General features: G+C 64.7%; 194 protein-coding genes. 133 read left to right on the top strand and 61 right to left on the bottom strand.

Going from position 1 to position 195801, the window contains the following annotated elements; all coding sequences use genetic code 11:
• Positions 1 to 743 (bottom strand): cupin domain-containing protein (locus ACQR1B_RS26105; protein ID WP_434834759.1); only part of this gene is annotated, 743 nt, incomplete at its 3' end.
• 52 nt (positions 744 to 795) lie between these two features.
• Here ACQR1B_RS26105 and ACQR1B_RS26100 point away from each other — a divergent pair.
• The 3 genes from ACQR1B_RS26100 to ACQR1B_RS26090 all read left to right on the top strand — a co-directional run bounded on the left by ACQR1B_RS26100 (position 796) and on the right by ACQR1B_RS26090 (position 2912).
• Positions 796 to 1530 (top strand): SDR family oxidoreductase, encoded by a 735-nt coding sequence (locus ACQR1B_RS26100; RefSeq protein ID WP_434834760.1) that lies wholly within the window; start codon positions 796 to 798, stop codon positions 1528 to 1530.
• A 111-nt stretch (positions 1531 to 1641) separates the two neighbouring features.
• On the top strand, positions 1642 to 2100 hold the full coding sequence (locus tag ACQR1B_RS26095; protein ID WP_434834761.1) for a MarR family winged helix-turn-helix transcriptional regulator: 459 nt from the start codon (positions 1642 to 1644) through the stop codon (positions 2098 to 2100).
• Positions 2088 to 2912 carry an NAD-dependent epimerase/dehydratase family protein gene (locus ACQR1B_RS26090; protein ID WP_434834762.1) on the top strand — a complete coding sequence of 275 codons (825 nt, stop codon included), beginning with the start codon at positions 2088 to 2090 and terminating at the stop codon, positions 2910 to 2912. The genes ACQR1B_RS26095 and ACQR1B_RS26090 overlap by 13 nt, the downstream gene beginning before the upstream one ends.
• Before the next feature lie 1014 nt (positions 2913 to 3926).
• Here ACQR1B_RS26090 and ACQR1B_RS26085 read toward each other — a convergent pair.
• Complete coding sequence (locus tag ACQR1B_RS26085; protein ID WP_434834763.1) at positions 3927 to 4697, bottom strand: IclR family transcriptional regulator; 771 nt, start codon at positions 4695 to 4697, stop codon at positions 3927 to 3929.
• A 255-nt stretch (positions 4698 to 4952) separates the two neighbouring features.
• On the opposite strand from ACQR1B_RS26085, the gene ACQR1B_RS26080 reads away from it, so the two are divergent.
• The 8 genes from ACQR1B_RS26080 to ACQR1B_RS26045 all read left to right on the top strand — a co-directional run bounded on the left by ACQR1B_RS26080 (position 4953) and on the right by ACQR1B_RS26045 (position 12520).
• Positions 4953 to 5711, top strand: coding sequence for a transporter substrate-binding domain-containing protein (locus ACQR1B_RS26080; RefSeq protein WP_434834764.1), 759 nt, complete (start codon positions 4953 to 4955; stop codon positions 5709 to 5711).
• A gap of 17 nt (positions 5712 to 5728) precedes the next feature.
• Entirely contained in the window at positions 5729 to 6445 is a 717-nt protein-coding gene (locus tag ACQR1B_RS26075; protein ID WP_434834765.1) for an amino acid ABC transporter permease, read from the top strand.
• Positions 6446 to 6537: 92 nt separating this feature from the next.
• On the top strand, positions 6538 to 7260 hold the full coding sequence (locus ACQR1B_RS26070; RefSeq protein WP_434834766.1) for an amino acid ABC transporter permease: 723 nt from the start codon (positions 6538 to 6540) through the stop codon (positions 7258 to 7260).
• Positions 7257 to 8003 carry an amino acid ABC transporter ATP-binding protein gene (locus tag ACQR1B_RS26065; protein ID WP_434834767.1) on the top strand — a complete coding sequence of 249 codons (747 nt, stop codon included), beginning with the start codon at positions 7257 to 7259 and terminating at the stop codon, positions 8001 to 8003. Before ACQR1B_RS26070 ends, ACQR1B_RS26065 begins: the two co-directional genes overlap by 4 nt.
• A 125-nt stretch (positions 8004 to 8128) precedes the next feature.
• Complete coding sequence (locus ACQR1B_RS26060; RefSeq protein WP_434834768.1) at positions 8129 to 9445, top strand: NAD(P)/FAD-dependent oxidoreductase; 1317 nt, start codon at positions 8129 to 8131, stop codon at positions 9443 to 9445.
• Position 9446: 1 nt separating this feature from the next.
• On the top strand, positions 9447 to 10895 hold the full coding sequence (locus tag ACQR1B_RS26055; RefSeq protein ID WP_434834769.1) for an aspartate ammonia-lyase: 1449 nt from the start codon (positions 9447 to 9449) through the stop codon (positions 10893 to 10895).
• A gap of 33 nt (positions 10896 to 10928) precedes the next feature.
• Positions 10929 to 12245 carry an NAD(P)/FAD-dependent oxidoreductase gene (locus ACQR1B_RS26050; protein WP_434834770.1) on the top strand — a complete coding sequence of 439 codons (1317 nt, stop codon included), beginning with the start codon at positions 10929 to 10931 and terminating at the stop codon, positions 12243 to 12245.
• A 71-nt stretch (positions 12246 to 12316) separates the two neighbouring features.
• Complete coding sequence (locus ACQR1B_RS26045) at positions 12317 to 12520, top strand: hypothetical protein (RefSeq protein WP_434834771.1); 204 nt, start codon at positions 12317 to 12319, stop codon at positions 12518 to 12520.
• A gap of 370 nt (positions 12521 to 12890) precedes the next feature.
• Here ACQR1B_RS26045 and ACQR1B_RS26040 read toward each other — a convergent pair whose 3' ends face one another.
• Entirely contained in the window at positions 12891 to 13568 is a 678-nt protein-coding gene (locus ACQR1B_RS26040) for a helix-turn-helix domain-containing protein (protein ID WP_434834772.1), read from the bottom strand.
• 251 nt (positions 13569 to 13819) lie between these two features.
• Here ACQR1B_RS26040 and ACQR1B_RS26035 point away from each other — a divergent pair, with 251 nt between their 5' ends.
• From ACQR1B_RS26035 to glnT, 4 genes are all read left to right on the top strand, one after another.
• The gene (locus ACQR1B_RS26035) at positions 13820 to 14713 is read left to right on the top strand and encodes a class II glutamine amidotransferase (RefSeq protein WP_434834773.1); all 894 of its coding nucleotides are present in this window, start codon (positions 13820 to 13822) and stop codon (positions 14711 to 14713) included.
• Positions 14713 to 15396: a protein glxC gene (locus ACQR1B_RS26030; RefSeq protein WP_434834774.1), complete on the top strand. Its 684-nt coding sequence runs from the start codon at positions 14713 to 14715 to the stop codon at positions 15394 to 15396. Before ACQR1B_RS26035 ends, ACQR1B_RS26030 begins: the two co-directional genes overlap by 1 nt.
• Before the next feature lie 10 nt (positions 15397 to 15406).
• On the top strand, positions 15407 to 16732 hold the full coding sequence (locus ACQR1B_RS26025; protein ID WP_434834775.1) for an FMN-binding glutamate synthase family protein: 1326 nt from the start codon (positions 15407 to 15409) through the stop codon (positions 16730 to 16732).
• A 76-nt stretch (positions 16733 to 16808) separates the two neighbouring features.
• Entirely contained in the window at positions 16809 to 18107 is a 1299-nt protein-coding gene (glnT, locus tag ACQR1B_RS26020) for a type III glutamate--ammonia ligase (protein WP_434834776.1), read from the top strand.
• Between the two features lie 254 nt (positions 18108 to 18361).
• On the opposite strand, the gene ACQR1B_RS26015 is transcribed toward glnT, so the two are convergent.
• From ACQR1B_RS26015 to ACQR1B_RS26000, 4 genes are read right to left on the bottom strand one after another with little or no spacing between them, the layout of a single operon-like run.
• A complete protein-coding gene (locus ACQR1B_RS26015; protein ID WP_434834777.1) occupies positions 18362 to 18967 on the bottom strand; it encodes a sarcosine oxidase subunit gamma in 606 nt (201 codons plus the stop codon).
• A complete protein-coding gene (locus ACQR1B_RS26010) occupies positions 18960 to 21938 on the bottom strand; it encodes a sarcosine oxidase subunit alpha family protein (RefSeq protein WP_434834778.1) in 2979 nt (992 codons plus the stop codon). The genes ACQR1B_RS26015 and ACQR1B_RS26010 overlap by 8 nt, the downstream gene beginning before the upstream one ends.
• The gene (locus tag ACQR1B_RS26005; protein ID WP_434834779.1) at positions 21935 to 22198 is read right to left on the bottom strand and encodes a sarcosine oxidase subunit delta; all 264 of its coding nucleotides are present in this window, start codon (positions 22196 to 22198) and stop codon (positions 21935 to 21937) included. Before ACQR1B_RS26005 ends, ACQR1B_RS26010 begins: the two co-directional genes overlap by 4 nt.
• Positions 22199 to 22206: 8 nt before the next feature.
• Positions 22207 to 23457 (bottom strand): sarcosine oxidase subunit beta family protein, encoded by a 1251-nt coding sequence (locus ACQR1B_RS26000; protein WP_434834780.1) that lies wholly within the window; start codon positions 23455 to 23457, stop codon positions 22207 to 22209.
• Positions 23458 to 23513: 56 nt separating this feature from the next.
• Here ACQR1B_RS26000 and ACQR1B_RS25995 point away from each other — a divergent pair, with 56 nt between their 5' ends.
• The 16 genes from ACQR1B_RS25995 to ACQR1B_RS25920 all read left to right on the top strand — a co-directional run bounded on the left by ACQR1B_RS25995 (position 23514) and on the right by ACQR1B_RS25920 (position 38989).
• Entirely contained in the window at positions 23514 to 24497 is a 984-nt protein-coding gene (locus ACQR1B_RS25995; protein WP_434834781.1) for a GlxA family transcriptional regulator, read from the top strand.
• Between the two features lie 172 nt (positions 24498 to 24669).
• A complete protein-coding gene (locus ACQR1B_RS25990; RefSeq protein ID WP_434834782.1) occupies positions 24670 to 25836 on the top strand; it encodes a transporter substrate-binding domain-containing protein in 1167 nt (388 codons plus the stop codon).
• A gap of 37 nt (positions 25837 to 25873) precedes the next feature.
• A complete protein-coding gene (locus ACQR1B_RS25985; protein WP_434834928.1) occupies positions 25874 to 26482 on the top strand; it encodes an ANTAR domain-containing response regulator in 609 nt (202 codons plus the stop codon).
• A gap of 251 nt (positions 26483 to 26733) precedes the next feature.
• Positions 26734 to 27990 (top strand): transporter substrate-binding protein, encoded by a 1257-nt coding sequence (locus ACQR1B_RS25980; RefSeq protein ID WP_434834783.1) that lies wholly within the window; start codon positions 26734 to 26736, stop codon positions 27988 to 27990.
• 64 nt (positions 27991 to 28054) lie between these two features.
• Positions 28055 to 28948 (top strand): urea ABC transporter permease subunit UrtB, encoded by an 894-nt coding sequence (gene urtB / locus ACQR1B_RS25975; protein WP_434834784.1) that lies wholly within the window; start codon positions 28055 to 28057, stop codon positions 28946 to 28948.
• 58 nt (positions 28949 to 29006) lie between these two features.
• Complete coding sequence (gene urtC, locus ACQR1B_RS25970; RefSeq protein ID WP_434834929.1) at positions 29007 to 30098, top strand: urea ABC transporter permease subunit UrtC; 1092 nt, start codon at positions 29007 to 29009, stop codon at positions 30096 to 30098.
• A 3-nt stretch (positions 30099 to 30101) separates the two neighbouring features.
• Positions 30102 to 30845, top strand: a complete 744-nt coding sequence (gene urtD, locus ACQR1B_RS25965; RefSeq protein ID WP_434834785.1) for an urea ABC transporter ATP-binding protein UrtD — start codon at positions 30102 to 30104, stop codon at positions 30843 to 30845.
• On the top strand, positions 30845 to 31540 hold the full coding sequence (urtE, locus tag ACQR1B_RS25960) for an urea ABC transporter ATP-binding subunit UrtE (RefSeq protein WP_434834786.1): 696 nt from the start codon (positions 30845 to 30847) through the stop codon (positions 31538 to 31540). The genes urtD and urtE overlap by 1 nt, the downstream gene beginning before the upstream one ends.
• 93 nt (positions 31541 to 31633) lie before the next feature.
• Complete coding sequence (locus ACQR1B_RS25955; protein ID WP_434834787.1) at positions 31634 to 32671, top strand: aliphatic amidase; 1038 nt, start codon at positions 31634 to 31636, stop codon at positions 32669 to 32671.
• 135 nt (positions 32672 to 32806) lie between these two features.
• Positions 32807 to 33820 carry an alpha/beta fold hydrolase gene (locus tag ACQR1B_RS25950; protein WP_434834788.1) on the top strand — a complete coding sequence of 338 codons (1014 nt, stop codon included), beginning with the start codon at positions 32807 to 32809 and terminating at the stop codon, positions 33818 to 33820.
• A 60-nt stretch (positions 33821 to 33880) separates the two neighbouring features.
• Positions 33881 to 34411: an urease accessory protein UreE gene (ureE, locus tag ACQR1B_RS25945; protein ID WP_434834789.1), complete on the top strand. Its 531-nt coding sequence runs from the start codon at positions 33881 to 33883 to the stop codon at positions 34409 to 34411.
• A 2-nt stretch (positions 34412 to 34413) separates the two neighbouring features.
• On the top strand, positions 34414 to 35085 hold the full coding sequence (locus ACQR1B_RS25940) for an urease accessory protein UreF (RefSeq protein WP_434834790.1): 672 nt from the start codon (positions 34414 to 34416) through the stop codon (positions 35083 to 35085).
• Positions 35086 to 35097: 12 nt separating this feature from the next.
• Positions 35098 to 35793, top strand: coding sequence for an urease subunit gamma (locus tag ACQR1B_RS25935; protein WP_434834791.1), 696 nt, complete (start codon positions 35098 to 35100; stop codon positions 35791 to 35793).
• 26 nt (positions 35794 to 35819) lie between these two features.
• Positions 35820 to 37529, top strand: coding sequence for an urease subunit alpha (gene ureC, locus ACQR1B_RS25930; protein WP_434834792.1), 1710 nt, complete (start codon positions 35820 to 35822; stop codon positions 37527 to 37529).
• Between the two features lie 4 nt (positions 37530 to 37533).
• Positions 37534 to 38181 carry an urease accessory protein UreG gene (gene ureG, locus ACQR1B_RS25925; protein ID WP_434834793.1) on the top strand — a complete coding sequence of 216 codons (648 nt, stop codon included), beginning with the start codon at positions 37534 to 37536 and terminating at the stop codon, positions 38179 to 38181.
• Complete coding sequence (locus ACQR1B_RS25920; protein ID WP_434834794.1) at positions 38147 to 38989, top strand: urease accessory protein UreD; 843 nt, start codon at positions 38147 to 38149, stop codon at positions 38987 to 38989. Before ureG ends, ACQR1B_RS25920 begins: the two co-directional genes overlap by 35 nt.
• 2 nt (positions 38990 to 38991) lie before the next feature.
• Here ACQR1B_RS25920 and ACQR1B_RS25915 read toward each other — a convergent pair whose 3' ends face one another.
• From ACQR1B_RS25915 to ACQR1B_RS25905, 3 genes are all read right to left on the bottom strand, one after another.
• Positions 38992 to 41298, bottom strand: coding sequence for a nitric oxide reductase activation protein NorD (locus ACQR1B_RS25915; protein ID WP_434834930.1), 2307 nt, complete (start codon positions 41296 to 41298; stop codon positions 38992 to 38994).
• Positions 41295 to 42095 (bottom strand): CbbQ/NirQ/NorQ/GpvN family protein, encoded by an 801-nt coding sequence (locus ACQR1B_RS25910; protein ID WP_434834795.1) that lies wholly within the window; start codon positions 42093 to 42095, stop codon positions 41295 to 41297. Before ACQR1B_RS25910 ends, ACQR1B_RS25915 begins: the two co-directional genes overlap by 4 nt.
• A gap of 611 nt (positions 42096 to 42706) precedes the next feature.
• Positions 42707 to 43105 (bottom strand): hypothetical protein, encoded by a 399-nt coding sequence (locus ACQR1B_RS25905; RefSeq protein ID WP_434834796.1) that lies wholly within the window; start codon positions 43103 to 43105, stop codon positions 42707 to 42709.
• Between the two features lie 118 nt (positions 43106 to 43223).
• On the opposite strand from ACQR1B_RS25905, the gene ACQR1B_RS25900 reads away from it, so the two are divergent.
• Positions 43224 to 43445, top strand: a complete 222-nt coding sequence (locus ACQR1B_RS25900; protein WP_316235148.1) for a helix-turn-helix domain-containing protein — start codon at positions 43224 to 43226, stop codon at positions 43443 to 43445.
• 192 nt (positions 43446 to 43637) lie between these two features.
• Here the strand turns inward: ACQR1B_RS25900 and ACQR1B_RS25895 are convergent, their stop codons facing one another.
• The 4 genes from ACQR1B_RS25895 to ACQR1B_RS25880 all read right to left on the bottom strand — a co-directional run bounded on the left by ACQR1B_RS25895 (position 43638) and on the right by ACQR1B_RS25880 (position 53019).
• Positions 43638 to 45002, bottom strand: a complete 1365-nt coding sequence (locus tag ACQR1B_RS25895; protein ID WP_316235147.1) for a tyrosine-type recombinase/integrase — start codon at positions 45000 to 45002, stop codon at positions 43638 to 43640.
• Positions 45003 to 45752: 750 nt separating this feature from the next.
• The gene (locus ACQR1B_RS25890; RefSeq protein WP_434834797.1) at positions 45753 to 46400 is read right to left on the bottom strand and encodes a DUF4399 domain-containing protein; all 648 of its coding nucleotides are present in this window, start codon (positions 46398 to 46400) and stop codon (positions 45753 to 45755) included.
• A gap of 243 nt (positions 46401 to 46643) precedes the next feature.
• A complete protein-coding gene (locus ACQR1B_RS25885) occupies positions 46644 to 48113 on the bottom strand; it encodes a formylglycine-generating enzyme family protein (protein ID WP_434834798.1) in 1470 nt (489 codons plus the stop codon).
• Positions 48114 to 48147: 34 nt separating this feature from the next.
• Entirely contained in the window at positions 48148 to 53019 is a 4872-nt protein-coding gene (locus ACQR1B_RS25880) for a helicase (RefSeq protein WP_434834799.1), read from the bottom strand.
• An 864-nt stretch (positions 53020 to 53883) separates the two neighbouring features.
• Between ACQR1B_RS25880 and ACQR1B_RS25875 the strand changes: the two genes are divergently transcribed.
• The 13 genes from ACQR1B_RS25875 to ACQR1B_RS25815 all read left to right on the top strand — a co-directional run bounded on the left by ACQR1B_RS25875 (position 53884) and on the right by ACQR1B_RS25815 (position 66908).
• On the top strand, positions 53884 to 55707 hold the full coding sequence (locus ACQR1B_RS25875; RefSeq protein WP_434834800.1) for a hypothetical protein: 1824 nt from the start codon (positions 53884 to 53886) through the stop codon (positions 55705 to 55707).
• A 76-nt stretch (positions 55708 to 55783) separates the two neighbouring features.
• Positions 55784 to 58132, top strand: a complete 2349-nt coding sequence (gene gspD / locus ACQR1B_RS25870; RefSeq protein ID WP_434834801.1) for a type II secretion system secretin GspD — start codon at positions 55784 to 55786, stop codon at positions 58130 to 58132.
• 164 nt (positions 58133 to 58296) lie between these two features.
• Positions 58297 to 58656 (top strand): tetratricopeptide repeat protein, encoded by a 360-nt coding sequence (locus ACQR1B_RS25865; protein ID WP_434834802.1) that lies wholly within the window; start codon positions 58297 to 58299, stop codon positions 58654 to 58656.
• Between the two features lie 121 nt (positions 58657 to 58777).
• Positions 58778 to 60406 carry a GspE/PulE family protein gene (locus tag ACQR1B_RS25860; RefSeq protein ID WP_434834803.1) on the top strand — a complete coding sequence of 543 codons (1629 nt, stop codon included), beginning with the start codon at positions 58778 to 58780 and terminating at the stop codon, positions 60404 to 60406.
• A 4-nt stretch (positions 60407 to 60410) separates the two neighbouring features.
• The gene (locus tag ACQR1B_RS25855; protein ID WP_434834804.1) at positions 60411 to 61625 is read left to right on the top strand and encodes a type II secretion system F family protein; all 1215 of its coding nucleotides are present in this window, start codon (positions 60411 to 60413) and stop codon (positions 61623 to 61625) included.
• An 11-nt stretch (positions 61626 to 61636) separates the two neighbouring features.
• A complete protein-coding gene (gene gspG / locus ACQR1B_RS25850; RefSeq protein ID WP_434834805.1) occupies positions 61637 to 62113 on the top strand; it encodes a type II secretion system major pseudopilin GspG in 477 nt (158 codons plus the stop codon).
• A gap of 2 nt (positions 62114 to 62115) precedes the next feature.
• Positions 62116 to 62589, top strand: a complete 474-nt coding sequence (locus ACQR1B_RS25845; RefSeq protein ID WP_434834806.1) for a type II secretion system protein — start codon at positions 62116 to 62118, stop codon at positions 62587 to 62589.
• Positions 62567 to 62956, top strand: coding sequence for a PulJ/GspJ family protein (locus tag ACQR1B_RS25840; protein ID WP_434834807.1), 390 nt, complete (start codon positions 62567 to 62569; stop codon positions 62954 to 62956). The genes ACQR1B_RS25845 and ACQR1B_RS25840 overlap by 23 nt, the downstream gene beginning before the upstream one ends.
• Positions 62956 to 63654, top strand: a complete 699-nt coding sequence (locus ACQR1B_RS25835) for a PulJ/GspJ family protein (RefSeq protein ID WP_434834808.1) — start codon at positions 62956 to 62958, stop codon at positions 63652 to 63654. The genes ACQR1B_RS25840 and ACQR1B_RS25835 overlap by 1 nt, the downstream gene beginning before the upstream one ends.
• Before the next feature lie 2 nt (positions 63655 to 63656).
• Positions 63657 to 64592, top strand: coding sequence for a general secretion pathway protein GspK (locus ACQR1B_RS25830; RefSeq protein ID WP_434834809.1), 936 nt, complete (start codon positions 63657 to 63659; stop codon positions 64590 to 64592).
• Complete coding sequence (locus ACQR1B_RS25825) at positions 64592 to 65680, top strand: PilN domain-containing protein (protein WP_434834810.1); 1089 nt, start codon at positions 64592 to 64594, stop codon at positions 65678 to 65680. The genes ACQR1B_RS25830 and ACQR1B_RS25825 overlap by 1 nt, the downstream gene beginning before the upstream one ends.
• Positions 65677 to 66228 (top strand): type II secretion system protein GspM, encoded by a 552-nt coding sequence (gene gspM / locus ACQR1B_RS25820; RefSeq protein WP_434834811.1) that lies wholly within the window; start codon positions 65677 to 65679, stop codon positions 66226 to 66228. Before ACQR1B_RS25825 ends, gspM begins: the two co-directional genes overlap by 4 nt.
• Positions 66225 to 66908, top strand: a complete 684-nt coding sequence (locus ACQR1B_RS25815) for a hypothetical protein (protein ID WP_434834812.1) — start codon at positions 66225 to 66227, stop codon at positions 66906 to 66908. Before gspM ends, ACQR1B_RS25815 begins: the two co-directional genes overlap by 4 nt.
• A gap of 90 nt (positions 66909 to 66998) precedes the next feature.
• Here the strand turns inward: ACQR1B_RS25815 and ACQR1B_RS25810 are convergent, their stop codons facing one another.
• Positions 66999 to 67301 carry a hypothetical protein gene (locus tag ACQR1B_RS25810; protein WP_434834813.1) on the bottom strand — a complete coding sequence of 101 codons (303 nt, stop codon included), beginning with the start codon at positions 67299 to 67301 and terminating at the stop codon, positions 66999 to 67001.
• A gap of 584 nt (positions 67302 to 67885) precedes the next feature.
• Here ACQR1B_RS25810 and ACQR1B_RS25805 point away from each other — a divergent pair.
• The 5 genes from ACQR1B_RS25805 to ACQR1B_RS25785 all read left to right on the top strand — a co-directional run bounded on the left by ACQR1B_RS25805 (position 67886) and on the right by ACQR1B_RS25785 (position 72389).
• Entirely contained in the window at positions 67886 to 69880 is a 1995-nt protein-coding gene (locus ACQR1B_RS25805; RefSeq protein WP_434834931.1) for a multicopper oxidase domain-containing protein, read from the top strand.
• A 415-nt stretch (positions 69881 to 70295) separates the two neighbouring features.
• Positions 70296 to 70754, top strand: coding sequence for an FMN-binding protein (locus tag ACQR1B_RS25800; RefSeq protein ID WP_434834814.1), 459 nt, complete (start codon positions 70296 to 70298; stop codon positions 70752 to 70754).
• Positions 70735 to 71610: an FAD:protein FMN transferase gene (locus tag ACQR1B_RS25795; protein WP_434834815.1), complete on the top strand. Its 876-nt coding sequence runs from the start codon at positions 70735 to 70737 to the stop codon at positions 71608 to 71610. Before ACQR1B_RS25800 ends, ACQR1B_RS25795 begins: the two co-directional genes overlap by 20 nt.
• The gene (locus ACQR1B_RS25790) at positions 71600 to 72130 is read left to right on the top strand and encodes a hypothetical protein (RefSeq protein WP_434834816.1); all 531 of its coding nucleotides are present in this window, start codon (positions 71600 to 71602) and stop codon (positions 72128 to 72130) included. Before ACQR1B_RS25795 ends, ACQR1B_RS25790 begins: the two co-directional genes overlap by 11 nt.
• A gap of 61 nt (positions 72131 to 72191) precedes the next feature.
• Entirely contained in the window at positions 72192 to 72389 is a 198-nt protein-coding gene (locus tag ACQR1B_RS25785; protein WP_434834817.1) for a hypothetical protein, read from the top strand.
• A 186-nt stretch (positions 72390 to 72575) separates the two neighbouring features.
• Here ACQR1B_RS25785 and ACQR1B_RS25780 read toward each other — a convergent pair whose 3' ends face one another.
• On the bottom strand, positions 72576 to 73517 hold the full coding sequence (locus ACQR1B_RS25780; protein ID WP_434834818.1) for a LysR substrate-binding domain-containing protein: 942 nt from the start codon (positions 73515 to 73517) through the stop codon (positions 72576 to 72578).
• 188 nt (positions 73518 to 73705) lie between these two features.
• Between ACQR1B_RS25780 and ACQR1B_RS25775 the strand changes: the two genes are divergently transcribed.
• Together ACQR1B_RS25775 and ACQR1B_RS25770 are read left to right on the top strand one after the other, a co-directional pair.
• Positions 73706 to 74032: a nuclear transport factor 2 family protein gene (locus tag ACQR1B_RS25775; protein WP_434834819.1), complete on the top strand. Its 327-nt coding sequence runs from the start codon at positions 73706 to 73708 to the stop codon at positions 74030 to 74032.
• Entirely contained in the window at positions 74029 to 74811 is a 783-nt protein-coding gene (locus ACQR1B_RS25770; protein WP_434834820.1) for an SDR family oxidoreductase, read from the top strand. The genes ACQR1B_RS25775 and ACQR1B_RS25770 overlap by 4 nt, the downstream gene beginning before the upstream one ends.
• A 286-nt stretch (positions 74812 to 75097) precedes the next feature.
• Here ACQR1B_RS25770 and ACQR1B_RS25765 read toward each other — a convergent pair whose 3' ends face one another.
• From ACQR1B_RS25765 to ACQR1B_RS25755, 3 genes are read right to left on the bottom strand one after another with little or no spacing between them, the layout of a single operon-like run.
• A complete protein-coding gene (locus tag ACQR1B_RS25765) occupies positions 75098 to 76246 on the bottom strand; it encodes an ATP-binding protein (RefSeq protein WP_434834821.1) in 1149 nt (382 codons plus the stop codon).
• A complete protein-coding gene (locus ACQR1B_RS25760; RefSeq protein WP_434834822.1) occupies positions 76243 to 76686 on the bottom strand; it encodes a response regulator in 444 nt (147 codons plus the stop codon). Before ACQR1B_RS25760 ends, ACQR1B_RS25765 begins: the two co-directional genes overlap by 4 nt.
• Positions 76683 to 79406 carry a PAS domain S-box protein gene (locus ACQR1B_RS25755; protein ID WP_434834823.1) on the bottom strand — a complete coding sequence of 908 codons (2724 nt, stop codon included), beginning with the start codon at positions 79404 to 79406 and terminating at the stop codon, positions 76683 to 76685. The genes ACQR1B_RS25760 and ACQR1B_RS25755 overlap by 4 nt, the downstream gene beginning before the upstream one ends.
• A 453-nt stretch (positions 79407 to 79859) precedes the next feature.
• Between ACQR1B_RS25755 and ACQR1B_RS25750 the strand changes: the two genes are divergently transcribed.
• Positions 79860 to 80855 (top strand): glycoside hydrolase family 113, encoded by a 996-nt coding sequence (locus ACQR1B_RS25750; RefSeq protein WP_434834824.1) that lies wholly within the window; start codon positions 79860 to 79862, stop codon positions 80853 to 80855.
• A 1-nt stretch (position 80856) separates the two neighbouring features.
• Here the strand turns inward: ACQR1B_RS25750 and ACQR1B_RS25745 are convergent, their stop codons facing one another.
• Genes ACQR1B_RS25745 through ACQR1B_RS25720 form a run of 6 tightly spaced genes read right to left on the bottom strand, consistent with a single transcriptional unit; the run spans position 80857 to position 88548 of the window.
• On the bottom strand, positions 80857 to 81726 hold the full coding sequence (locus ACQR1B_RS25745; protein ID WP_434834825.1) for a hypothetical protein: 870 nt from the start codon (positions 81724 to 81726) through the stop codon (positions 80857 to 80859).
• Complete coding sequence (locus tag ACQR1B_RS25740; RefSeq protein ID WP_434875138.1) at positions 81702 to 82658, bottom strand: response regulator; 957 nt, start codon at positions 82656 to 82658, stop codon at positions 81702 to 81704. Before ACQR1B_RS25740 ends, ACQR1B_RS25745 begins: the two co-directional genes overlap by 25 nt.
• 23 nt (positions 82659 to 82681) lie before the next feature.
• Positions 82682 to 84181, bottom strand: a complete 1500-nt coding sequence (locus ACQR1B_RS25735; RefSeq protein ID WP_434834827.1) for a hypothetical protein — start codon at positions 84179 to 84181, stop codon at positions 82682 to 82684.
• Positions 84178 to 86052 (bottom strand): glycosyltransferase family 2 protein, encoded by a 1875-nt coding sequence (locus tag ACQR1B_RS25730; RefSeq protein WP_434834828.1) that lies wholly within the window; start codon positions 86050 to 86052, stop codon positions 84178 to 84180. The genes ACQR1B_RS25735 and ACQR1B_RS25730 overlap by 4 nt, the downstream gene beginning before the upstream one ends.
• A gap of 8 nt (positions 86053 to 86060) precedes the next feature.
• A complete protein-coding gene (locus ACQR1B_RS25725) occupies positions 86061 to 88160 on the bottom strand; it encodes a hypothetical protein (RefSeq protein ID WP_434834829.1) in 2100 nt (699 codons plus the stop codon).
• 28 nt (positions 88161 to 88188) lie between these two features.
• On the bottom strand, positions 88189 to 88548 hold the full coding sequence (locus ACQR1B_RS25720) for a hypothetical protein (RefSeq protein WP_434834830.1): 360 nt from the start codon (positions 88546 to 88548) through the stop codon (positions 88189 to 88191).
• 624 nt (positions 88549 to 89172) lie between these two features.
• Here ACQR1B_RS25720 and ACQR1B_RS25715 point away from each other — a divergent pair.
• A complete protein-coding gene (locus ACQR1B_RS25715; protein WP_434875137.1) occupies positions 89173 to 90033 on the top strand; it encodes a response regulator in 861 nt (286 codons plus the stop codon).
• A gap of 252 nt (positions 90034 to 90285) precedes the next feature.
• On the opposite strand, the gene ACQR1B_RS25710 is transcribed toward ACQR1B_RS25715, so the two are convergent.
• Positions 90286 to 90648 carry a hypothetical protein gene (locus ACQR1B_RS25710; protein WP_434834832.1) on the bottom strand — a complete coding sequence of 121 codons (363 nt, stop codon included), beginning with the start codon at positions 90646 to 90648 and terminating at the stop codon, positions 90286 to 90288.
• 375 nt (positions 90649 to 91023) lie between these two features.
• Between ACQR1B_RS25710 and ACQR1B_RS25705 the strand changes: the two genes are divergently transcribed.
• The 5 genes from ACQR1B_RS25705 (at position 91024) to ACQR1B_RS25685 (ending at position 96530) form a co-directional block, all read left to right on the top strand.
• Positions 91024 to 91437, top strand: a complete 414-nt coding sequence (locus ACQR1B_RS25705; protein ID WP_434834833.1) for a response regulator — start codon at positions 91024 to 91026, stop codon at positions 91435 to 91437.
• A complete protein-coding gene (locus ACQR1B_RS25700) occupies positions 91434 to 92108 on the top strand; it encodes a LuxR C-terminal-related transcriptional regulator (RefSeq protein ID WP_434834834.1) in 675 nt (224 codons plus the stop codon). Before ACQR1B_RS25705 ends, ACQR1B_RS25700 begins: the two co-directional genes overlap by 4 nt.
• Complete coding sequence (locus ACQR1B_RS25695) at positions 92096 to 95206, top strand: ATP-binding protein (RefSeq protein WP_434834835.1); 3111 nt, start codon at positions 92096 to 92098, stop codon at positions 95204 to 95206. Before ACQR1B_RS25700 ends, ACQR1B_RS25695 begins: the two co-directional genes overlap by 13 nt.
• Before the next feature lie 122 nt (positions 95207 to 95328).
• Entirely contained in the window at positions 95329 to 95919 is a 591-nt protein-coding gene (locus ACQR1B_RS25690; RefSeq protein ID WP_434875139.1) for a response regulator, read from the top strand.
• A 137-nt stretch (positions 95920 to 96056) separates the two neighbouring features.
• On the top strand, positions 96057 to 96530 hold the full coding sequence (locus ACQR1B_RS25685) for a response regulator (RefSeq protein ID WP_434834837.1): 474 nt from the start codon (positions 96057 to 96059) through the stop codon (positions 96528 to 96530).
• Positions 96531 to 96561: 31 nt separating this feature from the next.
• On the opposite strand, the gene ACQR1B_RS25680 is transcribed toward ACQR1B_RS25685, so the two are convergent.
• A complete protein-coding gene (locus ACQR1B_RS25680) occupies positions 96562 to 97467 on the bottom strand; it encodes a LysR substrate-binding domain-containing protein (RefSeq protein ID WP_434834838.1) in 906 nt (301 codons plus the stop codon).
• Positions 97468 to 97688: 221 nt separating this feature from the next.
• Here ACQR1B_RS25680 and ACQR1B_RS25675 point away from each other — a divergent pair, with 221 nt between their 5' ends.
• From ACQR1B_RS25675 to ACQR1B_RS25625, 11 genes are all read left to right on the top strand, one after another.
• Complete coding sequence (locus ACQR1B_RS25675; protein WP_434834839.1) at positions 97689 to 98720, top strand: ABC transporter substrate-binding protein; 1032 nt, start codon at positions 97689 to 97691, stop codon at positions 98718 to 98720.
• A 313-nt stretch (positions 98721 to 99033) separates the two neighbouring features.
• Positions 99034 to 100077 carry an ABC transporter ATP-binding protein gene (locus ACQR1B_RS25670; RefSeq protein ID WP_434834840.1) on the top strand — a complete coding sequence of 348 codons (1044 nt, stop codon included), beginning with the start codon at positions 99034 to 99036 and terminating at the stop codon, positions 100075 to 100077.
• Entirely contained in the window at positions 100074 to 100964 is an 891-nt protein-coding gene (locus tag ACQR1B_RS25665) for an ABC transporter permease (RefSeq protein ID WP_434834841.1), read from the top strand. The genes ACQR1B_RS25670 and ACQR1B_RS25665 overlap by 4 nt, the downstream gene beginning before the upstream one ends.
• Positions 100961 to 101770 (top strand): ABC transporter permease, encoded by an 810-nt coding sequence (locus ACQR1B_RS25660; protein WP_434834842.1) that lies wholly within the window; start codon positions 100961 to 100963, stop codon positions 101768 to 101770. Before ACQR1B_RS25665 ends, ACQR1B_RS25660 begins: the two co-directional genes overlap by 4 nt.
• A gap of 8 nt (positions 101771 to 101778) precedes the next feature.
• Positions 101779 to 102918, top strand: coding sequence for an NAD(P)/FAD-dependent oxidoreductase (locus tag ACQR1B_RS25655; protein ID WP_434834843.1), 1140 nt, complete (start codon positions 101779 to 101781; stop codon positions 102916 to 102918).
• Between the two features lie 31 nt (positions 102919 to 102949).
• Entirely contained in the window at positions 102950 to 103246 is a 297-nt protein-coding gene (locus tag ACQR1B_RS25650) for a (2Fe-2S)-binding protein (RefSeq protein WP_434834844.1), read from the top strand.
• The gene (locus tag ACQR1B_RS25645; protein WP_434834845.1) at positions 103243 to 104646 is read left to right on the top strand and encodes an FAD-dependent oxidoreductase; all 1404 of its coding nucleotides are present in this window, start codon (positions 103243 to 103245) and stop codon (positions 104644 to 104646) included. The genes ACQR1B_RS25650 and ACQR1B_RS25645 overlap by 4 nt, the downstream gene beginning before the upstream one ends.
• Positions 104643 to 105776 (top strand): NAD(P)/FAD-dependent oxidoreductase, encoded by a 1134-nt coding sequence (locus tag ACQR1B_RS25640; protein ID WP_434834846.1) that lies wholly within the window; start codon positions 104643 to 104645, stop codon positions 105774 to 105776. The genes ACQR1B_RS25645 and ACQR1B_RS25640 overlap by 4 nt, the downstream gene beginning before the upstream one ends.
• A gap of 7 nt (positions 105777 to 105783) precedes the next feature.
• On the top strand, positions 105784 to 106131 hold the full coding sequence (locus tag ACQR1B_RS25635; RefSeq protein WP_434834847.1) for a RidA family protein: 348 nt from the start codon (positions 105784 to 105786) through the stop codon (positions 106129 to 106131).
• Between the two features lie 123 nt (positions 106132 to 106254).
• Positions 106255 to 107646, top strand: a complete 1392-nt coding sequence (locus ACQR1B_RS25630) for a M20/M25/M40 family metallo-hydrolase (protein ID WP_434834848.1) — start codon at positions 106255 to 106257, stop codon at positions 107644 to 107646.
• 205 nt (positions 107647 to 107851) lie between these two features.
• A complete protein-coding gene (locus tag ACQR1B_RS25625) occupies positions 107852 to 108058 on the top strand; it encodes a hypothetical protein (protein ID WP_434834849.1) in 207 nt (68 codons plus the stop codon).
• A 364-nt stretch (positions 108059 to 108422) separates the two neighbouring features.
• On the opposite strand, the gene leuD is transcribed toward ACQR1B_RS25625, so the two are convergent.
• From leuD to ACQR1B_RS25610, 3 genes are read right to left on the bottom strand one after another with little or no spacing between them, the layout of a single operon-like run.
• On the bottom strand, positions 108423 to 109046 hold the full coding sequence (gene leuD, locus ACQR1B_RS25620) for a 3-isopropylmalate dehydratase small subunit (protein WP_434834850.1): 624 nt from the start codon (positions 109044 to 109046) through the stop codon (positions 108423 to 108425).
• The gene (gene leuC / locus ACQR1B_RS25615; protein ID WP_434834851.1) at positions 109043 to 110464 is read right to left on the bottom strand and encodes a 3-isopropylmalate dehydratase large subunit; all 1422 of its coding nucleotides are present in this window, start codon (positions 110462 to 110464) and stop codon (positions 109043 to 109045) included. Before leuC ends, leuD begins: the two co-directional genes overlap by 4 nt.
• 42 nt (positions 110465 to 110506) lie before the next feature.
• Positions 110507 to 112510, bottom strand: coding sequence for an FAD-dependent oxidoreductase (locus ACQR1B_RS25610; protein ID WP_434834852.1), 2004 nt, complete (start codon positions 112508 to 112510; stop codon positions 110507 to 110509).
• A gap of 157 nt (positions 112511 to 112667) precedes the next feature.
• Here ACQR1B_RS25610 and ACQR1B_RS25605 point away from each other — a divergent pair, with 157 nt between their 5' ends.
• The 12 genes from ACQR1B_RS25605 (at position 112668) to ACQR1B_RS25550 (ending at position 125985) form a co-directional block, all read left to right on the top strand.
• Positions 112668 to 113492, top strand: a complete 825-nt coding sequence (locus ACQR1B_RS25605; RefSeq protein ID WP_434834853.1) for a GntR family transcriptional regulator — start codon at positions 112668 to 112670, stop codon at positions 113490 to 113492.
• A complete protein-coding gene (locus tag ACQR1B_RS25600; RefSeq protein WP_434834854.1) occupies positions 113489 to 114712 on the top strand; it encodes an ABC transporter substrate-binding protein in 1224 nt (407 codons plus the stop codon). The genes ACQR1B_RS25605 and ACQR1B_RS25600 overlap by 4 nt, the downstream gene beginning before the upstream one ends.
• 251 nt (positions 114713 to 114963) lie before the next feature.
• Positions 114964 to 115836 (top strand): branched-chain amino acid ABC transporter permease, encoded by an 873-nt coding sequence (locus ACQR1B_RS25595; protein WP_434834855.1) that lies wholly within the window; start codon positions 114964 to 114966, stop codon positions 115834 to 115836.
• Complete coding sequence (locus tag ACQR1B_RS25590) at positions 115833 to 116804, top strand: branched-chain amino acid ABC transporter permease (RefSeq protein ID WP_434834856.1); 972 nt, start codon at positions 115833 to 115835, stop codon at positions 116802 to 116804. Before ACQR1B_RS25595 ends, ACQR1B_RS25590 begins: the two co-directional genes overlap by 4 nt.
• Entirely contained in the window at positions 116804 to 117547 is a 744-nt protein-coding gene (locus ACQR1B_RS25585) for an ABC transporter ATP-binding protein (RefSeq protein WP_434834857.1), read from the top strand. The genes ACQR1B_RS25590 and ACQR1B_RS25585 overlap by 1 nt, the downstream gene beginning before the upstream one ends.
• Complete coding sequence (locus ACQR1B_RS25580) at positions 117540 to 118241, top strand: ABC transporter ATP-binding protein (protein WP_434834858.1); 702 nt, start codon at positions 117540 to 117542, stop codon at positions 118239 to 118241. The genes ACQR1B_RS25585 and ACQR1B_RS25580 overlap by 8 nt, the downstream gene beginning before the upstream one ends.
• A gap of 43 nt (positions 118242 to 118284) precedes the next feature.
• The gene (locus ACQR1B_RS25575) at positions 118285 to 119157 is read left to right on the top strand and encodes an isocitrate lyase/PEP mutase family protein (protein ID WP_434834859.1); all 873 of its coding nucleotides are present in this window, start codon (positions 118285 to 118287) and stop codon (positions 119155 to 119157) included.
• On the top strand, positions 119154 to 120887 hold the full coding sequence (locus tag ACQR1B_RS25570) for a hydantoinase B/oxoprolinase family protein (RefSeq protein ID WP_434834860.1): 1734 nt from the start codon (positions 119154 to 119156) through the stop codon (positions 120885 to 120887). The genes ACQR1B_RS25575 and ACQR1B_RS25570 overlap by 4 nt, the downstream gene beginning before the upstream one ends.
• On the top strand, positions 120884 to 122941 hold the full coding sequence (locus ACQR1B_RS25565; protein ID WP_434834861.1) for a hydantoinase/oxoprolinase family protein: 2058 nt from the start codon (positions 120884 to 120886) through the stop codon (positions 122939 to 122941). Before ACQR1B_RS25570 ends, ACQR1B_RS25565 begins: the two co-directional genes overlap by 4 nt.
• Positions 122938 to 123552: a cysteine hydrolase gene (locus tag ACQR1B_RS25560; protein ID WP_434834862.1), complete on the top strand. Its 615-nt coding sequence runs from the start codon at positions 122938 to 122940 to the stop codon at positions 123550 to 123552. Before ACQR1B_RS25565 ends, ACQR1B_RS25560 begins: the two co-directional genes overlap by 4 nt.
• Positions 123553 to 123780: 228 nt before the next feature.
• Complete coding sequence (locus ACQR1B_RS25555) at positions 123781 to 125160, top strand: FAD-dependent oxidoreductase (protein ID WP_434834863.1); 1380 nt, start codon at positions 123781 to 123783, stop codon at positions 125158 to 125160.
• Between the two features lie 48 nt (positions 125161 to 125208).
• A complete protein-coding gene (locus ACQR1B_RS25550) occupies positions 125209 to 125985 on the top strand; it encodes a cyclase family protein (RefSeq protein ID WP_434834864.1) in 777 nt (258 codons plus the stop codon).
• A gap of 324 nt (positions 125986 to 126309) precedes the next feature.
• On the opposite strand, the gene ACQR1B_RS25545 is transcribed toward ACQR1B_RS25550, so the two are convergent.
• Complete coding sequence (locus tag ACQR1B_RS25545; RefSeq protein ID WP_434834865.1) at positions 126310 to 126534, bottom strand: hypothetical protein; 225 nt, start codon at positions 126532 to 126534, stop codon at positions 126310 to 126312.
• Positions 126535 to 127076: 542 nt separating this feature from the next.
• Here ACQR1B_RS25545 and ACQR1B_RS25540 point away from each other — a divergent pair.
• A complete protein-coding gene (locus ACQR1B_RS25540) occupies positions 127077 to 127874 on the top strand; it encodes a fumarylacetoacetate hydrolase family protein (RefSeq protein ID WP_434834866.1) in 798 nt (265 codons plus the stop codon).
• 256 nt (positions 127875 to 128130) lie between these two features.
• On the opposite strand, the gene ACQR1B_RS25535 is transcribed toward ACQR1B_RS25540, so the two are convergent.
• Entirely contained in the window at positions 128131 to 129069 is a 939-nt protein-coding gene (locus tag ACQR1B_RS25535) for an acetamidase/formamidase family protein (RefSeq protein ID WP_434834867.1), read from the bottom strand.
• 307 nt (positions 129070 to 129376) lie between these two features.
• Here ACQR1B_RS25535 and ACQR1B_RS25530 point away from each other — a divergent pair, with 307 nt between their 5' ends.
• Positions 129377 to 129751, top strand: coding sequence for a transposase (locus ACQR1B_RS25530; RefSeq protein WP_434834868.1), 375 nt, complete (start codon positions 129377 to 129379; stop codon positions 129749 to 129751).
• 71 nt (positions 129752 to 129822) lie between these two features.
• Here the strand turns inward: ACQR1B_RS25530 and ACQR1B_RS25525 are convergent, their stop codons facing one another.
• The 6 genes from ACQR1B_RS25525 to xoxF5 all read right to left on the bottom strand — a co-directional run bounded on the left by ACQR1B_RS25525 (position 129823) and on the right by xoxF5 (position 137135).
• Positions 129823 to 132156: a molybdopterin cofactor-binding domain-containing protein gene (locus ACQR1B_RS25525; RefSeq protein ID WP_434834869.1), complete on the bottom strand. Its 2334-nt coding sequence runs from the start codon at positions 132154 to 132156 to the stop codon at positions 129823 to 129825.
• A 2-nt stretch (positions 132157 to 132158) separates the two neighbouring features.
• The gene (locus tag ACQR1B_RS25520) at positions 132159 to 132611 is read right to left on the bottom strand and encodes a (2Fe-2S)-binding protein (RefSeq protein WP_434834870.1); all 453 of its coding nucleotides are present in this window, start codon (positions 132609 to 132611) and stop codon (positions 132159 to 132161) included.
• A 333-nt stretch (positions 132612 to 132944) separates the two neighbouring features.
• On the bottom strand, positions 132945 to 133508 hold the full coding sequence (gene gfa / locus ACQR1B_RS25515; RefSeq protein WP_434834871.1) for an S-(hydroxymethyl)glutathione synthase: 564 nt from the start codon (positions 133506 to 133508) through the stop codon (positions 132945 to 132947).
• Between the two features lie 33 nt (positions 133509 to 133541).
• On the bottom strand, positions 133542 to 134651 hold the full coding sequence (locus ACQR1B_RS25510) for an S-(hydroxymethyl)glutathione dehydrogenase/class III alcohol dehydrogenase (protein ID WP_434834872.1): 1110 nt from the start codon (positions 134649 to 134651) through the stop codon (positions 133542 to 133544).
• A 66-nt stretch (positions 134652 to 134717) separates the two neighbouring features.
• The gene (locus ACQR1B_RS25505; RefSeq protein WP_434834932.1) at positions 134718 to 135197 is read right to left on the bottom strand and encodes a c-type cytochrome, methanol metabolism-related; all 480 of its coding nucleotides are present in this window, start codon (positions 135195 to 135197) and stop codon (positions 134718 to 134720) included.
• Between the two features lie 132 nt (positions 135198 to 135329).
• Positions 135330 to 137135 carry a lanthanide-dependent methanol dehydrogenase XoxF5 gene (gene xoxF5, locus ACQR1B_RS25500; protein ID WP_434834873.1) on the bottom strand — a complete coding sequence of 602 codons (1806 nt, stop codon included), beginning with the start codon at positions 137133 to 137135 and terminating at the stop codon, positions 135330 to 135332.
• Positions 137136 to 137541: 406 nt separating this feature from the next.
• On the opposite strand from xoxF5, the gene ACQR1B_RS25495 reads away from it, so the two are divergent.
• Both ACQR1B_RS25495 and pqqA read left to right on the top strand, forming a co-directional pair.
• The gene (locus ACQR1B_RS25495) at positions 137542 to 138489 is read left to right on the top strand and encodes a helix-turn-helix domain-containing protein (RefSeq protein ID WP_434834874.1); all 948 of its coding nucleotides are present in this window, start codon (positions 137542 to 137544) and stop codon (positions 138487 to 138489) included.
• Between the two features lie 324 nt (positions 138490 to 138813).
• Positions 138814 to 138894, top strand: a complete 81-nt coding sequence (gene pqqA, locus ACQR1B_RS25490) for a pyrroloquinoline quinone precursor peptide PqqA (protein ID WP_009031067.1) — start codon at positions 138814 to 138816, stop codon at positions 138892 to 138894.
• 83 nt (positions 138895 to 138977) lie between these two features.
• On the opposite strand, the gene ACQR1B_RS25485 is transcribed toward pqqA, so the two are convergent.
• Entirely contained in the window at positions 138978 to 139286 is a 309-nt protein-coding gene (locus ACQR1B_RS25485; RefSeq protein ID WP_434834875.1) for an EthD family reductase, read from the bottom strand.
• Positions 139287 to 139503: 217 nt separating this feature from the next.
• Between ACQR1B_RS25485 and ACQR1B_RS25480 the strand changes: the two genes are divergently transcribed.
• A complete protein-coding gene (locus ACQR1B_RS25480) occupies positions 139504 to 139716 on the top strand; it encodes a hypothetical protein (protein WP_006609620.1) in 213 nt (70 codons plus the stop codon).
• Between the two features lie 25 nt (positions 139717 to 139741).
• On the opposite strand, the gene ACQR1B_RS25475 is transcribed toward ACQR1B_RS25480, so the two are convergent.
• The 4 genes from ACQR1B_RS25475 to ACQR1B_RS25460 are packed head-to-tail and all read right to left on the bottom strand — an operon-like array spanning position 139742 to position 142531.
• Complete coding sequence (locus tag ACQR1B_RS25475; protein ID WP_434834876.1) at positions 139742 to 140089, bottom strand: hypothetical protein; 348 nt, start codon at positions 140087 to 140089, stop codon at positions 139742 to 139744.
• A 24-nt stretch (positions 140090 to 140113) separates the two neighbouring features.
• Positions 140114 to 140824 (bottom strand): ABC transporter ATP-binding protein, encoded by a 711-nt coding sequence (locus ACQR1B_RS25470; RefSeq protein WP_434834877.1) that lies wholly within the window; start codon positions 140822 to 140824, stop codon positions 140114 to 140116.
• Positions 140814 to 141551, bottom strand: coding sequence for an ABC transporter permease (locus ACQR1B_RS25465; protein WP_434834878.1), 738 nt, complete (start codon positions 141549 to 141551; stop codon positions 140814 to 140816). Before ACQR1B_RS25465 ends, ACQR1B_RS25470 begins: the two co-directional genes overlap by 11 nt.
• Entirely contained in the window at positions 141551 to 142531 is a 981-nt protein-coding gene (locus ACQR1B_RS25460) for an ABC transporter substrate-binding protein (RefSeq protein WP_434834879.1), read from the bottom strand. The genes ACQR1B_RS25465 and ACQR1B_RS25460 overlap by 1 nt, the downstream gene beginning before the upstream one ends.
• A gap of 86 nt (positions 142532 to 142617) precedes the next feature.
• Between ACQR1B_RS25460 and ACQR1B_RS25455 the strand changes: the two genes are divergently transcribed.
• Positions 142618 to 142977 carry a hypothetical protein gene (locus tag ACQR1B_RS25455; RefSeq protein ID WP_434834880.1) on the top strand — a complete coding sequence of 120 codons (360 nt, stop codon included), beginning with the start codon at positions 142618 to 142620 and terminating at the stop codon, positions 142975 to 142977.
• A gap of 23 nt (positions 142978 to 143000) precedes the next feature.
• On the opposite strand, the gene ACQR1B_RS25450 is transcribed toward ACQR1B_RS25455, so the two are convergent.
• Positions 143001 to 143837: a quinoprotein dehydrogenase-associated SoxYZ-like carrier gene (locus ACQR1B_RS25450; protein WP_434834881.1), complete on the bottom strand. Its 837-nt coding sequence runs from the start codon at positions 143835 to 143837 to the stop codon at positions 143001 to 143003.
• 56 nt (positions 143838 to 143893) lie between these two features.
• Positions 143894 to 144820 carry a quinoprotein relay system zinc metallohydrolase 2 gene (locus ACQR1B_RS25445; protein WP_434834882.1) on the bottom strand — a complete coding sequence of 309 codons (927 nt, stop codon included), beginning with the start codon at positions 144818 to 144820 and terminating at the stop codon, positions 143894 to 143896.
• 161 nt (positions 144821 to 144981) lie between these two features.
• Between ACQR1B_RS25445 and ACQR1B_RS25440 the strand changes: the two genes are divergently transcribed.
• Both ACQR1B_RS25440 and ACQR1B_RS25435 read left to right on the top strand, forming a co-directional pair.
• Positions 144982 to 145863, top strand: coding sequence for a substrate-binding domain-containing protein (locus tag ACQR1B_RS25440; protein ID WP_434834883.1), 882 nt, complete (start codon positions 144982 to 144984; stop codon positions 145861 to 145863).
• Positions 145860 to 146420 carry a PQQ-dependent catabolism-associated CXXCW motif protein gene (locus ACQR1B_RS25435; RefSeq protein WP_434834884.1) on the top strand — a complete coding sequence of 187 codons (561 nt, stop codon included), beginning with the start codon at positions 145860 to 145862 and terminating at the stop codon, positions 146418 to 146420. The genes ACQR1B_RS25440 and ACQR1B_RS25435 overlap by 4 nt, the downstream gene beginning before the upstream one ends.
• Positions 146421 to 146610: 190 nt before the next feature.
• On the opposite strand, the gene ACQR1B_RS25430 is transcribed toward ACQR1B_RS25435, so the two are convergent.
• The 5 genes from ACQR1B_RS25430 to ACQR1B_RS25410 form a co-directional block, all read right to left on the bottom strand.
• Positions 146611 to 147225 carry a hypothetical protein gene (locus ACQR1B_RS25430; RefSeq protein WP_434834885.1) on the bottom strand — a complete coding sequence of 205 codons (615 nt, stop codon included), beginning with the start codon at positions 147223 to 147225 and terminating at the stop codon, positions 146611 to 146613.
• Entirely contained in the window at positions 147222 to 148076 is an 855-nt protein-coding gene (locus ACQR1B_RS25425; protein WP_434834886.1) for an ABC transporter permease, read from the bottom strand. Before ACQR1B_RS25425 ends, ACQR1B_RS25430 begins: the two co-directional genes overlap by 4 nt.
• The gene (locus ACQR1B_RS25420) at positions 148073 to 148882 is read right to left on the bottom strand and encodes an ABC transporter ATP-binding protein (protein WP_434834933.1); all 810 of its coding nucleotides are present in this window, start codon (positions 148880 to 148882) and stop codon (positions 148073 to 148075) included. The genes ACQR1B_RS25425 and ACQR1B_RS25420 overlap by 4 nt, the downstream gene beginning before the upstream one ends.
• A gap of 2 nt (positions 148883 to 148884) precedes the next feature.
• Complete coding sequence (locus tag ACQR1B_RS25415) at positions 148885 to 149889, bottom strand: YVTN family beta-propeller repeat protein (RefSeq protein ID WP_434834887.1); 1005 nt, start codon at positions 149887 to 149889, stop codon at positions 148885 to 148887.
• A gap of 518 nt (positions 149890 to 150407) precedes the next feature.
• Complete coding sequence (locus ACQR1B_RS25410) at positions 150408 to 151616, bottom strand: ABC transporter substrate-binding protein (protein WP_434834934.1); 1209 nt, start codon at positions 151614 to 151616, stop codon at positions 150408 to 150410.
• A gap of 142 nt (positions 151617 to 151758) precedes the next feature.
• Between ACQR1B_RS25410 and ACQR1B_RS25405 the strand changes: the two genes are divergently transcribed.
• Entirely contained in the window at positions 151759 to 152238 is a 480-nt protein-coding gene (locus ACQR1B_RS25405) for a DUF3280 domain-containing protein (protein ID WP_434834935.1), read from the top strand.
• Between the two features lie 979 nt (positions 152239 to 153217).
• Here ACQR1B_RS25405 and fghA read toward each other — a convergent pair.
• Together fghA and ACQR1B_RS25395 are read right to left on the bottom strand one after the other, a co-directional pair.
• Entirely contained in the window at positions 153218 to 154063 is an 846-nt protein-coding gene (gene fghA / locus ACQR1B_RS25400) for an S-formylglutathione hydrolase (protein WP_434834888.1), read from the bottom strand.
• Between the two features lie 62 nt (positions 154064 to 154125).
• Positions 154126 to 154746: a response regulator transcription factor gene (locus ACQR1B_RS25395; protein ID WP_434834889.1), complete on the bottom strand. Its 621-nt coding sequence runs from the start codon at positions 154744 to 154746 to the stop codon at positions 154126 to 154128.
• Positions 154747 to 154899: 153 nt separating this feature from the next.
• On the opposite strand from ACQR1B_RS25395, the gene ACQR1B_RS25390 reads away from it, so the two are divergent.
• The 4 genes from ACQR1B_RS25390 to ACQR1B_RS25375 all read left to right on the top strand — a co-directional run bounded on the left by ACQR1B_RS25390 (position 154900) and on the right by ACQR1B_RS25375 (position 158101).
• Positions 154900 to 156246 (top strand): ATP-binding protein, encoded by a 1347-nt coding sequence (locus ACQR1B_RS25390; RefSeq protein WP_434834890.1) that lies wholly within the window; start codon positions 154900 to 154902, stop codon positions 156244 to 156246.
• Between the two features lie 199 nt (positions 156247 to 156445).
• The gene (locus ACQR1B_RS25385) at positions 156446 to 156634 is read left to right on the top strand and encodes a DUF2934 domain-containing protein (protein WP_434834891.1); all 189 of its coding nucleotides are present in this window, start codon (positions 156446 to 156448) and stop codon (positions 156632 to 156634) included.
• 59 nt (positions 156635 to 156693) lie between these two features.
• Positions 156694 to 156849 carry a hypothetical protein gene (locus ACQR1B_RS25380; protein ID WP_434834892.1) on the top strand — a complete coding sequence of 52 codons (156 nt, stop codon included), beginning with the start codon at positions 156694 to 156696 and terminating at the stop codon, positions 156847 to 156849.
• A 391-nt stretch (positions 156850 to 157240) separates the two neighbouring features.
• Positions 157241 to 158101 carry an SDR family oxidoreductase gene (locus ACQR1B_RS25375; RefSeq protein ID WP_434834893.1) on the top strand — a complete coding sequence of 287 codons (861 nt, stop codon included), beginning with the start codon at positions 157241 to 157243 and terminating at the stop codon, positions 158099 to 158101.
• A 332-nt stretch (positions 158102 to 158433) separates the two neighbouring features.
• Here ACQR1B_RS25375 and ACQR1B_RS25370 read toward each other — a convergent pair whose 3' ends face one another.
• Together ACQR1B_RS25370 and ACQR1B_RS25365 are read right to left on the bottom strand one after the other, a co-directional pair.
• Entirely contained in the window at positions 158434 to 158676 is a 243-nt protein-coding gene (locus tag ACQR1B_RS25370) for a (2Fe-2S)-binding protein (protein ID WP_434834894.1), read from the bottom strand.
• Between the two features lie 93 nt (positions 158677 to 158769).
• Positions 158770 to 159603, bottom strand: coding sequence for a xanthine dehydrogenase (locus ACQR1B_RS25365; RefSeq protein ID WP_434834895.1), 834 nt, complete (start codon positions 159601 to 159603; stop codon positions 158770 to 158772).
• A gap of 350 nt (positions 159604 to 159953) precedes the next feature.
• Between ACQR1B_RS25365 and ACQR1B_RS25360 the strand changes: the two genes are divergently transcribed.
• The 7 genes from ACQR1B_RS25360 (at position 159954) to ACQR1B_RS25330 (ending at position 168562) form a co-directional block, all read left to right on the top strand.
• On the top strand, positions 159954 to 160796 hold the full coding sequence (locus ACQR1B_RS25360; protein WP_434834896.1) for an SDR family NAD(P)-dependent oxidoreductase: 843 nt from the start codon (positions 159954 to 159956) through the stop codon (positions 160794 to 160796).
• A 423-nt stretch (positions 160797 to 161219) separates the two neighbouring features.
• Positions 161220 to 162959: a nif-specific transcriptional activator NifA gene (gene nifA / locus ACQR1B_RS25355; protein ID WP_434834897.1), complete on the top strand. Its 1740-nt coding sequence runs from the start codon at positions 161220 to 161222 to the stop codon at positions 162957 to 162959.
• A 460-nt stretch (positions 162960 to 163419) separates the two neighbouring features.
• The gene (locus tag ACQR1B_RS25350; protein ID WP_006609648.1) at positions 163420 to 163614 is read left to right on the top strand and encodes a 4Fe-4S dicluster domain-containing protein; all 195 of its coding nucleotides are present in this window, start codon (positions 163420 to 163422) and stop codon (positions 163612 to 163614) included.
• 39 nt (positions 163615 to 163653) lie between these two features.
• Positions 163654 to 165174, top strand: a complete 1521-nt coding sequence (gene sufB / locus ACQR1B_RS25345) for a Fe-S cluster assembly protein SufB (protein ID WP_434834898.1) — start codon at positions 163654 to 163656, stop codon at positions 165172 to 165174.
• Positions 165175 to 165211: 37 nt separating this feature from the next.
• The gene (gene sufC / locus ACQR1B_RS25340) at positions 165212 to 165973 is read left to right on the top strand and encodes a Fe-S cluster assembly ATPase SufC (RefSeq protein ID WP_434834899.1); all 762 of its coding nucleotides are present in this window, start codon (positions 165212 to 165214) and stop codon (positions 165971 to 165973) included.
• Between the two features lie 18 nt (positions 165974 to 165991).
• Positions 165992 to 167317, top strand: coding sequence for a Fe-S cluster assembly protein SufD (sufD, locus tag ACQR1B_RS25335; protein WP_434834900.1), 1326 nt, complete (start codon positions 165992 to 165994; stop codon positions 167315 to 167317).
• 3 nt (positions 167318 to 167320) lie between these two features.
• Entirely contained in the window at positions 167321 to 168562 is a 1242-nt protein-coding gene (locus ACQR1B_RS25330) for a cysteine desulfurase (protein ID WP_434834936.1), read from the top strand.
• A gap of 266 nt (positions 168563 to 168828) precedes the next feature.
• Here the strand turns inward: ACQR1B_RS25330 and ACQR1B_RS25325 are convergent, their stop codons facing one another.
• Positions 168829 to 169290 (bottom strand): SufE family protein, encoded by a 462-nt coding sequence (locus ACQR1B_RS25325; RefSeq protein WP_434834901.1) that lies wholly within the window; start codon positions 169288 to 169290, stop codon positions 168829 to 168831.
• Between the two features lie 13 nt (positions 169291 to 169303).
• Entirely contained in the window at positions 169304 to 169729 is a 426-nt protein-coding gene (locus ACQR1B_RS25320) for a response regulator (protein WP_434834902.1), read from the bottom strand.
• Between the two features lie 447 nt (positions 169730 to 170176).
• Here ACQR1B_RS25320 and nifH point away from each other — a divergent pair, with 447 nt between their 5' ends.
• From nifH to hspQ, 10 genes are all read left to right on the top strand, one after another.
• A complete protein-coding gene (gene nifH / locus ACQR1B_RS25315; RefSeq protein ID WP_012045780.1) occupies positions 170177 to 171064 on the top strand; it encodes a nitrogenase iron protein in 888 nt (295 codons plus the stop codon).
• A 72-nt stretch (positions 171065 to 171136) separates the two neighbouring features.
• Positions 171137 to 172639: a nitrogenase molybdenum-iron protein alpha chain gene (nifD, locus tag ACQR1B_RS25310; protein ID WP_434834903.1), complete on the top strand. Its 1503-nt coding sequence runs from the start codon at positions 171137 to 171139 to the stop codon at positions 172637 to 172639.
• Between the two features lie 83 nt (positions 172640 to 172722).
• The gene (gene nifK, locus ACQR1B_RS25305) at positions 172723 to 174282 is read left to right on the top strand and encodes a nitrogenase molybdenum-iron protein subunit beta (protein WP_434834904.1); all 1560 of its coding nucleotides are present in this window, start codon (positions 172723 to 172725) and stop codon (positions 174280 to 174282) included.
• A 127-nt stretch (positions 174283 to 174409) separates the two neighbouring features.
• Positions 174410 to 176083: a nitrogenase iron-molybdenum cofactor biosynthesis protein NifE gene (gene nifE / locus ACQR1B_RS25300; protein WP_434834905.1), complete on the top strand. Its 1674-nt coding sequence runs from the start codon at positions 174410 to 174412 to the stop codon at positions 176081 to 176083.
• Positions 176084 to 176093: 10 nt separating this feature from the next.
• On the top strand, positions 176094 to 177491 hold the full coding sequence (gene nifN, locus ACQR1B_RS25295) for a nitrogenase iron-molybdenum cofactor biosynthesis protein NifN (protein WP_434834906.1): 1398 nt from the start codon (positions 176094 to 176096) through the stop codon (positions 177489 to 177491).
• Positions 177492 to 177516: 25 nt separating this feature from the next.
• A complete protein-coding gene (gene nifX / locus ACQR1B_RS25290; RefSeq protein ID WP_434834907.1) occupies positions 177517 to 177912 on the top strand; it encodes a nitrogen fixation protein NifX in 396 nt (131 codons plus the stop codon).
• Positions 177913 to 177922: 10 nt separating this feature from the next.
• Positions 177923 to 178393: a NifX-associated nitrogen fixation protein gene (locus ACQR1B_RS25285; protein ID WP_434834908.1), complete on the top strand. Its 471-nt coding sequence runs from the start codon at positions 177923 to 177925 to the stop codon at positions 178391 to 178393.
• A 16-nt stretch (positions 178394 to 178409) separates the two neighbouring features.
• Positions 178410 to 178610: a CCE_0567 family metalloprotein gene (locus ACQR1B_RS25280; protein ID WP_012045814.1), complete on the top strand. Its 201-nt coding sequence runs from the start codon at positions 178410 to 178412 to the stop codon at positions 178608 to 178610.
• Positions 178611 to 178633: 23 nt separating this feature from the next.
• Positions 178634 to 178921, top strand: a complete 288-nt coding sequence (gene fdxB, locus ACQR1B_RS25275; protein ID WP_434834909.1) for a ferredoxin III, nif-specific — start codon at positions 178634 to 178636, stop codon at positions 178919 to 178921.
• A 10-nt stretch (positions 178922 to 178931) separates the two neighbouring features.
• A complete protein-coding gene (hspQ, locus tag ACQR1B_RS25270) occupies positions 178932 to 179258 on the top strand; it encodes a heat shock protein HspQ (protein WP_434834910.1) in 327 nt (108 codons plus the stop codon).
• Between the two features lie 671 nt (positions 179259 to 179929).
• Here the strand turns inward: hspQ and ACQR1B_RS25265 are convergent.
• The 4 genes from ACQR1B_RS25265 to ACQR1B_RS25250 all read right to left on the bottom strand — a co-directional run bounded on the left by ACQR1B_RS25265 (position 179930) and on the right by ACQR1B_RS25250 (position 183093).
• Positions 179930 to 181081, bottom strand: coding sequence for an IS110 family transposase (locus tag ACQR1B_RS25265; protein ID WP_434833420.1), 1152 nt, complete (start codon positions 181079 to 181081; stop codon positions 179930 to 179932).
• 299 nt (positions 181082 to 181380) lie between these two features.
• Positions 181381 to 181698, bottom strand: a complete 318-nt coding sequence (locus tag ACQR1B_RS25260) for a hypothetical protein (protein ID WP_284423601.1) — start codon at positions 181696 to 181698, stop codon at positions 181381 to 181383.
• Positions 181699 to 181729: 31 nt separating this feature from the next.
• Positions 181730 to 182581 carry a sulfurtransferase gene (locus ACQR1B_RS25255; RefSeq protein ID WP_434834911.1) on the bottom strand — a complete coding sequence of 284 codons (852 nt, stop codon included), beginning with the start codon at positions 182579 to 182581 and terminating at the stop codon, positions 181730 to 181732.
• A 53-nt stretch (positions 182582 to 182634) separates the two neighbouring features.
• Positions 182635 to 183093: a hypothetical protein gene (locus tag ACQR1B_RS25250; RefSeq protein ID WP_434834912.1), complete on the bottom strand. Its 459-nt coding sequence runs from the start codon at positions 183091 to 183093 to the stop codon at positions 182635 to 182637.
• A 198-nt stretch (positions 183094 to 183291) separates the two neighbouring features.
• On the opposite strand from ACQR1B_RS25250, the gene ACQR1B_RS25245 reads away from it, so the two are divergent.
• Entirely contained in the window at positions 183292 to 183711 is a 420-nt protein-coding gene (locus ACQR1B_RS25245; protein WP_434834913.1) for a Rieske (2Fe-2S) protein, read from the top strand.
• A gap of 85 nt (positions 183712 to 183796) precedes the next feature.
• Here the strand turns inward: ACQR1B_RS25245 and ACQR1B_RS25240 are convergent, their stop codons facing one another.
• Positions 183797 to 184405: a hypothetical protein gene (locus ACQR1B_RS25240; protein ID WP_434834914.1), complete on the bottom strand. Its 609-nt coding sequence runs from the start codon at positions 184403 to 184405 to the stop codon at positions 183797 to 183799.
• 324 nt (positions 184406 to 184729) lie between these two features.
• On the opposite strand from ACQR1B_RS25240, the gene ACQR1B_RS25235 reads away from it, so the two are divergent.
• From ACQR1B_RS25235 to ACQR1B_RS25140, 20 genes are all read left to right on the top strand, one after another.
• Entirely contained in the window at positions 184730 to 185050 is a 321-nt protein-coding gene (locus tag ACQR1B_RS25235; RefSeq protein WP_015665411.1) for a HesB/IscA family protein, read from the top strand.
• A gap of 30 nt (positions 185051 to 185080) precedes the next feature.
• The gene (locus tag ACQR1B_RS25230) at positions 185081 to 185371 is read left to right on the top strand and encodes a NifU family protein (protein ID WP_434834915.1); all 291 of its coding nucleotides are present in this window, start codon (positions 185081 to 185083) and stop codon (positions 185369 to 185371) included.
• Between the two features lie 9 nt (positions 185372 to 185380).
• Positions 185381 to 186595 carry a cysteine desulfurase NifS gene (nifS, locus tag ACQR1B_RS25225; RefSeq protein WP_434834916.1) on the top strand — a complete coding sequence of 405 codons (1215 nt, stop codon included), beginning with the start codon at positions 185381 to 185383 and terminating at the stop codon, positions 186593 to 186595.
• Positions 186592 to 186813, top strand: a complete 222-nt coding sequence (gene nifT / locus ACQR1B_RS25220; RefSeq protein ID WP_012029022.1) for a putative nitrogen fixation protein NifT — start codon at positions 186592 to 186594, stop codon at positions 186811 to 186813. The genes nifS and nifT overlap by 4 nt, the downstream gene beginning before the upstream one ends.
• Positions 186813 to 187679: an SIR2 family NAD-dependent protein deacylase gene (locus ACQR1B_RS25215; RefSeq protein ID WP_434834917.1), complete on the top strand. Its 867-nt coding sequence runs from the start codon at positions 186813 to 186815 to the stop codon at positions 187677 to 187679. The genes nifT and ACQR1B_RS25215 overlap by 1 nt, the downstream gene beginning before the upstream one ends.
• 273 nt (positions 187680 to 187952) lie before the next feature.
• On the top strand, positions 187953 to 189515 hold the full coding sequence (gene nifB, locus ACQR1B_RS25210) for a nitrogenase cofactor biosynthesis protein NifB (RefSeq protein WP_008960281.1): 1563 nt from the start codon (positions 187953 to 187955) through the stop codon (positions 189513 to 189515).
• A gap of 55 nt (positions 189516 to 189570) precedes the next feature.
• The gene (locus ACQR1B_RS25205; protein WP_015665417.1) at positions 189571 to 189795 is read left to right on the top strand and encodes a YfhL family 4Fe-4S dicluster ferredoxin; all 225 of its coding nucleotides are present in this window, start codon (positions 189571 to 189573) and stop codon (positions 189793 to 189795) included.
• A 10-nt stretch (positions 189796 to 189805) separates the two neighbouring features.
• A complete protein-coding gene (locus ACQR1B_RS25200; RefSeq protein ID WP_434834918.1) occupies positions 189806 to 190135 on the top strand; it encodes a HesB/IscA family protein in 330 nt (109 codons plus the stop codon).
• 9 nt (positions 190136 to 190144) lie between these two features.
• The gene (locus ACQR1B_RS25195; protein ID WP_284423611.1) at positions 190145 to 190678 is read left to right on the top strand and encodes a hypothetical protein; all 534 of its coding nucleotides are present in this window, start codon (positions 190145 to 190147) and stop codon (positions 190676 to 190678) included.
• Positions 190671 to 191444 carry a 4Fe4S-binding leucine-rich repeat protein gene (locus ACQR1B_RS25190; RefSeq protein WP_434834919.1) on the top strand — a complete coding sequence of 258 codons (774 nt, stop codon included), beginning with the start codon at positions 190671 to 190673 and terminating at the stop codon, positions 191442 to 191444. Before ACQR1B_RS25195 ends, ACQR1B_RS25190 begins: the two co-directional genes overlap by 8 nt.
• Positions 191441 to 191764: a nitrogen fixation protein NifZ gene (locus tag ACQR1B_RS25185; RefSeq protein ID WP_009032133.1), complete on the top strand. Its 324-nt coding sequence runs from the start codon at positions 191441 to 191443 to the stop codon at positions 191762 to 191764. The genes ACQR1B_RS25190 and ACQR1B_RS25185 overlap by 4 nt, the downstream gene beginning before the upstream one ends.
• Positions 191761 to 192000, top strand: a complete 240-nt coding sequence (locus ACQR1B_RS25180) for a nitrogen fixation protein NifZ (protein ID WP_434834920.1) — start codon at positions 191761 to 191763, stop codon at positions 191998 to 192000. Before ACQR1B_RS25185 ends, ACQR1B_RS25180 begins: the two co-directional genes overlap by 4 nt.
• Positions 192001 to 192016: 16 nt before the next feature.
• Positions 192017 to 192373, top strand: a complete 357-nt coding sequence (locus tag ACQR1B_RS25175; RefSeq protein WP_434834921.1) for a DUF3024 domain-containing protein — start codon at positions 192017 to 192019, stop codon at positions 192371 to 192373.
• A gap of 17 nt (positions 192374 to 192390) precedes the next feature.
• The gene (locus ACQR1B_RS25170; RefSeq protein ID WP_434834922.1) at positions 192391 to 192651 is read left to right on the top strand and encodes a hypothetical protein; all 261 of its coding nucleotides are present in this window, start codon (positions 192391 to 192393) and stop codon (positions 192649 to 192651) included.
• A gap of 2 nt (positions 192652 to 192653) precedes the next feature.
• A complete protein-coding gene (locus tag ACQR1B_RS25165; RefSeq protein ID WP_434834923.1) occupies positions 192654 to 193868 on the top strand; it encodes a DegT/DnrJ/EryC1/StrS family aminotransferase in 1215 nt (404 codons plus the stop codon).
• Between the two features lie 36 nt (positions 193869 to 193904).
• Positions 193905 to 194213 carry a 2Fe-2S iron-sulfur cluster-binding protein gene (locus tag ACQR1B_RS25160; protein WP_434834924.1) on the top strand — a complete coding sequence of 103 codons (309 nt, stop codon included), beginning with the start codon at positions 193905 to 193907 and terminating at the stop codon, positions 194211 to 194213.
• Positions 194214 to 194225: 12 nt separating this feature from the next.
• Complete coding sequence (locus ACQR1B_RS25155) at positions 194226 to 194438, top strand: hypothetical protein (protein WP_434834925.1); 213 nt, start codon at positions 194226 to 194228, stop codon at positions 194436 to 194438.
• A gap of 38 nt (positions 194439 to 194476) precedes the next feature.
• Entirely contained in the window at positions 194477 to 194791 is a 315-nt protein-coding gene (locus tag ACQR1B_RS25150; protein WP_434834926.1) for a DUF6156 family protein, read from the top strand.
• Positions 194792 to 194802: 11 nt separating this feature from the next.
• Positions 194803 to 194970 (top strand): hypothetical protein, encoded by a 168-nt coding sequence (locus ACQR1B_RS25145; RefSeq protein WP_012045790.1) that lies wholly within the window; start codon positions 194803 to 194805, stop codon positions 194968 to 194970.
• Between the two features lie 16 nt (positions 194971 to 194986).
• The gene (locus ACQR1B_RS25140) at positions 194987 to 195445 is read left to right on the top strand and encodes a group II truncated hemoglobin (RefSeq protein WP_434834927.1); all 459 of its coding nucleotides are present in this window, start codon (positions 194987 to 194989) and stop codon (positions 195443 to 195445) included.
• The last annotated feature ends 356 nt before the right edge of the window (positions 195446 to 195801 follow it).

Here is a 195801-nt window from a genome sequence, read left to right as displayed (position 1 = left end):
GCGGAAAAGGCTGCGCGCGACATACCCGCGACGTTGGCAAGTCCTTCCACGGTCCAACGCCGTGAGACATCTTGATGTATCGCCCGCAGAACTCGACCGAGCCGGGGATCTGAAAGCGCGCCAAACCATCCAACCCCGACCTGCTCGGACTGGCTCGCATAAGCGCGGATCGCTTCTACCAACAACAGGTCGGCCAGCCGTGCACTGACGACCTCTCCGCCAACTCTGTCTCTCTGGAGCTCGTCGTTCATCAGGCTGAGGATCGTTGCTATTGCACTCGACGCAGGTGTGGTGCGGGAGACGAGCAGAAAGTCTGGCAGCATGTCGAGCAAGAAGTCTGCATTTTCAGCGGCAAACGTGACCGTTCCTCCGATTCCTATTGTTTGATCGCCGCCGAAGCGCGTCACATCGCAGCCTGGAGGTCCATAAAAAGCCTCTCCATCAATCGGCGTTTGTGTCGGATCGCTGGCCACGACGTAAGGGGTGCGTCCGAGCAGACAGACGTCACCAGCTTGCAGGCACTGCGGCTGGCGCGACGGCAGCAGCATCCAGCTTGTGCCGCGCAGCACCGCGACGAACTTGAGCCGATCCATCGCGGGAAACGCGAGAGCCCAGTCTCCCGCGGCCTCCATACGGGTGCGCCGCGTCACCCTCGCCCCAAGGGCATCGAGAACATTCGATAGTGGGTCGGGCATCAATTTGGACGATTGCGACAACTTCATAGCCTGCGAAGCATAGAGCATCTCGTTCCGCTTAGCTATCTTTCTGGGAAAGGACTCGCAATGGAGATGGGCAATGAGCGTCGAAGGCAAAGTCGTTGCGATCACGGGAGCGAGCAGCGGCATTGGATCCGCCACCGCCAGACTGCTGGCCGCACATGGCGCTTTCGTCGTGTTGGGCGCCCGTAACGAGCGGGCGCTCGCAGCGATCGCGGACGAGATCACCGCTGCAGGCGGCAAGGCCGAGTTCCTGAGGACGGACGTGCGCCTTCGTCAAGATCTTGAAGCGCTTGTCGCATTGGCGGTCAAATGCGGCGGCAAGCTTGATGCCATCATCAACAACGCTGGCATCGGGCCGATCTCACGCTTCGACGCACTGCGTGTCGAGGATTGGGACGCCATGATCGACGTCAATCTTCGCGGTACACTTTATGGGATCGCGGCCGCGCTGCCCGTATTTGCGCGGCAGGGCAGCGGTCACATGATCAACGTCGTCTCGACGGCGGGACTCAAGATACTACCGACAATGGGCGTCTACGCCGCGACCAAGAATGCAGTCCGTACGGTGACGGAGGCATTGAGGCAGGAGGCAGGACCGAACCTTCGCGTCACAGAGGTATCACCGGGAATGGTCGCCACCAACTTCGGAGATTCGATTACAGATCAGGCAGTCAAGGAAGCCATCGGGAAGCGCTTAGGAGATATCGCAATCCCTCCCGATGCCGTCGCACGAGGCATTCTCTTTGCACTCGAGCAGCCGCCCGAAGTCGATGTTGGCAGCATAGTCATACGGCCGACCGCGCAAGACTGACGTAAAGCGCTTGCGTTTGAGATGGGACACCCTGGCTGGACATTTTGTATGGCGCTGATCCGTCAGATAACTATGCTTGACAATACGTTTGCTAGCTGACATTTATGTTAGATGGCTAACAAAATCGAGGATCAGGATCTTTTTTCCGTAGGGGCGTGGGCAAAGCGCTGCTATTTCGCTGGGCGTGCGATGATGGAAGACGCGCTGCGGCCGCATGGGATCGGCGCTACTCAATGGTATGTCCTGCATCAGTTGACCCAAGTAGGGCCGACGATGCAGCGCGAACTGGTGCGCTTGCTTGAAATCGAACGGGCGACGCTGAGTATCATTGTCGCGACGCTCGTCCGCAAGGGGTTGGTTGAGCAGGTCACTGACGATGTCGATCAACGCCAGAAACTGCTTCGCCTGACCCCGGCGGGAAGAAGGCTGTGGGGAAAGTTGCCCGATCTGGGCTTTATCCACGAGGCGGCATTTGGCAGCTTTTCCGAGGCTGACCTTGCAACGACCGCGCGCGTGCTGAAAGTCGCGACCGAGCGTCTCAATCAACGAATGAAGGCATGGAAATCATGACCGTTCTCGTAACCGGAGCAACCGGCTTGGTAGGCGAACGTCTGCTGCCGCGTCTTATTGGAATGGGCGAGGATTGCCGGGTCTTGGTCCGTCGTGGCAAGCACGGCCCAGCTGGCGCGACATCCGTTGAAGGGGACCTCCTTGAGCCTGAATCGCTGGCGGAGGCCACCAACGGCGTCTCGGCAGTCATCCACCTTGCGGCAGTGTTTCGCACGCAAGACACCGAGCTGATTTGGCGAAGCAATCTGGACGGTACACGCAGCCTCATCACTACGGTCCGGGCCCATGCCCCACATGCGCGCTTCATCATGGCGAGCACCTCCAACGTCTATAACAAGAACAGTCCGCAGCCAGGCCGAGAGAGCGACAGCGTTGAGCCGGAGCTTGCCTACCCGGCGAGTAAGGTCGCGGCCGAGGCGCTGCTCCGCGACAGCGGGCTGAACTGGGCGATTGTACGGTTCCCGTTTGTGTATGGTGACGGTGATGGCCACCTGGAGATGCTTCCCAAGCATATGGCGGCGTTCGGATTCCATCCCGCCAACCGCATGAGCACCATCCACCACCGCGACATCGCGACTGCCATGAAACTGGCGCTCGCAGGCGTATTCGATGGCCGCATCGTCAACATTGCCGACGAAGCGCCCACCACAATCTACGAGTTGGTCGGTCTCGTCGGCGCAAGGATGGAGGCTTCAGCCGAGCCGATGAAGAACCCCTGGCATCTGCACGTCGATGCTTCGCTGGCACGTGGCCTTGGTTTCCAACCCACCGTGCGCACGGTCTACCAAGCGGTACAAGAAGGCCTCCTTTGATTTCTCTAATTGATAAGGGTTAGAGGGGCATAGCTCTGGCGGATGAGCTGAAGGGAGAGCAGTAGATGCACGAGGCAGTGCTACCCTTCAGAAGTCGACTATATTTTACACGAGTCCGTAGTCCCTTTTGATCAAGAGCTTGCCAGTTAGATCAGCTCCATGTCGGACTTGTTCTTTGTGAGTCTCCGCCGCTGGTTCCGTCATCTATCTCCGACAAGGCGGGCGACCGAGATCACCAGAGGCCACTTCTTACGAAACAGCTCGATCTCATCTTCCGTTTAGGACCGTATGCGCTGAATCTTTGGTCGCTTTATTCCCAACGACGGGTCGTGCTTGATCCACCCGATATTGATCGCTCGAAGGATCGGGACCCGCAGTTTCTTCAATGTGTCGAGTGCCGCGCCGGGTCGATCAGCAAAGGGCTGAAGAATGCCCGTGATGATGCGCTCGCGAGAAAGTCCGTCGGCCGTCCAATGACCGTGTTTTGTTCTGATGGGGGTGCGGACCGGGGCGGCTGACACGAAGGTTTCGTAAGCTAAGTTTGCGGCTGTAATGACGACGTTGCCATGTTCAATCGCTGTCACCGCGACGGCGCGGCCCTGAGGATCTGGTCCGGCTAAACGACCTCGCGGACACGGAACGTCCTTCTTGTGCCGATCAAGCGACACATACCTTAGTGGATGCATGCTATAGTTGATAAAAGATGAGCGCAATGGGCTGACTTCAGCTCATGGACATGCGTCGGTTGGTCGGCCGCAAAGTTCTGTGGATCCGAAAAAAACAAAGATATGAGTTGTCGGTTGCGCTCGATGTGAACTATCTCGACCTGTTGAAGCCCGACGTTCAGTCAAAAAGAGAAAAGGAATAGTAGTCCCCGCCATCAGGTTGGGGCGCTGATGATGCGAAGCCAGGCATAAGCGTGCTCGGTCGGCACCAGGCTTGCGATGTCGCTAGACTTTCAAACGTAGGGAGTTGCGAGCGGTCCGTTACGAGCGGCGGACTATCGATCAGCGTCTACTGATCAAGGATTGCGTTTATTTCATCCCTCAAGAGTGCCGCGTAGTGCTCGATCACGCCGGGCGCCAGCTTCGCGCATAGCAACGTGAAACTGAGGGCGGCGCCCGGCTTTTCGCCCGGTGTCATGATCGGCATTCCCACCCCGGCAATGCCGGGAATGAGTTCGCCTACATCCACCGCGTATCCGCGTCGCCGGGTGTCGGCGATCAATAGTCGGACCTTGTCTTCGGTGAGGTCGCGGTAGGGCGCGTAGCGATGCAGGTTGGCGCGGATGGTGTAGTCCTGCTCGTCCTCGTCGAGGAATGCGAGCATTGCGATCGAGCCCGGGCCAACGCCGAGGGGCACGAAGCCGCCGATCGATCCCGTCAGCGTCGGCACGATGCATTCGCCGTCGCGCCGGTCGAGGCAGACCGAATCGTGGTTGAAGCGGGCCATCAGGTGGGTCGTGTCTCCGGTGCGACGCCTCAGCCGGGTCAGCGCGACCTCGCAACGGCTGATGATGCCGGGGCCGCGGGCTGCGCGTACCCCGTAAATGGCCATGCGCGCACCGAGCCTGTAGCGTCGTTTCTTGTCATCGCGAGCCAAGAGCTTGTGGCCGACCAGCGTGTTGAGGATGCGATGACAGGTGGCGGTATTGAGCCCGGAGCGGGTCGTCAGCTCCTTGAGCGATAGGCCTTCGACCCCGCCATCAGCGACCAGGTCCAGCAAAATGATGGCGCGGTCGAGCAATTGCGCCCCACCGGATGACGGCTGGATGGTTTCCGGCACGTTAATTCTCATATTATGAAAAACCGAGCTTCTAGAGCTTGTATAATGAGAAAGATGTGCCTTCAATGATGAAAAATAAGTCGATCAAGCGAAGTGCATAAATTCTTCGCATCCGCAAAAGGCCGATGGCTGAAGCGGCGCTGCCGAAACAGCGCCGGATGGTCATCATCCATCCTGGGGACCAAAATGACTAATCTCAAAAAGATGGGCGTTTCCGCTCTCTCTCTTGTTGCCCTTCTTGTTGGTGGCGCCGCTATGGCGGGCACGCTCGAGAACGTCAAGGCACGCGGCAAGCTCATCGTCGGCGTGAAAAATGACTACGCGCCCTACGGCTATCTGAACGACAAAGGTGAAGTGGTCGGCTTCGAGGTCTCGCTGGCCAAATACGTAGCCAAGGAACTACTCGGCTCCGAGGACAAGATCGAACTCGTGCCCGTCGTTGCCGCCAACCGCATCGAGTTCCTGACCGCTGGACGCATCGATGCGATTTTCGCCACGCTCGGCGTCACGGCCGAGCGCGGCAAGGTGATCGACTTCACGACGGAATACGTTTCCGCCGCGGGCCCCTCGGTGCTGATGGCCAAGGAGACGACGATCTCCAAATGGGAGGAGCTGAAGGGCAAGCAGGTCTGCGGCATCCAGGGCTCCTACTACAACAAGAAGATGACCGAGGAGTTCGGCGTCAATCTCGTCGCGTTCAAGACCCAGCCGGAAGCCTATCGCGCGCTGAAGGACAATCGCTGCATCGGCTTCGTTTTCGATGACATGACGCTCCAGCAGAAGCTCAAGGAGGCCGACTGGGCGAACTACAAGATCGCCGTAGTGCCTTATGAATTCCAGCCGATGGCGGGTGGTCTCCGCAAAGGCGATCCGGAATTTCGCGAGGCCATCGACAAGGCCATTGGAAAGGCCGAGGCTGAAGGCAAGTTGATCGCGTGGGAAGCCGAATTCGACATGCCGCACTCCGCCTACATTGCCGAACGGGCCAAGGCCGCAGCCGCGAAGAAGAACTGACGGACGCGGAGCGGCCCTTGTTCGGTCTTGACTATTCCTGGCTCGCGGACCCGGCGTACCAGCAATGGCTGCTGACCGGTGTCGTCAACACCCTGAAGCTGGCGGCGCTTTCATCGAGCGTCGCCATCGTCATGGGTATCCTGGGGGCCTTTGGGCTCACGCTGCGGATCTTCTGGCTCGATGCCCTGATCGAGCTGTTCGTGGAGGTGTTCCGTAACACGCCGCCGCTGCTGCAGATGCTGTTTGCCTATTTCACGCTTTCTACCCTGGGCCTCAGGGCGACCGACCCGTCGACGGGGCTGTCGGTTCCGCTTCTCAGCGCTTTCGCCTGTGCCGCGTCGTCGCTCAGCCTCTTCGGTGGGGCGCTGGCCATAGAGGCGTTCCGCTCCGGCATCGAAACCATGCCACGGTCCATCATCGAGGCGGCGCGGTCGCTGGGGTACGGCCGATGGGCTCGGTTCTGGCGTATCGAGGCGCCGATCGCTATCCGCATCTGCCTGCCGGGGCTGACGAACATTCTGACGAATCTCTTCAAGACGACGTCGCAGGCATCCGTCATCACCGTGCCGGAGCTGATGTACTACGCCGGACAGATCTACAACGACACGTTCCGCACGCTGGAGGTCATGATCCTCGTGCTCGTCATCTACGTGACGCTCGTATCCATTCTGACATTCGCGATGGCAAGGCTCGAAGCCTTCATGGCCTTTCCGGGTTATGGAAAGGGGCATTGATCGTGGGTACGACGCTCTCCTACGAGAACAAGAAGCGCGCCGTTCTGCTGCTCATCGCCCTTGGTGTGGTGGTCTGGGTCGGGATCGATGCCGTGGCGGGCGGCTCGGCGTATTGGGCGCGGGTCCTGGCGCGGCTTCCTCTGCTTCTCACCGGCTCCGGTTCGGGCTGGCCGATCACGGGCGGTTTCGTGCTCAATATTCTTCTCTCCATCGCCTCCATGGCACTGGCGACGGCACTCGGCACGATCATCGGAGCCGCGACGCTCGCCAGGTTCGCACCGATCCGCGTCCCGTCCTTTCTGCTGATGAATTTTCTGCGCAATTCGCCGTGGCTGGTTCTGCTCTTTGCGATGCTCTACATCCTGCCGTTCGAGATGCATGTTTTCGGCCGGGTCGTTCCCTTCCCGCCTTTCGTGAAGGCCGTGATTGGTCTTGCGCTGCCGACGGCGGCGAATTTCTCCGAGGTGATCCGGGGGGCTGTCCAATCCATTCACAGTGGTCAGTGGGAGGCGGCGCGTTCGCTCGGCTACACCTCCGGCCAGATCTATCGCCATGTGATCATGCCGCAGGCGTTGCGGCGCATGATCCCGGGCTGGATGAACCTCTACGCGCTGGTGATGATCGCAACAGCGCTTGCCACCGTCACCGGCATCCAGGACGTCCTGACCATCCTCAACACCTCGCTCGCAATCGAGAGCGAGCGCGTGATCGTGTACTTCTATCTGACCATCCTCTTCCTGTTCTTCGCCTACTGCTATCCCATCGCGATCGTCGCGCGCCGGTTGGAGCAGGCCGTGAAAGGAGACAATCTGTGAATCGTCTCGACGCGCTGATCGAGTTGGACAACATCCACAAGTCCTTCGGCAACTTCGAGGTCCTCAAGGGCATCTCGATGTTCGTGCATAAGGGTGAAGCGGTCTGCATCATCGGTCCCTCCGGGTCGGGAAAGTCCACCATCCTGCGCTGCATCAACGGCCTGATTCCGATAGACGAAGGCTCTATCCGCGTCGGCACGTATCGCGTGCACGAGATGAAGTCGGAAAAGGAGATGAGGCCGCTGCGCCATGAGGTGGCAATGGTGTTCCAGCAATACAATCTCTTCCCGCACCGCACGGCTCTGGAAAACATCATGATGGCACCGATCCAGGTGCTCGGACATGATCGTGCCGAGGTCGAGGAACGGGCCCGCAGGCTCCTGAAAAAAGTGCGGCTCTCCGAAAAGGCCAACAGCTATCCGGGGCAGCTTTCCGGCGGTCAGCAGCAGCGCGTTGCGATCGCCCGCGCGCTTGCCATGCAGCCGGAAGTGATCCTGTTCGATGAGGTGACGGCAGCGCTCGATCCCGAAACGGTGAAGGAAGTGCTCTCGACCATCCGCGAACTCGTGGAGGATGGCCTGACCTGCATCCTCGTGACCCACGAAATGAAGTTCGCCCGGGAAGTCTCGCACCGCGTCTGTTTCACCGATCATGGACTGATCGTGGAGAGCGCTCCTCCCGCAGAGCTCTTCGACAATCCGCAGGACCCTCGCACGCGTGATTTCCTCAGTCAGATTCTCTGATCGCACCGCCGGGCCGGGAGCGTGTCGTCCGGTCCCGTGCAACCGATGTTTCGGGACCGGTCGTGCGCAGCGCGGTGCCGCCGTCCCACGTTCAATGAAAGGCGAGCCGGAAGGCTCGATGCCCCATGCCCCGTTTTGACGATATCTATGCCAAGGACTTCAAGGAGGCGCCCTACTGGTGGGAAGCCGCTGAGCCGGAGACCGATCTCGATCCACTGCCGGAGCGAGCCGACGTCGTGGTCATTGGTTCGGGCTATGCCGGCCTGAATGCGGCGACACATCTGGCACGTGCCGGCCGCTCGGTCGTCGTCATCGATGGCGACCGGATCGGCGAGGGAGGTTCTACACGGTCGGGCGGCATGGTGTCGAGCGGCCAGAAACTGGTGGTCAGCGGCGCCATCAAGGGGATCGATCCCGCGCTCTTCTCGCGCCTGATCGGCGAGAGCAACGAAAGCTTCGACTATCTGAAAATGCTGGTCGAGACGGAAAGGCTGGACGCGGGCCTCGCGCTCACTGGCCGCTTTTTCGGTGCCCACGCCGCCGGCGACTACGCAATCCTGAAGCGGCATGGTGCGCTGCTGGCGGAGAAGACGGGCGTCACCGTACATGTCCTCGACCGCGCGCATCAGCGGGTGGCCATCGGCTCGGACTATTATCACGGCGGCATGGTGATCGACGAATATGGCGGTCTCCATCCCGGCAAATATCACAAGGCGCTGCGCGATCGGGCACGTGCGGCCGGCGTCAAGCTGCGGTCGCATGCGCGTGCGGGCGTCGTGCAGGATGGACGGAAAGGGGAAAAGATCGTGCCGACGGCACGGGGCAGCATCCGGGCCGCCCATGTCGTGGCTGCCACGAACGGCTACACTGCCGCCGACGCGACGCCCGGTCTCGCCAGCCGCATCGTGCCGGTCAAGAGCTATCAGATTGCCACCGAGCCGCTGCCTGCCGATCTGCTGGCCGAACTCATCCCGCAGGCGCGCATGGTGTCGGACACGCGCCGCGATCTCATCTATACGAGACCGTCGCCCGATGGAACGCGGCTCCTCTTCGGCTCGCGCCCGGGTATCTTCGACATGCCGGACAAGCTCGCCGCCAAGCGGCTCTATGCGCGCATGCTGGCGATCTGGCCGCAGCTCGCGGGCGTGAAGATCACCCATGCCTGGAGTGGTCGGGTGGCCATGACCGTTGACAAGATTGCCCATCTCGGTGCGCGTGACGGGACGGATTTTGCTGTCGGCTGCAATGGTAACGGCGTCGCACTAATGACCTATCTCGGCTATCAGACGGCGCGGAAAATTCTCGGCGAGCATAACATGCCGTCCGCCTTCGACCGGGAGAAGTTCACGGCCGTGCCGTTCTACTCGGGCAAGCCGTGGTTCGTGCCGCTTTTCGCCGGCTGGTATCGCTTACGCGATTTTCTCGACCGTCCGGGACGCTGACATGGACGTGCCAGCTATTCCCGCTCGCCTGGAAGAAGACGCGCTTGGCACGCGTTTCATTCCCGGTGGTCTCGCCTACGGAATCCAGACAATGCGGGCGGTCGAAAATTTCTCGATCTCGGGGCGAGCCATCGCCGACATCGAGGGTTTCGTTGCCGCGATCATCGTGATCAAGCGGGCGGCGGCGCGGGCCAACCGGCGCATGGGCAGTCTGGACGAGCGAATTGCCGAGGCGATCGACCAGGCTGGGTCGGAATATGCGGGTGCCGTCGGGCGCGACGACTTTCCCGTTGATATCTATCATGGCGGCGGTGGAACCGCCGCCAACATGAATGTCAACGAAGTCCTGGCGAACCGCGCGAGCGAGATACTGACGGGGCGCAAGGGACCCAATCCGGTTCATCCCAACACTCACGTGAACATGGCGCAATCCACCAACGACGTCATTCCATCGGCCATGAAGATGGCGTTGGGCGGCGAGCTGGCGGTGCTGCGTACCACGCTGGCCGGTCTCGTCGAGACGATTGCTGCCAAAGAGGGGGCTTTCGCCGACGTGGTCAAGCTGGCGCGAACTTGCCTGCAGGATGCTCTGCCGGTGACTCTCGGCCAACAATTTTCGGGGTACCGCGTGGCGTTCGAGCGCCAGATCGAGGACCTCGCTCTGCTCGAGGCGTCCTGCCTTCGACTGCCGCTCGGTGCGACGGCGGTCGGAACCTGTTTCGGCGCTTCGACGGACTATCGCGCGGCGGTTTTCGAGGAGCTCGCGGTCCTGACTGGCAAGTCCTACCAGGTGGAGGAGCATCTGTTCGATGCGCTTCAGAACGTGGATCATTGGGTGCGCGTGTCCGCCACGCTGAAAGCGATCGCGCTCGTTCTGTCAAAGATGTCGGCGGACTTACGGCTGATGTCGTCCGGTCCGCGGGCCGGTCTCGGGGAGATCGTGCTGCCCGCCGTGCAGCCCGGCTCCTCCATCATGCCCGGCAAGGTGAACCCGGTGATGCCGGAAATGATGATGCAGGTCGCGTTCCGGGTGATCGGCAACGATACGACGGTGACCCGCGCAGCCGAAGGCGAACTGGACCTGAACGTCTGGGAATCGATCATTCTCGAAGCGCTCGCTGAGTCCATTCGCCTGATGCGGCGCTCCATCCCCCTGTTCATTTCCAGCTGTGTGGCGGGCATCGCGGTGAACGTCGAGCGCTGTCTTGCCGATGCGTCCGGCTCCCTGGCGCTTTCGACGGCGCTTGCGGCGATCTACGACTATCCAACGGCCTCTGCCATCGCCAAGCATGCTGCAACGCACGGTTTGTCAATTCGGGATGCGTCCGTCGCCCATGGTCTTCTGAGCGAGGCGGAGGCGGATCTCCTCTTCGGAGACATCTCGGCCTTCACAAATCCCGGACGGACCGAGCGCCTGATTGCCCGCTTCCGGGCTGGACGGCGCACCTGATGCACATAGCCTGTTCGTTTCCAGGAGAACGATGTGTCTAGAATTATTCCCGAGCTTGTTGTCACGCCACAGGAATTGCCTGCGCATGTGGATGTCGTCGTCATCGGCGGCGGCATCATCGGTGTATCGACGGCGCTTTCGCTGGCCGAGCGCGGCGTGAGCGTCGCCTTGTGCGAGAAGGGACTGATCGGGGCGGAGCAGTCGGCGCGAAACTGGGGCTGGGTACGCCAGATGGGACGCGATCCGGCCGAGCTGCCGCTCGCCATCGAAAGTCTTCGGATCTGGCGCGGCATGAACGCGCGCATCGGCGGCGAGACGGGATTCCGGCAGGCGGGCATCGCCTATCTCTGCGACACGGATCGCGACGTCGCAATGTATGAGGAGTGGCTGAAGCAGGCCACATCGCTCGGTCTTGATTCCCGCTTCGTTAGGGGCGAGGCGCTCGAGGCACTCATTCCCGGCATGGCGAAGCCGTTCCGCGCCGCGCTGCATACGCCGAGCGATGGCAGGGCCGAACCGCTTATCGCCGCTCCCGCCATTGCGCGTGGCGCTGCCGCCCAGGGAGCACACATCCTCACCAACTGCGCGGTTCGTTCCATCGAGCGATCGGCGGGCCGGGTGAGCGGCTGTGTCACCGAGCGCGGCGAGATCCGCTGCTCGTCGGTCGTTCTGGCAGGAGGGGCCTGGTCGCGGCTTTTCGCCGGCAATATCGGGATCGATCTTCCGGTCCTGAAGATCCTCGGCAGCGTCGCCCGCGTTTCCTCGGTTGATGGCGTTCCCGATTTCGCCGTCGGTGCAGGCAACTTCGCCTTCCGCCGTCGTCTGGACGGCGGCTTCACCGTCGCCCAGCGCAACGCGAACATCGCCCCGATCACGCCGGACAGCTTCCGTCTGTTCCTTGACTATACGCCGACGCTGATCAAGAGCTGGAGGGAATTGACGCTTCGCATCGGCGGTCAGTTCTTTCGCGAGCTGTCGATGGCCCGAAGCTGGAAGAGCGACGAGGTGACGCCGTTCGAGCAGATCCGCATTCTCGATCCCGATCCTTCGTGGCGACGCGTCGATGGCGGCGTCAGCCATCTGAGCGAAGCCTTCCCGGCGTTTCGTGATGCCAAGATCACTCAGATGTGGGCGGGACTCATGGACGTCACACCGGACGCGGTTCCGGTCATTGCGCCTGTCGGCTCCATTCCGGGCTTCCATATCGCGACCGGTTTCTCCGGCCACGGCTTCGGCATCGGTCCTGGCGCCGGTGCGTTGATGGCTGACTTGGTGACGGGATCAGCGCCTCGCGTTGACCCCACGCCTTTCCGTATTGAGCGCTTCAGGCGGCTGCAAAAGGCCGCCTGAACGGCGATGACGGGAAAGCGCTTATTTCGGCGCTGTGGAATTTCGCGGCATTCCAGTCCGGTAAGCCGCTCGTGCGGATGTTTTCCGGGCCGCTCCTGACGAGCCTCGTCGGCCCGCAAGGCGAACGCTGGGGCGAAGCGGCGATCAATGAATACGGCGATTTAGCCGCCTTCCGCTCGATCGTGGACACCGAGACTTGCCGGCGCGAAGCCGCCCCGCATCGGCACGCGGCGCTCGAAGATTTCCGGTTGTTCGCGCGCGCCAAGGCGATGTGAACGCATTGAGGCGGCGGTCTGTGCATTCGCCTTCAAGTCGTGTCACCGGGCGTGGTGTATCTCGGTAGAGAAAAGCCGTGTTGTCGGCAATCAATGAACGCCGCGCAGTACGCGCGCATTCGACCTTCGGCCGGGGCAGATAGGCCTCAGTCGTGAGCGGCTGTTCGCCCCGGCGCGCCTTGATCACTGCTTCAAAAAGACCCCAAAGTCTCCACTACTGATGGTGGCAAGCGATGCTGCCATGGGAGTGCATGAACGCGTGACGACATGGAAGGCTGCACAAACGGCACCCGGAGCGTTTCTGAGCAGGGCAGAGGTCGTTGGGAACGACCTGCATTCTTGGGACTGGCCAAGTCCCGTTGTCGTGCCGCTAACGGCTGCGTCGGGGATAGATGATGACGGAAAGATAGGTCATCGGCGCGTTGATCAGCTCCTCGGGGCCATGGCGAGCGGCGGCGTCGAAGAACAGCGCGTCGCCCGGCTCCAGCAGATAGAGTCGGTCGGCGTGGCGGTAGCGCACCTTGCCGGAGAGCATATAGATGAACTCGACGCCAGCGTGGCGGAAGTCGGTGTAGGGGACGGCGTCGCCCTTGAGCGTGATCAGATAGGGCTCGACCACGACGTCGCCGCCGAGCGAATGGCCGAGCAGATCGTAGAGATGGCCGGCCTTGGTGCCGCGTCGTTCGATGCGGACACCCTGGCCGGCCTTGACGAAGGAGCAGTCGCGCTCCTCGCCGTTCTCGCGGAACAGGCGCGCGATGGGCACGTTCAGCGCCTTGGCGAGCGCCGAGAGCGTCGCCAGCGATGGCGAGATCGAGCCGTTCTCGATCTTGGACAGCATGCCGGTCGAGATGCTCGCGGCGGCACCAAGCTCCGACACTGTGAGATCGAGGTCCTTGCGCAGGCGGCGAACCTCGGCGCCGATCTCGGATTCCAAGGTCGGGGACGCCTGCTTCGGTGCCAGCGAACCCGTCAGGAGTTCGGGCTCCGCGCGTGGAGTCTCCGCCCGGGTCATCTTCTTCGGCTTTTTCGCGGCGCCTTTCGCCACAGGAAACCTCGTTATCGTTCACGGCGGCTTACCGCGGAGCCGGCTGCCTGACCTCTATACGCCGCCGCAACCATCGCGGCCAGTACGGACGCGCAAGGTTACGTGCCGAGGACTGCCGCGCGATCACATGGATAGGGCAGGACGAGACTTTCGTATAGTGAATAAAAGTTTCTTGAAAAGAATTTGGTCCGCGCTATGGTGAGGCTCCCGGCGGGAGGCTCGGCCCGCCGCACGGTGATGTGGAGCGGCGCATGTGTGGGATCGTTGGGCTGTTTCTGAAGGCTCCGCGGTTGGAGCCGGAACTCGGCGTGCTGCTCAGTGAGATGCTCGTCGTCATGAGCGAGCGTGGCCCTGACAGCGCGGGCTTTGCGGTCTACGGTCATCGGACAGAGGGGCGCGTCAAGCTCACCATCAGCGGTGCCGACGAGGAGATCCTCCGCAGCGCCGTTGCCGAGCTCGGCAAGGCGATCGGCGAAACGCCAGGGCTCGCCCTACACGATACGCACGCCGTGCTGTCGGTCTGTTTCCACAAGGAGGAGGCGGCGCGCGCTTTCATCGACAGCCGCGACGACATCAGCTTCGTCGGCGCCGGTGCGCGCATGGAGCTGTACAAGGAGGTCGGCCGTCCCGAGCAGGTGACGCAGCGCTTCGGCCTGTCGCGCATGACCGGCAGCCACGGCATCGGCCACACCCGCATGGCGACGGAGTCGGCCGTGACGACGCGCGGCGCGCATCCATTCTCGACCGGGCTCGACCAGTGTCTCGTTCACAATGGCTCGCTGTCCAACCACAACGGCGTACGCCGCATGCTGCAGCGGGAGGGCATGCGCTTCGCCACCGAGAACGACACGGAAGTCGCGGCCGGCTATCTGAGCTGGCGAATCCGTGAAGGCGCCTCGCTGAAGGAGGCGCTGACGAACAGCCTCTCCGATCTCGACGGCTTCTACACGTTCGTGGTCGGCACCGAAACCGGCTTCGCCGTGCTGCGCGATCCGATCTCCTGCAAACCGGCGGTCATGGCCGAAACCGACGACTACGTCGCATTCGGATCGGAGTATCGCGCGCTCGCCGTGTTGCCGGGCGTCAACAAGGCGCGCATCTTCGAGCCGGAGCCCGCCACCGTCTATGTCTGGGAGCGGGGCTGATGCCGAGCTTCGATCTCGCCAAGGCGCCGCTGCGCGAGCTCAACGCCGCGCTCCACGCGCTGTCGTCGACGACCAACGAGACCCACTGGATCGTCAGCAATCCTTCCGGCAAGCACGCTGTCGCCTGCGGGATCGACGCACCGGTCACCATCGATATCGAGGGGCACGTCGGCTACTATTGCGCCGGCATGAACAAGCAGGCCACGGTCGTGATCTCCGGGAATGCCGGTGTCGGCGTGGCAGAGAACATGATGTCGGGCGAGGTTCGCGTCAGAGGCGACGCCAGCCAGTCGGCAGGCGCGACCGGCTGCGGCGGGCTGCTGGTCATCGAGGGCAACGCCTCGGCACGCTGCGGCATCTCGATGAAGGGCATCGATATCGTCGTGAAGGGATCGATCGGGCCGATGAGCGCGTTCATGGCGCAGGCGGGCAATCTCGTCGTGCTCGGCGATGCCGGCGATGCGCTTGGCGACTCCATCTACGAAGCGCGCTTGTTCGTGCGCGGCCGCGTCGCGAGCCTGGGAGCCGACTGCATCGAAAAGCCCATGGCTGAGGAGGATCGTGCGATCCTCGCAGCCGTGTTGAAGCACGCTGGCGTCGATGCAAGCGCCGATGACTTCAAGCTCTACGGCTCGGCGCGGCGCCTTTATCATTTCCACATCGACAATGCCGACGCCTATTGAGGCCATCAAGATGTCCGTGCCTCCGCATCGCACCCCGCCGCGCTTCTCCGCGACCTTCAACCCGAACGTGATCGCCGAGATCGAGCGGGCGGCGGCCACCGGCATTTACGACATCCGCGGCGGCGGCGCCAAGCGCGCGCTGCCGCACTTCGACGATCTGCTGTTCCTCGGCGCCTCGATCTCGCGCTATCCGCTCGAAGGCTATCGCGAGAAGTGCGGCACCGACGTCACGCTCGGCGCGCGCTTCGCGAAGAAGCCGATCAAACTCAAGATTCCGGTCACCATCGCCGGCATGAGTTTTGGCTCGCTGTCGGGGCCCGCCAAGGAAGCGCTTGGCCGGGGCGCCTCGGCGGCCGGCACGTCCACCACGACGGGCGACGGCGGCATGACGCCGGAGGAGCGCGGGCATTCCTCGATCCTGGTCTATCAGTACCTGCCGTCGCGCTACGGCATGAATCCTGACGATCTGCGCAAGGCCGATGCGATCGAGATCGTGATCGGGCAGGGCGCCAAGCCCGGCGGCGGGGGCATGCTGCTGGGACAGAAGATCTCGCCGCGCGTCGCCAAGATGCGCACGCTGCCGGAAGGCATCGACCAGCGCTCGGCCTGCCGCCATCCGGACTGGACCGGCCCCGACGATCTCGAAATCAAGATCGAGGAACTGCGCGAAATCACCGACTGGGAGAAGCCGATCTACGTCAAGGTCGGCGCCAGCCGTCCCTATTATGACACGGCGCTTGCGGCCAAGTCCGGCGCCGATGTCATCGTCCTCGACGGCATGCAGGGCGGCACCGCGGCGACGCAGGACGTCTTCATCGAGCATGTCGGCCTGCCGACGCTCGCCGCGACCCGGCCCGCGGTGCAGGCGCTGCAGGACCTCGGCCTGCATCGCAAGCTGCAGCTGATCGTGTCCGGCGGCATCCGCACCGGCGCCGATGTCGCTAAGGCGCTCGCGCTCGGCGCCGACGCGGTCTCGATCGGCACCGCGGCGCTGATCGCGCTCGGCGACAATGATCCGCAATGGGAGGCCGAGTATCAGAAGCTCGGCACGACCGCCGGCGCTTATGACGACTGGCAGGAAGGCCTTGATCCCGCAGGGATCACCACCCAGGACCCGGCGCTCGCGGCACGGCTCGATCCGGTCAAGGCCGGGCGCCGGCTCGCCAACTATCTGTCGGTGCTGACCCTGGAGGCGCAGACCATCGCGCGGGCTTGCGGCAAGAGTCATCTGCACAATCTTGAGCCCGAGGATCTGGTCGCGCTGACGATCGAGGCCGCGGCGATGGCGGGCGTTCCGCTCGCCGGCACCAACTGGATTCCGGGACTGGAAAAATAGGCAGGCCGCGAGACGCGCCGCTGATGAGGTCGACGGATACGACAATGCCGGGTCTTGCGGACTCAGAGGGGACATCATGTCGAGTAGCCTCCATGCCACCGCCTGCGAGCGGGGCATCAAGTATTTCCTGATCTCCTACACCGACCTGTTCGGCGTGCAGCGCGCCAAGCTGGTGCCGGCGGCAGCGATCGACGGCATGGTCAAGACTGGTGCGGGCTTTGCCGGCTTCGCCACCTGGCTCGACATGACACCGGCCGATCCCGACGTGTTCGCGATGCCGGACCCGGCGAGCCTGATCCAGCTGCCATGGAAGCCGGAGGTCGGCTGGCTCGCCGCCGATCCCTGGATGAACGGCAAGCCGGTGGCGCATGCCCCGCGTAACCTGCTCAAGCGCATGATCGCAGACGCTGCGGCGCAGGGCTATGAGCTGAAGTCCGGCGTCGAGTGCGAGTTCTTCCTGATCACCGCCGACGGCAGCGCGCCGTCCGATGCCGCGGACAAGCAGTCGAAGCCTTGCTACGACCAGCAGGCGCTGATGCGGCGCTACGAGGTGATCGCCGAGATCTGCGATGCCATGCTGTCGCTGGGCTGGAAGCCCTATCAGAACGACCATGAGGATGCGAACGGCCAGTTCGAGATGAACTGGGAGTTCGATACCGCGCTCAAGACGGCCGACCGCCACGCCTTCTTCAAATACATGGTGCGCTCGATCGCCGAGAAGCACGGGCTGCGCGCCACTTTCATGCCAAAGCCGTTCGTCGATCTCACCGGCAATGGCTGCCACGCCCATGTCTCGGTGTGGAAGGATAGCCGCAATCTGTTCGAGGACGAGGCCGGCGAACTCGGCGTCTCCAAGCTCGGCTATCAATTCCTCGGCGGCATCATGCATTCGGCCGACGCGTTGGCCGCGCTGTTCAACCCCACCGTCAACTCCTACAAGCGCATCAACGCGGCGCGCACGACATCGGGTGCGACCTGGGCGCCGAACTCCGTCACCTATTCCGGCAACAACCGGACGCATCTCATCCGCATCCCCGAAGCCGGCCGTTTCGAGGTCCGCCTCGCCGACGGCGCCGCCAATCCCTATCTGTTGCAGGCCGGATTGCTCACGGCCGGCCTCGATGGCATCACCAACCAGCGTGACCCTGGCCAGCGCCTCGACATCAACATGTATACCGATGGCCACGCGGTGAAGACCGGCAAGAAGCTCCCGCTCAATCTGCTCGACGCGATCCGCGCGCTGGAGGCCTCGCCGGTCCTGATCGAGAAGCTCGGCGATTTCGTCCCGTGCTACGTCAAGCTCAAGACCGAGGAATGGAATTCGTACTCGCGTCATCTGACGGAGTGGGAGCGCGAAACGACGCTCGATTGCTGAGCTGCCGCGGTCGCCCGCAGGCGGTGTGCGTGCGAGCCCAAATCGTCCCACGCGCCATTGCTTGGAGCGAAGCGAGGCAGCAATCCAAACCGTCTCCGCGGATCGATTCTGGATTGCTTCGCTGCGCCGCCTCGCTCGCAATGACATGCGTGGGGTGGGCGCGCCCACCGGCTATCGGCGTCGGCAGGACGGCGGGCACGGCGCGTCAAAAAGCGTGGATCACAACTGACAGCGCGGACGCGCCTTTGCCCACCTTACGGTACCTGCTGCTGCTTCACCTTGCAGCCGAACGCCGCTGCGGCATCGGAGAACCAGCGCCAGAAGCTGTGCGACAGGCTGCGGAATACGGCGATGTCGAAGCAGGGCTGCGCGTTCTGATCGTCGTTGCGCCAGATGATGGCACCGATATGTGAGACGACCGTCGTGGCGGCAGTGCCGGGCGGGAAGGCGCGCGGATGCAGGTCGATCGGGACGCCCTTGGCGAGCACGTCGCGGATGGCCGAGCCGCCGACGCTGAAGACGACATAGCCGCCGCTCTGGTCGACGATGGAGGCAAGCGAACCGAACGCCGACGTCAAGGACGGCGCAAGGCGGTGACTCTGGCCGTCGGCGACAGCGAGCCAATGGTGTGGGCCGAGGCCGACGAAGGCGATTGCATCTGCGCGTGCGACGGCCGGCGTTTGCGGTAGCGATACGCCGTGCTGCTGCTGGACGATCTCACGCAACGCCGCGTCCTGGTCCTTGCGCGCGCGTAGCGTGGCGAGGCCAAGCTCGGCTCGCTCCGCGATGGTCACCCGGCTGCCCAGCGTCGATGTTGCCTGATCGGCAAGCGTTGCGCGTGACGACAAGCCTTCAGCCATGGGGCCGTGCTCCCTGCTGATCGAGAAAAACCGGTGAGACGAGCTCGACCTCGGTGTCGCCGGCGCGGACCGGATCGTAGGCCCGCATACGCTCGCCGAGTCTCGCGGGTCCGCGCTTGACGAGGGCGAGGCCGATCCAGTGCCCCAGCGTCGGTGAGAAGGCGACCGACGTGACATGGCCCTCGTCGTTTTCGGTCGTCGGCGCCGCGCGAAGCGCGAGCATGTGGGCGCCGGCGCGCAGCCGCGCGATCGGATCGACTGGGCGCAGGCCGACCAGGCTCGGCCGGTCCGGGTCGACGAGGCCCGGCCGCTGCGAGAGCACGCGGCCAATATAGTCCTTCTTCTGCGACATCATGCGTCCCAAGCCGAGATCGGCCGCCGTGGTGGTGCCGTTGATCTCGTTGCCGGCGACATGGCCCTTCTCGATGCGCATCACGCCGAGCGCCTCGGTGCCGTAGGGCGTGATCCCGAATTCGGCGCCGGCCTCCATGATCGCGCGGATCGCCGCGTCGCCATATTGCGCCGGTACGGCGATCTCATAAGCGAGCTCGCCGGAAAATGAGACGCGGAACAGCCGCGCCGGCACGTCGCGCCAGGTGAATGCGACGCAGCCGAGATAGGGCAACGCGGCATCGGACACGTCGACCGTATCGCCGAGGAGGCGCTCCAGTAGTCGCCGCGCGTCGGGGCCGGCGATGGAGTATTGCGACCACTGCTCGGTGACCGAGACGAGCTGCACGTCCAGCTCCGGCCACAGCACCTGCCGCGCATGTTCGAGATGCTGCATGACCTTGGCGGCATTGGCGGTCGTGGTCGAGACCACGTAGTGATCGGGCGCGAAGCGGGCGGCGGTGCCATCGTCCATGACGATGCCGTCCTCGCGCAGCATGATCCCGTAACGCACTTTGCCGACCGGCAAGGTGGAGAACATGTTGATGTAGACGCGATCGAGGAAGATACCGGCGTCGCTGCCCTGAACGTCGATCTTGCCGAGCGTCGAGATGTCGCAGACGCCGACCTTGCTGCGGACATCGCGTACCTCGCGCGAGACGATCGACAGCCAATCGGACTCGCCGGCTTGCGCGAACCATTGCGCGCGCAGCCAGGCACCGGCCTCGACGAAGCTCGCACCGTTCTGTTCGGCCCAGCCATGGCCCGCTGTCCGGCGCGTCGGCCGGAAGTCGCGGCCGCGGTGATGGCCGGCGAAGGCGCCGACCGCAACCGGGACGACGGGTGCGCGGAACACGGTGGTGCCGACCTCGGCCATGGTGCGGCCGGTCAGCTCGGCCATCATCGCATGGCCGTTGATGTTGGAGAGCTTGCCCTGCTCGGTCGCCATGCCCAGGGTCGTGTAGCGCTTCAAGAGCTCGACCGAGCGGAAGCCTTCGCGCGCGGCGAGCGCGACATCTGCGCTGGTCACGTCGTGCTGGAAATCGACGAAGGCTTTCGACCGGGACGACGCGACGTGCCAGAACGGCGAGAGCTCGACCTTCTCGTCATCGGCGCGCGGTGCCGCTGGGGGGGCGATCGAAAAGCCTGTGGCTTCCGCTGCAGCAGCGCCGAGCGCGGTGCCCTGCCGCAGCGCCTCGGCAAGGCCGAACGCGCCCGACACCGCGCCCGCGACGCTCATCCCCGGCGGCAGTGCATCGGGGAGGAACGTGGCGGCCGTCTCCGACCAGCGCGGCTTGTGCCCGAGATGTGTCGTCAATCCGAGACTGGGCGACCAGCCGGCGGACATCGCCAGGAGATCGACGCGCAGCCTTCGCGAGCGGCCATTGGCGGTCCGAATCGTGATCGCCTGCAAGCCGTGCGGCCCGCGCGTGTCGGTCACATCGGCACCGAGATGGACGGGGATGTCGAGCCGCGTCGCCTCGGCGCGTAGCTGCGGCGCGATCGTCTCGCGGTGGTCGATGACGGCGGCCACCGTGATGCCGTTGCGCGCGAGATCGAAGGCGGTGCTCCAGGCGTCGTCGCAGCCGGTGTAGATCGCAGCCCGACGGCCGGGCGCAGCCGCGAACCTGTTGATGTAGGTTCGCACACTGGCGGCCATCATCACGCCGGGACGGTCGTTGCCGCCGAACACGATGGGGCGCTCGATCGCGCCGCTGGCGAGAACCGCGCGCCTGGCGACGATCTTCCAGAGCCGCTGGCGCGGCTGATGCGGCTGCGGCTCGGGAAGATGATCGGACACGCGCTCCAGTGCACCATAGGTGCCGCCGTCATAGGCGCCGAACACGCTGGTGCGCCCGACGATGCGCAGGTTCGGCATGGTTTCGAGCTCGGCGGCAGTGCGCTGCGCCCATTCGGCGCCAGGCCGATCATCGATCTCGCGGAGATCGCCATTCAGCCGCCCGCCGAGCGCCGAATCCTCGTCGCACAGGATGACCCGCGCGCCGCTGCGGCCGGCTGCCATCGCCGCCGCGAGGCCCGCCGCACCGCCGCCGATGATCAGCACGTCGCAGAACGCGTTGACCTTTTCGTAAGCGTCGGGATCCGCTCGACCGCTGGCACGACCCAGCCCTGCGGCTTGGCGGATCGCCGGCTCGTAGACCTTCTCCCAGAACGAGGCCGGCCACATGAAGGTCTTGTAGTAGAAACCGGCGACGAACAGCGGCGACAGCAGTGAGTTGATTGCGCCGACATCGCAGCGCAGCGACGGCCAGCGGTTCTGGCTCCAGGCCTGCAGTCCGTCATAAAGCTCGATTGTCGTCGCGCGCGTGTTCGGCTCGCGCCGTGCACCCGGACGCAGCTGCACCAGGGCGTTCGGCTCCTCGGGGCCGGCGGTCAGGATGCCGCGGGGACGGTGATACTTGAAGGAGCGGCCGACGAGGCGGACGTCATTGGCGAGCAGCGCCGAAGCCAGCGTGTCGCCGGCATGGCCTTCATAGGGGGCGTCGTCGAAGCGGAAGCGGATCGGCCTGCTGCGGTCGATGAGGCCTCCGGAGGCGAGACGGTTGGGCGCGGCTGTCATGCCGCGCCTCGCTTCGCTAGCGTTGCGCCGAGCACCTCGTGGGTCTTCGTGTCGCGCGTCACAACCAGCCAGCTGCGGCAGCCCTGGGCGTGATACCAGAGTTCCTGATGCCGGCCCGCCGGATTGTCGCGCAGATAGACCGCATCGAAGAAGCGCTGCGGCGCATCGGCAGTTGCAGGATCTGGCCTCGACTCGGTGTCGCCATGATAGGCGAACTCCACGAGGTCACGCTCGCCGCAGAAAGGGCAGGGGATTCGCATGGTCGGCCTCAGTGAAGGTTCGGCTGCGCGCCCTGACCTTTTTCATCGATCAGGTGGCCGGTCTCGAAGCGATCGAGGCGATAGGCTCTCGCCACCGGATGCGGCTCGTCGCGCGCCAGCAGGTGGGCGAAGCACCAGCCGGAGCCCGGCGTGGCCTTGAAGCCGCCATAGCACCAGCCGGCATTCAGATAGAGCCCCTGCAGCGGCGTGCGATCGATGATCGGCGAGCCGTCCATCGACATGTCGACGAGCCCGGCCCAGGAGCGCAGCATGCGCACGCGGCCGATCGCCGGCATCAGCGCCATGCCGCCCTCGCACACGTCCTCGACGGTCGGCAGGTTGCCGCGCTGCGCATAGGAATTGTAGCCGTCGATGTCGCCACCGAACACCAGCCCGCCCTTGTCCGACTGGCTGATGTAGAAATGGCCGGCGCCGAAGGTGATGACGCCAGGGATCAGAGGCTTGATGGCCTCGGAGACGAAGGCCTGCAGCACGTGACTTTCGATCGGGAGCCGCAACCCTGCCATTTGCGCCGCCCGTGAGCTGCTGCCGGCGACCGCGAGCCCGACCTTGCCGGCGCTGATCGTGCCGCGTGTCGTCGTGACCCCGGTGATGTGGCCGCCGTCGCGCACGAGGCCAGTGACCTCGCAATTCTGGATGATGTCCACGCCGCGGTCGCTGGCGCCGCGCGCGTAGCCCCAGACCACGGCGTCATGACGCGCGGTGCCGCCTCGCCGCTGCAGCAGTCCGCCCTTGATCGGAAACCGCGCATTGTCGAAATCGAGCAGCGGCAGCATGCGCCTGACGGCGTCGGCATCGAGCAGCTCAGCGTCGGCGCCGGCCAGCCGCATCGCGTTGCCACGCCGGGCGAAGGCGTCGCGCTGGCCGTCGGAGTGATAGAGGTTGAGGACGCCGCGCTGGCTGACCATCGCGTTGTAGTTCAGATCCTGCTCGAGCCCTTCCCACAGCTTCATCGACCATTCGTAGAAGGGCTCGTTGCCGGGCAGCAGATAGTTGGAGCGGATGATCGTGGTGTTGCGGCCGGCATTGCCGGAGCCGATCCAGCCTTTTTCGACCACGGCAACGTTGCGGATGCCGTGTTGCTTGGCGAGATAATAGGCGGTCGCGAGCCCATGCCCGCCGCCGCCGACGATGATCACGTCGTAGCTGCTTTTCGGGGCGGCATCGCGCCAGACCGGCTGCCAGTCACGGTGACCGCGCAGGGCCTGGCGGGCGAGGGAAAACAGCGAATAGCGCATGCGCATCCGACCACGGGATTGTCCTGGGAAGTATGCGTTGCTATGTCATTGCCGATATGTCTAAATACGACGGAAAAGGGTCCAAGAACGACGAGGCCAGGGTCCACCGGGTCGGATTCCTGCTGATCCCCGGCTTTGCCCTGATGTCCTATGCGTCGGCCGCCGAGCCGCTGCGGGCGGCGAACGCGCTCAGTGGCCGAACGTTCTATCGCTGGCGTCACATCGCCATCCGCGGCACCGACATCCAAGCCTCCAACGGCGTCCGGATTCCGGCCGATGACACGATCGGCAGTGCCGCACGCGTCGACTCGATCGTGGTCTGCGCAGGTGGTAATCCGGCCACTTTCTCGCATCTGCCAACACTCTCTTATTTGAGGAGCGCCGCGCGGCATGGCGTCCGGCTGATCGGCGTCTCGGCCGGTCCGTTCATTCTCGCGCAGGCGGGCCTGCTCGATGGCTATCGCTGCACCATCCATTGGGAGCATATGCCGGCATTCACCGAGACCTTTCCGACGCTGCCGCTCAGCCGCTCGCTGTTCGAGATCGACCGCGACCGTTTCACCTGCGCCGGTGGCATTGCCGCGCTCGACATGATGCATGCGATGATCAGGATCGATTACGGGACGCGGCTGGCCTCGGCCGTGAGCGACTGGTTTCTGCAGACGGAGGTTCGGCGCGGTGAGGCTGCACAGCGGCTGTCGCCGGCGGAGCGCTTCGGCGTTCATCATCCGAAGCTGGTCGACACAATGCTGCGCATGGAGAAGCGGATCGAGCGCCCGCTCGCGCCATCGGACCTCGCCCGGCTTGCCGATCTGTCGCTGCGTCAGCTCGAGCGTCTGTTTGCTCAATATCTTGGGACGACAATCCATCGCCGTTACCTGCAGATCCGTCTCGAGCACGCCCGCGGCCTGCTGCGCCAGAGCACGCTTGCGATCGGTGAGGTCGCGCTCGCCACGGGGTTTGCCACGCCGATGCATTTCGCGCGCTGCTATCGGCGTCGGTTCGGCCTCGCGCCGCGCGAGGAGCGCACCGCGCGCTGATGCTGCTGCCGCTGGCGTGCCGGACGCCCCCTTCCGCGCAACGGCAGCTACGTGGTCGTCCGGTTGACGCCAAGCGAACAATCATCCTACACAGAATGCAGGAGGCGTTCTGTCTACGATGCCGATCAGCGGTGTCGGGAGACGGACAACCGGGACGTGGTGCAGTCGTCACATGGGTTCATCAGAAAGGCAGCTTGAAAGCTGGCGCGTCGGTGTGCTGTTCTCGCAGACCGGCGTGACCTCGGGCATCGAGCGGACGCAACTCAACGCTACGCTGCTCGCGATCTCGGAGATCAACGCATCCGGCGGTATCCTCGGCCGCCCAGTCGAGCCCGTCATCTACGACCCCGCTTCGGACCCGAAGAAGTTCCGCGCCTTCGCCGAGCGTCTGTTTCAGGTCGACCGCATCCGTCTGTTGTTCGGCTGCTACATGTCGAGCACGCGCAAGGCGGTGCTGCCCTCGGTCGAGGGACACAGGGGGCTGCTGTTCTACCCGACTCTATATGAAGGTTTCGAATATTCCCGCAACTGCATCTATACCGGCGCCGCGCCGAACCAGAATTCGCTGCAGCTCGCACGTTTCCTGCTGTCGACCTATGGCAACCGCTTTCTGTTCGTCGGCTCCAACTACGTCTTTCCCTACGAGTCCAACCGGCTGATGGCCGATTTCGTGGTCCAGGGTAGGGGCAAGGTGCTGGATGAAATCTACGTGCCGTTACAGGTGCAGGCCAGAGATTTCGACAAAGTCATCGCTCGCATCAAGAAGACGTCGCCGGACGTGATCTTCTCGACCGTTGTCGGTGCCGGCACGGCAGAGTTCTATCGCGCGTATCGTGCGGCCGGCTTCGATCCGACGCGGATGCCGATCGCGAGCCTGAGCACGAGCGAAGCAGAGGTTGCCGAGATGGGTGCGGAAGCCGCGGAGGGCCACATCACGGCGGCGCCGTTCTTCGAAACGCTGGCGTCGCAGGCGGCACGGCGCTTCGTCTCTAGCTTCAAAGCGCAGTATGGCGACGATGCGCCGGTGACCGCTTGCGCGGAAGCTGCCTATTTCCAGGTCCATCTGGCGATGCGCGCGGTCGCCAAATGCGGCTCCGACGATCCTGAGCAGGTGCTCGGCAACATGCGCGACTTCGAATTCGATGCGCCGCAGGGCAGAGTACGTGTCGATCCGGAGAACAACCACACTTATCTATGGCCGCGCATCGCGCGCGTCGATCGGCAGGGCCGCTTCCAGATCGTCTGGAACCCGGGCGTGCGCGTGAAGCCAGATCCTTATTGTGTCGTACAAAGCCTCGACGACTGGTCGGTCGACGAGCAGCAGCTCATCCGGTCCTGATGGTCTTGGGGTAGCGTGGCGGGACGGAGAACCGGACGTGGCCATCCAAATTCTTCGCGATCTCCGGGGCTTACGGGTGCACGTCGTGCACCCGCCGGACAGCGAGCGCACCAAGCTCGTCGAGCACCTTCGCCGCATCGGCTGCATGGTCGAAATGCAGTGGCCGGTGCCGGATTGCTGGGCCGACGGTGCCGATGTCGTCCTGCTCGCGATCGAGCACGACATGCGTCTGGAGATCCAGCGGCTGCTGAAGTCGGATGCGAACCATCGGCCGACCCTGATCGCGGTGGTGTCCTACGAGGATCCCTCGACCCTGCAACTGGTGCTTGAGGCTGGAGCGGTCGCGGTGATCGAGCGGCCAATTCGTCCATTCGGATTGCTCACGAATTTGACGATCGCACGCAGCCTGTGGTTGGAGAGGCGCGAGTCCGAGAAGCGCGTCCGCAAGCTGGAGCGCAAGCTCGCTGGCCTGCAGCGGATTCAGAAAGCCAAGGCCATCCTGATGGATGGCCAGGGTTTGAGCGAGGCTGATGCTTATGAGAGCATCCGCAAGCAGGCCATGTCCAAGCGTCTCTCGATGGACGAAATGGCCTCGGCAATCATTCACGCAAACGAGCTCTTGCAATACCGGGCGAAGAGTGATTAGCTTTCATTAGTTGAAGGGATCAAGATCCTTCTCAACGCCGCCGGACCATCAATGATGCTGGTTCGGCAATGGCTAGGTAGCCCGAAGAACCCGTGAAGGGTTCGTCGGGCTTTTTTGTTTTTCGGACCGAGTTTGGCCGGCGGCGCACAGCGCGTCGTCGGAGCTCGATCCGCTCTAGGCGAATTCTGGCGGTAAGCAACGTGCTTCGGCGCGAACGGGGACGTGTGCCTGGACAAAGGAGAGTGTGCGGTATGGCAGTCGATCGACGTAGATTCTTGAAGAGCGGCGCTCTGGCGGGCGGCGCATTGATTACCTCGCCATGGGTGTTCTCGACCGGTGCAAAGGCCGCCGGCGAGATCAAGGTGGGCGTGCTGTTCTCGCTGACGGGCGGACTCTCGATCGTGGAGAAATCGCTGCACGATGCCACCATGATGGCGATCAGCGAGATCAACGCGGCCGGCGGCGTCAAGGGCATGAAGATCACGGCGGTCGCGGAAGACGGCGCCTCCGATCCGAAGACCTACAACGAGAAGGCCTCGAAGCTCGTCATTCAGGATCGCGTGCCGACCGTGTTCGGCTCCTACACGTCGGCGAGCCGCAAGGCCGTGCTGCCGGTGTTCGAGAAGCGCAACAATCTCTATTTCTATCCGACCTACTACGAAGGGTTCGAGTGCTCGAAGAACGTCGTCTACACCGGCGCCGTTCCGAATCAGCAGTTGTCGAATTTCATTCCCTGGATCATCAAGACGCTCGGCAAGAAGAAGTTCTTCATCGTCGGATCGAACTACATTTATCCGCGCGAGATGGCCAAGGTCTCCAAGATCCTGATCGAGAAGAACGGCGGCGAGTGGATCGCCGACGAATATCTCGAGCTCGGCCATTCCGAATGGGGCTCGATGGTCAACAAGATCAAGAGCTCGGGCTGCGACGTCGTGCTCTCGAACGTGGTCGGCGACTCCGTGATCGCATTCTACCGCGAGTACAAGAACCAGGGTCTCACGCACGACAAGCTGCCGATCTGCGCGACCGTCACCTCGGAGATCGAGATCGCGGCGATGGGCGCCGAATATGCGGTGGGCTCCTTCACCTCCTTCCCGTATTTCCAGGCCATCGACACCGACCGCAACAAGGCGTTCATCGAGCGCTACCGCAAGTTCGTGAAGGATCCGAAGGCCGTGACCCATCACGCGCTCGAATCGTCCTACTTCCAGGTGTTCCTGTGGAAGCAGGCGGTGGAGAAGGTGGCCGAAATCTCGCCGACCGCGATCCGCGAAGCGGTCAAGGGCCAGGAGTTCGATGCGCCTAACGGTCACGTCAAGATCGAGGCCGAGAACCTGCATACCTATCTCACGCCGCGCATCGCGCAGTGGCTCCCGGACGGCCAAGGCAAGATCATCGACGCCTACAAGGAGCCGGTGATGCCGCTTCCTTACGTCGCCTACGGCGAAACGCCGACGAATCTCTTCTGCACAGGGAAGGGACTCGACGCGGCCAAGCTGAAAACCTGACGTCCGAGGAAACCTCATCCACCGCGCGCCTCCCTCGCTCGGTGGATGGCGGGAGGCATCTGTCATGCTCGAGGTTCTGTTCATCGGTCTCAGCCTGGGATCGATCCTGCTACTGGTCGCGCTCGGCCTGGCCATCACCTATGGTGCGATGGGCGTCATCAATATGGCCCACGGCGAGATGGTGATGGTCGGCGCCTATGTGACGGTGCTGTCCGGCCTTTGGTTTGGTGCCAACATCTTCGTCGCAATCCCGCTCGCTTTCATCGTGACGGCACTGCTCGGCCTGCTGATCGAACGCGTCGTAGTCCGAAAGCTCTATGGCCGGCTGCTCGACACGCTGCTCGCGACCTGGGGCATCGCCATCCTGATCCAGCAGGCCGTACGGCTCGAATTCGGGCTGTCGTTCCTCGGCATCCACATCCAGGGCCTTGGACCTGGCCTGCAGAACGTCAGCGTGCCGGACATCCTCCAGGGCACGTTCCGTTTCGCCGGCTCCGACATCAACCGCTATCGGGCCTTCATCATCCTGGTAACCGCGCTCCTCGCCATTGCCACTTGGTTCGTGATCTATCGCACCGTGGCCGGCACCCAGGTCCGCGCGATCATCCGCAATCCCAAGATGGCTGCCGCCTGCGGCGTCGACGTCACCCGCGTTAACGCGCTGACGTTCGCGTTTGGGTCGGGACTGGCCGGGATCGCCGGCGTGATGATGTCCGGCTTCAAGACCGTGTTTCCCGATATGGGGACCTCAATGGTGGTCGACGGCTTTCTGGTCGTCGTGATGGGCGGCGTCGGCAGTCTGCTCGGCTCGGTTCTGTCGGCCGGCATTCTCGGCGAGATCAACGGGCTCGTCGCGGCCGCAACCAACGACATCCTCGCCCGCGCCGTCGTATTCGGCGTCGTGATCGCAATCATCGTGCTCAAGCCGAAGGGCCTGTTCGCCCTCAAGGGACGCTGACATGGTGTCGAAGCGCCGTATCGACTGGGCGATCTATGCCGTCTTCGTCGTCCTGATCATGCTCGTGCCGCTGATCATGGACCCGTTCTGGCTCAATCGTCTGGCCAAGTATCTCGTGTTCGGCATGCTCGGCATCGCGGTCGCGCTGTCGTGGGGCTATGCCGGGATACTCAACCTGGGCCAAGGCCTGTTTTTCGGCGCCGGAGCCTACGTGCTGGCGATGTCGCTCAAGCTCGCGAGCCCGACAAGCCTGCAGCAGGGCTCGGACAAGCCGGTGCCGGACTTCATGCTGTGGAACGCCGAACCGGGCGCGAAGACCGAGTTATGCTGCATCACCAAGGCGTCCTTTCTCTGGCTGCCGTTTCAGAGCCAATGGTTCGGCTTTGCGATGGGACTCGTTCTGCCGGTCGTCATCGCTTTCCTGCTCGGCTCCCTGGTGTTTCGCAAGCGGATCGCCGGCGTATTCGTCTCCATCATCACCCTGGCGCTGGTGCTGCTGGTCCGGCTCGTGATGATCGACGCCCAGCCGGTCACCAACGGGTTCAATGGTCTCACCGATCTCGGCTGGTTCAAGCTCGGCGGCTTCGAGTTCGATCCCTATGTCGTTCCGACCTATTATCTGATCGCGATCTCGCTCAGCATCGTTCTGGTGCTGGCGCGGCTGCTGGTCGAGACCAGGGCCGGTGTCATCCTGCAGGCCATCCGTGACGACCAGAACCGTGCGCGCTATCTCGGTTTCGACGTGCCGGCCTACCAGACCTTCTTCTTCGCGGTATCGGCCCTGATCGCGGGCTTCGCCGGCATGCTCTACGTCATCGTGTCCGAGTTCGCCTCTCCCACCTTCATGGATCTTAGCTTCTCAATCACCATGGTGGTGTGGGCTGCGGTCGGCGGCCGTGCCTCGATCCTGGGTGCCTGTATCGGCGCGATCCTGATCAACATGATCACGGCGACGGTCAGCGAGACTGAAGGATTTGCGGAGGCGTGGAAGGCGGTGATCGGCCTCGTTTTCGTGCTGGTCGTTCTCTATTTGCCACGCGGCATTGCAGGGTTCGCCCACGATCTGATCGACCGCCTCATCGTGCGGAAGCCTGCGGCGCCGGCCCCGGCGTTGCGCGTCAACGATCCGTCCTCGCAGCCCGCGGAGTAGCCCATGGCCCAGGCAGCGCTCACCATCGACGGGCTCGGTGTCGATTTCGAAGGCTTCAAGGCGGTCAACGGTGTTTCCATGATCGTCGAGGACGGCGAACTGCGCGTGCTGCTCGGCGCCAACGGCGCCGGCAAGACGACCCTGATGGACCTGATCTCCGGCAAGACCAGGTCGACCAGCGGCCGTGTGTTCGTGCACGACACCGACATCACCAATTGGGAGGAGCACAAGATCGCGCGAGCCGGCATCGGCCGCAAATTCCAGATCCCGAGCGTGTTCAAGGAACTCTCCGTCCGCCGCAACCTCGAGGTGGCGAGCTGCAGGAACCCGGGCGTGTTCGCCAATCTCGGCTTCGGCTTTTCGGCCAAGGGCAAGATCGATGAGGTCTTGGAGCTTATCGGACTCGCCGAAGAGGCAAACCAGGTCGCCGCCTATCTCAGCCATGGCCAGACCCAATGGCTGGAGCTCGGCCTGCTGATCACGCAAGACCCCAAGATCATCCTGCTCGACGAGCCGACCGCCGGCATGACGCAGGCCGAGACGCACAAGACATCGCTGATCGTCAACAACCTGAAAGGACGACATACCATCATCGTGGTCGAGCACGACATGGCCTTCGTGCGCGAGATCGCCGAGCGGATCACGGTGCTGCACCTCGGGCAGGTGCTGGCCGAGGGCAGCGTAGCCGAGATCGAGAACGACCCCAAGGTGCGCGCGGCCTATCTCGGCTCGAAGGGGATCGCCTGATGCTGACGCTCGCGCATGTCGACAGCTTCTATGACCGAAGCCACATTCTTCACGACGTCTCGCTCGACGTGCCAGACGGCCGCGTCACCGCGGTGCTCGGCCGCAACGGCACTGGCAAGACGACCTTGCTCAAGACCCTGATGGGGCTGACGGACAAGATGCAAGGTCAGATCCGGCTGGGCGACCAGGAGATCGGCGCAGAGCCGACGTTCAGGCGGGCGCGCGCCGGCATCGCCTACGTGCCGCAGGGCCGCGAGATCATTCCCGATTTCACCATCCGCGAGAACATCCTGATGGGCTCGTTCGCGCGCGCCGATGGCAAGCGCGAGATCCCGCCGCTGGTGGCCGAACTCTTCCCGTACCTGATGAACAATCTCGACCGCAATGGCGGCGTGTTGTCCGGCGGCCAACAGCAGCAGCTCGCGATCGCGCGCGCGCTCGCTGCAAATCCCAGGATCATTCTGCTCGACGAGCCCAATGAGGGCATCCAGCCGTCGATCGTCGAGGAGATCGAGCAGGTCATCATCCGGCTCAACCGCGAGATCGGGCTGACGGTGATTCTCGTCGAGCAGAACGTCTCGTTCGCCCGCAATGCGGCGCATCGCTTCGCCATGATGGAGAAGGGGCGCATCGTCGCTGCCGGCGACATTTCGGAACTCACCGACGCAATGGTTCACCGGCACATGGCGGTGTGACCGGAGCGCGTCGTGGAGAAAGGAGGGTGCGCAAGCCGGCGCACCCTATCTCGAACTGCAGGCTTTTGACGGGTTGGTAGCAAGGAGAGCGAAATGCTGCACGGTGATATCACTTCGAGCAACGATACGATCGGCGTCGCCGTCGTGAACTACAAAATGCCGCGTCTTCACACCAAGGCGGAGGTGCTCGACAATGCCCGCAAGATTGCCGACATGATCGTCGGCATGAAGACGGGTCTGCCGGGCATGGATCTCGTGATCTTCCCGGAATACTCGACCCACGGCATCATGTACGACTCCAAGGAGATGTACGAGACCGCCTCGATGGTTCCGGGCGACGAGACCGAGATCTTCGCGGAGGCCTGCCGCAAGGCCAAGGTGTGGGGTGTGTTCTCGCTGACGGGCGAGCGTCATGAGGAGCATCCGAAGAAGGCGCCCTACAACACGCTGATCCTGATGAATGACAAGGGCGAGATCGTGCAGAAGTATCGCAAGATCATGCCTTGGGTGCCGATCGAGGGCTGGTATCCCGGCAACTGCACCTACGTCTCTGATGGACCCAAGGGGCTCAAGATCTCGCTGATCATCTGCGACGATGGCAACTATCCCGAGATCTGGCGCGACTGCGCCATGAAGGGCGCCGAGCTGATCGTGCGCTGCCAGGGCTACATGTATCCGGCCAAGGACCAGCAGGTGGTTATGGCCAAGGCGATGGCCTGGGCCAACAACGTCTATGTCGCGGTTGCCAACGCGTCGGGCTTCGACGGCGTCTACTCCTACTTCGGTCACTCCGCGATCATCGGATTCGACGGCCGTACGCTCGGTGAGTGCGGCGAGGAGGATTACGGCGTTCAATATGCGCAGTTGTCGAAATCGCTGATCCGCGACGCGCGCAAGAACGGTCAGTCGCAGAATCATCTCTTCAAGCTGCTGCACCGTGGCTACACCGGCATGATCAACTCCGGCGATGGTGACCGCGGCGTCGCGGCCTGTCCATACGACTTCTATGCCAAGTGGATCGCCGATCCCGAGGGGACACGGGAGATGGTGGAGTCGTTCACCCGCTCAACGGTCGGCACTGAGGAGTGTCCGATCGAGGGGATTCCCAGCAAGAAGGTCGCGCATCGCTGATGCCCTAGCCTGCCCATGCCGCCCGCGAGGTTGCGGGCGGTCCTGCAGCCACAAGATCAGACGAGCATCGCGCCGCTTCGCCTCAGGGGGAGTGTGGATCATCTTCACGGGGGAACGACAGAGGAAGACCGTAGGATGGATTACGAGATATTTGACCTCGGCGACGTCAGGCTCCAGCGTGGAGCAACGTTGCGCGGCTGCAAGCTGGCCTACAAGACGTTCGGCACGCTTAATGCGGCGAAGGACAATGTGGTCGTCTACCCGACCTGGTACTCCGGCCAGCACTACGACAATGAATGGCTGATCGGCGAGGGACGCGCGCTCGACCCTGCCAAATACTTCGTCATCATCCCGAACATGCTGGGGAATGGGCTGTCATCGTCGCCCAGCAATATGCCGGAGCCGTACAACGGACCGCGATTTCCCCAGGTCACGGCGTATGACAACGTCCGCGTCCAGCATCGGCTGGTGACGGAAAAGTTCGGCATTGCGCACATCCGTCTCGTGACGGGCTGGTCGATGGGCGCCTTGCAGACCTTCCATTGGGGTGCGCTCTATCCCGACATGATGGATCTGATCGCGCCGTTTTGCGGCTCGGCCAAATGCTCGCGGCACAATTTCGTGTTTCTGGAAGGCGTGAAGGCGGCCCTCACGGCGGATGCCGCCTGGAAGGAAGGCTGGTACACCGACAAGCCGGCACGGGGCCTGAGGGCCGCGGCGCGCGTCTATGCCGGCTGGGGTTTCTCGCAGGCGTTCTATCGCGAGAAGCTCGATCTCGAAGCGCTTGGTTACTCCTCGCTCGAGGACTTCCTGGTGGCGTTCTGGGAAGGCTTCTTCTTGCCGAAGGACCCCAACAATCTGCTGACGATGCTATGGACCTGGCAGAACGGCGACATCAGCGACAACGAGATCTACAAAGGCGACTTCGAGGCGGCCCTGGGGGCGATCAAAGCCAAGGCATACGTGATGCCCGGCCAGACCGACCTGTATTTTCCCCCGGAGGACAGCCAGTTCGAGGTCGCGCACATGGCGAACGCCGACTTCATTCCGGTGCCGTCGATCTGGGGGCATTTCGCCGGCGGCCCGGGCACGAATCCAGAGGACGTCGAATTCATCGATGCCAAGCTGAAGGCGCTGCTTGCCTCGTGATCCGCGTGCCGGCGGCGGCCCTCGCTTGGGACCGCCATCAATAGAGAGAGGACCGATTGGATGTTGCGAATAGAGCACGTCCTGGGCAGTCGCCTGGATGTCGATTTGGCCGAGCGCTTGCACCGGCTCGAGCATCGGGGCGCGGTCGACGTCGTCGCCGTCCCAGCCGCTGATCTCGCACGGCGGCGCCTGTTGATTGCGACCCACAGCGGCGAAGAACTCGCCATCGCGCTTCCGCGCAACGAGAGGCTGTTCGACGGCGCGGTACTGCTGCTGCAGGACGACCGCGCAATCGTCGTGCGCGCCGCGACCGAGCGCTGGTTGCGGCTGGAGCCACGCTCGATCTCGGATGCGGTCGAACTCGGCTACCAGGTCGGCAACCTGCATTGGCGGGTCCGGTTCGGCGGCGAGGTATTGCTGGTGGCGCTGGAGGGGCGGCCCGAGGATTACACGGCGCGGATCGAGAACCTGATTGCGGCCCGTCGGGTCGCGGTCACCGTGCTCGACGAGGACGCTGCGGATGCCCTGGCGCAAACCGGGCCGGCGCCGTCCACCGGCCACAACCATCCCCATGTTCACGGCGATCACTGACCATGCTCCCGCTGCTCCGCGCGATCTGGCAGGCGGATGCCGCGTTTCCGAGCGGCGCCTTCGCCTTTTCATATGGCATCGAGGGAGCGCTTGCGCTGCGCCCCGACATGGGTTTGCGGGACTTCGAGCAACTTTGCGCGGCGGTGCTTCGGCAGCGCTGGGCCAGCTACGATCGTGTGGCCTTGCGACGCTCGTTCCGTGCCGAGCCCGATGTGATCGCCCTGACGGCGATCGATCGGGAGGTCGAGGCGTCGACCTTGATCGAAACACTGCGCGCGGGCTCGCGTCGCAACGGTGCATCGTTCCTGGCTGCACATGCGCGGCTCGGTCAGCCTCTGGCCATCAAGTTGCGCGAGCGGCTGAAAGCGGGCGAATGCTCGGGACATATTGCCGTGATGCAGGGCGCCGTGTGGGCAGCGCTGCAGCTGGAAGCACGTCATGCCGAATTGTGCTCGGCCTACACGGTCGCCTCCGGGCTTGTCACCGCGGCCGTGCGGCTTGGCGCCGTCGGCGCGCTGCAAGGGCAGGGCGTCCTTCAGGCGTTGCTGCCGCTCATCGAGGAGCTGGTCGCTCATCCCGTCGACGATGATGCCGGGCTCGAGAGCTTCATTCCCTTTCTCGACGTCGCAGCCGCGCGGCATGTCCATGCCGAACTGCGGCTGTTCGCCAATTGAGAGTGCCATCGCATGCTGCTGACGCCCACCGAACTCGAGCGCCTCACCATCTTCAACGCCGCGGAGCTGTCGCGCCGCCGCCGTGCCCGCGGGCTCAGACTGAACTATCCGGAGGCGGTGGCCATCATCACCGATGAAATTCTCGAGGGTGCGCGCGACGGCCGCAGCGTCGCCGACCTCATCAGCCATGGCTCGACCATCCTGACCACCGACGACGTGCTGCCGGGGATCGCCGCCATGATGGATATCATCCAGGTCGAATGCGTCTTCCCCGACGGCACCAAGCTGGTGACCGTGCACGAGCCGATCCGGGTCGCACCGGGTGCGGCCGCTGATCCGGAGCGGCCTGGCGAGGTCAAGGCGCAGGCGGGCCAGCTTGCGCTCAACGCCGGCCGCCGCAGCGTGACGCTGACCGCTGTGAACACCGGCGACCGGCCGATCCAGATCGGCTCGCATTTTCATTTCTTCGAGGTCAACAAGGCGCTCGAATTCGACCGCGCCGCGGCCTTCAGCATGCGGCTCGACATTCCCGCGGGCACGGCCGTGCGCTTCGAGCCGGGTGCCTCCAAGCAGGTCACGCTGGTGGAGTTCGGTGGCCGTCAGCATCTCTCGGGCCTCAACAATCTCACCGATGGCGCGGCTGCTGATCCTGCCGTGCGCAACGCAGCGCTCGCGCGCGCCAAGGCTCGCGGCTTCCGCGGCGCCTGAGCCGGGCTTCCAAAGAGGGATATCACGTGGCAACGATCGACCGGCGTGACTACGCAGCACTCTACGGCCCGACCACGGGCGATGCTGTCCGGCTCGGCGACACATCGCTGTACGCGGTGGTCGAGAAGGACCATGCGGTCTATGGCGACGAATGCCTGCATGGCGGCGGCAAGACATTGCGTGACGGCATCGGCATGGCCGGCATCACCAGCGCCGAGGGGGCGCTGGACTTCCTGCTCTGCAACGTCACCGTGATCGATCCCGTCGTTGGCATCGTCAAGGGTGATCTCGGCATCCGCCAGGGGCGCATCGTCGGCATCGGCAAGGCCGGCAATCCCGCGACCATGGACGGCGTCGATCCGCGCCTGATCGTCTCGACCGGCACGACGGTGCGCGACTGCGAGGGACTGATCGCAACGCCCGGCGCGATCGACGTCCACGTGCATTTCGACAGCGCAGGCCTGGTCGAACATGCACTCGCGAGCGGTATCACCACGATGATCGGCGGCTCGCTCGGGCCCATCACGGTGGGGATCGATTCCGGCGGTCCGTTCAACACCGGCAAGATGCTGCAGGCGGCGGAAGCCTGGCCGATGAATTTTGGCTTCCTTGGCCGCGGCAATTCGCACCGCGAGGCACCGCTGATTGAGCAGTTGCAGACGGGCGTTATGGGGCTCAAGCTGCACGAGGATTGGGGCACGATGCCGGCCGCGATCGACACCTGCCTCAGGGTCGCCGACGCCCGGGATTTCCAGGTCCAGATCCACACCGATACGCTGAACGAGTCCGGCTTCGTCGAGAATACGCTGGAGGCGATCGGCGGCCGCACCATTCACATGTATCACACCGAAGGCGCGGGCGGCGGCCATGCGCCGGACATCATCCGCGTCGCCGGCGAGATGCACTGCCTGCCTTCGTCGACCAATCCGACCAATCCCTATACGGTCAACACCTTCGACGAACATCTCGACATGACGATGGTGTGCCATCATCTCAACCCGGCGATTCCGGAGGACGTGGCCTTCGCCGAGAGCCGCATCCGCGCGCAGACGATCGCAGCGGAGGACGTGCTGCACGACATCGGTGCGATCTCGATGCTGGGCTCCGACAGTCAGGGCATGGGCCGCATTCACGAGGTGATCTGTCGGACCTGGCAGCTCGCCTCGAAGATGAAGGATCAGCGCGGCGCGCTGCCGGAAGAAAAGCCCGGCTTCGGCGACAATGCCCGCATCCGCCGCTACATCGCCAAATACACGATCAATGCCGCCAAGACGTTCGGTATCGCCGATCACATCGGTTCGCTCGAGAACGGCAAGATCGCCGACATCGTCGTTTGGCGCCCGGCATTCTTCGGCATCAAGCCGGAGCTCGTGATCAAGAGCGGCTTCATCGCCTGGGGCGCGATGGGCGACAGCGCGGCCTCGCTGATGACTTGCGAGCCGATGCTGCTGCGGCCGCAATGGGGCGCCTTCGGCCGCGCGCCCGCGGCGCTGTCGGCCTGCTTCGTCCATCCGCTCGCGATCGAGCGCGGGCTTGCCGGTGAACTCGGCCTGTCGAAGCAGCTGCTGCCCGTCAGAGGTACGCGCGGATTGAGCAAGCGCGACATGCTGTGGAACGACGCCTGTCCGAAGATTGCGGTCGACCCGGAGACCTTCGACGTGTTCGTCGATGGTGTGCTCGCGACCTGCGAGCCTGCGCGCGAGCTGCCGCTGGCCCGCCGCTACATGCTGAGGTGAGAAGATGCTGCACACACTCAGGCGAAGCGATGAGAAAGCAACGGCGGGCGCGGCGCGCGTTGGCATCGGCGGTCCGGTCGGCTCGGGAAAGACCGCGTTGATCGAAGCGCTGATCCCGGTGTTGCAGCGGCGCGGCATCGATTTCGCGGTTGTCACCAACGATCTCGTTACCAGGGAGGACGCCGAGCGGCTGCGGCGCTCCGGCCTGATTGATCCAAGCAGGGTGTCGGCGGTCGAGGCTGGCGCCTGTCCACACACGGTCATTCGCGAGGATCCGACGCTGAACATCGCCGCCGGCGATGAGCTCGAGGCGCGCTTTCCGGGTGTTGAGCTGATCTTGTTCGAATCCGGCGGCGACAATCTCGCCTCGACCTTCTCGCTCGATCTCGTCGACTGGTGGATCTTCGTCATCGACGTGGCCGGCGGCGACGACATTCCGCGCAAGCGCGGTCCGGGTCTGTTGCGCTGTGATCTCCTTGTCGTCAACAAGATGGACCTCGCTCCGCATGTCGGCGTCGATCTCGATCGCATGCTCGCCGACGCCCGACAGGTGCGCGGCGGCCGGCCGGTGATCGCGACCAACCTGAAATCCGGGACTGGCGTGGAGGCGGTCGCCGATGCGATCTCCGCTGCTGTCCTGTTCCGGGTCTGAGGGGCGCGCGGTCGACGCCGCGCTGTCCGTCGAGTACGCCGGCGGCCGCAGCATGTTGCGGCGCCAGCATGTCGGCTATCCCCTGCATGTCACGCGCGGGTTCTATCTCGATGCGGCAAGGCCCGACCTGCTGACGCTCTATCTGCAATCGGCGTCCGGCGGGCTCTACGCCGGCGACCGGATCGGGCTCGATCTGACGATTGGGCGCGGCGCGGCTTTTCATCTGACGACGCAGGCGGCGACCGTGGTTCACGACGGTCGTGCCAGCGGCGCCGTGCAGCGCCTGACGATGAGCGTCGAGGCCGGTGCGTTCTGTGCGGTGACGAACGATCCCTATGTGCTGTTTCCCGGAGCCGAACTGACGCTCCAGACGACTGCGACCGTCGCCGACGACGCCGTGCTTTGCGTGGCCGACGGCTTTGCCGTGCATGATCCGCGCGCAGGCGGCCGCACATTCACCGAGTTCTCCAGCCGCCTGCGGATCGGGCGGCCGGATGGCCAGCTGCTGCTGCAGGATGCCGGGCGCGTCAGCGGTGACCATTTGCATGGCGCGCTGGGGACGTTCGCCGCATCGGCCAATCTCGTCGTGATAGCGCCGCCGGATCGGTTGCCGCCCGCGAAGAGCCTGCAGCAGGCCGCGGATGCCTGCGGAGCGCTGGCGGGCGCTTCGGCGGCACCGAACGGAGCCGGGCTCGTGCTGCGCATCCTGGCGCCGGACGGCGGCACCTTGTCGCGCGCGATGGATGCCGCGTTCCATGTGGCGGCGGAAACCGCGCTCGGCGTCGGGCTGGCGCGCCGGCGCAAATAGTCTTAGCGTTGCGCCAGCCTGAAATAGAGCTCTGATAGCCGCGCCGGCAGATCCTCGACACGATGCACCAGCATGGCCTTGCTGCGTCCGAAGATGCGCGCCGCGGCATCGACGCCGGCGCGACCGAGCACGACGCCATAGGCGTCGATGCCTTGCGCATGCAGCCCGATCGCGGCGCGACGGGCGTCCTCGACGAGATCGATCGGATCGGCGACGTCGACATCGGACGGCTCGCCGTCGGTCAGCACGATCAGCAGCTTGCGGCTGGTCGAGGCCCTGTCGAGCACCGCGCCGGCATGGCGCAGCGCGGTGCCCAGGCGGGTGGACAGCCCCGAGTGCAGTCCGGCGAGCCGACCGCGGCAATCACGGTCGTAGGCCTCGTCGAATCCTTTGATGTTCGTCATCCGGACATCGTCGCGCCCGTCCGAGGCGAAGGCGAGAAGACCAAAGGCATCGCCAAGCTGGTCCATCGCCTCGGCGAGCAGCGCGACGGCGAGGCGTTCGACATCGAGTACGGTTGCGCGCGAGGCGAGCCGGTCGCGCGTGGACTCCGACGTGTCGATCAGCAGCAGCGCCGAGAGGTCGCGATGCAGCGCCTTGGTGGACCGGAACACGCGAGGGTCGGGCATTTCTCCGCTGCGCAAGGTGATGCCGGCGTCGAGCATGGCATCGAGATCGAGGTCGTGACCATCCCGCTGCCGCTTGAGCCTGACCTTGCGCCCGATACGGACACCGCGGACGAGCCGCGCCACGCGGCTGCGGAGTGCAGTCGCCTGGTCCAACTGGTCCTCGATGCGTCTGGCATCGCCGGCGATCGCAGCGACCTCGCGGACGGTGGTCCAGTCCGACCGCTCGATCGCGTCGACGCGATCCCATTCGGGATAGCGCGCGATGATCACGCCACGTGCATCCGGCGCGACCGGACGGGCGCGGCCGGTCTCGCCCGTCGTATCGTCTGCATCCTGTTCGCGCAACGCGCCGTCGCTGCTCTCCTGCCGCTCCGGCCTGACGGCGTCGATGAACAGCTCCAGCGTCTCCGCCGAGGGCAACGCCTCCCCGTCGAATTCCCACAGGCCGAGCCCGTCGTCGCGGTAGAGCGGCTCGACGACATAGGTCTTGGCGTTGAATTGCACCCGCATCTGGCCGAGATCGTTGCCGAGCAGCATGCCGATCTCGCGGCTGATCGTGGGATCGTCGAGGCGCGGCAGAGCCGCGGCGAATAATGCGCGTCCCTTGCTGACGAAGCCATCGTCGTCGACGTAGTTCGGATCGAACAGCGCCCGTGCCAGCCGCGCGAGCAGCATCGGCGCCGTCGCGACGGTGGTCGGGATCGCGACGTGATAGGGGCCCCAGAGCCGGCGAAGACCGGGCAGCGCGCGCATCGCCAGCGTCTCGATGCGGGCATCCTCGATCAGATTGACCAGCGCGATCTGCAGCGGCTTGAGCTGGCCGACGGGAAAGCGCGCGCGGCCGAGTACGAGATGCGCCTGTGCATGAACGGCAGCGGCGTGGAACAGTGCGCGGGCCGCATCGCCTTGCGTGCCGCGATAGATCTCCGGCAGGCGGATCAGCGGTCCCGCAATGGCAGAACGACGCTGCAGGGACTGGCCGCCGTCGACCGGCATGCTCCGCAATAGCGGTACCTTGCCAAAGAGCGCTATCAGAAACGCCTTCAGCTCAGTCTCGACGTCGCTGAACGTCACCGCGCCAGAGTCGCGCGCGATCAGGTGGCGCGCCAGCTCGTCCTGCAGCGAGAAGAAGGCGAGCCGCGTGCGGCGGTCACCGGCTGCTCGGCGCAGGCCGGCGGCGACGAAACCCTCGAATGCCGTGATCGTGCCGGGCCGCAGAATTTCGGCCATGTGGTTCGCGGCCGCGGCGATAGATTCCGGTGCCTGCCTGGCCAGCGTCTCCATTGCACGCCACCAGCGCGACAGCGCGGTGCCGGAGCCGAGCATGCGGCGCGCCGCGGGCAGCGCCTTCAGCGCACTTGCCGCAGCCGGCGCGCCGGCGTGACGGCAGATTTCGGCGCCGGCCTGCGCGGCACCGAGCAGCGGCGCGATCTCACCGGTGCTGTCGCTCGCGCTCGCGTCCCAATAGGCGATCAGGCAGGCCGGGCCCGCATTGACGTTGGCGAGATCGAGGACCGCACCGGCCCAGGCATCCATCTCGACCGTATCGAAGCCGCGTGATAACGTCTCCCACGCGGCCAGGAACAACGGCCGCAGTGTCTCGCGCTGGCGTATCCACAGGTGCAGCGTCCGTGTCGGCCCCTCGGGATCCGACACGAGTTGCAACGACACCGCGCTCACGGCAGGCAAGCCTCGATCGCATCGGTGAGGGCGGCACGGATGTCGGGATTGTCGGTGATCGGCAGCACGATGCCGGATTGCACGGCCTCCTTCAGCGGCAGTCCGGCGCGCACCATGCGTCCGGTGTGGATCAGCATCCGCGTCGAGGCACCTTCGTCGAGACCGTGGCCCTGCAGATGGCGCGAGCGCTCGGCGATGCTGACGAGCAGGCTGGCGAGGTCTGCGGCGGCTCCGCTCTCACGCGCAACGATCGCGCTCTCGGTCGCCGGCGGCGGGTAGCCGAAATCGATCGCGACGAAGCGCTGCTTGGTCGATTCCTTGAGGTCCTTGACCGCGCTCTGGTAGCCCGGGTTGTAGGAGATCGTCAGTTGGAAGTCGGAATGTGCAGCCACGATCTCGTTGTGCTTGTCGAGCGGCAGGATGCGGCGTGCGTCGGTCAGCGGGTGGATCACGACCGTGGTGTCCTGCCGCGCCTCGACGATCTCGTCGAGATAGCAGATCGCGCCGTGGCGCACGGCAAGCGTCAGGGGGCCATCATGCCAGACGGTCCCCGACGGCTCCAGCAGATAGCGGCCAGCGAGATCCGCCGCCGTCATGTCCTCATGCGCTGCGACCGTGATCAAGGGCTTTTCGAGCCGCCAAGCCATATGCTCAATGAAGCGTGTCTTGCCGCAGCCGGTCGGTCCCTTCAACATGACCGGCAGCCGTTCGTTGTACGCGGCCGTGAAGATCGCGATCTCCTGGCCTTGCGGCTGGTAGTAAGGTTCGGCGACGATTCGATAGCAGTCGAGGATCATGCGACGTCTCCGCTTCTCTTGCGGAGACCGGCCAAGCGCCACCGTTCTCCGCAAAGGAGATCTGGCGGCCATTGCCAAGTTAACACGCTGCGACCTCGGAGCGTGCAGGAAGGCAGCTATGCTGCAGCATGATTAGAGACGAAAACTGGGCGCCCGACAAGACAGAATCAGTTGCGGTTGCGGGCTTGTCCTTCCAGGATTCGGAGGACGTCCCCATGTCCAGCAGTACTTTTGGGCAAAACGAGGTCGTTCCACGCTCCGAGCGGCGATTGGGGGCGATCGGCATCAAAAGCTGCTCCCAGCGCGCGCTGTCGAGCTCGAACAACACTCTGGTCTCGACTGGTCCTTAGTGACTTAAGCGAGATCGTCACCCATGAGTGCCTTATGAAGAACTTCTCGACAGTCGCTGGAGGTGCCTATCTGGTGCCGTTTACCCCGGAAGATGCGGTTGTGTTCGGGGGATGCTCTCGAGAAGCCTTGCAGATCAACGAAACCATCTTTCCTCAAACGATCTCTTAGTTCATTGATTCTGTTGGCTTCCGCCGCTTCCCTAGGGAATGGGGCGTCAGGTCACCCGGTCAGATCGCCACTTCCGCCGAGGCCCGGTGTCGCTATCTCTCGGCCCTTCGTTCTCGGATCTGCAAAGGCGCGTTCGCAGCGTTACATATCGTTTCGACGAGCAGACGCACCGCCCGTCCTTCCCAGGTGGTCTGAGCGATCGGAGCTTCCCAATATTCCGACAGAACATGGGCCAAATGGCGCGCCTTCACACTCAAGCCCATCATAGTGTAGGCGGGTGTTTCCATGATCGCTCGCTCAATGGGATCCAGACGGGCAAGCACAACCTCGTCCTCTATTGTCAGGTACTCATCAGGCTGCGCCGGATCGCCAACATGACGGTCGAGTTCAGCTACCAGAGCTAGAAATTGGTTCTCAAGATCGAATAACGCAGCGTCAGGGTTTTGCGACGCCGCAACTTCCGGGCAACTGCCCTCGGCATGATCTGGCATTATTTACGCTCGGGTAAACGGAAACCGTCAAATATAAACGGTTAGCGTTTATATTCGCGGGTGTCAACGCTTTTCGTGGCTGTTAGACGGAAATCGTGTCCCATGAAATGGCGGTTGGATGACCCCCGATCAATCTCGGGCAGCTCGCGGACTGCTCGACTGGTCTCAGGCTGAATTGGCTACTCGATCCAATTTGAGCGAGAGCACTATTCGCGATTTCGAAAAGGGCCGCCGGATTCCTTCGATCAACAACTTGGCGGCCGTTAGACGCGCCTTGGAAGCTGCGGGCGTTCAATTCATCGACGGTGACCAGCCCGGAGTTCGATTGACGCGCCGATAGATAGCTCCGCGCGTGATGCTTCGCCTGAATATCCGCTGAGCGCCTCCTGCGAGACACGGCTTCTTCCAAGCGCCGCTCGCGCGTGCGGGTGTTCGATTTTTGATGCACATCGGCAACAAGCCCAGGGACTCGCATACCTCGCGAACGATCTCCGGTGGACTAATCAAAGACAGGCAGGGCTTTGAGATCCGCCTACACTCGATTGCAAAAACGTCCTCCATCGGCTCGCAGGCGTTGCGCGGTTGGCTTCACTCGGAAATGGGTGACGACCCGTCGGCTTGGCTCGTGACCGAGCCAATCTGCCAAAGGCCCTCCTTCTGCAAGCGACCTACCGATAGCGGAAAAGACCACCGTGCTAATTGCCTGCTGCTGGCTTCGCAGATGACCTTCAAGTAACTTATGTCTAGTGACGTATCCCGCGTTCACTCCTGGGATTGAATGATTCATCAGGAGCTTCGCGTCGAATTCAGAGACACCGGCAGCGGTGGCAATCGTTCGGAATGTTTGACGAAGGTCGTTGCCCCACTTTGATAGGACCTCTCGATCTTCCTTGGTTTCCGCCAAATGTCCCGCGGCGCTCTCGGCTGGAAACAACCATTCTCGCGCTTGAGAGGGATACATTTGCCGACCGAAACGAACTACTCGGATGAGGCTCAGGATCATTTCCCGAGAAAGAGGGATATCGAACGCTCTGTTGCTACCACCCTTAGGTTTTGGGATGTGCAACGTTCGCCGCCGAAAATCGATGTGACTGGGTTTGGCCTGCTGCAATGCTGCTGGCCTAGATCCACATAGCAACGTGAATAGATGGAACTCTCGCCGGACTGGGTTATCGAGGTTGGCAAGCTCCTGGAACCATCCTTTCAGATCGCTGGCGCCCATAGCAGTATTTCGGCGCCTTTCCTGATTCCAGTCGACAGCATCTGCCGGATTGTCACGCGGTAGCGATCGATTGGTCTTCCGGGCATGATTGTAAATGGCTCGCAGCGTCCGCATGCTGCCATTCGCTATGTAGGGGCCATTTTCCTTGGTAAGCCGATCGTGTTTTTCCGCGACACTAACCGGATCTTTCGCGAGATCGAGCAAAGGGGTGTCGAGCCATTCCGCAAAAAGGCGTTCGACGTGATCACGATAGCCATTTATCGTTTTCTCGCTGCGTCCTTTGCGGATCAGGTGGGCTTCTAGGTAACGTTGCCAAGCCTGCTTGAGGCTAACGGACGCTAGGGCAGCTTTCTGGTCTGTCCCAGCTTGTTCGGTATCTCCCCCTTGGCTCGCTTTGGGGTGCAGCCCCTTGCTGATCTGAGCAAGATGCTCCTTAGCGATCGCGCGCGCTGCTCGGGTCGTCAATTCGCGGGTATCTCCGATCGACACCCGGATGGATGACGCCCGCTTCTTTCCGAACCTAAGATCACCCTGGACGGTGAAGGTTCTTTTTCGCTTCCCTACAACGACAAAGAAGCCCTTCAATTCGGTGTCGCGAGCAAGATACCAGCCATCTTTCGGGGTAGGTAGTTGGGCGATAGCCTTGTCGCTCAGGAGAATGCGAATGTCGGTCATGAGAGTACGGGGGACTGCTAAAACGGTTTTCAAACGGTTTTGGCGACCCGAGACGTCTAACTGTTTGGGCTCGCCGGACCGAGAAGCTATGCGACAAGTCCGGATAACTAAAAGGTTTTCTTCGATGTCATCGTAGTGTGGCGCGATCTTGGAAACTGCAGCGAAGCCCCGATATTGAACTCTTAATCAGCGGGTCCTAGGTTCGAGCCCTAGTGCGCCCACCAAGCCCTCCAAGGATTTTGGCCAGATCGGCGGAGTCATTCCGACAAGCGGTCATTCCGACAAACCGGCTTTTTTGTTCGCCCCTCGCGTCGCTTTTTGTTGCCCGAGATCAGCCGTTTGCGCGTGCGCTTCGCATATGTCGGAAGTTGTCGCGCCGACCGTTGACGTCCTGCGGCGCGCAATTCAGCGCCGATGAGATCGCTGTCCGCACCCTCGGTAAAGCGGCCGGAACGAGGTGAACTGACCTTATTTCACGGAAAGCTGATATCGCTGGGGAAGAGAATGACACGGGCATCCAGCGGCTCCACCGGGGCAGGGACGACGGAGTTCATGATCTCGGTTCGTGCGAGAAGAGCACCTCGCCATTGCGGACAACGGCGATCGCCAAATGCACCGCGTGGGTACGTCCGGCCAGCGTCGTGGAGCCTCGTGTCGTGCGGCGTATCGATTCGCGCGAACGACGTCGAGCACTTGCCGCCACGACCGCGCATCGCGCGCCGCGCCCTGGGTGGCCGCGGCGCGGATGACTCAGCGCGGCGGCTTCGTGCCGGAGTCGCTCGTGCCTGACAGCAGGCCTTTGAGGAAGTCGACGGCGCCTGCCGATTTCGCCGGGTCCGGCAACGGCGCTTCCGCGGTCGATGTCTCGGCGGGGCGCGCGGCGCGGATGTGCTTCTTGCCGTGATGCGACTGTGCGGCGCTACGGTTCTTGCGATCTGCCCCTCCTTCGACGGTGATCGTAATCTTCTTCGACATCAGGGGCGGATCGAAGTTGAAGTGCATGCCATCGCCCATCACCAGCTGAAGCGTGTGCTTGCCCGGAGGCAACTCGATGAGAGCCTCGGTCTCGCCGCCGCCATAGTGAAGATGCTGCCGGTCCTGCGGGATGGGTTCGCCGGGGCTGATCTGTTCATTGCTGTCGATCAGCAGATGATGGTGGCCAGTATTGGAAAAGTTGTCGCCGGCATGGGTTACGCCCATGTTGCGCAGCCCGAAGCGACACCAGAACAGGCTTTTCACGGTGTCTCCGTCGGTCGGATAGATGAAGTAGACGTAGGCGTCCTTAGGCGCGCTCCTGCTCTGCGCCCTCGCGTGATACGGGGCTAGCGTGAGCGATACAGCGAGAGCGAGGCATGCGAGGGATGAGATGAGCGCAACTGGGAGTCCTCGGCAGGTCATCGATCCGGATTGCTCCGCGGACCGCGCAGATGTCTTGCTACTCACAACGCTCTACTCACAAAACTGGAAAATAACGGGCCCGAACGGGCAGACTATCAATCGAACCAAGAGCGGCGAAATTGAGGTTCCCCTCACGCTCGCTAGGCCATTCGGATCAGAATTTTTATAAAATGCTCGATCGAAACAGCGCCGTGCCGGCCACCTCAACGCAGCTCATCGCGGGAGACAGCTCCGGCACGGGACTCAAAGCGAGAGCGCCACGCGGAAGCCGTGAGTCGGGTAGCGGATACGTCCATCATAACGATCGCGGCTCCCGCTCCGCGCATAGCTCGCATCCTTTTTCCAGGAGCCGGAACGGATGACGCGGATGAAGCTCTGCTCGTCGAACCATGCCGAACCGTCTGACGGCGCGCCCCGATAGGTCTTGTGCCAGCTGTCGGCGACCCATTGGTCGACGCTGCCGCCCATGTCGAACAGACCAAACGGATTGGCGGGAAAATGTCCGACCTTCATCAGCTGCGGCGGCGCGCCGGCCTCGTTGCAGCCATAGCAGTTGACCATTCCGGCGCGCATCTGATCACCCCACCAGTATTTGGTGCTGGCTCCCGCGCGCGCCGCGTATTCCCATTCCGCCTCGGTCGGAAGCCGGAACGGCTTGCCGACGGTCCGCGAGAGCCAGGCGAGATAATCCTTGGCATCCTCGTAGCTGACGTTGGAGACGGGATTGTCGTCCGGACCGCTGGTGACATCGGCGCATGCCTTGTCGGCGACGCATTCCCGCCATTCGCCGATCGTGACTGGGTATTTGCCGAGCGCAAACGGCTTGATGGTGACACGATGGACCGGAAGCTCGGCGGCTTCCATGCCGCCCATCGCAAAGCTTCCGCCGGGGATCATGACGACGTCAGGCAGGCGAGTCCGCGATGCTTCCGAATCTTGCGTCGTCGGCGGCGCGGGCACCGCTTCCGCGGCGGCAACGCCCGGGAGTTTTCCGGCCGGCGCTTCATCGGCTGCGGGGGTGGACGCGACATCCTGCAACGTCGCCGGGGCGGCCGCGTTGGCGACCGCCTGCAGCATCGCCGCGCGCTGCGGAGGTTCTGCAGTTGCGAGGTCTGGCGAAGCGACTGGCGCGTCGGCTGTTTGCGGCGGTCCCGGCGGGGACTGGGTCGGCTGGCGCGTGAGCAGGAGCCAGCTGCCTGCGGTGGCGAGCAGCAGAAGCACGAGACCAGCGGCGATGCCGGTTCTGACCAGGGGACGGCGCTCGGCGCTGGCCGCAGCGTCACGCAGCCGCGCCGCCAGCTTGGTCTGCCCGTGCGCCTGCCACATCACCGCAAGGCTGCGCGCCTCCTGCGGCGTAAGCCGAGCGGTCGAAACGCCGGGGATGTTGCAGACCACCCGGCCGGCTTCGCCGCGCACGGGCGCGGTGGCCTCGACCTCGGCCCGGTCGCAGCGCTCGGCGAGCGATTGCTTGAGAGCGCCGCACATCATCATAAGCAGCCCATCGCGCTTGCTGCGCCGCGCCTGAATTTCGGGGCATGCAATCTGCTCGGCAAGATCTCGAAAGCTAGGGGCGCGCAGCGCGCTCAGCGCCACATGCACCACGCGGCCGCATTGATCGCAAGGCACCGGATAGCTCACGGCAGCCAGTGTCCGCTCCTGCCCGCCTGGGGCAGGGGCGGGCGACGGCCTGAGGACGTTGATCCCGATCCTCATGCGCGGATCGCCATGCCTCGCCGCCGCGTCCGGTTCATTGTTCCCAGGCGCTGAATGCGTCCTTGAACGCGCGATCACCGTCTGCTCCCTTCTCGATCGCAAGAACGGCGCGGCTGCCGCCGTTGTAGATGATCGGGATATCGATCCATTCCTTGCCTTTCAGCAGCAAGACGTTCCGCTTCGCGTCCACCTCGCCCGACGAGAGCGCGATCATGAAGAATTCCGGCGTTACCTTGGCCGTGAGCGTCGCGAGCGCGGCGCCGCGGCCCGCTTCCTTCGTCTTCATGCTGACGCCTTTCAGCGTGTCGACGCCGACATGACCTGGCTCGTCCGGCCAGTTGAACTTCAACTCCATGATATGGCTGGCGGGCATGTCGTTCTCGATGTTCGGCCGCAGCGACAGCGTCGCCTTCATCCGCTTGTCGATCTCGATGTCGCCCTTGATGGAAGTGGGCACGCTGCCGACGGCCGGCTCGACGCGCCAGGTCACCTTGCCGATATAGCGCTTGCCGAGCGGATCCTGTGGATCCTCCTGATACAGCACGGCGTGCGACTGAAAGGTTTCGGGCACGCCGGCATTCTCGCGGCTCGCCATGCCCGTCGTCATCCGCTCCGCGCTGACCTTGCGCGGCTCGGTGCTCCCGGTCACTGCCGCGCTCGGCGGTGCTGCAGTCCAGGACGCTAACTGGCTCGAGATGGAGCCCCAGGAGGATGCGATGCGGCTCGATGCCGGCTGCCAGTAGATCGACCCGCCGGCCAGCGTCACCGCGACGACCGCGGCCGCGGCCGCGGCGATGGCGCGGCTGTGGAACGTGCGCCGCGCCGGCGCGCCGGCATCAAGCGGGCGCCGGCGCTGCGCGTAGGCGATGATCCCATGGAGTCGCGCCGGGTCGGTCTTGACGGGCGCCGTCGTCTCCGTTGTTGGCGTCGCGCCGGCTGCAACGGGAATTGTCGCAACGTGATCGGAAGCCGCCGCGGTCTCCGCGTCTCGATCATCGATGGCTTGCGGCCCGAGCGATGCATGGGTTTCTCGGCGTGTCTGGGCCGCCTCTGCCCGGCTGCGCAGCCAGGGCGGTGGCGACGCCTCTGTCGGCGAGGGCGGATCGGTGTGCCGCTCCTGACGCGCGAACGACAGGCTCTCGGCGACGCTGGCGATCTCATCCTCCAGTGCGGCCGAGAGCCGATCTTCCGACGCATCTGCAGAGACCGCCGCAACATCCGCTTCCATCGTCGGAGCTTGCAGCGGCGCGAAGAGTTGCGATGGGCTGGCCATTGACGTCGCGAGCGGATCGACCCGGCGGGCGTGTTCGCGCAGCCGGATCACCCGGTTCGGAAACAGCCGTTCGAGCAGATCGCACAGTTTTGCGTTCGCAGGCATCAGCTGACGCAGCGAGAGCGGCATGCCGCCGAGACCGGCAGGCGCGCCTCCGACGTCGTCGCGAGCCGGAGCGTCGGTCTCCTGTTCCACAGGGGCATCTGCGACGGCGAGAACCTTCCGCGCTCTGAGCAGGACGGTGAGGTCGCGCAAGTCTGATTGCGATGCGTCATCGACCACAACGAGATCGAACGCGCCGAGACGCGCGGGCAATTGCTCGGCGACGCGCCAGGAGGGCAGCAGGTGACAGGGAATGCCGACATGGCACGTTACGAGTGTTTCGCGCGCGACCTGGCGCATTCGGCCGGCATTTGGTCCGGAACAGGTCGTCCCCAGTTTACGCAGCGTGGTCAGGAAAACATCGAAGCTCTGGCGGACAGCGCCCCCGGTGTTCTGCGCCAGATCGAGCTGTATCCGTGCGACGACCACCTGCTCGAACAGCTCGCGCAGACGCGTCTCCAGGACCGCGCGCTGGCCGGACAGATCATGCAAGCGCTTATGCTGACCGACAGTTTCGGTCTGCCGCATCAGCACGGCCCAATTCCAGGCCATCGTCCAATCGGCGACCAGCACCGGATCGCCGTCCTCCCGGCGGGCCGGCTCGGTTCTGATCCGCCGGGCGAGCGCTCCTGCACCGGCCTCAGTCACCGACTCGCAGACCTCGCGAATGAGTTCGAGGTCCTGGCGCCGATCATTCAGCCTCTGCAGCCAGGCACGCATGGCGGTCCAGCGCGTCTCGATCTCGCGCGGGTCGACGTCGGCGCGGCCGAGCTGCGACAGGATGTCGGCCTGGACCCGCGCATTGATCGACCCGCTGCCACGAAACAGCTCGGTCAGCCTCGTGAGCGCGTTGCGCTGCTGCGCGGCGTGAGCCACGGCGTTCCTGATCGCGGATGCGAGCGTGGCCAGCCTCGATGCGTCACCAGTCAGGCCAACCATCGCATCGCCTGACATCGACAGCTTTGCAGCGGCGGCGCGGATGTTGCGCTTCGCCAGCTCCGCCATCACGATCGCAACTTCAACCTGCTTGACGACGCGCTCGTGAATGTGAAGCGTATTGGACGACTCTTGATCCGGCGTGGGCGCGCCGATCTCGTGCGCCAGCGACCGCCATCGCACGTCGAGCGAGTGCAGGTGGCGCCGCCATGTCAGATAGTCGCGAACATGGGCCCAATCGGCCGCGCCCTTGGGCCGGAAGCCGGACACCTTGATCTCGTCGAGCGTCTGCTTCAGCGCGCGCCCGGATAGCGAGAACGTCGCAGCGGCACTTTGTCCAGCCGCGAGCCGTTCGACGACCGCCAGCAATGGGTCGCTGGCAAATGCATCGGTGGGCGTCTCCACCGGCCGCACCAGGAAGCCGCTTCGTCGTGTCAACAGCGATGACGCATCGCGCGCGAAATCAACAAGGATCGTGCTGGTCGGGGGGATGTCGGCCTGAGCGCCGACCGGCGACAACGCGGCGAGCCATGGTTCGCTGGCGACCATCCGATGCGCCGCCGCGAACGCATCGAGATCATCAGCGAACCTCTCCGCGCCGTTCGGCTCCAGTGCATTGATGACGTGGTGCGCCAGATCGCCATCGTCGCAGTCAACTGACATCGACGCGGCAACGGGCTGCAGATCCCGATGCAGACGCGCCAGCATCGCGGTGTCCGGCAGCGCTGAGATGTCCGGCAACTGATCGTCGACATGGGCGAGGTCATCGCCAAGCCGCAGCCGGGCCGCCCGAGCCTGTTCGACGGCTGCGACGAGCAGGTTGTTCTCGCCGAGGTAGCCAAGAGGCCGATCCGTGAACCATGCATGGGCTAGGCGGTCGGAGACCAGCGTTGCCAGGTCTTCGAATGACGGGGCGTTCGTCCCGGAGCGCAGGACCGTGCGGCTTGCAATGTCGGCGATTCCGTCATCGATACGGCTGATCGCGTGACTGGTCGAGATGATGCTCCGCTCGAGCTGATTGACCTGTTCGGCCTGATCGTGCAGGTTCGTCGCATTGATGATCGACTGCAGCCGGCCGATGACGCTCTCGGCGCGCTTCAGAACATCGGCGTCGGAGCCGGTCAGATCGAGGGTCAGATCGCGGATCGGCCGGGGCAGCGCGTTCGCGAGCAGCGACAGCGCCATGTCGTGAGGTGAAACGATCAGCACGCGCAGGCCAAGCGCGAGATGATGACAGACCACGTTGGCGATCGCGGACCTCCGGTCCGGCCCGCTTGCGCCCCGGACGATGACCCCGTCCGACCGGCGAAGCTGGCGTACGATCTCCATCTCGTCGGAGGTGGTCGGGAGCGGAAAGAACAGGTCTCCCCGATCGGTCGCGACCTGCGTCTCCGGCGCGATATCGATCCGCTCGCCGATCACACCGGACAGCCGCGGCCGCGGGCCGGCATGGCTGTCGTGATCGGGACCGCTGAGCAGGACCTGCGCGATGCGGCCGAGGCAGCACTCGGCGCCGGGCGTATAGTCGATCACCTGTTTCAGGCGTTCGATGTCGCGCAGCAGCAGCACGTCCGAGCGCGGGCGCGTAAACAGCACCCAGCGGTCGGAGACGACCAGTTGCTCGCTTTCCTCAGGGAGCACGAGCGCCGAATCGGGAAGCGTCGGACAATAGATTCCCTTCGGATCTAGCTGCGAGCCGATGGCACTGAGGATCGGCTCGAAGGTGGCGGGTTGGAAGGGCGAAAGCTCTGCGCCGCGCTCCAGCATCTGCTTGGCCGCATGCGCAGCGAGCCTGGTGGCCGACGAGAACGGCTCGAATGGCTTCAGATTTGCTGTCGCGGCCGCAAGCCGCGGCCTGATCCTGATCTCTGAGTCGGCACCGTCCAGAACCTCGACCGTGACCAGCCGCTCGAGCAGGGGAAGCTCTAGCTCATGCCCATGGCGGCGCCAACGCGTGACGCCGACGCCCCACACGATCTCGCAGCCACGCTGCCCGCTCGCGGCATCGTCGGTGCAAGCCATCCCGCGCAAGGCGTGGTAGATCGCGATCGTGCGGCGGCGGGGCCGCTCGAACCCCGCCCAGGTAGCCCACGGGCCGCGGAGATAGTGCTCCAGGCGTTGGACGAGGTCGGCGCGATGCTCGAGGCGCAGCCGCACGCGCCAAAGTCCGGCGCCAACCTCCTGGCCGGCCGCTGGAGAGCAGTCCTCGGCGCTGGCGTGCCCGTCTGCGATGAGCCGCTCTCTTTCCGCCGCTTGTACGGTGGTCGTCACGCGCTGCCGGACCAAGGGACGGCGGTCCGGATCGGAGGACACGTCGATCCAACTGACGAGATCGTCAGCGATGGCGGGCGGCTCGGTTGCGGCGAGGCATTCGATCGACAGCCACACTGGGCCGTTTGCATCGAATGTGTTGAAGGTGACGCCGGGCAGCCCCTCGAGCTCGTGCTGATGAATGACGTGGCGCTGTCCAGGCACGAGCGAACGGTCTGGTAGGCGTTCGACCGTCGATGCGTTGTGCGCGACTGTCTCGGCGAGATGAGCGAGAAGCGTCTGCAACGGTCCGGACGTCGTCTCCATCCGATGGATTGCGTTCATGACGCGCCTCCAATCATGGTCGCTGTAGAGCGAAGCAATCGGTTCATTCACAGGTCCTGTTCTCGAACTCGTTTTGCTTTGCTGCATTGCAGTCGCGATCATCAAACATGGACTAACGACGTCTCGTCATTTGTACGAATACTGTGAGAGGCAGTCAGGGCAGACTAACTGATCAGCAATAGGAGCAGGCAATGCGGCGTAATGATGGGAGGATCATCTCGTGCCGTCCTGATCAGTTGGTCGAACCAACTGATTTGTAATCATTCCAAGGAATTCGGCGAACGCAGGACGAGCGCGCTTTAGAATATCTTTAAACAACCCGCACGCTGCTCCTCATGAGGTGCCTTGATCCTCTGCGGCAGGTATTTTCTTCCGCGCTCGCGTTGCTAATCCAACTTATAATGCGTCATCTCGCCGCAATCTATCTGTTGCCAGCGGCACGCTTTGTCTTTTGATTTCAAGGTCAGTCTCCGCGCTGCGCCATCGCCCGACCGCAATGTTTATCGAAGTGCGGCCGCGGAGGAAAAAGTGTGGCGCCGGCCGGTGCGTAGCTGCGCAACGGCGCGAGTGCAACCTTCGCGGACTAGCTCTTGTCTGTTCGCGCGTGGTGCATGAAGCTCGGAACAATCAATAGTCCGTTGAGCGACTTAGCATCGTCCTGACGCGCGACACAGTCATCGCTCGACTGCAGCGCCGCCACCGTCCTACTCATCGCGTCAAACTGCTGACACGCGAGCATCGCTCGCGAGCCCAAGTATCGACATCGCACGCTTCTAGCGCGAATGGGTCGCGGTTGCGCACGAGCGGTTCGGTGGCGCGGGCAGGGGGAATCGTCCGCGCGTCAGTCATGGGGAGGTCCGACTAATGGTCTTGAAAAGCTGCAATGCCAAACGCACCGGCACCGCGGTGTCTCCACGTGCGGCTCTGAGGAATTGTCACGGAGCTCGTGCAGCGCGCGGCCGCGGAATGATTGTTTCATCCTGGCTTGCGGCGGTATCGACATTGGCGCTCGGCACGGTCGCTGCGAGAGCCGGTGATGAGCCCCATGCGCGATCCGCCGAGGGAGCAGCGGTCAAGGCCCTGATGGCGAAGCTCGATGCCATGGAACAGCGGATCAATACGCTCCAGGTCGAGCTCAAGGATGCCAAAGCGAAGAAGACGAGTGTCGGCCAGTCCGCTTCGCTCGCGTCGCGGCGTCCCGCCGATTCTGTCGCGCTGACAGGTGCCAAGGATGCGCATGGAAGTCCGAAGGTGTCGGACATGGCGCAGGCCGCCTCGAAAGCGGGTATCAACCCCGTGCCGGTCACAGGCCCGAGGGACGCCAGGACGGCGTCTGCATCAGCCGAGGAGGCGGCGTCACCGTCTCCGGTCTCCCGAATGGCGGCAGCGTTCGCCGATTCCGATCCGAAGCCGAAGTTCCTGCCCGCGGCAGATCTCAAGGCGCCGCCGTCCGCGCCAGGAAAGGATTTGTTCGGCGCGGCGCCGTCGCCGGTGCCGGGCATGCGGATCGGCATGTATGGAGAAATCAAGCTGGGCTCGATGCAGAACCCGGCCGCGAACGGGCAATGGCAGAACGGCTTCGACATGGCCCGCCTGGTGCTGCTGCCGACCTATCAGGTCAATGACTACATTACCTTCAATGCCGAGCTGGAATGGGAGCATGGCGGCACGGCGTTCGACAACGACGACAAGCTGCATGGCGCGATCGAGGTCGAGCAGGCCTTCTTCGACATCAAGTTCAACGATCACTTCACCCTGCGGTCGCCGGGTATCGATCTGATCCCGATTTCGTTCATCAATCTGTATCATGAGCCGACCCTGTTCTACAGCGTGCGCCGTCCCGAGCTCGCCAACGGCCTGATCCCGACGACCTGGTACGCGCCGTCGGCCGGATTCTACGGCAAGATCGTCGACGGCCTGAACTACCAGTTCCAGGTCAGCCAGAGCGCCGAGGATTTCGGCGACGATTTCGCCCATCGTGGCGACAACGGCCATATCGTTTCGGGGGGCTACGAGGCGGGCATCAGCGGCTCGGAGGCGCTCGGGCTGTCCAAGGCACCGATCGGCGATTACCGCCAGCTGAGCAACCAGCTCGCCTATACGTTCCGCCTCAGCTACGCGCCGTCGTTCCTTCCCGGGTTCGCCGGCAGCTCGGCGATCTACTATTCGCCGAATGTGACGCCGCGCGGCGCCTATGCCACGGAGGAGGAGGGCACCGAGACGCTGCTAGGCAAGAACGCGATGACGATCTTCAATACCGAAGCCCGCTATCGCGTCCCGAACACCGGTCTGGAGTTCCGCGGCGAATATGCCTACGTGCATTTCTCCAATCCGGAGAACCTGCGCGCCAACAACGATCTCGACGACACGAACAATGTCGGCAAGAGCATGTGGGGTTATTCGGGCGAGATCGCCTATCACTTCCGGGCGCCCAACGACTACGACATCGTGCCGTTCTATCGCTATACGCGGCAGAACTTCCAGACCTCCGGCATGCTCGGCGCCGATCTCAGAAACGGCCTCAACAACGTCACGGGCAGCGGCGACATGACGTTCCACGACGTGGGTGTCGCCATCTTCCCGAATCCGAGCCTGGTCTACAAGCTTAACTACACCAAGGTCATCGACCACAGCGCGACCGGAGCGATGTCGGACCGGGTGCTCGCCGGCGTCGGCTGGCTCTGGTAGGGCGCTGACGATCACCCGGGACGGCGTCGAGGCCGAGCCGTCCCGGCGACAACCGACAAAGGACTCGGCACATCGGGTGGGCGGGCGCGTGTGGAATATCGTTGAGTTTGGGCGCGATGGGCTGCGGGTCCGCATGCTCGTGATGCCGGTCGTCATGTCGTTGGGCTTGTCGCTGGCCTTGGCCGGCTGCAATCCCGCAACCCTCGGCACGGACAGCCGGGACGACGTCATGGACAAGGTGGGACGGCTCGATCTCTCACCGCGCTATCCCCGGCAGGTCATGCCAGAGCAGTCACCGGCCGCCCGGCGTGCACGCGCCGAGATCTATGGCGGCAACGACGACGTCCGGGGTGCGCGCGCGGAAGCGCCGGCCGCGGGCGCCATCCCGGTCGAGCAGGTCGCGGCGCATTCGCAAGCGGTCGGCAACGGGTTCGAGTTGAACTTCGAGAATACGCCGATCGCCACGGTGGCGAAGGTGGTGCTGGGCGACATCCTTGGCGCGGGCTATTCGATCGACCCGCGCATCCAAGGGACCGTCAGCCTGTCTTCTGTGCGCCCGGTCGCGAAGACCGATATGGCCTACGTGCTGGAAAATGCGCTCCGTCTGTCCGGAACGGCGCTGGTCCGCGACGGCGCGGGCTACCGGCTGATTCCGCTCGGCGAGGCGATGGGCGCAGGCACCGTCGACGCGGCCGGCGCCTCGACCGAGGCCGGCTACGGCATCACGGCGCTGCCGCTGCAATATGTGTCGGCGCCAACCCTCTTGAAGCTGCTCGACAGCTTCGCGCTCAAGCCGGGCATGGTGCGCGCCGATCCCGGCCGCAACGTGCTGCTCATCCAGGGGACGGGCGCCGAGCGCCGCACCGCGGCCGAGGCTGCGCTCAGCTTCGATGCAGATTGGATGCGCGGCCAGTCGGTCGGCATCTTTCCGATCGCCAACGGCAATCCGGAGCCGATCGTCGCCGAGCTGGAGAAGATCATGGACACCGGCGACAGCGGGCTCGGCCAGAACATGGTCAAGTTCCAGACCGTCAGCCGGATGAACGCGATCATGGTGATCAGTCGCAAGCCGGCCTTGCTGAAGACCGCGGAGACGTGGATCAAGCGGCTGGATGCCGGCAATACGCTTCGCAACAGCGTGCACGTCTATCGCGTGAAGTACGGCGAAGCGCGGCAGATGGCGCGCGTGCTGAACGACATGTTCATCGGGAGCGCCGGCAGCGCTGCCGATGCGTCGTCGACCGACATCGCGCCGGGCTCGGGATCGACGTCGAGCTCGAGCAGCGAGCGGCTGTCGGCCGCGGGCACCACGGCGCAATCGGGCTTCTCGGCGCAGCAGCAGGGCGGCAACGGACTGGTGGCCACGCGCGGCTTCGGCGGGACGCCGCCGCCTGTGCCGGCTGATGCGGTCGCGGAGTCGCGCACGTCTGCCTCGGGCGGCAAGCCGCTGATGGACGGCGTGCGGATCACGCCTGATATCGTCAACAACACGCTGCTGATCTACGCCGACCGCGAGAACTACCGCATCATCGAAGCCACCTTGCGGCAATGCGATCGGCCGCAGCTGCAGGTCGCGATCGACGCGACCATCGCCGAGGTCACGCTCAACGACAATCTGAACTACGGCGTGCAGGCCTTTCTCACCAGCAAGAATCTCGGCCTGCGGCCCGACCAGGGCTCGCTGCTGAACACCACCTCGACGTCGGCCCCGGCCACTGTCGCCTCAGCCGCTGGAACGATCACCAACGCGTTTCTCAATCGCGCATTCCCGGGGTTCAATTTCCTGATCGGCTCGGAATCGCAGCCGAGCGCGATCCTGAGCGCGTTGCATACGGTGACCGACGTCAAGGTGCTGTCGAACCCATCGCTCGTGGTGATCGACAATCAGGCGGCGACGTTGCAGGTGGGTGATCAGGTGCCGGTCTCGACCGGAAGCGCCACCGTGCTGACGACCAACAACACGGTGGTGAACACGATCGATTACCGCAACACCGGAATCATCCTGCGCGTCGCGCCGCGGGTCAACGAGAACGGCAATGTGCGGCTGGAGATCGAGCAGGAGATCAGCAACGTCTCGCCGCAGACCGCCAACAGCCTGACGCCCACCGTGGCGCAGCGCAAGGTCAAGAGCTCGGTTGCGGTGGCAAGCGGCCAGACGGTGCTGCTCGCCGGCCTGATCAGCGAGACCCGCCAGGGCAGCCGGAGCGGCGTGCCGGGCATCGACCAGATCCCAGGTCTGGGCGAGCTGTTCAGCAACACCGATCGGACCCGGGGCCGCACCGAGCTGATCATCTTCATTCGTCCGCAAATCATCCGCGACGGCACCGATGCCCACTACGTGGCCGAAGAGCTCCGCTCGAAACTGCGCGGCACGATCCGGCCGGTGTCGACGAGCGCGCTCCAGACCTCGCGGAGCACGCGATGAGGTGGCGCGCGCTCCTGTCGGCCGGTTTTGTCGCCTTGGCGCTCGGCTGTGGCGCCGCCGAGGCCCGGCCTCGCGGCGATGGCTGGGCAGCGTTTGCGCGAGGCGATTATGTCCGGGCCGCTGTCTTGTTGGCGCCCCTGGCGCATCGGGGACATCCGCGCGCCATGACCGCGCTCGGCTACATGTACGACAATGGCTTCGGCGTCCCGCAGTCTTACGATGCCGCGGCCGAGCTCTACATCGAAGCCGCCGAGCGCGGCGAGCCGGCGGCACAGCATCTGCTTGGGCTCAGCTACGACAAGGGCCACGGCGTCGAGCAGGATCTCGTGCTGGCCTACAAATGGCTGAACCTCGCCGCGGCTGCGGCTCCGCCGCGCCTGCGCGAGCCGTATTCACGGATACGAAGTGCAGTCGCTTCAAAAATGTCGCACGAGCAGATCGTCGAAGGGCAGCAGCTTTCACTCGAGTGGCAGCGCGCCCATCTTGGCGGACACCATATGGCAGCCGCCGTGCCGGGTTTGTAGTTGTTCTAAGTCTTGCATCTCATAAGCGTCATCTTTGAATTCGAGAACGTACGGTCTCAGACTACGGCTCTCCATCTCAGCCTCGGCATGAGGTGATCGGCCACGATCCACGGAACGCGCCATGGTCTCGACGTTTTCTCATCACGCGGTCGATGGACTTTCGGGCACGAGCCGCACGGCCGAGCGCGCCGCCGAGGTGCTGGATCCGGCTTCTCCCGAATTCACCGACGCCGTCGCGCATCAGCTCGGATTGCAACGGATCGCGCTCGCCGATCTGCTCGCAGCCAAGCCGCTGGCCGAGCATTTCTCCCGCCGCTTCCTGCGCGAGACAGTCGTGTTCCCGTTCCAAACTCCCGGGCACGAACGGTGCCTGGCGGTTGCCGATCCGCGGGACACGGCGGCGGTACGTGCGGCCGAGCTGGTGTTCGGTGGCGCGGTCGCGCTGGTCGTGGCCTCGGCTGAGGACATCGTCACGGCGCTCAACCGCCTGGCAGGCGACGACGAGGCCGCGACGCGACCCGACCCCGTGCAGCCGCAGCTGCGCGAGGACGACATCGACAGCCTGCGCGACCTCGCCACCGGCGCGCCGGTGGTGCGTGCCGTCAATGATCTGTTCGAGCAGGCGGTCGAACTGCGCGCAAGCGACATCCATGTCGAGGCGATGCGGAGCGGCTTGTCGATCCGGATGCGGGTCGATGGTCTGTTGAAGCCGATGCCTGCGCCGGGCGGGGTGCTGCCGCAGGCCGTGATCTCGCGGATAAAGATCGTCGCCGGGCTCAACATCGCGGAGCGCCGCCTGCCGCAGGACGGCGCGGCGCGGCTTCACATCGGCCGCTTCGAGCTGGACGTCCGTGTCGCCGTGATGCCTACGCAGCACGGTGAATCCGCCGTGATCCGGCTGCTGCCGAGGGATCGCGGATTGCTGTCGATCGAGAAGCTCGGCTTCGCGGCTCATGACGATCGTTCGCTGCGCCGGCTGCTCGCGCTGCCGCACGGCATGATCGTGATCTGCGGCCCGACCGGAAGCGGCAAGACCACGACGCTCGCGACGGCGCTGTCGATCCTCAACGAGCCCAGCCGGAAGATCCTCACCATCGAGGATCCGGTCGAGTACGAGATTCCGGGTATCAACCAGTCGCAGGTCAAGCCGGCCATCGGCCTGACCTTCGCCTCCGCGCTGCGATCGTTCGTGCGGCAAGACCCCGACGTCATCATGGTCGGCGAGGTGCGCGATGGCGAGACCGCCCATGTCGCCGTTCACGCGGCGCTCACCGGCCATCTGGTGCTGACGACCTTGCACACCGAGAACGCGGCGGCCGCCGTGCCGCGGCTGCTCGACCTCGGGGTCGAGGATTTCCTGCTGCGGTCGACCTTGCGCGCCGTGATCGCACAACGTCTGGTGCGCAGGCTGTGCGGTCACTGCAAGTCGAAGCGCCTGCTGGACGCCGGCGATCTCCAGGCTGATCCGCGCTTTCATGCGGTCGGATTCGAGGTCGGCGACAGCGTGTACGAGCCCGCGGGCTGCGAGCGTTGCGGCGGCGCCGGCTATCGCGGCCGGCTCGGCATCTTCGAGGTTCTCGAGCTCGATTCCGATATCCGGTCGCTGGTTCACGGCAAGACCGATGCGGGCGTGATCGATCGCGCCGCCATTCGCGGCGGCATGACTACGATGCTCGACGATGGTCTCGCGAAATGCCGGGCCGGAGCGACGTCGGTCGCCGAAATCCTGCGCGTCACGACGTTACGGTGAACCGGTGAGCACCTTCCGCTATCGCGCATTGACCGAGACCGGTGACGTCGTGCACGGCACGATCTCGGCCGCGACGGCCAAGGATGTCATCGACCGGATCGAATATCTGCGGCTGATGCCGATCGAAACCGTCGAGGAGACTCCGGCCGCCTCGGTCGCGCGGGATACGCTCGCCTGGTTCGGTGGACCTGCGCCTGCCGAGGTCACGACGTTCACGCGCGATCTGGCCCTGCTGCTGAAGGCGGGCGCGCGGCTTGAGGAGTCGCTCGAGCTGCTGGCGGGCGACGCCGATATCGGGCGGCTGCGTCCGGTCGTCGGCCGGGTGCGATCGAGCGTGCTGGCCGGCGAAAGTTTGGCCGAGGCGCTGGCGCATCACGCGCAGCAGTTTCCCGCGATGTATCTCGCGCTGGTTCGGGTCGGCGAGGCCTCGGGGACGCTCGACCATGTGCTCGAACTGCTCGGCGCCGAGCGTGCGCGCGCGGAAGCGATGCGCCGCAAGCTGAGCGACGCGATGCAGTATCCGCTGTTCGTGCTGATCGCCTCCTGCCTCGTGATGCTGTTCTTCTTCGTGGTCGTGCTGCCGCAATTCTCGGCCGTGCTGCGCGATTTCGGCGCCAACCGCGACGCCGCGATCACGACCTTCCTGGACATCTCGGATTTCATGCGCGGCAACGCTCTCGCGCTGGCGTCGTCGGCAAGCGCGCTGATGATGACAGCTGTCGTCCTGCTCAGCCGGGCGAGCGTACGCGTCGCGCTGATCGCCTGGCTGTCGCGGCTGCCGGGCCTTTCGACGGTGTTCCGGTCGTACCGCACCAGCCTGTTCTGCCGCAATCTCGCGATCCTGCTCGGCAGCGGACTGACCTTGACGGCGAGCCTGCGCATCCTCCTCGACATCATGGTGGTAACCGGCAGCGCCGCTGCATGGACCGCCGCGGCCGATCGCGTGCGTCACGGCGGCAAGCTGTCGGACGCGCTGGCCGCGGTCGACGTTCTGCCCTCGATGGCGACGCGGATGATCAGGATCGGCGAGGAGACTGGCCAGTTGCCGGTCCTCGCAGGCCGCATCGCCGAGTTCTACGAGGCGAAGCTGCAGCGCAGCCTCGATCGCATCGTCGGCATCGTCGGGCCTGCCGCCATCATTCTCATCAGTGCTGTCGTCGGCGGCCTCATCGTCTCGGTGATGAGCGCGCTGCTGTCAGTCACGCAACTCGTCGGATAGAGGGCCACCGCATGAGGCAATCGGGGATCAGCGATACCACGCATCGGCTGCGCAGCCGATGCAGGGATCAAAGCGGCTTCACGTTGGTCGAGATGCTGGTCGTCATCGCCATCATCGGGATGATCATGGGTCTGATCGGGCCGCGCGTGCTGTCGTCATTGAACGAGTCGCGCGTGAAGACGGCGCGCATTCAGATCCAGAGTTTTTCGAGCGCGCTCGATCTGTTCTATCTCGACACCGGCCGCTATCCGACCACGTCCGAGGGTCTGGCGGCGCTGGTGCGGCCGGCATCGACCATTGCCGGCTGGGCCGGACCCTATCTGAAGGGAGGCAACGTTCCGAACGATCCGTGGAGCCATGCCTATGTCTACCGGTCTCCCGGACAGCACGTGCCTTACGAGATCGTCTCCTACGGATCCGATGGCCAGGAGGGCGGCACGGAGCTCGCGGCCGACATCTCGTCATCCGTCACGGTGGGGGCCCGTTAGCGATGGATGATCCGGACGGCGGCATGGCAGGGTTCACGCTGATCGAAGTTGTCTGCGTGCTGGCGATCGTCGCGCTGATGGCGGCCGTGTTGTTGCCGGTCATGTCGAAGCAAACCTCGCGGCCGCGACTGGAAGCCTATGCGCTCCAAGCAGCCGCGCTGCTCAAGGCTGACCGGAATGCCGCGATCCGGCGCGGGCTCGCGGTCGACACGCGGATCGATGCGCAGGCACGGACGATCCGCTCGGGGACGAGCGGGCAGGTGGTCCGTTTCCCGGACGACGTGCGGTTCGAGACGGTGCTGCCGCGCAATTGCGACGATCGGCCGGCGCTCGACAGCATCAGCTTTTTCGGCTCCGGCCTGTCATGCGGCGGCGTCATCACGCTCGCGCATCTCGATGCCGGCTATCAAATCCGGGTCAATTGGTTGACGGGAAAGATCGAAGTGGCGTCGAATGCCGGCCTCACCAGACCATAACGCAGCCGCGGGCTTCACCTTGATCGAGACGCTGGTGGCGCTCGCGATTGTGGCGGTGTCGCTGGTCGCGATCGCGGCGCTGATGGGGTCGTCGTCGCGCGGCAGCCGCAAGCTGGAGCAGCATGTGGCGCTGGTGCAGGCCGCGCACAATGCGCTCTGGCTGGCCTTCCCGTCGCGCTTGACGGCGGCGCAGATGCAGTCCGGAGAGACGATGGGCCATGCCTGGCGGGCGCAGGCTCAGCCGCTTGCCACCGAGCCCGGCGCATCTGCCTGGACGCCGCAGAAGGTCGTGCTCCAGGTGCGCTCGCCATCAGGCGCCACGATGGAGCTGGAGACCGTCCGACTGTTCCGAAGGCGGACCGAGTGATGGCGGCGCGATGCAGAGATCAGCAGGCCGGTTTCACGCTGGTCGAGGCGCTGGTCGCCTTGGCGCTGATGGGTCTCTTGATCTCGGCGCTTGCGGCCATCACCGCGCAATGGATGCCGAACTGGAATCGCGGCCTGCTTCGCATCCAGCGCAACGAATCCTTGAGCGTCGCGCTCGACCGCATCAGCGCCGACATTGCGGCCGCCGAATTCATCCGGCCCGATGGCGAGACCAAATCGGTTTTGTTCGACGGATCGGAGACCTCGGTCAGCTTCGTCCGGGTCGCGCTGGGTGTTCGGAGCGGCCGCGGGCTCGATGTGGTCCGCATCGCCGAGGCCGGGGAGGGCGACGGCGCGGTGCTGACCCGAAAGCGCGCTGCGTTCGCGCCCGGCAGTGCCCGCCCGCTGGCCGATCCGGTCGTGCTGCTGCAGGCGCCGTACCGTGTCTCGTTTGCCTATGCGGGCGCAGACCGCAACTTTGTGCCGGCGTGGCGCGCCTCCGAGACGCTGCCGGCCGCGGTCCGGGTCACGGTCCGCAACGCCAGCGATGCGAGCGCGCTACCGATCTCGCGCATCGCAGTCATCCATGTCTCGGCTCCAGCCGACAGCGTCTGCAGCGCTGCGGATCGGACGTGCGACAGCGCGGCGGTCCCGCCGAGCGCCACCGTCGGGCGCGCCATGTCGCGATCGGAGCCATGATCATGCGCGCTGCAATCGAAGCGCTGGATCACCGTGAGGACCGCGAGGGCGGATTCGTCCTCGTCGCCGCATTGTGGATCCTGATCGCGCTGGCCGGATTGGCGGGAGCCCTGTCGATCTACCTGGTCAACACGGCGCAACGTCTGTCGCTCGATGATGCCCGGCTGCGGTCTGCCGCGCTGGTGTCCGCCGGTCTGGAGCTTGCCGCCTACAAAGTCGCTGCTGCGCCCAGGTCGCAGCGCGCGCCCGCGGGGGCTTTCTCGTTCAGGCTCGATCATGCGCAGGTGGCGGTCGCGTTCCGGTCGGAGGCGGCGCGGATCGATCTCAACCACGCCTCCAGGCCCATGCTCTCCAATCTGTTCGTCGCGCTGGGCGCGCGGCCGGAGAGGGCGGGCGACTATGCTCAGCGGATCATCGGCTGGCGCACCGCGCCGGCCGACAACGCGCCGGACGCCGAGCGCGAGCTCTACCGGAGCGCGGGCGTGGACTACGTTCCGCGTGGCGCACCCTTCGCCAACGCGGAGGAGCTTCAGCTGGTGCTCAACATCCCGCCGGCTCTCGTCGACCAGGCGATGCCTTTCCTGACCGTCTTCAGCGGACGGAGCGAGGTGGACGCGCTCGAAGCATCACCCGAGGTCGTCGCCGCGCTGCCCGGGATGACCCAGGATCGGCTCAGGAACTTCCTGGAGCAGCGCGCGGCGCTGCGCCGGGAGGGCAAGTCGCTGATCTCGGCGCTCGGACCGGCGCGGTTTGGCGCGACGCTGGATGCCGGCGACGCGTATCGGGTGCGGATCACGATCGAGTTCGAGGCCGGCCGGCGGGCCGCGGCCGAGGCGGTGATCCTGCTGGGCGAGGGCGACGAGCCCTATCGCATCCTGTCGTGGCGCGACGATGTGAGCAGCCCCGCCATGCTCAGGGACAAGGGAAGGGCGCTGTGATGACGATACGGATGCGCGCGCGCCGCGAATTCTCCGCATGGATCGGGTCGGCGGCCGAAGCCATCGTCGATACGATCGGCCGGCTCAGTTTCAAGCGGCCGGTGGAGCTGGTGGAGACCGAGCGCGACGTGTTCATCATCAGCGCGGGCGGACGGTCCGTGCCGCCGGACGTCACGATTCGGCTGAGCCAGGGCGACGCCGTCGAGCTGCCGTCGAACTGGAGCGACGTCCTGCGCGGCAGCCGGATCGAAATCACCTTGCTGCCCGACCGCTTCCTGTGGCGTCCGCTCGATCTTCCCAAGCGCGCGGTCGAGTTTCTCGACTCGATGATCCGGTCGCAGCTCGATCGGCTGACGCCCTGGACCACGCATGAGGCGGTGTTCGGCAGCACGGCTCCGGTCGAGATCCCCGGTGACCGCATCCGGACGATTGTCGTCGCCGCGCCGAGATCGAGGATCGACCCGCTGGTTCGGCTGGCCGAGTCCTGGCGTGCCGCATCGGTGGTGCTGTTCGCCGCGGCCGAGACCGGTCCGGACATGGACACGGGCCAGCCTCTCACCGCAAGGGCCACGCGTCTGATCGAACAACAGCTGCGCGGATCGCTCGACATTGTACGCGTCAGCCGCATGCTGACGGCTGCTCTGATCATCGCGGCCGTCGCGGCGACCCTGTCGCTCGCTTTGACGAGCTTCGTTGGCGCGCGGTTCGAGGATCAGCAACGCATGCTGTCGCAAAAAATTGCCGAGCGGCGCGCAGCGTTGCGTCTGGGCACGCAAGGCGGTGACAATGCCGCGCTGAACAGTCTGCTGCGTCGCAAGCAGGAGACGGCGGCCGACGTGATGCTGCTCGAAGCCCTGTCCCGCATGCTTCCCGACGAGACCTATGTGACCGAGCTGCGGATCGACAAGGACAGGCTGCAGATTGCCGGGGTCAGTCAGGACGCGCCGGCCCTGATCGGACTGATCGAGCAGTCGCCGCACTTCACCCGCGCGACGTTTTCCGCGCCGACCACACGCTCGGCCGACGAGGCCGGCCAACGTTTCCATATCGAAGCAAGCATCAAGCCTCATTTCGGGCCAGGCACATGAGCATCGGAACGCTGTTCACCGCCGCTCCGTCCTCGCCGCGCATCGCCGCTGCGGTCTATGCCGGCCTGCTGCTGGTGCTGGGCACCGCCGCGGTGCTGCCGATCAAGAGCCTGTTCGACCAGCGCGCCGAATTGGCAGCGCTGACCGATACGCTTCGTCTGCTCGATGCGCATAGCATGGCGGCTGGGCGCGAGGACAAAGACGGGGCCGCCATAGCCGGATCGGCCCTTCTCGAAGGCCCGACCGTCACCGTGGCCGGCGCGGCGCTGCTGCAGCGTCTGAACGAGGTGGTGAGCCGTCACGGCGGCAGCGTGTCGTCGTCGCAGCTCGATGTTCAAGGCCCCCGCGCAAGGGAGCGCCTGATCAGCGTCGGTGCAAGCTTCGAGGCCGATCAGGCTGCCTTGCAGCCGATCCTCTACGAGCTGGAGGCCGGCATGCCGTGCCTGTTCATCGACGAACTGATGGTCGATGGCGGCGCGCCCGTGGCCATGTTGGGAAAGCTGCGCATCACGATCACGGTCTCCGGACAATGGCAGGGCCCGCAATGAACGCGATTGTGAAACTCTGCTTGGCCGGGAGCTGCTGCGTTCTCATCGCGGCGTTCGCCTGCGTGCGTGTCGAGGCTGCCGGTCCCGAGCTCGCGATCCCTGCCGCCGATGAGCAGGCGGCGGCGCCGGTGAAGGACATGCCGCGCGCGTCCAACGCACAGATGCGAACAGGCAACCCGCTCTGGGGCATTCCGCTCGAGCAGCTTTCGGCCACCCGGGACCGTCCGATCTTCTCGCCCTCGCGTCGCCCTCCGCCGGTGGATGCGCCGCCGCCGACCGTGGCCGCGGCGCCGGAGGTGGTGGAGCCGAGCCCGCCGGAGCGGCCGGCGCTCTCGCTGCTCGGCACCGTGGTCAACGGCGAGCGCGGCCTTGCCATCTTTCTCGAGTCCGGCAGCACGACGCCGTTGCGTGTCCGAACCGGTGCCGACTACCAGGGTTGGACGCTGCGCCACGTCGAGGCGCGATCGGCCACCCTGCAAAAGGGCGGGCAACTCGTCGTGCTCTATTTCGCGCAGCAGTCGCCGGGGCAGTCGATCATCCCGGTCGCCACGACGATTGCGGAGATGCCCTCGACACAGACCGCGCCACCCTTGGCGCAATCAGGCCCGCCTTTTCTGTCGCCAGAATCGAGACTGCTCCGGATGCACCAGCGGCAGCGATCAGGACGCCGGCCATTGTGAAAGGTAAGTGTGAGAGGTCGGACAGTCGTGAGCAGGGCGCAAGCTCGTCCTGTGAAGGGACGCACAGGACGGCTCTCACCTTGAGCGACGTCAGCGCTTGCACAATCCGCTGGTCAAGACCCAGCCTTTGTCGGTGAGCGCCGCGGAGACGATATCGAAATAGAGCCGCTTGTCGGGATCGTCGTCGGAGACGAACGAGACCTGGCACAGGAAGCGTCCGCTCCCGTCGCCCTTGTCGCAGCTCGCCTCGACGATCTTGAGGCCCTTGTCGTGGCGTACGCCGGATGCGGGCGCCTCCTGCTCATAGGCCTTCTGAATGATGTCGACCGTCGGCGCGCCACAGGCCACGCCGGTCACATTGCACGCCCATGCGAGAGCTACAGCAAGCAACATTCTCAGGTCTCCTTGGGCCGTGATCAGCAGATTGACGGACGCTCTTTGGGGTACGGCCGTGACCCGCCCGTCAAGGCCCGCTCGAAGCGAACTAAGCAGGGTGGTTGTCGTTTTTATGTCGCAGCGTGTGCGACGTGCGCACAGCATGTTGTTTGTTCGCCTGATTAGATCGATTCTTGAAGGGCGGTTTGCGTATCTCACAAAGCGAAAGAAACGGTCACAAAGGAGCCACCCACCATCCGTAGCCACGAACAGGGAGGGCGCGAGGGCATCATTGCTGGCCACGGGTCAGGCCTCGCGCAAGCGGCATCCGATGAACCTGCATCGCGCCGCAACGATCTTTGTCTCGAGCCGAATGGGGATCAGGGATGTCAGTCGGGTATCTACGCAGACCAACAATCAGAAGATCGCTCTCGGCAGCCGCGCTGATGGCAGGTCTCACGTTGACGGCGACCATGGCAAGCGCCCACGACCTGGCGGAGCCCACCGTGTTCAGGAGTTCGCGCGGCGTGCTCGATCTCCTGATGGTCGCCAAGGCGAAGCCGATCTCCACGATCAGCTACACTCCGCCCAGCGGTTCGCCCATGAACCCGACCGGCTGGGTCTACGAGATCTGCCGCAGGCCCGCCTGGGGCAACAGCTGTCCGGCTCATGCCGCTGTCGCGGAGTATGGCGGCGTCCGCCTCGCGCTCCAGAAGGGCGACACGCTGAAGATCAAGCTGGTGAACCAGCTGCCGCAGCTCGATCCGGCCAAGGTCAACCACAATACCGATCCCGGCCAGGCCAATCTGTTTCGCAATCCGACGAACCTGCATACGCACGGGCTGATCGTCGAGCCGCGCGCGCCGACGCTCAATGACCCGACCTTCGGCGACTACGTCTTCGTGCAGATCTTCAACTCCGCGAACGGCATGCCGGTGCCGCAGACGACCCATCAGCACGGTTCGAACAAGATGGATTCCGCGGAGTTCCGCATCAACATCCCGCGCAATCATCCGTCGGGCCAGTTCTGGTTTCACCCGCACATCCACGGCATCTCGCTGAACCAGGTCTCCCAGGGGCTGGCGGGCATCATCTCGGTCGGCGAAGTCTCCGACTACGCGCATGGCGACGCCAGGGATACGCCGTTTCCCGACGCCAGCGTGCGCCATCTGATCCTCAAGGATCTCCAGGTCGCCCCCGGGGGGCCGGTGCAGTTCGACAGCGGCCCGGTCGACGTCCAGCCGGGCGAGGTGATCAACCAGCAGGATCCGGGCTTCTGCGCGCAGTTTCCGGCGGACAGCTCGGAGGTGCGCGAGGGCTCGTGCCCGGGAGTCGATGCGTCCGCCGATGGCGGCACCAATTTCAGCGGCGGCAAATGGTACTTCACGGTCAACGGCCGGACCTTCCCGAAGATCAAGGTAACCGATGCCGATGGCGAGGTCTGGCGTCTCACCAACGCGTCGGGCAGCCTGTCCTACAATCTTCAGCTGACCGACGACGACACGCAGAAGCCGATGATCATGCAGCTGATCTCGGTGGATGGCGTCAGCGTGAACCTGCCGCAGGATACGACGATGGACACCATGGTCCATCTCGGTGGCGCCCGCTTCCGCGTGGTGCAATGTCCGCCGTTGCCGACCTCGCGTTTCCATTCCAAGCCGGTCTGCGTCACGCAGATGGTGATGATGCCGAGCTCGCGCACGGAGGTGTTCGTCACCTACCGCGATCCGAACACGGGGGCGATCGCAAGCCCCGGGCGCGTCGCCTCGGCGACCTTCAAGATGGCCGGGCTGACGATGGGCAGCGGCGATCAATGGCCGGCGGTCGATCTCGCCAAGGTGCATTTCCACCAGCACGGCGCGCGCAACCACATCGCCTATGCCATGGACATCAGGGGCGATGCGCTGGCGACGATGCAGCCGTCCGGCATCCTCGATGCCAAGGTGCCCTATGCGAGCGCTGCGCCCCTGCGCAACGGATGCCGTCCCTTGCCGCCCGGTCACCGCCGTCGAATCTTCTTCGGGTTGGCTGATCTGCACGATGACGGCACTTTCGGTCTCGGCTACGAGGAGGTCGACCAGAACGGCAATCCGGTGCCCGGCACGCAGCTTCCCGTGAGCCAGTTCGATCCGTCGCAGAACATCGTCTGTCTGCCGCTGGCCGGAGGGCAGCGACCGGTCCACGAGACCTGGGAGCTGGTGCAGCTCTCCACGGAGAATCACAATTTCCACATCCACCAGACGCGGTTCCGGACGATCAACAGCAAGGCGGGCGAGAACACCCCGTTGGCGGTGTCGTTCAACAAGACCATCGGCGGCGGCATGCTGCAGGACAACGTCCCGCTCGGAGTTGCGACCCCGAACGTGCCTGAAGTGATGGACGCCCAGAACGGCGTCTGCACCATCGAGCAATGGCGCAGCGGGCAATGCACCTCGAAGCCGGTGGTCGTGGACATTCCGTTCTCGCAGGTCGGCGAGTTCGTCTATCATTGCCACATCCTCGAACATGAGGACGGAGGCATGATGGCGAAGATCAAGGTGGTGCCGTCGCCCAATAACGGATCACCATGGGAGGCGATGAACCAGATGCCCTGGTAAGGCGCGTCGGCGTTGACCTCGGCTCACGATGTCGGCGTCGCGAATGTGGCGCCGACACGTCGTTCAACGGCAGCACACGTGCTTTGAGCTGTCTGTCGGCTCGGCACGAGACCGTGCGATCAAAGCACAACCGACAACATCGTTATTCCGCAGCCGCTCCGGCAAATCGCCAACATCGACGCGGCAATTCGCCGCAATCAGACCACCTAATTCGCCCGAACTGACAATCAGTCCGGTTTGCAGCAAACTCCCTTGATGGACGCTGCTGACCAGTGCCGCAACGGACGAGGCCGGCCGCGGATGACGCCAGTGTCATCGTTGCGGTCGCGGCACTCGAGGACATGATCGTCGGCAAGACGCAGGCACCGACTTGCGAGGGAGGATGTGACATGACAGCAGATTCAAGGTGGGCGCGATGAGCGGCTGGCTGAAATGGATGGCACCCGCTGCCGCCATCGTGTCGATCGCCTCTCCGGTCTATGCCATGCAGTACATGAGCGTCGAAGAGGCGCAGAAGGCTGCATTCCCCGGAGCGAGTTTCACCGAGGTCCAGGCTGGCCGGGTCTGGAAGGCGAGCAATGGCGGCTATTTCTACTACGACCACGTCGTCGGAAAACATCTTCTGATCGACTACACCGTCGCGATCGGACCGGACGGGCGCGTGCGCAAGGTAGAGATCCTGAACTACCGCGAGTCCTATGGCGGCGAGGTGCATGATGCCAGCTGGCTCGGGCAATTCGTCGGCAAGAGCAGCCAGAACGAGGTTCGCATCAACGCCGACATCCGCAACATCTCCGGTGCCACTCTGTCATCGACCCACGTCACCGAGGGCGTGAAGAAGGTGTTGACCTATCATGCCAGCCACTTCCGCTAGCCTGCGGCGGGCGCGGCCCCTGCTCGGGACGTTCGTCGAGATCCACGTCGATGATACGCGCCCGCACGGAGCGGAGCAGGCGGTCGAGGCCGCGTTCGCGGCAGTCGCCGAGGTGCATCGGCTGATGAGCTTCTATGATCCAGATAGCGACGTGTCGCGCTTGAACCGCGAGGCATTCAGCCGGGCGGTGCCGGTACACCCCTGGACATACAAGGTGCTTCAGACGGCAGTCGACATGGTGCGCCTGTCGCAGGGCGCCTTCGATATCGGCGTGGCCTGCCAGCCGCAACGGTCCCGTGTTGTCGGGAGGGAGGACCGCGCGATCGAACTGCTGGCCGAGCATCACGTCCGCTTCCATCGCGCTGGTTACAAGATAGATCTCGGCGGTATCGCCAAGGGCTTCGCCGTGGATTGTGCGATCGAGGCGCTGCGGAGATGCGAGATCGCCGCGGCCCTGGTGAACGCAGGCGGCGACCTCGCTACGTCTGGTCCCCGTGAGCGGACCGTCGATATTCGCGACCCGCGTTCGCCCCTCGGCGTTCTCTGCCAAATGCAATTGCGCGACCAGGCGATGGCGTCGTCGGCACGCCGCTTCGATCTCTTCAGATCCACTGAGACGACGAACACCGCGGTGGTGGATCCGGCAACGGGGCGGCCGGCCAAGCAGGTCCTCGGCGCAACGGTCTGTGCGCCCACCTGCATGGTGGCAGATGCGTTGACCAAGATCGTCATGATCACGGGCGAAGCGGCTGCCGGGCAGCTCACCCGGTTCGGAGCGAGCGCGATGCTCGTTGCAGCGAATGGTGAAATTCTCACGACCCCCGATTGGCAAGGAGATCTGCAGCATGCGGCTTAAAGGCGCGTTTCGCTTCGCCCTCTATGCAATTCTCGGGCTCTTGTTCGCGAGCGGAGCTCTCTGGATCTATGCCGATCAGATGAAGACGCGCTCCGAGATGGACAGCGAGGCTTGGCAACAGGCTGCCGCACTCCTCCTGAGCACGCATGGCGGCGCCGCGATGATCACGCTGCTGCTGCTCGGCGCGCTTGGTCCCATGCATGTCCAGCGCGCCTGGCGCGCGCGCAAGAACAGGGCGACGGGAGTGCTCAGCGTTGCGCTGTATGTTCTGCTGATCGCAACCGCGTTCGCACTATACTACGTCGGCTCGGAAGCGCTGCGGCCCTGGATCAGCACCGTCCACATCGCCTTCGGGCTCGGCGTTCCCGTCGTGCTCACGGCCCATATCGTCGTTGGCCGCTCCAGCGTTGCACTCGTGTCGCGGCCATTGCCGCCGCAGCATTCGGTCGCCGCTACTCTTGTGCCCGCGGAGACGCCGGCCGACGCCGAACTGGTGCCTCTGATGAGCAAGGTCAGCTGACCTCGATCGCTTTTTTGCGGGCACCGCCCATCGGGAGGCATCGCGCCTTTAAACACAATGCATGGCGTGGGTTGAGAGGCACTTTATTGCCAAGCGGCTGCGTAAAGCCATTGGGTTTGTTCCGGCATATCGCAGCGGGCTCGATCCAGCCATTCGTGCCTGCACGGCCATGCACGCTGACGTTACTCCCGCGACGGGCGTGGCGCTGCGTCGACTTCCGATCGATCGTGCGCTGCTGGCCGTCAAGAAGAAGGCGTGAGGCCATGCGCCGGTGCTCGCGGGTCCAGACCAAGTGAGTAGCGTTCAGGATTGCTCGAAATGTGTGATCTTGGTCAATAGACCTTAGATCGCCAACATGACTGAACGTATCGTTTTTGCGTCTCCTCAAACCAACGGTTAGTCGATCTGAATTCAACACTCGTTGCGCCAGTTGGACGGCTATGCTCTACCGACCTGCACCACGCCCTGAGAGACGACGGCGGTCGGGCTTCGCTTTGCCGCCCCAAGCACGAGCCATGGCGATGAAGGCTTTCATCGCCGCTGAGGGATTACGGCGCCCGGGATAATAAAGACACAAGCCGGCGAAAGGCGGTGTCCAGTCCTCGAGCACCCGAACGAGACGTCCTGCTTCGATGTCGGCGACGACGTCCTGTTCCATGAAGAAGCCGATCCCGGTCCCCTCCAGCACAGCTATGCGCGCAAGCGTGGCTTCATCGAGGGTGATCGGCCCGTTGACGTCGATCTGGATCGACCGTCCGTTCTTCTCGAACTGCCAGCGCAACAGGGCGCCGTTGGGTAGCCGCGCGCGGATGCATCGGTGTTGGGTCAGATCCGGCGGCGACAGCGGTTTGCCGTGGTCAGCGAAATAGGACGGCGACCCGACGACGGCGTAGCGCTGCGAGCGCCCGAGAGACACGGCGATCATATCGCTGGGGACGAGGTCGGCCACCCGCACCCCCAGGTCGAAGCCTTCGGCAACGATGTCGACCAGTCGTCCCTCGGTGACCAGGTCGATATGAACGTCCGGATACCGGCGTAGAAACTCCAGAACCAGGGGCGAGAGAATTTCACGTGCGGCCATTGCAAAGGCATTGATGCGGAGGGTTCCAGATGGCGTTGCCTGCCGGGATCGCGCCGTCTCGATCGCCGCTTGGATGTCCTGAAGCGCAGGGCCGACCTGGTCGACGAACAGTTGCCCCGTGTCCGTCAGCGACACGCTGCGTGTCGTCCGATTGAACAGGCGGATGCCCAGGCTCGCTTCGAGCTTGCCGATCGCGTTGCTGAGCGCCGTTGTCGACAGGCCGAGGTCGAGTGCGGCCGCGCGAAAGGAACCCCTGCGCGCAATGGCTATGACGGCTTCCAGATCCGTAAGCGCGTTCCGCGTCATTGTCCCGATTTTCGCAATTCGTCGTCCCTTTTCTACCCCTTTACCGAAACAATTGTCCCATGGCTAGATCGGCATCATGCACCGACAGCCGGTTGCCGCTCTCTCGCTTCGGACATCAGAAGGCCTCGACGAGGTCAGACGCCTCCGAAGCAAGCGCCGAGGCCGCGACAAGAGAAAGGGACAACGTCATGCAACTCGACCTGCCGCTTCCGATCGTCACCTATTTCACCAAGCACGGGCGCAGCAGCGCCGGCATCGCTGATCTGTTTGTTCAGGATGCCACCGTGAAGGACGAGGGGCACACCTATACCGGTACCGCCGCAATCGCGGCCTGGATGGACGAGAGTTCGGCGAAGTACGACTTCACCAGTCGGCCTGTCGCGTCCGAAACCGTCGACGGTGCCGTCGTCGTCACGTGCCATGTCACCGGCAACTTTCCTGGCAGCCCGGTTGATCTCCGGTATCTGTTTCAGATCGATGGCGACAAGATCACTTCTCTGGAGATCATCCCGTGAGCTTTGATCTCGAGCTGAAAGGGCGTCGTGCGCTCGTCACCGGCGGCACCAAGGGCATCGGCGCGGCGGTCGTCCGTTCGCTGGTCCAGGCCGGCGTCGAACTGGTGACGACTGCACGGACGGTGCCGGACGTGGTCGCGGACAACGTTCACTATGCACCCGCAGACCTGATGACCGCGGAAGGTTGCGCCGCGATTGTCGAGGCCGTCAAGCAGCGGCTTGGTGGCATCGACATCCTGGTCCATGTCGTCGGCGGGTCGAGGGCGCCCGCGGGCGGCCACCAGGTCCTCAATGATGCGATCTGGGCAAATGAAATCGACGGCAACCTGATGGCCGCCGTGCGCCTCGATCGTGCGCTGATGCCGTTGATGGTGGCGCAAGGCTCGGGTGTCGTCATTCACGTCACCTCCATTCAGCACGAGCTCCCATTACCGGAATCGACCACCGCCTATGCGGCGGCGAAGGCGGCGTTATCGACCTACAGCAAGAGCCTTTCCAAAGAGGTCGCGCCGAAGGGCGTCCGGGTTGTGCGCGTCTCGCCGGGCTGGGTCGAAACCGAGGCGGCCGTCCGCCTGGCCCAGCGCCTCGCAGCCGAAGCTGGCACCGACTACCAAGGCGGCCAGCAGATCATCATGAGGAGCCTGGGTGGGATCCCGCTCGGACGTCCGAGCAGGCCTGATGAAGTTGCGGACCTGATCACGTTCCTCGTATCGGCTCGTGCCAGCGCCATCACCGGTGCCGAATACGTCATCGACGGCGGCACGCTGCCGACGGCCTAGTCCGATCAAGGTGGAGAGAGCTTGCCGAGACGATATCCCGCGCAAGCATTGACCATCGCCTTCCGGGATCTTCGGCGATTGCGTCCCTCACGACCGCCACTTCGAACCCGTTTTCGAGCAGATCGCGCAAATGCGACCGCGCCTACGCTGGTTCCTGCCGATACGCCGGCCAACACCGATTTGGTCAACGTCATGAGCAAGGTTCGCTGACGTCAACCGTCATGCGATCAGCTCGGTTCTGCGCGATCATGCCGGTCAACTGCCGCGTCGGACTGCACGGAAAATGTCAGGCCGCGAATTGCGGTGTCTTGCCTCCGCCCTGTGCCTGCGGGCTTTGCGTTGGGACAGGGAGTGTAAAATTGAACGTGGTGCCGCCGTCGAGATTGGACTCGCACCAGATCCGCCCATTATGGCGGTCGACGATCTTCCGGCAGGTCGCAAGACCGAGGCCGGTGCCCTCGAACTCGTCCCGCCCGTGCAGTCGCTTGAACGGCTCGAAGATCTGCTGGTGAAATTCCGGAGCGATGCCGATGCCGTTGTCGCGAACGCTGATCCGCCAATAGTCCGCCTTCTCCGGCGTGGCGGAAACGTGCAATGTCGGCGCTGCGGCCTCACAATATTTGATCCCGTTCCCGATCAGGTTCTGCAGCAGCTGCGTCAGGAGCGGCGCGTGACCGAAGACGACCGGGAGGTCGTCATGCGTCACCTTGGCCCCTCTGTTGCTGATGATCTGGCCCAGATTGGAAAGGGTGTCCTCCACCACAAGATTCAGGTTGACCGGCTCGAAAACGACGTGTGCGTCCGATTTGGTGTATTCGTGGAGTGTCTCGACCAAAGCGACCATGCGCTCGCCGAGTTGGACCATACGTCCGCAGTAGTCGGCGATCTTGGCCGGGTCGGCTTTGCCCGACTTGACGGCATGACTGATGATCGACGCAAATCCACGAATCGACGAGATCGGCGACTTCAGATCATGGACGAGCACGTCGGCGAACCGCTCCAGCTCTTCTCGCTGCTGATCGAGGGCGAGCTGCATCGCGGCCTTCTTGCGTGCATAGCGAAGGATGCGACCGATGGATCGCTCATTGATGTGTTCTTTTGCGATATAGTCCGAGGCTCCCCGCTTCATTGCCTCGGTGGCGACGGTGGCGTCGCCCTGGCTGGTCGCCATGACGATGAACATTGTCGGAATTGTCCGGTGCATCGCCTCTATGCCGTCGAGCCCATCGCGTCCCGGCAACCTGTAGTCGACGACGGCGACGTCGAAGCGTTTCTCCTTGCATACCGCCAGCGCGCTATCGATACTATCGGTCTCGACGCATTCACAGGATATTCCTGCACGCCTCAGGGCGCGCAGAACCTGCTTGCGGTCTCCGTCATCATCGTCCGTGATCAGGATCGCAAGGGCGCTCTTGATGTCGTCTAACCGATTCATGGCAGCTCCACGATCCGCCAGTAGACTTGCATCAGGTCGACGAGCCTTTGAAAGTCTTCTCCGACCCGTTCCTTGAGAATGTATCCCGCGACATTGAGATCATAGGAGGCGACCATATCCTCATCGCGGCTCGATGTGGTCAGGATGAACACGACGCTTCGGTTCAGGTTGCTGTCCAGCCTCAGTTCTCTGACCAGCTCGATACCGTTCATGCGCGGCATGTTGATGTCCACGAGCAGAAGGTAGGGTGATTTCAGCCTGGTCCTCCCGTTCGTGCCGCGCAAGATGTCGAGCGCGTCGGCGCCGTCGCATGCTCTCTGCAGCGGATTGATGATCCTGGCGGATTTGAATGCGCGCTGGACGGACCTGGCATCCCCGTCGTCATCGTCGACCACCAGGATCGTCAGTTCGCGCGCCCTTTCAGTGGCGCTGGCAATCATCGTTCTCGTTCCTTCGCTGAGTTGGGAGTTCGCAAGGTGAAACGGAATGTCGTCCCACGGCCCTCGGCAGATTCGATGGAGATTGATCCTCCCGACAGCTCGATCTGCTTGCGTACGATTGCGAGACCCATGCCGCTGCCTTCGACCTGGTCGCGCGGCTTCAGGGTCTGAAACATCTTGAAAACGCGATCGTGAAATTGGGGAGGGATTCCGGGGCCGTCATCCTTCACGGCGAAGGCGTGATGCGATCCGCGATCCTCCACGGTGATCTCGATGCGCCCAGCTGCCTTGTCATGGTGCTTGATGGCATTACTGATCAGGTTCATCATGATCTGCTGCAGGGGCATGCGGAAGACCTGGATCGAACCGAACCCGGCGCCCACGATCACGTCGAAGCTGGCCGGCGGCATCACCAGGACAAGCACGTTGTCCATGAGTTCTGCACCGGAAATGACTTCGGTCCCTGCAGTATCGCGGCCAACGCGCGAAAATTGCAGCAGATCGTCCAGCAGTTTCTCGAGCCGCCTGACCCGGCCGCGCAAGAGCTGCATGTTCATCCGGTTTTCTCCGGTGAGGTGAGGTGCGAGATCCTCCTCGAGCCATTTCGACGCGTTGTCGATGACCCGGAGGGGGGCCTTCAGGTCGTGGGACGCCGCATATGCAAAGTCGTCGAGCTCCTTGTTCGCGATCTCGAGCTCCGCGGTGCGTTGCGCGACCTGTTGTTCCAGCCTCTCGTTGAACTGGCGGCGCTCTTCCTCGGCCTGCTTCCGGAGCGTGATATCGACGACCGCGCCGAGCACCATCACGCCCTCATCCGTGTTGATCGGCGTAAGCCCGATTTCGACGGGAAATTCGCTACCATCCTTGCGCCGGCCATAAAGGTCGCGTCCAGGCCCCATCGCGCGCTGCGATGAGTCCAGGGGAGCGGGGCTGGCGAAATAGCGATCGATGTGGGCCTGGTGCCCATGTCGCTCGCCCGACGGCATCATCAGTTCGATCCGCTGTCGGAGCAGCTCGTCTCGATCGTAGCCGAACAGCCGTTCGGTCTGGCGGTTCACGAGCGAGATAAGCCCGGATCTATCGATCATGACCATGGCGGTCGGGGTGGATTCGACCACGAGGCGGAACCGCTCCTCTGCAGCCTTGCGCGCGGATACATCTCTGAGTGCGCCGACGATTCCGTCAATCTTTCCCGACTCCAGATCCCGGAGCGGTCTCATCACGGCCTCAAGCCAGATCCAGCGGCCGCCGCGGTCGTGGGCACGGATGGAAATCGAACTTTGCTCGACCTCGCCGGCGAGGAGCGAATTGAGCGCTGCCTGCAACTGCTCCACGTGTTCGGGATGGATCGGGCCGTACGGCTGTTTGCCGAGGAGTTCGCTTTCGTCGACCCCCAAGATGTCCCGGCACGCCGGCGAGACGTAACGGAGGAGAAGATCGCGATCGAGCTGGATGATCAGGTCGGAGCTATTGTCGGCCAGAATGCGGTACCGGTCTTCGCTTTCCTTGATCCGGCGCTGCGCTTCGCGCATCTCTGTGACGTCGGTGACGAGGACGAAGAAGCCGATTACCTCTCCGCTTTCGTTGCGATGCGGCAGGTAGTTGGCCCAGGTGTAGCCGATGCTTCCATCCGCCTTGACCAGCGTGCGTTCGAAGTTTTGCCGAATGCCTGACAGCGCCGCCCGCATGTAGGGGTGGTTCTTGGCGAACAGCGTCTCGCCCAGGAGCGTCCTGATATGGCAGCCGACGAGCTTCTCCGGCGCCCAGCCGAACCATTCCAGATAGGCCGAGTTTGCAAACCTGCATCTCAGGTCCCGGTCCCAATAGGCGATCATGCTGGGGATCGCATTGATGATCGTCTGCAATTCCGAGGTCCTGGCTGCGACCTCCTGCTCGAGAGACGAGTTGGTCTTCCGAAAAACGGCTTCGATGTGTTTTTGTCTGCTGATGTCGCGCTCGACGATCGAAGCCCCGATGATCGTGCCGTTCGGCCGCCGAATCGGAGTTGCCCGGAGCGACACGTCGATCGCGGTGCCGTCCTTGCGCAGACGCTTCGTTTCCAGGTTGTCGATGGTCCGGCCCTGCCTGACCTGGTCGAGGATATAGTCGTCATGAGTCAGTTGTTCGGGCGGTATGTGCACGTGGATGCTTCGGCCGATGATCTCGCTCGGCCGAAACTGAAAGAGGCGTTCGGCCGCCGCGTTCCACGACAGGATCGTGCCCGAGAGGTCCTTCGCAACGACGGCATCCTCCGACGAGTCGATGATCGCGTTGGCTACGGCCAGCTTTTCCTGGAGCTCGCTTCGTTCCTTTTCGAGCTCGCGATGACTCTTGCAGAGAAGTCCGTTGATCTGGGAGCAGAGCGATGTCGGATCGAAGGGCTTCGCGATGATCCCCGCGATGCCGAGGCGGCGAAGCTGGTCGAGCTCCCTCGTGTTCGTGGCGGCAGTCACGAAGATGACAGGGACGCCCGCGGTTTGCGACCGTTCCCGCAAGCGCATCAGCGTCGTCGGGCCGTCCATCCCGGGCATGTTGAGGTCGAGCAGGATGAGGTCGGGCGACCACTTTGCGGTCGCGGCAAGCGCCTCTTCTCCGGATGCACAGCTACGTACATTGAAGATGGGATCGTATGCAATCGCCGTCCCGATGGTCTCGCGGGCGTCGGCGTCGTCGTCGACATGTAGCACGTCGACCGAACGCATCTGAAATTGTACATTCATGTCGATGTCGACCAATATCTAGCAATGGAAACGAATACGCTGCTCCTCGGGGAGGTGCCGATGAAGACACCAAACGATTGGTTACTGCGCCTGAAGTTCTGGTTTATCAGATTTGCGTAATACTACCTAACGGTTGTATCTTAAGCTATCAAATCGGGAATATAAACAGGCAATCACAAATTGCGTTGCGCAAACGGTCGCGGCTGCACGAACATCCGGAGTTTTGCGGGGTGTTATTCGACTGCGACCACTCCTCGAGAAACGTAAGATCGGTCGCATATCCGGGCTATCACGGGATCGGACGAATGAGTCGTCATCGGCCGCCATGTGTCGACGACAAGGTTGCGTAAGACGGCTCCAAGACGATCGTGGTCGGCACGGCGCACCGACGTGACTTCAGGTTCATAGAGACTTAACCGGTCGACTTCGATGCGAGTTCTATTGATCCGAGCCATGTTTCAATCGCTTTTGTGGATGGTGCTCGCAGGCGGAGTCCTGAGTCCGGCCTTTGGCCGGCGCCTGGATGGCTTCAACATCGTGGTGACGCCCGACCATCCGTTCGGCAGTGCCGCGGCGGAACGCGCGCTGTTGATGACGAAGCGGCTTGGCGCGACTTCGGTCGCCGTGATTCCGTTTCTCTGGCAGTCGGGCAAGTCGGCACCGGACATCGTCGCGGGAAATGACATGTCCGACGAAGCGCTGCGCTCTGCGATCCGGCAGGTCCGTCGGCTCGACCTGACGGTGATCGTCAAGCCACATGTCTGGGTCCCGGAAAGCTGGGCAGGAGCCGTCGAGCCGGCCTCGGAGCCGGCATGGAAGACCTGGTTTGCCCGCTATGGTGCGGAGCTCGAGCGCATCGCTCGCATATCGGCGGAAGAGGGCGCCGATATCCTCGCCGTCGGCACTGAACTCGCCAGGACGACGCAGCGCCCCGAGTGGAGCGACGTGATCGCGGCGGTGAGGTCGGCGTTTCCGCGGACGCTGCTCTACGTCGCGCACAATGCGGACGAAGCCGAGGCGATCACGTTCTGGCCGCTGCTCGATGTCATCGGCGTATCGTTATATCCGCCGCTCGGTTCCGACGACGACCGTGCCGGCCGCATCGTTGCGATGGACGCCGTGGCCCGGCGCCTCGATGCGCTGTCGGCCCGTTGGAGCAAGCCCGTATTGGTGGCCGAGATCGGGTTGCGCTCGGCCAAGGGCGCGGCCGCCAAGCCCTGGGAAAGCGCCGAAGAGCGGGCCGCGCCCGTGGATTTGCAGCTCCAGGCCGATGTGATCGCGGACTGGCTCGCGGTGCTGAAGCGCCCGTCCGTCGAGGGCGTGCTGGTCTGGCGCTGGTTTACCGACCCGGCCGCGGGCGGTGTCGCCGATACCGACTTCACCGTGCAGGGCAAGCCGGCGGAGGCCGTGCTGTCCTGCGCATGGACCGGCGTGTGCCGCTCCCCCTGATTCAGAACCTGTACCACGCCCCGACGACCAGGCCGTTTTCCTGCAGGGCGTTTCGCCCCCAATAGGTCGAGTAGCCGCCCAACTGCAATGACAATGTCGGCGTCAGCGCATAGACCGCGCTGAGCTGAACTTTGTGATAGGCGAAGCTGCCGAAGCCCCAGGTGCCGGCGCCTTCGGAAACGACGTTGAAGGATTGCGCAAGCAACAGCCATCTGTCGGCCGGCCGAACGCCGAAGGTGATGTCGGTGCGAAATTCGTCGGGTGGGCCGCCCAGGCGGAAACGCTGGGCCAGTTGCAGGTCGACGAAGGCCGGAAGTGTGCCGGCCTTGAAGCTGTAGCCGGCGAGACCCCGGAGCTCGAGCTCGTGATCGGTGTATCCGATCGCGGCGGGATTGGTCTTGTCGAACGTGCCGGGAATGCGCACCGTGGCCTGAGCCGATACGACCCAGGCGGAATTCGACCAGAGCCGAACCCTGCCGCCGATGTCGGTATAGCCGAGGCCGCTGCGTTGCGCGCTGATGGGCGCTGCGATGTCGACATGCTGCAGCGAGGGCTGGACGATCGCCGTGAACCAGTCGGTGACGCCATATTCGATCAGGGCCTGCGCTTCACTCTTGCTGTAGCGCGGGATAGGGCGCTGTTTGCTGCCGCTGTCGAAGGCACTGTTCGACTGCATGGCCGTGCCGGTGAAGACCAGCGCGCCGGTCCCGGCGTCGAGCGTCCAGGCTCCGGCCCATGCCGGCCGCGCGAAGCCTGTCAGGCCAATCGCAACGACGCATGAGATGCCGAGCCGCCCGGCCCAGGTCTTGACCGATCTCCGGGCGCGCGATGTGATTGGCGGGACAACTAAGCACATAGCGGTACCACGCAATCGCCGCCGGTTGCGGTTATTTCCGACACCGCCCCGATGGCGCGGGTGAGGAGATGGATGCGACCGGCGCCGTTGACGCGTTCCGTCACGACGGCAATGCTGGCGGTCACGTGATGGGCGGCGATCGCTTCCGGGTTGGGGATCCTGAGACTCACGATCGAGGCGCGCAGCGTCTCGGCCAGCTTGATGGCGGATGCGCGCGATTGATCGGGCAGGACGAGGACGATGACCCCGTCGCGATAGATCGCTGCGACCGCGCCGACAGATGCAGAGGCCGCGCGCACCGCGGCCGCGACTCGGGCCATGATGCCCGATTCTGGGGGCTTCCCGGTTGCCCGATGCGCGCTCAGCCGGTCGACGGCGAGCGCGATGACGGACGTCTCGGTACCAGGGGGAAAATTCGCGTCGGCGAGTAGGTAGGCTTCGGCCATTTCGCCGACGAACAGGCCGGTGCGCGCATCGATCCAGCTCGATGCACGATGGTCGACCGATCTTGACGCCAGCCTCGTCAGCTCGGCTTCGCGGGCTTCGCGGCGATCGAACTCCGCCTTCAGCTTGAGCGCAGATCGAACGCGTGCCAGCAGTTCGACCCGGTTGACCGGCTTGGTGATGTAGTCGGTCGCGCCGGCGACGAACGCATTGCCCAGGCTGTCGGTATCACCCAGCGCCGTCACCATGATGATCGGCACGCTTGCAAAGCGCGGATCCTTGCGGATGCGCGCGCAGGCTTCGATGCCGTCGACGTCAGGCATGACGATGTCGAGGAGAACGAGATCGACCGTTGCGGGCTCCGACGATGCTCCGATCCCAAGCACCCGATAGGCGTCGTTCGCTGATCCCGCGGTCGTGACCTGTTCATAGCCTGCGGCCAGGAGCATCGCTTCGGTGATGTCCCGCCCGTCTTCGGAATCGTCAACAACGAGAATACGCATGGTGAACTCCATTCCCCCCGACTTCATTTTTGGACGACAACATGTCCGGCGACGACCTCGGTGCGCCCGAACATCCGCCAGCCGGCCTTGTCGTAGATGAGTTGATAGCCAGGCGCTCCCCGCCGATAGAGCAGGGGGAAGGCCTTGTTCAGCCGGTCCTGTGCTCCGCTTCCCACCTGCGGATCAGGAACGGCCACGAACGGAGCGTCGATCCGTGAGAACAGAATCCCGAGCGTGAATGCCTCGTCGGACGGCGACAGCAACCCGCGCGCGCCGCCACGCCCGAGGACGATCGCGGGCGCGTTCAGCGTGTCGACGAGAATTCCGTCTCGCCCCTTGCTGGCATGGCCGAGATCGATCGCCGCGCTCCGTTCCGTATCCGCATGATGGCCTTCCAGGGCAATGGCGACGTTGACGGCGCCGCTGGGATCCGCGATCACCAGACCGGCGATGCCGCCGAACCAGCCGAGCACCAGTAGCGCCGCAACGATGCCCAACCGTCTGCGTACCGGCGGCATGTAAATGATCACGACGGCGGCCAGGATCGGAGGCATCACCGCAAGCGCCGCGGGATCGCCGAACAGAGCGGTCGTGACGGCGAGAACGGCCGCGGCGAGCGCCGTCGAGACGAACATCAGAGCGGGGGCGAGCAAGGGGCGCAGGCGCCAGATCGAGACGACCGCAAAGCAGGTGATGGGAGCGCCGATCAGGATCGCCGCGAGCGTCGCGATGCCGGCGTCGATCGAGAGTGAACCCGACAGCCCGCGGCCGAACAGGGTAGAAAATCCCGTCGCCCAGGTGGCGACGCCTTCGGCGGGCGCGACCAGGAAGGTCCAGCCGCTGCCCGGGAATATCCACGACATGTAGGAGAAGGCGGCGACGCAGAAGGCGGTTGGAAACAGCAATGCGAGCACCAGATTCCACGTCGTCCGGGACAATTGCTCGGGCTGTACCGCCAGTACGAAGAACGGGACCGCGGCACAGGTGATTGCCGCGCCCATCGGATGCGAGAAGGTCAGACCGAGCAGCGACAGGCCGACGCCCATCACCTCGGCGGCTCCGGTGTGCGCCCGCAGTCTGAACAAGGTGCAGCCGAGCAGGAAGAGAAACACCGTGAAGATGATCTCGGACGGGCCGGCGATCGCGGCACGCAGGATCGCCGGATGCAGCACGATCGGAACGACCAGCAACGGTGCGATGACCGCGGCGATACCGACGCGCTGAAAGGAGGCCAGCAAGCCGCCGGCGAGGAGGGCGAGAACGATCCCAGTGAGAAGGACGGGCGTGGGCGTCCCGCCGGGGGTGACGGCTTGCAGCAGCGTCGTTGTGAGGAAAGGGATGGTCGGATAGGCGGCGAGAATGCGCCCGACCGGCATCTGCCCTTCGCCCGCAGTCATCGCGCTCGCCCACAACGTCACGGCATCATTGGGAATGAGGCCGGCCGTCATGGCGCTCAGCGAGGCCGCGAAGACGATCACGCAGACGGCTGCCATCAACGTCCCGAGCGGCAACAGGCGGCTCATGTGGCGGCCTCCTGCGCGCGCGTCAGTTCGCGAACGACATGTTTCGAGACGCCGTGGTGCGTCTTCTCCCAATAGAACGGATTTCGCAGCAATTGCCACAATCCGCGATAGGTCGCGATCGAGAGAATGACCCAGTAGCCGAATGCGGTCAGGCTGTAGGGAATCAGGTTGAGCCAGCCGCGCCGGATCGGCGCCAGCATGTTGAGAAACATCAACGCGCCGTTGCCCGCGAGCAGGTTGAACAGGCTCAGGAACAGCAGCGGCTCCGGAAAGACGGCCTCCAATCCGCTGATCGCGGCGATCAGCCAGGCGAGGTAGAGCAGCCAGAAGACCGGGTTCAGCAGGCCGGACAGCACGGTGCCGCCGATGAAGACGACGAAGCCGAGAAAACCGAGTGGTCCGATCTTGTGCATGAAACGCAGCGGGCTCCGGGTGTGAACCAGCAGCGTCTGCATGTAGCCTTTCATCCAGCGCGAGCGTTGCCGGATCCAGTTGCCGGCGTGGCAGCTCGCTTCCTCGAACGTCGTGGAATCCACGATGCCGACGCGGTAGCCCTTCTGGGTCAGGCGCACGCCGAGATCGGCGTCCTCGGTGACGTTGAAAGGGTCCCAGCCATGGAGTTCGCGCAGCACGTCGATCCTGAAATGATTGGACGTGCCCCCAAGCGGAATGGGAATGCGAAGGCGGTCGAGGCCCGGCAGCATCTGGTCGAACCAGAGGCCGTAATCCAGCGTGAACATGCGCGTCAGCCAGTTTTCGCTGGAGTTGAAATAGCTCAGGCTGCATTGCAGGCAGGCGGTATTGGCCGACGACTTCCGGAACGTCGCGACCACCTTGCGAAGCTGGTCCGGCTCGGGCCGGTCCTCGGCATCGTAGATCACGAGGAACTCGCCGCGGGCGAACTGCAGCGCGAAGTTGCAGGCCTTAGGCTTGGTTTGCGGGTGCGATGGCGGCACCCGGATGATCTCGAACATGCCTTCGAGGCCGAGCCGGCTGGCGACCTCGATTGTCTCGCGATCGCTCGCCTCCAGCACCAGCTTGATGTCGAGCTTGCCGAGCGGGTAGTCGAGATCGCGTAGCGCCTGAGCCAGCATCGGCAGCATGGCCGGCTCCTTGTACATCGGCACCAGCACCGTGAAGACCGGTAGTTCGTCGTCCGTGAGCGCGCGCGCCTCGATCGCGATGGTTTCGTCGGCGATGCGCACGCCGCCGAACAGGACGAGAAGGCCCTTGAAGATGAAATTGCCAAGGTAGAAAACGCTCATCGCCACGTTGAGCGCGATGAGCGTCGTGATGGGGGATAGCGCCAGGCCGAGCAGGATCACGCTGAGCATCGCGTAGCCGAAGACGACCTGACCCGGGGTGAAGACCCGCTGTGCCGAGAGTTCGGGACTGAGGTCGGCGAGTTCGTACACGGCGCGCGCGGACAGTGCGTCGTCGAACGCGGCCTGCACAGCCCACACGATGTCGAATTTGGTGGCGACGACAAAGGCGACGTTCGTTCCCCAGCGTTGCCGCGCAAACAGCAGGGTCTCGGGGCCGGGCTCGGCGGTCGCAATCATCAGCCGTCCGTCGCGGTACTTCCACGGAATGGTCAACCGCCGGGCGTAGATGTCGGCCTCCCCCTCCAGAAGAAGCACGGGATCCGGGGGATCGTTGATCAGATCGACGAAGGGCAGTTCGTAGTGGTACGCGACGGCCTGGTAGTAGATCGCCGGCTCCGCCCAGTTGCGCGACAGGATCGCGTTTCCGAGGCTGACGTGCCAGGCCTCGGCGAGCGCGATGGCCTCGTCGAGCTGGCCGAGCGTGAGGACACGGCGGGCGACGAGAATGTCGCCGAGCGCGCGATCGGAAGCTGACAATGGCTGCATGACACGTCCTACTCGCCAGCAGGTGTAGAAGCACGGCGACGGTACATGCGCTGGGCCAGCAACAGAAGCGCAATGGTTGCAACTGCCCAAATAGCTCCGACGATCCACGGCCAGACGCGGTCGATGTCGGTCGTCCATGACCGTTGATCTACATATGCCACGCGCAGAAGGGTATCGCGGTAAGTCGAGAGAGCGAGGGCGACGCCGCTGCGGTCGAGGAATGCGACGTCGCCGCGGTCGAGACTGATGGTCGGAGCGGCGGGCAGTGATCCGTCACTGCTGAGCGGGCGAATCCACAATCCAGGAAAGTCGTTCGCCGTGACGATCTGCGCGACCGCGCCGGTGGTCATCCCGCCGACGTCGAGCAGAACGCGTTCGCTGCGATCGGTGATGGCCACCCGGCCGCGATCGAACCGCACGCGCTGATCGGCGGCGGGAGGCGTATTGGCGACCGCAATGAAGGGCGCCGACGGTGTCGCCGTTGCATTGACGTCGACATACGTCACCTCGATCGGCGTCGTCTTGTTCGACAGCGCGCTCACGACGTTGGACAAAGAGGCCAGCACGGACAGCGGGCGATCCGCCGTCGATGCCGGCAAGAGAACCTGGATCCCATTGGCCCACAGGCTCGCCAGATCCGAGAAGTCGCGCGCGGCCGGGCCTGCCGGCGACAGGATCACCTGGCTGGAGCCGAGTAGTTCCGCCGGGTAGCCCTGCGGTTCGAATCGGCAGTCGCCCTGTGAACTGCGGCGTTGCACGACGGCTCTGACGTTCGCGATCGTGCCGACGAGGCCGTCGGGAAGGGCAAAGTCGAGCCGTGTCGGCCCACCGATCGCGGCGACGGTGCTCGCGAGCAGGTGTTCGTTGACGAAGGCGCTGACGACGGCCTTTTCGCCGGCTCCATCGGGAGCAACCATGACGTCGAGGACGAGGCGCGAGGGGCGGGTGCCGCCCGGCAACGACTGGCTGGCGATTGTCACGGCGAGCTCGGCGCGGCCGAAGACATCAGCGCGAGGCGGTGTGAGACCGAGGTCATCGATACTGATCCGTTCGGTCGGCTGCCGCGCGACCGAAGTCGGCCCGATCGAAGCGGTCGGCGTATCACGGAGAGCCGAGAGTGAGGGATGGCCGAGCAGCCTTCCGATCTGCGACGATCCGCCGTCCGTGGCGAGCAGGACCGGAACGCCGCCGATCCGGCCAGCCGCAAGCGCGTTGCTAGTGACAGTAGCGCCGGCGTAGCTGGCCAATGTTGCCAACGGCGCATCGAGCCGATCAATGATGCCGTCGAAGGATCCGACGACGATGAGACCGCGCGTCCACCGTCCCTTGTTGTCCTGGTCGACCAGGTCCGGAATGGCATTCTTGCCGTGATGGAAGCTCACGGTCCGCCCGCCGGCCTTCAGGGATCGGGCAATCGTCAGCGCGGTGGCGACATCGGCAGCCGGCGGCGAAACGCTGGACAGCAGAATGCCGACGTCCCGCGGCATCAGCGCAGCGGTCACGGCGATATTCGGCGCGCCGGCGATGCCGACGGCAAAATCGACGGTGGTTTCGGGACGTATGGTGAGACTGTCGCCGACATAGCGGACGTCGATACAGCGATCCTGCGTGGCTGCGCCGGAATACACGAATGACAGTTTCAGAAAGCCGTCGCGCGCCGATATGTTCGCGAGCGAGATGCGGGCCGTGCGCCCGGTGCCCTTGCCATCCAGGGCAAGCGCGGCAATGGAACGATCGTTGGCCAGTATTTCCAGGCTGCGACGCGCCTCATGGGCGCTCACGTCGTCGTAGGCGAGCACGAGCTCGGCCAGATTGAGTTCGACGCCCTGCGGCACCCGAATATAGAGTTCGCGACGGCCGCCGAGATTGGACAGGCGGAACCCCTCGGGAAATCCGGCGTCGGCGATGGGAACGCCGACCCGCAACGATTTGAAGGGGGCATCGACGATCGCCGCCTGCGGGAACGCTGCCAGCAGCGGCGGCGGGAATGGTGAGGTCATTCTCACCGGCTCCGGCGGAGCGGCAGGCGACCTGCGTTGTTGGGCGTAAACTGACGACGCCTGGATTGCGAGGCACGCAGCCAGGACAAAACGCACGACATGCGACACGGTACTTCCCCCATCATTAAAAACAGTATTATCCCTGGCTCGACCCTGGACTGTGTAGCTCGGCCTGCGCAGCGGATCGAAGCAATCCAAGTTGTGAGGTCAGGTCATCCAATTCTCCGATCTCCAAACCTCGCCGCGCACGATAGGGCTCGATCAGGATGGCATCGCATGCTCGCGCCGCCCGACCGATCGCCCCGAAACCGATCGTCGACGCGATCCCGCAGATGTCGTGAACCCAGCAATATGTCGTTGCGACCAGTTCCGCCGAGGCGGCTCCGTCTCCCGTCATTCTCGGCAGGTCGATGGCCGCCAGCTGCAATTGCTCCATGAGCTTCGCCGAAAAGCGCCCGCGTACGACGGCGAGACGCGCCTCGAGCCGTCGGTCCATCGCAGTGTCCTGGAGGGGCCGTTCCGGCATCCTACGTTCCGTACGGCTTGGATGATGCGGTCGGCATGGCCAAATGAGACGGTGTGATGCACGCGCGCCGACGGCAGGATGCCGCAAGCGTGACGGCAACCGTCCGCGTTCGCCCCGATGGCCTGGTGATAGGGTGGCGCATAATAGATGACGGCCCCAATTCCCGAATGAAATGGTCAACGCGAGTCGTTCGCGCGTCTTCGAGGCTGAGCTGATTCCGTTACTTTCGAACGCACGCTTTGCCGCGTAGAAATACGCTGGCCACCGGCCGGACAGACTCGGTTCGGGTCGCACGCTACGAATGGACAGGCGTGGAGCTTTCGATGCCGAGACTACCGCAAGTGACGATGGCGGCGCCGAGACGGCACCGGCACGACGATCCCGGCGCGATCGCAGCGGGACGACGAAGCGCATCGCGCGCAAATCGCGTAGTCCTACCTGGATCGACCTTATCCTGACATTTAGGCTGCGTTGATCGGATGGAGACGTGTGCCGAACGCCGGATGACACCGGAGCGCTCGGCGATCGGGCTGGAGGCGCGGTGAAAATCCCTCGTCAAGAAACGGCGCTCGGCCCCGACATGGGAGGCGTGTGATGGAGGCAAGGCAAGCGAGCAGGGCGGTCTCGACGATGTTGATCGTCGATGATGATCCCCTTGTTTTGAAGGCGACCGCCAGCTGGTGTACGCGGATGGGATTCGTCGTCCTGACCGCGACCACGGGACTGCAGGCTCTGATCATGGCGGCCGAGCATCGGCCCGACGTCATCGTCATCGACGTCAACCTGCCGGAGGTCGATGGGTTGAGCGTCCTGGCCTATCTGTCGGACGCAGCGAAAACGGCGCCGCATGTCATCGTGATGACCGGCCGGGCGGATCAGCGAACCGGCGAATTGTGCGATGAGCTCGCTGCGACGTGCATACCCAAAGGCCGTTTCTTCTGGAAGCAGCTCGCAGCGCGCCTCGCTGAAATCTATCCTGAGAAGAGCGCCGACATAGACCGAGCTTCCCGGGAATTTGCGACGATCGACGTCAACCGGCGTCCGCGCGTGCTGCTGGTGGATGACGACGCCAGCGTCAAGAAGATGTTCTCCCACAGGCTCGACGAACTGGGCGTCGATCTGCTGCATGCCGAGGATGCCACGCGAGCATTCTGGACAGCGCGGCGCGAGCATCCGACGGTCATCGTCGCGGATTACTGCATGCCGAACGGCGATGCCGGATATCTTCTCACGAAGCTGCGCAGCGTGCCGGAGACCTGCGCAATCCCGGTCATCGTGCAGTCGGGACGACGCCTGAGCGACTCGATCAAGCGCAAGCTGAAGGAGGAGATCAACGGTCAACCCGGAGCAGCCCGCATTCTGCATAAATCGATCGACGACGCGGAGCTGCTGGACACGTTGCAGAGGTATTGCGGGTTCGCGGCCGTTCGCGAGGATGAACCGGCTCCGAGCTGAGGCGCGGTGCCGCGCCTCTCCGGTCGTCCTGCCGTTCTACCATCCCACCATCGATCCACATCGCGTCGCGCGCGGTGCTTGGGGCCGGCAGCGCCATTGGCGGATGTCGTCCATCCTGCAGTGGGGGACGAAAAGCGCCAGGGCGCGCGCGTCATGATGGGCCGCGGGGCCGCAAGCGCATCTGGCGGCTCGAGGCCGTGATCCGGAGCGCGACGACGTATCGTCAGACCCGCTGCATCAGGGACGGATGGCCTATCCGCCGCGCTGATACATCATCCGCAGTTCCGATGCGGCGGCGGATCGCAGGTGAGCAAGCGCTTCTTTCAGAGTCATGATCTCGCTGTCGGTCGGCCTGCGCTTTTCGGCCATCGCGCGCAGCAGGGCGCTCTCGGCGGCGCGGGCCGCCTCTCCGGTGGCGGCGAAGCCGACCGACGGCCCGATGCCGCAGATGTTGTGCAAGTGACGATAGGATTCGGAAACGAGTGTGAGGCTGCTGGGCTCTCCTCGCGACATGCGGTCGGCATAGACGAGGGTGTCGGTGATTTTGCTTTCGAGCGCGGTTGCGAAGCGGTGCCTCACCTTGGCAAGGCGCGCCTCGAATTGATCGGCGGTCATGCGATCGTCCTCCTGCTGCGTCCTACTTCCTCCGAACACAGTCCACAGAAGGAATTAATTTCAGGTCATCGCATCCCGATCAATCTATCCGATCGCTGCCCTGATCAATCGGCGAGCCGATGGCGGGTGGTTCGGAGAGCAAGGCGATACCGCACAGCGCATGCGCACGGCCGCAGAAAGCTCAGGTAGTTTTACGTGCGTCGAAATTAACGCCTCGTCAGATATGGCCGAATAGCGTTTGCAATGACGCAGCACCGCCGTCTGCACTGACCGCGATGTCGCGAGGCTATGTTGTCGCCGCCGGGGTTGTACATGTATGCGTCAGGGCATGATGCCCGCGTCCAAGTCGAAGGGATCGAAGTCGAACGAGCCGTCATGGCTCCCCGCTCGTTGCGGGTTCTCGTCATCGATGACGACGAGAGCGTGGGCGCGGCGATCAAGGCTTTCCTGGCGCGGCGCAGATGTCGGACCGAGCTGGCATCAGGCGCCTATGCCGGGATCCAGGCGCTGCGGCTTTCGAACTTCGACGTGGTTCTGGTCGACCTCTTCATGAGCGGGATGAGCGGCCTGGACGCCATCGGCTACATTCGGCAGCGATCGGCCGTTCCCATCATCGCGATGTCGGGCTTCAGGTTGCGTAGCTCGCTCGAGCCGATCGATTATCTCGACAGCGCCCTGCAGCGCGGCGCGTCGTGCTGCATTCGCAAGCCGTTTTCTTCCCATCAGCTGATCGAGGCCATCGACCTCAGTCTCGCGTCGGCTGCTGATCCGGGAGTTTCGTTGCGATGAGGCAATCAGACGGCGACACGATGGTGGCCGAACGCTTGGAGACGGAACCCCCCGGGACCGATCGCGCGAGTGCTGCGAACGAGGTGGGCGCCGCGATCGCGCATCAGTTGAACGGGCCGTTGACGGCCCTCCTGCTCTATCTCGGGGACCTCTGCCAGCACGGCGACCGCTTTCCCGAGGCGGGCCGGGATGGTGTCTCGCTGAAGGAGGTCGCGGAAAATGCGCTGCGCGAGGCCGAATGTGTCTGCAGCCTGGTGCAGCGGCTTGGCGATACGTTCGAGGCGCCGCTCAGGGAGCAGACCGCGTTTGCGCAAGGCCGTGAAATCATCAGGTGGTGGTCGCGGACCGGCAGTGGCAACGACGAGACGCCGTCGGTTCCGGCGACCACAGTGTGCCAGCGTTCGCTGACCCCGCGCGAGCAGGAGGTCCTCAGCCTGGTCAGAGAGGGTTATTCGAACAAGGAAGGTGCGGCGCGGCTGCAGATCAGCCCGCGGACCTATGAAGGTCACCGGGCCGCCCTGATGCGGAAATTCAGGGCCAAGAACCTCGCAGACCTGCTTCGCTTGGCGGCAGGGGACCAGGACCCGGCCGACGGCCACTTGCCGGCTCCGGCCGGACGGCGTCGGGCCGCGCGGCCCGAGCGTCGCGGGAAGATTCGATGCGGGAGTTGAGAGGCGAGACCGCCGCCGATCATGCCGTCACCGAGCCATCCTCCGGTTCGATCGAGGCCGGTCCGAGCGATCACGAGAAGCATGCCGCGTGCGACCGATCGACCTCGCGCGAGACTTGGAAAAGATTGATGCAGTTGTTCGGCCGGCTCAGCGTCTTGCTTGGTGGGCGTCTGTCGATCCAGGCAAGACTCTTCCGCATCATCCTCATGCTGTCGGTTCCCACCTTCATCGGATTGGCCGCGCTCGCATGGGGGATGTACCAGCGCGAACGTGAACAGACGTCGCAAGGTGCGTTGGCCACGGTCCAGGCTCTGGTCGCCGCGCTCGACCGGGATCTGGCGGGAACGTCCTCTGGAGCCCAGATTCTGGCGGAGTCGTCGGCTCTCGCGTCCGATGATCTGGCGGCCTTCTATCTCGAGGCGAAGGGAAGCCTTCCCCATCTGCTCGGCTTCTCGGTCGCGGTGGCGAATGCAGCAGGCCAGCAGGTCGTCAACACGTCGTTGCCCTTTGGCGCACCGCTGCCGGTACGCGCAGATCTGGTGAACCACAGGAAGGTGTTTGAAAAAGGCCGGCCGTCAGTCTCCGGTGTCTTCATCGGCGCCGTCTCGAAGAGGCCTGTCGTCTCCATCGATGTGCCGGTGTTTCGCGATGGACGAGTGAAATACACGCTCGGGGTTGCCATTCACCCGGGACGGCTGAATGGCCTGTTCGCGAATCAGAAACTGCCGGCTGGTTGGGTCGTGACCGTCACGGACCAGGCCGGCGTCATCGTTACGCGCTCGGGTGATCCCGAAGCGACTGGCAGGCCCGCGCCGGTGACGCATATGGACATCGGATCGCCGCAACCGAGCGTCCTCGAGACATATCGGGTGGACGGGACGTCACTGCTGATGGCGTTCGGCCGGTGTGAACGCGCAAACTGGACCGTCGCGATCGGAATCCCGCTCGTCGATCTCTATCGCAGGCCGAACGCGATTCTCATGTACGGCGTCGCTGGCGTTTTCGGCGTCCTCTTCATTGGGCTGATCTCGGCGACGTACGAAGCGAAGCGGATCGCGCGTGCCGTCCGAGGCCTGATGCCGGCGGCGCTTGCTTCGGCAACTGACGAAACCGTCGCCGTGACGCGATCCGACGTCCAGGAAATCGACGACGTGGCGGTCGCGATCGAACGTTCACGTCGGTTGCTGCAAGAGCGCACGCACGAGCGCGACAGCGCCGAAATGACCATCGCGGCCAGAAGTCTCGCCGACGAGATGTTTCGCCTCGCGGTCGAGGCGTGTCCGAACGGGATGTTGATGATCGATGCCGAGGGCAGGATTTCGATGGTCAACAGCGAGATCGAAAGGCAGTTCGGCTACACACGCGAAGAACTGATCGGCCAGCCGGTGGATATTCTGGTTCCCGAGCGTTCGCGCGTGAAACACGCCTGGCTCGGGGATGCTTTCACGTTGCAGTCGGACGCCAATCGGGCGGCGGCTGCTCCCGACCGTTCCGGACGGAGGAAGGACGGGACCGAATTTCCAATTGAAGTCGGCCTCAATCCCATTCGTGCGGGCCAGGGCCTCATGATCCTGAGCGTCGTTGTCGACGCCAGCGAACGCAGGCGGGCCGAACGCCTCAAGGACGAGTTCGTCGCGACGGTGAGCCATGAACTGCGGACCCCGTTGACCTCGATTACGGGGTCGCTGGGGCTCCTCGTCGGATGCTGGAGCGGGAAGATTCCGGAGCCGGCGGCGCGGTTGCTGACGATCGCTCACGCCAACAGCGAGCGCCTGGGACGCCTCGTCAACGACATTCTCGACATGGAAAAGATCGAGGCGGGCCACATTACCTTCAATCTCAGAAGGGTCGATATAAGGTCGCTGGTTGCTCAGGTCATCAAGGATAATCGCGGCTACGCAGATCACTATGCGGTCGGCGTCGAACTCGACGCGGGCGCGGCGGACGTCTATGCCAACGTGGATCCGGACAGATTGGCCCAAGCGATCGCGAACCTCCTGTCGAATGCGATCAAGTTCTCTGCAGCGGGCGGAGTCGTGCAGGTCGCGGTGGAGGACAACGGGGACAATTTGCGGATCGCCGTGCGAGATCACGGTCCGGGCGTCCCCGAAGATTTCAAGTCCCATCTTTTCGAGAAGTTCGCCCAGGCGGATGCCACCGATACCCGTCAGAAGGGCGGCACCGGTCTCGGCCTCAGCATCGCAAAGCAGATCGTGGAGCGACTCGGAGGCAAGGCAGGTTTCGAAGACGCAGATGGCGGCGGCGCGGTGTTTTACGTCGACCTGCCGATGTGGGACGATACCGTCGGTGGCGCGATCGAGACCGCCGCAACCGGCGTTCCGTCGCGGATCCTGTTGTGCGAAACGGATCCGGTCATCAAGAAGGCGGTGCGGATGAGACTGGCGCCGGCAGGATTCACGGTGGATTTCGCGCATTCGGTCCAAGCCGCGCTGCTGCGCTCCAGCACCAACCGCTACGCAGCCGTCGTGATCGGCCTGCCGCTCGACGACGCCGAACGTCTCGATCTCGCGGCGCAGATTCGAAGCATTCCCCATCATGGCAACACCATGATCATCGTTTCCTCCGACGGCCCCGCGGGCGCAAACGCCGACGCCGCCGGGGTCGGGCAGGCCAGTGACGTGCAATGGATCGGGCGCCCGATCGATGTCGAGCGTCTGGCATTGCATCTGGCTGCAACACGGCCGTCATCCGGGTCGAAGCCGCGCATTCTTCACGTCGACGACGATCCGGAGACGCTGGCGCTCGTAGCGTGTGAGCTGGAGACGATCGCCGACATCGTGTCTGCCGGCAGCCTGGAGGCCGCGCGGCGGCTATTGGCGGCGGAGCGCATCGACCTCGCGATCGTGGATATCCGGTTGGGCACGGATTCCGGGCTGGATCTGTTGCCGGATCTTCGGGACCCGGCCGGCAACATCATTCCCGTGATCATCTTCTCCGAAGCAAATCAGGATTGGTCGGAAGAAGATGAAATGCAGCCTGCATCGCTGAAGACGGCTTTTCCCATCGAGCGCCTGGGCTCCATCGTGCGCGACCGTTTGGGGCTCTCCTCGCCATCATCCGTAAGGGAGGTCGCATGACCGCAATTCGTGTTCTCCACGTCGATGACGAACCGGATATCCGCGAAGTCGTCGAATTGTCTCTCGCTCTGGATCCCGATTTCACGGTGCGCAGTTGCGCGTCGGGCCGCGAGGCGGTGGCGATGGCGGCCGAATGGGCGCCCGATGTCATCCTGCTCGATGTCATGATGCCGGTGATGGACGGGCCCGCGACGCTCGCACAGTTGCGGCAGAATGCTGCGACGGCGGATTTTCCCGTGGTCTTCATGACGGCCCGGACGCAGGCGCGGGAGACGGATCGGTTTCGGTCGCTCGGAGCCGTGGGTGTGATTGCGAAGCCGTTCGATCCCATGACGCTTGCGGCGTTGCTGCGGACCTATGCGCGGCCTTCGCACGATCCGCTGGAGCAGTTGCGGACGGAGTTCCTGCGCCGAGTCGAGCGCGACGCCGAGCATCTCTTGGAATATCGAAAGAGGCTGGACGTCGAAGGACGGTCACCAGCTCTGCTGGAGCAGATCAGGTCGACCTCGCATGCGCTGGCGGGCGCCGGTGGCATTTATGGTTTTGCTCAACTGAGCGACGTGGCCGCGGATCTCGAGGATGTGGTCACGGCTGAGATCGGCGGCGCCGCGCCCGGCGCGGGGACCGATCGTGCGCTCGACGCCCTGATCGTTGCGATGGAGCAGTGCCGGTGCCCGGCGCCTCTCGATGCACGCTCTTTGAAGCGGGCCTAGCGCTGACGGTCCGATTGATCCGCGTAGTCCTACCTGGAACGCCGCTAAGGGAGCTTTAGGTTCGATCCGGTCTTCTGGAGCCGGCAACGCCCGACGGTCGGTCTGACCGGATGAGGCAACAATGACAGGAGCGGAACATGCGGCAGGCAGCGCGGCTGATTGATGCTTTCGGCGCACGGGCGCCAGGCGACGGCTTCGGCCAGGTCCGGGCCCTCACCCAGGCGCCCAGTCTGCTGGTCGCGGACGATGACGCCGAGGTGGTCGAGCTTCTGTCGAATTACTTCGTACGGCTGGGATTCAACGTGGACACTGCATCCGATGGGCTCCAGGCCTTCCTGAAGGTGACGCGGGTCAAGCCGAACGTCTTGGTGATCGACGTCAACATGCCGGAGCTGGATGGCCTGTCGGTCTGCAGCCATCTGCTCGACGCAGACCGTGCGCCGGCGAACGTCATCATCATAACGGGCAGCAAGAATCAGCACACGCTGCGGAGATGCGAACGTGTGGGAACCTATCACGTGCGGAAGGGGCCGGAGTTCTGGAAGGACCTGGACGCCGCGTTGATGGGGATCGACCCTCTGATGGCTCATCGCATCAAGGGGGCGCACTGATAGGAGCGGCGTCCCCGAGGGCTTGGCTCTCCTACGCGACTGTGCCGAGTTCGCTCAGCGCGCGGCGAACCGTTTCGACCAGATCCATCGCCACCGGCGAAGGGCTGCGCTGCGGGGGAAACACCGCGGCGAATTCGAAATCGATGCGTGGCGTGAATGGCCGCGTCACGACGCCGCGACCATCGAATTCGCGTGCCGTGAACGGGTCGCAGATCGCCACGCCGAGGCCGGACGACACCATGCCGCACATGATCTCCGACAGCGTCGTCTCCACCCGCAGCACGCGCCTGATGTCCTCGCGATGGAAGATCTGATCGATCACGTGGCGGCTGCTCGAGCCCGACGAGAGCGAGATGAAGGTCTCATCCTCGAAATCGCGCGGCACGAGACTGGGCTTGGCCGCGAGGCGGTGGCCGGTCGGCAGCACGGCGACGCGCGGCAGCGCCGGAAGCCTGATGCTCGGCAGGCCGGCATGGGCGATCGGCACTTCGGCAAAGCCGACGTCGCATTGCGCGTTGAGCACCCAGTCGATCACGATCGGCGAGATCACACCGAAAAACGCGAGGTTGAGATTTGGTCGCTCCTGCAGGAATCCGCCCGCCAGCCGCGGCAGATAGCCATTGGCAAGGGCGGGGAGGGCGGCAATGCGCAGCGACCCTGTGCGGCGGCCGCGAATCTCCTCGGCGGCCGCGGTGATGCGATCGAGGCCGACGAAGGAGCGCTCGACCTCCATGTAGAGCGCGGTCGCCGCGGCTGAAGGCACCAGGCCGGTGCCGCGCCGTTCGAACAGCTCCATCTTCAGCAACGCCTGGAAGTCGCGCAGCAGGCGGCTGACCGCCGGCTGCGTCACCGCCATCAGCTTGGCTGCCTCGGTGACGCTGCCGGTCAGCATCATCGCCCTGAAGGCTTCGACTTGCCGCGAATTGATCCGAGCCATGCCACCGCATTCCATTCATAACATTTCGGTATGGAGATGGTGCCATTATTCATTGGACGATCAAAGCCCCCGCTGCGATCTTTTTTGGCAGGGGTCGGGATGGCTCGTTTTTTAGGCTCTTTGGGTTCCAGCTGTGGGATCGTGCAGCTCTATGAGCGCTCCATTCTCCCTGACGGTTATCGAATACCATTGTCGCGCCCTAATCACGGAGATCGGTCCTCATGAAGCAGCTTCACCTTCTGGCAGCGGTGAGCATCGCCGTCCTGGCCTCGACGTCACAGGTCTGGGCGCAGCAGAAGACGCTCTATGTCGCCGGCTACGGTGGCTCGTTCGAGAAGACCGTCCGCGAGGAGGTGATCCCGCCGTTCGAGAAGGCCAACGGCGTCAAGATCGAATACGTCGCCGGCAACTCCACCGACACGCTCGCCAAGCTGCAGGCGCAGAAGGGCAATCAGCAGATCGATGTCGCCATCCTCGACGACGGCCCGATGTACCAGGCGATCCAGCTCGGCTTTTGCGACAAGGTGACGGGCCTTCCCGGCGATCTGCTCGACATCGCCCGTTTCAAGGACGACAAGGCCGTGGCGATCGGTCTCGTCGCGACCGGGATCGTGTACAACAAGAAGGTGTTCACCGAGCGGGGCTGGGCCGCGCCGACCTCGTGGAACGACCTCAAGGATCCGAAATACAAGCAGCAGCTCGTCATTCCGCCGATCAACAACACCTACGGCCTCAACGTGCTGTTGACGCTGGCGAAGATGAACGGCGGCAGCGAGAGCAATGTCGAGGCCGGCTTCAAGATCTTCAAGAATGACATCAATCCGAACGTGCTTGCCTATGAGCCGTCGCCGGGCAAGATGACAGAGCTGTTCCAGTCGGGGCAGGCGGTCATCGCAGTGTGGGGCTCGGGCCGCGCGCAGAGCTTCGCCAACACCGGCTTTCCGGTCGACTTCGTCTATCCGAGGGAGGGCGCCGTGAGCCTGCTGACGACGGCCTGCCCGATCGCCAAGCCCACGGTGTCGCCGCTGGCGTCGAGCTTCATCAAGCTGCTGCTCGATCCGAAGATCCAGCTGACGATGCTGAAGGAATATGGCTACGGCCCGGTGGCGAAGTCCGTCGTCGTGCCAGAGGGCGTCGGCGCGATGGCGCCGATCGGCGAACGCGCCGCCAACGTCTACGCGCCGGATTGGACTGTCATCAACGAGAAGCGCGAGGAATGGACCAAGCGCTGGAATCGCGAAGTCGAGCGCTGAGCGGATGTAGTTGCGAGCTCTCCCTCGCCCCTAGCGGTGCGCTCCCTCTCCTCCTTCTTCACGGGGGCACGACGAGCTTTGCTCGCGCTGAGAGGGTGGGGTGAGGGACAGCCGCCCGATCAGTACGAATCGCTAAACATATACCCCTTCACCCGGATGGCATCTTGCGATGCCATCCGACCTCTTCCCGCATCCGCCTTTGCCCTTCGAGCCATGGTGGATAGGAGCGGGGAGAGGATCGCGAGAGCATTGGCTGCAATGCTACCGTGCAGATTCCATCGTCAAGCGTAGCGTTGTCCCGGAACCTCCCTGCATGTCCTTTCTTGAACTCGATCGCGTCGGCAAATCCTTCGGCCCCAATACGGCCGTCGAAGAGTTCAGCCTCGCCGTCACCAAGGGCGAGTTCATCTCGTTCCTCGGACCGTCGGGCTGCGGCAAGACCACGACCTTGCAGATGATCGCGGGCTTCCTCGATCCCTCGCACGGGGCAATCCGGCTCGAGGGCAGGGATCTCGTCGCGGTGCCGCCGGCCAAGCGCGGGCTGGGCATCGTGTTCCAGAGCTACGCGCTGTTTCCGCACATGACGGCGGCCGAGAACGTCGCGTTCGGGCTGGAGATGCGCAAAGTCTCGCGCAGCGAACGCGAGCAGCGCGTGCACGCGGCGCTCGCGCTTGTCGGGCTTGCCGGCTACGAGGAGCGCCATCCGCGCCGCATGTCCGGCGGCCAGCAGCAGCGCGTCGCGCTGGCGCGAGCGCTGGTGATCAAGCCGAGCGTGCTGCTGCTCGACGAGCCGCTGTCCAATCTCGATGCGCGGTTGCGCGAAGACATGCAGATCGAGCTGCGGCAGATCCAGCGCAATCTCGGCACCACCACCATTCTCGTCACTCACGACCAGATCGAGGCGATGTCGCTGTCCGACCGCATCGTCGTGATGAGCAAGGGAAAGATCGAGCAGATCGGCACGCCGCAGCAGGTCTATGAGCAGCCGGCCTCGGCCTTCGTCGCGCAGTTTCTCGGCAAGACCAACGAATTCGCTGCCAACGTCGATCGGACGACGGCGCCCGCAAAGCTCGTCGCCGGCGCGTGGAGCGCGCCGGCGCCGGCCGGCGTCAGTGGCGCCGTGACCGTCAGCGTGCGGCCGGAGCGCATCAACTTCGGTGAGGCCGGACTGGCGGCGCGCATCACCAGCCGCATCTTCCAGGGCAATCATTGGCTGTTCCAGTGCGACACCGAATGCGGGCCTGCGATCGTAATCCGGCAGAACGACGGCCAGGCGCAGCCGGAGCAGGGCGCCGCCGTGCATCTCGCTTGGCACGCCGCGGACATGAGCTTGCGTTCGGCTGGAGGCGCGGCATGAGCGCGACCGCCGCCCTCGATCCCGCTGCGGCGGCCGAACGGCGCACCGGCCTCGCGCTGGCGCTGCCGGCGCTGGCGCTGTTCACCGGCGTCGTCGTGATTCCGCTCGTCATGACGGTGATGCTGTCGTTCCACGATTGGGGCCAGTACAAGGGCATCGAGCCGGTCTTCATCCTGAAGAACTGGATCGAGATCGTTGACGATCCCTACTACGCCGAGATGTTCTGGCGCACCTTCAGGGTCGCCGTGCTGGCGACCCTGATCACGGCGGTGCTCGGCGTGCCCGAGGCCTACATCCTCAACCGGATGCAGGGCCCATGGAAGGGGATCTTCCTCCTCGTGATCATCGGCCCGCTGCTGATCTCGGTGGTGGCGCGCACGCTCGGCTGGGCGTTGCTGTTCGGCGGCAACAACGGCCTCGCCAACAAGCTGCTGATGACATCAGGCCTGATCGACTCGCCCGTTCGGTTCATGTTCACCGAGACCGGGATGATCGTCGCGCTGGCGCATGCGATGATGCCGTTCATGGTGCTCGCGGTATGGACCGCACTGCAGCGGCTCGATCCGCAGGTCGAGAATGCCGCGCTGTCGCTCGGCGCCGGCTCGCTGACCGTGGTCCGCCGCATCGTGCTGCCGCAGATCATGCCGGGCGTGCTGTCGGGCGCCATCATCGTGTTCTCGCTGTCGGCGAGCGCCTTCGCCACGCCCGCGATCATCGGCGGCCGAAGGCTGAAGGTCGCGGCAACGCTTGCTTATGACGAATTCCTCAACACGCTGAACTGGCCGCTGGGCGCAGCCGTCGCCGTGCTGCTGCTGATCGCGCTGGTGCTGATCGTGGTCGGCTCCAACGCGCTGGTCGAGCGCCGCTATCAGGAGATGTTCCGATGAGCCGGAATGGTCCTGTCGCGTTGATCTTTCACGCGCTGTTCGTCGTGTTCATGCTGGCGCCGATCCTTGTCGTGTGCTGGGTCGCGTTCACGCCGGACGGCTTCCTCTCGATCCCGATCACGAACTTCTCGCTGCGCTGGTTCAGGGCGCTCGCCAGCTATCCGGAGTTCATCCACGCTTTCGGCGTCAGCCTGTGGCTCGGGGCGCTGTCGTCCTGCATCGCGCTGTTATTCGCCGTGCCGGCCGCGCTGGCGCTCAGCCGCTATCGCTTCCGCGGCCGCGATGCGCTGTCGGCGCTGTTCCTGTCGCCGTTGATGATCCCGCATGTCGTGCTCGGCATCGCCTTCCTGCGCTTCTTCACGTCGGTCGGCATCGGCGGCACCTTCGTCGCGCTGGTGATCGCCCATGTCGTCGTGGTGTTTCCGTTCGCGCTGCGGCTGACGCTCGCGTCCGCGACCGGCATGGACCGCTCGGTCGAGATGGCCGCGATCTCGCTCGGCGCCGACGGCTGGACGATGTTCCGCCGCGTCACCTTGCCGGCCATCCTGCCCGGCATCGTCTCGGGCTGGATGCTCGCCTTCATCCAGTCGTTCGACGATCTGACCATGACCGTGTTCCTGGCCACGCCCGGCACCGAGACGCTGCCGGTGCGGATGTTCCTCTACATCCAGGACAACATCGATCCGCTGGTGACGTCGGTGTCGGCCAGCGTCATCGCCATCACCATGACCGTCCTGATCCTGCTCGACCGCATCTACGGGCTCGACCGCGTGCTGACCGCCAAAGGCGGCGACGCCGGACGATAGGAGACACTATGATGAGAGACTACGACGTCGCCGTCGTCGGCGGCGGCCTGCTCGGCTCGGCGATTGCCTGGGGGCTTGGACGGCTCGGCCAGCGCGTGGCTGTGCTCGACGAGGGCGACATCGCCAAGCGCGCCTCCCGGGCCAATTTCGCGCTGGTGTGGGTGCAGAGCAAGGGCCTGGGCATGCCGGCCTACACGGGCTGGACGGTGCGCGGCTCCAAAGCCTGGCCGAAGCTCGCCGAGGAGCTGAAGGCACAGACCGGACTCGACGTCGTGCTGCAGCAGAATGGCGGCTTCCATCTCACGCTGGGCGAGGCCGAATACGAGCAGCGCACGCAGCTCGTCGCGCGGATGCACAATCAGGTCGGCGCCGCCGACTATCAGATGGAGATGATGCCGGCGGCGGAGGTCAGGAAGATGCTGCCGCTGATCGGCCCGGAGGTCTCTGGCGGCAGCTTCTGTCCCTATGACGGCCACGTGAACTCGCTGCGTACCTTCCGCGCGCTGCATGCCGGCATGAAACAATTCGGCGTCGACTATCTGCCGGAGCGCGCCGTCAGCGCGATCACGCGCGATGGCAACGAGTTCAGGTTGACGACCGCGCAGGGCGAGCTGCGCGCCGCTAAGGTCGTGCTCGCGGCCGGCAACGCCAACCAGACGCTGGCGCCGATGGTCGGCCTGTCGGCGCCGATGGGTCCCACGCGCGGCCAGATCGTCGTGACTGAGCGCACGATGCCGTTCCTGCCGCATCCGCTGACGACGATCCGCCAGACCGACGAGGGCACGGTCATGATCGGCGACAGCAAGGAGGACGAGCTCGACGATCGCGTCCAGAACCACCCGATCAACGCCGTCATGGCTGATCGCGCCCGGCGCATTTTCCCGCATCTGGCGCGGCTCAACGTCGTCAGGAGCTGGACCGGCATTCGCGTGATGCCGAAGGACGGCTTTCCGATCTACGAGCAGTCGCAGACCCATCCCGGCGCCTTCGTCGCCTGCTGCCATTCCGGCGTGACCTTGGCGGGAAACCACGCCTTCGAGATCGCGCGCATGGTCAAGCAGGGCGCGCTGGAGCCGGAACTCGTCGGCGCGTTCACCGCGAAGCGGTTTGCCGGCGAAGCTGGAGCAGGCGGCAGTGGCTACTACTGAGATCGCGGCGGACGCCGCCACGGAGACGACGATGTTCAAACGGGCTGACGGTGATGGCAGGCGATCGGTGACGATCCATGTCGAAGGCAAGGCGATCACTGCGCGCGAGGGCGACACCGTGTCGGCGGCGCTGCTCGCTTCCGGCCTCGATGTCAGGCGCGCGACCGCGGTCAGCGGCGCGAGGCGGCTGCCCTATTGCATGATGGGCGTGTGCTTCGACTGCCTCGTCACCATCGACGGCGTCGGCAACCGGCAGGGCTGCCTGGTCCCGGTCGCCGAGGGCATGCAGATCGAGATCCAGAAGGGCAAGCGGGAGATCGGCAAATGAGCGCGGCGCCGAAACAAGAGCAATACGACGTCGTGGTGATCGGCGCCGGCCCGGCCGGGCTCGCCGCGACGGCCACGGCGGCCGGTGCCGGCCTGTCCACCTTGCTGCTCGACGAGAACGCCGGCCCTGGCGGCCAGGTCTGGCGCGCGATCAATTCGACGCCGGTGAAGAACGAAGCGTTGCTCGGGACCGACTACTGGTCGGGTGCCGAGATCGCCAAGGCTGCACGCGACAGCGGTGCGGAGATCATCCACCGCGCCACGGTGTGGAGCCTGGACCGCAACCTCGAAATCGCGGTGTCCGTCGGCGGCGGTTCGGCCTTCATCAAGGCGAAGCGCGTCATCATCGCGACCGGCGCGCAGGAGCGTCCGTTTCCGATCCCCGGCTGGACGCTGCCGGGCGTGATGACGGCCGGAGCCGCGCAGACGGTGCTGAAATCCTCCGGGCTCGTGCCGGATTGCCCGACGGTGATCGCCGGGCAGGGGCCGCTGTTGTGGCTGCTCGCGGCGCAGATCCTGCGCCTCGGCGGCCGCATCGATCGGATGCTCGACACCACGCCGCGCGCCAACTACATCGCCGCGCTGCCATACGCCTTTGCCTTCATGACCTCGCCCTATTTCAGCAAGGGGCTTGCAATGATGCGCGAGGTGCGCGCGAAGGTGCGCGTCACCAGCGGCGTGACCGAACTCGCGGCCGCAGGCGACGGCAAGCTCGAATCCGTGACCTATGTCGCAGGGGGCAAGCGCGAGACGCTGCCGGCCGAGCTGTTGCTGCTGCATCAGGGCGTGGTGCCCAACGTCAATCTCGCGATGGCCGCCGGTGTCGAGCATCGCTGGAACGAGCTGCAGCTCTGTTGGACTCCCGTGCTCGATGCCGACGGCGCCAGCTCGATTGCAGGCATCGCGATCGCCGGCGATGGTGCCGGGATCGGCGGCGCGCAGGCGGCCGTGGTTCGCGGCCGTATCGCGGCCGCCAGTGCGATCAAGGCGCTGCGGCCGAATGCAGAGGTCGTCGACGTCTCCGCAGAATTGACACGTGCCGAACGCGGCCGCGTCTTCCTCGACATCCTGTTCCAGCCGGCGAAGCAGTTCCGCGTCCCGCACGGCGACACCATCGTCTGCCGTTGCGAGGAGATCACCGCCAAGGATGTGCTCGACTCCGTTGCGATCGGTGCGACCGGGCCGAACCAGCTCAAGGCCTATCGCCGCACCGGCATGGGGCCGTGCCAGGGTCGGCTGTGCGGTCTGACCGTCACCGAACTGATGGCCGAGGCGCGCGGCAAGAGCCCGCAGGAGATCGGCTATTATCGCCTGCGCGCGCCGGTGAAGCCGATCATGCTGTCGGAACTCGCGAACCTGCCGAAGAGCGAAGAGGCCACCAAGGCCGTGGTGCGCGGATGATCGTGAGAGCGGATGCCATCATCGTGGGTGGCGGCATCCACGGCTGCTCGACCGCGCTGCATCTCTGTCTCGCCGGCTTGAAGCCGGTGCTGATCGAGAAGGACTATGCCGGCCGCCATGCCTCCGGCGTCAATGCCGGCGGCGTGCGCCAGCTCGCGCGCGACGTCGCCGAGATCCCGCTGTCGATCCGCTCGATGGGGATCTGGGAGAACATCTCCGAGCTGGTGGACGATGATTGCGGCTTCGAGAGCCATGGCCAGGTGCTGGTCGCCGAGAACGATGCGGAGCTCGATGTCTGTCGCGCCCGCGTGGCCGATCTCAACGCGCGCGGCTTCACCCATGAGGAACTGATCGACGGCGCGGAATTGCGTCGGCTGGTGCCGGCGGTGGCCGAGACTTGTCCGGGCGGCGTCGTCTCGCGCCGCGACGGCGCGGCGCAGCCGGCCAAGACCACCACCGCGTTTCGCCGCAAGGCCGAGCAGCTCGGCACCGTCATGCGCGAAGGTGTCGCGGCGACGAATGTCCGCAAGGATGGCGATCTCTGGCATGTCGATGTCGGCAGCGAGACCTTCGCCGCGCCCATTCTGGTCAATGCGGCCGGCGCCTGGGCCGGCCGCCTCGCAGCGCAGCTCGGCGAGCCCGTGCCGGTCACGACCGTGGCCCCGATGCTGATGATCACCTCGCCGGTTGCGCATTTCATCGATCCCGTGGTGATCCTGCGCGGACGCAAGCTGTCGTTCAAGCAGTTCAAGAACGGTACCGTGCTGATCGGCGGCGGCCATCTGGCCGCGCCCGATCAGGACCGCAACGAGACCGTGCTCGACTGGCGCAGCCTTGCCATCAGCGCCCGCACCGTTTTCGAATTGTTTCCGGTAATGCGCAGCGCCACCATCGTGCGCGCCTGGGCCGGCATCGAGGCGCGCATGCGCGACGACATTCCGGTGTTCGGACCGAGCGCCGTGCACGAGGGCCTCTATCATCAGTTCGGTTTCTCCCTGCACGGCTTCCAGCTCGGCCCCGGCGCCGGCGCGGTCATGGCCGAACTGATCGTGCATGGCGGCACCCAGACCCGGATCGGAGAGCTCGGCATCGGGCGCTTCCGCGATTTCAACCCTTCAGCAACCGCATGAGGACATCATGACCATCACCCGCAAGATCCGCTCGGCCATCCATCACCGCATCGTCGAGGCCAACGGCTTCGTCTTCATCGGCGGCACCATCGCCGACGACACCTCGGTGTCGATGGGCGAGCAGACCCGCAACATCCTCGGCAAGGTCGACGGCTTCCTGAAAGAGGCCGGCACCGACAAGACGCGTGTCGTCTCGGGCCAGATCTTCGTCACCGACCTGTCGAAGAAGAAGGAAATGGACGCGGCCTGGACCGAATTCTTCGGCGACGATCTGCCGGTTCGTGCCACGGTCGGCGTGTCCGACCTCGGCGGCGGCGCGCTGATCGAGATCGTCATCACCGCGCTCAAGGGCTGAGCGTCGCCGCATCGAGCGGCCATCGATCACGCGCGGGGCTCGCTCCGCGCGTGATTTGCTTTTCGGCTCAAATCGATCGAACATGAGCCTGTCCTTCCACTGCACGGGCCGAAAGCCGCCATCATGAACGAAGAGCGCAGCCTGCCGCGTCCATCTGCTGGCCTGAATTCGGTGTTCGCTCACATCGACGATCAAAAGCAGGATTTCCTCGCCCGCGTGATGGACTATGTGCGTCATCCGTCGATCAGCGCGCATAATGTCGGCATCGCCGAAGTCGCCGCGCTGCTCGTGACCATGCTGCAGGAGATCGGCCTCGAAGCCGAGAGGGTGCAGACCGCGGGCCATCCGATGGTGCTCGGGCGCTGGCAGAAGAAGCCGGGGGCGCCGACTGTCCTGCTGTACGGCCATTACGACGTGCAGCCGCCGGATCCGCTCGATCTGTGGCTGAGCCCGCCATTCGAGCCGACCATCCGCGACGGCCGCATCTATGCGCGCGGCATCGGCGACAACAAGGGCCAGCACTTCGCGCAACTGATGGCGATCGAAACCCATCTCCGGGTGCATGGCGAGCTGCCCTGCAACGTGATCTTTCTGCTCGAAGGCGAGGAGGAGATCGGCAGCCCGCGCATCGCCGATTTCGTGGCCGAACATCGCGACAGGCTGAAAGCGGATTTCGTCGTCACCGCCGATGGCCCGATGCATCCGTCGGGACGGCCGAGCATGACCTATGGCGTGCGCGGGATGTGCTCGTTCGAGCTGCGTGCCAGGCACGCCGGCCGCGACGTGCATTCCGGCAATCTCGGCGGCATCGTGCCGAACCCGATCTGGACCCTGGTGCACCTGCTCGGTACCATGAAGACGGCCGCCGGCGAAATCACCATCGACGGTCTGTACGATCACATCGTGCCGCCGAGCGAGCTGGACATCGCCGCCGTCCGGCGCCTGCCGCTCGATCTCGACGCTGCCAAGGTGAGCCTCGGTCTCTCGCGTCTCGATGCGCCGGCTGATCGCGGCTATTACGAGCGGCTGATGTTCCACCCGACCCTGACCATCAACGGCTTCCACGGCGGCTATGGCGGCCCCGGCAGCAAGACCGTCCTGCCATGCGAGGCATTCGTAAAGTGCGACATCCGGCTGGTCGAGGCGATGACGCCGGACGACGTGCTGGCGAAGGTGGAAGCGCATGTGCGGAAGCACGCGCCGGACGTCGAGTTCATCCCGCGTGGGGGCATGCTGCCGTCGCGCGTGCCGCTCGATTCGCCCTATGGCGCGATCATCCGCGACGCCATCGAACTCGCGCAGGGTGTGACGCCGCTCGAATTTCCCAGCACCGGCGGCAGCCTGCCGGACTACGTCTTCACCAAGATCCTCGGCGTGCCCGCCTTCGTCGTTCCCTATGCAAATGCCGACGAGGCCAATCACGCGCCGAACGAGAACATGACCATCGACTGCTTCTACAACGGCATCCGCACCGGTGCGGCCCTGCTGGACCGCGTCGGCGCAAGCCGTGGCTAGTCTCGGCGGGGCCTCATCATCACGATTTTTTGCATCGCCGCAGCGGTCATCGCGCGGCCACGAACCGCTGGCATTGAGGCTGCACTTTCTTGGGTTGCAAGCGAATCGATCGCACGTGGCGAGATCGCGCATGGATTAACGCAGTTGATATCGCGTAGTCTCGATGAGGAATATTAACCATCTCTTCAGGGCTCGGAGCTGCCACATGCACGACCCCGTCGACAACCCGAGTGCTCAGACGAGTTCCCTTGGGGCTCGCGCGAGCGACGAGGCTGAAAGCGCGATGAGCGTGACCACCGTGCCCGCGATCGCGTTTGAGGCGGGCGCCGGGGCTGCATCGGATGGTCCGGAGCCGGACCATGAGGCCGATCGCGACAAGTCCCGGCTCGTCATACCGACGATGTGGCGGTGATCAGCCGGCACGTCCCGGGCAGCCTCCGTCGGAGCCTTCGTTGCGGCGAGGACACGGCGGAGCATGTGAGACGGCTCGAGCCTGCGAATAAGGAGATGAGTGCGGATGCAATCGATGCTGGATATCGAGAAGGTGGCGATGGTTCATTGAGCCGCGCTACGCAGCAAATGCCGCAAAGATGGTAACCGAGGCGGGATGCGGAACTCGTTAGGCCAATCGCAACCTCCGGTATCATCCGGATACCCACGAATCAATTGATCCAGTAAACCAAATCCAGCCCTTCTTGGGGCGTTTCCTCCCTGGACTTGGGCCGCCTGCACCGCGAGGTACGGGCGGCTTCTTTCTTTTTTCCTTGGGAGTCGGCTCAGTCTTTCTGGCCGTCTTTCAGTTGGACCCAGGGCCGCTCGTCGCGGTCGCGCCGTTCGAAACCGTCGATGTCGCCGGTCCGCGACCGCGTGAGGTCGAGATCGTCCCAGCCGTTGATCAGCTTGGTGCGCCAGATCGGATCGATCGAGAACGCAAACGTGCGGTTACCGAGCCGGATCAGACAATCGTCAAGATCCACCGTGATCGCCGTTCCCGCCGTCCACAGCAGCGCCAGAATCTCTTCCGCATCGGCTTCGCTGACCGTCGCCGGCAGCAATCCGTTGTTGACGGCATTCGATGCGAAGATGTCGCCGAAGCTCGGCGCGATCACGCAGCGGAAGCCGAAATCGGCCAGCGCGTAGACGGCCGCCTCGCGCGACGACCCCGCGCCGAAATTGCGCCTCGCGACCAGCACCTCGGCCTCGGCGGCGCCCGTCGCATTGAGCGGGAAGTCGGGCCGCGGTTGACCGGTCTCATCGAAGCGCATGTCATGGAGCAGATATTGGCCGTAGCCGTCGGCGCGCGAGCGCTTCATGAAGCGCGCCGGAATCAATTGATCGGTGTCGATGCTGGCGAGCGGTAATGCGCAGGCGGTCGTCATGATGCGATCGAACGGCGTCATGCTTTGCTCCCCAGCATCCTACGCACGTCGGTGAGATGACCGGTCACCGCCGCGGCGGCGGCCATCGCCGGCGACATCAGATGCGTGCGCGCACCGGGGCCCTGGCGGCCCTTGAAATTGCGGTTCGTCGTCGAGGCACAACGCTCGCCCGCCGCTACGAGATCGCCATTCATGCCGACGCACATCGAGCAGCCCGCGCCGACCCAGTCGAGGCCGGCGGCGATGAAGATGCGGTCGAGGCCTTCCTGCTCCGCCTGCTGCTTGACGAGGTGCGAGCCTGGCGACACCAGCCCGGGCACGCGCGCCTTGCGGCCGGCGAGAACGCCGGCGGCCGCGCGCAGATCCTCGATGCGGCTATTGGTGCAGGAGCCGATGAAGACGCGGTCGATCCTGATCGTGTCGAGCGCCTGGCCCGCGGTCAGCCCCATGTAGTCGAGTGCCTCGCGCACGTGGCTCGCCTGTGAGGGATCATCGAGGCCGGCGGGGTCAGGCACGCGGGCCCCGATCGGCAGCGCATCCTCGGGGCTGATGCCCCAGGTCACCGTCGGCGCGATGTCCATGCCGTCGAGCGTGATCTCACGATCGAAGGCGGCGTCCGCATCGCTTGGAAGCGCGCGCCACGCCGCGACGGCGCGATCGAGCATCTCCTCCTGCGGCGCGAATGGCCGTCCCTTCACATAGGCGAAGGTGGTCTCATCCGGCGCGATCATGCCGCAGCGCGCACCGCTCTCGATCGCGAGGTTGCACAGCGTCAGCCGCCCCTCCATCGACAGCGCGCGGATCGCGGTTCCTGCATATTCGATGGCATGGCCCCGTGCGCCGTCGGCGCCGATGGTCGCGATGATCGAGAGCGCGATGTCCTTGGCGGTGATGCCGGGCGCGGTGGTGCCGTCGACCGTGATCCGCATTCGCTTCGGCCGCTTCTGCCACAGGCACTGCGTCAGCAGCACATGCGCGACCTCCGAGGCGCCGATGCCGAAAGCGAGCGCACCGAACGCGCCATGCGTCGAGGTGTGGCTGTCGCCGCAGACCATGGTGAGACCGGGCAAGGTGAGCCCCTGCTCGGGCCCGACCACATGGACGATGCCCTGGCGCGGATCATCGAAGCCGAACAGGCGGATATCGTTGGCGCGGCAATTGTCGTCGAGCTGGCGGATCATGCCGGCGATATCGGGCGCAATCTCGCCGAGCGCGCGCGTCCGCGTCGGCACGTAGTGATCGGCGACGCCGATCGTGAGATCGGGCCGGCGCACCTTCGCGCGCTTGTCCTTCAGCTTGTTGAAGGCGTGGAACGAGCCTTCATGCACGAGGTGCCGGTCGATGAACAACAGGTCCGCGCCGTCCTCGCGGCGCGTCACCACATGCGTCTCCCAGACCTTGTCGAACAAGGTGCGCGGCTGCCGCTCTCCACCCGTCATGCCGATACGTCCTCAGTCGATTTCGTCTTCAATGCGCGATCCTCATGTCATCACTCCCGGCGCCGCAGGGAAGGGGGCGCGCGCTGCCATGTGGCCTTGATACGTCGCTTCCAGCGCGGTGCGCGGCGCGTTGTTATCGCCGGCCTGGACGACAGGCCGCCCGGCACGCCGCAGGGCGAGATAGAGCGTCTGGTCGGCGCTGTTGTGATCCACTGCGACGAGCGCCGAGAATCCGGTCAGGTGCTCCACGTCACCGGTCGAGAGATCCTCGACATCGAGCGTTTCACCGTCGAATGACCGTACCGTGCGCAACGTCGCGATCCTGACCTTGCGCTCACGCAGACGGCGGCTGTTGGCGAGCGTCGAGTAGACCGTTGTGCGCCACGCGTAGCTCGTGGCGGGCACGAACAATGTGATGGCCTTGCCGAGATCGGCGAAATGCTCCAGCGCCGAGAGCGTGCCCCATTCGCCAGTGCGGTCGAACACGGCAACCTCGGCGCCGAGCTTGTCCGGCGCCTGGAGCGCATCGGGCAGGGTGAACACCGGCCCGTTGCCGGCGATGGCCATCGCCGTCGTGGTCGAGCCTGTCGCCAGGATGATGCGATCGGCGCCGAACGCTTGGATGGCGGCGGCATCGGCGGTCTTGTCGAAGACCACGCGGACGCCGAGCCGAGCCAGGGCCGCGATCTGGAAATCGACAAACGTCTTGAAGTTCGCACGCTTCGGCATCAGCCAGGCGGTTTGCAACTGGCCGCCGAGCCGATCGCTGCGCTCCCACAGCGTCACGTCATGACCGAGCGCGGCGGCGACACGCGCGGCTTCCAGCCCCGCGGGACCTCCGCCGACGACGAGGATTTTCTTTGCCGCAGCGCGCGGCAGTGCCTCGGGCTCGTCGAACCTGTCTTCGATCCCTGCGACCGGATTGATCAGGCAGCGGACCGGCAGGTTCCGCTCCAGCATGCCGGCGCAGCCCTGGTTGCAGCCGATACAGCGGCGGATCTCGTCGAGGCGGCCCGCGATGGATTTCTTGACGATCGCCGGTTCGGCGAGATGCGCGCGGGCCATGCCGACGGCATCGGCCTGTCCGCTCGCGATCATGGCATCGGCTTCATCAAGTCCCGTGAAGCGGCACACGGCAAACACCGGCGTGTCGAACCCCTCCGCCCGCAGTTCGCGGCGAATGCGCGCGGGCAGCGATCGAAACGGCGCCGGATCGAACGCCATGTCGGCCATCTGCGTCGCCAGCGAGTAGCTTGCGACATAGGCCGAATGCGAGACGTTGACGAAATCGATCTGGGTCTGCCGCGCCAGCATCGGCACGATGCGTTCGGCCTCGTCGATCCCGAGTCCGCCCTCGGCATATTCCTCGCCGCTGATGCGGATGCCGAGGCAGAAGCCGGCGCTGAGCTCGGCGCGCAGCGCCGCCAGCACGCGGGCCGGAAAGCGCAGGCGGTTCTCCAGCGAGCCGCCATAGGCATCATCGCGCTTGTTGGACAGCGGCGACATGAACTGCTGCAGCAGATGGCCATGCGCCATCTGCAGCTCGATGCCGTCGAAGCCGGCGGCCACGAGGTTGCGCGCGGTGACGAGGTGACCCTCGATCACCTGCTCCATGTCGAATTCGTCCATCGGACGCGGCGGCAGCGCCGAGATCGCCCACGGCACGGCTGAGGCGCCCCAGGCCACCGTGCGCTCGAAATCGCCCTCGACCTGCCGTCCGAGATGAATGATCTGGCCGAGCATGCAGGCGCCTTCCGCCTTCACCGCATCGGTGATGCGGCGGAACGGATCGATGCAGGCGGGATCGAAGCCGCACACCGCCTGCGGCCGGCCGAGCGAATTGGCATGCACGCGGATGGATTCGAAGATGATGGCGCCGACGCCGCCGCGCGCGCGGGCGCGGTGATAGGCGAGGTGCTGCGCGCTCGGCAGATGATTACAGCCGAAATTGGTCGTATGCGCGGGAACGAAGATGCGGTTGCGGAAGCGCAGGGCGCCGACGTCGAGCGGGCTCAGGGCCTGAGCATATGGCTGATGCTGCGACAAATCGCGTGATCCTCCCGGGACGCCATCCGTGCCTCGATCGATGGCTTGATCCTTGCTTCGATCCGACGGCCGAGCCGGTTGACCCAAGCTGTCATATTTTCTATACACCTACTGTATTGAAAGCAAGATAGCTCGAAATCATAGAGGCCAGCCGACCTTGCGCGCCGCGTCCGAGCCACTGAAGGCACGACGGATCTACCTGCTGCTGAAGGACAAGATCGCATCCGGCGAGCTTGCGGACGGCGAGCGGCTGCCCGGCGAGTTCGCGCTGGCCGGAGAGCACAATGTCTCCCGCGTCACCATCCGCCAGGCGCTCGATCTGCTTGCATCAGAAGACCTGATACAGAAGAAGAGTGGTCTCGGCACCTTCGTGCATCGCCCGGCCTCGAAGGTGCGCACGGTGCTCGCAGACGTCGCCAACGTGTTCGCGCATCTGATCGAGATGGGCCGCGCCACCGACGTCCGCCTGCTGTCGTTCGACTATTTGACGCCGCCGGACCAGATCCGCGAGGCGCTGCAGCTTGCGCCTGACGAGCGCTCGCAGCGTTCGGTGCGTGTCCGTCTCGTCGACGGCGTGCCGTTCTCCTATCTCGTCGCCCATGTGCCCGAGCGCATCGGCCGCAATTATTCGCGTGAGGATCTCGCACGCATGCCGCTGCTGGAGCTGATCGAGCGCTCGGGTCTCACCAGCGCCTCGGCGCGGCAGGAGATCAGCGCGGTGCTGTCGAGCCCCGATGTGGCTGAGGCGCTCGACATCGATGTCGGCCTGCCGCTGGTGGCGCTGCGCCGCACGGTTTACGGCAAGGACGGCCAGCCGATGGAGCACCTGCAGGCGCTCTATCGGCCCGACCGCTACACATTGCAGATGAACCTCGAACGGACGGGCGACGAAGGGCACCGGCACTGGAGCCCGACCGCCGAGGTGTACCGCAGGGAGCGCCCGCGCCGGCGGCCGCCAGTCAGGAAAGTGGGGAAGTCATGACGCGCCGTTCGAAGTCACTGTCACGCCGCACCGTGCTCAAGAGCGGTGTTGCGCTCACCTCGATGCTGGCCGCGCCCGGCCTGCTCCGCGCCGAGCCCGCGCCGGTGAAGGTCGGTCTGCTGCAGCCGATCTCGGGCGCCTTCGCGCTCGACGGTGATCTCGCCAAGATCGGCGCGGAATTCGCGATCAAGGAGATCAACGACGCCGGCGGCATCAAGGCGCTCGGCGGCGCCAAGCTCGAGCTCGTGATCGGCGACAGCCGCTCCAACGCCGAGGCCGGCGCGCAGGCGACCGAGGAATTGCAGTCGGCCGGCGTCGCTGCCGTGCTCGGCGGCTTTGCCTCGGGCATCGCGTTGACCGCGACCCAGACCGCGTCGCGCTACGATCTGCCCTTCGTCGTTGACTGCGCGGTGGCCGATACGATCACCGAGCGTGGTCTCAAGAACACCTTCCGCTTCAACCCGAATTTCAGCATGGCGACCGCGGTTGCACTGAAGAACCTGGTGAAGCTCAACGACGACGCCGGCAAGCCGATCAAGACGGTCGCCATCGTGCACGAGGACGGCCTGTTCGGCTCGGGCCTCGCCAAGATCATGCAGGAGAAGCTGCCGCCGCTCGGCTTCCAGATCGTCGAGACCATCGCGCATCCGACCCCGGCACGCGACATGACCAACGTCGTGCTGCGGTTGCGCGCGCTCAATCCCGACCTGATCGTGCCGTCGCACTATTTCAACGAATTCGTGCTGATGGCCCGTACCCTGCAGCAGCAGCGGGTCCGTCCGAAGGGCATCTACGCCGTGTTCGGCGGAGCCGCCTCGAGCTACCGCTTCGTCAACGAATTCCCGGAAGCCGCCCAGGGCGTGATGGACTGCAACCATTGGGGCGATCCCAAGAGTCCCGTTACGGCCAAGCTGCGCGAGACCGTGACCGCGGCCGGCAAGTTCTACGCCTACAACACGCCGATCAACTACTCGCTGGTCAAGGTGTTCGCCCAGGCGGTCGAGAAGGCCGGCAGCGCCGATCGCGCCAAGATCATCGAGGCGCTGGCAGCGAACGAGTTCGACAGCGGCATCATGCCCTACGGCAAGACCAAGTTCGACGCCAAGGGCCAGAACACCAGCGCGCTGCCGCTGAACACGCAGGTGCAGGGCAAGGACATCAAGGTGATCTACCCGGCCGACTACGCCGACGCCAAGCCGATCTTCCCGATCAACGGGTGATCGGACAGAAGACGCTGTAGTTGTCCGTCTGTGAATGGCTGTGTCTGCTACGGCGGGCGCGGCCATCCTTCGAGACGCCCGGCTTTGCCGGGCTCCTCAGGATGAGGACTCCGTGTGTGGCCTCGTCTGCAAACCCTCATGGTGAGGAGCGCCGCTCTGCGGCGCGTCTCGAACCATGAGGCCCCGAAGTGCCGGAGTTGGTCCGGCCGCTCCGAGGAAGCATTCGGCTTTCTCGACGACCAGAGGATATGATGTACTCGCCCCAGATCGTCGTGGAGGCGCTGTTGAACGGACTGATGCTGGGCGCGATCTATGCTCTGATCGCGCTCGGGCTCACCCTGATCTATGGCGTGCTGCATATCGTGAATTTCGCCCACGGCGCGCTGCTGACTGTGGCGATGTTCATGGTGTGGCTTGCCTGCGCGCGCTTCGGGCTCGATCCCTATGTCGCGATCCTGGTCGTCGCTCCGCTCATGTTCGCGCTCGGCTATGGCCTGCAGCGCTTCATCATCGGCCCGGCGAGCCACGGCAAGGACAACGGTATCCTGCTGGTCACGCTCGGCCTCTCCATCATCATCGAAAACGCGCTGCTCGCCGCCTTCCAGTCAGACACGCGCACGATCACCAGCGACTATTCGTTCAAGGTCGTCGAGCTCGGGCCGCTGCTGTTGTCGTTCCCGCGCGTCGTCGGCTTCGGCGTCACCATCGCGACCACCTTGCTGCTCTGGCTCGTGCTGCACCAGACCGACATCGGCAAGGCGATCCGCGCCGTCGCCAAGGAAAAGCTCGGTGCCAGCCTGGTCGGCATCAGCGTGCCGCATGTCTACGCCATGACCTTTGCGATCGGCTGCGCCTGTCTCGCCGTCGCCGCAGGCCTGTTGATGCCGTCGTTCTACGTCAGCCCCAAGACCGGTGCGGCCTTCGTGCTGGTGGCCTTCACCATCGTCGTGCTCGGCGGCATGGGCTCGATCCCCGGCGCACTGATCGGCGGGCTTCTCATCGGCGTCGTCGAGGCGGCCTCGAGTCTGTTTCTCGGCGACAGCCTCGGCCAGATCGGTATCTTCCTGATCTTCATCGTGACTCTGCTGGTGCGCCCGACCGGCCTGTTCGGAGCGCGCGCATGACGAAGCCGCGGCTGTTGACACTCGCCATCATCGTCGCCGCGCTCGCGGCGATCGCCTTTGCCGGCCTGTCCGGCGCGCTGTTGAACCTGATGATCTTCATGATGATCATCGCATTGGCGGCGCAGGGCTGGAACATTCTCGGCGGCTATGCCGGCCTGTCGTCGTTCGGCCACGCCGCGTTCTTCGGCGCCGGCGCCTATGCGATGGCCGTGCTGCAGACCCGCTTCGGCGTCAATGCCTGGATCGCGCTCGTGATCGGCATTGCGCTCGGCGCGCTGGTCGGCGCCGCCATCGGCTTTCTCAGCTTCCGCTCCGGATTGAAAGGCTCGTACTTTGCGCTGATCACGCTCGCCTTCGCCGAGGTCGCGCGCATCCTCGCCAACAGCACGAACTTCACCGGTGGTGCCGCCGGCATTCTGCTGAAGCTGCAGACTGGCCTGCCATATCTGCAATTCGCCGACCGCCGCTGGTTCCTGCTGATCACCATCGCCTTCGTCGCCATCGGCCTGCTGGTGAGCTGGTGGCTGGAGCATTCGCGCTTCGGCGCCTATCTCGTGGCGCTGCGCGAGAACGAGCAGGCGGCGCAGGCGCTCGGCGTCGACGTGTTCGCGGTCAAGATGAAGGCGATCGCGATCTCCGGTGCGCTCACGGCGGCCGCCGGCTGCCTGTACGCGCAGAACTATCTGTTCATCGACGCCAATGTCGCCTTCGGCTCGTGGATCTCGATCGAGGCGCTGTTCGCCGCCATCGTCGGCGGCGCCGGCACCGTGCTGGGACCCTTGATCGGCGCGATCGTGCTGCTCGGCTTGGGCGAGCTCACCAAGGGCGTGTCGGGCGGCATTCCCGGCATGGACCTGCTGGTGTTCGGCGTCATCCTCGTCTTGTCGGTGGCATTCTCCCCGAACGGATTGGTGATGCTGATGAAGAGCCTCGGCCTGCGCGCGTCGGCCAAAGTGAAGGAGGCGTGATGCTCGAAGTCAGGGCGCTCACGAAACGCTTCAGCGGCCTCGTCGCGGTCGATCAGGCCTCGCTGTCGGTCGCGAAGGGATCGATCACCGGACTGATCGGCCCGAACGGCGCCGGCAAGACGACGCTGTTCGCGATGGTCGCGGGCTTCCTGCAGCCCGATGGCGGCTCCGTCAGCTATGACGGGCGCGACATCACGCAGCTCGCCCCGCATGTTCGGGCGCGCGCGGGCATCGCGCGCACCTTCCAGATCGTGCAGCCATTCGAAGGCCTGAACGTGCAGGAGAACATCGCGGTCGGCGCCTATCTGCATACGCCTGACGCCAAGGAGGCGATGCAGCAGGCGGCGGATGTCGCACATCGTGTCGGCCTCGGCGCCGATCTGACCAAGGCGTCCTCCGATCTCACCGTTGCCGGCCGCAAACGGCTGGAGGTGGCGCGCGCACTCGCGACCAAGCCGAAGCTGTTGCTGCTGGACGAGGTGCTGGCCGGCCTCAACCCGTCCGAAATCCGCGATGTGCTGCCGCTGGTCCGCGCCATCCGCGACCAGGGCGTCACCATCCTGATGATCGAGCACATCATGCAGGCGGTGATGAATCTCTGCGACAAGGTCTATGTGCTGTCGCAGGGACGGATGATTGCACAAGGCGAGCCGAAGGCCGTGTGCGAGGATCCGCAGGTGATCGAGGCCTATCTCGGCCACGGCGCCGCCGAGCGGCTGCGTGCGGAGCAGGCCGATGCTTGAGATCCGCGATCTCCGCGCCGGCTACGGTGGAACGGAAGTGCTGCGCGGCGTCAGCCTCGACGTCAACGCCGGCGAGGTCGTCGCCGTGCTCGGCTCCAACGGCGTCGGCAAGACCACCTTGAACAAGGTGCTGTCGGGCGTGGTGCCGGCCACGGCTGGCACCATCCGCTTCAATGGCGCGGCGCTGGAGCATGCCGCCGCGCCTCAGATCGTCGCCGCTGGCCTCATCCATGTCCCCGAGGGACGCAAGATCTTCCCCAACCTGTCGGTGCGCGAGAACCTCGAACTCGGCGCCTATTGCCGGCCGCGGCGCGGCCGCAACCAACGCATCGAGCAGATCTACGCGACCTTTCCGAAGCTGAAGCAGCGCGCGCGGCAATATGCCGGCACGCTGTCCGGCGGCGAGCAGCAGATGCTGGCGATCGGCCGCGGCCTGATGGGTGAGCCGAAGCTCCTGATCCTCGACGAGCCGTCGCTCGGCCTGTCGCCGCTGATGGTGGAGGAGATGTTCGCGCTGATCGCGCGGCTCGCAGCCTCCGGCCTCGCCATCATGCTGGTCGAGCAGAACGTGGTGCAGTCGCTGGAGCTCGCCGGCCGCGCCTACATCATGGAGAACGGCCTCATCACGCTCTCCGGACCGGCCCATGAGCTGAAATCGAATGCCGAGCTGAAGCGCGCTTATCTCGGTCTCTAGAGATCGGCGCTTCAGTCCAATTGTGAGAAACAAGGAAACGACAATGAGCCTGAGATCCACTCTGGCATCAGCCGGGACGACGATCGCGCCCGGCGTGTACGACGCGCTGACCGCGAGCATCGCCGCCGAAGCCGGCTTCAAGGCGCTGTATCTGACCGGCGCCGGCATCGCCTACACCAGGCTCGGTCGTCCTGACATCGGCCTGGTATCGATGATGGAGGTCGCCGACACCATCGCCGTCATCCGCGACCGCGTCGACGTTCCCCTCGTCGTCGATGCCGATACGGGCTTCGGCAATGCGCTGAACGTGCAGCGCACGGTGCGGTTGTTCGAGCGCATGGGCGCCTCTGCGATCCAGCTCGAGGACCAGACCACGCCGAAGCGCTGCGGTCATCTCACCGACAAGACGGTGATTGGAACGGCCGAGATGGTCGGCAAGATCAAGGCCGCGCTCGATGCGCGGCAGTCCGAGGAGACGCTGATCATCGCGCGCACCGATGCGCTGGCAATCGAGGGCATGGAGGCCGCGATCGCGCGCGCCGAGCGCTACGCGGAGGCGGGCGCCGACGTGCTGTTCGTGGAGGCGCCGAAGAGCAGCGAGCAATTGTCGGCCATCGCAGGCCGGCTGGCGTCGAAGCGGCCGCTGCTCGCCAACATGGTCGAGGGCGGCTCGACGCCGATTCATGGCGCCGCCGAACTCGGCGCGCTCGGCTTCAAGCTCGTGATCTTCCCCGGCGGCATCGTGCGCGCGCTCGCTTTCGCCGCGCGCGCCTACTACGCGTCGCTGGCCGAGGCCGGCTCGACCCGGCCGTTCGCCGACCGCATGCTCGATTTCACCGGCCTCAATGCAATGCTCGGCACCGCCGACATCCTGGCCAATGGCGCGCGCTATGCTGACGAGGAGGCGCGGGCATGACGACCTTGGATCCGATCACGCTCGCAGTGCTGAAGGGCCGGCTGGAGCAGATCGCCGACGAGATGGATGCGACGCTGTATCGCTCGGCCTTCAACCCGACCATTGCGGAGGCGCGCGACGCCTGTCACGGCATCTATCATGCGACCACCGGCGACACCTTGGTGCAGGGGCAGGGCGGCCTGCCGATCTTCGTCGGCGCGATGGCCTTTGCCGTGCGCGCCGTCATCGCCAAGGTCGACAAGGATGGCGGCCTTGAGGAAGGCGACACCTTCATCTTCAACGACCCCTATGACGGCGGCACCCATCTCAACGACTTCCGCCTCGTGCGTCCGGTGTTCCGCGACAACAGGGTGTTCTGCTGGATCGCCTCGGTCGGCCACTGGCTCGACATCGGCGGCAACGTCGCCGGTGGCTACAATCCGAAGGCGGTCGAAAGTTTTCAGGAAGGCATGCGCATTCCGCCGGTGAAGCTGATCGCTGCGGGGCGCATGAACCACGACATCCTCGGCATTCTCGAGGCCAATTCGCGCGTGCCGATGTCGAACTGGGGCGATCTCAACGGCCAGCTCAACGCGCTCGATCTCGGCGAAGGCCGCCTGCGCGCGCTGCTCGACGACTACGGCGACAAGACCGTGGCCGACGCGTTCGAGGCGTTCTCGGATCGTGCCGAGACCCTGATGCGCGCGGCGATCGCCTCGCTGCCCGACGGCACCTATTCGTTCGAGGACGTGCTCGACAATGATGGCATCGTCGACGAGCCGCTGACGGTGGCGCTCGACGTGACCATTGCCGGCGACACGATGGCCCTCGACTTCACGCGCTCGTCCGGCGCCTGCAAGGGCCCGATCAACATCTCGCGCTCGACCACGATCGCGGCCTGCTACGTCGCGCTGAAGCACGTCTTCACCGAGGTGCCCGCCAATGCCGGCTGCCTCCGGCCGATCAGCTTTGCGATTACCGACGGCTCGCTGCTGGCGGCAGGTCCGCCCAAGCCGGTCGCGGGCTACACCGAGACCATCCTGCGCCTGATCGGCGTCGTGCTCGGCGCGCTCGCCAAGGCCGATCCGTCGCGCGCGACCGCCGCGCCGTTCGGCACCATCAACGCGCTGTCGATCGCCGGCCATCGCAAGGACAACAGCCGCTTCGTGATGTTCTCGTTCTTCGGCGGCGGCCTCGGCGGCAATCCGGCGACCGACGGTCTCAACCACGCCAACAACCCGATCTCGACTGCGACCATTCCTCCAGTGGAAATTCTCGAAGCCGCCTATCCCGTGATGTTCACGCAATGGGCGCTGCGCCCGGATTCCGCCGGCGCCGGCACGCATCGCGGCGGCGTCGGCGCGGTCTACGAGGTCGAGCTGCTGGCCGATGCCGATGTCGCGCTGCTCGGCGAGCGCGGCAAGGCGGCGCCGTTCGGCGTCGCCGGCGGCGGCAGCGCGGCGCTCAACCGCTTCACCTGGCAGACCGATTCTGGCGAGGCGAGCCCGCCGATGGTCTCCAAGATCACCGACCTGCATCTCAAGGCTGGCAAGCGCGTCCGTCTGGAAACGCCAGGAGGCGGCGGCTGGGGGCCGCCGGAGGCGCGGCCGGTTGCTGATGTCGCGCACGACGTCGCGCTCGGTTTCGTCTCACGTGCGCAGGCGCGCGCGGTCTACAAGGTCGCTGTGACGGTTGATGGCGCGATCGATGAAGCCGCGACGCGCAGCCTGCGCGCGGGAGGTGCGGCATGAGCAAGCTCGGCACCATCGTCGGCGTCGATGTCGGCGGCACCTTCACCGATCTCTTTTACTTCGACGAGGCGAAGCGCGTCTTCCGCACCAACAAGGTGCCGTCGAACCGCGGCGACGAGGCGGTGGGCTTCCTCGAAGGCCTGCAGGGTTTTGGCGCGGTCTCGCATCTCAGCTCGATCGTGCATGGCACCACCGTCGGCACCAATGCACTCTTGGAGCGCAAGGGCGCGCGCATCGGCCTGATCACCACGCGTGGCTTCCGCGACGTGCTGGAAATGCGCCGGCGCGACCGCCGCAACACCTGGGGCCTGTGGGGCGACTTCGTCCCCGTGGTCGAGCGCGACATGCGCGCCGAGGTCGATGAGCGCGTGCTGTCCGACGGCACCATCCGCACCGCCGTCGATGCGGCGCAGGTCACGGCGACGGCGCGCGACCTGCTCGCCAAGGGCGCGCAGGCGCTCGCGATCGTGTTCGTCAACGCCTTCGCCAATCCCGACAACGAGCGCCGTGCGCTCGAAGCCGTGCAGGCGATCTGGCCCAACGACGACGTGGCCTGCTCCAGCCAGATCCTGCCTGAAATTCGCGAATTCGAGCGGACGTCGACGACGGCGCTCAACGCCTATCTGCAGCCGGTAGTCGGCTCGTATTTGCAGAAGCTGCAGAACGCGCTCGCGGGCGAGGCGTTCGACGGCCGCTTCCACATCGTGCAGTCCAATGGCGGCGTGATGTCCACGGACGCGGCGCGGCGCTTCCCGATCCGCACGGCGCTGTCGGGGCCGGCGGCCGGGGTGATCGCCGCGGCGGAGATCGCCAAGGCGGCGGGCTTCCCCAACGTCATCACCGGCGATCTCGGCGGCACCTCGTTCGACGTGTCGCTGGTGGTCGATGGCGCGACGTCGCTGGCGGCGCAGACCACGATCGATTTCGGCCTCGTCGTGCGCACGCCGATGATCGAGATCACCACGATCGGCGCCGGCGGCGGCTCGATCGCCCATGTCGATGCCGGCGGCCTGCTGCAGGTCGGCCCGGAGAGCGCGGGCTCGCGGCCTGGTCCCGTCTGCTACGGCGGAGGCAACGACCGCCCGACGCTCACCGACGCCAATGTCGTGCTCGGCCGCATCAATGCCGACAGGCCGATCGGCGGCAAGCTTAAGGCACTCGACGTCGAGGCGGCGAAGCGCGCCATCGCCAGGCATGTCGGCGAGCCGCTGGGCCTCGGCGTCATGGAGGCGGCGGAAGCGATCGTCCGCATTGCCGACAGCAAGATGGCCGGCGCCATCAGGCTGATGTCGATCGAGCGCGGCCATGATCCGGCGCGCTTCGCGGCGGTGCCGTTCGGCGGCGGCGGCGCGCTGCACGTCTCGGCGCTGATCAAGGATGTCGGGCTCAAGGCGGCGCTGGTGCCGCGCTATCCCGGCGTCACCTCGGCGCTCGGCTGCGTCATCGCCGACATCCGCCACGACCAGGTGCAGACGCTCAACATGTTCGTCGACGGTCTCGACATCGCGGCGCTGACGCGCTGGATGCAGTCCGAAGCCGAGCATGCGCAGGCCGTGGTGAAGGACGCGCGGCTGGCGGTCGAGCGCATCGACATCATGTTCGAGCTCGACATGCACTATGTCGGCCAGACCCACACCATCCGCGCGACCTTGCCGGCCGAGATCAAGGATGGCGCGATCAAGCTGACCATCGACGACGTGCGCAAGGCGTTCGAGACCGCCTATCAGAAGAGCTTCAGCCGCCTGTTGCCGGGCGTACCAATCAAGATCGTCAACCTGCGCACAGCTGCGATCGGCGTGCGGCCGCGCTTCGACCTCTCGGCGCTCGCCCCCGACGCCAGCGCCGATCTCGGCAAGGCTCGGCTCGGCAGCCGCGACGTCTGGTTCGATGGCAAATGGTGGAGCACCGCGATCTATGCGCGGCTCGACCTCCCGGTCGGCAGCGACATCGCGGGGCCGGCGATCCTGGAGCAGCCGGATGCGACGACGGTGATCGCGCCCGGCTTCAAGGCGCGGGTGGATTCATTCGGCAACGTCATCGTGGAGCGGACATGAGCGATCACAGCATTCCGGCCGCGCAGAGCGCGCTCCTGATCGTCGACCTGCAGAACGACTTTCTCGATTCCCAGGGCGCCTATGGCCGTGCGGGGCAGACGGCCGCCGACATCGCGGCGCTGCCGCCACGGATCAAGCCGTTTGCCCATCTGATGCGGAGCAAAGGCGGCTTCGTCATCTCGACGCAGTTCACCTTGGTGCCGGGCAAGGGCGGCGAGCCCCTGATCTCGCCGCATCTGAAGCAGTTGCGGCCGTTCCTCGCCAAGGGCGACTTCCTGCCCGGCGCCTGGGGCCATCAGCTCGTGGACCTGCTGCAGCCGGCCGACATCACGATCGAGAAGATCGCGTACTCCGCGTTCTACATGACCCGGCTCGAATGGGTGCTGCGCAAGTGCCGGATCGAGAAGCTCTATGTCGCCGGCATCGTCACCAATGGCGGTGTCGCTTCCACGGTGCGTGACGCGCATATTCGCGACTTCGAGACGGTGGTGCTCGAAGACGGTTGCGCGGCGTTCACCGCGGAGACGCATGCCACCGCAATCGCGGCGCTGAAGCCGGTGTGCCGCGTGGCCTCGATCGCGGAGGCGATGACGGAGCTGGCGGCGTCATGAATGCACGTCCGGTCTTCTGGGGCCTCATGGTTCGAGACGCGCCCAAGGGGCGCTCCTCACCATGAGGGGCTGGTACCGAGGGCGGTCCTGCACACCGACCATGAACACGCCGAGAGGCGTGTTCATGGAGAGGATCGAGAGTCTTGCCGCAAACAAGATCCTCGTCCTGAGGAGCTCGCCGCAGGCGAGCGTCTCGAAGGACGGCCGCAAGCGTGGTGAGGGGCGCACATGAGCGGCATCGAAATCATCGACCGCGCGCCTGAGCTTGCCGTCGACTGCCTGATCATCGGCGCGGGCGCGGCTGGTCTCGTCGCGGCGCTGTCGGCGGTCGAGAGCGGCGAGAGCGTGCTGGTGCTGGAGCGCGACAGCATTCCGCAGGGCTCGACCGCGCTGTCGGCGGGACTGATCCCGGCGGCCGGCACGCGCTGGCAGGCGGCGCTCGGCATCGAGGATTGTCCGGCGCGCTTCGCCGCGGACATCCTGCACAAGGCGCATGATGAGCCCGACCCTGCGCTGGTGCAGCTCGTCACCACCACCATCGGCCCGACGCTCGAATGGCTGGCCGACCGGCACCAACTGCCGTTCTCGCTGGTCGACAATTTCAGCTATCCCGGTCACTCGCGCTATCGCATGCACGGCCTGCCCAGCCGCGCGGGGCGCGAACTGATCGACCGGCTGCGCACGGCGGCCGAAAGCGCCGGCATCGACATCCTCTGCGACGCGCATGCAACGACGCTGCTGGTCGACTCCGCCAAGCGCGTCGTCGGCGTGCGTTTCATCAGGCCCGACGGCAGCAGCGATGACATCGGCTGCGGCCGCTTGATCCTCGCCTGCAGCGGCTATGGCGGCAATCCGGCGCTGGTCGGCCGGCACATCCCGCAGATGGCGAGCGCGACCTATTTCGGCCATGTCGGCAACCAGGGCGATGCGCTTGTTTGGGGCGAGCATCTCGGCGCGGCGACGCGCGATCTCGGCGGCCATCAGGGCCACGGCTCGGTGGCGCATCCCGCCGGCATTCTCATCAGTTGGGCGACGATCACCGAAGGCGGCTTCCAGGTGAATGCGCGGGGGGAGCGCTTCTCCAACGAGGCCTCAGGCTATTCCGAGCAGGCGGCCCGCGTGCTGGCGCAGCCGGACGGCATTGCCTGGACCGTCTTCGATGCGCGTATCGCCGCCGTCGCCGCGCAATTCGAGGATTTTCGCAATGCCATGGCCCATGGCGCGGTGCTCGAAGCCGACGATATCGCGAGCCTTGCGGCCGCGATGCGCGTGCCGGCCGATGCGCTCGCGTCGAACTGCGATGAGGTCGGCGAGGCCAAGGCGCAGCAGCGCGTCGATCGCTTCGGCCGCAGCTTTGCCGGCGTGCCGCAGCTCGTGCCGCCCTATCGCGCGGTGAAGGTCACCGGCGCGCTGTTCCACACCCAGGGCGGCCTCGTCATCGATGACCGCGCGCGCGTCGTGCGCAAGGACGGCAGCGCGATCGACAATCTCCACGCCGCGGGCGGCGCCGCCTGTGGCGTCTCCGGGGCCGACGCCTCGGGCTATCTGTCCGGCAACGGCCTGCTGACCGCCGTGGCGCTTGGGCGCGTCGCGGGGCTGGCGCGCTGAGCGCGTCGGAGCGACACTGTCTCTCTCGACAACGAGAGAGGACCGCCCATGGCCCGCAAGCTGATCGACATCTCCGTGCCGCTGCAGAACGACGTGCCCGCCGATCCGCCGGGAACGCATCCGACGATCACCTACATCGACCACCAGCAGGGGCTGCCGCGCATGCTGCAGTTCTTCGAAGGGCTGAAGGCCGAGGATCTGCCGGACGGGCAGGGCTGGGCGGTCGAGCAGGTGAATCTCTCGACTCACAACGGTACGCATCTCGATGCCCCCTGGCATTTCCATCCGACCATGAACCGCGGCGAGCGCGCCTGGACCATCGACGAGGTGCCGCTGGAATGGTGCCTGCAGCCCGGCGTGAAGCTCGACTTCCGCCACTTCCCCGACGGCTATGTCGTGACGGCGAAAGACGTCGAAGAGGAGCTGAAGCGCATCGGCCACACGCTGTCGCCGCTGGAGATCGTCGTCGTCAACACCTCGGCCGGCGCGCGCTACGGCCAGGCCAACTACGTCAATTCCGGCTGCGGCATGGGCTATGAGGCGACGATGTATCTGCTGGAACGCGGCGTGCGCCTGACCGGCACCGACGGCTGGAGCTGGGATGCGCCGTTCGTGTTCACGGCCAAGCGATACGCCGAGACCCACGATGCTGCACTGATCTGGGAAGGCCATAAGGCGGGTCGCCACATCGGCTATTGCCACTTGGAGAAGCTGCACAATCTGGAGCAGCTGCCGTCGACCGGTTTCACCGTGTCGTGCTTCCCGGTCAAGATCGAGCGCGCCTCGGCCGGCTGGACGCGCGCGGTGGCGATCATCGAGGGGTGAGTGGGCAGGACGCTGAGTTCGCGTTGACCGGCGGACTTCGGAGGCGGAGGCCGGGCCCTCGCCCTTCGAGACGACCGCCTTGGGGCGGGCTTCTCAAGGTGAGGAGTGACGGGCGCGCGGGGCGATAGAGCGAGACGAACCCTCCATGAGCACGCTCTACGTGTTCATGGTCCGGTGTGCAGTGCCGCCTCGGCTTTTGAACCTCATGGTGAGGAGCGCGGTGCCGTACGCAGCCTGATGCGGGGCGAGACTGCCTCGGGCACGGCGCGTCTCGAACCATGAGGCCCGGCTATCACGCCCATCGCTGTCCTTGTGCGCAACGTATCACCCGTCCCTCGCTTCTTCTGGCAAATACCAAGGCGACGGGACCCGACGGGCGACTCGGTTCAGCGCCATGACCAGGTGCATCGCTGAGCCGCCGTCGCAGCCCCTTGCGAGAGCGCCCGACCGAATGCGCCAAAAAAGAAAATTCCGTTGCGCCCTCAGCATGATCACGCCTGTCCAGATCTCTCCTCGAAAATATTCAAGTTTCTTTTTATCGGAAATCATGATCTTCTCCCCTCATCCCGCCTCGTGCAGAGGGACGTACGCGTCGTCACGATACGGAGAGGTGGGGAGCGGTGGCCGCGGGTCTGTCAGGCGCTTTTGCGCGGACGAATGACAGCGCGCGGACGTTCAAGCCGTGTGGTCCTGGCGCCCCGATGCTGGCGTCAAGTTCGCGATGACGTTCGTGCGTCGTTGCTGATGACGGGGGCAAACAAGCCGGTCCCCGGGGAGAGCACGGAGCAGACGTTCCAACTATCGCGCAGGGAAGGCCGGGTCGTCCGGCTGACCTGTGGTACCTGCCGCCTGCATTTTTTGAGCAGGCGGGCCACGGGCCTCAGTCGAGGTCCGGTCTTCCCTGCGCCCTCGCGTCTCAGACGAGGGTCTCTATCATCCCTTCGGGCGCATGTTGCGCCGCGAGAGCGACGGCGCGTGAGCGCATGGTGGCGCTGGCATACTGGATATGCTTATCAGAAAGAGCGCGCCAAACTTGGCGCCCCCCAGACAAACAAGTGCCGTCCGCAACGGCTGATCCCAGGAGGAACCCAATGGCAGACACCTCACGCCGCAATCTTCTCGCCGGTGCCGGCAGCGTCGCTGCAGCGGCCGCGGTGTTGGCCGGCGCGCGCCCGGCGGCGGCCCAGGCCTGGCCGCAACCGATCTTCGCCGTGCCGGCGACCACCATTCCGATCGTCGGCGAGTCCAGCGTGTTCCCGGTCCGCCGCATCTATTGCATCGGCCGCAACTATGCGGCGCATGCGATCGAGCGCGGCTCCGATCCGAATCGCGAGCCGCCGTTCTTCTTCCAGAAGCCCACCGATGCCATTCAGAACGTCGCGGTCGGCGCGGTCGCCGATCATCCCTATCCGTCGCTGACCAGGAACTATCACCACGAGGTCGAGCTGGTCGCCGCGCTGAAATCCGGCGGCACCAACATCTCGCCTGAGCAGGCGCTCGACCACGTCTATGGCTACGCGCTCGGCCTCGACATGACCCGGCGCGACCTGCAGAACGGCATGGCGGCCGAGAAGAAGCCCTGGGAGATCGGCAAGAGTTTTGACCACGCCGCGGTCATCGGCCCGATCCACCCTGTGGCGAAGGTTGGCCACTTTACCAAGGGGGCAATCTCGCTCGCGGTGAACGGCACGATGCGGCAGAATTCCGATCTCACCAAGATGATCTGGAGCGTCGCCGAGCAGATCGCGAAACTCTCCGAGGCGTTCGAGCTCAAGGCCGGCGACATCATCTATTCCGGCACGCCGGAGAATGTCGGCCCGGTCGTCAAGGGCGACGTGCTCCTGTGCAAGCTCGACGGCCTGCCGGACATGTCGATCAGGATCGTCTGAGGTCGCGTCGAGTTGCCGAAATGGGACATGGCAGCACGGACGTCTGCCAATTAGTTACTCCGTCATGCCCGGGACAAGCCCGGGCATGACGACGTGGGAACAGACGGGCTCAATACGAAGAGCGTCACCTGCGATAGCCCTGCCGCACGCGGGGAGAGGCGGGCAGCGAGCACGCCTTGCCCGCACGCCTTCACCGCGACAGCCGATTGGTCGCAAGCTTGTCGCCGACAACAAGCCTCAGCCGGTCGAGGAGAACTCAGAGATACGACTTCGGCAGCAGCATGTGGATGCCCTTGTTGCCGTCGACCAGCTGGGTGACGCGCAGATTGCCGGCCAGCGAGCACAGCATGTAGGCCTGGTTGCGCGACAAATTGGTGCGGGCGCAGACGTGCTTGACCATCTCGCGCACGGCCTGCTTGGCGGCGTCGTCGAGATCCTCGTCGAGGCCGATCGACATCAAATGGGTGGCGTTCTCGGCGAACGGCCAAGTGATGTCCATGTCCTTGCGCACGGTGAGGCGGAAGCTGCCGGTGACGCCGGTCTCCAGCGCGGTGATGCAGACCTCGCCGTCGCCCTGCACGCCGTGGCCGTCACCGGCGAAGAACAGCGCGCCCTCGTTGAACACCGGCAGATACAGCGTGGTGCCTGGCCGCAGCTCCTTGTTGTCCATGTTGCCGCCGAAGCTGCGCGGCACCGGCGAGCCGCACCGTCCCCAGGCCGGCGGCGGCGCGGTGCCGATGATGCCGAAGAACGGATCGAGCGCGATCTCGGTGCCCCAGGGCATGATGCAGACCTGGCGCTCGTGATCGACCTTGGGATGGATGGTCTCGTAGTCGGTGAACTCGTCCGGCAGGGTGCCGAGCAAGGGCAGGATCGAGACGAAGCCCCAGTCCTGGCTGACCTTGCAACTGAGGATGTCGACCTGCAGCGTGTCGCCGGGCTGCGCGCCCTTCACATAGACGGGACCGGTGATGAAATGCGGCCCCGGGCCCTGGATCATGGTGTCGAGCGCAGTGAGATAGTTCGGAGGAACCAGGCTGCGGTCTTCAGGCAGCGTCTCCTTGCCGCCGGCCGGAAACGAATGCAGCGTCACGGTGTCGCCGGAGGCGACTTCGAGGACAGGGGGTGTCGCGCTGTCGAGATAGCCCCACACCATGCTCTCATGCGTCGCGGGAATCTCGTGGCGTTTCGACATCGGCTGGCTCCGTGGGGCTCGGTTGTGCCGACTGATATCAGGGCAGGACGTCGCAGCCGGCAATGCCAAAAACTGGTCAGGCTTGCTCACGTCACCGGCAGACTGAGACGGCCGAGCCGGATCGTGTCAATTTTGCCAATCGACCGCGATGCGCGGCCGGGGCGTGACGATCTCCGGTCGTCACACCTTGCCGCGATCGCGGTTGGCGCGTGCGGCGCGCCGCCGCGCGGGCCGGGTGCCCAGCCTCTATCTAGCTCATGGAAATCATGCGAGAATGCCGTGGTTGGCCGCGTGGGGGTCTGTGATCATGCGACGTTCCCTGCACACCGAGCACGAGATTCTGGTCCTGCTTTGCGAGGCGGAGTCGGGCGTGCCGATTGCCGAAATTTGCAGCACTGCCGGTGTGTCGTTGCGCACCTTCTATCGCTGGCGCCAGCGCTATGGCGGCCTCAGCAGTCCTGCCCTGCGTCATCTGAAGGAGCTGGAGATCGAGAACCAGCGGCTGCGCTCGCTGGTGACGAAGCTCGTCGAGGGCAAACCGCCTGCGACCACCGCCGGCAAGCCTGCGCCGGCGCCGCTGCGCCAGGATTGCGGCAGCACGCCGCATGGCGTTGCCGGCGCGCCGGGGCAGGGACGGGGCGCCGTGATCGGCCGCTACGCGTCGGTGCGCTACGGGCGCTGAATCGCTACTGCTTGGTTGAGTGGATCATCGGCCGGATCGCTCCGGCCGATGACCTTCTTGTATCGCTATTCTCAGGTTGCGAGCTGTTTGCCGATCGGCAGCGCGCGCAGGCGCTTGCCGGTGGCGGCAAAGATCGCGTTGGCGAGCGCCGGTGCGAATGGCGGCACGCCTGGCTCGCCAACACCGCTGGGCGGCGCGTCGGCATCGGCCGGCACGATGTGCACGTTGGTGACCAGGGGCGCCTCGTCGATTCGCACCACCGGGAAATCGTCGTAGTTGCGCTGCTGCACCCGGCCGTTCTTGAAGCTGATCTCGCCATATTTGGCGAGGCTCAGCCCCATGATCGCGGCGCCTTCGAGCTGCGAGGCGATGCGTTCCGGATTGACGAAAGTGCCGCAATCGATCGCGCTGTCGACCTGGTGCACGGTCAGCTTGCCCTTGTCGTCGACCTCGACCTCCACGATGGTGGCGATGTAGCTGACGAAGCTGCGATGGGCGGCGATGCCGAGGCCGCGGCCCTTGGCGACCTTGCGGCCCCAATTGCCCTTCTCGGCCACGAATTCGACGACGCGGCGCAGCCGCCCCGTATCGATCGGGTAGCTTTCATAGGGCTCGCCGTAGTTCCAGAGATCCTTCACCGAGGCGAGCTTGACGACGCGCGGACTGCCGATCAGCTCGAGCAGCATCTCCTTCTGGTCGCGGCCGGTGGCGTTGGCAATCTCGCCGACCATCGACTGCACGGCGAAGGCGCGCGGAATGTTCGACACCGAGCGGAACCAGCCGATGCGGGTCATCGCCTTGGCCGCCGGGTTCTCGCACTGGATGTTGGCGATCTCGAACGGCATGTCGACGAGGCCCATGCCGAGCTCGAACGGCGCGGCATGATCGGCGCCGGCCGCGAAGGTCGACAGGATGGTCGGCGCGACGCTGCGATGACGCCAGGCGACCACCTTGCCGCTCTTGTCGAGCCCGGCTTCGATGCGCTCCACCGAGACGGTGTGCAGGAAGTCGTGCTGGATGTCGTCGTCACGCGTCCACTGCACCTTGACCGGCGCGCCAAGTTCCTTGGAGAGCAGGGCGGCTTCGAGTGCGAAGTCGCATTTCGATTTGCGGCCGAATCCGCCGCCGAGCAGGGTGACGTTGACGGTCACGTTCTCGATCGGGATCTGCAAGGTCTTGGCGACATCCTCGCGGGTTCCGCCGGGGCTCTGCACCGGCGCCCAGATCTCCGCCTTGTCGCCCTTGACGTCGGCAACCGCAACCGGCGGCTCCATGCTGGCATGGGCGAAATGCGGCAGGTAGTACTCGCCGGTGATGACCTTGTCGGCGGTCTTCAACGCGGCCTCCGCATCACCTTCCTGGCGGACGACGAGGCCCGGCTGCCGGGCCGCAGCTTCGAGCTCGGCGCGATAGGCGACCGAGTCGTAGGCCGCATTGGCGCCGTCGTCCCATTCGATCTTGAGCGCGTCGCGGCCCTTGATCGCTGCACCGGTGTTGCGGGCGATCACCGCGACGCCGCCGAGCGGCTGGAACTTGGACGGCCACGGCCAGCCCTTGACCTCGAGCACCTGCTCGACGCCGGAGACCTTCATCGCCTCCGCCTGGTCGAACGACTTGACCTTGCCGCCGGTCACCGGCGGCCGCGCGATGACGGCGTATTTCATGCCGGGCAACCGCACATCGGCACCGTAGCGCGCCTTGCCGACGGTGATGTCGCGGAGATCGACGATACTGACCTGGCCCTCGCCGAGATAGCGGAAGTCCTTTGGCGACTTCAACTGCACGGTTTCGATCGCGGGCACCGGCTCCTTGGCCGCGTCGGCGGCGAGGTCGCCAAAGCCGAGGCGTTTGCCGCTCGCGCTGTGCACGACCTCATGATTGACGGCCTTCACCTCGCTTGCGGGCACGCCGAGACGCTTGGCCGCGGCAGCTTCGAGCATCGCCCGTGCCAAGGCGCCGATCTGGCGCATCGGCAGCAGATAGTGCCGCGTGCTGCGCGAGCCATCGGTGTCCTGGTTGCCGAATTTCACCTCGTCGCCGGGCGCCTGCACGACGCGGACGCGCGACCAGTCGGCTTCCATCTCCTCCGCCACGATCAGCGGCAGGCTGGTGCGCACGCCCGTGCCCATCTCGGAGCGATGCGCGAGGATCGAGACGATGCCGTCGGGCGCGATCGAGACGAACACGTTGGGATCGACCACGGTGCCATGTGGCATCTTGCCGGCGCCGGTCTCATAGGTGGCGAAGGCCGGACGCGACAGCAGGGGGGCGGCGAGCACGAAGCCGCCTGCGAGTCCCAGCGTCTGCAGGATGGCGCGGCGCGAGACGTTTTCGACCTTGAGATGGCGCTCGAAGCCGCGGCGCGAGGCAGACTTTGCGATATCGGGATTTGCGATGATGGTCATGATCACACCCCCGTCGAGGCGAGATGAACGGCGTTTTCGATGCGCTGATAGCAGCCGCAGCGGCAGATGTTGCCGGCCATGGCATCCCTGATCTGGTCGTGCGACGGTTTTGGATTTTCGTTGAGCAGCGCGGCGGCCTGCATGATCTGCCCGGCCTGGCAGAAGCCGCATTGCGGCACGTTGACCTGCCGCCACGCCTTCTGCACCGGATGGTCGCCGGTCGGATGCAGGCCCTCGATGGTCGTGACCTCGCGGCCCGCGACGTCCGACAGCGCCGTGATGCAGGACCGCGCAGCTTCCTTGTCGATCATCACGGTGCAGGCGCCGCACAGCGCCTGGCCGCAGCCATATTTGCTGCCGGTCAGTCCGAGCTCATCGCGCAGATACCACAGCAGCGGCAGGCTCGGATCGCCGTCCCAGGCCTGTTCCTGTCCGTTGATTTTCACCTTGATCATGATCGCCCTCGCTCTGTCGGACCGATGGTCCTAGGTACTGATCTCTGGTGGACGCGCGCGGGACCACATGTCCTGGATGCACGCGCCGGCTCAATTGAGAATTGTCGGAGAACGGACAATGATAGCAGAACGAGAACAGCATCGGTCTACACAGGCGCGTGTAGTTCCGCGCCTTTCGTGAGCCGCGTGCAGGTGCGAGCACCGCAAGGCAGATGCGGCGCGAGTCCATATGCACCGCAAAAAGAAAGAATGCCTCGCCGGCACGGAGGCAGGCGAGGCACCAAGTCTTCAGGAAGGAACGCTTTGGTTGATACGCTTGGTCCGCGGCGGCCGTCAGGCCGCCTTCGCTTTCGCCACGTGGGTGGCAATCGCATCCATCAGAGCCGGCGACAGGCAGTCATAGGGCTCGAGCCCCAGTTCCTTCAGCCGCGCCCGAATCTCGCCCATCTGCTCCGGCTTCACGCCCGACTCGATCACCGAGGAGACGAAGGCGGCAAAGCCCGGCGCCGCCGACCCCTGCTCCTGGAACAGCTCGGGATGAATGAAGTCGAGGCCGTAGAACGGATGACCCGTGTTCTCGATGCGGCCGTACATGTGCGTGCCGCAGCCGGTGCAGGCATAGCGCTGGATCACGGCCGAGGCATCGACGATCTTGAGCTTGTCGCCGTTCTCCAGCACCGTGACGTTCTGCCGGGGCACGACGGCGACCACGGAGAAGGTCGCGCCGGACGGCTTCCAGCACTTGGTGCAGCCGCACGCATGATTGTGCGCGACATCGCCCTGGATGCCGACCTTCACCGGCCGGTCCTGGCATTTGCAGACCAGCGTGCCGCCGGCGAAGTGGCCGCTTCCTTGTTTGACGCCGTTATCGACGGACGGATGGATGTGGACAGTCATGGTGCAATCCTCCTCAGTTTTGCGTGGCTCGGGTCAGAACACGACGACGGAACGGATCGATTTGCCCTCATGCATCAGCTCGAAGCCCTTATTGATGTCTTCGAGCTTCAGCGTGTGGGTAATCATCGGGTCGATCTCGATCTTCCCGTTCATGTACCAGTCGACGATCTTGGGGACGTCGGTGCGCCCGCGCGCGCCGCCGAACGCGGTGCCTTTCCAGACGCGACCGGTCACGAGCTGGAATGGACGGGTCGCGATTTCCTTGCCGGCTTCGGCGACGCCGATGATGATCGATTCGCCCCAGCCGCGATGGCAGGCTTCGAGCGCCTGGCGCATCACCGTGGTGTTGCCGGTGCAGTCGAAGGTGTAGTCGGCGCCGCCATCGGTGAGCGCGACCAGATGCTGGACGATGTCGCCGGTCACCTTCTTCGGGTTGACGAAATGGGTCATGCCGAAGCGGCGGCCCCATTCCTCCTTGCTGTCATTGACGTCGACGCCGACGATCTTGTCGGCCCCCGCCATCCGCGCCCCCTGAAGCACGTTGAGACCGATGCCGCCGAGGCCGAAGACGATGACGTTCGAGCCGGGCGTGACCTTCGCCGTGTTGACGACGGCCCCGACGCCGGTGGTCACGCCGCAGCCGATGTAGCAGCTCTTGTCGAACGGCGCGTCCTCGCGGATCTTGGCGACCGCGATCTCCGGCAGCACCGTGAAGTTGGAGAAGGTCGAGCAGCCCATGTAATGGTAGATGGTCTGGCCCTTGTAGCTGAAGCGCGAGGTGCCGTCCGGCATCAGGCCCTTGCCCTGCGTGGCCCGGATCGCGGTGCAGAGATTGGTCTTGCGGCTGAGGCAGCTCTTGCACTGGCGGCATTCCGGCGTGTAGAGCGGAATGACGTGGTCGCCGGGCTTCACCGAGGTCACGCCGGGGCCGACCTCGCGGACGATGCCCGCGCCCTCATGGCCGAGGATCGAGGGAAAGATGCCCTCGCTGTCGAAGCCATCGAGCGTATAGGCGTCGGTATGGCAGATGCCGGTCGCCTTGATCTCGACCAGCACCTCGCCGGCCTTCGGCCCTTCGAGGTCGATCTCGACGATCTCCAGCGGTTTCTTGGCTTCGAAAGCGACCGCGGCGCGCGTCTTCATGTCTCAAACTCCTGTTTCAGTCTCTTGGGCCCGCGACGCTGCTCAGGTCACGGTCCCCATCGTCGGTCATTTTTTGCCCATGCAGGCGTTCTCCGCCTCCGTATAGGCGGGCGGCTTGTCCTCATGCTTTGCCGGGCGAACGCGTCCCACCGCGTCATTGCCGCGGGCGCGCAGGTAGATGTAGAGGTCGTCCATGTAGCAGGCCACGTTCGGATTGTCGCCGAAAGCCGGCATGACGTTTTCCTGGGCCGTACTGACATTCTTGCGGCCGCTGGCGATGACACCGATGAAATCGCCGTAGCTCAGGTTCTTGACCGAATCCTTGAGCGCGGGCGCATAGGTGGATCCCATGCCGTCGGGGCCGTGGCAGACATGGCATTCGGAGTGGTAGCGGCGGTAGCCGGAATAGGTGTACCAGTCGACCGTTCCATCGGCGGCCACCTTGTAGGTCGGATCGCCATCCTTGTCGAAGTACTTTCCGTCTTCGGACTTGACGGCCGTTGGGTCTCCCGGACCTTCCGCCCAGGCTTTGTCGGCGACAGTCATCCCGACGGTTGCCGCGGACAGGGCGGCGGCGACCGCAATCAAAATCTTACGCAAGGGCGTCATCCCAGTTTTCGAGGCAGGCGAACCGGCGCATGGACGAGAGGTCCATGCGCCGGAAGCAGACGGCTCAGGTTACTGCTGCGGCAGCGAGAACACGGTGAGCGCGCCGCCGAGGGCGGTGTAGTTGCTCAGCGCTGCGTAGCCGCCGACCGCACCGAGGCCGGCGGTCGGATCGGTCAGACCCGCCGCGAGGCCGATGCCGGCCCAGCCGCCGACACCCGAGAGCACGGCGACGTACTGCTTGCCGCCCGTCTCATAGGTCGTGACGTTGCCGATGATGCCGGACGGAGTCTTGAACTTGTAGAGCTCCTTGCCCGTCTTGGCATCGACCGCCTTGAGGTAGCCTTCGAGGGTTCCGTAGAACACCACGCCGCCTGCGGTCGCGAGCGCACCCGACCACACTGAGAACGGCTCCTTGTTCGACCACGCGATCTTACCGGTCTTGCCGTCCCAGGCGATGAAGTTGCCCATATGGGTCTCACCCGCCGGCGGATACATCGACAGCGTCGCGCCGACGTAAGGCTGACCTGCGGTGTAGCTCACCTTGAAGGGTTCGTAGTCCATGCAGACATGGTTGGTCGGCACGTAGAACAGCTGCGTATCCGGCGAGTAGGCGGCCGGCTGTTCGTCCTTGGTGCCGAGCGCTGCCGGGCAGATGCCCTTGGTGTTGACGTCCTCACCCTGCTTGTCGGTCGAGTACTGATCGACAACCTTCGGACGGCCGTAGGTCGCCGAGTTCTTGTCCATGTCGACGCCGGTGGTCCAGTTCACCTTCGGATCGTACTTCTCGGCGACCAGCAGTTCGCCGTTGGCACGGTCGAGCGTATAGGCGAGGCCGTTACGATCGAAGTGGGTCAGGAGCTTGCGCGGCTGGCCGTTGATCGCCTGGTCCGACAGGATCATCTCGTTGACGCCGTCATAGTCCCACTCGTCGTGGGGCGTCATCTGATAGACCCACTTCGCGACGCCGGTGTCGGCTGCGCGCGCGAAGATCGTCATCGACCACTTGTTGTCGCCGGGACGCTGCTTCGGATTCCAGGTCGAGGGGTTGCCCGAGCCGTAGTACACCATGTCGAGCTGCGGATCGTAGGAGATCCAGCCCCAGGTGCAGCCGCCGCCGGTCTTCCACTGGTCGCCCTGCCAGGTCTTCAGGCTCGAGTCCTTGCCGACCGGCTTGCCGAGCGCCGTCGTGCTGGCGTCGAACAGGATCTGGTCATCCGGACCTTCGGAATAGGCCTTCCAGACCTGCTTGCCGCTCTTGATGTCGTAAGCGGTCATGCTGCACTGGACGCCGAACTCGCCGCCGGACGTGCCGACCAGCACCTTGTCCTTCACCACCAGCGGAGCGGAGGTGCCGGTCTGGCCCTTGCTCGGATCGCCGTTGATGGCGGTCCAGACCTGCTGGCCGGTCTTGGCGTCGATCGCGACGAGCTTGTCGTCGGCCTGATGCAGGAAGATCTTGCCGTCACCATAGGCGACGCCGCGATTGACCGTGTCGCAGCACATCACCGGAATGACGTTCGGGTCCTGCTTGGGCTCGTACTTCCAGACGATCTTGTTGTCCTCGGCCAGATTGATGGCGTACACCTTGTTCGGGAACGGGGTGTGGACGTACATCATGTTGCCCACGATGAGCGGTCCGCCTTCGTGGCCGCGCAGCACGCCGGTGGAGAAGGTCCACGCGACCTGCAGCTTGCCGACGTTCTGAGCGTTGATCTGGTTGAGCTTGGAATATCGCGTATTGGCATAGTCGCCTGCCGGCATCACCCAATCCTTGGGGTTGGCCGACATCTTGACCAGCTCTTCGCTGGCGAATGCGCCACCCGCGGCGAGAGCCGCGACTGACGTCAGACAAGTTGCGAGTAGCACTCTTCGCATCGTCTTTCCTCCCGGGTTCAACTGAGGTTCCGCATCACGCGGCCCAGTATTGCTTCTTCGGCACGATTGATTATCCACTTCTCGATCGGGAAACTTGCCCAAAAGAGAAAAGAGCTTGCTCAAGAGTGAAGCGCAACGAAGTTTTTAGAGGAGATTTTGCTTTGCTGGACTGCAGCATGAAACGCGTTTCTGCTGCAAAGCATCAATTGCAGCGGTGCGGTTCCACCGTGGGTTGACGTTCTCCTTGACGTTACACGGATGAAGGCGGAGGATCGCCCTGGGGACACTTCGGAACTCAAGCGCCGCGAGGAGCGGGCAGCCTTAAAATGGGAGTAATTTGGCTACAGTCTCGTCTGCCGTCCTGCGGCGGACCTAACGCGTCTCGATCAAGAATCGGTGGATGAATATGTCCGGTACGATCCGCTCGCTCAGCACCACGGGGTTTTCGCCGAAGAGCCAAATTCAACGTTGGTCAGATGCACTGACCGATCTTTGTGGACGATTCGACGTCGACCCGTTGGAAGGGGCATCGTTCGAAGGGCATATCAACTTCACGACAGTCTCTCGCCTGAAGCTTTGCCAGATCGAGGCCAGCCAGCACCGGATTGCGCACACCTATGCGCGAGCGCGGGAGACGGAACATCCTTACATCAAGATCCTGTTCCAAACCTATGGAATCTCCTATTTCGAGCAGGATGGCCGCCAGATCGAGATCGGGCCCGGCGATTGTCTGGCCTATGACGTATCGTCGCCCCACACGATCATCAGCCCTGCGCTGACCCGCCATGATGTGGTGATCGTGCCCAAGGAGCTGCTGCATGAGCGCGGCTTCCGCTCGGAGAAAATGGCTGCCTATAAATTGTCGGCGCGAAGCGGGACCGGCCGCATCGCGCATGACATGACCCATGCCGCCTTCGACGAAGCCAATCGGCTGTCGCCAAATTCCGCGGCCAGCGTTGCCGAGTCGCTGATCGATCTGCTGCTGTTGCCCCTGCGCGAAGCGGATCGGATGCTGGATCGTGCGGGACCCGAGGCCGTCTACATCCGTGCGCAGGCCTTCATCCGCGAGCATCTTCGCGATCCCGATCTGTGCATCGACCAGATTTCGGCAGCCTTAGGTTGTACGAAGCGCTATCTCCATATGGTGTTCAGCGACCGCGGGATGACGGTGAGCGATTATATCTGGCGGGCGCGGCTTCAGCATTGTCGGCAGGAACTGGAAACGCAGAGCGGCAAGACCATCACCGACGTCGCGTTCTCATGGGGCTTTTCGAGCTCCTCGCATTTCAGCCGCGTCTTCCGCAAGTATTTCGGCGTCATGCCGTCGTCGGTGCACAAGACGGCCGCCCGCTGAGGCGTTGCGGGCCGGGCGGTCCTCCGCATCGACGGCGTGATCGAGACCGAGGTTCCTGCGCATCGACCTGAACCACAATCCGCACAATCTAAATTTGTTCATATTCGTCCAGGCCAGCGGAACATGAGCTGACGTGGTCGGACGCTGATTGCGGCATAACGTTGTCGGCGGGGGCTGCCGGTTTCGTTCTATTCAACCGGGACCACCACTCCCGGGAAATGCCGGGGCTTCGGCGAGCCTTGCGTTCGCGCGGACGTGGTCCTAGCTTTGATGGTGGCGCAAGCAATGCGTCAGTCAATGATAGTCCGAACTTGGGAGCTTGAAATGGCCTGGAAGACACCGAAGATCGTCGAAGTGCCGGTCGGCATGGAAATCAACATGTATGCCTGCGCGGCGCGCAAGTAACGACTAGCGATCTGCCAAGCCACGCAGGCGATGCGGCGGTGGCGGCTTGGCAGATCAATCTTGCATGGGGATCAACGCGCCGGTCAGACGTCCTGGGTGTCGAAAATGTAGAGGTCGACGCCGCCGTCGGCGAAGTTCGGTAGATCTCCCGCTGCGGCCTTGCCTTCAGCCGAGCCCATCCCCGCCTGCAGCGCCTGCATCGATTCGAATACCAGGGTGGCGACGAGATGGATGTTGGTGGGGCCCGCCGGTCCGTTCACCGGCCCCCGGCTGATGTCGTAGGATTTCAGTCCGGGAATCTTCTTCGCAAGCGGCACGTGGACGTTCGTGTAGTGCTTGTCGAACGCCTCGGCGCTCTTCGGGGTCTTGTAGAGTACGAGAACCTTGGACATTTGCTTCCTCCGCATTCGCTCTTTTTGAGGTCGATCGACCAGTCCCATTGCAGCCGATCTGCAGGTCCGGATCAAGCGTCAGGGCCGGCTTCGCCCATGGATGGTCGCTCCTGGCGCGGTTCTCCCGCTGCTGGCGGCGCAGAACTTGGAAACCGATTCAGCCTGATGCCGTAATTTCATGTATGGTCCTCCATCAGGCTTGCGAAGGACACCTGACATGAGCCCCATCGATCTCGTCATAACCGTCTGCGCCGTGCTGTCTCCGACCACCTGCGAGGAGCAGCATCTCGTATTCGCCGACGGCGGAGCATCGCTGCAGCAATGCGCGATGAAGGCGCCGCCCTACATTGCCCAGTGGATCGGCGAGCACCCGAAATGGACTGCGGTCCGATGGCGCTGCGAATATCCGCACAGCAACGACAAGGCCTGAGGCCGGAACACGGCAACGCGCTTGCCTACTTGGTGCAATCCTTCAGGTCCTTGTCGGTCACCGAGACCACGGCGTCGGCCTTGATGTCGAGATCGCGCACGGTGCATTGCCGGTCGCCGGCATAGCTCACCCTGGCATCGTAGCGCCCGGGTTCGACGCCGGAGAGCTTCAGCCGCTCGTCGTGATCGAGCTCCTTGTCCTTGTCGTTCAGCGTCTGGTTGGGTCCCCAATTGTTCTGGCCGGCAGGTGAAAGCTGGAATCCGGTCATCGTCGCGGTGGTCAGATTCCACAGCCGAATGCCCTTGCCCTGCGCGAAGGCCGCCATCGGAAGGCTGGATAGGATCATTGCCGTTCCGGCAAGTGCGCGTCTCATGGCGTTCCCCTGGATTTGTCATGACTATGACACGGAAAAATCCAGTCGCGCCAGATCGGCCTTGATTTTGACCACGAGGTCGTTGCTGCGCTGCGCACGCGGCGCGTCGATCGGCACGGTGTGGAGCAGGCGGGCCGGCCGCGGCGACAACACGAAGATCCGGTCGCCGAGCCGCACCGCGTCGTCCATGCTGTGCGTGACCAGGAGCGTGATCATCGGCCGGTTCGCCACGAGCATCGCGATCTCCTCGCGCAGCCGCGCGGCGAGGGCGTCGTCGAGCGAGGCCAGCGGCTCGTCGAGGATGAGGAAATCCGGCTCGACTGCAAAGGCCCGCGCGAGCGCGACGCGGCGGGCGAGGCCGAGCGACAATTCGCCCGGGAAATGGCTGCGATGCCCCTCGAGCTCGAGCACGCCGAAGATCGCGGCCAGCCTGTCCTCCGCGACCTCAGGCGCCGCCAGTCGGACATTCTCTTCCACGGAGCGCCATGGCAGCAGCCGCGGCTCCTGGAACACCATCGCGAGCCGGGCCTCCTCCGGCCGTGACACCTCGCCCTGATAGTCGCTGTCCAGGCCGGCGAGGATTCGCAGCATCGTGCTCTTGCCGCAGCCAGAGGGGCCGACGACGACGCCGACCTCGTCCCGCTGCAGCGCAAACGCGATTCCCGCAATCACCTCCTGGCGCTTGCCATTGGCGCTGGTGTAGCTCTTGGACCTGATGTCGACCTCAAGCCGCACGGAGTCGCCACCTGGATGCGCGCTGCTCGAACGGCTGGACGATGGCGGCTTCGATCACCAGCACCACCGCAGCGAAGCTCAAGGAGTAGGCGAGCAGCAGCGGGATGTCGAACAGCTGGAAGGCGACGCCGATCTCGAAGCCGATGCCGTTGGGACGTCCCAGCAGTTCGGCGACCAGCACGATCTTCCAGACCAGCGACAGGCCGGAGCGCGCGGCGGCTGCAATATAAGGCGCGAGCTGCGGCAGCAGGACGTGGCGGAGGATGCGGCCGCGTGGAAAGGCGAACACCTTGGCCATCTCGTCCAGCGACGGATCGAGCGCGCGGGCGCCTTCGCGCAAGGTCACGACGGCGGTCGGCAGCTTGTTGATCGCGATCGCGGCGATGGCGGCGACCTCGGTGAGGCCGGCCCAGATATAGGCGAGCACGATTACGACGAGCGCCGGCAGATTGAGCAGCAGGATCAGCCAGGGATCGCCGAGGCGGTCGGCGAGACGGCTGCGGCCCATCAGAAAACCGAGCGCCGAGCCCAGTGCCATCGACAGCGTGAAGGCGAGGGCGACCCGGGCGAGGGTGGCGCCGAGATGAAGAAACAATGCGCCGGATTTCGCTTCCGTGATGGCGACCGCGAGCACGGCCGATGGCAGCGGCAGCTTGGCGCTGCCGGCGACGGCCGCGGCGATCCACCAGGTGGCCAGCAGGAGTGCGAAGGACAACAGCCGCAGCACTAGTCCCTCGCATCCGTCCTGTAGTAGGTGCCGGGACTGAGCTCAGCAGAGGGGCCGACCAGATCGCGTCCGCCGATCGAGGCGAGCACGCCGTAGAGAACGCGGGCGTCGGCCTCTTCCTCGGCGACCGAGCGGCGCGGAATGCCTTCGCGATAGCGATCACGATAGGCGCGCAACGTCGCCTCATCCGGCGCGCCGGTCAGCGGCGCAATCGTCTGCCATTCGGCATCCGACGTCGCCAGGATCTCCTTGGCCTTGGCCGTGACCGACAGAAAGCGCGTCACGAGATCGCGATGCCCGGCGGCCCAATCCTCGTCGAAGACGTAGCCGATCATCGCGGTACGGCCCTTGGCGCCGAACGGGGCCAAGAGATCTTCAACGCCGGCGAGGCGGCGGAAGCCTTTGGCCTCCAGTGCCGCGCAGAAGTTCCAGTAGTTCAAGCCCGCATCCATCTCGCCGTCGGCCAGCTTGGCGGCGAGCAGCGGCGGCGCGCCATAGGTGATGGTCGCCTGCGACTTCAGGTCGATGCCGTCGCGCTTCAGCGTGGCCTGCAGCAGCAGCCAGCTCTTATCGAGCGGCCCGCCGGCGACCGCGAGCTTGCGTCCCTTGAGATCGGCGAGCGTCTTGAGCGGCGAGCCGGCCGGCACCATCACGGCGCCGAGGGCGCTCGAATAGGGAGTGAAGGTCAGCTTGGCGCCGAGCGTGCGCTCGCGCGAAACCCACAGCCAGTCCGACACCATGATGTCGGCATTGCCGGCGCGCAGCGCTATCTTGCCGGCCTCGGGACTCGCGAGCTCGACGGCGTCGATCACAATGTCCGCCTGCTTGTCGAGCTGGTGGGCGCGGATGACGGCCAATTCCCAGGCGAAAGTGCCGGTCTTCTGCACCGCAACCTTCACTGTCTCGGCGGCGCAGCATGCCGAGACCGGCAGCATCGCGCAGGCGAGGAGTGCGACCAATAAACGACCGATCCGCGTCATGGGCCCGTCTGCGTTTCCTCGAGATGTGTTCTTTTCAGCTTCAGTCCCTTAGCATAGCCTGAGCTGCGATGCCGCGGAGGACTGTCATGCGTTGTGCTGTTCCGGTAGGACCGATTGTCGCCATCTGTCTCGCGCTGATGGGCTCCAGCGGCCCTGTCAGCGCCGAGGACCTCAACGACTATCCGACGTCCGCACGGGCCGAGTATGTGTTCGGCTGCATGAAGGCCAATGGCGAGACCCGGGAGGCGATTTCCCACTGCTCGTGTTCGATCGACGTGATCGCGTCGATCATTCCCTATGAGCGCTACGTCACCGCCGAGACCGTGCTGAGCATGTCCCAGGTTCGCAGCACGCTCGGCACCCAGTTCCGGACCTCCGAGCAGGCTGCCAGCGCGCTGAACGATCTCCGCCGGGCGCAGGCCGAAGCCGAGGTGAGGTGTTTCTGACGCCTTGCGGCCTGGCCACGCCATCAAGTACCCGAGCCCTCCGCCGGCCATTCGTGCTCGAACACATGGCCCTGCGTATCCCTGGCTTCGGCGCGGAAGTGCTTGGCGCCGTTCGACACATAGGTGAAGCGGATGTTCGGGTCCTCCGAGATGGAGATGCCGCCTTCGACCGAGAGTACCAGATTGCCGTCCTGTGACAGTGTCAACTGATCGACGAAGAAGGCCGGGATGTAGAGCTGCGTCACCTGGTCCATCTGCAGCCCGGAATTGTTGGGATGCCCGACCATGACCTGTGCTTCGCGGATACCGCTGGTGGCGCCATCACCGCCTTGCGTGAACTGGCGGTAGCGCATCTGGCCGATGCGCGCCTTGGCCTCGTCCGGGTTCTTTGCAGCCGGCGCGGAGCAGCCGCCGGACGCTTTCACGAAGGTCTTGACGACGTAGAGCTGGCCGTCGGTCAGCTCGGCCACGGCATGCACGTCCGTATAGTTGTTGACGCGGACGCGGGTCGCGATCGCGGTCACGTTGGCCTCCGAGCCCAGCGTGAACTTGGCCGCCATCGGTGCCGGGTTCTGGTCGATCACCAGCGTGATGCTCTTGATGCGGCGCTCGTCGGCGGGCGACAGCTTGCTCCGCAGGGTGACCGGAACCACCGAGGCATCTTCGGCGCGCACGGGCATCTCGATCGCCAGCACGTTGGCGCCGTCCTGCATCGGCTTGTTGTTGAAGATGTCCTGAACCAGCCCGGGCCACGGATCATAAGCATCAGCGCCTTTCGCCGGTGCGGAGGCGAGCGCGAGGCTGGCGCCGAGAAGCCAGACGCTGAGAAGAGATGTGGACGGCAGGCGGAGCCCGGTCATGGCGCAGTCCTCCGAAAGCGGTGTGCATAGCCTATGATCATAGCGCGTCCCTCGCTTCATTCCCATTCCATTTCCGAGAACGCCGCCGTGGCGTTGCGCGCATGGTAGTCGTCGAACAGCTCCCACTTGCCGCGTTCCGATCCGGCGGCCATCGCGGCATCTGCAATCGGTTTGCCCGCCTTGATCAGGCCCCGAACGTCATGGGCGAGAGTATCGAGGTAGCGGCGCTCGTCGGTCAGCGCCAGCGGCCAGGGGCTGACGGGTCCATGGCCCGGCACGACGCGCTCGGCCGTGATCTCCGCGAGCACCCTGATGTCTGCGATCCAACCGCGCAGGCTGCCGTCCATCACGGGGACGTGACGCAGGAACACGAGGTCGCCGGCAAACAAGGTTCGGCTCTGGTCGTCGGTCACGGTCAGGTCGCAGTCGCTGTGCGCGGTACTCCACGCCTTCAGGGCGAGCGTGCGGCCGCCGAGGTCGAGCGATGCCTGGTCCTCGACCACGATCGAGGGTGCGATCAGGCGGACCTCGTCGATCAGTTCTGCGCCCATCAGCCGGCGGAAGGCCTCGATATAGTGCGGCCCGCGCACGGCCAGCGCGCGCGGCAGGTTCTTGGCGCCCACGAACTGCGTACCGTCACCCTGGAACGCGGCATTGCCGAACACATGGTCGGGGTGGGCATGGGTGTTGATGACGTAGCGGACCGGCTTGGCGGTACGGGCGCGGATCGCGGCGAGCAGGGCGCGGCCCTCGCGGACGCTGCCGCCGGTATCGATGACCGCCACCGCCTCGCTGCCGATGACGAAGCCGACATTGGCGATGGCGCCGTCGTTCTCGGCGGTCATCAGCGCCGTCCGTCCGATGTGGACGAAGACGCCGGGCGCAACCTCGCTGACCTCGAGTTCCTGCGGCTCGGCATGAGCCCCGCTGCCGAGCGCGAGAGCCCCCCATACCGCGAGAGTGCTGAGCAGTTGTCTCACCATCGGCTTGCCTTGCTTGCGTGCGACCCGTGCTCCCCGCCGCGAGCGCTGCGGCGCAGCACGCGGTCAACACTTCGCGATGTCGCCAACTGTTGCGCCCGCGAGGCCGGCGGCCTAGCATTTTCGAAAATAGCTCGATGCGCTCCATAGGGATGGAAACACGAATGACGAAGCGTCACGGTCTTGTCTGCTCGCTGGCTTTTGCCGCGGGGATTACCCTGCTCGGACCAGTCGCGTCTCACGCGCAAAGCAATGATGGTCTTGACCTGTCGATCGAGCTCGTCGATCCCAAGGTGCTCCGGGTCTGCGCCGATCCGCGCAACCTGCCGTTCTCGAACGAGAAAGGCGAGGGGTTCGAGAACAAGCTCGCCGAGTTCCTGGCGGCGAAGCTGCAGAAGAAGGTCGACTACACGTTCTTTCCGCAGGCGACCGGCTTCGTGCGCATGACGCTCGGCTCGCATCGCTGCGACGTGATCATGGGATTCCCGCAAGGCGACGACCTCGTGCAGAGCACCAGTCCCTATTACCGGACCGCCTATGCGATCGTGACCAAGCCGGGCTCTGACCTCGCCGACGTCACGACGCTGGAGGACGCCAAGCTCAAGGGCAAGCACATCGGCATCGTGGCGGGCACGCCGCCGGCGACCAACATGGCGCTGGCCGGGCTGATGCCGCTGGCCAAACCCTATCCGCTGATGATCGACACGCGCGTGGATTCGTCGGCCGAGGCGATGATCAACGATCTGAAGTCCGGCGAGATCGATGCCGGCGTGCTGTGGGGCCCGATGGCCGGCTACTACGCCAAGCAGGCGAGCCCGCAACTGCACGTGACGCCGCTGGTGAACGAGACCACCGGGCCGAAGCTGATTTATCGCATCGCCATGGGGGTGCGTGGCGCGGACCAGAACTGGCGTCGTCAGCTCAACAAGCTGATCCAGGAGAACCAGGGCGAGATCAACAAGATCCTGCTCGACTTCGGCGTGCCGCTGCTGGACGAGGGCAATCATCTGATCACCGCCGAGGCTTCGGACAAGAAGTCGCCATGAGCGTTCGGCTCGCCGCCGCGGCGTTGGCAGGCGCGCTGCTGATCGCCCCGGCCGCGCGGGCCGACGATCTCGTCGCGGAGCCGGACAGTTATCGCATCGAGAACTACCGCGCGCCGGTGCCGACGACGCTCAATGGCGCGCGCGTGCTGTCGACGCAGGAGACCGAGGCGATGTGGCGGGCCAAATCGGCCGCCTTCATCGATGTGCTGCCGCGGGCGCCCAAGCCGAAAAATTTGCCGGCGGGGACCGTGTGGCGCGTGCAGCCGCGCCTGGATATTCCCGGCAGCATCTGGCTGCCCGACACCGGCTATGGCGCGCTGGCGCCGCCGACCGAGGCCTATCTGAAACGCGGCCTTGCGCAGGCGTCGGGTGGCGATTTCGGCAGTCTGCTGGTGTTCTATTGCCTCGAAGATTGTTGGATGTCGTGGAACGCCGCGCGGCGCGCGCTGACCTACGGCTATCGCAACGTCGCCTGGTATCCCGACGGAACCGACGGCTGGGCCCGCGCCAACCTGCCGCTGCAACAGACGCAGCCCGAGCCGCGGCCGGAGGAGTGAGCGGTCCGGCTCGTGACCAATGATGATGCTGCTCGTTTTGTTGCTCGTCATGGCCGGGCTTGTCCCGGCCATCCACGTCGTGCCGCGCGGCCGGACGTGGATGCGCGGGACAAGCCCGCGCATGACGATGGAGAGGCAGGGGTGCGCTTGCTCGACATGTGCTTTGTTCCCGCGAGCGACATCCGCGGACCTACTCCATGTCCTGCTGGATCTCGCGGGCCAGCGCGAACAGGCGCTGGTCGATCGCGGTCGGGACTTCGCAGACGAACTTCATCACGCGCCGGCGGTCCTCGAAGATGCGGGTCTCCCAATTCAGCTGGTTGGTCATCTCCTCGACCTTGGCCGCATCCGGCGTGGCGCCGCTCTGCATCTCCTGGAGAGCGATGGTGTCGCCGCGCACCTTGTCGACGGCCTCGCGCTGCTTGCGCATGACGCGCTCGAGGCCATTCATGACGGAGCTACGCTGCGCGTTCAGCGTGTCGAACAGGCCCGCGAACAGCAGCTTGCCCCTGCGCGTCTTCTCCTCGGCCGTGCCGGTGAGGAAGTCGGCGACATCCTTCTGCGCCTGTTCAAGCGGGATGCGGCGCGCGGCCAGTTTGGCGACGAGTTCGGCAACCTTGGCATCGTCCTTCCAACTCGCGCCGACGTCGTCGATCGGCGGCCCGGCCCAGACCGCGGCGATCGAGATTTCCGGCACCTTGGCCTGCGGGCAGGGCCAGTCTGGATAACGCGGATCGGCGGCGAGCGTGGCGCTTGCGGATGCCGACAACAGCACCATCGCCGTCAATAGACCTCTCAACCTCATGCCTCGCCTCCAGGACCACGCCGCACGAAACCACGCGAGGGATCGTAGGCGAGGATCGCGCCGATCATGAACACCGCGGTGCAGCCGCCGACCACGGCCAGCGACACCCAGTTCAACTTGCCATACAGCGCGAAACGAATGAGCTCGACCGCATGGGTGAAGGGATTGGCTTCGCACAGATAGGCAAGCCACGGGCTACCTTCCTCGACGCGCCAGAGCGGGTAGAGCGCGGACGACGCAAAGAACATCGGGAAGATCACGAAGTTCATGACGCCTGCGAAATTCTCCAGCTGCTTGATGCCGGAAGAGATCAGCATGCCCAAGGCGCCGAGCATCAGGCCGGCCAGGATCAGCGCCGGCAGCACCGTGAGATAGCCCATCGGCGGCGGCGTGATGTCCCAGAACCAGGCGATCGCCAGGAACGCATAGACCTGCAGCACCGACACCGCGGTGCCGGCGAGCAGCTTGCAGAACAAGAGATAGCCGCGCGGCAGCGGGCTGACGAGCAAGGTGCGCATGTTGCCCATCTCGCGGTCGTAGACCATCGATAGCGACGACTGCATGCCGTTGAACAGCTGGATCATCGCCATCAGGCCGGGCGCGATATAGACCTCATAGAGGATGTAGGTCTCGTAGGGCGGGATGATGGAGATGCCCAGCACCTGGCGGAAGCCGGCGGCGAAGATGAAGAGCCAGACCAGCGGGCGCACCAGCGCCGAGACGAAGCGCTCGCGCTGGTGCAGAAAGCGCAGCCCCTCGCGCCAGACGATGCCGGTGAGGCAGGTGATGTATTCGCCGGCCGTGAAGCCGCTGCGGGCCGGGGCGGGGGGGTGGACGGTCGTGACGGTCATGTGTCGGCACTCCGCGCCGGGCTCGCCTGCGTGGTCAGCCGCGCGAACGCTGCGTTGACGTCTGAGGCGCCGGTCTCGGCGATCACCTGTGGCGCGGGCCCGCGCGCCAGCACGCGGCCCTGGTGCAGCACCACGAGATCATCGGTTGGGGCGATCTCGTCGAACAGGTGGGTCGCCCAGAGCACGCCGATGCCCTGCTCGGTGACGAGCTGGCGGACATGACCGACGATGTCGGCGCGGGCCTTGACGTCGAGCCCGACGGTGGCCTCGTCGAGCAACAATAAGCGCGGCCGGTGCAGCAAAGCGCGGGCGATCTCGAGGCGGCGCATCTGGCCGCCGGAGAGATCGCGCACCTTGCTGCTGGCGCGGTCGGCTAATCCGATCCGTGACAGCAGTTCCTCGCTGCGCGCGCGGGCCTCGCGGCGCGAGATGCCATGCAGCGCCGCGTGATAGAGCAGGTTCTGCGTCAGCGACAGATCGAGATCGAGTGTGCGCGACTGGAACACGACACCGAGCAGCCGCAGCGCTTCGCCCGGCGTGCGGCCGATGTCATGGCCGAAAATGCCGATATGGCCGGTCTGCACCGCGAACAATCGCGTGATCAGCGAGAACAGGGTGCTCTTGCCGGCGCCGTTGAGGCCGAGCAGGGCCGTGAAGCTTGCAGGCCTCACCGCGAAGCTGACATCGTCGAGCGCCTTGCGCGCGCCATAGGAATGGCTGACGCCCGCCACCGACAACGCGGGGGCCTGGTCGGACGCCAGCTGCGGCGCGGGGTTCGTGGAGTCGAGAGCGGGTGCGTTCTGCATCATCATGGCTGTGCAATCGTGATGCCCCAGGGCAGCTCGCCGACCTGGATCGTCTTGATCACCTTTTGCGCGGCAACGTCGATTACCGAGACATCGTTGGAGACGCCGTTGGTGACCAGAAGATATTTCTCATCCGGCGTGAACTCCATGTGCCAGACGCGCTGGCCGACCAGCAGGTATTTCTTCACCTCGTGTGTGGTGCCGTCGACCACGGCGACGCGGTTGGCGGGGCCGAGCGCGACGAAGCCGGTCTTCCCGTCCTTGGTCAGAGCGATGCCGACCGGCTGGATCGCCTCGCTGCGCAGGCCGGGCACGGCGAACTTGATCTTGCCGGTGACCTCGCGCTTGGCGGGATCGATGATCGACACCGTACCGCCGATCTCGGCGGACACCCACAGCTCGGAGCCATCGCTCTTGAACTCGGCGTAGCGCGGCCGCGCATCGACCAGCACGTTGGCGACGATCTGGCGCGTCGCCGTGTCGATGAAATGCGCCATGTTGGTGGTCTCGGAGGTGCAGATCAGGATCTTGCCGTCCGGACTGAGCATCATGCCCTCGGGCTCGACGCCGACCTGGACGTCGCCGATACGGATACGCTTCTCGAGGTCGAGCACGGTGACGGTGTTGTCGTTCTCGTTGGCGACATAGAGCGTCTTGCCGGCAGCGTCCTGCGCGAACAGCTCGGGATCGGGACCGGAGGGCAGGGTGTCCACGACCTCCATCTTCTTGGCGTCGATCACCTGGATGGTGTCGTCATCGCCGACTGCCACCATCACGAACTTGCCGTCCCGCGTGAACGAAATGCCGCGCGGGCGCTGGCCGACCTTGATGGTCTTGGTCACAGTCCATGTGTCGGTGTCGATGACGGACACCGTGTTGCCCTTCTCGTTGGAGACGTAGGCGACGAAGGCGGAGGCGGGGGTGATGGTGGCCAGTGACAGCGCGGCGGTGAGCAGCGAGGCGGTTAGGGGCGCCCTTAGCGAAAGCCGATCGCGGAACGTCCTCATTCGAGTCGTTGCCTGAGGGAGTCGAGCTGTCGCCACGGCGGCGGTGCGCTCCCTCTCCCCGTTCTTCACGGGGAGAGGGTTGGGGTGAGGGGCAGCCGCGGGCGCCAGACCCAGCGGAAAGCCCCCCTCACCCGGATTGCATCTGCGATGCAATCCGGCCTCTCCCCGCACGCGGGGAGAGGCTTGCACCGCGCCCGCGGTGTCGGCGGTGGCCTCCTCATACGTAGGGCAATCGCATATGGAGATGCGGAGCTGTCGCCGCGACCGATCCTGCACGTGAGTTACTCGGTCATGCCCGGGCTTGTCCCGGCCATCCACGTGGTTCTCAGCGCGCCGGACGACGTGGATGGCCGGGACAAGCCCGGCCATGACGACGCGGAGGGAGACGCGCGCATAACCTCGATCGTCATATGCGATAGCCTTGCCCTCATACGGGAGAGGCTTCGAGCCGGGAAGCGCGGCTTTCGGTATTCGACCTGTCGGACTGCGCATCTTCATCCACATCATCACATCCGACATCATTGCAGCTTGCACTTGGTTTCGGGGCGGTCGACGCCGAGCGTGTCGAGTTCGGAAACCTGGTGCAGGAAGCCCTCCTGCGGCGAGACCGACACGATCATGCGGCCGTCGGCCAGCAGGATCGGCTGGCGCAGTTGTAGGTTCCAGTCGCGCAGCGAGAGGCGGGTGCCCTTGAACGCGGCGATGGTGAAGCTCGGGCTCTTGAGATAGTCGCTCATCGCCTTGGCATCGCCGGAGTTCGTTCGCGAGGCGGCTTCGCCGACCATGCGCACGGCCATCCAGGCCTGCATGTCCAAGGCATCCATGCGGCGCAAGGCGAGCTTCATGAAGCGGTTCTGCAATTGCGTCGCGCCCCATTGGTCCTGCGACGGGTCCCAACTCGTCGGCCGCAGGCCGGCCGAGCCGGCAACGGGCCGCGCATCCCAGGTGCGGTAAGGCAGATAGTTGGCGAACACCTCGCTCTCGTCGGCGGCGACCAGTACGTCGTAAGCTGATGCCTTCTGCGTGAACACCGGCATTTGGCGCTGGATCAGCGTCACCCCGCTGTCGGTGCGCCGCGCGCCGCCGGTGTCCTCGAAGGTACGTTCCTCGACGATCTTGGCGCCGAAGCGGGTGGCGGCGCGACGCAGCGCGTCGGCAAACAGCTTGTCGTTGCCATGCGAGCCGGTCACGAGCAGCCAGCGCTTCCACTGCTTCCACACCAGGTATTGCGCTAGGCCGTCGGCCAGCATCGAGCGCGTCGGCGCGACATGGATGACATTGGCGCGGCAGTCCTGCTCGCGCAGGCGGTCGTCGGTGGCACCGACATTGAGCAGGGTGACGCCGCGCGGGCGCAAGGCGTCGGCGACTTTCAACAGCGCATCCGGCGGCAGGTCGGCGAGGATGAAGCCGGTCTTGCCGGCGAGTTCATTGGCCGCTTGCGCGGCGTCCTCGTCGTCCTTGACGCGACGGTCGACCAGGGTGAAGCGCTGGTTGAGGAACTTGCCGGTGGTGTTGTTGTCCTCGATCGCGAGCCGCGCGCCGGCGACGCCGTCATCAGCCGCGGGCTGGTCGAGCGGCGACAAGGTCTGCGGTACGCCGGCACGGCCGAGATAGCCGATCGCGATGTCGACCGGCTCCGCGGCGCGAGCGGCGGTTGCGACGGCCATGAGGCTGATCGTGCCGATCAGGCATCGCGCCAGAACTCCCAGGACCACATGTCCTCCCATTGTTCCCTCATCACGTGCCGGACGAGGTTTCGTCTTGCAAGATGACCGAATTGGCCTAGCTTTCAACCCCACTTTTGGCTGTGCAGCGTCATTTCGGATCACGACCTTGAAACTCATCGTTCTCCTCGCCTCCGTGATCCTGATGTCTGCGACATCAGCGCGCGCCGAGCCGCCCAAGGTGGCGGTGTTCGACTTCGAACTGATCGACACCAGCCTGCAGGGCGAGGTGCAGGGTCCGCGCAGCGACGAGCACGCGCGGCTGGCACATGCGGCGGAGCAGCTCCGATCGGCGCTGCAGGAGTCCGGACGATTTCGCGTTGTCGACATCGCTCCCGTTAACGATGCGGCGCACAACAGCAATCTGCAGGCCTGCGGCGGCTGCGACGTCAAGCTGGCCGCTGAGATCGGTGCGGACATTGCCATCACCGGAACCGTGCAGAAGGTCTCGAACCTGATCCTCAACATGAACATCTATCTGCACGACGCGCACACCGGCCAGCCAATGGCCATCATGACGGCGGACATGCGCGGCAACACCGACGAGTCGTGGACGCGCACCATGGCCTGGCTGGTCCGCAACCGCCTGCTGGCCCCGAACTACGGCGCGCCGCAGGCGCAATAGGCGGCGTTGGCTGCGCGCGTGGCGCGGGCGGTGCCTGCGGCCATCCTTCGAGACGCCCGCCTGCGGCGGGCTCCTCAGGATGAGGGCGAAGTGTGCGGCGACATCCACGATCGTCGTGTTGCCCCTCTCCATGAACACGCCTCTCGGCGTGTTCATGGTCCGGTGTGCAGTGCCTCGGCTCTTGAACCTCTCCATGAACACGTCTCTCGTCGTGTTCATGGTCCGGTGTGCAGTGCCTCGGCTTTTGACCCTCATGGTGAGGAGCGCCGCACGCGGCGCGTCTCGAACCATGAGGCCTCAGACGCTGCGAGCATCCTCGATCGTAGACGATCGTTTCATTCACACACGACGCAGCATTCTCGCGGCGGATGACGCCCGAGCTTTGCGGCTTCAATCGCCCCTCGAAAAACAAGAGGCGCAGGGAAGGCCGGGAGCCTGCCGCCCCCATGGCCCGCCTGCAGACAAGAATGCAGGCGGCAGGTACCACAGGTTCGGCTCGGACTTCCCGGCCCTCCCTGCGCGATGGTCTTCACGGTTGCTTCGCGCTCTCCCCGGTGCGCCGGGCTTTCTGGTCACCGTGCGCGACGACACGCACTCAGCGCGCCGCCGCGGGGGCATCGGCATCGGGATGCCAGGACCACGCGACTTGGCCGTACGCCGTGGCACGTTCGTCCGCGTGCCCCGGGCAAGTCAGGCCCTAGCACGCTGCGCGCCGCCGGCGTCCACCGCATCCCACCTCCACGTTCGTGACGACCGCGATACGCCCTCTCGACGAGGCGGGATGGCGGGATTCAATCATGAATTCTGTAAAAGCGAAACAGAAATCTTTTTCGCGCCAGGACTGGACAAGGGTGATCGCCTTGCGCTGCCTATGAAAACAGCCGTTTGCGCGCACGCGATATGAGGATGCCGGGGGCAACGACATCGCCTCGACGGGCGCACCATCGCGCCCGCCGGGCAAATCAGTCTGCAACTGCGATCAGCGCCCGAGCCGCGCGGCGTGCCAGCGCAGATGATCGGCCATGTAGGTCGAGATGAAGTAGTAGCTGTGGTCGTAGCCCTCCTGCTTGCGCAGCAGGAGCGGGATGTTGGCCTTCTCGCAGGCAGCCTTGAGCAGCTCCGGGCGCAGCTGCTGGGTCAGGAACTGGTCGGCATCGCCGACATCGACCAGGAGGTCGGAGACGCGCGCGCCGTCCTCGATCAGCGCCACCGCATCGTGCTTGCGCCAGGCCGCCTTGTCGGCGCCGAGATAGCCGCCGAGAGCCTTCTCGCCCCACGGTACCTGCGACGGCGCCACGATCGGCGAGAACGCGCTGGCCGCGCGGTAGCGGTCCGGATTGCGCAGCGCCACCGTCAGCGCGCCATGGCCGCCCATCGAATGGCCCATCACCGACTGACGGCGCGGGTCGACCGGGAAGTTCGCCGCGACCACGCTCGGCAGTTCCTCGGTGACATAGCTCCACATCCGGTAGTTCTTTGCGAACGGTTCTTGCGTCGCGTCGACATAGAAGCCGGCGCCGAGGCCGAAATCATAGGCATTGTTGGGATCGCCGGGCACGCCATCGCCGCGCGGCGAGGTGTCGGGCGCGACGAAGATCAGGCCGAGCTCGGCGCAGGCGGCGCGGAACTCGCCCTTTTCGGTGACATTGGCGTGGGTGCAGGTCAGCCCCGACAGATACCAGACCACGGGAAGCTTCGCGCCGGACGCTTGCGCCGGCACGAACACCGAGAACGTCATCTCGGTCTTGGTCTCCTGGCTGGCATGCCGGTAGACGCCCTGGACGCCGCCATGGGACTTGTTCTGGGAGACGGTCGTGAGCGTCATGGGATCACCTGTCGAAAAAGGATAGGGGTGCGGCGTAACGGATCGCGCCGCCGGGTCGCGGTTCAGGCGACGCCGTTCTCGATCGCCAGGCGCACCAGCTCGCCGGACGTTCTCACCCCGAGCTTCTGGCGGATGATGGACGAGGTGTTGGCGACCGTCTTGTAGGACGAGTGGATCAGCCAGGCAATCTCCGAGAGGCTCTTGCCGGCGCTCAGCAGGCGGAGGATCTCGAGTTCGCGCGAGGTCAGCTTGGTCAGCGGGCTCTGGGCGACGGCCGCGCCCGCAAAGGCGATGCTGCGCGCGATCGCCGGCGGCAGATAGCTGCCGCCGCGGGCGACCTCGCGGATCGCCTCGACGAGATCGTTCGGATCGCCGCTCTTGGAGACATAACCCTTGGCGCCGATGTCGATGGCGCGCGCCGCGAACACCGGATCATCGTTCATGCTGAACATGATCAGCCGCGCGCCGGCATCACGGGCCAGGATGCGCCGCGCCAGCTCGAAGCCCGACACCGTCGGCAGGTTGATGTCGATGACGCTGACATCGGGGCGCTCGGTGATGAAACTGGTCTCGCCGCTCTCCGCATCGGCCGCCTCGAGCAGCACGACCTCGGGATCGGCCGAGAGCAGAGCACGGCAGCCGGATGCCACAATGGGATGATCGTCAACGATCAGTACGCGCATAGCCTTGGGGTCCCGGACTTCCGCTCGCGTCATTATTGCAGTGCGTCATGGATGCCTGCTGCGCGATGCTGCATCATGTTGCAATTAGATCGCCGGCGGATTTGTCTGTCAATGTGAGTACGTGTGAAACACGGTGGCTTCGAGGCGGAGATAATGTGGCAGAATTGGTCGTTGCGCAGGCGCATCAACGTGCTGCTGGCGCTGGTGCTGACGCTGGGCCTCGCCATTAACATCGGCCGGCTGGCGTTCGAGGCCGCGCCGCGCGTGCTGGCCGAGGATCAGAGCGTCATCCGCCTGACCCGCGCCTTCGTCGAGACCATCATGGACGAGGTCAACGAGGCGCCGGACCCCGACGCCCGGCTGAACCGGATCGTCGGCGATCTCGGCCAGCTGCGCCATGTCAGCGTCACCCGCAGGACAATGCCGGTGCAGACGCGCCCCTCGCCGGGCGAGGCGCGCGCGGCGCCGGCCTGGTTCATCGCGCTGGTGCACCCGGACAAGACCTCGGTCAGCATGCCCGTCATCGTCGCCGGACGGGCCGATACGCTGGTGATCACCTCGCATCCGGACGACGAGATCGCGGAGATCTGGGACGGCATCCTCACGCAGCTCGTGGTCGGATCGCTGGTCGGTCTGGCGCTGTTCGGGATCACGACGCTGGTGGTCGGCCGCGCGCTGGCGCCGCTGGGCGATCTGTCGGAGGCGATGAGCCGGATCGAGGCTGGCGCCTATGACGCCCGCGTCAAGCCGGGCGGCGCGCCCGAGCTCGCTGCGCTGTGCGCCAAGCTCAATCATCTCGCCGGCGCGCTCGGCGAGGCGGTGGAGGAGAAGCGGCGGCTGGCGGAGCGCACGGTGTCGCTGCAGGACCTCGAGCGCAAGGAGATTGCACGCGAACTGCACGACGAGTTCGGGCCGCATCTGTTCGCGCTGCGCGCGCATGCCAGCGCGCTGATGCGGCTGCCGGACGCCAAGTCGATCGACGTCGCGGCGATGCGCCGCCACGGGCAGGCGATCCTCGAGCAGGTCAACGCCGTGCAGCAGTTCAACCGCCGCATCCTGGAGCGGCTGCGGCCGGTCGGGCTCGCCGAGCTCGGCCTGCGCGAGGCGCTCGGCGCCCTGGTGCGGCTGTGGCGGGAATCGCACCCGAGCGTGGCGATCGAGACGACATTCATCGACACCGCCGCGCGCGGCGGCGAGACGGCCGAGCTGACGATCTACCGGGTCGTGCAGGAGGCGCTGACCAACGTGTTCCGCCATGCAGAGGCCACCTCGGTCGACGTCACCATCGAGCCGCTGCAGCAGACCACCGCGGGACATCGCCGCAGCTACACGCGCGTGCGCGTGCGCGACGATGGCCGTGGGCTGAAGCCCGAGCACAAGCTCGGCTTCGGGCTCACCGGCATGCGCGAGCGCCTGCTGGCGCTCGGCGGAACCCTGACGGTGGCCTCGACCGGAACGGGCGTCACGATCGAGGCGATGGTGCCGGCCGACGCGGCATAGGCCGCAGGGCAAGACGACGGCTCTCGATCGTGCGCCGGACCCATGGCTAGCCGCGGCATCGTCGCTAGCACGGCTTTGCGATGGAACATCGCCGCACGTTTTCCATTGCCCAAGCAGGGCGTGCGCCGAACGCGGCCTGCGCGTCCTCGCCTTCCTCGCGTTCGAGGAGAACACAGCTTGCAGCAATCAGGGACGAGCCATGGGACACATCGACGACGTCAATCTCGAGGACCGCATCCGCGAGCGCGCCCACGCGCTGTGGGAACAGTCCGGGCGGCCGGAGGGCCGGGAGGATGAGTTCTGGTATCGGGCCGAGCACGAGATCCGCGAAATGGAGCAGTTGCACGACGAAGCCACGGCGCCGCCGCCGACGATGCTGCCGGGTTGAATGCCATGCGCAGCCCATGGGCCCGGCTGGCAATCCTCAAGCGATCAAAGGACGAACTGATGAGCAAGGAAACCCCGAAGGACGATCCGCGCCAGCGAAACGACGGCGGATCGATCAAGCAGACCGACAAGCCCTGGGATGGAAATCCGGAGAAGGAACAGCGTTCCGATTCCGAGAAGGACCTGGAAAAGTGGGCCGAGACCAAGACCCACTAGTCAGTTGATGCTGGACCCATTGGGAGGCGCCGTTCTGCGCGTCAATGGGTCTGCCAACCTGGTCAGATCACCGTCAAGCGGTGTGACCGAGGTCGACCTCGTCAGGGGTCTGTTGCCTTTGCTGCGGCGTCATCCTTGCGGGATCGGGTTTCCCGGGCACGCCCCGTGGAACAAGCTGATCACGCTGACGGTCGGCTTCCGAGCGGTCCGGCTCGCGCCCATTGATCGGCAAGTCCTTCGTCATGGCTCGCGTGCTTTCGTCATTGCTGCCCACGGCAATGCGGCGGGAAAGGTCACGTTCCAAGCCGCGCCGCGCGGTAGCGATATCCCGGAGCAGGAACGCCGATGCTGGCCTGCGATTGACGTGGCAGAATTCGTCAGGAGAGCCGCGATGTCCGATCACTATCCGAAGCCGCCGTTTCCGCCGCAGTCGCAGCCGATGCCGGGCACGACCGCCCGGATGGAGCCGCGGCCCGACCATGGCGAGACCAGCTACAAGGGATCAGGCAGGCTTGCCGGCATGAAGGCCGTCATCACCGGCGGCGACAGCGGCATCGGCCGCGCGGTCGCCATTGCTTACGCGCGCGAGGGCGCCGATCTGGTGATCGCCTATCTCAGCGAGCATGACGACGCCGGCGAGGTGAAGGCGCTGATCGAAAATGAGGGACGCAAGGTGGTGCTGATGCCCGGCGACATCCAGGACGCCAGGCATTGCCGCGCCATCATCCGGCGCGCCGTCGACGAACTGGGCGGCGTTGACATTCTCGTCAACAACGCCGCGCATCAGGCATCCTTCAGCGACATCGGCGACATCTCCGACGAGGAGTGGGAGCTGACGTTCCGCACCAACATTCACGCGATGTTCTATTTGACCAAGGCGGCGGTGCCGCACATGAAGCCGGGTAGCGCGATCGTCAACACGGCCTCCGTCAATGCCGACATGCCCAACCCCGGTCTTTTGGCCTATGCCGTCACCAAAGGCGCCATCCAGAACTTCACCGGCGGGCTTGCGCAGTTGCTGGCCGAGAAGGGCATAAGGGTTAACGCCGTGGCACCCGGTCCGATTTGGACGCCGCTGATCCCTTCGACGATGCCGGAGGAGAAGGTGAAGAGCTTCGGCCAGCAGGTGCCGATGCAGCGCGCCGGCCAGCCAGCCGAGTTGGCAACCGCCTATGTGATGCTGGCCGATCCCCGGTCCAGCTACACGTCGGGAACGACGGTCGCCGTGACGGGTGGAAAGCCGTTCATTTGAGACGCTGAGCGTTCGCCATCTGGGGCCTCATGGTTCGAGACGGCGTTGTGCGCCTCCTCACCATGAGGGGCGAGCTATGCGGCTTGATCTGCACATCACCATGAACAAGTTCGTCATCGCGATGGCGGCCAGTGCATTGTCGGTGACGCGCTCTGGATACCACCTTCGCCCCACCCTGAGGAGCCCGCCGGAGGCGGGCGAAGGGCGAGGCCCGCACCGTGGCTTATGTTCGAGGCGCGCCGTTGCAGGGTCTCGTCACCGCTTCAGCCGTTCGTGGCGACATTGTCCGACATCCGACAGCGCGTGAACGACATGTCGTGACCTGTTGTTTGTTACGCGACCGACATCAGTTCACACGGCGCGGGCTCGCCGTGCACGGGCCAGACGGCCGCGACGGCCGTGTCGCTCTGCCGCTCGTCGAGAATGCGCTTTACCGAGCGCGAGCAGAGCCCACACTGCACGGAGCAGCCCAGACAGTCATAGACTTGTGCCGGTGATCCAAACGTAATGTCGGCCGCCGTGACGACGTCGCGGATGGCCGTATCGGTAATGACGTTGCAGGAACAAATGATCATGGCTCTTGCTCGCTCCTGCCAACGATAAGCAACGGCGATGCCAATGCCGACCCTGGGGCAGCGGGCTAATCAGAATCGTTCGAAACCATGGGATCAGCGCGTCGTGGCTGCGCTCGTACCGAGGCGCGCGGCGGCGTGCAGGCGGATCGCGGTCAGCGTCGCCTGCGCGAGCGTCTGTCCCTGGGCGTCGATGCCGGTCCACTGCGCGTGGCGGCCGCGCGGGTCGATCTCGGCGAGCGCGATGCCCGCCGGCACGTCGATGCCGTCGCGGACGATGCCGCGCAGGATACCGTCATAGGGCGCTGTGATGGGCTCGCCGGAGAGATGGCCGACGACGAAGCCCTTGTAGATGCGCGTTCCGATCTCGACCGGCGTGTGCCAGCGGCCTTCGTGGGGCGAATGCACCAGGCGCTCGATGCCGACGCCGCCGAGTTCACCGACGTCCTCCTTGGCCAGGGTCCAGCCTTCGCGCACGATCTGCCCGAGCCGGTCCGGCCGGGTCTCGATCGCGACGTCGCAATTGGCCGCTGGCGAGAAGCCCGGGCCGATGCCGATCGAAAGGCGCGTCATGCCGCGCAGGTTCGGCGTCACTTCGCGCGCCTGCATGCGCGCGTCGACCAGCACGTCGATACCGCGGACCGGCAACAGATCGAGCAGCCCGAGCCAGGTCACCAGGACATGCTGGGGGGCGCCGAGCGCCTTGAACACGTCCATCGTGTTTTCGATGCGCGCGCCGATCACGTTCTCGACGCGGGGGGTATCGCCGAACAGGGCATCGTGGAACGCCATCTTGCGGCGCATGACCGGCGGATTGGGATCGTGCGACAGCACCACGCAAAAGCCGTCGCGGTGCAGATGCACGGCGACCGCGGATGCGATTTCGTTGGTGCCGAGGACCACGGCGAAGCGCACTGCATTCGTCCCCATGTCTCTCAGTCCATACGGCACAGGTCTCGTGGCTGACCGTCGTGAGACTGGAAAGCCAGCATCCAGTTCGAACAGTCAACCCGTCGAGCAAGAGTTGGACCATCGCAACGTCTTGCGGAAAAACATCGTCGTTCGAAGGTGTTGTGAAAGCGGCGGTGGAAAGCCGACGCGGGTCGTGTCCCGAACCTGCCATTCTGTCGAAAACCCGACAGGAAATGTCGGTTTGGCCGCGGTTTTTCGCTGGCCCGGATTCTGCACCACCACAGCATGGCAATACCGCGAACCCATCGGATCGATCCGTGGCCGCCACGCCCGGATGACCATCGCGCGCATGATCAGGACGGCATGAGGTGAGCCTCGATCTCGACCAGGATGTCCGCGAGCCGGCCGACGAAGCGCCGGTCGCATCGTGCCCGTTTCATGGGGACATTGCGGCGGCTGCGCGGCCGGCAAGGACCGAGCAGAAGACGCTGGTGCTGACCGGTGGTTCGCGCGGCATCGGTCATGCGACCGCCAAACTGTTCTCCGATGCCGGCTGGCGCATCCTCACCTGCTCACGCCAGCCGTTCGACGGCGGGCGGTGCCCATGGGATTCCGGTGCCGACAACCACGTCCAGTTCGACCTGAGCGACCGCGCCGCGATCCCGCGCGCGATTGCCGAAATCAAGGCGAAGCTCGACGGTGCGCCGCTGCATGCGCTGATCAACAACGCCGCGATCTCGCCGAAGGCCGACGATGGCGGCCGGCTGGATTCGCTTGCGACCTCGGTCGAGACCTGGATGACCGTGTTCCACGTCAACTTCCTCGGGCCGATCCTGCTGGCGCGGGGCCTGTTCGACGAACTCAAGCGCGGGCATGGCGCTGTCGTGAACGTGACGTCGATCGTCGGTACCCGCGTCCATCCCTTCGCCGGCACGGCCTACGCGACCTCCAAGGCGGCGCTGGCCTGCCTGACCCGCGAGATGGCGCACGACTTCGCGCCGCACGGCATCCGCGTCAACGCCATCGCGCCGGGCGAGATCAAGACCGAGATGGTGTCGCCAGAGACCGAGGCACGGTTCGCGCCGCTGATCCCGATGCGCCGGATCGGCGCGCCGGAGGAGGTCGCCAAGGTGCTGTTCTTCCTGTGCTCGGACGCGGCGAGTTACGTCACCGGCGAGGAGATCCAGATCAACGGGGGGCAACACCTCTAGGTTGATCGACGCAAGCGGCGTTTTGACGCCGCCTCGGGAAGTGGCTGGCGCTGTTGGCAATCCAGTGAAGCGAGTGCTACGCGGCGACTGGAAACTTGGTGAACAGGTCTGATGGTTGCGATTTTCTCGCAACAAGCGTGACGCTCAGCGATTATTAGGTGTCGGAAACATCACACCTTTGTCAGTTTGCCGAGACGTCAATCCGTGCGCGGTCCGTGCGACGCGGCCGCTGCGCCAAGTGCAAACTAATTTGTTAAGATCATGAAGTTCTGCAGCTTTTCTGTTCTGTTTACTGCACACTACTTCTGCGGCAATGCAGCAAAGTTAGGCACGACAATCATCTGCAGTTAGAGGAGGATGTTAGAACGCCTACAATCGCGGGCGATCTCGTCGAGAGCGTCCGTGACTATCAGAGAAGCGACCATGGTCCAAACGGAAACACGTCAGGTCGAAGCTCAGGACATCAGGTCCAATGCTGCCCCAATACCGCTCAGCGAGATCGCGCTGACCGGCATTTTCGAAATTTCGAAAATCCTGGCCGCGCCGACGCGGCTCGAAATTACCCTCGCCAACGTCGTCAATTTGCTGCAGTCCTTCATGCAGATGCGCCATGGCGTGGTGTCTTTGCTCGCGGATGACGGCATTCCGGACCTCGCCGTCGGCGCCGGGTGGAGCGAGGGCAGCGACCAGCGCTATCGCGAGCGCCTGCCGCAGAAGGCGATCGACCAGATCGTCGCCACAGCCGTGCCGCTGATCGCCGAGAACGTCGCCGATCATCCGGCCTTCAGCGCCGCCGATGCGATCACGCTCGGTGCCCGCGACGACACCCGCGTCTCCTTTCTCGGCGTCCCTATCCGCATCGACCAGCGCGTCGTCGGCACCCTGACGATCGACCGCGTCTGGGACGGCCGCGCCGTGTTCCGGCTCGATTCCGACGTCCGCTTCCTGACGATGGTCGCCAACCTGATCGGCCAGACCATCAAGCTGCATCGCGTCGTCGCGCGGGATCGCGAGCGGCTGATGGCGGAAAGCCACCGCCTTCAGAAGGAACTGTTGGAGCTGAAGCCGGCGCCGAGCAACCGCAAGAAGGTGCTGGTCGACGGTATCGTCGGCGACAGTCCGGCGCTGCGCGCGCTGCTGGAGAAGATCAACGTCGTCGCCAAGTCGAACGCGCCGGTGCTGCTGCGCGGCGAATCCGGCACCGGCAAGGAGCTGGTGGCGAAGGCGATCCACGAACTGTCCAACCGCGCCAAGCGGCCCTTCATCAAGATCAACTGCGCCGCGCTGCCCGAGACCGTGCTGGAGTCGGAGCTGTTCGGCCACGAGAAGGGCGCCTTCACCGGCGCGATCAATTCGCGCAAGGGCCGCTTCGAGCTGGCCGACAAGGGCACCTTGTTCCTCGACGAGATCGGCGAGATCTCGCCGGCGTTCCAGGCCAAGCTGCTGCGCGTGCTGCAGGAGCGGGAGTTCGAGCGCGTCGGCGGCAACCAGACCATCAAGGTCGACGTGCGCATCGTCACCGCCACCAACCGCAATCTGGAAGAGGCGGTGTCGCGCAACGAATTCCGCGCCGACCTCTATTACCGGATCAGCGTGGTGCCGATCAAATTGCCGCCGCTGCGGGAGCGCCGCAGCGACATTCCGCAGCTGGCGCGCGAGTTCCTGCGCCGCTTCAATTGCGAGAACGAGCGCGATCTGACCTTTGACGTCAGCGCCATCGAGGTGCTGATGCATTGCGGCTTCCCCGGCAATGTGCGCGAGCTGGAGAACTGCGTGCAGCGGACGGCGACGATGGCGGCGGGCTCAGCGATCGGCATGGACGACTTCGCCTGCAGCCGCAACGAGTGCATGTCGGCGATCCTGTGGAAGGGCAACACGGTGACGCCGCCGCCGCCGCGCGGCCAGCCGATGGTGCCGCTGCCGATCCTGCCGCGCACCTCGGCGCCGGTCGAGGTGCCTGTGGAGTTGCCGGCTGTCGATGCCGACGACGGGGACTTCTCCGACGGCATGGACGGCGGCGCTGTGCCCGAGCGCGAGCGCATCGTGCAGGCCATGGAGCGCTCCGGCTGGGTGCAAGCCAAGGCCGCGCGCCTCCTCGGCCTGACGCCGCGGCAAATCGGCTACGCACTGAAGAAGTACAACATCGAGGTCAAGCGGTTCTGAACGGGCTGGGCTTGCCGTTGAAGGGCGCGCGTATGGCGCGCCCTTTTGCGTTTGGACTTCGTTCGAACGCGCCGGCGGTGCTCCAATCTCCAGGTCATTCCGGGGCGGCGCGCGTAGCGCGGCGAGCCCGGAATCCATTTTGCTGCGCGCTCTGACGCCCGATGGATTCCGGGTTCGTGCTTCGCACGCCCCGGAATGACGGAGGAGAGACCTGCGAGCACCGCGGACGTCACGGCGCAGGGGAGCGCAGTTCATCGCCATCGTCGTGAGAGCCTGCTCCGGCCACACGTCCCTCCCGCCCTGTCGCATCTGCGACATGCTGTCGGGAGAGCGACAGCTGGCCGTTCCAGCGAAGTTTAGAATCTTCCTTAGAAATCAACCAAATGAGCTCTGGCACGGGGCTTGAAAGATAACGCGTGAATGACGTCGTTGGATGTCTCTCAAGCGCGGGGAGCTGCAAATGACCTACAAGATCATCGCTTCGCAATGCACGGTCTGTGGAGCGTGCGAGTTCGAATGCCCGAATGCGGCCATTCGGCTCAAGAACGACATGTACATCATCGATCCGAAGAAGTGCACGGAGTGCGAAGGCCATTTCGACGCGCCGCAATGCGCTGCCGTCTGTCCGGTGCCGGACACCTGCGTGCCCGCCTGACGCGGGCACCTCGTCGGAAGCTTGGAAGCGGAGTGAGAGATGGCAGCGGTTCAGGAGACCATTGATCGCGTCAAGGACATTGACGTCGATCAATATCGCTACGGGTTCGAAACCGTCATCGAATCCGAGAAGGCCCCGAAAGGGCTGTCCGAGGATACGATCCGCTTCATCTCGGCCAAGAAGAACGAGCCGGCCTGGATGCTGGAATGGCGGCTGGAGGCGTATCGCCGCTGGCTGACCATGACCGAGCCGACCTGGGCCCGCGTCGGCTACCCCAAGATCGACTACCAGGATCTCTATTACTACTCCGCGCCGAAGCCGAAGAAGAAGGTCGCTTCGCTCGACGAGATCGATCCGGAGATCCTGAAGACCTATGAGAAGCTCGGCATTCCCTTGCGTGAGGTCGAGATTCTCGAAGGGGTCGAGCGTCCAGCGGCCGCGGCTGAGACCGACGCCGATGGCGAGGCCGTCGCCCCGCGCACAAAGATCGCGGTCGACGCCGTGTTCGACTCGGTGTCGGTGGCGACCACCTTCAAGGAGGAGCTGAAGAAGGCCGGCGTGATCTTCATGCCGATCTCGGAGGCGCTGCGCGAGCATCCCGACCTGGTGCAGAAATATCTCGGCACTGTGGTGCCGACCACCGACAATTATTTCGCGACGCTCAACTCGGCGGTCTTTTCCGACGGCTCGTTCGTCTACATCCCGCCGGGCGTACGCTGCCCGATGGAGCTGTCGACCTATTTTCGCATCAACGAGCGCAACACCGGACAGTTCGAGCGGACGCTGATCATCGCCGACAAGGGCGCCTACGTATCCTATCTCGAAGGCTGCACGGCGCCGCAACGCGACGAGAACCAGCTGCATGCCGCCGTGGTCGAGCTGGTTGCGCTCGATGATGCCGAGATCAAATATTCGACGGTGCAGAACTGGTACCCCGGCAATTCCGAGGGCGTCGGCGGCATCTATAATTTCGTCACCAAGCGCGGCGACTGCCGCGGCGCCAACTCGAAGATCTCCTGGACCCAGGTCGAGACCGGATCGGCGATCACCTGGAAATATCCGAGCTGTATCCTGCGCGGCGACAATTCCAGCGGCGAGTTCTATTCGATCGCGATCTCCAACGGATTCCAGCAGGTCGATAGCGGCACCAAGATGATCCATCTCGGCAAGAACACGTCGAGTCGGATCATCTCCAAGGGCATCGCTGCGGGAAAATCGCAGAACACCTATCGCGGCCTGGTCAGCGCCCATCGCAAGGCATCGGGCGCGCGCAACTTCACCGCCTGCGATTCGCTCCTGATCGGCGACAAATGCGGCGCGCACACCGTGCCCTATGTCGAGGCCAAGAACTCCTCCGCGGTGTTCGAGCACGAGGCCACCACGTCCAAGATCTCCGAGGACGTGCTGTTCTACTGCATCCAGCGTGGGCTCAGCCAGGAAGAGGCGGTCGGTCTCGTCGTCAACGGCTTCGTCAAGGACGTGCTGCAGCAGCTGCCGATGGAGTTCGCGGTCGAGGCGCAGAAGCTGATCTCGATCTCGCTCGAAGGTTCGGTTGGATGACGGTGTCGCGCGGCGACAACATCAGAAGGAGTGTTCGATGACGGCCTTGCTCGAAATCAAGGGGCTCCATGCCGAGATCGCCAGCGGTCGCAAGATCATCCAGGGCCTGGATCTCACCGTGAACAGGGGCGAGATCCACGCCATCATGGGGCCGAACGGCGCGGGCAAGTCGACCCTGTCCTACGTGCTCGCCGGCAAGCCCGGCTACGAGGTCACGGCCGGCGAGGTCTATCTCAACGGCGAAGACCTCCTGGCGATGTCCGCCGACGAGCGCGCCGCCAAGGGCGTGTTCCTCGCGTTCCAGTATCCGCTGGAAATTCCGGGCGTCGCGACGCTCACCTTCCTGCGCGCCGCCTTCAACGCCCAGCGCAAGGCGCGCGGCGAAGAGGAACTGTCGTCTCCGGATCTGATCAAGCGCGTGCGCGAGATCGCCAAGACCTTGAACATCGACGCCGACATGCTGAAGCGGCCGCTCAATGTCGGCTTCTCCGGCGGCGAGAAGAAGCGCAATGAGACGCTGCAGATGGCGCTCTTGCAGCCCTCGCTCTGCGTTCTCGACGAAACCGATTCCGGCCTCGACATCGACGCGCTGAAGGTGGTTGCCAACGGTGTCAATGCGCTGCGGTCGGCCGAGCGCGGCATGATCGTGATCACGCACTACCAGCGGCTGCTCGACTACATCGTGCCCGACATCGTCCATGTGTTCGCGGCGGGCCGGATCGTCCGCACGGGCGGGGCGGACCTCGCGCGCGAGCTCGAGGCGACCGGCTACGCGCAATATCAGAGCGAAGCCGCGTAAGGCTCGGGGAGCACCAACATGGGCGTCGCGATCCGCAAGACCAAGGCCGAGCTCGGATTGGCCGATCTGTATCAGGGCGCCCGCCGCTATCTGCCGGGCGGCGAGGAAATCACCGCCGTCCGCGCGGCCGCGTTCGACCGGTTCAATACGGTCGGCCTGCCGCACCGGCGCGTCGAGGCCTGGCGCTACACCGATCTGCGGACGCAGATGAAGGAAGCCAAGAGGCTCGCTGCGCTGCCGGACGATGCCGCCAAGACCAAGGCACGTGAGGCGCATGATCTGTTTGCCGGCGCCGGCTTCCGCAAGCTTGTCATCGTCGACGGCGCCTTCGTGCCGGAGCTGTCCGACCTCGCCGATCTCGAGCCGGGTCTGACGATCCAGCCGATGGCGGAGGCGCTCGCTGCGGACAAGCCGCTGCTGTTGCAGCGGCTCGGCCCCGTGGTGCCGGACGACGATCCGGCGCTGGCGCTCAACACCGCGCTCGCCGCCAATGGCGTCGTGATCCTGGTTGCGCCGGGAACCGTCCTGAGCCGGCCGATCCATGTCGCCTTCGTCACGACCAACTGGGTCGCGACCTCCATGTACACGCGCTCGCAGGTCAATATCGGTGCTGGCGCCAGCGCCACCATCGTGGAGTCGCATCAGGGGCCCGACGGCAGCGAATATCAGGTCAACACCGCGATGCAGCTCGTCGTCGGCGACGAGGCGCGGATCGACCACGTCAAGGTCGTCAGCGAGGGCAGCGGCGCGCTGCACATCTCCTCGCTGCTCGCCAATATCGGCGCGCGCGCGACCTTCAACCAGCTTGGCTTCGTCGCCGGCGGCAGCCTGGTGCGCAACCAGCTGTTCGTGCACATCGCGGGCGAGGGCACCGTGGCCGACATCCGCGGCGGCTCGCTGCTGTCGGGCACGCAACATGCCGACACCACCTTGACGATCGAGCATGCCGCCGAGAACTGCCAGAGCCGCGAGACCTTCAAGGCGGTGGTCGGCGACACCGCCCGTGCCGTGTTCCAGGGCAAGATCACGGTCAGCCCCGGCGCGCAGAAGACCGACGCCAAGATGATGTCGCGGGCGCTGCTGCTGTCCGACGAGGCCGAGGCCTTTAGCAAGCCGGAGCTCGAGATCTTTGCCGACGACGTGCAGTGCGGCCACGGCACCACGACCGGCGCGATCGACGACGAACTGCTGTTCTATCTGATGGCGCGCGGCATTCCGCCCAAGGAAGCCAAGGCGCTGCTGATCCAGGCGTTCGTCGGCGAGATCATCGAGGGCGCGGCCAATGAGAGCGTCAGGGCTGCGCTGACGGAGGCGATGCTGGGCTGGCTCGGACGACGGGAGTAGATGATGCATGCAGCGGTGCGGGGAAGCGGCTACGACGTCAGCCGCATCCGGGCGGATTTTCCCATCCTCGGCATGCAGGTCCACGGCAAGCCGCTGGTCTATCTCGACAATGCCGCCTCGGCGCAGAAGCCGCAGGCGGTGCTGGACCGGATGAACCAGGTCTACACCTCCGAATACGCCAACGTGCATCGCGGGCTGCATTATCTCGCCAACGCCGCCACCGAGGCCTATGAGGGGGCCCGCGCCAAGGTCGCGACCTTCCTCAACGCGGAAAGCCCCGAGCAGATCATCTTTACTCGCGGCGCCACCGAGGCGGTGAACCTGGTGGCGCAGACGTTCGGGCGCGAGCGGATCGGGCCGGGCGACGAGATCGTGCTCTCGATCATGGAGCACCATGCCAACATCATCCCCTGGCATTTCCTCAGGGAGCGCCAGGGCGCGGTGATCAAATGGGCCCCGGTCGACGACGACGGCAACTTCCTGCTCGACGAGTTCGAGAAGCTGTTGTCGCCGCGCACCAAGATGGTGGCGATGACGCAGATGTCGAACGTCCTCGGCACGGTCGTCCCGGTCAAGGAGGCCATCCGCCTCGCGCATGCCCGCGGCATTCCGGTGCTGATCGACGGCTCGCAGGCCGCGGTGCACATGGAGGTCGATGTCCGCGATCTCGATGCCGACTTCTACTGCATCACCGGCCACAAGATCTACGGCCCAACCGGGATCGGCGCGCTCTACGGCAAGCGCGAGCTGCTGGCCGCGATGCCGCCCTTCAACGGCGGCGGCGAAATGATCCGCGAGGTGTCGCGCGACTGGGTCACCTATGGCGACCCGCCGCATCGCTTCGAGGCCGGCACGCCGCCGATCGTGGAGGCTGCGGGCCTGGGCGCCGCGATCGACTACGTCGCCTCGATTGGCAAGCAGCGCATCGCGGCGCATGAGCATGATCTCGTCGCCTACGCCACCGAGCAGCTGCGCGAGATCAACTCGCTGCGCATCATCGGCAACGCCGCCGACAAGGGCGCGATCGTCTCGTTCGAGATGCAGGGCGCGCATGCCCACGACTTCGCCACAGTCATCGACCGCTCCGGCGTGGCGGTGCGCGCCGGCACGCATTGTGCGATGCCCTTGCTGGAGCGCTTCGGCGTGACGGCGACGTGCCGCGCGTCGTTCGCGATGTACAACACGCGCGAAGAGGTCGATGCCCTGGTCCGCGCGCTGAAGAAGGCGCAGGAGTTTTTCTCCTAGCGGCGAGATATTCCCGTGGGTATGACTACGAAGAACCGGTGCCGATGAATGCGCCCTCTCCCCTTGTGGGAGAGGGCTACGCCGCTGGCAGCTCCAGACTCACTCGGGTGAGTGGTTGTCTCCGCGAATCCCGACCGTCTGAGTACGCGGAGAGAACCCCTCACCCGGCGGCCTTCGGCCGCCACCCTCTCCCACAAGGGGAGAGGGTGCACCGTGCTTGCCGCATGATGTGGGCTCAATCAAACAAACAAATCAGATAACAAAACCTACGCCGCCGCCGCCATTGCCGCCTGCGCGTCGGCCTTGATACGGGCAACCATGGAGCGGAAGCCGTTGGAGCGCTGCGGGGTGAGGTGTTCGCGCAGGCCGAGCTTCTCGAACAAGGCGATCGGATCGGCGGCCAGGATCTCGGGGGCGGTGCGGCCCGTGACCATCGCGAGCAGGATCGCGACCAGGCCACGCACGATATGCGCGTCGCTGTCGCCGATGAAATCGAGCACCGGCGCCGCTGTACCGCGTTGCACCGTCGTGGCAAGCCAGACCTGGCTGGTGCAACCCTGCACCTTGTTGCTGTCGCTGCGGTCGGCGTCAGGCAGCGGCGTCAGGCCGCGGCCGAGCTCGATCACGTAGCGGTAGCGATCGTCCCAGTCGTCGAGCAGGGCGAAGTTCTCGACGATGTCCTCGATGTCCGGCGTGCCCGGCGCCGCGGTCTGGGTCATCTTCAGCATCTTCCTCTCCTCGTCATCTGCTGATCTCCGTGGACACCAGGGCGAGCGATGCCGCCGAGCCTGGTTCCGTGCAGCGCCGCGCCAGCACCGAGTCGACCGCATGGGTGACGCCGTCGAAGGTGATGGGCTTGGCGATGATGGCTTCGGCGCCCTGGCGCAGTCCCGCCAGCGCGAGCGGGGATTTCGTCGATCCTGCGACCACGATGATGCCGGCCTGGTGCAGCTTTCGTGCGAGCATGCCGACGGTCTCGGCGCCGTCGTCCTCCAGGATGCTGCTCCCGACCAGCACCGCATCCGGCGTTGCTCGGACGGCCTTGCTCAGGGCGTCCGCGGTCTCCGCGAACGTGAAGGTCTCATGACGCTCGCTGAGAATGTAGCCGAGCGCCGAGCGGATCACCTGATCGGCTTCTATGACAAAGACGCGCGCCTTGCTCGACATCAAAATGCTCCTGCTGGTCCGTTCGCAAACGGATTGATCTAGATCAAGCAAACTCCGTACCGCCGCTCTTGAGCCGGCTTGCGCAGCGCTGGCGCGTGTTTGTCGCTGTTGCGCTGCGTGGTGCCCGTGATGACGTGTGTCGTTTCGGACAGCACGGCGCGGGAGCGTCGGGTGAAAACCCGTGATGTCGGGTTTGCAACAAGTACATCCTAGCGCCGAGCTTGGCCGCATCTCTTTCAAAACATGGCCTTTTTAACGATTCCAAAGCTCTGGCACAGCCGTTGCAAAACTGGTCTCAGGCAAAGGTTGAGGGCTGAGTGCACGCCGACGCTTCGGACGAGCGATGCTCTCCTTCCCAATAACCCGTCTGCCGGTTCTGGAGAGAGGACGCGGTCTCGTCATGCAAGGCGCGTGCGGGACATTGGCAATCGGTTGATGGAGAGCATCATGGCATCGCTGCGACAAATCGCATTCTACGGCAAAGGCGGCATCGGCAAGTCGACGACGTCGCAAAACACCCTGGCCGCGCTGGCCGAGATGGGTCATCGGATCCTGATCGTCGGCTGCGACCCCAAGGCGGATTCGACCCGCCTGATCCTGCACGCCAAGGCGCAGGACACCATCCTGAGCCTGGCCGCTGCCGCGGGCAGCGTCGAGGACCTCGAGATCGAAGAGGTGATGAAGGTCGGCTATCGCGACATCCGTTGCGTCGAGTCCGGCGGTCCGGAGCCGGGCGTCGGCTGCGCCGGCCGCGGCGTGATCACCTCGATCAACTTCCTGGAAGAGAACGGCGCCTATGAGGACATCGACTACGTGTCCTACGACGTGCTGGGCGACGTGGTGTGCGGCGGCTTCGCGATGCCGATCCGCGAGAACAAGGCGCAGGAAATCTACATCGTGATGTCCGGCGAGATGATGGCGATGTATGCCGCCAACAACATCTCCAAGGGCATTCTGAAGTATGCGAATTCCGGTGGCGTGCGCCTGGGCGGCCTGGTCTGCAACGAGCGCCAGACCGACAAGGAGCTGGAGCTGGCCGAGGCTCTCGCCAAGAAGCTCGGCACCCAGCTGATCTACTTCGTGCCGCGCGACAACATCGTGCAGCACGCGGAGCTGCGCCGCATGACCGTGCTGGAATATGCGCCGGAGTCGGTCCAGGCCAACCACTACCGCAACCTGGCGACCAAGATCCATGGCAATGCCGGCAAGGGCATCATCCCGACCCCGATCACGATGGACGAGCTCGAGGACATGCTGATGGAGCACGGCATCATGAAGGCGGTCGACGAGAGCCAGATCGGAAAGACTGCCGCCGAACTCGCCGCAACGGCGTAACCGCCACCGGTCACCCGGCCCTTCGTCGGAGGGGACGGGTGACCCCCGCAACCGATCATCAAGGAAAGCCAGATGAGCGTCATCGAGAAACAAAGCGTCGCCGAGATCAAGGCGCGCAACAAGGAACTGATCGCCGAGGTCTTGAAGGTCTATCCGGAAAAGACCGCCAAGCGCCGCGCCAAGCATCTCAACGTGCACGAGAACGGCAAGTCCGACTGCGGCGTCAAGTCGAACATCAAGTCGATCCCCGGCGTCATGACCATCCGTGGCTGCGCCTATGCCGGCTCGAAGGGCGTGGTGTGGGGCCCGATCAAGGACATGATCCACATCAGCCACGGCCCGGTCGGCTGCGGCCAGTATTCCTGGGCGGCGCGCCGCAACTACTACATCGGCACGACCGGCATCGACACCTTCGTGACGATGCAGTTCACCTCCGACTTCCAGGAAAAGGACATCGTCTTCGGCGGCGACAAGAAGCTCGCCAAGATCATGGACGAGATCCAGGAGCTGTTCCCGCTGAACAACGGCATCACCGTGCAGTCGGAATGCCCGATCGGTCTGATCGGCGACGACATCGAGGCGGTCTCCAAGACCAAGTCGAAGGAGTATGACGGCAAGACCATCGTTCCGGTCCGCTGCGAAGGCTTCCGCGGTGTCTCTCAGTCGCTGGGCCATCACATCGCGAACGACGCGATCCGGGACTGGGTGTTCGACAAGCTGCCGGCCGACGCCGCGCCGCGTTTCGAGCCGTCGGACTATGACGTCGCGATCATCGGCGACTACAACATCGGCGGCGACGCCTGGTCGTCGCGCATCCTGCTCGAGGAAATGGGCCTGCGCGTGATCGCCCAATGGTCGGGCGACGGCTCGCTGGCCGAGCTTGAGGCGACGCCGAAGGCGAAGCTGAACGTGCTGCACTGCTACCGCTCGATGAACTACATCTCGCGTCACATGGAAGAGAAGTACAATATTCCGTGGTGCGAGTACAACTTCTTCGGGCCGAGCAAGATCGCCGAATCGCTGCGCAAGATCGCCAGCTATTTCGACGACAAGATCAAGGAAGGTGCCGAGCGCGTCATCGCCAAGTACCAGCCTCTGATGGACGCCGTGATCGCCAAGTACCGGCCGCGCCTCGAAGGCAAGACCGTGATGCTGTTCGTCGGCGGCCTGCGTCCGCGCCACGTGATCGGCGCCTATGAGGACCTCGGCATGGAGGTCGTGGGCACCGGCTACGAGTTCGGCCACAACGACGACTATCAGCGCACCGCCCAGCATTACGTCAAGGACGGCACGCTGATCTATGACGACGTGACCGGCTACGAGTTCGAGAAGTTCGTCGAGAAGATCCAGCCGGACCTCGTCGGCTCGGGCATCAAGGAAAAGTACGTGTTCCAGAAGATGGGCGTGCCGTTCCGCCAGATGCACTCCTGGGACTACTCGGGTCCCTACCATGGCTATGACGGGTTCGCGATCTTCGCCCGCGACATGGACATGGCCATCAACTCGCCGGTCTGGAAGATGGCCAAGGCCCCCTGGAAGCAGGCGCCCAAGCCGTTGCTGCAGGCGGCCGAGTAATCACCACCACCCACGGCCTGGCTCTCCTTCGGCGGAGAGCCAGCGCTCCCTGATCGACACAGGAAAATAGAGAGGGTTATCCCATGACGCAGTCTGCCGAACATGTGCTCGATCACTTCGAGCTTTTCCGTGGCCCCGAATACCAGCAGATGCTGGCGAACAAGAAGAAGATGTTCGAGAATCCGCGTGATCCCGCGGAAGTCGAGCGCATTCGTGAATGGGCCAAGACGCCCGAATATCGCGAGAAGAATTTCGCCCGCGAGGCGCTGACCGTCAATCCGGCCAAGGCCTGCCAGCCGCTCGGCGCCGTGTTCGTCGCCGTTGGCTTCGAGAAGACGCTGCCGTTCGTGCACGGCTCGCAGGGCTGCGTCGCCTATTATCGCAGCCATCTGTCGCGCCACTTCAAGGAGCCGAGCTCCTGCGTGTCGTCGTCGATGACCGAGGACGCAGCTGTGTTCGGCGGCCTCAACAACATGATTGACGGCCTTGCCAACGCCTACAACATGTACAAGCCGTCGATGATCGCGGTCTCCACCACCTGCATGGCGGAAGTCATCGGTGACGACCTCAACGCGTTCATCAAGACCTCGAAGGAAAAGGGCTCGGTTCCGGCCGAGTTCGACGTGCCCTTCGCCCACACGCCTGCCTTCGTCGGCAGCCATGTCACCGGCTACGACAACGCGATGAAGGGCATTCTCGAGCACTTCTGGGACGGCAAGGCCGGCACCGCGCCGAAGCTCGAGCGCGTTCCGAACGAGAAGATCAACTTCATCGGCGGCTTCGACGGCTACACCGTCGGCAACATCCGCGAGGTCAAGCACATCTTCGAGGAGATGGGGATCGAATACACGATCCTCGGCGACAATTCGAACGTGTTCGACACGCCGACCGACGGCGAGTTCCGCATGTATGACGGCGGCACCACGCTGGAGGAGGCGGCCAACGCCGTTCACGCCAAGGCGACCATCTCGATGCAGCACTATTGCACCGAGAAGACCCTGCCGCTGATCAAGAACCACGGCCAGGAAGTGGTGTCGTTCCACCATCCGGTCGGCGTCACCGGCACCGATGCCTTCGTGATGGCGCTGTCGCGCATCACGGGCAAGGAGATCCCGGAATCGCTGGCGCTCGAGCGCGGCCGCCTGGTCGACGCGATCGCCGACTCCAGCGCGCACATCCATGGCAAGAAGTTCGCGATCTACGGCGATCCGGATCTCTGCCTCGGCCTCGCCGCGTTCCTGCTCGAGCTCGGCGCCGAGCCGACCCACGTGCTCGCCACCAACGGCAACAAGGATTGGGCCGAGAAGGTGCAGGCCGTGTTCGACTCGTCGCCGTTCGGCAAGAACTGCCATGTGTATCCCGGCAAGGATCTCTGGCACATGCGCTCGCTGCTGTTCACCGAGCCGGTCGACTTCCTGATCGGCAACACCTACGGCAAGTATCTGGAGCGCGATACCGGCACCCCGCTGATCCGCATCGGCTTCCCGATCTTCGATCGCCACCACAAGCACCGCTACCCGGTGTGGGGCTATCAGGGCGGCCTCAACGTGCTGGTCACGATCCTCGACAAGATTTTCGACGAGATCGATCGCAACACCAACGTGCCGGCCAAGTCGGACTACAGCTTCGACATCATTCGCTGAGTTCACGCGCGGCGGCCTCCCGGGGCCGCCGCGTTTCGATGTTGGGAGCAGGGCTCGAGGGGAGGCATTCGTGCCCGAGCCCTGTCTTTCGAAAGACGCGCACACGGTCCGCCAACAGGAGAAGCCAATGAGCTCGCTGTCTGCCACGATCCAGAACGTCTTCAACGAGCCGGGTTGCGGCAAGAACGCCAACAAGTCCGAGGCCGAGCGCAAGAAGGGCTGCACCAAGCAGCTGCAGCCGGGCGGCGCGGCCGGCGGATGCGCCTTCGATGGCGCCAAGGTCGCCTTGCAGCCGCTGACCGACGTCGCGCATCTCGTGCACGGACCGATCGCCTGCGAAGGAAATTCCTGGGACAACCGCGGTGCAGCCTCGTCGGGCTCGCAGATCTGGCGCACCGGTTTCACCACCGACATCAACGAGACCGACGTCGTGTTCGGCGGCGAGAAGCGCCTGTACAAGGCGATCAAGGAAATTATCGAGAAATACGATCCGCCGGCGGTTTTCGTCTACCAGACCTGCGTGCCCGCCATGACCGGCGACGACATCAACGCGGTCTGCAAGGCGGCCTCGGCCAAGTTCGGCAAGCCCTGCATTCCGGTCAATTCGCCAGGTTTCGTCGGCCCGAAGAACCTCGGCAACAAGCTCGCCGGCGAGGCGCTGCTCGATCACGTGATCGGCACGGTCGAGCCGGAGGTCACCACGCCCTACGACCTCAACATCATCGGCGAATACAATCTCTCCGGCGAATTGTGGCAGGTGAAGCCGCTGTTCGACGAACTCGGCATCCGGATCTCCGCCTGCATTTCCGGCGATGGTCGCTACAAGGACGTGGCGTCGTCGCACCGTGCCCGTGCCGCGATGATGGTGTGCTCCAAGGCGATGATCAACGTCGCCCGCAAGATGGAGGAGCGCTACGGCATTCCGTTCTTCGAGGGCTCGTTCTACGGCATCCAGGATTCCTCGGACTCGCTGCGCGAGATCGCGCGCCTGCTTGTCGAGCGCGGCGCGCCGGCCGACCTGCTCGACCGCACCGAGGCGGTGATCGCGCGCGAGGAGGCCAAGGCGTGGGCGGCGATCGAGCCGTTCAAGAGGCGTCTGACCGGCAAGAAGGTACTGCTGATCACCGGCGGCGTGAAGTCGTGGTCGGTGGTGGCGGCGCTGCAGGAGGCCGGCATGGAGCTGGTCGGCACCTCCGTGAAGAAGTCCACCAAGGAGGACAAGGAGCGTATCAAGGAGCTGATGGGCCAGGACGCCCACATGATCGACGATATGGCGCCGCGCGAGATGTACAAGATGCTCAAGGACGCCAAGGCCGACATCATGCTCTCGGGCGGCAAGTCGCAGTTCGTGGCGCTGAAGGCCGCGATGCCCTGGCTCGACATCAACCAGGAGCGCTCGCACGCCTTCATGGGCTATATCGGCATGGTCAAGCTGGTCGCCGAGATCGACAAGGCGATCTACAACCCGATGTGGGAGCAACTGCGCAAGCGCGCGCCTTGGGAGACCGCCAACAATAACTGGCAGGCGAGGGCGATCGCGCAGGCCAACGCGGAGGCCGCGGCGCTGGCCGCCGATCCGGTTGCGGCCGAAGCCGCGCGCCGGGCCAAGAAGATCTGCCACTGCAAGTCGGTCGATCTCGGCACCATCGAGGACGCCATCAAGACTCATGGTCTGAGCGACGTCGCCGGCGTCCGCACCCACACCAACGCGTCGGGCGGCTGCGGCGCCTGCGCCGGCCGGGTGGAGGACATCCTGGCGGCCCAGAAGGCGCCGGCCGAGCTGCTGCAGGCGGCGGAGTAGGGCGGCGCACATGGGCAAGGTCACCATTGGAAAGAAAGCCTGCGCGGTCAATCCGCTCAAGATGAGCCAGCCGATCGGTGGCTCGTTCGCCTTCCTCGGCCTGCGCGGCGCGATGCCGCTGCTGCACGGCTCGCAGGGCTGCACCTCGTTCGGCCTGACCCTGTTCGTGCGCCACTTCAAGGAAGCGGTGCCGATGCAGACGACGGCGATGAGCGAGGTCGCCACCGTGCTCGGCGGCTATGAGAATGTCGAACAGGCGATCCTCAACATCTACAAGAAGCAGAAGCCGGAGATCATCGGCATCTGCTCGACTGGCGTCACCGAGACCAAGGGCGACGACGTCGACGGCTACATCCGGCTGATCCGCGAGAAGCATCCGGAACTCGCGACCTATCCGCTGGTCTATGTCTCGACGCCCGATTTCAAGGACGCTTTCCAGGACGGCTGGGACAAGACGGTCGCCAAGATGGTCGAGGTGCTCGTCGACAAGCCGACCTCGTCGCGGCGCGATCCCGCCCGCGTCAACGTGCTGCCAGGCTGCCATTTGACGCCTGGCGACATCGAGGAGCTCAGGACCATCTTCGAGGATTTCGGCCTGGAGCCGTCGTTCCTGCCGGATATCGGCGGCTCGCTCGACGGTCACATCCCCGACGAGTTCACGCCGACCACGATCGGCGGCATCGGCCTGGAAGAGATCGCGACCATGGGCAGCGCGTCGTGGACGATCGCAATCGGCGCGCAGATGAAGCGGGCGGCGGAGGCGATGCAGGCCAGGACCGGCGTGCCGTACCGGCTGTTCGAGCGGCTCTGCGGCCTGTTGCCGAACGACGAGTTCATGAGCTTCCTGAGCGAAATCTCGGGGCGTCCGGTGCCGGCGAAGTATCGCCGGCAGCGCGGCCAACTGGCTGACGCGATGCTGGATGCGCATTTCCACATCGGCGGCCGCAAGCTCGCCATTGGCGCCGAGCCGGACCTGCTGTTCGACGTCGCCAGTATGCTGCATGACATGGGCGCCGAGATCGCGGTCGCCATCACCACCACGCAGTCGCCGGTGCTCGAACGCATGCCGTGCGAGGAAGTGCTGATCGGCGACCTCGAGGATCTGGAGAATTTGGCCAAGGCGCGCGACTGCGGTCTGATGATGACGCATTCGCACGGCCGCCAGGCGGCCTCGCGGCTGAAGATTCCGTTCTACCGGATTGGCTTTCCGATGTTCGACCGGCTCGGAGCCGGACATCTGCTGACGGTCGGCTATCGCGGCACCCGCGACCTCGTCTTCGCGCTGGCCAATCTCATCATCGCCGATCGCGAGGACAATCATCAGCCGACGCCGGACACCTGGCTCGATCCCTGGAAGGATTTCCAGCCGGAATCGCCGGATTCCGCCGTCGTGGCGCCGCTGCATTGACGTGTCAGAAGAAAGGACCGACGACATGAAAGTCGCATTCGCTACCCAGGATCTGAAACGCGTCGACGCCCATTTCGGTTGGGCCAAGAACATCGCGATCTACGATGTCGACACCGCCGGGCATCGCTTCGTCGAGACCGTCGAGTTCGACGGCGATCTCAAGGAGGACGGCAACGAGGACAAGCTGGCGCCGAAGATCGAGGCCATCAAGGATTGCGCCATCCTCTATGTCGCCGCGATCGGCGGCTCCGGCGCCGCGCGCGTCGTCGCCAACAACATCCATCCGATGAAGGTCACCCAGCCCGAGGAGATCAGCGATCTCCTGGGCAAGCTGCAGGCCGTGCTGGCGGGCACGCCGCCGCCGTGGCTGCGCAAGGCGCTGGCCAAGGGCCAGGAACGTGTTCTCGATTTCGAGGAATGAGGAAACCATCATGTCCGATACCGCGGTAGCAGTCGAAATGGTACCCGCCGAGCAGCGGCCCTTCGTCAAGGAACTCATCAAGGTCTGGCGCGCCCAGGACACCCATGGCGCCTGGGAGGGCAAGAAGGACATCGACCTGCTCGAGCCCTACATCCTGGACAAGGAGAAGCGCCGGGCGCTGCCGATCATCGGCGACCCCGATCCGGAGACGATCTGGCGGCTGGAGCTGTTCTTCAACGCGATCGCGCTGTCGATCGAGAAGGCCACCGGCGTCATGATCTCGCCGATGCTGAAGATGAGCCATGAGGGCTTTGGCCGCATGGTGCTGATCGGCGGCCGGCTGATCGTGGTCAACAAGCAGCTGCGCGACGTGCACCGCTTCGGCTTCGACAATCTCGGCAAGCTGGCCGACGAGGGCGACAAGTTCGTCAACGCCGGCGTCGAGATGATCGAAAAGTTCAAGGACGTCGCAAACTACTAACGGCGAGGATGAGACGATGAGCGACCTGGATACATTGAAGGCCGAGATCAAGAAGCTGTCGGCCCGCGCCATGGATGCCAAGATGAACCTGCACGACCTGTCGGAGGAGCTGCCCATCAATTGGGACCAGATCCTGCCGACCGCGCAGAAGGCGCATGAGGCGTTCGCCGAGCTGGAGAAGAAGCGGGCCGAGCTGAAGAAGCTCGAAACCGCGTGATCCAATCGTAAGGACCCGTCATCATGTCCAATTCAACCCGCGACGGCCGCGATTGGCGGCCGGACTATCTGGTCGCCATCGATCCCGCCAAGTGCATCGGCTGCGGCCGCTGCTACAAGGTGTGCGGCCGCGAGGTGATGACCCTGAAGGGCATCAACGACGAGGGCGAGTTCGTCGAGCTCGACGACGACGAGGATGACGAGGTCGAGAAGAAGATCATGGTCATGAACGACACCGGGGCCTGCATCGGCTGTGGCGCCTGCGCCCGGGTCTGTCCGACCAACTGCCAGACCCATTCGCCGGCGGCGTGAGCGAGCTGTCATGGTGCGGATGGAAGCGAAATTCACGATCGGCCAGGTGACCCGTCACCGCGTTTACGATCTGCGCGGTGTCGTGTTCGACGTCGACCTCTCGTTCTCGAAGGAGGAGGGCTGGCGCGCCATCACGATGGACACACGGCTCGACAAGGAGCAGCCGTTCTACTATCTGCTCGCCGAGTGCGGCGAGAGCAGCTATATCGCGTACGTGCCCGAACAGAACCTGGTGGCCGACGGCTCGGGCGAGCCGGTGAAGCATCCCGATATCGGCGAGCTGTTCGACGTCGATGACGAGGGCAGCTATCGCTACCGCGGGCGGGTTTTTCAGTAGATCGGTCGCCACCTCACTCCAGCGTCATTGCGAGGAGCCGCAGGCGACGAAGCAATCCAGAGTCCCGGCATAGCTCTGGATCGCGTCGCTGCGCTCGCGATGACGCCGATGAACCCGCAGGGTGGGCAAAGGCGCCTGTGCGGTCTTTCCACGCTGATTCAGCTAATGCGCCGTGCCCACCATCTTGCCACGGCGCGAGATGGTCATGGTGGGCACGCCATCGCGCGGCGCTCCGCGCCGCCCGCTGGCTTTGCCCACCCTCATATGGGGTCTTGTGAGTCAAGTCTCGTTTGATAGGTCGGGTTGTTTTTTCGAGGGGCGGTTGGTTTCCTTGAGTGTGTGTGTTCGGTGGAGCGAAGCCGGCGTCCGCGCGCTCTCGATATAGCGCCGTAGCGGACGGCGGCTTTGCGGTGGGCAGGGCGATGTCCGGCCTGGGTATCGTCGGTCTCGGTCGAGGACTGGCTTGCGAAGATCCTGCAGCTGTCCGCTGCATCACCTCATATCCGGTCGGATGCTTGGCATCCGGGCCCTTGTTCCGCATGCTTGCGGCGAGAAGCCAAAGAGGATGAGACCCATCTACAAGACGGCTGGTGGTACAGCCCTAGGGTGGCACGGTCGTCATCCATCCTCGCAAGACCGCGGCGAACCGCGGGCCTGATCGCGAAGTTCGTTTACGCCTTCATCAGCGCCTCCTCGGGCACCAGGCCGGTCTCGAGATAGCGCCACAGCGCCACGACGAGCTTGCGCGCCAATGCCACGATCGCGATGCGCCGGGCGCGCTTGCCGGCGTTGAGCGTGCGGGTCTGGAACCAGCGGCTGAGCTCGCTCCCCGGCTGATGACGCACCCAGAGCCAGGCCAGCTCGATCGTCTTCAGGCGGACGTGCGGATTGCCCGCCTTGCTGATGCCCTGCTCGCGATCGATGCCGCCGCTCTTCCACGGACTCGGGGTCAGGCCGCAATAGCTCGCGACCTCGCGCCGGTTGCGGAAGTCCTTGTAGAACAGCTCACCCACCAAGGTGGTGGCGAAGGCCGGCCCGAGCCCTTTGAGGCGTTGCAGCTGCTCCCGCCGCTTGGCCATCGCGTCGGGAGCGTCAGCCGCCTGCGCGGCCGCCAGGCTCTTCTCCAGCGTTGCCAGCTGCTCACGCACCAGCATCAGGCGCGCATGCTCGCGCTTGACCTCCGCCATCACGTGGGGCGGCAGCGGCTGCCCTTGCCAATCGCGCTGCTGCTCGAGCCAGGTGAGCCAGTTGCCGCGCCGCGGGCTGCCGACCTCCAGGCCTGACAGCCGCAGCAGCGCCTTGATCCGGTTGGTGTGGGCCGTCTGTTCGGTCACCAGGCGGTCGCGCTCGCGGCTGACCCGCCGGGCGTCCTCCTGCTCGACCGTCGGCACCCGGACGATCCGGACCACCCGGGGCTCGCCGCGCAAATGGGCCATCAGCGTGCGCAGCAGCAGCTCGCCGTCGATCCGATCTGTCTTCGCCCGCCGTGCCCGCTGCTCGACCGCGATGCTGGCCGGGTCGAACACCAGGTTGCCGATCCCCTCCGCGACCAGCAGCCGGTGCAGCCAGAAGCCGTCATAGCCCGCCTCGTAGCAGCTCATGACCCGCGGCTCCAATCCGAGCTTCTGCGCCGCACGGGCCCGTATCTTGGCGATCAACGCCAGCAGCCCGGCGTGATCGCCACCTTCCAGCTTGTATCGCGACATTCGCCCCTGGTCGGGACTGTGCACCGTGATCAGCCAAGTCTTCTGGCTCAGTTCAATCGCAACGAAAATCGTGCCAGTATCTCCGGCGGTGGGCGTGCCAATGGTCGATGCTTGCATCTGACTCTCCGAGGGTTCGAGTGTGGAAACCCAAACCTATCGGAAGGGCTCGCTCACCGCTCCCCCATGGAATCTACGAACCCCGTTCATCGCGACGAGAATGTTGCTCATGCCCGATGTGCGGCGCCGCTTTCAGCGCTCGACCCTCATGGTGAGGAGGCGCGCAGCGCCGTCTCGAACCATGAGGCTACAGCGTAGGGCCTCGCCCTTCGAGACGCCCGCCTGCGGCGGGCTCCTCAGGGCGAGGAGCCGCGTGCGTGGTGTCTCGAACCATGAAGCCATGATCGTTGATGCGAGGCTTACTCGATCCCCTGTTCCCGCGCCTTCCACATCGCGGCGATACGGAAGCGTTCGTTGATGGCGGCGGGGTTGGCGAGGATGTCGGCCTGGGCGGCGGCGAAGGCGCCCTCGACGATGGCGGCTTCGTCCTTGGTCAGCGTGATGCGGCCGGCCATGTGGGTGGCGTCGGGGGCCGCTTCCCAGATCTTGCGCCGGTTCGGATGCAGTTTGACCTCGACCAGTTCGAAGGCCTCGAGCTCGCCTTCGAGACAGATTGCGAGCCCAATCACCTCGACCTTGCGGCCGTCCTGCGTGGTCTTGACCAGGGTCTTTGCCATGCTCGTACTCCCGTCGTTGCTGTCAGCTGGATCACGCCGCCGCTGCCGTGTCGTCAAGCTGGCTCCATTCCGCCCAGGAGCCGTCATAGACGGCGCTGTTCGGAACACCCAGCCGGTACAGCGCCAGCGCCAGCATGCAGGAGGTGATGCCGGAGGCACAGGTGGTGACGATCGGCTTGGCGAGATCGATGCCCGCCGCCGTGAGGCGCGCGGCGAGCGCGTCGGGCGGCAGCAGCACGCCGGTGTCGGGATCGACCAGGTCGGCCCAGGGCAGGTTGATGGCGCCGGGAATGTGGCCCTGGCGCTTGAAGGTGAACACGTCGGGCTGTGTGCCGTCGAACTTGCCGGGGCCGCGCGCATCGATCAACTGGCCGCCGCTTTGCAGCAGGCTCTGCACGCTGGTTGTGGTCGCGACCAGGCCGGGCCGGAGGCTGGCCGTGAAGCTCGCCGGCGCCGGGCGCACCGGCGTCATTTCGGCGGGCTGCTTCTCCTTGGTCCATTTGCCGAAGCCGCCGTCGAGCAGCGCGACATTGTCATGCCCGAACACGCGAAACATCCACCACACCCGGCCGGCGGCCGAGCCGCCGTAATGTCGGTCGTAGACGATGACGCGATCGGCATTGCCGATGCCGAGCAGCCCGACCTTGTGGGCGAAATCCTCCGCCGTCGGCAGCATGTGCGGCAGCGGATTCGTCTTGTCGGCGACCTGGTCGATGTCGAAATGCACCGAGCCCGGCAGGTGCCGGCCGCGATATTGGGTACGGCCGTCGAGATTGGTGCTCGGATGATGCCAGGTGCAGTCGAGGATCTTGATGCCGGGATCGGTGAGGTGCTGCGCCAGCCATTCGGAGCCGACCAGGGCGTCAGAGGGATCTGTGCTCATGCATGCGCTCGCGATTGTTGTGAAGCCAACGGGATTGCTGACGCGCCGATGCGTCAGAGCGTCTTCGGCATCGGGTAGCCCGGACGCGGACGGGTGTCGTAATATTCCGGACGCTCCGGCCAGCCGCCATCGGCGATGATCTTGAAGGTCGCGACGGTCACCGGCGCGCCGGGCGAGCACGACACTTCGGTGAACTTGATCTCGCGTTCGCCGGGGCCGGCGGAGAAGTCGGCGACCGTGGTGCCGTCAGCCTTGCGCGCCCGCGCGAAGCCGGGCGTGCCGACCGTGGCCGCCGGCACCGAGGCTGCGACGAAGTTCGGCTGCTCGAGGCCATCGGCCGCCGCGCCGAAGGCGGGAGAGGCGAAGGTGAACGTCGCGAGTACGCCGCTGCGGTCGACCGCCTTGTCGGCGGTCGTGGGGCGCGCCACCGAGTAGACGGTCAGCGTGCCGCCGTCGAGGGCCGCCTTGATGTCGTCGAGCGAGCTTTCGACGAAGTCCAGTGTCACGTTCATGTCGATCTCCTTACAAAGGCGCGTTTGCAGGAGAAATTTTCAAGTTCTGTGCCAGTCTCTCGCAGCAGCGAACAAAGACATCCGGACGGGCGGAGTTGCGCGAATCTTGCAACGAGCTTCTTCAGCGAGCCGACCGTCGCTCTCGATGTGCTGAAAGCGGCAATGTCGGACATGCGCCAGACATCGATGGAGCCCGACATGACGACCGACGTCGCCTACGCCATCTGCAGCTTCAACGACATCCCGAGCCGCCGCGCGATGGGCTTCCAGCTCATGATCGTCGCCGAGGACGGCAGCCACCGTCCCTGGCCGATCTTCGTGATCCGCTGGGGCAAGCAGGTGTTCGGCTATCTGAACATGTGCCCGCACGACAAGGTCAATCTCGACTGGGAGCGCAATCAGTTCCTGGACGGTAACGGCCTGCGCATCCTCTGCGGCAAGCACGGCTCGCTGTTCGAGATCGGTACCGGGACCTGCGTCGACGGCCCCTGCAAGGGCGAGAGTCTCACGCCGGTGGCGCTGTCCGTCCTCGATGGTGACATCTGCGTGACCGGAGTCACGCTGGTCGAGGATGAAGAGGATGAGGACGAGACCGGCCTGCAATGCGAGGAAGGTTGAGGCTGCGATCTCAGATGAAGTCCCGGCGGCAGGGCCGGGACTTCATCTTGCACGTGAAGACCATCGATTGAAGATCGGAACGACCTCAGACCGGCCGGTTCTCGTTGCGGTTCTTGACCGGCTCCATCTTGGCCAGCGCATCGGCGTAAGGCACGAGGTCATAGCTCTCGTTGAAGTCCCGGGCCGCGTCGAGCACGTAGTCGAGCTTGCCGGCGGTGTCGAGCTTCTTGATGTCGTTCTTGTCGATCGACAGCAGGTCCAGCATCTCCTTCCACACCGTGGATTCGTCGCAGGGCAGCACATAGAACGTCACGTCGCCCATCTTGATGCGATACTTCGCCAGGAGGTCGATGTTGTTGCAGAACATGAAGTAGCTGCCGTCGGGCCGCAGCAGACCCTGGAGCACCTCCACCGCGGTCTCGAGATAGGCCAGGGAGTGGATGTAGCCGACGAGCACCGGGATGGTGGCCTCGCCGTCGTTCACGATCGTCAGCACCTGCTCGATCGAGAAGTCCGGCGGACGCTTCTCGTCGGCCACCTGGGTCTGGAATTTCAGCGCGATGTCGCCGCGGAAGCCGAAGCGGCCGGGCTTGGTGGTGGGCGACTTCAGAACGGCGTTGAGCAGCCGTCCGTCCTTGTCGAGCTGCGCGAGCGCGGTGGTCTCGATCGCAACCGTCTTCTCCAATGTCGTCATCAGCAAATCCCCTCGCATGTCCTTGTCAGCCGTTCGCCGCACGGCGCGGTCAAAAGGGCCGTGATGCAAATTGTCTGCCGATGTCTGTGCCGCGTTGATTTGCTTGGTCTTTCGCCGGCGGCCTCGGCCCATTGTCGGATTTCCGCCGCGACATCGCTTCTGCCCGTTCGCGACGCGGCGGAAATCGTCCGTGTCGGAAAGCTGACACGCGTCGCAAACGCCACAGCGCCGACGCAAAAAGGCGAGTGCTTTCAGCCAATTGCTGCGTGGCACGGGACTTGCCAATCTCATTCGCAACAGCCGAACAGGAAAGGCGAAGCGACGATGATCAACCTGACCGACAGCGCCATCAATGCCGTCCGCAACGCGATCACGACCTCCGACAAGCCGGTGGATGGCTTGCGGATCATGGTCGAAGCCGGCGGTTGCGCCGGGCTCAAATACAACATGGGCCTCGTCAGCGGCAGCGAGGCGGAGGACACCGTGATCGAGCGCGAGGGCGTGCGCGTGCTCGTCGATCACAAGAGCCTCGAATATCTCGAAGGAACGACGATCGATTTCGTGATCGCGCTGGAGGGCTCCGGCTTCACCTTCGAGAACCCCAACGCGAAGTCGAGCTGCGGCTGCGGCAAGTCGTTCGCCTGATCCCTTAAAACATTCGAGAGAAGTGACATCATGCTGGTCGAATCCCAGGGCATCGTCGAAGCGCCGGCCCAGATGAGCGAGCGCGAGCGGATCATCCGGGCCGTGATCGAGGAGGTCCGTCCGAACCTCAAGCGCGACGGCGGCGATTGCGAGCTCGTCGAGATCGACGGCAACAAGATCATGGTCAAGCTCGCCGGCGCCTGCATCTTCTGCAAGCTCGCCAGCGCGACCCTGGAAGGCATCCAGGCCCGCATGATCGAGAAGCTCGGCGAGTTCGTTCGCCTCGTTCCGGTGGCCGGCGCACCCAAGGCGCGGCATTAAGGAGCGGTCTTGCGTCCGGTGTACCTCGACAACAACGCCACGACACGCGTCGACCCGGAAGTCGTCGCGGCGATGTTGCCGTTCTTCACCGACCAGTTCGGCAACGCGTCGTCCTCGCATGCCTTCGGCAGCGAGGTCGCGGGCGCCGTCCGCCGGGCGCGCAAGAGCCTGCAGGCGCTGCTGGGCGCCGCCTTCGACCACGAGATCGTCCTCACCTCGGGTGGAACGGAATCAGACAATACCGCGATCTTGTCGGCGCTTGAGACGCAAGAGGGGCGCAACGAGATCGTCACCACGGCGGTGGAGCATCCCGCGATCCTGTCGCTCGTTGAATATCTCAGGGACAAGCGCGGCGTCACGGCGCATCTGATTGGCGTCGATGATTCCGGCCGGCTCGATCTCGAAGCCTACAAGCGCGCACTCGGGTCGCGCACCGCGATCGCCTCGGTGATGTGGGCCAACAACGAGACCGGCACGCTGAATCCCATTCCGGAGCTGGCCAAGTTGGCGCATGATACGGGTGCGCTGTTTCATACCGATGCCGTGCAGGCGGTGGGCAAGATCGCGATCGATCTGAAATCCGCCGGCGTCGACATGCTGTCGCTGTCCGGACACAAGCTGCACGGGCCCAAGGGCATCGGTGCGCTGTATGTCCGGAAGGGGACACCGTTCGCGCCGCTGGTGCGCGGCGGACCGCAGGAGCGCCGCCGTCGCGGTGGTACCGAGAACGTTCCCGCCATCATCGGCCTGGGCAAAGCTGCCGAGCTCGCCGCCAAACATCTCGCTGACGAGCAGGGGCGGGTGCGCGCGCTGCGCGACCGGCTGGAGCAGGGCATCATTCAGGGCGTCGGCCACTGCGCCGCGCTCGGTGATGTCGAGCAGCGGCTGCCGAACACCGCCAACATTGCCTTCCAGCATCTCGAAGGCGAGCCGATCGTGATGCGGCTGAACCAAGCCGGGATCGCCGCTTCGCTCGGCTCCGCCTGCGCCTCCGGCTCGATGGAGCCGTCGCATGTGCTCAGGGCGATGAACGTGCCGCCGGATCTGCTGCGCGGCGCCGTCCGCTTCTCGCTGTCGCGCGACACGACCGATGACGACATCGATCGCGTGCTGGCCGTCCTGCCCGACATCGTCAGCCGGTTGCGCGAGACGTCGCCGGCCTGGCTGCAGCATCACCCGTCGAATGCGGCGGACGCCCTTCGTCCCACGGAGCTCACGCAATGAAAGTCATGATCCGCCGCTCGCCGGAAACCGGCCTCTCCATCTATGTCCCGAAAAAGGACCTGGAGGAGCCGATCGTCGAGACCGAGCACGAGACGCTGTGGGGCGGTTGGATCCGCATCGCCAATGGCTGGGTGCTCGAGCTGCCGCAGATGGCCGCCGACACGCGGCTGCCGATCACGATCAATGCGCGCAAGCGCGGGGGAGAAGGGGACGAGTGATGAACGCGCCACTTCCACATATCGACATCATCAAGCAGGCTGACGCCGAGGCGCTGCTGAAGGATGTCGTCGCCAAGCTCAAGGCTGGCAAGGTCGTTCCGTTTCTCGGGCCTGCGGTGTCGGAACAGTCCGGCGCTGCCGTGCCGATGAATCCGGAGGCGCTGGCGGCGTTCTTCGGCACCAAGGTGGCGCTGCCGCGCCGGGCCAAGGGCAATGCCTGGGCCTCCGCCCAGCACATCGAGAGCACGCGCCATCGCTCCACGGTGACGGCGCTGATGGCGGAGGCGTTCGCAGCGCCCGTCGCGCCGACACCGCTGCAGCAGCATCTGGCGTCGCTGTCGCTGCCGATGATCGTCGACAGCTGGTATGACGGCGCGATGCGGACGGCGCTGGCCGGGCGCGGCGACTGGGGCGAGGTGCAGGGCATCACCCGCGCCGGCATTGGCGAAGACCGCTGGTATCGCTTCTACGATGCCGGCGGCGCCGAGGCCGATCGAGAAAAAGCCGGCGGCTGGAGCACGCTGCTTTACAAGCCGCATGGTGGCATCACGCCCGCCAAGAACTTCCTGATTACCGACGCCGATTATGTCGAGGTCCTGACCGACATCGACATCCAGACGCCGATTCCCGACACGGTGAAGGATCGCCGCACTGATCGCAGCTTCCTGTTCATCGGCTGCCGCTTCAACGACCAGCTGCTGCGGACCTATGGTCGCCAGGTCATCAAGCGCTCCGGCACCGAGCACTACGTCCTGGTCGAGCCGGACACGCTGTCGAAGAACGAGCTCAAATTCTTCATCGCAGAGCGGCTGACGCCGATCGCGATTCCGCTGGCACGGGCGACCGAGATCATCATCGGCGGCTGAACGAAACAGCCGATCGGACCATTGGGCAGCGCGGCGCAAGCCGCGCTGTTTCGCTGTTCGAGCCGTCATTCGTCGCGCACGAACGAGAGTCTGTAACGTTTCTAACAACGGCCAGATCGCGAGCCTCTCGCATGTTGGCAAGGCGACAGCCGCGGCCGGTCTGCTAACACGTTGATAGTCCGATGAAATGATCTTGTCCGCGGCGTGGCACGCGAGTTGCTGAACCCTAAGCCAAGGCGGTTTGCGGCTCGCCAGCAACGTTAAGGAGCGGACATGGACGCGTCAGTGCAGCACGAACAGGCGACGATACCGGACGGCGACAAGCTGAGCTCGGTGATGCAGACCATCGCAGAACACAAGGGCTGCGGCACCTCGGGCGGCAGCGGCAAAGCGAGCTGCGGCTCGGGCGCCGGCGAGAACGACCTGCCCCCGGAGATCTGGGAGAAGGTGAAGAACCATCCCTGCTACAGCGAAGAGGCGCATCATCACTATGCGCGCATGCACGTCGCCGTCGCGCCCGCCTGCAACATCCAGTGCAACTACTGCAACCGCAAATATGACTGCGCCAACGAGTCGCGTCCGGGCGTGGTCAGCGAGAAGCTCTCGCCGGAACAGGCCGCCAAGAAGGTGCTCGCTGTCGCCTCGACCATTCCGCAGATGACCGTGCTGGGCATCGCCGGCCCCGGCGATCCGCTCGCCAACCCCGAGAAGACGTTCAAGACCTTCGAGCTGATCGCGCGCACCGCGCCCGACATCAAGCTCTGCCTGTCGACCAACGGCCTCGCGCTGCCCGACCATGTCGACACCATCGCCGGCTTCAACGTCGACCACGTCACGATCACCATCAACATGGTCGATCCCGAGATCGGCGCCAAGATCTATCCGTGGGTGTTCTGGAAGCACAAGCGCTACACCGGTGTCGAGGCCGCCAAGCTGCTCACCGATCGCCAGCTGCAGGGCCTGGAGATGCTGACGGAGCGCGGCATCCTCTGCAAGGTCAACTCGGTGATGATCCCCGGCGTCAACGACAAGCACCTCGTCGAGGTCAACAAGGCGGTGAAGTCGCGGGGCGCCTTCCTGCACAACATCATGCCGCTGATCTCCTCGCCCGAGCACGGCACCGTGTTCGGCCTGACCGGCCAGCGCGGCCCGACCGCGCAGGAGCTGAAGGCGCTGCAGGACGAGTGCGAAGGCGAGATGAACATGATGCGGCATTGCCGCCAGTGCCGCGCCGACGCCGTCGGCCTGCTCGGTGAGGATCGCTCCGCCGAGTTCACCACCGACAAGATCATGGCGATGGAGGTGAACTACGACATCGACAGCCGCAAGGCCTATCAGGAAGCGGTCGAGAGTGAGCGCGTCGCCAAGGTCGTCGCCCGGCAGGAGGAGCTCGCCTCGCTCGCCGGCCAGTCCAGCGACATCAAGCTGCTGGTGGCGGTCGCGACCAAGGGCTCGGGCCTGATCAACGAGCATTTCGGCCACGCCAAGGAGTTCCAGGTCTACGAGCTTTCCACCGCCGGTGCGAAGTTCGTCGGCCACCGCCGCGTCGACCTGTACTGCCAGGGCGGCTATGGCGACGAGGACAGCCTGGAGACCGTGATCCGCGCCATCAACGACTGCCATGCGGTGTTCGTGGCCAAGATCGGCGGCTGTCCGAAGAGCGACCTGCAGGCCGCCGGCATCGAGCCGGTCGACCAGTTCGCCCATGAGTTCATCGAGAAGTCGGCGATCGCCTGGTTCAAGAGCTATCTCGACAAGGTCAACAGCGGCGAGATCCAGCACGTCGTGCGCGGCGACGCCGAGATCCGCCAGGGCGCTCTGACCTCGGCAGCGTGACATCCGACCCCGGCGGCGCTGCGGCGCCGCCGGTCCCTTTCGACAGGAGCTATTCATGACGTTGAAGATCATTGCGTCGCAGTGCACGAGCTGCTCGGCCTGCGAGCCCGAATGTCCGAATGTGGCGATCTCCGAGAAGAACGGCACCTTCGTGATCGACCCCAAGAAGTGCACCGAGTGTCTCGGCCATTTCGACGAGCCGCAATGCGCGGCGGTCTGCCCGGTCGACAACACCTGCGTCATCGACAATTCGTTCCCGCGCTACCAGCCGCCGGCCTGAGGAGACCCCGATGAATTTCACGCTCACGCCAGCTGCGCAGAAGTTCATGCGCATGATGCTGCGGGCCGACGGCACCGCCGGCTCGGGCTTCCGCCTCGCCGTGTCGCCCGGCGGTTGCTCGGGTCTGGCCGCCGACATCAGCGTGCTGGCTGCGCCGCAGCCCGGCGATGCCGTGGTCGAGCGCGACGGCGTCAAGCTTTTCCTGCCGGCCGAGAGTCGGCTGCTGCTCGACGGCGTCACCATCGACTTCGCGGATACCGCGACCCAGACCGGACTCGTGTTCCACGACCCGAAGCAGGTCTCGTGCTCGACCCATGCCCTGAAGGCCCTGGAGCACTAGGACAGCACCATGCCCACCGATGCCCGGCCCAGCTCCCAGACTGCCATCGAGGACGCGCTGCTTGCGGATGCGCTGCTTGGTGGCGGCCTGCCCGAGGAGGCCGAGCATCATCTCTGGCTGGCCGGCCAGAGCTATCAAGTCGATGATGTCGCCGAGACGCATCTGAAGCAGGCGGAGGCGCTGGCGCCTGACCACGCTGCGGTCCTGATCGGCTTCTACCGCTTCTATTTCTACAAGGGGCGGCTGAACGACGCGCTGCGGATCGCCAAGCGCTGCCTCGCCAAGGCCGCGGTCGAAAATCATCTGCCGCCGCACTGGCGCGACGTCCGCCCGGAGCATGCCGAGTTCGGCAGCTTCGATCACATGCTGCCGCGCTTCTTCATGTTCACGCTGAAGGGCTACGCCTACCTGCAGATGCGGCTCGGCAATCTCGTGGAAGGGCGGCTCGCGGTACAGAAGCTGCTCGACCTCGATCCGAGCGACAAGATCGGCGCGCGGGTCCTGCTCGAGGTGGTCGACCGGGTGGAGCTCGACGATGAGTGACGACATCGACGAAGCCATCGACTGGCAGGGCAACGAGATCAACTGTAGCGGCTGTGCTCACGAGCAGCTGAACGCGGCCGGCGGCTGCAAGCTCCGCCACGCCTGTGTACACGACCGCTACGCCCGGCGCATCGACCGCTTCTTCAACTGGAATCCGGCGCTCGCCAACGATTATGTCAAGCATCCGCATTTCGAGGTGCGGGCGATTGCGGCCAAGCATGCCAGCCCGTTCTATCTGCCGCCGCTGCTCGACGATCCCGAGGAGACCGTGCGCTGGAATGCGGCCCGGCGGCTGCCGAAGCGGCTGGTGCTGCGGCTGCGCCACGATCCGCATCGCGAGGTGCGCATCCGCATCGCGACCGTGCTCGATCCGGAAGATTTGATGCCGATGATGATGGACGACGACTATTACGTCCGCCTCGTCGTCGCGCGTCGCATCGTGCCGTCGGTGCTCGGCCGCATGATGGGAGACCCGGAGGCCGAGGTCCGCCGCGTCGTTGCTCGGCGCATCCCGAGCGACTGGCTGCTCGGGATGATCAGCGACCCCGACGCGCGGGTGCGGCTTGAGATCGCCGAGCGCCTGGCGCCTGATCTGCTGACGGCGATGCGCAAGGATGCCGACTGGCGCGTGCGTCATGAAGTTGCGAGCCGGATTCCGCTCGGCGAGCTCGCCGAGCTTGCGCGGGACGAGGATCCGCTGGTGCAGGAGATGGCGCGCGGCCGGCTCGAGAGCCGTTCTGGAGCTGCGATGGAGAAACCGGCATGAGCAACATCGTTCGTGACAGCGAGGTCGTCGAGCTGTCGGCGCCGCCGTATTTCACGTTCGGCGAGAAGGTGAAGGCGAAGCGCACCATCCGCAACGACGGCACCTATGCGGGCAAGGAGATCGGCGAGATTCTCGCGAAGAAGGGCGAGATCGGCTACGTCGTCTCGATCGGAACCTTCCTGCAGCAATTCTACATCTACGGCGTCGAGTTTCTCGAAAGTGGGAACCGCGTCGGCATGAAACGCAAGGAGCTCGAATCCACTGTTCCCCGCGGGGAAGCCGAGGACGAGCTGCCGCTGCCGGGAGCCTATAGATCATGATCGAGCCGCGCCTGCCGAAATACCAATGGGGTCAGCGCGTGAAGGCGCTGATCGATCTCGTCAACGACGGCTCGTTTCCGAATGCGCCGGCCGAGGCCAAGCTGGTCGGCGTCGGCGATCTCGGCGAGATCGTGCAGGTCGGCACCCATACGGAAGCGAACATGCCGATTTATCTCGTGGAGTTCGGCGAGAAGCTCGTCGTCGGCTGCCTGGAGGAGGAGATCGTCCCGGTCTGAGGGACGATGATCAGCCATGGCGGCAACCGCGCGTCAGTCCAGCCTCGTCCTTCCTGCGCATCCGAACGACCTGGATCGCAAGCGGATCGAGCGCGCGCTGAAGTCGCGCAAGCGCTACCGCTATGTCGAGCCGACGGTATCGCCGGTCGATGAAGGCTATCACGTCCAGAGTCCGTGCTGCTCGCGCAACATCGACAAGGACGGCGGAGTGATCGACGTCGCGCTGCTGCGGCATGATCCCGCGAAGACAATGTGGAAGCTGTTCTGGAGAGATCACGCGCAGGGGATCTGGGAGCTGCACAGCGTGCACCAGCGGTTGACCGCGGCGGTCGACGAGCTGAACGCCGATCCCGAGCGGATATTCTGGCAGTAACGAGGAGGACGGGTGAGATGGCATTGGCCGAGCAGGAACTGAATGAGATTGCACAGGTCCTTGAGCAACCTGACGCCGGCAGCACCGCGTTCGGCGAGCTGCGCCGCCGCTTTCCCAAGCTGGTTCTGACGCGGTGCGATGCCTCCGATGTCACCGAGGCGCCGTTCCGCAGCTACGCCGCGTTCGACCTGCATCTGCTCGACGCCAGCGAGCATTGCGCTGGGGTGACCGACGATCCTGCCCAGGCCACCGGCCTGATCCTGGCCAAGCGAGGCTGATCATGACCAAACCCTATCTGGTGCATGATGCCGATCGACAGGAGCAGGACGAGGCCGAGCTGACGCCGGTCGGCTCCGACTTCATCCCATTGTCTGATCCAGACATCACGACGGCGGAGATCGCGGCGGTGGAGGCGACGTTGCGCTCGCCGCGCCTGTCCACAGGACCGCTCGTCGAGGAATTCGAGGCGGCGTTCGCCGCCTATCTCGGGCGCAAATATGCCATCGCGGTCCCGACTGGAACGCTCGGCCTGCTGCTCGTCCTGAAGGCGCTCGGGGTCGGTCCCGGCGACGAGGTGATCGCGTCGTCCTATTCGTTCCGCGAGGTCGCGCACGCGATCAGCATCGTCGGCGCCAAGCCGGTCTTTGTCGATATCGACTACTACTCAGGCACGCTAGCGCCGAGCAAGATCGAGGCGCGGCTCACGGAGAAGACCAAGGCCATCCTGGCCGGAAACACCAACGGCCACCCGGCCAAATGGTCGGAGCTGCAGGCGATCGCGAAGGCGCACAATCTGCCCCTGATCGAGGACTCCACGGAAGCCATCGGCTCGAAGTATCAGGGCGCGCTGGTTGGCACCTTCGGTGCCGCCTCGGTGTTCGACTTCTCGCAGCCGTTCGCGCTGACCTGCGGCGAGGGCGGCATGGTCGTCACCGACGATATCGACATCGCGGTTGCCGTCCGCCGCCATCGCTCCCACCGTCTCGACGAGCGCGCGTCGGTCGTCGTCAACAGCAGCCCGTCGCACCAGGCGGTGATGAGCGACGTCACCGCGGCGCTGGGGCTCGCGCAGCTCAGGCGGATCGAGGAGATCCTCGAGCGCCGCCGGCTGATCGAGCAGATCTATTACAGCCAGGTGCAGTCGTTCGAGGGCATCAAGGATCCCTATGTCGGGCCAGATGTCACCGAGGTGAACTGGTTCCTCTACCAAGTCCATCTGGGCACGCGGTTCTCGAAGTCGAGCCGCGACTCGATCGTCGAGGATCTCAGGGTCGAGCAGGTCGAGGCCGTCGCCTATTCGAATCCCCTGCATCTGCAGCGGCACTATTTCAACATGGGCTATCGGCGTGGCGACTGCCTCGTGACTGAGAAGGTCGCCGATCGCGTCGTGGCTCTGCCGTTCCACGTCCACCTCACCACCGACCAGATCGCCTTCATCGTCGCGACCATGAAGGACGCTTCGGTCAATGTCGGGGCGGGCGCGGCGATCTACTGACGAGTTCTGATCTCAAACTGGAAGAGGAGAAACCAAGTGGCGACATTGACGGTAATGCCTTCGGGCGAGACGATCGAGGTGGGCGAGGGCACCACCATTCTCGCAGCGCTGCTGGGCGCAGAGGTCGAGATCCCGCACAAATGCGAGGGCCAGGCGAAGTGTGGCTCCTGCCATATCTTCCTGCAGGAAGGGCGCAAGGGCGTGTCGAAGGTCTCCAAGCTCGAGAACGAGAAGCTGGATACCATCGTCGGCGTCGGCTCGAAGTCGCGGCTCGCCTGTCAGGCGACGATCCTCGGCACCGAGAACGTCAAGATCGAGCTCCTGGGCTTCAGCTCGGGTCTGTAACGGGAGGATCAGATGGACAACGTGACGCTTCATGTCCGCTTTGCCAACGACGGCACGGTGGCCGAAATCAGCGAGCGGCCGGTCGGCCTGACGCCGCAGCAATGGTTCGACAAGCTCAGCGAAGCGATCGGGATGAAGGCCTACCAGACCTTCGCCGGCGGCCGCGGCGTGTTCAAGGCCGCGCGCGATCAGATCGATGCGCTGAAGATCGCAGCCGTCTCGTGACGGCTGCGTTGCGGATGTTCGGCTGAAGCGGCGGCGCGATGACGGATACAGGGCAGGATTGTCGATTCTTCGTCTCGTATACGGGCGTCAAGCTGCCGCTGCGGCTGGTCACGGCGATCGCGCCGGAGCAGCTGTCGAACCGCAATACCTTCATCCGTGGCTATTACGATGCCGCGGGGGCGCTGACCGGTTTCGACAAGGTCGTCTATGGCGAGATCGAGTTGACCCATCGCTACAGCTACCATCCCAACGGGACGCTGCGCCGGGCCGAGATCGTGATGCTCGACGAAGAGCCGGCGACGCTGAGTTTCGACGAGAATGGCGTGGCGCTGACCGCGCAAGACGCTGCGTGAGGAGGGGGCTCGTGACCGTTGCCAAGCTGATCGAGGCCCTTGCCAGCATGCCCAGGGACGCTATCGTGCTGATGGACAGCGGCGCCGGATTGTCGCGGGTCGACGCGCTGGAGCTCGTCGACGAGCAGGGACCCGGCGCTCCGGCTGAGGTCATCCTGCAGCCGAGCTTGGACGAGTAGAGACAGGAACGGCCGGATGGCGGATGCGGGCACTTCAGAGACCGAAACGGCGGAGGCAGGACCGGTCGTGACACCCTATGAACGTATCGGCGGCGCGGTCGTGATCGATCGCCTGGTCGAGTCGTTCTACCACCGCATGGACACGCTGGCGGAAGCCAAGGACATCCGCGACATGCACGGCACCAATCTCGGGCCGATCAAGCATGTTCTGAAGCGCTACCTTTCGGAATGGCTCGGCGGCCCGAAACTGTATTCGCCGGAAAAGGGCCATCCGCGGCTGCGCCAGCGCCACATGGGATTTGCCATCGGCAACGCCGAGCGCGACGCTTGGCTGCTCTGCATGCGCGGCGCCCTCGAGGAGACGGTGACCGACGCCCGGGCGCGGCAGGACGTCGACAACGCCATGACCAAGCTCGCCGACTGGATGCGCAACCAGGCCGGCAACCCGCACGATGCGCGCGCGGCACGGCCGTGAGGTGATCCGCCGCAGCCAGTACTGAAATCATCCAGTGGCGAAAATCGAAGGATGAGCTGCGGTGCTCATGAATGCGCCCTCTCCCCTTGTGGGAGAGGGCTTGTATGACAGAGCGACACATGCGGTCGGGTGAGGGGTCTGTCTCCACGAGCATTGTTTGCGGAGGCAGACCCCTCACCCAACTGATTACGCGGATGGATCGGAGATGCCCTCTCCCACAAGGGGAGAGGGCGCAGTATCGCACAGCGCAAACGCGTGACCAACTACTTTACTCAATCTGTAGGGTGGGGTGTGTCCTGAAACGATCATAGACCCAGTGGGATGAGGAGACCACACGAGCTGAAGTCGATGGGGCT

The organism is Bradyrhizobium oligotrophicum (assembly GCF_051168495.1).
Lineage (GTDB): Bacteria > Pseudomonadota > Alphaproteobacteria > Rhizobiales > Xanthobacteraceae > Bradyrhizobium > Bradyrhizobium oligotrophicum_A.
The sequence above is the reverse complement of the archived record's forward strand: the minus strand, read 5'-3'. Positions and strand labels throughout refer to the sequence as shown.

Bases quoted from the DNA above. Each gene is read 5' to 3' on its own strand.
- ACQR1B_RS25330 (WP_434834936.1), top strand. From the start codon at position 167,321: ATGCATGCAGCGGTGCGGGGAAGCGGCTACGACGTCAGCCGCATCCGG.
- ACQR1B_RS25535 (WP_434834867.1), bottom strand. From the start codon at position 129,069: ATGTCGAAACGCCACGAGATTCCCGCGACGCATGAGAGCATGGTGTGG.
- ACQR1B_RS25350 (WP_006609648.1), top strand. From the start codon at position 163,420: ATGACCTACAAGATCATCGCTTCGCAATGCACGGTCTGTGGAGCGTGC.
- ACQR1B_RS25875 (WP_434834800.1), top strand. From the start codon at position 53,884: ATGGTCTTGAAAAGCTGCAATGCCAAACGCACCGGCACCGCGGTGTCT.
- sufD (WP_434834900.1), top strand. From the start codon at position 165,992: ATGGGCGTCGCGATCCGCAAGACCAAGGCCGAGCTCGGATTGGCCGAT.
- gspG (WP_434834805.1), top strand. From the start codon at position 61,637: ATGAGGCAATCGGGGATCAGCGATACCACGCATCGGCTGCGCAGCCGA.
- ACQR1B_RS25805 (WP_434834931.1), top strand. From the start codon at position 67,886: ATGAACCCGACCGGCTGGGTCTACGAGATCTGCCGCAGGCCCGCCTGG.
- nifX (WP_434834907.1), top strand. From the start codon at position 177,517: ATGAAAGTCGCATTCGCTACCCAGGATCTGAAACGCGTCGACGCCCAT.
- ACQR1B_RS25390 (WP_434834890.1), top strand. From the start codon at position 154,900: ATGTGGCAGAATTGGTCGTTGCGCAGGCGCATCAACGTGCTGCTGGCG.
- ACQR1B_RS25230 (WP_434834915.1), top strand. From the start codon at position 185,081: ATGCTGGTCGAATCCCAGGGCATCGTCGAAGCGCCGGCCCAGATGAGC.
- leuD (WP_434834850.1), bottom strand. From the start codon at position 109,046: ATGACGCCGTTCGATCGCATCATGACGACCGCCTGCGCATTACCGCTC.
- ACQR1B_RS25380 (WP_434834892.1), top strand. From the start codon at position 156,694: ATGAGCAAGGAAACCCCGAAGGACGATCCGCGCCAGCGAAACGACGGC.
- ACQR1B_RS25530 (WP_434834868.1), top strand. From the start codon at position 129,377: ATGCGACGTTCCCTGCACACCGAGCACGAGATTCTGGTCCTGCTTTGC.
- ACQR1B_RS25200 (WP_434834918.1), top strand. From the start codon at position 189,806: ATGAATTTCACGCTCACGCCAGCTGCGCAGAAGTTCATGCGCATGATG.
- ACQR1B_RS25990 (WP_434834782.1), top strand. From the start codon at position 24,670: ATGGGTTCATCAGAAAGGCAGCTTGAAAGCTGGCGCGTCGGTGTGCTG.
- ACQR1B_RS25880 (WP_434834799.1), bottom strand. From the start codon at position 53,019: ATGAACGCAATCCATCGGATGGAGACGACGTCCGGACCGTTGCAGACG.
- ACQR1B_RS25885 (WP_434834798.1), bottom strand. From the start codon at position 48,113: ATGAGGATCGGGATCAACGTCCTCAGGCCGTCGCCCGCCCCTGCCCCA.
- ACQR1B_RS26090 (WP_434834762.1), top strand. From the start codon at position 2,088: ATGGAAATCATGACCGTTCTCGTAACCGGAGCAACCGGCTTGGTAGGC.
- ACQR1B_RS25215 (WP_434834917.1), top strand. From the start codon at position 186,813: ATGAACGCGCCACTTCCACATATCGACATCATCAAGCAGGCTGACGCC.
- ACQR1B_RS25195 (WP_284423611.1), top strand. From the start codon at position 190,145: ATGCCCACCGATGCCCGGCCCAGCTCCCAGACTGCCATCGAGGACGCG.
- fghA (WP_434834888.1), bottom strand. From the start codon at position 154,063: ATGACGCTCACGACCGTCTCCCAGAACAAGTCCCATGGCGGCGTCCAG.
- ACQR1B_RS25365 (WP_434834895.1), bottom strand. From the start codon at position 159,603: ATGGGGACGAATGCAGTGCGCTTCGCCGTGGTCCTCGGCACCAACGAA.
- ACQR1B_RS25285 (WP_434834908.1), top strand. From the start codon at position 177,923: ATGTCCGATACCGCGGTAGCAGTCGAAATGGTACCCGCCGAGCAGCGG.
- nifE (WP_434834905.1), top strand. From the start codon at position 174,410: ATGAGCTCGCTGTCTGCCACGATCCAGAACGTCTTCAACGAGCCGGGT.
- xoxF5 (WP_434834873.1), bottom strand. From the start codon at position 137,135: ATGCGAAGAGTGCTACTCGCAACTTGTCTGACGTCAGTCGCGGCTCTC.
- ACQR1B_RS25790 (WP_434834816.1), top strand. From the start codon at position 71,600: ATGCGGCTTAAAGGCGCGTTTCGCTTCGCCCTCTATGCAATTCTCGGG.
- ACQR1B_RS25785 (WP_434834817.1), top strand. From the start codon at position 72,192: ATGGCGTGGGTTGAGAGGCACTTTATTGCCAAGCGGCTGCGTAAAGCC.
- ACQR1B_RS25420 (WP_434834933.1), bottom strand. From the start codon at position 148,882: ATGCAGAACGCACCCGCTCTCGACTCCACGAACCCCGCGCCGCAGCTG.
- ACQR1B_RS25935 (WP_434834791.1), top strand. From the start codon at position 35,098: ATGCTGCTGACGCCCACCGAACTCGAGCGCCTCACCATCTTCAACGCC.
- nifT (WP_012029022.1), top strand. From the start codon at position 186,592: ATGAAAGTCATGATCCGCCGCTCGCCGGAAACCGGCCTCTCCATCTAT.
- ACQR1B_RS25750 (WP_434834824.1), top strand. From the start codon at position 79,860: ATGTTTCAATCGCTTTTGTGGATGGTGCTCGCAGGCGGAGTCCTGAGT.
- ACQR1B_RS25550 (WP_434834864.1), top strand. From the start codon at position 125,209: ATGGCCCGCAAGCTGATCGACATCTCCGTGCCGCTGCAGAACGACGTG.
- urtC (WP_434834929.1), top strand. From the start codon at position 29,007: ATGCTCGTGCCGCTGATCATGGACCCGTTCTGGCTCAATCGTCTGGCC.
- nifB (WP_008960281.1), top strand. From the start codon at position 187,953: ATGGACGCGTCAGTGCAGCACGAACAGGCGACGATACCGGACGGCGAC.
- ACQR1B_RS25570 (WP_434834860.1), top strand. From the start codon at position 119,154: ATGACGACCTTGGATCCGATCACGCTCGCAGTGCTGAAGGGCCGGCTG.
- ACQR1B_RS25180 (WP_434834920.1), top strand. From the start codon at position 191,761: ATGATCGAGCCGCGCCTGCCGAAATACCAATGGGGTCAGCGCGTGAAG.
- ACQR1B_RS25685 (WP_434834837.1), top strand. From the start codon at position 96,057: ATGCGGCAGGCAGCGCGGCTGATTGATGCTTTCGGCGCACGGGCGCCA.
- ACQR1B_RS25775 (WP_434834819.1), top strand. From the start codon at position 73,706: ATGCAACTCGACCTGCCGCTTCCGATCGTCACCTATTTCACCAAGCAC.
- ACQR1B_RS25645 (WP_434834845.1), top strand. From the start codon at position 103,243: ATGAGCGCGGCGCCGAAACAAGAGCAATACGACGTCGTGGTGATCGGC.
- ACQR1B_RS25575 (WP_434834859.1), top strand. From the start codon at position 118,285: ATGAGCCTGAGATCCACTCTGGCATCAGCCGGGACGACGATCGCGCCC.
- ACQR1B_RS25995 (WP_434834781.1), top strand. From the start codon at position 23,514: ATGTCTAAATACGACGGAAAAGGGTCCAAGAACGACGAGGCCAGGGTC.
- ACQR1B_RS25260 (WP_284423601.1), bottom strand. From the start codon at position 181,698: ATGGCAAAGACCCTGGTCAAGACCACGCAGGACGGCCGCAAGGTCGAG.
- ACQR1B_RS25795 (WP_434834815.1), top strand. From the start codon at position 70,735: ATGCCAGCCACTTCCGCTAGCCTGCGGCGGGCGCGGCCCCTGCTCGGG.
- ACQR1B_RS25440 (WP_434834883.1), top strand. From the start codon at position 144,982: ATGACGAAGCGTCACGGTCTTGTCTGCTCGCTGGCTTTTGCCGCGGGG.
- fdxB (WP_434834909.1), top strand. From the start codon at position 178,634: ATGTCCAATTCAACCCGCGACGGCCGCGATTGGCGGCCGGACTATCTG.
- leuC (WP_434834851.1), bottom strand. From the start codon at position 110,464: ATGACGGGTGGAGAGCGGCAGCCGCGCACCTTGTTCGACAAGGTCTGG.
- ACQR1B_RS26080 (WP_434834764.1), top strand. From the start codon at position 4,953: ATGGCGGGCACGCTCGAGAACGTCAAGGCACGCGGCAAGCTCATCGTC.
- ACQR1B_RS25680 (WP_434834838.1), bottom strand. From the start codon at position 97,467: ATGGCTCGGATCAATTCGCGGCAAGTCGAAGCCTTCAGGGCGATGATG.
- ACQR1B_RS25565 (WP_434834861.1), top strand. From the start codon at position 120,884: ATGAGCAAGCTCGGCACCATCGTCGGCGTCGATGTCGGCGGCACCTTC.
- ACQR1B_RS26095 (WP_434834761.1), top strand. From the start codon at position 1,642: ATGGCTAACAAAATCGAGGATCAGGATCTTTTTTCCGTAGGGGCGTGG.
- ACQR1B_RS25155 (WP_434834925.1), top strand. From the start codon at position 194,226: ATGGACAACGTGACGCTTCATGTCCGCTTTGCCAACGACGGCACGGTG.
- ACQR1B_RS26000 (WP_434834780.1), bottom strand. From the start codon at position 23,457: ATGCGCTATTCGCTGTTTTCCCTCGCCCGCCAGGCCCTGCGCGGTCAC.
- ACQR1B_RS25590 (WP_434834856.1), top strand. From the start codon at position 115,833: ATGACGAAGCCGCGGCTGTTGACACTCGCCATCATCGTCGCCGCGCTC.
- nifK (WP_434834904.1), top strand. From the start codon at position 172,723: ATGACGCAGTCTGCCGAACATGTGCTCGATCACTTCGAGCTTTTCCGT.
- ACQR1B_RS25940 (WP_434834790.1), top strand. From the start codon at position 34,414: ATGCTCCCGCTGCTCCGCGCGATCTGGCAGGCGGATGCCGCGTTTCCG.
- ACQR1B_RS25415 (WP_434834887.1), bottom strand. From the start codon at position 149,889: ATGAGGACGTTCCGCGATCGGCTTTCGCTAAGGGCGCCCCTAACCGCC.
- ACQR1B_RS25475 (WP_434834876.1), bottom strand. From the start codon at position 140,089: ATGAGACGCGCACTTGCCGGAACGGCAATGATCCTATCCAGCCTTCCG.
- gfa (WP_434834871.1), bottom strand. From the start codon at position 133,508: ATGACTGTCCACATCCATCCGTCCGTCGATAACGGCGTCAAACAAGGA.
- ureE (WP_434834789.1), top strand. From the start codon at position 33,881: ATGTTGCGAATAGAGCACGTCCTGGGCAGTCGCCTGGATGTCGATTTG.
- ACQR1B_RS25890 (WP_434834797.1), bottom strand. From the start codon at position 46,400: ATGACCTGCCGAGGACTCCCAGTTGCGCTCATCTCATCCCTCGCATGC.
- ACQR1B_RS25980 (WP_434834783.1), top strand. From the start codon at position 26,734: ATGGCAGTCGATCGACGTAGATTCTTGAAGAGCGGCGCTCTGGCGGGC.
- ACQR1B_RS25695 (WP_434834835.1), top strand. From the start codon at position 92,096: ATGCGGGAGTTGAGAGGCGAGACCGCCGCCGATCATGCCGTCACCGAG.
- ACQR1B_RS26025 (WP_434834775.1), top strand. From the start codon at position 15,407: ATGTCCGTGCCTCCGCATCGCACCCCGCCGCGCTTCTCCGCGACCTTC.
- ACQR1B_RS25175 (WP_434834921.1), top strand. From the start codon at position 192,017: ATGGCGGCAACCGCGCGTCAGTCCAGCCTCGTCCTTCCTGCGCATCCG.
- ACQR1B_RS25560 (WP_434834862.1), top strand. From the start codon at position 122,938: ATGAGCGATCACAGCATTCCGGCCGCGCAGAGCGCGCTCCTGATCGTC.
- urtD (WP_434834785.1), top strand. From the start codon at position 30,102: ATGGCCCAGGCAGCGCTCACCATCGACGGGCTCGGTGTCGATTTCGAA.
- ACQR1B_RS25825 (WP_434834810.1), top strand. From the start codon at position 64,592: ATGACGATACGGATGCGCGCGCGCCGCGAATTCTCCGCATGGATCGGG.
- ACQR1B_RS25485 (WP_434834875.1), bottom strand. From the start codon at position 139,286: ATGTCCAAGGTTCTCGTACTCTACAAGACCCCGAAGAGCGCCGAGGCG.
- sufB (WP_434834898.1), top strand. From the start codon at position 163,654: ATGGCAGCGGTTCAGGAGACCATTGATCGCGTCAAGGACATTGACGTC.
- ACQR1B_RS25735 (WP_434834827.1), bottom strand. From the start codon at position 84,181: ATGAGCCGCCTGTTGCCGCTCGGGACGTTGATGGCAGCCGTCTGCGTG.
- ACQR1B_RS25700 (WP_434834834.1), top strand. From the start codon at position 91,434: ATGAGGCAATCAGACGGCGACACGATGGTGGCCGAACGCTTGGAGACG.
- ACQR1B_RS25630 (WP_434834848.1), top strand. From the start codon at position 106,255: ATGAACGAAGAGCGCAGCCTGCCGCGTCCATCTGCTGGCCTGAATTCG.
- ACQR1B_RS26060 (WP_434834768.1), top strand. From the start codon at position 8,129: ATGCCCCGTTTTGACGATATCTATGCCAAGGACTTCAAGGAGGCGCCC.
- ACQR1B_RS25955 (WP_434834787.1), top strand. From the start codon at position 31,634: ATGCTGCACGGTGATATCACTTCGAGCAACGATACGATCGGCGTCGCC.
- ACQR1B_RS25190 (WP_434834919.1), top strand. From the start codon at position 190,671: ATGAGTGACGACATCGACGAAGCCATCGACTGGCAGGGCAACGAGATC.
- ACQR1B_RS25265 (WP_434833420.1), bottom strand. From the start codon at position 181,081: ATGCAAGCATCGACCATTGGCACGCCCACCGCCGGAGATACTGGCACG.
- ACQR1B_RS25720 (WP_434834830.1), bottom strand. From the start codon at position 88,548: ATGGACCGACGGCTCGAGGCGCGTCTCGCCGTCGTACGCGGGCGCTTT.
- ACQR1B_RS25640 (WP_434834846.1), top strand. From the start codon at position 104,643: ATGATCGTGAGAGCGGATGCCATCATCGTGGGTGGCGGCATCCACGGC.
- ACQR1B_RS25520 (WP_434834870.1), bottom strand. From the start codon at position 132,611: ATGATCAAGGTGAAAATCAACGGACAGGAACAGGCCTGGGACGGCGAT.
- ACQR1B_RS25670 (WP_434834840.1), top strand. From the start codon at position 99,034: ATGTCCTTTCTTGAACTCGATCGCGTCGGCAAATCCTTCGGCCCCAAT.
- ACQR1B_RS25865 (WP_434834802.1), top strand. From the start codon at position 58,297: ATGACCGCGCTCGGCTACATGTACGACAATGGCTTCGGCGTCCCGCAG.
- ACQR1B_RS26035 (WP_434834773.1), top strand. From the start codon at position 13,820: ATGTGTGGGATCGTTGGGCTGTTTCTGAAGGCTCCGCGGTTGGAGCCG.
- ACQR1B_RS25950 (WP_434834788.1), top strand. From the start codon at position 32,807: ATGGATTACGAGATATTTGACCTCGGCGACGTCAGGCTCCAGCGTGGA.
- urtB (WP_434834784.1), top strand. From the start codon at position 28,055: ATGCTCGAGGTTCTGTTCATCGGTCTCAGCCTGGGATCGATCCTGCTA.
- nifA (WP_434834897.1), top strand. From the start codon at position 161,220: ATGGTCCAAACGGAAACACGTCAGGTCGAAGCTCAGGACATCAGGTCC.
- ACQR1B_RS25480 (WP_006609620.1), top strand. From the start codon at position 139,504: ATGAGCCCCATCGATCTCGTCATAACCGTCTGCGCCGTGCTGTCTCCG.
- ACQR1B_RS25445 (WP_434834882.1), bottom strand. From the start codon at position 144,820: ATGGTGAGACAACTGCTCAGCACTCTCGCGGTATGGGGGGCTCTCGCG.
- ACQR1B_RS25255 (WP_434834911.1), bottom strand. From the start codon at position 182,581: ATGAGCACAGATCCCTCTGACGCCCTGGTCGGCTCCGAATGGCTGGCG.
- ACQR1B_RS25165 (WP_434834923.1), top strand. From the start codon at position 192,654: ATGACCAAACCCTATCTGGTGCATGATGCCGATCGACAGGAGCAGGAC.
- ACQR1B_RS25240 (WP_434834914.1), bottom strand. From the start codon at position 184,405: ATGACGACATTGGAGAAGACGGTTGCGATCGAGACCACCGCGCTCGCG.
- ACQR1B_RS26010 (WP_434834778.1), bottom strand. From the start codon at position 21,938: ATGACAGCCGCGCCCAACCGTCTCGCCTCCGGAGGCCTCATCGACCGC.
- ACQR1B_RS25430 (WP_434834885.1), bottom strand. From the start codon at position 147,225: ATGAGGTTGAGAGGTCTATTGACGGCGATGGTGCTGTTGTCGGCATCC.
- ACQR1B_RS26005 (WP_434834779.1), bottom strand. From the start codon at position 22,198: ATGCGAATCCCCTGCCCTTTCTGCGGCGAGCGTGACCTCGTGGAGTTC.
- pqqA (WP_009031067.1), top strand. From the start codon at position 138,814: ATGGCCTGGAAGACACCGAAGATCGTCGAAGTGCCGGTCGGCATGGAA.
- ACQR1B_RS25900 (WP_316235148.1), top strand. From the start codon at position 43,224: ATGACCCCCGATCAATCTCGGGCAGCTCGCGGACTGCTCGACTGGTCT.
- ACQR1B_RS25325 (WP_434834901.1), bottom strand. From the start codon at position 169,290: ATGCTGAAGATGACCCAGACCGCGGCGCCGGGCACGCCGGACATCGAG.
- ACQR1B_RS25690 (WP_434875139.1), top strand. From the start codon at position 95,329: ATGGCGGCCGAATGGGCGCCCGATGTCATCCTGCTCGATGTCATGATG.
- ACQR1B_RS25840 (WP_434834807.1), top strand. From the start codon at position 62,567: ATGCCGGCCTCACCAGACCATAACGCAGCCGCGGGCTTCACCTTGATC.
- hspQ (WP_434834910.1), top strand. From the start codon at position 178,932: ATGGTGCGGATGGAAGCGAAATTCACGATCGGCCAGGTGACCCGTCAC.
- ACQR1B_RS25455 (WP_434834880.1), top strand. From the start codon at position 142,618: ATGCGTTGTGCTGTTCCGGTAGGACCGATTGTCGCCATCTGTCTCGCG.
- ACQR1B_RS25730 (WP_434834828.1), bottom strand. From the start codon at position 86,052: ATGCAGCCATTGTCAGCTTCCGATCGCGCGCTCGGCGACATTCTCGTC.
- ACQR1B_RS25765 (WP_434834821.1), bottom strand. From the start codon at position 76,246: ATGAATCGGTTAGACGACATCAAGAGCGCCCTTGCGATCCTGATCACG.
- ACQR1B_RS25205 (WP_015665417.1), top strand. From the start codon at position 189,571: ATGACGTTGAAGATCATTGCGTCGCAGTGCACGAGCTGCTCGGCCTGC.
- ACQR1B_RS25905 (WP_434834796.1), bottom strand. From the start codon at position 43,105: ATGCCAGATCATGCCGAGGGCAGTTGCCCGGAAGTTGCGGCGTCGCAA.
- nifN (WP_434834906.1), top strand. From the start codon at position 176,094: ATGGGCAAGGTCACCATTGGAAAGAAAGCCTGCGCGGTCAATCCGCTC.
- ACQR1B_RS25525 (WP_434834869.1), bottom strand. From the start codon at position 132,156: ATGACCATCATCGCAAATCCCGATATCGCAAAGTCTGCCTCGCGCCGC.
- ACQR1B_RS25320 (WP_434834902.1), bottom strand. From the start codon at position 169,729: ATGTCGAGCAAGGCGCGCGTCTTTGTCATAGAAGCCGATCAGGTGATC.
- ACQR1B_RS25370 (WP_434834894.1), bottom strand. From the start codon at position 158,676: ATGATCATTTGTTCCTGCAACGTCATTACCGATACGGCCATCCGCGAC.
- ACQR1B_RS25150 (WP_434834926.1), top strand. From the start codon at position 194,477: ATGACGGATACAGGGCAGGATTGTCGATTCTTCGTCTCGTATACGGGC.
- ACQR1B_RS25585 (WP_434834857.1), top strand. From the start codon at position 116,804: ATGCTCGAAGTCAGGGCGCTCACGAAACGCTTCAGCGGCCTCGTCGCG.
- ACQR1B_RS25600 (WP_434834854.1), top strand. From the start codon at position 113,489: ATGACGCGCCGTTCGAAGTCACTGTCACGCCGCACCGTGCTCAAGAGC.
- ACQR1B_RS25140 (WP_434834927.1), top strand. From the start codon at position 194,987: ATGGCGGATGCGGGCACTTCAGAGACCGAAACGGCGGAGGCAGGACCG.
- ACQR1B_RS25425 (WP_434834886.1), bottom strand. From the start codon at position 148,076: ATGACCGTCACGACCGTCCACCCCCCCGCCCCGGCCCGCAGCGGCTTC.
- ACQR1B_RS25755 (WP_434834823.1), bottom strand. From the start codon at position 79,406: ATGAATGTACAATTTCAGATGCGTTCGGTCGACGTGCTACATGTCGAC.
- ACQR1B_RS25510 (WP_434834872.1), bottom strand. From the start codon at position 134,651: ATGAAGACGCGCGCCGCGGTCGCTTTCGAAGCCAAGAAACCGCTGGAG.
- ureG (WP_434834793.1), top strand. From the start codon at position 37,534: ATGCTGCACACACTCAGGCGAAGCGATGAGAAAGCAACGGCGGGCGCG.
- ACQR1B_RS25395 (WP_434834889.1), bottom strand. From the start codon at position 154,746: ATGCGCGTACTGATCGTTGACGATCATCCCATTGTGGCATCCGGCTGC.
- ACQR1B_RS25545 (WP_434834865.1), bottom strand. From the start codon at position 126,534: ATGATTTCCGATAAAAAGAAACTTGAATATTTTCGAGGAGAGATCTGG.
- ACQR1B_RS25505 (WP_434834932.1), bottom strand. From the start codon at position 135,197: ATGACTGTCGCCGACAAAGCCTGGGCGGAAGGTCCGGGAGACCCAACG.
- ACQR1B_RS26030 (WP_434834774.1), top strand. From the start codon at position 14,713: ATGCCGAGCTTCGATCTCGCCAAGGCGCCGCTGCGCGAGCTCAACGCC.
- ACQR1B_RS25495 (WP_434834874.1), top strand. From the start codon at position 137,542: ATGTCCGGTACGATCCGCTCGCTCAGCACCACGGGGTTTTCGCCGAAG.
- sufC (WP_434834899.1), top strand. From the start codon at position 165,212: ATGACGGCCTTGCTCGAAATCAAGGGGCTCCATGCCGAGATCGCCAGC.
- ACQR1B_RS25705 (WP_434834833.1), top strand. From the start codon at position 91,024: ATGGCTCCCCGCTCGTTGCGGGTTCTCGTCATCGATGACGACGAGAGC.
- ACQR1B_RS25660 (WP_434834842.1), top strand. From the start codon at position 100,961: ATGAGCCGGAATGGTCCTGTCGCGTTGATCTTTCACGCGCTGTTCGTC.
- ACQR1B_RS25665 (WP_434834841.1), top strand. From the start codon at position 100,074: ATGAGCGCGACCGCCGCCCTCGATCCCGCTGCGGCGGCCGAACGGCGC.
- ACQR1B_RS25540 (WP_434834866.1), top strand. From the start codon at position 127,077: ATGGCAGACACCTCACGCCGCAATCTTCTCGCCGGTGCCGGCAGCGTC.
- ACQR1B_RS25250 (WP_434834912.1), bottom strand. From the start codon at position 183,093: ATGAACGTGACACTGGACTTCGTCGAAAGCTCGCTCGACGACATCAAG.
- ACQR1B_RS25650 (WP_434834844.1), top strand. From the start codon at position 102,950: ATGTTCAAACGGGCTGACGGTGATGGCAGGCGATCGGTGACGATCCAT.
- ACQR1B_RS25740 (WP_434875138.1), bottom strand. From the start codon at position 82,658: ATGCGTATTCTCGTTGTTGACGATTCCGAAGACGGGCGGGACATCACC.
- ACQR1B_RS25555 (WP_434834863.1), top strand. From the start codon at position 123,781: ATGAGCGGCATCGAAATCATCGACCGCGCGCCTGAGCTTGCCGTCGAC.
- ACQR1B_RS25635 (WP_434834847.1), top strand. From the start codon at position 105,784: ATGACCATCACCCGCAAGATCCGCTCGGCCATCCATCACCGCATCGTC.
- ACQR1B_RS25830 (WP_434834809.1), top strand. From the start codon at position 63,657: ATGCGCGCTGCAATCGAAGCGCTGGATCACCGTGAGGACCGCGAGGGC.
- ACQR1B_RS25170 (WP_434834922.1), top strand. From the start codon at position 192,391: ATGGCATTGGCCGAGCAGGAACTGAATGAGATTGCACAGGTCCTTGAG.
- ACQR1B_RS25835 (WP_434834808.1), top strand. From the start codon at position 62,956: ATGGCGGCGCGATGCAGAGATCAGCAGGCCGGTTTCACGCTGGTCGAG.
- ACQR1B_RS25815 (WP_434834812.1), top strand. From the start codon at position 66,225: ATGAACGCGATTGTGAAACTCTGCTTGGCCGGGAGCTGCTGCGTTCTC.
- ACQR1B_RS25675 (WP_434834839.1), top strand. From the start codon at position 97,689: ATGAAGCAGCTTCACCTTCTGGCAGCGGTGAGCATCGCCGTCCTGGCC.
- ACQR1B_RS25460 (WP_434834879.1), bottom strand. From the start codon at position 142,531: ATGACGCGGATCGGTCGTTTATTGGTCGCACTCCTCGCCTGCGCGATG.
- ACQR1B_RS25895 (WP_316235147.1), bottom strand. From the start codon at position 45,002: ATGACCGACATTCGCATTCTCCTGAGCGACAAGGCTATCGCCCAACTA.
- urtE (WP_434834786.1), top strand. From the start codon at position 30,845: ATGCTGACGCTCGCGCATGTCGACAGCTTCTATGACCGAAGCCACATT.
- ACQR1B_RS25860 (WP_434834803.1), top strand. From the start codon at position 58,778: ATGGTCTCGACGTTTTCTCATCACGCGGTCGATGGACTTTCGGGCACG.
- ACQR1B_RS26015 (WP_434834777.1), bottom strand. From the start codon at position 18,967: ATGGCTGAAGGCTTGTCGTCACGCGCAACGCTTGCCGATCAGGCAACA.
- ACQR1B_RS25715 (WP_434875137.1), top strand. From the start codon at position 89,173: ATGGAGGCAAGGCAAGCGAGCAGGGCGGTCTCGACGATGTTGATCGTC.
- ACQR1B_RS25810 (WP_434834813.1), bottom strand. From the start codon at position 67,301: ATGTTGCTTGCTGTAGCTCTCGCATGGGCGTGCAATGTGACCGGCGTG.
- ACQR1B_RS25375 (WP_434834893.1), top strand. From the start codon at position 157,241: ATGTCCGATCACTATCCGAAGCCGCCGTTTCCGCCGCAGTCGCAGCCG.
- gspM (WP_434834811.1), top strand. From the start codon at position 65,677: ATGAGCATCGGAACGCTGTTCACCGCCGCTCCGTCCTCGCCGCGCATC.
- ACQR1B_RS25245 (WP_434834913.1), top strand. From the start codon at position 183,292: ATGACGACCGACGTCGCCTACGCCATCTGCAGCTTCAACGACATCCCG.
- glnT (WP_434834776.1), top strand. From the start codon at position 16,809: ATGTCGAGTAGCCTCCATGCCACCGCCTGCGAGCGGGGCATCAAGTAT.
- ACQR1B_RS25435 (WP_434834884.1), top strand. From the start codon at position 145,860: ATGAGCGTTCGGCTCGCCGCCGCGGCGTTGGCAGGCGCGCTGCTGATC.
- nifH (WP_012045780.1), top strand. From the start codon at position 170,177: ATGGCATCGCTGCGACAAATCGCATTCTACGGCAAAGGCGGCATCGGC.
- ACQR1B_RS26055 (WP_434834769.1), top strand. From the start codon at position 9,447: ATGGACGTGCCAGCTATTCCCGCTCGCCTGGAAGAAGACGCGCTTGGC.
- ACQR1B_RS25800 (WP_434834814.1), top strand. From the start codon at position 70,296: ATGAGCGGCTGGCTGAAATGGATGGCACCCGCTGCCGCCATCGTGTCG.
- ACQR1B_RS25910 (WP_434834795.1), bottom strand. From the start codon at position 42,095: ATGATCCTCGACTGCTATCGAATCGTCGCCGAACCTTACTACCAGCCG.
- ACQR1B_RS25235 (WP_015665411.1), top strand. From the start codon at position 184,730: ATGATCAACCTGACCGACAGCGCCATCAATGCCGTCCGCAACGCGATC.
- ACQR1B_RS25920 (WP_434834794.1), top strand. From the start codon at position 38,147: ATGCGATCTCCGCTGCTGTCCTGTTCCGGGTCTGAGGGGCGCGCGGTC.
- ACQR1B_RS26100 (WP_434834760.1), top strand. From the start codon at position 796: ATGAGCGTCGAAGGCAAAGTCGTTGCGATCACGGGAGCGAGCAGCGGC.
- ACQR1B_RS25760 (WP_434834822.1), bottom strand. From the start codon at position 76,686: ATGATTGCCAGCGCCACTGAAAGGGCGCGCGAACTGACGATCCTGGTG.
- ACQR1B_RS25710 (WP_434834832.1), bottom strand. From the start codon at position 90,648: ATGACCGCCGATCAATTCGAGGCGCGCCTTGCCAAGGTGAGGCACCGC.
- ACQR1B_RS25845 (WP_434834806.1), top strand. From the start codon at position 62,116: ATGGATGATCCGGACGGCGGCATGGCAGGGTTCACGCTGATCGAAGTT.
- ACQR1B_RS25450 (WP_434834881.1), bottom strand. From the start codon at position 143,837: ATGACCGGGCTCCGCCTGCCGTCCACATCTCTTCTCAGCGTCTGGCTT.
- ACQR1B_RS25625 (WP_434834849.1), top strand. From the start codon at position 107,852: ATGCACGACCCCGTCGACAACCCGAGTGCTCAGACGAGTTCCCTTGGG.
- ACQR1B_RS25385 (WP_434834891.1), top strand. From the start codon at position 156,446: ATGGGACACATCGACGACGTCAATCTCGAGGACCGCATCCGCGAGCGC.
- ACQR1B_RS25655 (WP_434834843.1), top strand. From the start codon at position 101,779: ATGATGAGAGACTACGACGTCGCCGTCGTCGGCGGCGGCCTGCTCGGC.
- ACQR1B_RS25580 (WP_434834858.1), top strand. From the start codon at position 117,540: ATGCTTGAGATCCGCGATCTCCGCGCCGGCTACGGTGGAACGGAAGTG.
- nifD (WP_434834903.1), top strand. From the start codon at position 171,137: ATGAGCGTCATCGAGAAACAAAGCGTCGCCGAGATCAAGGCGCGCAAC.
- ACQR1B_RS25410 (WP_434834934.1), bottom strand. From the start codon at position 151,616: ATGGGAGGACATGTGGTCCTGGGAGTTCTGGCGCGATGCCTGATCGGC.
- ACQR1B_RS25280 (WP_012045814.1), top strand. From the start codon at position 178,410: ATGAGCGACCTGGATACATTGAAGGCCGAGATCAAGAAGCTGTCGGCC.
- ACQR1B_RS25780 (WP_434834818.1), bottom strand. From the start codon at position 73,517: ATGACGCGGAACGCGCTTACGGATCTGGAAGCCGTCATAGCCATTGCG.
- ACQR1B_RS25595 (WP_434834855.1), top strand. From the start codon at position 114,964: ATGTACTCGCCCCAGATCGTCGTGGAGGCGCTGTTGAACGGACTGATG.
- ACQR1B_RS25185 (WP_009032133.1), top strand. From the start codon at position 191,441: ATGAGCAACATCGTTCGTGACAGCGAGGTCGTCGAGCTGTCGGCGCCG.
- ACQR1B_RS25405 (WP_434834935.1), top strand. From the start codon at position 151,759: ATGTCTGCGACATCAGCGCGCGCCGAGCCGCCCAAGGTGGCGGTGTTC.